The organism is Klebsiella sp. P1954 (assembly GCF_018199955.1).
Lineage (GTDB): Bacteria > Pseudomonadota > Gammaproteobacteria > Enterobacterales > Enterobacteriaceae > Klebsiella > Klebsiella pneumoniae.
Window position 1 is genome coordinate 3598391 of sequence record NZ_CP073373.1, and the last position, 228914, is coordinate 3827304.

Genomic DNA, 228914 nt, shown 5'->3' on the forward strand with positions numbered 1-228914 from the left:
ACCGCAGGTGAGAGCCTGCTTTTGCTGTTCCTGTGCGACGGCATGGACGGAGCCGTGAATCGACTGCAGGTAGGCGCGTGGACCATGTAATTGCACGTTGATCTGCTCACCTTTCTCCAGCGCGATATGGTAGACCCAGGCCTGTTGGCGAAGCTGGAGGCTGTTATCCCCGCCCTCCGGAGAGGCCAGCAGCTGCAGCGTCGCGTCTGCGACATTGATTTTCTGCTGCAGCGGGTTTTCCCGCTGCGGGCAGGCATCAAGCCAAAGTTGCATTCGCGTTAACGACTGCTCTTTACTCAGATTATGCTCGCTATAGCTCACGCCAGGCTGGGTGGCGATCAGCAGCGCTTCACCGGCTTTGGCCTGCACGTGGTTGCCGTCGCTGTCGCGATACTCCGCTTCGCCTTCCAGAATCAGGTTCAGGATATCGACTTTTGGGTACGTTCTGGCCTGGAAGGAAGCGCCGGGCGCCAGCACTTCCTGGTTGAGGACGCGCAAGGATGCGAAGCCCAGTAATTTCGGGTCGAAGTAGTGGCCAAAGGAGAAGGTGTAGCGGGCCTGCAGCCAGCCGAAGTCTGCTTGTCCGCATTGTTTGGCTGTTCGGGTAGTAATCATGTTCTTGACCTCTCTTTACACTAAATCAATGGTAAAGGTATGGACGCTGTATTGTTAGCCAGATATTCTGCCCGGTATGTTCAAATTTCCTGAATGAGAAAGCGATGGCCAAAGAGAGAGCATTAACGCTGGAAGCGTTACGCGTGATGGATGCGATCGACCGGCGCGGAAGCTTCGCTGCCGCAGCTGATGAGCTGGGACGCGTGCCTTCCGCCCTGAGCTACACCATGCAAAAACTGGAGGAGGAACTGGACGTGGTGCTGTTTGACCGCTCAGGTCATCGCACGAAGTTCACTAACGTTGGAAGAATGCTGCTGGAGCGCGGGCGCGTGCTGCTTGAAGCGGCGGATAAACTCACCACCGATGCTGAAGCCCTGTCGCGCGGTTGGGAAACCCACCTGACGATCGTTACCGAAGCGCTGGTGCCCACTCCGGATCTGTTTCCGCTGATTGAGAAACTGGCGACTAAATCAAACACCCAGCTGTCGATTATCACTGAGGTGCTGGCCGGCGCCTGGGAGCGGCTGGAGCAGGGGCGGGCGGACATCGTTGTCGCACCGGATATGCATTTTTGTTCCTCTTCGGAGATTAACTCGCGCAAACTCTATTCGGTGCTCAGCGTGTACGTCGCGGCGCCGGATCACCCGATCCATCAGGAGCCGGAGCCGCTCTCTGAGGTTACCCGCGTGAAATACCGCGGCGTCGCGGTGGCGGATACCGCGCGCGAGCGGCCCGTTCTCACCGTTCAACTGCTGGATAAACAGCCGCGTTTAACGGTGAGTACGATAGAAGATAAACGTCAGGCGCTACTGGCCGGACTGGGCGTGGCGACTATGCCCTATCCGCTGGTGGAGAAGGATATTGCCGAAGGTCGCCTGCGGGTCGTCAGCCCGGAATACACCAATGAAATTGACATTATCATGGCCTGGCGACGGGACAGTATGGGCGAAGCGAAGTCCTGGTGTCTGCGTGAGATCCCCAAGCTGTTTGCCGGCAGATAGTGATGAAGACCCTCCTCCCGCTAGCGGGAGGAGCAGGAAGATTAGTAGGAAAAGGGTTTCGGATCGGGCCCGAAGCGATTATTGCCTTCGGTGCCGCGCTGGCAGTTAAAGATCAGGATCACCAGCCAGCCGATGACCGGGATCAACAGCAGCAGCAGCCACCAGGCTGAGCGGTCGGTGTCATGCAGGCGTCGAAACTGCACCGCCCACCACGGTAAAAAGACCAGTACGCCATAGATGGTCGTCAGAATGCCTTCGCCGCCAGCCCGCTGCCAGCCCAGCATTTTATCGATGATGCTCAATACGCCGGTCAGGATGAGGTTGACCAGAATAAACATCCAGTACTCTTTGCGCCGCGCACGGCCGCCAAATCCTATATAGTTTTTTAATACCTTGAGATACCAGTCCATTTCTACGCCTCAATTAACCGTCAATCACTTGTTTTTTAAGCGATCGCAATAAGAATAGACGTGAATGAATGGTGGGTAAATATCTGTTTTCTGAATTATTGGGCGCCATCACTGGCGCCCGACAGATCAACGGAAGCGCTGATCGCGACCGTGCGGTTCGTTGAGATCCTGCTGCGGCCCAATGGAAATAATACCGGTAGGGTTAATGGTTTTATGGCTGCGGTAATAGTGGTGACGGATATGCGGAAAACTCACCGTCTCGGCGATACCCTGCATCTGGTAGATGTCGCGCAGGAAACCGTACAGATTGAGGTAATCACTGATGCGCCGTTTATCGCATTTAAAATGGGTCACATATACCGGGTCGAAGCGTACCAGCGTTGTCCACAGGCGAATGTCGGCTTCCGTTAGCTGATTGCCTGTCAGATAGCGATGCTGGCCGAGGATCTGCTCCAGCCGCTCCAGCGAGGTAAAGACCGCATCCACCGCTTCGTCGTAAGCTTGCTGGCTGGTGGCAAAGCCGGCTTTATACACGCCGTTGTTGACGTTGTCATAGATCCAGCCGTTCAGCTCATCGATTTGTTCCCGCAGCGCTGGCGGGTAGTAATCCCCGGCCCGGGCGCCAAGGCCATCGAAGGCGGTATTAAACATGCGGATGATTTCTGCCGACTCATTGCTGACGATGGTCTGCTGTTTTTTATCCCACAGCACCGGCACGGTCACGCGTCCGGTGTAGTGCGGGTCGGCGTGCAGATACAGCTGATAAAGAAAGTCATGCTGGTAGAGGGTATCGCCGGTGGCTTCCGGGAAGCTATCGTCAAAGGTCCAGCCGTTTTCCAGCATCAGCGGATTGACCACGGATACGGGGAGAAAAGGCTCCAGACCTTTTAATTTACGCATAATTAACGTGCGATGCGCCCACGGGCAGGCGAGAGAAACATACAAATGATAGCGATCCTTTTCCGCTGCAAAACCGCCTTCACCGCTGGGGCCAGCCGCGCCGTCGGCGGTCAGCCAGTTACGGAAGGCGGAAACGGAACGTTTAAAACGCCCACCGGTGGATTTTGTGTCATACCAGGTATCCTGCCAGACGCCGTCGACTAATTGTCCCATCTTTGCTCCTCTTTCAGACTACAGATAGCAAAAGCGAGGAGTGGTCTCCTCGCTTTTTTCATTCATTCAGTATAGTGCGCTTACCATTTCTTATTCAGTACACGGTCAATACTGAAGGCGCCCGGTCCGGTAATGGCCAGCAGCAGGTAACCGCCCGCAATGGTCAGGTTTTTCATGAACATCAGGGAGTTCACGCCTTCCGCAAAGTTGCTATGGAACAGGAACGCGGTCAGCAGCGTAAAGCCCGCAGTGAACAGCGCGGTGGTCCGGGTCAGGAAACCGAACAGAATCGCCAGACCGCCGCCGAACTCAAGGAGGATGGTCAGCGGCAGCAGCGCGCCCGGGACGCCCATGGCTTCCATATACTGCTGGGTTCCCGCATAACCGGTGATTTTGCCCCATCCTGCAGTGATAAACAGAATCGGCATCAGAATACGCGCTACCAATACACCAACATCTTCTAATTTTTTCATTTGTTACTCCAGAAAACCCAAAGGGCGGCGGTTTTGTTTTTTAGTGCAATCCCGCGTAGTTACGCGGTGTTGCTGTCGATGGAGAGGATAGTAGCGAGGCGGAGAGGGAATTGTTAGCAAGGAAAACTGTAGATCTATTTCAAAGTTTCTGAGCAATCAGTACGCGGAGGCGAAAGTGTACCGAACGCGATGGGCCACCACCGGTCCTGGTATGGCGTGAGGTAAAGGGCGTCGTAGAGAAGGGCGCGCTACGGAAAAGGCGCATGTTGCTGCGAACAGGGTGCGGTAACGGACAGGGAAATGGCAGAGCGTGGGCGCCAGGGAAAGCGCCCACGCTCAGGGCCGCTAGCGAACTGCCGACTGGCGCAGGATCCCGCGCACCAGGCGCCAGGTGCTCCACAGTCCGAGTCCGCGTTTGGTCCAGCGCATTAAAAAATGCGGATGTCGTACGGACCATACGGCCATCAGACCGCTGCCAACCATCAGCCACGAACGTAAACTCAGCAGCGTATGCCAGCCGCGGTCGAGGGGCGCAGTCGCCTCGTGCCAGTGACGGCGGCAGGCGCTGAGCTCCAGCCGTTGCTGCTGGATCTGGCGCAGCAGCTGCGCCTTGTGCCGTTCACGCTCCTGTCGGCCATTCACGATTTATCCTCCTCCAGAAGGGCACGGTCGTTCTCCAGCTCTTTACGCGTTAGACGCAGCAGCGTGGATCGGCGCGCCTTACGTAGGGTTAGGATACCCACGATCGCGGCGGCAAGGAGCAGTACAACGGTGGTGGCGATCATCACGTGCAGGCGGTACTGAGCGTCAACGGCCCAGATAACCAGCACCAGCAGACTCATGAGGCCAAACGCGGCAAACAGCAGCGTCAGTCCGGTCATGATCAGCAGCTGGAAGAGGTTGGCTTTCTCCTCCTCCAGCTCCACGACGACCAGACGCAGCCGCGTTTCCACCATTTCGACCAGCAGCGTGACGATGCGCTGACCAATGGAGAAAACGCGCTGACCCGGTCCCTGCGTGTGTTGAGTATTCGCCATAATCAGCGACGCGACAGCAGGACACCCAGCACCAGCCCGACGGCGGCGCCAATTCCTACCCCAGTCCACGGATTTTCGCGAACATAATCATCCGCTCGCGCGGCGGTCTCACGAGTTTGACGAAGAATCGCTTCGCTGGTTTCACCCAAACGAGCGCGGCTCTCTTTCAGCGCGCTCTCGGCTTTACTGCGCAGTTTACCCATCTCTTCTTTCGACTTGTCCGCCGAGGAATTTAGTACTTCCTCCAGGGTATCCGCCAGCGTTTTCAGTTCTGCACGAAGGTCGTCAGTCACATTCTCTTTAGCCATGTCGTTCTCCTGTAGCGTGGTCCGTGTTGCGAAAGTTAATGGTGATTAGTAATCCCGAGACTCCAGCGTTTTTAACTCCTGTTGCGCTTCATTGAGTTTATGCTGGCGTTTGTTAATTTTGTCCGCATCGCCTTTCTTCCGGGCTTCCTGCAGATCGCGCTGACGTTCAGCGATCTCTTCCCGCTGTTTGGCAATTTTTTGCTTATGATCGGCTTTGAGTTTACTGTCGCTACAGTTTTCCCGAACCTGACGTAGCGCGGTATTTAGCCCATCAATGCGACTTTGATTATGATGCTTTTCGGCGTAGCTGATCTCTCGTTGAATATCCTGCTCTTTTTCCTGGCAGGGAGAGGCGGCTAGGGCGCTGGCGCTAAGTGAAGTCAGGACCAGAAGCAGAGCGATGCGGTGTTTCATGGATAGTACCTTCCATTGTCTGAGGGGATACCCGGAGGATATACCCGTTCCCGTTGGTGAACGTGAATGCGTTGATTCCCGCAGGTTTAAGCATAGTAACAAATGCGGGAAACCACCAGACTGGGTTAAAAACGCAGTCTGGCGGCAGCTTACCCGAGGCGATGCGGCGCGTCGCGCAGGCGGGATAGCCAGGCGGTGGGCGAGTTATCGTCCTCCAGCAGGGCAATAATATAACCATGTGGCAGAGCGCGGCCGAGAACTTCTTTCGCCGCCGCGCCCTGGGCGGTGGAATCGAACTTAATCAGCAGACCATCCTTCTGCGGCGTGATGCTTTTAAAGCGGATGCCGTTGGCATCGAGATGATGCCAGACGGAGAAACCGTCCGGCATTCCGATACCCTGGCCAACCGGGCGTATCGCCAGCGTGGCCTCCTGCTGCTGCACCGCCAGCCAAAGCCAGAACAGGGCGCCGAGCAGAAGAGAACCACCCAGCAGCCAGCTGAACTGGCGCAGGGAAGGGCGTTTCATGACCATCATTAGCCCCGGCTTCTGTATTTTTTCTTCCACAGCACCACCAGCGAGCCGATCAGTCCGAAGACCAACAGGGCAACCGGCAGGAGCATCAGGCAGGACATCAGCTGATCTTCATACTTGAGGAATACCGGGGTTTTACCCAGCAGATAGCCAAGCGAGGTCAGGATGAGCACCCACAGCAGGCCGCTCATCCAGTTGAAAAACTGAAAACGGGCGTTATTAAGGCCGGAAAGCCCGGCGATGGTGGGCAGCAGCGTGCGTACGAAGGCGATAAAGCGGCCGATCAGCAGCGCGGAGAGCCCATGCTTATGAAACAAGTGATGCGCACGCTGGTGATAGTGCGAAGGCAGGTGTGACAGCCAGTTTTGCACGATCCGCGTATTACCCAGCCAACGCCCCTGAATATAGCTTAGCCAGCAGCCGAGGCTGGCGGCGGCGGTGAGCAGCAGCAAGGTTTCCGGAAAACCCATCGCCCCTTTGGCGATCAGCACGCCCACGAGCACGAGCAGACTATCCCCCGGTAAAAACGCGGCAGGCAATAACCCGTTCTCAAGGAACAAAATCATAAACAAGACAAAATACAGCATGCCTATCATGGAGGGATTCGCGAGCGTTTCGTAATCCTGAGCCCACAAGGCATTCAATAACTGGGTAAATAGTTCCATTCACGATTCCTGGTACATCGGTTAACGGCACGTCTGAGCGCGCGGCATATAGGGCGACAAGATTTTTATGAGATTATGGTCGCTGCTTAGGCGCTCTGAACGCTTCCCTGTATAAGACTGAAGTAAGTAAATACCTACCCCCAGAACGACAAAATGCATCTAATTGTAACAAATCACCTGACTTTCCGTCAGAGAAATTGCAACGTGTTGCTCGTTGATTTTGCTGATTGCGGAGATGGGAGGCGAGAGGATTTACACAGGCTGACACTATATATGACTTGCTTACTCCAGCCTCACTGTCAGACAGGCGCGCAGGGGGGCGCGCCGGAGGGATAAGGCCTTATTTCGCGCCGTTGACTGCGGTATCGAGATGAACGACTGGGTTTTCGGCAAATAAGTAGCGATCGGCATTAAATTCAAAGTCATCGCTGGTTTCGTTAAACAACATTTGCTTGGTATTTTCCAGATGCTGCCACATCGCCAGCTTGGCGGCGTTGGGATCTTTTCGCAGCAGAGCTTTCAGGATCTGATCGTGGTCGTCGCACCAGTTATCGACCGTACGCAGGTCGATATGCTCATGCAGCTTTTTCCAGTAGGGGTTATGCACGCGCTGGGTCCACATCTTTTCCACGATCGCCGCCAGCGCGCTGTTCTGCGTCGCCAGCGCCACCTGGACGTGAAACTGCAGGTCCCACTCGGAGTCGCGGAAACATTTCTCGTTACGCGCTTTCTCCTGAATCTCCATCAGCTTCATGATGTCCTGTTTGGTCACCTGAGTCGCCGCGAATTCGGCAATATTGCTTTCAATTAGCTGCCGCGCCTGCAGCAGTTCAAAGGGGCCATAGTTGGCGAACTCAAGGCTTTCATCGGCCACCTGCTGGTATTTCGGATGGTTGGAGATAACGTGGATACCCGACCCTTTGCGGACTTCGACATACCCTTCCACTTCCAGCATGATAATGGCTTCACGAACCACGGTGCGGCTGACGTTTTTTTCATCGGCGATGAAGCGCTCGGCGGGCAGCTTATCCCCTACAAGGTAGACACCTTGTTCGATGCGCGTCTTCAGCTCAGCGGCAAGCTGCTGATATAGACGGCGTGGTTCAATGATTTCCATATTCGCTCCCGGAAGATGGCGACAATATTCGATTTGTTATACCACTTTTACGCGCTTTCCACCACTGGCAGACATGAAAAAGCCGCCTGAGAAGGCGGCTTGATCGGCGATTACCTTGCCATTCGATCTAACTCTGCGTGACCGGTTTGCGACTGCTAAGCGGCGTCGAGTCATCGTCAGCCGGTTTGTTTTTCAGCACCGTCCAGATAACCAGCGCACCCAGCAGGTCAAAGACGGCCAGTACCGCAAACAGCGGGCTAAAGCCGATGGTGTCCGCCAGCGCGCCGACAACCAGGGCGAACATGGTGTTCGCCAGCCAGGCGGCCATCCCGGTCAGACCGTTGGCGGTAGCGACTTCGTTACGGCCAAAGACGTCGGAAGAGAGGGTAATCAGCGCCCCGGACAGCGCCTGGTGAGCGAACCCGCCGATGCACAGCAGGGCAATCGCCACGTATGGGCTGGTGAACAGGCCGATCATCCCCGGGCCAATCATCAGCAGGGCGCCCATGGTGACCACCATTTTACGCGACACGATCAGGTTGACGCCAAACCAGCGCTGGAACAGCGGCGGCAGATATCCGCCGACGATGCAGCCGAGGTCGGCGAACAGCATCGGCATCCAGGCGAACATGGCGATCTCTTTCAGGTTAAAACCGTAAACTTTGAACATGAACAGCGGGATCCAGGCGTTAAAGGTCCCCCAGGCCGGCTCGGCGAGGAAGCGCGGCAGGGCGATACCCCAGAACTGACGGTTGCGCAGGATTTGCCACGGCGACATTTTCTTCGCGTTATTGGTCTGATGCTGAGACTCCTGACCGCCAATGATGTAGTCACGTTCTTCGTCAGATAATTTTTTCTGGTCGCGCGGGTGTTTGTAGAAGATAAGCCAGGCGATGGCCCAGGCGAAGCTCAATACCCCGGAGATGATGAACGCCATCTGCCAGCTGTGCATGACAATCGCCCACACCACCAACGGCGGCGCGATCATGGCGCCAATAGAGGAACCCACGTTGAAGTAGCCCACCGCGATAGAGCGCTCTTTTGCCGGGAACCACTCTGAGCTGGCCTTCAGGCCGGCGGGGATCATTGCGGCTTCCGCTGCGCCGACTGCGCCACGGGCCAGCGCCAGTCCACCCCAGCTGCCGGCCAGAGCCGTTGAGCCGCAGAATACCGCCCAGGCGATGGCGAAGAAGGCATAGCCAATTTTGGTCCCCAGAATATCAAGGACATACCCCGCGACGGGCTGCATAACGGTATAGGCAGCGGAATAGGCTGCAATGATATAGGAGTACTGTTGGGTCGAAATGTGTAACTCTTCCATCAGCGTCGGCGCGGCCGCCGCTACGGTGTTACGGGTCAGGTAGCCCAGCACGGTGCCCAGCGTCACCAGCGCGATCATGTACCAACGTAACCCTTTAATTTTACGCATGTAAACCTCATCGTCTGTTATCTTTCCGCATCAGGTGCGGCCTTTACCGAGCGCAATAAGCGGCCGGGAAAGCGAAACGGAGGATTCAGGAGGGTAGTCCCCTCTGGCCTGAACCTTACCATCAGTTGTTATGTTGAAAGTCGGTATCCATTCCGTATAAGCCGATGCCATAAGCACCGGTAATGCATTCCGTCGGTTTATATGTTGCGACGGCAGAAAGATAACTTGTCATACAACTTTAAAAGTTGAGAGCTGTCACAAAAGTGGGAAAGTTAGTGTGGTCTTTATCCCTTGCCTGGAAAGCCAGAGATGGCGCGCTCTGGCGAGGTGTTTTGCTCCAGGGCGGTCATTTTTTTATCGACGTTTATTGATCTAACTCACGAAAAACAGTTCGGTCTGTAGAAATTGGTGTGATAACTTTGTCAGCATTGTAGTCAATCATCTGAAAGGCTCCCACACTGGAGCGAAGAGGACACGCGAATGACATCGTTTATGACTGAAGATTTTCTACTTGATACCGAGTTTGCCCGCCGTCTGTACCATGATTACGCCAAAGATCAGCCGATTTTCGACTACCACTGCCACCTTCCGCCGCAGCAGGTTGCCGAAAACTATCGCTTTAAAAACCTGTATGACATCTGGCTGAAAGGCGATCACTATAAATGGCGCGCAATGCGCACTAACGGCGTGCCGGAGCGTCTGTGTACCGGTGATGCGTCCGATCGCGAGAAATTTGACGCCTGGGCGGCCACGGTTCCGCACACTATTGGCAACCCGTTATACCACTGGACCCATTTAGAGCTGCGTCGACCTTTTGGTATTACAGGTAAGCTGTTGTCGCCATCCACCGCCGATGAGATCTGGGACCAGTGTAATGATTTGCTGGCTCAGGATGCCTTCTCCGCCCGCGGAATCATGAAGCAGATGAATGTGAAGATGGTCGGTACCACCGACGATCCGATTGATTCTCTTGAGCACCACGCGGCTGTCGCCAAAGACAACTCCTTTGACATCAAAGTGCTGCCGAGCTGGCGCCCGGATAAAGCGTTCAACATCGAGTTGGCGACCTTCAATGATTATATGGCTAAGCTGGGCGAGGTATCCGATACCGATATTCGCCGCTTCGCTGACCTGCAAAGCGCCCTGACCAAACGTCTGGATCATTTTGCCGCACACGGCTGCAAAGTCTCCGATCATGCGCTCGACGTGGTGCTGTTTGCCGAAGCGACCGACGCCGAGCTGGATGACATTCTGGCGCGCCGCCTGGCTGGCGAGACCCTTAGCGAACACGAAGTGGCGCAGTTTAAAACCGCGGTGCTGGTGTTCCTCGGCGCAGAGTATGCCCGTCGCGGCTGGGTCCAGCAGTACCACATTGGCGCGCTGCGTAACAACAACCTCCGTCAGTTCAAACTGTTAGGGCCAGACGTCGGCTTCGACTCGATCAACGATCGTCCGATGGCGGAAGAGCTGTCTAAGCTGCTGAGCAAGCAGAACGAAGAAAACCTGCTGCCGAAAACTATTCTCTACTGCCTGAACCCGCGTGATAACGAAGTGCTGGGCACCATGATCGGTAACTTCCAGGGTGAAGGCATGCCAGGCAAGATGCAGTTCGGCTCCGGCTGGTGGTTCAACGATCAGAAAGACGGTATGGAGCGGCAGATGACCCAGCTGGCGCAGCTCGGGCTGCTGAGCCGCTTCGTCGGGATGTTGACCGACAGTCGCAGCTTCCTCTCCTACACGCGCCACGAATACTTCCGCCGCATTCTCTGCCAGATGATCGGCCGTTGGGTGGCTGCCGGCGAAGCGCCTGCGGATATCGCGCTGCTGGGCGAGATGGTGAAAAACATTTGCTTTAACAATGCGCGTGACTATTTCGCCATTGAACTGAACTAAGGCCAGAGGTCGGTTGATATGCAATACATCAAAATCCATTCGCAGGATAACGTCGCGGTCGCGCTGACGGATATCGCTGCCGGTAGCGTGGTGACGATTGATAATGACTCGGTCACCCTCGGCCAGGATATCGTTCGCGGCCACAAGTTTGCACTGCGCGCTATCGCGAAAGGGGAAAACGTCGTTAAGTACGGGTTGCCGATTGGCCATGCGCTGGCGGATATCGCGCCGGGCGAGCATGTTCATGCGCACAATACGCGCACCAATCTCAGCGACCTTGACGCGTATCGCTATCAACCGGACCTGGTTGCCCAACCGCCACAGCCTGCGGATCGCGAAGTACAGATTTATCGTCGCGCCAACGGTGACGTCGGCGTGCGCAATGAGCTGTGGATCCTGCCGACCGTCGGCTGCGTCAACGCGATGGCCAGACAAATGCAGAACCGTTTCCTGAAAGAGACGTATGGCGCTGAGGATATCGATGGGGTACATCTCTTCAGCCACACCTATGGCTGCTCGCAGCTTGGGGACGATCACATCAACACTCGCACCATGCTGCAAAATATGGTTCGTCACCCGAACGCCGGGGCGGTGCTGGTGGTTGGCCTTGGCTGTGAAAACAACCAAGTGGAGGCCTTTCGCGAGACGCTGGGCGAGTTTGACCCGCAGCGCGTGCACTTTATGGTTTGCCAGCATCAGGACGATGAAGTGGAGGCGGGGGTTGAGCATCTGCATCAGCTGTATGAAGTGATGCGTCAGGATAAACGCCAGCCGGGCAAGCTCAGCGAGCTGAAGTTTGGCCTCGAGTGCGGGGGATCGGACGGCCTGTCGGGCATTACCGCTAATCCGATGCTGGGCCGCTTCTCAGACTATGTGATCGCCAACGGCGGCACTACCGTGCTGACCGAAGTGCCGGAGATGTTCGGCGCTGAACAGTTGCTGATGAGCCACTGCCGCGACGAAGCGACCTTCGACAAGCTGGTGACCATGGTCAATGACTTTAAGCAGTACTTTATTGCTCACGACCAGCCTATTTACGAAAACCCCTCGCCGGGTAATAAGGCCGGAGGGATCACTACTCTCGAAGATAAGTCGCTGGGCTGTACTCAGAAAGCGGGCTCCAGCCAGGTGGTGGATGTTCTGCGCTACGGCGAGCGCCTGAAGGTTCATGGTCTGAATTTACTGAGCGCGCCGGGCAACGACGCGGTCGCCACCAGCGCGCTGGCCGGCGCCGGCTGCCATATGGTGCTGTTCAGCACCGGTCGCGGCACGCCGTACGGCGGCTTTGTGCCAACGGTGAAGATCGCCACCAACAGCGAGCTGGCGGCGAAGAAAAAGCACTGGATCGACTTTGATGCCGGGCAGCTGCTCCACGGCAAAACGATGCCGCAGCTGCTGGAAGAGTTTGTGGATGCCATTGTAGCCTTCGCCAACGGTAAACCGACCTGTAATGAGCAGAATGACTTCCGCGAGCTGGCCATCTTTAAAAGCGGTGTTACCCTGTAAAGGCGTATTTGCGTTGGCGCCCAGAGGCTTGGTTTGTGTATCGGCCTGATAGCGTTGCGCCATCGGGCTCGTAACAGCGGCGTTTCAGCCAGTGAAGCGCCGTTTGTTTTTTTCAGTCAGGGAGCTTACATGACCGCGTATTGGCTGGCCCAGGGGGTCGGCGTCATCGCCTTTCTTATCGGCATTACCACCTTTATCAACCGCGATGAACGCCGTTTCAGGCTACAGCTGGCGGTCTATAGCGCTATTATCGGCGTTCATTTTTTCCTGAAGGGCGCCGGGCCGGCTGGAATGAGCGCCGGGCTCAATGCGCTTCGCACGGTCATTTCCTTACGCACCCGTAGCCTGTGGGTGATGACAGTCTTTATCCTCCTGACGTTGATTCTCGGCCTGGGTAAACTGCAGCATGCCATGGAGCTGCTGCCGATCATTGGCACCGTCGCCAGCACCTGGGCGCTGTTTCGCTGCAAAGGGCTAACCGTCCGCTGCGTGATGTGGTGCTCCACCGCCTGCTGGGTCACGCATAATCTGTGGTTGGGTTCCATTGGCGGGACGCTGATAGAAGGCAGTTTCCTGATCGTCAACGGGCTGAACATCATTCGCTTCCGCCGGATGCAAAAGCGCGGTATCGATCCGTTTAAGGTTGAAAACGCAGTACAGGAAGAGAGCCCCTCCGCCCGATAGCGGAGGGGAAAGGCGTTATCCGCGCAGGGCGTTTTTCGCCAGCTGGTCGTCTTCCGCCATGCAGGCCGCGGCGGTAAACAGGGCGTCGGTGGAGGAGTTCAGCGCGGTTTCGCAGGAGTCCTGCAGCACGCCGATAATAAAGCCAACGGCAACCACTTGCATCGCCACATCGTTCGGGATCCCAAACATATTACAGGCCAGCGGGATCAGCAGCAGCGAGCCGCCCGCCACGCCGGAGGCGCCGCAGGCGCACAGCGAAGCGACCACGCTCAGCAGCAGCGCCGTCGGCAGATCCACCGGAATATTCAGCGTATGCACCGCCGCCAGCGTCAGCACGGTGATGGTGATTGCCGCGCCTGCCATATTGATGGTCGCCCCCAGTGGAATAGAGACCGAATAGGTATCGCGATCCAGATTCAGCTTCTCGCACAGCGCCATATTCACTGGAATGTTGGCGGCGGAACTGCGGGTGAAGAACGCGTAAACGCCGCTTTCGCGCAGGCAGGTGAGCACCAGCGGATAGGGGTTGCGGCGGATCTTCCAGAACACCAGCAGCGGGTTAATCACCAGCGCTACCAGCAGCATACAGCCCACCAGCACCAGCAGCAGCTGGGCATAGCCCCACAGGGTCTCGAAACCGGTGGTCGCCAGGGTGGAAGATACCAGGCCGAAGATCCCCAGCGGCGCAAAGCGGATCACCACTTTAACGATAAAGGTCACCGCGTGGGAGACGTCGTTGATCAGGTTTTTGGTGGTGTCGTTACCATGACGCAGGGCGAAACCAAGCCCCACCGCCCACACCAGAATGCCGATATAGTTGGCGTTCAGCAGAGCGTCGATCGGGTTGGACACCATGCTCATCAGCAGGCCGCGCAGCACCTCAACAATCCCCGACGGCGGCGTGATGCTGTCGGCGGCGGTGGTTAAGTGCAGGGTCGAGGGAAAGAGAAAACTGAACAACACCGCGGTCAGCGCCGCGCTAAAGGTGCCCAGCAGATAGAGAAACAGAATGGGGCGTATACTGGTTTTTTGTCCGTGCTGATGGTTGGCGATCGAGGCCATGACAAGCATCAATACCAGCACCGGCGCTACCGCTTTTAACGCGCCGACGAACAGGGTCCCCAGCAGACCGACGGCGATAGCCGCAGGCTTAGAGACCAGCGCCAACAGTACGCCAAGCACCAGGCCGATTAAAATTTGTTTCACCAGGCTGCCTTGCGCCAGGCGGGAGAGCCACCCTGATGAGGGAGTGCGTGTTGTCATAATTCATTCCTTCCAGTGATGTAGCAAGCCATCCCAGCCACGTATTATTTTTTACGTTTATGTCAGGATGTAAGTAGATGTTTGCATAGTCGAGTATACGGAAAGAAAGACTGGCGGGAAGCGTAAAATACTGTGATTTTAATATGGATCTTATTTTTTAACTGCGTAGCAACATAATTGTGACATGAGCAGGTATTCTCGTTACGAGAACGTCTGCTATAGCTGATTACCGCGCCGCCAGCGAGGGCCGACGGCGCGGTAGCAGATTACTCTGGCAGTTTGCGCTGCTTGTCGTGCTGCCTGTTGACCCAGGCGTTAATCAGCAGCGTGACGGCCAGGATGCCGCCCACCACGCCCAGCGAGATGGCAACCGGGATATGGTAGAAGTCGACGATCAGCATCTTCACGCCAATAAACACCAGGATCACCGACAGACCGTATTTGAGCATCGAGAAGCGCTCAGCGACCCCCGCCAGCAGGAAGTACATGGCGCGCAGGCCGAGGATGGCGAACAGGTTCGAGGTCAGCACGATAAACGGATCGGTGGTGACCGCGAAGATTGCCGGGATACTGTCGACGGCGAAAATCACGTCGCTCAGTTCCACCAGAATCAGCACCAGCAGCAGCGGGGTGGCGAACAGCACCCCGTTTTTACGGGTGAAGAAGCGCTCGCTCTCGATTTTATCGGTCATCCGCAGATGGCTGCGGATCCAGCGCACCAGCGGTTTATCGCCGATGCCGGAGTCGTCCTCTTTCGCCAGCGCCATCTTCACGCCGGTAAACAGCAGGAAGGCGCCAAAGACGTACAGCAGCCAGTCGAACTGCGAAATCAGCCAGCTGCCGGCGAAGATCATAATGGTACGCAGAACGATCGCGCCCAGTACGCCATACACCAACACCCGGCGCTGCAGAGCAGGCGGTACGGCGAAATAGCTGAACAGCATCAACCAGACGAAGACGTTATCGACCGCCAGCGCTTTTTCAATCAGATAACCGGTGAGGAAGGCTAAGGCCTGCGGATCGGCGACGGCCCGGCCCTGGGTTTGCACCAGATACCACCAGAAGGCGGCGTTGAACAGCAGAGAAAGCGTGACCCAGAGGATTGACCAGCCAGCGGCCTGCTTCATGGTCATGCTATGCGAACCGCGTCGTCCCTGAAGCAGCAGGTCGATTGCCAACATGATCGCGACAACGACAGCGAATCCACCCCATAGCAACGGCGTGCCGACAGTATTCATTTGATATTCCTTACATAAAAACAAAACGGCTGACGTCGGAAGACGGCAGCCGCTGCGCTTTTATGCATAGACCTCGCCTTCCGGCAAGGTCTCACTTACAACAACCAAAGTACATCGCGATGGGCTTTGGTTATTGCCCGGCGACCGGATGCGGTATTGCACGCATCGTAATGACGATCAACCGGCAAGGAAGTTACTCCCCTTTGCACGTAACAAAATATGTCACAGGGCGGTTTTCGTCAATGGCGGCCGGTCGGGCCTTTACACTCTTTTACGCCAGCGGCTGCGTATCGGCCGGGAAGATCACCCCGGTCTGGCGACGAATTTCGCTGGACAGTTTGGCGGTGATCCGGCTCACCGCCAGGCCCGGGTGATCCACATCCTGTGTCTCCACCAGCCGCGCAAAGGTCTCCGCCTCATACAGCATGGTATTAATGTGCTGGGGCTGCGTCAGGTCCTGGGCTTTACCGCCGCGCGGCACAAACGCCAGCTTCTGACATTCGGAGATTTTTTCGATCACTAACGCGCCGTCTTCGCCCTGAATTTCACTGGGGATCGCGGAATCGCTAACTTTGGAGTGATGCAGCGTCACGTCGAAGTCGCCATAGCTCAGCACCACGGTGCCCTGGGCGTCTACGCCGCTGTCCAGCAGGCTGGCGGTGGCAAGAACGGCCTGCGGCTCGCCCCACAGCGCCACAGCGGACGCCAGGCAATAGAAGCCGATATCCATAATCGAACCGTTAGAGAACGCCGGGTTAAAGGTGTTGGGGTTTTCGCCGTCAAGGTAGCGCTGATAGCGCGAGGAGTACTGACAGTAGTTGATAAAGGCTTTGCGTAGTTTGCCCACTTTAGCGAGCGTTTCTTTCAGTAGGAGAAAGTTAGGCAGACTGGCGGTTTTAAAGGCTTCAAACAGCACCACGTTATTTTCTTTCGCCAGCGCTATCGCCGCCTCGACTTCCTGCAGGTTCGACGCCAGCGGCTTTTCGCAAATGACGTGCTTCTTATGGCTCAGGAACAGCCGGGTCTGCGGAAAGTGCAGCGAGTTCGGGCTGGCAATATAGACCGCGTCAACGTCAGGGCTCTGTGCCAGTTCATCGAGCGAGGTAAACAGATGCTCGACCGGATAGTCTTTGGCGAAGGCTTGCGCCTGTTCGAGGCTGCGGGAGTAGATGGCGGTAAGTTTATATTTGCCGGTTTCATGGGCGGCATCGACAAACTGCTTGGTGATCCAGTTTGTGCCAACAACTGCGAAACGTATCATAAACGTTGACGAACTCCGTTAAAGGGAACCTGCCGCCACTCTATCATGCCGTCATGACAAAACCAGTGCGTCACTACGCAGAACGATTTAACGAAAGGTGCGTCAGCCACAGGCGGGTGTCGAACTCCAGCTGGTGGTACTGCGGCTCCATATGGCAGCACAGCTGATAGAAAGCCTTGTTGTGATCCTTCTCTTTCAGATGCGCCAGTTCATGAACCACGATCATCCGCAGAAAGGCTTCCGGCGCGTCGCGAAATACCGTCGCCACGCGAATTTCCGCTTTAGCTTTCAGCTTACCGCCCTGCACGCGGGAAATGGCGGTATGCAGGCCGAGCGCATTGTTCAGCACGTGGATCTTACTGTCATACATCACTTTGTTGATCGGCGCCGCGCCGCGCAGAAAGCGGTTTTTCAAGTCCTGGGTGTACTGATACAGCGCTTTATCGCTGTTAACGTCGTGCCCTTGCGGATAGCGCTTTTGCAGCACCTCTCCGAGGCGGCCTTGCTCGATTAACGTGGTCACCTGCGCCAGCAGCGATTCAGGATAGCCCTGTAAATAAATGAGTTTTGTCATCGTCTTATCATTATGTCTGTCAGGAGGGCAGTTCAGCCACGGTCATGGTAAAGACCAGCGGCGCGGTACCCTCATTGCGGTAACCGTGCTCTATTTCGGTGCGGGCCACCGCCGATTCCCCGGCCGCCACCGTGCGGCAGGTCTCGCCAAGCGTCAGCGTCAGCGCGCCGGCTTCCACGTGCAGCAGCTCGAAGGTTGTTGCCGGGTGGCCGGGCGAGGCAAAGGCTTCGCCGGGCTGCATTTCCCAGCGCCACAGCTCAATCATATTCGGCCCGGCGGTGCCGGCGAGGAGCCTGGCGCTGCCCCCCAGCGGGCCTTGCCAGAGGGTGGGGATCTGCTCGGCGGGAATAATATGCAACGCGGGTTCGCTTGCCACATTGACAATATCCGCTACCGATACGCCCAGCGCGGCGGCGAGTTTGCAGAGGATCGCAATGCTGGGATTGGCGGCCTCTTTTTCCATCTCGACCAGCATACCTTTGCTGATGCTGGCCCGGCGCGACAGCTCGTCCAGCGACATTTTTTTCGCTTTACGGTAGGCCTTCAGCCGCGTGGCGACGGCGCGACTTACCTGGTCGACATCAGATCCTGAATCGGTCGTTATATTGACTTTTACGTTCATTGGTCACTATGATGAAACAAATTGGTCATTACAGGATTATCGAATGCGTAGCGTAACGCCGTCAATCGAATCTGCGGTCAGCCGCCTGGCGCCGGGCTTTCGGGCATTAAGTATTGTGGTGGAGAGCGCGCCGGTGGCCGATCCCGCCGTCGCGGAGCAGGCGCTGGCCGAGGCCTGCCTGGCGGTGCAGCAGGATGATGTGCCCTGGGCGCAAGCGCACCTGGCGGCATGGGATGAAGCGTTCAGCGCCTTCGGCGCGAAGGCGAAACGTACCCCCTGTTCGGCGCAGGCGCTGCGCAAGTGGGTGCTGAAAGAGGGGAGCCTGCCGGCCATCGATCCGGTGGTGGATATCTACAACGCGATCAGCATTCGCTATGCCGTCCCGGTCGGTGGGGAAAATCTGGCCGCCTACCGTGGCGAACCGCGGCTGGCCATTGCCCGCGGCGATGAGCCATTCGATACGCTAAAATCGGCAGAGTCGGTAGTGGAATATCCGGAGCCGGGCGAAGTCATCTGGCGGGATGATATAGGCGTAACCTGCCGACGCTGGAACTGGCGACAGGGCGTGCGCACCCGGCTGGACAGCGGCGCGCAGACGATGTGGTTTATTCTCGAAAGCCTGCCGGCGATGCCGTTGTCGGCCCTGCATGAGGCGGGAGAGCGGTTGGTAGGTTATCTGCAGCAGCTGATGCCCGGCGCCCGCGCGTCGATAACGCTGCTGCGAGCCGATGACGAGGGCGATCTACGCTGAGCGGCGATGATCAGCGATCTCTCTTCAACTGGACAGGATTTGCGTATAAACTCGCGGGTTTTACTATTCCGGAGGCGGAGAGGCGATGAGCCAGGCAGAGTTAAACGGTGAGTTATTCACATTAGAGCGGTTCCCACCTAACGCTGAAGAAGAAGCGCTTCAGGCATGGGAAGCGGCGGATGAATATCTGCTGCAACAGGTGAATGACGTCGACGGCCTGACGCTCATCTTCAACGACGGCTTCGGCGCGCTCGCCTGCGCGCTGGCGGATCGCAACCCGGTCAGCATCAACGACTCCTTTATTTCCGAGCTGGCGACCCGCCACAACCTGCGGATGAACGGTATCGATGAAGAGAGCGTGCGCTTTCAGGATAGCCTGAGCCCGCTACCGGCCGCGCCGGCGCTGGTGCTGATTAAGGTGCCAAAACAGCTGGCGCTGCTGGAACAGCAGCTGCGCGCCCTGCGCGAAGTAGTCACGCCGGAAACCCGCATCATCGCCGCGGCGAAAGCCCGTGATGTGCACAACTCGACGCTGGCGCTGTTTGAAAAAATCCTCGGCACCACCACCACCTCGCTGGCGTGGAAAAAAGCGCGTTTGATCCACTGCGTTTTCACCGCTCCTGAGCTTGCCGATGCGCCGCAAACCTACAGCTGGAAGCTGGACGGCACGCCGTGGACCATCCATAACCACGCCAACGTTTTTGCCCGCAGCGGGCTGGATATCGGCGCGCGTTTCTTCTTGCAGCATTTACCGTCTGATCTAGAAGGCGAGATCGCCGATCTCGGCTGCGGCAATGGGGTGATTGGCCTGCAGGCGCTGGCGCAAAATCCAAACGCCAGCGTGATGTTCACCGATGAGTCGCACATGGCGGTGGCTTCCAGCCGGTTGAACGTCGAGCGCAATCTGCCGGACGATATCGCACGCTGTGAATTCATGGTCAACAACTCGCTCTCCGGCATTGAGCCTGACCGCTTTACGGCGATCCTGTGTAATCCGCCGTTCCATCAGCAGCACGCCATTACCGACCATATCGCCTGGCAGATGTTTAACGATGCCCGCCGCAGCCTGAAATACGGCGGCGAGCTGTACGTCGTCGGCAACCGCCACCTCGATTACTTCCGTAAGCTGAAGCGTGCGTTTGGTAATTGCACGACGATTGCGACGAACAATAAGTTTGTCATTTTGAAAGCAACCAAGGTGCGTAAGCAGCGCTGATTCTTGTCGCGGTTTCCCCCTGCTCGCGGCTGTCGCCTTAGCCGGGCTAGCGTGCGGGATTATCGTGGTAGCCCGGGGAAGGCGCATCGCGCCGCCCCCGGGACAGGGCTAAATCGCCAGCGCCAGTTTAGTGCCCTGGGCAATCGCCCGACGCGCATCCAGCTCCGCCGCCACGTCGCAACCGCCGATGAGATGCACCGTTTTCCCCGCCGCGCGCAGCGGATCCGCCAGCTCGCGGCGCGGCTCCTGACCGGCGCAGATCACCACCTGATCGACCGCCAGCAGTTGGCGCTCGCCGCCGATAGTGACATGTAACCCTTCATCATCGATCTTTTCATAGCTGACCGCCGGGATCATTTTCACCCCGCGCGCCAGCAGCGTCGCGCGGTGGATCCAGCCGGTGGTTTTGCCGAGCCCTTCGCCCGGTTTGCTGGCTTTGCGCTGCAGCATCACAATCTGTCGCGGGCTTTTACTCAGCTGCGGGCCTTCAGCACTCAGCCCTCCCGCCGTTTGCAGGCTGGTATCGATACCCCATTCGCGGCAGAACTCGCCGATATCCTGGCTGGTGGCCGCGCCCGACTGGCTTAAAAACATCGCGGTGTCGAAGCCGATGCCGCCGCAGCCGATAATCGCCACCTTCGCGCCAACCGGCGCTTTATCGCGCAAGACATCAAGGTAGCTCAGCACTTTTGGATGATCGATCCCGTCGATCGCCGGCAGGCGCGGGGCGATACCGGTGGCGAGGATCGTCTCATCGAACGCCAGCAGATCGTCTGTCGTGACGCGGGTGTTCAGGCGTAGATCGACACCATGAAGATCGAGCATGGTGCGGTAGTAACGCAGCGTCTCGTGAAACTCCTCTTTGCCGGGGATCTGTTTGGCGATATTAAACTGACCGCCGATCTCCGGGAGCGCATCAAACAACGTGACGTGATGACCGCGGGCGGCAGCGTTTACGGCGAAGGCCAGACCGGCAGGCCCGGCGCCGACCACCGCCAGCCGTTTAGGCGCGTTGGCAGGCAGGACCGGCATCAGGGTTTCATGACACGCGCGCGGGTTGACCAGACAGGAGGTGACTTTGCCGACGAAGATCCGATCGAGACACGCCTGATTGCAGCCTATGCAGGTGTTGATCTGATCGGCGCGATCGTCCTGCGCTTTTGATATAAATTCGGCGTCGGCAAGGAACGGGCGGGCCATCGATACCATATCGGCATCGCCGCGGGCGAGAATATCCTCCGCGACCTGCGGATCGTTAATGCGGTTGGTGGTGATCAACGGGATCGACACCGCGCCCTTCAGCTTGCGGGTGACCCAGCTGAAAGCTCCGCGCGGTACCGGCGTGGCGATGGTCGGAATGCGCGCTTCGTGCCAGCCAATCCCGGTGTTGATGATGGTCGCTCCCGCCGCTTCAATCGCTTTGGCCAGTTCAGTGACTTCCGCCAGCGTGCTGCCGTCGTTGACCAGATCGAGCATCGACAGACGGTAAATGATAATGAAATCGTGGCCGGCGCGCTGGCGCACCGCCTTAACCACCTCTACGGCGAAACGCATGCGCCTGGCATAATCGCCGCCCCATTGGTCGTCGCGCTGGTTGGTGCGCGCGGCGAGAAATTCGTTAATCAGATAGCCCTCAGAGCCCATCACCTCGACGCCGTCATAGCCCGCTTCGCGCGCCAGCTGGGCGCAGTGGGCAAAATCATCGATCAGCGTCAGGATCTCATCGTGGCTCAGTTCATGGGGGGTAAAACGGTTGATCGGCGCCTGTAGCGCCGAGGGGGCCACCAGCGCGGGCTGGTAGCTGTAACGGCCGGTGTGCAGGATCTGCAGAGCGATTTTGCCGCCTTCCTGATGTACCGCGTCGGTAATATGGCGATGATGCGCCAGATGGCTGGCGTCGTTGAGTACCGCGCCGCCGGCCATGGTGACGCCAGAGGGCGCCGGAGCGATGCCGCCGGTGACGATCAGCGCCACGCCGTGACGGGCGCGCTCGGCGTAAAAGGCCGCCAGCCGCTGCGCGCCGTCCGGCAGCTCTTCGAGCCCGGTGTGCATTGAGCCCATCAACACGCGGTTTTTGAGCGTTGTGAAGCCCAGCTCAAGCGGGGCGAAAAGCGACGGATAGCGGCTCATAGTGGCTTCCAATGTAAAATTATTGTTATGTGGTCGGATGAGTTACTAATTTAGCCATCGTGGAGAAAAAGGGAAAAGGGGAGTGCGGTGATTGTGATGGGATTCAAAGAACGGCGAAGCGTTGCCCCACACCCCGGCCCTCTCCCAAAGGGAGAGGGGGGAAAGGCGGAGCGGCACCGGTAGTTAGGGTGAGGGGGAAGACGCAACGCGCTGGCAGCGTTCCAGACCCGGCGCCTGCCACATCGACGTTGTCAGCCCGCTATCGACAAGGCCAAGCTGATCGGCGTACACCGTCTGCCACTTGCTCATCATCTCCTGATACAGCTCGCGATGCTGCGGATTTGGGGTGAACTCGCGGTGCCAGCTCACTAACCGTTCTCCGGTGCTGGCCATATCGCCATACAATCCGGCGCCGGTTCCGGCGGCGATGGCGCAGCCCAGCGCGGTGGCTTCGCGGACCACCGGCACCCGCACCGGCAGGCCGGTGACGTCGCTGAGGATCTGGCTCCACAGCGCGCCTTTAGAGCCGCCGCCGGCAAACACCAGGCTGTCGAATGTCACCCCGGAGAACTGCGAGATCTGCGCGAGGTTGCAGGCGGAGACAATCGCCGCGTTCTCTTCCAGCGCGCGGAACAGGGTCGCTTTATTGCACTTCTCCGGATCGATGGAGAGGTTAATAAACGACGGCGCGGCGTGGTACCACTGCTTAAAGTGCATGGCGTCGGAAAAAATAGGCATCACGCCGTGGGAACCGGCGGGGACGCGGCTGGCCATCTCCTCCAGCAGCGAATAGGCATCGACGCCGAGCCGCTCGGCAATCAGTTTTTCTTCAGCGCAGAAGGCGTCGCGAAACCAGCGCATGGTCAGGCCGGTAAAGAAGCTGATCGATTCCGCCTGCGCCATGCCGGGAATCACGTGAGGATTAACGCGAATATTCATCTGCGGATCGGTCCGCACCTGCGGCAGGTTGACCACCTGCTGCCAGAAAGTGCCGCCGAGTACCGCGGTTTGCCCGGCGCGCACCACCCCAAGGCCCAGGCAGCCGAGCTGGACGTCGCCGCCGCCCATCACCACCGGCGTCCCGGCGCGCAGGCCGCTCTGCTGCGCCGCCGCTTCGGTGACGGCGCCCAGCAGGGTACCGGTCTCTTTGACCGGCGACAGCATATCGGCGCGCAGCCCGGCCATATCCAGCAGCGCCGGACGCCAGTCGCGGCTGAACAGATCGAGCATGCCGGTGGTGCCGGCGTTTGACGGGTCGACCGCCAGCTCGCCGGAAAGCTTCGCCGCCAGCCAGTCGCTGATCATGGTGATGGTTGCCGCTTTGCGGTAGATATCGGGGCGGTGGTGCGCCAGCCACAGCAGGCGCGGCATGGCGCTGAGCGCCAGGGTTTGTCCCGAGACCTCGTATACCTCGGATTCGAAGCGATAGTCGTGGATCTCCTTAAGCTCCGCCACTTCGCGGCTGGCGCGGGCATCGACGTTGGCGCAGGCCCAGATGGCCTCGCCGTTGCGGTCATAGAGAACGATGCCTTCGCGCATCGAACAGCAGGCGACGGACTGAATATCGGCGGCAGAGAGCCGAGCGGCGTCGAGCGCCTGGCGAATGCACTGGCAGGCCAGCTGCCAGTTGGTGGTAAGGTCGAACTCCATCGAGCCGGGGACGTTATCAACGCTCAGGTGTTTCCATTCGGCCTGGCCTACCGCCAGCTGACGGCCATTAAGATCGAAAATGACCGCCCGAATGCTGCCGGTCCCGGCATCTAACGCTAACAGGTAACTCATGACATGCGCCTCGCTGTGGTCGCGCGGCGCCTGGCCGTCAGGAGGCCAGCGCGAGTACCGCGCGTGCTGTTGTCTCTTCCGTTACCAGGCCATTAATGCGCTTGCCAATCAGAGCGGCATAAATCGCCTGCGCTTTTTCTTCTCCCCCGGCGACGCCAACGATGGTCGGCAGCTGCGCCAGCTCATCAAGGGTCACGCCGAGGAGTTCCCGATGGATCTCCAGTCCTTCTACCGGCCTGCCGTCGGCCTGCAGGAAATAACCTAAAATGTCGCCGACCGCGCCTTTGCGGGCGTACATCAGCTGTTCGCCCTCGCTGATATAGCCGGAGCGCAGAATGGTCGCGTCGCGCCGCTGATCGATAGCGCCAATGCCGACTACCGCCGCGTCCGCCGCCGTCGCCGCGAGGATCACGTCGCGCACGCTCGACTCGCGGCGCAGGATCTCGGCGACCTCCGCCGAAGAAACCCGCAGCGGCGCCGGGATAATGCTGACGCTGCAGGCGGCATCCAGCTGGCCGATACCGGTCATATACGGGCCGACGCCGCCGGAGAGGGTCACCAGCCGCACCTGCTGCGAGCCGATAAAGCCGCTGAGATGCTGCAGGCAGCTCATGGTGGCTTCGCCGAAGCCGACCGCCAGTAGTTGACCCGGCTGCAGAATACCCATCAGCGACTGCGCCGCGCCGATCCCCAGCCGGGTATTCATCGGCGGGGTGTTGAGCGCCGGCAGTACGCGGGCAATCTTGAGGCCAAAACGCTGCTGGAGTTCACTTTCCAGTGCCAGACAGCCCTCATAGCGCGAGTTGATCTGCACGCGGATCACCCCGGACTGACGGCCTTTCTCCAGCAGGCGGGAAATCTTCAGCCGCGGCAGCCCCAAACGCTCGCCGATGTCATTTTGCGTCAGGCCGTCGTGGTAGTAGCACCACGCCACCCGCGCCACCAGCTCTTCCTCGGCTAACGCCAGCCCGGCGTAGCGGTTCTCTTCCGTAATGCGTTTTTCGCTCATAAATTGAACTCTTATAAAAATTTAGATCATATGTTCGCTATTGCGCGGCCGGAAAGTGTGAGCCGACTGGCAAAACGGATCTTTCATCGCTGGCCCATTTTTTCCTGAGGATCTAAAGCGCCAAACTGTGATCTTCGCACGGTTGTAAATATAGTTCACCGTCTACGCTTTTGAACATTATTAAATTTAAAAATCATTTGTTCAAACGAGGCGCGACGATGAAGCCACTGCTTGAAGCTCGCCAGATCCGCAAACAGTTCTCCGGCGTTGCCGTGCTGAAGGGCATCGACTTTACGCTATGCGCGGGCCAGGTGCATGCCCTGATGGGAGGCAATGGCGCGGGTAAATCGACGCTGATGAAGATCATCGCCGGCGTCGAAACCCCGGATAGCGGTGAACTGACGATCGGCGACCGCGCGTTTGCGCGCCTCAGCCCGGCGCTGGCCCACCAGCTGGGCATCTATCTGGTGCCGCAGGAGCCGATGCTGTTTCCCAACCTCAGCGTGCGCGAGAACATTCTCTTTCGTTTGCCGAAGCGGGCGGATACCACCGCGCGACTGCAGGAAAAACTGCAGCAGCTGAACTGCCAGATCAACCTCGACGCCAGCGCCAGCACGCTCGAGGTAGCCGATCAACAGATGGTCGAGATCCTGCGCGGCCTGATGCGCGAAGCGCGGATCCTGATCCTTGATGAACCCACCGCCTCTTTAACCCCGGGGGAAACGGAGAGGTTGTTTAGCCAGATCCGCGCGTTACAGGCGCTGGACGTGGGGATCGTGTTTATCTCGCACAAACTGCCCGAAATCCGCCAGCTTGCCAGCCATATTTCGGTGATGCGCGACGGGGCGGTAGTGCTGAGCGGCGAGACCGCAACTTACCGCGATGAGCAACTGATTAGCGCTATGACGCCGGCCAGCCGCGACCATACGCTGAGCGACACGCAAAAGCTGTGGCTGGCGCTGCCGGGCAACCGCCGCACCCAGGCGCAGGATTTTCCCGTGCTGCGGGTGGAGGATCTTACCGGAGAAGGCTTTATCGATCTCAATCTGGAGATCCGCGCCGGGGAGATCGTCGGCCTCGCCGGGCTGGTGGGATCCGGGCGCACCGAATTTGCCGAAACCTTATACGGCCTGCGTCCACCGCGCGCCGGGCGGATCTGGCTGGAGAATCGCGAGATTAGCAATGACAGCACCCGCGCCCGGCTGGCCAGCGGGCTGGTCTATCTGCCGGAAGACCGCCAGGTCTCGGGGCTGTTTCTTGATGCGCCGGTGCGCTGGAACACGGTGATGTTCAATCAGCCGTCGTGGTGGCAGCAGGGGAAACGGGAGGCGGCGGTGGTTGAGCGCTATCACCGGGCGCTGGGGATCAAGCTGGCCGATGGCGATCAGCCGGTGCGCACTCTCTCTGGCGGTAACCAGCAGAAGGTGCTGCTGGCGCGCTGTCTGGAGGCCAACCCGCTGCTGCTAATTGTCGATGAGCCGACGCGCGGCGTGGATGTCTCCGCCCGCGCCGATATCTATCAGCTGCTGAAAAGCGTCGCCGCGCAAAATGTGGCAGTGCTGATGATCTCCTCCGATCTGGATGAGTTCATCGGCCTGGCCGACCGGGTGCTGGTGATGCATCAGGGCCGCTACAGCGGCGAGCTGGCGCGGCAGGCGGTGACCGTCGATCGCATGATGACCCTGGCCTTTGGAGGGCAGGCATGAAAACGTTACTCAAGAATCGCGAACTGAGCGCCTTCTTTGCCATCGTGGCGCTCTTTGTTGTGCTGGTGGCGCTCAATCCAGCCTATTTCAGCCTGCAGACCCTGGCGATGATTTTCTCCAGCTCGCAAATCCTCTGCCTGCTGGCATTGGGCGCGACCCTGGTGATGCTGACCCGCAATATTGACGTGTCGGTAGGTTCGACTGTTGGGCTATGCGCCATCGCCGTCGGCGTGGCGCTGAACAACGGCTATGGGTTGGCGACGGCTATCGCCTTCGCGCTGGCGATTGGCGCGCTGGCCGGAGCTTTTAACGGCCTGCTGGTCGTGGGGCTGCGCATCCCGGCGATCGTCGCGACGCTCGGTACGCTGGGGTTGTATCGCGGGGTGATGTTGCTGTGGACCGGCGGGAAATGGATCGAGGGCTTGCCCGACAGCCTGAAATCGCTCTCGGAGCCCGCGTTTATCGGCGTGTCGCCGCTGGGCTGGCTGGTGCTGGCGCTGCTGCTGGCGGGCGGCTGGCTGCTGTCGCGCACCGCCTTTGGTCGTGATTTTTACGCCGTTGGCGATAACCTCGCCGCCGCGCGCCAGCTGGGCGTGGCGGTCAACCGCACGCGGATGCTGGCCTTTACCCTCAACGGTATGCTGGCGGCCTGCGCCGGGATCGTCTTCGCCGCGCAGATTGGTTTTGTGCCTAATCAGACCGGCAGCGGCCTGGAGATGAAAGCCATCGCCGCCTGCGTGCTGGGCGGGATCTCGCTGCTCGGCGGTACCGGCACGCTGCTTGGCGCGTTTCTCGGCGCCTTTTTCCTCACCCAAATTGACACCGTACTGGTACTGTTCCGCCTTCCCGCCTGGTGGAACGACTTTATCGCCGGCCTGGTGCTGCTCGGCGTGCTGGTGCTCGATGGCCGTCTGCGTCAGGCGCTGGCCCGCCATCAGCGGGCGCTGAAGTACAGCCGTTTCCAGCCCGGTAACAAAGGGGGGAAACAGGTTGCCCGCTTTCCCGAACGCAAAAGCAAAGAGGTGGCTTAAATGAAGCTGAAGCTTAACTGGGAAAGCGCGCTGCTGGCGTTGCTGATCGTGGAGATCCTGCTGTTCGGCGCGCTGAATCCGCGCATGCTGGATCTCAATATGCTGCTCTTTAGCACCAGCGACTTTATCTGCATCGGCATCGTCGCGCTGCCGCTGACGCTGGTGATCATCAGCGGCGGGATCGATATTTCGCTGGGCTCGACCATCGGCCTGTGCGCCATCGCCCTCGGGGTGATGACCCAGGCGGGCTGGCCGCTGTGGCTCGCGGTATCGCTGACGTTGCTCTTGGGACTGCTGTGCGGGTTATTCAACGCCGCGCTGATCCACTACACCGGCATCAGCCCGCTGGTGATCACGCTTGGTACGCTGTATCTGTACGGCGGCGGCGCGCTGCTGCTTTCCGGGATGGCCGGCGCGACCGGTTACGAGGGGATTGGCGGTTTTCCCGATAGCTTCACCGCCTTCGCCAATTTAACCCTCGCCGGACTGCCGCTGCCGCTGGTGCTGTTCGCGATTATCACCTTTTTCTTCTGGCTGCTGACCCATCGCGGGCGCTTTGGCCGCCACCTCTTTTTACTCGGGCAAAACCCGCGCGCCGCGCGCTATGCCGCGCTGTCGGTGAACGGCATCCCGTACGTGCTGTATGGCCTGGTTGGCGTCGCCTCGGCGGTCGCGGCGCTGGTGATGGTCTCCTATTTCGGCTCGGCACGTTCGGATTTAGGCCGCGACCTGCTGATGCCGGCGCTGACCGCGGCGGTGCTCGGCGGGGCCAATATTTACGGCGGCTCGGGATCGATACTGGGTACCGCGCTGGCGGCATTGCTGGTGGGGTATCTGCAACAGGGTTTACAGATGGTCGGCATCCCCAACCAGGTGTCGAGCGCGCTGTCAGGGGCGCTGTTGGTTGTGGTGGTGATGGGGCGTTCGCTGAGCCTGCACCGTGAATGGGTGCGCGCGACCTGGCGGCGTCTTTTCTCGCATAAAACAATCGGAGCATAAAATGAAATTAAAACTGATCGTGCTGGCGCTGGCGATGAGCGTGGTTACCGCGCAGGCGGCGGACCGCATCGCCTTTATTCCTAAGCTGGTCGGCGTCGGCTTCTTTACCAGCGGCGGCAACGGCGCGAAAGAGGCGGGGAAAGCGCTGGGCGTGGATGTCACCTATGACGGTCCCACCGAGCCCAGCGTCTCCGGCCAGGTGCAGCTTATCAACAACTTCGTCAACCAGGGCTACAACGCGATTATCGTTTCCGCTGTCTCGCCGGACGGCCTGTGTCCGGCGCTGAAGCGGGCGATGCAGCGCGGGGTGAAAGTCCTGACCTGGGATTCCGATACCAGGCCGGAGTGCCGCAGCATCTATATCAACCAGGGCACGCCGCAGCAGCTCGGCGGCCTGCTGGTCGAGATGGCGGAAAAGCAGGTCAGCAAACCTGCCGCCAAAGTCGCGTTTTTCTACTCCAGCCCGACGGTGACCGACCAGAACCAGTGGGTGAAGGAAGCCAAAGCCAAAATCGAAAAAGAGCATCCGCAGTGGCAAATCGTCACCACCCAGTTTGGCTATAACGATGCCACCAAATCGCTGCAAACCGCCGAGGGGATCTTAAAAGCCTATCCGGATCTCGACGCCATTATCGCGCCGGATGCCAATGCGCTGCCGGCGGCGGCGCAGGCGGCAGAGAACCTCAAGCGTCAGGGCGTGGCGATTGTCGGCTTTAGTACGCCGAACGTGATGCGTCCGTACGTTGAGCGCGGCACGGTGAAAGCGTTCGGCCTGTGGGATGTGGTTCAGCAGGGCAAAATTGCGGTTAACGTCGCCGATCGATTGCTGAAAAAGGGCGATCTTAACGTGGGCGACAGCGTTGAGGTGAAAGATATCGGCTCGCTGAAGGTCGAACCGAACAGCGTGCAGGGCTACCAGTATGAGGCGAAGGGCAACGGTATCGTGCTGCTGCCGGAGCGCGTGGTGTTCAGCAAAGAGAACATCAACAACTACGACTTCTGACGGAGGATGAGATGGCAGATTTAGACGATATCAAAGAGGGGAAGGACTTCGGTATTGACCGCCCGCAGCAGAATACGCTGTATACCCTGAAAGGCTGCGGCTCGCTGGATTGGGGCATGCAGTCGCGGCTGGCGCGCATCTTTAATCCGCACAGCAACCGCACGGTGATGCTGGCCTTCGATCACGGCTACTTCCAGGGGCCAACCACCGGGCTGGAGCGTATCGACCTGTCGATTGCGCCGCTGTTTGCCGACACCGACGTGCTGATGTGCACCCGCGGCGTACTGCGCAGCCAGGTACCGGCGGCCACCAATAAGCCGGTGGTGCTCCGCGCCTCCGGCGGCAATTCGATTTTGAGCGAACTCTCCAACGAATGCGTGGCGGTGGCGATGGAAGACGCGCTGCGGCTCAACGTATGCGCGGTGGCGGCGCAGGTCTATATCGGCAGCGAATACGAACATCAGTCGATCAATAACATCATCAAACTGGTGGACGCCGGCAATCGCTACGGTATGCCGGTCCTGGCGGTTACCGGCGTCGGCAAAGAGATGACCCGCGATGCGCGCTACTTCTCGCTGGCCAGCCGGATTGCCGCCGAAATGGGGGCGCAGTTTGTGAAGACCTATTTCGTTGAGGAAGGCTTTGAAAAAGTGACCGCCAGCTGTCCGGTGCCGATCGTTATCGCCGGCGGTAAAAAACTGCCGGAGCATGAGGCGCTGGAGATGTGCTGGCGGGCGATCGACCAGGGCGCGTCCGGGGTGGATATGGGGCGCAACATCTTCCAGTCCAGCGCCCCGCGCGCGATGCTGAAGGCGGTGAAAAAGGTGGTGCATGAGAATCTGAACGCGCGCGAAGCGTATCAGTTCTGGCAGGAAGAAAAACAGGGAGAGCTGAAATGAACGTCACGCTAGTGGAGATCAATATTAAACCCGAGCGGGTGGATGAGTTTCTCGAGGTGTTTCGCGCCAACCACGAGGGCGCGCTGCGGGAGCCAGGCAACCTGCGCTTTGATGTCCTGCAGGATCCCGAGGTGAAAACCCGCTTTTTTATCTACGAAGCCTATAAAGACGATGAGGCGGTGCTGGCGCATAAGAAGACGCCGCACTATTTAGCCTGCGTCGAAAAGCTGGAGGAGATGATGTCGCAGCCGCGGCAGAAGCGCAGCTTTATCGGCCTGTTACCGCAGGTGTGAGGGTTATCCTTCACCCTCTCAGAGGGAGAGGGTGAAGGACACTTTATTACGCTTCTTCGACCGAAACGCGCAGGGCCGCCAGCGCCTTGCGCGCCGCCTTCAGCACCTGTTCGCACTGCTCAAGGGTGAGCGTCAGCGGCGGTTCAATGCGGATCGTCTTGGCGTTGTTTAACGTCCCGGCGACCAGCACCCGCTGTCTGAACATCTCGCTGGCAAAGTCGTAGCCAATCTCGTTATCGACAAACTCAATGGCCATCAGCATGCCTTTCCCGCGCACTTCATTCACCAGGTCCGGATACTCCTGCGCCAGCAGGCGGAAACCGTCCAGCAGCATATCGCCTTTCTGCGCCGCCTGCGCCGGCAGGTTTTGCGTCAGCAGCACGTTGATCGTCGCCAGCGCCGCCGCACAGGCCAACGGGTTGCCGCCGAAGGTGGTGGTGTGCAGGAACGGGTTATCGAAGAGCACCGAGAAGACCTCTTCCGTCGCCACCGTCGCGCCGATCGGCATCACACCGCCGCCGAGCGCTTTCGCCAGACACAGAATGTCCGGCTGGACGTTCTCATGCTCGCAGGCGAACATCTTGCCGGTGCGGCCCATGCCGGTCTGCACTTCGTCGAGGATCAGCAACGCGCCAAACTCGTCGCACAGTTTACGCACCGCCGGCAAATACCCCGTTGGCGGGAGGATCACGCCCCCTTCGCCCTGAATCGGCTCGAGGATCACCGCCGCGACGTCGTCGCCGGTTTTCTTGCACTCGCTCAGCATGGTGCGCATGGCGTTGATATCGCCGAACGGCACGTGGCGGAAGCCCGGCAGCAGCGGCATAAACGGCTTGCGGAAGGTCGACTTGGCGGTGGCCGACAGCGCGCCCAGCGATTTACCGTGGAACGCGCCGCTGGTGGCGATGAAGGTAAATTTACCGCGCGGCGACTGATAGGCTTTCGCCAGCTTGATGGCCGCCTCTACCGATTCGGTACCGCTGTTGCAGAAGAAACTGTACTTTAGTTTCCCGGGCGTTAAGGCTGCCAGGGTTTTCGCCAGCATCGCGCGTAGCGGGTCCAGCAGCTCCTGACTGTGAAGCGGTTGTTTCGCGAGTTGATTCTCGACGGCGGATACCACAACTGGATTACGGTGCCCTACATTGAAGATGCCAAACCCACCAAGGCAGTCGATAAACTCCTGTCCCTGGGTGTCGACAAGCGTATTTAACCCTCCCGCTTGCCACTCTACGGCTCCGTAATCCCCGCCGGCTGTGACCGATTTTCGATACTCTAAAAACCCCGGATTCACATGCTCTTTAAAGTATTCTCTCACCTCCTGGTTAAGTGCTTTCATTTCCTCATGATCAAGCGTGCGCTTTTCAATGAGATTCAGTGCGTGTGCGCTGCAGGCCAGAGCCGATGCGCTGGAAGGTAACCTGTTCAAAATGTGCTCCTGGGGCGGACGTATCACACGATACTGGATTAAGTATTGCAGGGATTACGCCAGTTCGGCAGAAGCGGTGAAAATCGGGATAAATGCAAAGCAAAAGACGAATTGTGTAAAATTTAATCTCATTGCGCCACTATTGGCACGTTTTATTCCTGAGCTGACGAGATTTTCTGCCTGGCGGCAATAGACGGGGCGATCCGCCGTGGTGCGGGCTGCCCCAGCGCGGGGCAGCCGGTGGTGGAAAAAGAGGCTTAGTCGAGCTGAGAGATCTCCATCGCCGCCCGGTCAATAATGCCGATGATCTGCTTGAGCTGGGCGGCACTGCTGGCCTGCTGGTTCACTTTCAGGTCGAGGACCGCTTTGAAGTTTTCCAGCGCGCGCTTCATCTGCGGATCGCGGCGCAGCTCGCAGCCGACCATCCGCGCCTGCAGACGCTCCTGGATATGGGCCAAGTGCTCCTGGTTCTCGGCGTGCAGCTGTTTTCCTTCCTCGCTGATAACGATTTTTTTACGTCCGTTGTCATCTTCCACGCTGATAAGGCCCTGGTCCTGGAGCAGATCCAGCGTCGGGTAGATTACCCCCGGGCTGGGGCTGTAGTTCCCCTGGGTAAGCGTTTCGATCTCTTTGATCAGCTCATAGCCATGGCTGGCGCTGCGGCTGAGGATATCCAGAATGATCAGCCGCAGTTCACCGTGGCCAAAGAAACGCTGGCGACGTCCGCCGCCGCGGCGGCCATGGTCGCCGTGTTCGCTGGGGTCACCGTGGCGCCCGCGTGGCCCACGCCCCTCTTCATGATGATGTCGCATGGTTACCTCCTGCTGTTTTTGATATATCTAATTTATATCTAAAAAATTAATGTTCGCAATGCTGGTTGCTATTTATTTTTTAATATATTGATATATATGTAATTATTTTCTGATTGTGGATTTTGATGCGGTTTGTTTTGACTATATCAAAAAAAGACTTGCATTCTTTTTAGTTGGCAATCATTATCATTTGCATCAAGTTTAGATATATCTATTTACCGTTCACGAAGGCAATCGATGATGACAAAAACCAAAGCAGACAAGTACCCGCAGCGTGTCCGCAATGAGCTGCGTTTCCGTGAGCTGACGGTGCTGCGCGTGGAGCGCGCAGGCGCGGCGTTCCAGCGTATCGTGCTGGGAGGCGAGGCGCTGGAAGGCTTCGCTTCTCACGGCTTTGACGACCATACCAAGCTTTTTTTCCCCGAGCCGGGCGCGGCATTTACCCCGCCGCAGGTGACCGAGGAGGGGATTGACTGGGGCGAGGGCGTGCGGCCTGCCACCCGTGACTATACGCCGCTGTACGATGCCGAACGTCACGAGCTGGCTTACGATTTCTATATCCACGATGGCGGTATCGCCAGCCGTTGGGCGCTGGAAGCAAAAGTGGGCGATAAGCTGGTGATCGGCGGCCCGCGCGGCTCGCTGGTGGTGCCGGAAGATTATGCCTGGCAGCTGTATGTTTGCGATGAGTCCGGCATGCCGGCGCTGCGCCGTCGTCTGCTGGGATTACGCCAGCTGCCGGCGAGGCCGCAGGTGACGGCCATCGTTACTATCGCCGATGCGTCGTATAAAGATTATCTGGCGGATCTCGACGGCTTTAACATCGAGTGGGTGGTGGGCCACAATCCGGCCTTCGTCGCCGAGCGTCTGGCGCAGGTGAAGGTGCCGGCGGAGGATTATTTTATCTGGCTGACCGGCGAAGGCGCGGTGGTGAAATCGCTGCTGGCGCGCTTTGAAGACGAGAGCATCGATCAGCAGCTGGTGCGTTCCCAGGCGTACTGGCACAGCAAGTAAAAAGCCGTCGTGGTAAAGCCCGGATAGCGGCGCGTCGCGCCTTATCCGGGCTACCGGCGGTGCCGTTTTTTTGTCGGGTGGCGGCTTACGCCTTACCCGACCTGCTATTCGGCGGTGTTACGTCGCCCCGGTAAGCGCAGCGCCACCGGGGAAGGCTTAGCGTTCCGCCAGCGCCTTAAACACCATCGCCACCGCGTGGGCGCCGGGGTCCATGTTGCCGAGCAGGCTATCGCTGTTGAGATAGGACGCGCGTCCGGCGCCGGCTTTGCTTGACTGGCAGGTGCGATCCGCCCCGGCCTGCGCCGCGGCGAAAGCGGCCTGCAGATTCTCCGGTTCGGCCAGCAGCGCCGCCAGGGCCGGCTGCAGAGCGTCGATCATCGTCCGGTCTCCCTCATCGGCGCCGCCGTAAAACTTCATCTGTTCCAGACCGGCGTTCAGCGCCTCGGCCACGCTGGCGCCTTGCCCCAGCTTCTGCCCGGCAGCGGTGAAGAAGATAGACATCAATACCCCGCTGGAGCCGCCCATCACCACCGTCAGGCGTTCGCCGATCAGCGCGAAGAGCGTTGGCAGATCGTTCAGCGGCAGCTGCTGACGCTCGAGCCGCTCGGCAATTTCACGCGCCCCGGCGGCGAAGGTGGAGCCGGTATCGCCGTCGCCTACTTTGGCATCCAGCGCGTTGAGATGTTCTTCAAGATCGATGAGGGCGCCGGTCACCTGCGCCACGTAATCGCCCACCTGTGGGTTGGCCGAGGGCGTAAAATCCACCCGGGCGCTGTCGAGGGTGGACGGCACGACGTTGATAGTCCGCGGCTGCACCGGCTTCTGCCAGCTGGCGGTTTCCACATCCGAAAGCAGCGCTTTCTCAATACTCTCCTCCAGCACGATGGTGGTCAGCGAGAAGCCTTTCATATCCAGCGCTGTCACCAGCGAGGCCGGGCCTATTAACCAGTCAATGCGCGCCTGCAGCGGGGTGTTGGCCAGCTCGCGGGTCAGGATCGCCATCTCAGCCACCGACACGCCGCCGAGGTTATTGAGCATCACCGCCAGGCGGCCGGTTTCCGGTAGGGCGGCGGTCAGTTTTTCCACCATCAGGTTAACGATTTCCGCACTGTTTTGCGTGGCGATCGTCGAGGCGCCCGGCTCTCCGTGGATGCCCATTCCCAGCTCGGCGTGACCGGCCTGATGGCGCGGCGCGCTGTCGGCTTCCTGCGGCAGGTGGCAGCTGGCCAGCGCCACCCCGATGCTGGCGGTATGGCTGGCGGCGTATTGCGCTTCACGCAGGACGGTGGCGAGGTTGAAGCCGTGCTCGGCGAAATAGCCAGCCACTTTATGCACCAGAATGGTCCCGGCGATGCCGCGCGGCTGTTTGTTATCCGGCAGCGAAATATCGTCGCCGACGATCAGCATCTCCACGTTGTAGCCGAGTCGGCGCGCTTTCTCCGCCGCCAGACCGAAGTTAAGCCGATCGCCGGTGTAGTTTTTGACGATCAGCAGGCAGCCCGCCTCGCCGGTCACTGCCTGAATGGCGGTGAGCACCGCGTCGACGCTCGGCGAGGCGAACAGATCGCCGCAGACCGCGGCGGTCAGCATGCCTTTACCAATAAAGCCGACGTGCGCCGGTTCATGGCCGGCGCCGCCGCCGGAGATCACCGCCACGTTGTTTTTATTCAGATCGCGACGGACCACCACCCGGATCGCCGGGTCGCTCTCCAGACGGGCGAGGTTATTCCACGGGCTGGCGATAATGGTACCCTCAATCACATCGTTGACGAGGCTGGCGCGCTGGTTAAAAAAGAATTGAGACATAGTGGTTCCTGAAGAGTAAGCGAAAACTCACCCTCCGGAGGCAGGCCCCCGGAGCGGTAACGGTCAACGTGAATTTTAGTCACGGATAAGGCGCTGGTGGCGCATATCGAGCACGATAGTCTCGCCGGGCTGCACGCTGTTCAGCGCCTCGCCCTGCTGGCTCAGCCAGGCGATCCCCGCCGCGCGGGCGATAATCGCGCCGTGAGCCTGTTCGCTGCCATCGCGCAGGCACAGGCCTTTAACGAAGCTGGCATCCAGCTGTAAGACGGTTGAGGGATAAATGTTGTCGGCAATAATAATTGTTGGCTCGCCGGGCGTCGGCACTCTCTCCTGAACGCCCTGCAGATGGCGCAGGGTGCGCTGCAAAATATCTTCGATATCGATATAGCGCGCCTGCAGGTAGGGGTCATCCAGCTGGCGATACTGCTGGCTGAGCTCCATCAACACCTGATGCCATGCCCATTCCGCCGAGCATTGTTCGGTGAGCAGGCGATCGTTGGCGGCATCAAACAGATCGTCATCGTCGAGCAGGGTGTGGTGCCCGGCGAAGATCGCCGCGATATCGGCGTGAAATTTATTTTCCGCCAGCTCGGTCAGGGCGATAAGATCCGCCAGCGTCTGGTCAATGGCCTGGCGCAGGCGCTGCTGCTCGCGGGCGGCATCGGCGGCAGCCGGGCGGAGCGGCTGGATCAGGGCCAGCGGATAGCGCAGGGCAGCGCCTTCGACGCGCTCGGGCGTTGCCGGAGCCGCTGCCGGTTGCGCCGCAGGCGATTCACCGAAGTTATCGGCGGCCAGCGCCTGAAACGCCGCCAGCGCCGCGTCGGCATCCGGACCGCGGGCCAGCAGGCGCAGCTTATCGTTGCGGCGGACCTGCAATAGCGCGATTTGGTTGAGGCTGTCCGGTTTGACGCACTTCCCGTTTTTCTCCAGCAGCAGATCGGCGTTAAAGCCCGCCAGCGCGGCGACCAGCTTCGACGCCGGACGCACGTGCAGGCCGTTGTGATTGTTAATAATGACTGACACCGATTTTGTGTCGCCGTCGTCGGCAAGCATCGGCGCCGGCGCGGCGTCAGAAGTTGGCGAAGGTAAACCCAGCTGAACCCGCTTGGCCTCCAGGGCGCTCATGGCGTCGGCGATCACCTTGTCGATCCCCGCGCCGGAGGCAGCGCTGACGGTGGCCGCCAGCGTCCCTTCCACCAGCGGCGCGGCGCACAGTCGCACCTTCGCGGCAATCGCCGGATCGAGCAGATCGAGGGCGGTTTCGGCGCTGAGCAACGCGCTGCCGATATCCATCATCACCAGCACGTGATCGGTATCGGCCACGGATTCGATCGCCTCCATGACTTTAAGCGGATCGGTGCCGATCGGGCTGTCGGGATCGTCGATCCCGGCGGCGATCGCCAGTTTGCAGCCATCGTTGATTAACATCTGCCGGGCCAGTTCTCCGACACCTTCGCCCAGCCGGGCGCTATGAGAAACAATAACCAGGTTTACCATCGCAATTTCCTTACTCTTTGGCGGCGGCGGCCAGCATCTGAACCATAAACAGCACCGAGGTCGCGCCGGGATCCTGATGTCCGATGCTGCGCTCGCCGAGATAGCTGGCGCGGCCTTTACGCGCCTGCATAGTGATGGTGGCGTGGGCCGCACGCTCGGCCACTTCGCAGGCTGCATCCAGCGCGGCGGCGATCGACAGGTGCTGCTCGCTGGACTGGCGCAGGGAGTCCACCACCGGCAGCCAGACGTCGCACATGGTTTTATCCCCTGGCTCCGCTTTGCCGCGATTGACGACACCGTCCGCACCTTCGCGGATCATCAGGTACAGCTCGTCGAGCGTCAGGCTCTGGTGGGCCTGGGTCACCTGCGCGGCGCGAATGAAGAAGGTGCCAAACAGCGGGCCGCTGGCGCCGCCGACGTTGGAGAGCAGCGTCATGCCGGTGTTTTTGAGGATAAAGCCAATATCTTTATCGGCAATCGACGGCAGCTTTTCGACCACTTTACTGAAACCGCGGTGCATATTGAGACCGTGGTCGGCGTCGCCAATCTCTTTATCGAGGCCGGTGAGAAAATCGCTCTCTTTGGTGAAAATATCGCCGCAGCGGTACAGCCAGTCGACGATTTGCGTTCTGTTCAGTGACATGTCGTGCTCCTTAGTTTCCCCAGTTCAGCGCCGGGGTGTGAACCGGGGCGTCCCATAGCGTCAGCGTCTCGTCATCCACTTTCAGCAGAGTGATGGAGAAGCCCGCCATATCCAGCGAAGTACAGTAGCTGCCGATGAGGTTGCGTTCGATGATGATGCCGGACGCTTCGCAGCGCTGGGCGAGGCGGTTATACACACCATACAGTTCGGAAAGCGGAGTGGCGCCGAGGTTATTAACCAGCGCGATAACCCGGTCGCCGTTTTGCAGCGCGGTTTTGCTCTGCTGCACTTCCTGCCACGCGCCCTTGACGGTATCCCACTGGCGCAGCGTGCGGCTGTAAGCGCCGTTTTCCAGCAGGGTATCGAACATCTCATCGACGGTTTGGTCCAGCGAGCTGAAGCGGCGGCGGTCGATGCCCGGCTCGCCGTGAATGCCGACGCCGAACTCCATCTCGTCATCTTTCAGCGTAAAGGAGGGTTGCCCGGCAGCCGGTACGGTGCAGGCGCCGAGGGCGATACCAATCGAGTGGCCGAGATTGTTCAGGCGGCGGCCCAGTTCAGCGCAGGCTTCCAGCGAGTCGCCGCGCTCGGCGGCGGCGCCGACCAGTTTTTCGATCAGTACGGTGTTGGCGACGCCGCGACGACCGGCGGTATAGAGGCTGTCTTTCACCGCCACGTCGTCGTCGACCACCACGGTGGTGACTTTAATGCCGCTCTCATGCAGCAGCTCGGTGGCGGTCTCAAAATTCAGGATGTCGCCGGTATAGTTTTTGATAATCAGCAAGACGCCTTCGCCGCCGTCAATTTGCATCGCGCATTCAAACATTTTGTCCGGTGTCGGCGAGGTGAAGATTTCCCCCGGACAGGCGCCGGAGAGCATGCCCTGGCCGATATAGCCGCAGTGCATCGGTTCATGTCCGCTGCCGCCGCCGGAGAGCAGGGCCACCTTGCCAGCCACCGGCGCGTCGGTGCGGGTCACATACAGCGGGTCCTGATGCAGGGTCAGCTGCGGATGGGCTTTAGCCAGCCCCTGTAATTGTTCATTCAGTACATCTTCAACACGGTTAATCAGCTTTTTCATTATTCAGTGCTCCGTTGGAGAAGGTTCGATGCCGCCTCTCTGCTGGCGGAGGCGGTCATCGCGTAGGGGTATCGTCTGACGGTGGAGCGTGCCTGGCGATATGATGATTCTGGCTGAGCGGACGAAAAAAAGAATGCCCCGACGATCGGGTTTCATTACGAAACATTGCTTCCTGATTTTGTTTCTTTATGGAACGTTTTTGCTGAGGATATGGTGAAAATGCGAGCTGGCGCGCTTTTTTTCTTCTGCCATAAGCGGCGGTCAGGATAGCCGGCGAAGCGGGTGGGAAAAAATTTTTTGCTGATTTTCTGCCGACTGCGGGAGAAAAGGCGGTCAAACACGGAGGATTGTAAGGGCATTATGCGGCAAAGGAGCGGATCGGGATCGCAATCCTGACAGAGACTAGGGTTTTTTGTTCCAATATGGAACGTAAAAAATTAACCTGTGTTTCATATCAGAACAAAAAGGCGAAAGATTTTTTTGTTCCCTGCCGGCCCTACAGTGATCGCACTGCTCCGGTACGCTCCGTTCAGGCCGCGCTTCACTGGCCGGCGCGGATAACGCCAGGGCTCATCATGTTTACATGCGCACTTATTTGAGGGTGAAAGGAATGCTAAAAGTTATTCAATCTCCAGCCAAATATCTTCAGGGTCCTGATGCTGCTGTTCTGTTCGGTCAATATGCCAAAAACCTGGCGGAAAGCTTCTTCGTCATCGCCGACGATTTCGTAATGAAGCTGGCGGGAGAGAAAGTGGTGAATGGCCTGCAGAGCCACGATATTCGCTGCCATGCGGAACGGTTTAACGGCGAATGCAGCCATGCGGAAATCAACCGTCTGATGGCGATTTTGCAAAAACAGGGCTGCCGCGGCGTGGTCGGGATCGGCGGTGGTAAAACCCTCGATACCGCGAAGGCGATCGGTTACTACCAGAAGCTGCCGGTGGTGGTGATCCCGACCATCGCCTCGACCGATGCGCCAACCAGCGCGCTGTCGGTGATCTACACCGAAGCGGGCGAGTTTGAAGAGTATCTGATCTATCCGAAAAACCCGGATATGGTGGTGATGGACACGGCGATTATCGCCAAAGCGCCGGTACGCCTGCTGGTCTCCGGCATGGGCGATGCGCTCTCCACCTGGTTCGAGGCCAAAGCTTGCTACGATGCGCGCGCCACCAGCATGGCCGGAGGACAGTCCACCGAGGCGGCGTTGAGCCTCGCCCGCCTGTGCTATGATACGCTGCTGGCGGAGGGCGAAAAGGCCCGTCTGGCGGCGCAGGCCGGTGTAGTGACCGAAGCGCTGGAGCGCATCATCGAGGCGAACACTTATCTCAGCGGCATTGGCTTTGAAAGCAGTGGCCTGGCCGCCGCCCACGCAATCCACAACGGTTTCACCATTCTTGAAGAGTGCCACCATCTGTATCACGGTGAGAAAGTGGCCTTCGGTACCCTGGCGCAGCTGGTGCTGCAGAACAGCCCGATGGACGAGATTGAAACGGTGCTGGGCTTCTGCCAGCGCGTCGGCCTGCCGGTGACGCTCGCGCAGATGGGCGTCAAAGAGGGGATCGACGAGAAAATCGCCGCGGTGGCGAAAGCCACCTGCGCGGAAGGGGAAACCATCCATAATATGCCGTTTGCGGTGACCCCGGAGAGCGTCCATGCCGCTATCCTCACCGCCGATCTGTTAGGCCAGCAGTGGCTGGCGCGTTAATTCGCGGTGGCTAAACCGCTGACCCAGGTCAGCGGTTTTTCTTTCTCCCCTCCGGCAGTCGCTGCCGGAGGGGTTCTCTATGGTACAACGCGGAAAAGGATATGACTGTTCAGACTCAGGATACCGGGAAGGCGGTCTCTTCCGTCATCGCCCAGTCATGGCACCGCTGCAGCAAGTTTATGCAGCGCGAAACCTGGCAAACGCCGCACCAGGCCCAGGGCCTGACCTTCGACTCCATCTGTCGGCGTAAAACCGCGCTGCTCACCATCGGCCAGGCGGCGCTGGAAGACGCCTGGGAGTTTATGGACGGCCGCCCCTGCGCGCTGTTTATTCTTGATGAGTCCGCCTGCATCCTGAGCCGTTGCGGCGAGCCGCAAACCCTGGCCCAGCTGGCTGCCCTGGGATTTCGCGACGGCAGCTACTGCGCGGAGAGCATTATCGGCACCTGCGCGCTGTCGCTGGCCGCGATGCAGGGCCAGCCGATCAACACCGCCGGCGATCGGCATTTTAAGCAGGCGCTACAGCCATGGAGTTTTTGCTCGACGCCGGTGTTTGATAACCACGGGCGGCTGTTCGGCTCTATCTCGCTTTGCTGTCTGGTCGAGCACCAGTCCAGCGCCGACCTCTCCCTGACGCTGGCCATCGCCCGCGAGGTGGGTAACTCCCTGCTTACCGACAGCCTGCTGGCGGAATCCAACCGCCACCTCAATCAGATGTACGGCCTGCTGGAGAGCATGGACGATGGGGTGATGGCGTGGAACGAACAGGGCGTGCTGCAGTTTCTCAATGTTCAGGCGGCGAGACTGTTGCATCTTGATGCTCAGGCCAGCCAGGGGAAAAATATCGCCGATCTGGTGACCCTCCCGGCGCTGCTGCGCCGCGCCATCAAACACGCCCGCGGCCTGAATCACGTCGAAGTCACCTTTGAAAGTCAGCATCAGTTTGTCGACGCGGTGATCACCTTAAAACCGATTGTCGAGGCGCAAGGCAACAGTTTTATTCTGCTGCTGCATCCGGTGGAGCAGATGCGGCAGCTGATGACCAGCCAGCTCGGTAAAGTCAGCCACACCTTTGAGCAGATGTCTGCCGACGATCCGGAAACCCGACGCCTGATCCACTTTGGCCGCCAGGCGGCGCGCGGCGGCTTCCCGGTGCTACTGTGCGGCGAAGAGGGGGTCGGGAAAGAGCTGCTGAGCCAGGCTATTCACAATGAAAGCGAACGGGCGGGCGGCCCCTACATCGCCGTCAACTGCCAGCTATATGCCGACAGCGTGCTGGGCCAGGACTTTATGGGCAGCGCCCCTACCGACGATGAAAATGGTCGCCTGAGCCGCCTTGAGCTGGCCAACGGCGGCACCCTGTTTCTGGAAAAGATCGAGTATCTGGCGCCGGAGCTGCAGTCGGCCCTGCTGCAGGTGATTAAGCAGGGCGTGCTCACCCGCCTCGACGCCCGGCGCCTGATCCCGGTGGATGTGAAGGTGATTGCCACCACCACCGTCGATCTGGCCAATCTGGTGGAACAGAACCGCTTTAGCCGCCAGCTGTACTATGCGCTGCACTCCTTTGAGATCGTCATCCCGCCGCTGCGCGCCCGACGCAACAGTATTCCGTCGCTGGTGCATAACCGGTTGAAGAGCCTGGAGAAGCGTTTCTCTTCGCGACTGAAAGTGGACGATGACGCGCTGGCGCAGCTGGTGGCCTACTCATGGCCGGGGAATGATTTTGAGCTCAACAGCGTCATTGAGAATATCGCCATCAGCAGCGACAACGGCCACATTCGCCTGAGTAATCTGCCGGAATATCTCTTTTCCGAGCGGCCGGGCGGGGATAGCGCGTCATCGCTGCTGCCGGCCAGCCTGACCTTTAGCGCCATCGAAAAGGAAGCTATTATTCACGCCGCCCGGGTGACCAGCGGGCGGGTGCAGGAGATGTCGCAGCTGCTCAATATCGGCCGCACCACCCTGTGGCGCAAAATGAAGCAGTACGATATTGACGCCAGCCAGTTCAAGCGCAAGCATCAGGCCTAGTCTCCTCGATACGCGCCATGGAGAACAGGGCATCCGACAGGCGATTGCTGTAGCGTTTGAGCGCGTCGCGCAGCGGATGCGCGCGGTCCATGGCCGTCAGCAGGCGTTCGAGCCGACGGGACTGGGTGCGCGCCACGTGCAGCTGGGCAGAGGCGAGATTCTTTCCCGGGATCACGAACTGTTTTAACGGGCCGCTCTCGGCCATATTGCGGTCGATAAGCCGCTCCAGGGCGGTGATCTCCTCTTCGCCGATCGTCTGGCTCAGGCGGGTCAGGCCCCGCGCATCGCTGGCCAGTTCAGCCCCCAGCACGAACAGCGTCTGCTGAATATGGTGCAGGCTTTCCCGGAGCCCGGCGTCGCGGGTCGTGGCGTAGCAGACGCCCAGCTGGGATATCAGTTCATCGACGGTGCCGTAGGCCTCGACGCGAATATGGTCTTTCTCGATGCGGCTGCCGCCGTACAGGGCGGTGGTGCCTTTATCCCCGGTGCGGGTATAGATACGATACATTCAGTTTCTCTCACTTAACGGCAGGACTTTAACCAGCTGCCCGGCGTTGGCGCCGAGCGTACGCAGATGATCGTCGCTATCGGTGACGTGTCCGGTAGCCAGCGGCGCGTCCGCCGGCAGCTGGGCATGAGTGAGGGCTATCTCGCCGGACGCGCTGAGCCCAATACCCACCCGCAGGGGCGAGCTTCTGGCCGCCAGGGCGCCCAGCGCAGCGGCGTCACCGCCTCCGTCATAGGTTATGGTCTGGCAGGGGACCCCCTGCTCCTCCAGCCCCCAGCACAGCTCATTGATGGCGCCGGCATGGTGCCCGCGCGGATCGTAAAACAGGCGTACGCCTGGCGGTGAAAGCGACATTACGGCCCCCTCGTTAACAGTCAGAATGCCTGGCGGAAAATCGCGGCAATCTCCTGCTCGTTGCCTTTACGCGGGTTCGAGAACGCATTGCCGTCTTTCAGAGCCATCTCCGCCATGTAGGGGAAGTCGGCCTCTTTTACCCCCAGATCGCGCAGATGCTGCGGAATACCGATATCCATCGACAGACGCGTGATAGCGGCGATGGCTTTTTCCGCCGCGTCGAGAGTGGACAGTCCGGTGATATTTTCGCCCATCAGTTCAGCAATATCGGCGAATTTCTCCGGGTTGGCGATCAGGTTGTAGCGCGCCACATGCGGCAGCAGGACAGCGTTGGCCACGCCGTGCGGCATGTCGTACAGGCCGCCCAGCTGGTGCGCCATGGCGTGCACGTAGCCGAGGTTGGCGTTATTGAAAGCCATCCCGGCCAGCAGAGAAGCATAGGCCATGTTTTCCCGCGCCTGCAGATTGCTGCCGAGGGCCACGGCCTGGCGCAGGTTGCGGGCGATGAGGCGGATCGCCTGCATGGCGGCGGCGTCCGTCACCGGGTTAGCGTCTTTGGAGATATAGGCCTCTACGGCGTGGGTCAGGGCATCCATCCCGGTCGCCGCGGTCAGGGCGGCCGGTTTACCGATCATCAGCAGCGGATCGTTGATAGAGACCGACGGCAGGTTGCGCCAGCTGACGATCACAAACTTCACTTTGGTTTCGGTGTTGGTCAGGACGCAGTGGCGGGTGACCTCGCTGGCGGTGCCGGCGGTGGTATTGACCGCGACGATAGGCGGCAGCGGGTTGGTCAGGGTCTCGATTCCGGCATACTGGTACAGATCGCCCTCATGGGTGGCGGCGATGCCGATGCCTTTGCCGCAATCGTGCGGGCTGCCGCCGCCCACGGTGACGATGATGTCGCACTGTTCGCGGCGAAATACGGCGAGGCCGTCGCGCACGTTGGTGTCTTTCGGGTTCGGCTCGACGCCGTCAAAGATCGCCACCTCGATCCCGGCCTCCCGCAGATAATGCAGGGTTTTGTCCACCGCGCCATCTTTAATTGCCCGCAGGCCTTTGTCGGTGACCAGCAGGGCTTTTTTCCCCCCCAGCAGCTGGCAGCGTTCGCCGACTACGGAAATGGCGTTGGGGCCAAAAAAGTTAACGTTTGGCACCAGATAATCAAACATACGATAGCTCATAATATACCTTCTCGCTTCAGGTTATAATGCGGAAAAACAATCCAGGGCGCACTGGGCTAATAATTGATCCTGCTCGACCGTACCGCCGCTAACGCCGACGGCGCCAATTACCTGCTCATTAAAAATAACTGGCAGGCCGCCGCCAAAAATAATAATTCGCTGTTGGTTGGTAAGCTGCAGACCGTACAGAGATTGTCCTGGCTGGACCGCTGGCGTAATTTCATGGGTACCTTGCTTCAGGCTGCAGGCGCTCCAGGCTTTATTCAGGGAAATATCGCAGCTGGAGACGAAGGCCTCGTCCATCCGCTGAATAAGCAGCGTGTTGCCTCCGTGGTCAACCACGGAAAACACTACCGCCACCTTGATCTCAGTGGCTTTTTTTTGCACCGCCGCCGCCATTTGCTGGGCGGCAGCCAGGGTGATTGTCTGAACTTGTTGGCTCTTGTTCATCATTCTCTCCCGCACCAGGATAACGCTGGCGCGAATAGTCAGTAGGGGGCGATAGTAAAAAACTATTACCATTCGGTTGGCTTGCTTTATTTTTGTCAGCGTTATTTTGTCGCCCGCCATGATTTAGTCAATAGGGTTAAAATAGCGTCGGCAAAACGTAATTAAGGGCGTTTTTTATTAATTGATTTATATCATTGCGGGCGATCACATTTTTTATTTTTGCCGCCGGAGTAAAGTTTCATAGTGAAACTGCCGGTAGATTTCGTGTGCCAAATTGAAACGAAATTAAATTTATTTTTTTCACCACTGGCTCATTTAAAGTTCCGCTATTGCCGGTAATGGCCGGGCGGCAACGACGCTGGCCCGGCGTATTCGCTACCGTCTGCGGATTTCACCTTTTGAGCCGATGAACAATGAAAAGATCAAAACGATTTGCAGTACTGGCCCAGCGCCCCGTCAATCAGGACGGGCTGATTGGCGAGTGGCCTGAAGAGGGGCTGATCGCCATGGACAGCCCCTTTGACCCGGTCTCTTCAGTAAAAGTGGACAACGGTCTGATCGTCGAGCTGGACGGCAAACGCCGGGACCAGTTTGACATGATCGACCGGTTTATCGCCGATTACGCGATCAACGTTGAGCGCACAGAGCAGGCAATGCGCCTGGAGGCGGTGGAAATAGCCCGCATGCTGGTGGATATTCACGTCAGCCGGGAGGAGATCATTGCCATCACTACCGCCATCACGCCGGCCAAAGCGGTCGAGGTGATGGCGCAGATGAACGTGGTGGAGATGATGATGGCGCTGCAGAAGATGCGTGCCCGCCGGACCCCCTCCAACCAGTGCCACGTCACCAATCTCAAAGATAATCCGGTGCAGATTGCCGCTGACGCCGCCGAGGCCGGGATCCGCGGCTTCTCAGAACAGGAGACCACGGTCGGTATCGCGCGCTACGCGCCGTTTAACGCCCTGGCGCTGTTGGTCGGTTCGCAGTGCGGCCGCCCCGGCGTGTTGACGCAGTGCTCGGTGGAAGAGGCCACCGAGCTGGAGCTGGGCATGCGTGGCTTAACCAGCTACGCCGAGACGGTGTCGGTCTACGGCACGGAAGCGGTATTTACCGACGGCGATGATACTCCGTGGTCAAAGGCGTTCCTCGCCTCGGCCTACGCCTCCCGCGGGTTGAAAATGCGCTACACCTCCGGCACCGGATCCGAAGCGCTGATGGGCTATTCGGAGAGCAAGTCGATGCTCTACCTCGAATCGCGCTGCATCTTCATTACCAAAGGCGCCGGGGTTCAGGGACTGCAAAACGGCGCGGTGAGCTGTATCGGCATGACCGGCGCTGTGCCGTCGGGCATTCGGGCGGTGCTGGCGGAAAACCTGATCGCCTCTATGCTCGACCTCGAAGTGGCGTCCGCCAACGACCAGACTTTCTCCCACTCGGATATTCGCCGTACCGCGCGCACCCTGATGCAGATGCTGCCGGGCACCGACTTTATTTTCTCCGGCTACAGCGCGGTGCCGAACTACGACAACATGTTCGCCGGCTCGAACTTCGATGCGGAAGATTTTGATGATTACAACATCCTGCAGCGTGACCTGATGGTTGACGGCGGCCTGCGTCCGGTGACCGAGGCGGAAACCATTGCCATTCGCCAGAAAGCGGCGCGGGCGATCCAGGCGGTTTTCCGCGAGCTGGGGCTGCCGCCAATCGCCGACGAGGAGGTGGAGGCCGCCACCTACGCGCACGGCAGCAACGAGATGCCGCCGCGTAACGTGGTGGAGGATCTGAGTGCGGTGGAAGAGATGATGAAGCGCAACATCACCGGCCTCGATATTGTCGGCGCGCTGAGCCGCAGCGGCTTTGAGGATATCGCCAGCAATATTCTCAATATGCTGCGCCAGCGGGTCACCGGCGATTACCTGCAGACCTCGGCCATTCTCGATCGGCAGTTCGAGGTGGTGAGTGCGGTCAACGACATCAATGACTATCAGGGGCCGGGCACCGGCTATCGCATCTCTGCCGAACGCTGGGCGGAGATCAAAAATATTCCGGGCGTGGTTCAGCCCGACACCATTGAATAAGGCGGTATTCCTGTGCAACAGACAACCCAAATTCAGCCCTCTTTTACCCTGAAAACCCGCGAGGGCGGGGTGGCTTCTGCCGATGAACGCGCCGATGAAGTGGTGATCGGCGTCGGCCCTGCCTTCGATAAACACCAGCATCACACTCTGATCGATATGCCCCATGGCGCGATCCTCAAAGAGCTGATTGCCGGGGTGGAAGAAGAGGGGCTTCACGCCCGGGTGGTGCGCATTCTGCGCACGTCCGACGTCTCCTTTATGGCCTGGGATGCGGCCAACCTGAGCGGCTCGGGGATCGGCATCGGTATCCAGTCGAAGGGGACCACGGTCATCCATCAGCGCGATCTGCTGCCGCTCAGCAACCTGGAGCTGTTCTCCCAGGCGCCGCTGCTGACGCTGGAGACCTACCGGCAGATTGGCAAAAACGCCGCGCGCTATGCGCGCAAAGAGTCGCCTTCGCCGGTGCCAGTGGTGAACGATCAGATGGTGCGGCCGAAATTTATGGCCAAAGCCGCGCTATTTCATATCAAAGAGACCAAACATGTGGTGCAGGACGCCGAGCCCGTCACCCTGCACGTCGACTTAGTAAGGGAGTGACCATGAGCGAGAAAACCATGCGCGTGCAGGATTATCCGTTAGCCACCCGCTGCCCGGAGCATATCCTGACGCCTACCGGCAAACCATTGACCGATATTACCCTCGAGAAGGTGCTCTCTGGCGAGGTGGGCCCGCAGGATGTGCGGATCTCCCGCCAGACCCTTGAGTACCAGGCGCAGATTGCCGAGCAGATGCAGCGCCATGCGGTGGCGCGCAATTTCCGCCGCGCGGCGGAGCTTATCGCCATTCCTGACGAGCGCATTCTGGCTATCTATAACGCGCTGCGCCCGTTCCGCTCCTCGCAGGCGGAGCTGCTGGCGATCGCCGACGAGCTGGAGCACACCTGGCATGCGACAGTGAATGCCGCCTTTGTCCGGGAGTCGGCGGAAGTGTATCAGCAGCGGCATAAGCTGCGTAAAGGAAGCTAAGCGGAGGTCAGCATGCCGTTAATAGCCGGGATTGATATCGGCAACGCCACCACCGAGGTGGCGCTGGCGTCCGACGACCCGCAGGCGAGGGCGTTTGTTGCCAGCGGGATCGTCGCGACGACGGGCATGAAAGGGACGCGGGACAATATCGCCGGGACCCTCGCCGCGCTGGAGCAGGCCCTGGCGAAAACACCGTGGTCGATGAGCGATGTCTCTCGCATCTATCTTAACGAAGCCGCGCCGGTGATTGGCGATGTGGCGATGGAGACCATCACCGAGACCATTATCACCGAATCGACCATGATCGGTCATAACCCGCAGACGCCGGGCGGGGTGGGCGTTGGCGTGGGGACGACTATCGCCCTCGGGCGGCTGGCGACGCTGCCGGCGGCGCAGTATGCCGAGGGGTGGATCGTACTGATTGACGACGCCGTCGATTTCCTTGACGCCGTGTGGTGGCTCAATGAGGCGCTCGACCGGGGGATCAACGTGGTGGCGGCGATCCTCAAAAAGGACGACGGCGTGCTGGTGAACAACCGCCTGCGTAAAACCCTGCCGGTGGTAGATGAAGTGACGCTGCTGGAGCAGGTCCCCGAGGGGGTGATGGCGGCGGTGGAAGTGGCCGCGCCGGGCCAGGTGGTGCGGATCCTGTCGAATCCCTACGGGATCGCCACCTTCTTCGGGCTAAGCCCGGAAGAGACCCAGGCCATCGTCCCCATCGCCCGCGCCCTGATTGGCAACCGTTCCGCGGTGGTGCTCAAGACCCCGCAGGGGGATGTGCAGTCGCGGGTGATCCCGGCGGGCAACCTCTACATTGGCGGCGAAAAGCGCCGCGGAGAGGCCGATGTCGCCGAGGGCGCGGAAGCCATCATGCAGGCGATGAGCGCCTGCGCTCCGGTACGCGACATCCGCGGCGAACCGGGCACCCACGCCGGCGGCATGCTTGAGCGGGTGCGCAAGGTAATGGCGTCCCTGACCGGCCATGAGATGAGCGCGATATACATCCAGGATCTGCTGGCGGTGGATACGTTTATTCCGCGCAAGGTGCAGGGCGGGATGGCCGGCGAGTGCGCCATGGAGAATGCCGTCGGGATGGCGGCGATGGTGAAAGCGGATCGTCTGCAAATGCAGGTTATCGCCCGCGAACTGAGCGCCCGACTGCAGACCAAGGTGGTGGTGGGCGGCGTGGAGGCCAACATGGCCATCGCCGGGGCGTTAACCACTCCCGGCTGTGCGGCGCCGCTGGCGATCCTCGACCTCGGCGCCGGCTCGACGGATGCGGCGATCGTCAACGCGGAGGGGCAGATAACGGCGGTCCATCTCGCCGGGGCTGGGAATATGGTCAGCCTGTTGATTAAAACCGAGCTGGGCCTCGAGGATCTTTCGCTGGCGGAAGCGATAAAAAAATACCCGCTGGCCAAAGTGGAAAGCCTGTTCAGTATTCGTCACGAGAATGGCGCGGTGGAGTTCTTTCGGGAAGCCCTCAGCCCGGCGGTGTTCGCCAAAGTGGTGTACATCAAGGAGGGCGAACTGGTGCCGATCGATAACGCCAGCCCGCTGGAAAAAATTCGTCTCGTGCGCCGGCAGGCGAAAGAGAAAGTGTTTGTCACAAACTGCCTGCGCGCGCTGCGCCAGGTCTCACCCGGCGGTTCCATTCGCGATATCGCCTTTGTGGTGCTGGTGGGCGGCTCATCGCTGGACTTTGAGATCCCGCAGCTTATCACGGAAGCCTTGTCGCACTATGGCGTGGTCGCCGGGCAGGGCAATATTCGGGGAACAGAAGGGCCGCGCAATGCGGTCGCCACCGGGCTGCTACTGGCCGGTCAGGCGAATTAAACGGGCGCTCGCGCCAGCCTCTCTCTTTAACGTGCTATTTCAGGATGCCGATAATGAACCAGACTTCTACCTTAACCGGGCAGTGCGTGGCCGAGTTTCTTGGCACCGGATTGCTCATTTTCTTCGGCGCGGGCTGCGTCGCTGCGCTGCGGGTCGCCGGGGCCAGCTTTGGTCAGTGGGAGATCAGTATTATCTGGGGCCTTGGCGTCGCCATGGCCATCTACCTGACGGCCGGTGTCTCCGGCGCGCACCTTAATCCGGCGGTGACCATTGCCCTGTGGCTGTTCGCCTGTTTTGAACGCCGCAAGGTGCTGCCGTTTATTGTTGCCCAGACGGCCGGGGCCTTCTGCGCCGCCGCGCTGGTGTATGGGCTCTATCGCCAGCTGTTTCTCGATCTTGAACAGAGTCAGCATATCGTGCGCGGCACTGCCGCCAGTCTTAACCTGGCCGGGGTCTTTTCCACGTACCCGCATCCACATATCACTTTTATACAAGCGTTTGCCGTGGAGACCACCATCACGGCAATCCTGATGGCGATGATCATGGCCCTGACCGACGACGGCAACGGAATTCCGCGCGGGCCGCTGGCGCCGTTGCTGATTGGCTTGCTGATCGCCGTGATCGGCGCGTCGATGGGGCCGCTAACCGGCTTTGCGCTGAATCCGGCGCGCGACTTCGGCCCAAAACTGTTTACCAGTCTGGCCGGGTGGGGCTCGATCGCCTTTACCGGTGGGCTGGCGATCCCTTACTTTCTGGTGCCGCTGCTGGCGCCGGTGGTGGGGGCGATTATCGGGGCGTTTTTGTATCGCAAGCTTATCGGCCGCCATCTGCCGTGCGAATGCGGTATCGATGAGTAAAGCGGGACCCGCCGCAGCGCGGCGGGTTTCCCCGGCCTGATGCCGGGGGGGGTTATTTTTTGATGACCGCGCTGAGATCGCCAAGTTTAGCGGCGGGGTTCTTGTGGCACTCCTGCAGCATTTTCGGTACCGAAACGGTCTCGACTTCATGCCAGTCAACATAGTCGCCGCCGCTAAAGTCGGTGTTGCGATTCACTACCCAGAAGGCCACCGGGGTCATGCTTTTTGGGTTCATATCCATAAATTCCTGACAGGTCATATTCTGCGGCGTGGTTTCCTCAACCGCGAACGCCGGGCTGGTCATCAGACAGAATGTGGTAGCCGCCACGGTCAATACGAGTGCTTTAGGTAAATTCATTTTCTTCTCCAGTGACAAAATAGGGCTTAAGCCTGAGCGTGCTTCATTTTATTGCGCAGGACCAACAAGCCGATGGCGCTAAATATCATTTCAACGCCGATAAAGGCGGTAATAAATAACCAGCTTTGCTGCGGGTTCATGGCCAGCCACAGGCAGGCGATAAGTAAATCCAACAGGCCGATAAAAATATTCCAGCCAGCGCCGCTTTGTTTGCGGGTTTGACATCCGTTAACGATGCGGGAAATACCGCCGAGAACAAATAAAAAGCCAAATAAAATGGCCAGACTGCTCATACCGTTGAGGGGATTGATGACAAAGCTCAGGCCGAGCACGATCCAGGCGATGGCGAAGATCAGCGCCACCAGGCGTGATTTCCAGTGCTGCTGGCGGAAGACAATCAGGCTGTACAGCGAATAGAAGCCGCAGATCATCAATAACATGCCGATTACTGTGGCGAGATACCAGCCGGCGACCAACGGCCAGGCCAGACAACAGGCTCCGCAGATAAACAGCAATACCGCCATCAGGCAGGCATGCCGTTTATATCGAATGAAGACGCGTGGGCTAAACGCATTTAAGGTGTAATGGCTAAACATAAACATAATTGCTCCGCAGATCCCGGTTGGCGGCCTGACGCTGAATAAAAAGCGTGAGGGTTTATTCAGCGGGCCAAAAGAAAGGTCTGAGGAAAATAGTAGGCCGCGCGATCGGCAGGCGTAAATAAGAGCGCCGAGGTCACTTTATACGCCTGGTCTGACAGCTGTCAGACCAGGCCCGCAATATTACTTCCGGGCTCTGATTCTCAATGCCCGCGATATTTTTTAAGCTGGCTGCGTTTGGTGATGCTTACCGATTTTAATCAGGAGTCAACGATGAAAAAAGTCATTCTGGCGAGCCTGCTGGCAACCATGATGAGTACCTCTCCGGTATGGGCAACAGATAGCGCGACGGCAGCGCCAGCCGCGGCAGCCACGACGCAGGTACAGAAAGAAGCCGCCGATGTGCTGCAGGTGGCGGTGCAGGGCGCGAATGCGATGCGCGACATCCAGTTCGCCCGTCTGGCGCTGTTCCATGGCCAGCCGGATAGCGCCAAAAAACTGACAGACGACGCCGCCGCGCTGCTGGCCGCCGATGATGCCAGCTGGGCGAAGTTTGTGAAAACTGATGCTAAAGCCAAAATGATCGCCGATCGCTATGTGATCATTAACGCCTCTATCGCCCTGTCTGAAGACTATGTGGCCACGCCGGAAAAAGAGAGCGCTATCCAATCCGCCAACGAAAAGCTGGCGAAAGGCGATCAGAAAGGGGCTATCGATACCCTGCGTCTGGCCGGTATTGGCGTGATTGAGAACCAGTATCTGATGCCGCTTAACCAGACCCGTAAGGCGGTAGCGCAGGCGCAAGAACTGCTGAAAGCCGGTAAATATTACGAAGCGAATCTGGTGCTGAAGGGCGCTGAAGAGGGCATTGTGGTGGATAGCGAGATGCTGGTGGCAGGCAACTGATACTTGTTCCACCCTGAGAGAGCGCAGAGGAAAAAACTGACAAGGATGTCCCCTTAACGCTCGGGCAGGCGGACTGCCCGAGCGGAACGGCTAGCGGCCGATCAGGGCGTCGATTTCGCCATCGATCTCGCGCATGACGCCGGTGATGCGCTGTACCACCTCCAGACAGCTTGCCGGCGTCAGCGAATCAGGCCGCTTTGCCTCAAAAGGGGCGCACAGTTGTTGTAGCGCAGTAATCCCCAGAATTTGTGCTGAACCGTGCAGACGGTGCAGCGCCCGCAGAAAGATCTGCGGCTCATGCCGGGCGATTGCCTGTCCGGCAGCCTGTAAATCCGCGGCCGACGCATCGCGGAACGTCTCCAGCATCTCATTCATCAGCGCCTGGTCTCCCCCCGTATTCTCGCTCAGCACGCTGAGCTTCAGGTGCCGGGTAGCGTGAGGTGATGCGCGGCCCACCGCTAAACGGCTGAGCTCATGACTCAGCGTCTGGACCGACACCGGCTTAAACAGACACATATTCATGCCGCTGGCCAGACACGCCTCCCGCGATTGCGGCAGCGCGCTGGCAGTCACGCCCCAAATTACCAGGCCCGGATAGCGACGGCGTAGTGAGGCCGCCAGCGCCAGGCCATCTTTCTTCGGCATATTGAGGTCCGTTATCAGCAGATCGTAATGTTTGCTGGCGAGCTTATTCTCTGCCTCTTCACCGTCGCAGGCTTCATCGACGCTATAGCCGATAGTGCTGAGCTGGCGCTTGAGCAGTAGCCGGTTGGTGGGGTGATCGTCCGCTATCAGTATCGCCAGCCCGGGTAGAGCCTGCGGTCTGGCGGGCGACGCCTGCGGCGCGTGGATCGCGCAGCGGCTCGCCTTGACCGGCAGCGTGATGGTGAAAGTGGTCCCCACGCCCGGACGGCTGACCATCTCCAGGCGACCCTGCATCAGCGCAACCAGCTCTTTGCAAATGACCAGCCCCAGTCCGGAGCCGGTCTGCTGGCGTCCCTGGCGCGCCTGGGCATAGCGGTGGAAGAGGGTGGCCTGCTCTGCTTCACTGATCCCGCAGCCGCTGTCGCTAACCATGAGGGCCAGCTCTCCCTGTGTCTCATTCGCCGGCGTCAGCCGGCAGGAGACCTGAATTGCGCCTTCGACGGTAAACTTCAGCGCATTGCCGATGAGATTATTGAGGATTTGCCGTAGCGCCTGCGGGTCGACCCACAGCATGGTCCCTTCCTGCAGCGCATTATGGTAGTGCAGATCGATGCCCTTTTGCTGCGCCAGCGCGTCGAAGGTATGACACTGCTGCGACACTAACTGTGCGACATCGCTCCACTGCGGGGTAACCTGGTATTTTCCCGATTCAATCTTGTCGATATCAAGAATATTGCCGATAAGTCCCAGCAGGGTTTGCGCCGTCGACCCCGCCAGCTCGATCGCCTCTTTACGCTGGCCGACGTTCAGCTCAGGTTTCGCCAGCAGCTCCAGAAAGCCGACGATGGCGCTCACCGGCGTGCGCAGCTCGTGGCTCATGCTGGCCAGAAAGCGGCTCTTGGCTTTTGTCGCCTGAATCGCTTTGTCTTTTTCGCGCTCCAGCGCACAGGAGAGGGCCTCCTTCTGCGCCAGCTCCTCCTCGAGCCGCTGCTGGGAGTCTTTACGTTTGCGCACTTCCCGACACAGAGAGAGTCCCCAGCCGAGGCTGATGGCGATCAGCACCAGCGCAAAGGCGATCAGCTGGTAAAACTGGCGGCTGTACTGGCTCCAGTTCTCTATTTGCTGACTGGAGATTTTCGACCACTTCTCGGTCATCTGCAGAATATCCCGTGGCGGAATAACCTGCAGCGCTTTGTTAAGAATGGCGGCCAGCACCGGTTCATCGCGCGGGATGGCCAGCCGAATGGCCGCGACGGGGAGTCCATCAATGCGGGTGTAGTGCAGACCCTGTGGATAGTAGTGGTCGATCATATAGCGGGCGGAAAGCTCCGAGGCTACGGCGGCATCCACTTCGCCTTCCTCTACCATCTTCATGGCGACGCCAACGTTATCCGTTTCCACCCAGTTAATCAGCGGAAAACGCGCTTTCAGATCATGGGCGGCGATAGGCCCGACCGGCAGGGCGATCCGCGCCGAGCGCGTCAGCAGATGCTGATCGGGGGCGCTGCCGCGGGCGACCAGCACAAAGGCCACGTTAATGAGCGGATCGCTGAGGGTGACGTAGGCCTGCGGCTGTGGGGTCAGGGTGGTGGCGGGCATGATCGCCCAGTCCTCTTTTTCCATGCGCTTTGCCAGAGCCTGACGGTTGCGCACCAGAATAGGGTCAAACTGCAGGCCGGTCTGGAGTGAGACAATATTCAGCATATCGGCCATGATGCCGCGCAGTTCATCCTCGTTATCCACCAGGGTAAATGGCGGAAAATAGGGGTTCACCAGCAGGCGGACGCGACGATGCTTCTGCAGCCAGCGCTGCTCTTCGGGGCTAAAGGTAAGCGGGGTATTGAGAAACGACAGATCGCCACGGTTGAGCCAGTTTTGCATGATCCGCATCGCGGTGTCGCTGTCGACGGCATGGATAAAACGGTCGAAGAGTTGATGCAACTCTGGCCGATCGTCACGGGTGACAAAGCGGTTGTGTTGCTCCTGCTGACGAAAATAGTGCGCGATAACCAGCGATTGCGAGAAATATTTCGAGATGCAGTGGCCAGTGGTGATGTTGTTGCCGATAAAATACTGATTCTCGCCGCTGACCACCGAGGCGAGAGCCTGATAGTCGCTATCATAAAGGGTGATTTTGGCGTTGGGAAACGCCTGCTGAATAATATCGAAAAAAGCGCAATCGCGGGTGCAGGCCAGCGTGACGCGGCGGTCAGTGGTCAGCGGCGGCAGAGGGGATTTCAGCGAGGTGACCAGCGTCGGCCAGGTTTTAAGCAGCGGCGCGGATTGATCCAGGCCCGGGGCGAGCGCATCCCGGTGCGCCACCTGAGTGAGCAGGGTATCCACCTGGCGGTCGGCCAGGGCGGTGAGCGCCTGCTGCTCGGTGTCATACTGGCGGATAATCACCTTCAGTCCGAGGCTGTGCGCCATCAGCGCTAGATAGTCGGCGTTAATGCCCTGATAACTTTTCTCGTCGCCGTCATAGACGATGGGCGTCCTCTCGGGAAGCCAGGTCCCGACGGTCAGCGTCGGCTGCGCCGCCAGCCATGCTTTCTCCTTACCGCTAAGCGGGATATCGATCGCCGCGATATGAGAATGGCTCTTCAGCTCCAGCTGTTTCATGGCATACGCGGCAGGCGAGAGGCTCAGCGCCAGCCCGACAACGACGGATAAAATAAGACGAACCGCCATGCCATCACCCTATTTTATTGCGTTGCGCAAAGTCATATAGCTCAAGCAGGGTGCTGCAGCCTAATTTATCCATCAGACGGACCTTATAGGTACTTACCGTTTTATTGCTGATGTTCATTTTGCTGCCGATGGTGGTGTAGTCGACGCCGCTGAGAATATAGCGGAACACCTTCATCTCCTGCGTTGACAGCGTATCCAGCCGGTCCTGATCGGTGATGCCGTGGGTGCAGAAGCGTTCCAGTGAAAAGGGGAAATAGCTGTAGCCATTATTGGCTGCTTCGATTGCGGCGAGGATATTATTCATTCCCTCTTTTTTACTCACAAAACCATTTGCTCCGCAGTCGGCGCTGCGTTTGCCGTAGAACAGTTCATTCTTAGCGGAAATGATGATGATTGTTCCCTGGTAGCGGCGTTTGCGCAGCTGCTCCAGCACCTCGATACCGCTGAGCTCCGGAATATCGACGTCGACGATGAGCAGGTCAGGCTGCATGCTTTCCGCGGTCTGCACGGCATGAGCGCCGCTGTCGAGCTCTGCCGCGACGGTAATACCGTTGCTGTCGAGAAGGTTGCGAATGGCGATACGTGCCAATGGATGATCGTCAATGATTATCGCATTCATGGGGGCGTAAATCCTGATATGAAAAAAGAAGGGCGATGCCTGGTGCAGGTGCGGCGGGGGTTATTTTTATCGATGCCGTTATAAGGCGTAATTGTAACACAAATCGTTTTGGGCCAGGGAAATATTGTGGAGCTGAGCCAGACGAATATATTTGCATAGCTGGATGACAGCTGTAGGAACGGGCGTTCACTTGCTTCAGCGCGGTCTGCTGTTAAAAAAAATGCAAACGATTAATCTGCTCTTATTAAGGTGAGTTCTCGGGAATATCGTCCGGCGACAACTGGCAGGTAAAATAATAACAATGGCGAAAGAAAAACGCGCCTTCTGGCGAAAATGGGTTTGGAAACATCTAATGGCAGGAATAACAGTACTGGCAATGAGTAGCGCCGCGGTGGGAAAGGATGTCGTCCCCGATGAGGCGCGGACCCGAGATATGATGCGCTGTCAGGATTATCTGCAACTGGATCCGCGCGCCTGGACGCCGATGGTGATTTGGCTGATGAACGATCCTTTTTCACTGGAGCCGCCGGAGTGGACCGACTTCCATGAAGCCGAGCTGGTGCTGACGCCGATCCTCACCGAAATCTGCCGTCAGGAGCCGGATGTCTGGCTCACCTCGCTGCGGGAACGGCTCAATTCTTATCAGCAGGTGCGGTCACTGAACTAAGCGACCGCGGTAAAACGGCAGAAAAAGTGACTAAATGCGCAGTTAGCGGCCTTCTTCTGCGCAAAGGCTCAGCAGCGGCCCGCTTTTTGCGACAGGGCGTCGCAGGTTTTGCTCGCTAGCGTCGGGTTGGCGCCGGCGCAGATGGCATTCAGAGGCGCTGTCATCTGCGCGCTTTCACATTTATTTCCCGGTGGCAGAAAAATTCAGCGTTAATCCAACGCCGACCTCGTTAATTTTGATAAAACGCGCCAGGCTAACCTTCGCCGCAAGATCGGTACAATGGCACGGATAGACGGAGTCTGGGGACAATACTTTAAGGTAATCCCCTGTCTGCATGAGGCGATCTTCATCAGCATTTTGCAAATGGAACCCGCCAATGACCGAAACAATGTGTTTTTCTCCGGTAACCTGTTTTGCATATTCAATAATGTTAGCTATTCCCGCGTGAGAACAGCCTGTGACTACCACCAGTCCATCTTCTGTTTTTATTGCCAGCGCAGAATCATCCATAACGTAATCATCTGTAATTTCGCTTTTATCATCCACCGTTTGGCCTACCGGTGTCAGCATCTCAAATTTATTGTCCCTTGGTATTTGACCGAGGAAGATAATGTTTTCAGTGAGTGGATAAGGTTTTTTGCTGCAAATTTTGTCAAAAAAGGGATCATTTTGATCGAATCTGTAGTTTATCCCGATGGCTTTTGCATCAAAGTATTTTGGGGTTAATGCATCTGGGTGACAGATTAAGTTTATCTTTCTTTCAGGAATGAAATTTATCCGGTCATAATATTGAACTAAATGATTTAGCCCCCAGGTATGATCGTTATGCCCATGAGAAAAAACGATGCTATCGATACTGGTTAAATCAATTTTCAGCGTCTGCGCATTCTTCAGGAAAACATCCGAATATCCGGTATCGAAAAGGATTTTTTGACCATCATACTCAATCAGATAAGACACACCAGGTTCACCGATAAGGTACCTGTCAATTAATGTATTATTATCAACCAGAACCGTCAATCTCATCAGCCAATCCTCGATGTGGAGCCAATAATATAAAAAACTACATCTTTCTATTCTGGACTGGTGTTATGCCACATTCATTGCGGATAAGCAATTCACCAACATTTGTCATGAAAGACAGGGCTGACCAGATACCGCCGGGAAAAGAATGAGCTTAACTAAAAAAGTTGCATAGTGCCGTTTCTCGCTTGCGTTAGCCTTTTATGCAACCGCGGCCATGCTCATCACAAGGGAGACGGTAGTCATGCAATCGCTGTCTTTCATCCCTGACAACATAACCGGTCTAAGGGCATACCGATATCGCGCCATGCCCTCATAGTCGACCGATGGAACGCTACCGTCAAGCCGAACCGTTCGACATCAACGCTCCTGAGGGCAGTAGGAATAGGAATGCGCAGTTATCCGCATCGCTGACCTGACTTGAGAAACGTCGTATCCAGTAGCCTTGCTAATACTGATATATCTTATTTCCATTAGTTATTAATGAATCATTGACAGTGTTTTGCTGAACTGATTCAGCTAATGGCTCGCAGGATAATGTTTTGTAAAAATTATGTGATTAAAATTTAAGGGTTTGTAGTAAGCTCTAAAGATAGAAAGATCGTCTGGATTTTATCCGCTACCTTGAAGGGATTAATAAATCTGCGTTATAAATTAATCGCACTATTTAGAATACAATGGAAATATCTGAATGAACAATTCAGATAAATAGTGAAATAAATCTTATTATGCTGGTAGCTTCAGGACAGGGTATGTTTATGAAGAATGGAATTATTCTATCAATCGCAGATCGTATCAAAGACGCGTTTCCCATACCAACAGACGAATTCAGAAAAAGGCTTGAAGAGGACTGTTATGTAATATGGAAGTTGCCGCAATTTTATACCTGGCAAATCACCCTATCCTCCATCATTCCCGCCTGTACTGATTATATTGAAGCAATAAATGCAGAGGTACATGGCGCTTATGGTTCTGCCCGCCATTAAAACCAATGGTGAAATCATTCGCAAAGTTCTGTTTGTCACCGTGGGTGCGATGATGGTGACGCTTTCAGTAAAATATTTTACAGGAGTATGAAATGGCAATGGTCAATGAAAATATCGTCATTCGTCTGGCGCAAGACGTAGACATCCCTGAGGTGAAACAACTGCTGGAGCGCTATCACGCAAAAAATCTTGCAGGCGAGCAACGGGCGAATGGATTTGTCACCACCGATATGACGGAGCAGCAATTAAGCGAACTAAGTTCAGCCGAAAGTGGTGTGGTGATCGCCGTTGATCGTTCATGTGACAAGGTCATTGGTCTGCTGCTCGGCGGATCGTGGGAATTTCTCAGCCCGTGGCCCATGTTTAAATACATGGCAAGTATTCTCAACGAATATCGCTACCAGGGGGAAAAACTGGATGCAGTAAGCTCATATCAGTATGGCCCCATCTGCGTCGCAGAAGAGTATCGTGGCCGGGGCGTGGGCGAGATGCTGCTTGAGTATCAGCGCAAGGTGTTTGCACCGCGTTATCCCGTCATCGTTACCTTTGTCAATGTGCTGAACCCGCGCTCGTATGCGTTTCATACCCGCAACCAGTTCGAAGACGTCGGTTTCTTTAACTTCAATGGCAATAAGTACCACATGATGGCATTACCGACCTCCTGAGCGTTGGGCTGAAATAGTGCGGTATACCCGGCGGGCGTCTTCGGCGCCTGCCGGTATAAGCATAGGTCCAGGTTTGGCCGGTGGCTGACCGATCTCTGCTATTTTGAGGGCGTCTGGAAAAGGAAAAGGGCCTACGTTTGCACATAAACCCTTGATATCCCGGGCCCCTGTTGGGTTTGAACCAACGACCAAGCGATTATGAGTTCCTACCAGAACAACCGAAAATCAATAGTTTGCGTTATTTATCATTGACATAGATTGCCACTATTTACCAATGATTACCAATTATTCGCCATTTCTACCGCCCCTTAATTTAGCCATCAAGTTGCAATTTGTTATTAGTCTTATGTGACTTAATACATACCGGCTTTTACTGTGCTCAAAGTGATTGACCTGTAAGGCTCGCTCCAAGAATAGATTCAAAGTGAGAGAACTAGGTATGCGGGAAAGAAAATGGCTATCAATGATTCAGGCGATTATACCAATATGAACTCCTCCCTGAAAACAGTGCCAAGCTAAACCAGAAGTCTCCGGAAAGACGAAGATCTCTGATTTAGCACTACACTGAATTTGGGCCAAGGTCAGAAAACTTGAGCAATTAAAAATAGCGTGCAACTAAAACAGGGATTCTTACATTAGCTACTCAACCCATAAATAACATTGCTAGTCAAACACTAACTGATATATCCCGTATTTTCATCCTATTGTGCGAGTCAGTAGTTGTATCTATGAGGGACACAAGGGATTCATTATGCACTGGTTTCATGAAAGGGTAACTCAGCCTATCCGAACAAGTCTTTAGAAATCTTGAACGCATTTTAGTTTAGTTGAAGTCTAATTTTTGATCGATTCAAAAAGGCTTTTTCAGGGTGAAAAAGCCTTTGTAAAGCTGAAAAAATGCAAATACTGGGACTATAAGATCTCGCCTACAGGGAGTGGCATCATATTCTGTTAACGAAGTTTACTTATTGTTCTGTGCAGTAAAAAGCAGGAGTAAACTCTTTAACAAAAATGTACCCACCGGGTTTTTGTGCGTATACTTGAAAACTGGTGCGGGCCCCATGTTCAGTATAGAATTCTGGAAGCAACTTTTTTAGACCATCTGGGCCTGCAGTATCTTGTAATGATATAGTAGTGGTTGTATTTTCAAGATAAACTCCCTCATTAATACGCTTATATTTGAAAAGAACAGTTCTGCTTATACTAAAAATACCTTTATTACCGTTATTCAGCACGCCAGATAAATTTGCTACTCCTTCATGACCAAGGAAAGAGTATTTCAAACGAATGGACAGTAGTTGATGCTCTTTATGAACATTAATGATAGCATCACAAGTCATTGTATCTGAGTGTTGTGCCTTCCATTCAGTCCAGTTGTCGATTGCCAACGAAACGAAAGTGATAAATAGGATAATTGCGGTAATTGAACCGACTATATTCATTCGAGATAGTAATCTGATTCGCATTCTTCCCCCGGCAGGAAAGTCCCGATACAGCGTATTACTGACATCCTTTGTATCGGATAGACTGAAGATAAGTATAAAGTTTCTCCTTCTTCACAGTCAGGAGGGTTCTGTTTTAGCAATTCATTTAATTCATGTTCATTCAGCAGGGCTGGATCTGTATATATGTCGCAATTTTTAACTTTAAGCTTTGTTTTTGTATAATGACTAAAGTAATTTTCCCTCTTTAAATTGTGAGCAGTATAGAACATCAGGATGCAGAAAAACAAAAGTAACAGATTAGTTATCAGTATCATACCGTGATTGTACCGGTTTTTTTTGATGATACCTTTTTCTTCTAATTGCTTAAAGTTATTTAGAAAGTGCTCATCAGCAGTGTTAATAGCTTCAGATGTGCTGAAAGGTATGTTCTTGGTGCCATTCATAGGTTCCAGGCAATTACTCACTGAAGTTACTATTGGGGTTATATCTAACCCATTGTCTATAGTTACACCTTTCCCATAATGAGTTGAAATTAGGCGTTTACCGGCACCTACTTTTTCCAGGCCTCTTCTGAGGTTCAGCATGTTTTGATAAAAAGTATTACTGCTAACAATCACTCCACGCTTACCCCACACTAGCTCTTTCATTTCATCTCTTGAGATCACTCTACCTTGATTCTCTATCAGGATCTTAAAACATTCTGATGCTGTACTCAGGAGGGTTACAGTTCGCCCATCAATTACATTACGAAGAGTATTTTCATTAGGACAAAAATGAATGTTACCTTCAATTGTGTATAAAGTCGGTTCTGAATGACACACCGACTCCTCTTCAAGCATGTTGCGCTCCTGTTAAGCAAAAAGAGAGGTTTTACTTAGTAAATCTTGTAATCAGGTTAATATAAGGAAAAATCTTAATCAAGATCAAGTTTAACCAGTTGATTTATCTAGGTAGTTGGGTTGGTTCTTAAGATTCTTTATCGCTTTTTCATATCAGCATCCTTATTACAAATGAGTTGTGTTGCAAAATTGTTAAATTTTATGTGTTGTACAAAGTCTATCGTCAAGGGATAAGAATCTCAATTATAAACTTAAGACTATTCTTTCATTTTTTTGGGGAGCTATCCGAGGGTAATCTTTGGGAAAGCCATCGTACAGATGATGCCAATTTCCATCTGCTGAGTTCAGCAGTGCTTATTTGTGACATAAGGAACATCCTGCGTTGAGGATAGCTGAAGGCGGTTAAATGAAGATAGTCGTTATTAGTGACAACTTTTTTTTTCGGAACGCGTTCGCTACTACTATTAAATCTAGTAAGACGGTAATGTCTGAGGATGCCTTTATTGTGAGCTCAAAGAGTTATGATGGAGCTATTGTGATCATCAGTATCGCAAATAAAGATGTCATGCTTAAAATTCTGGGTGAAGTAATGAAAATGAATGTGCTCAAAATATTTTTAGAACCGTTGCATTGGCCATCTAGAATGAATGTATTTAAAATGCACAATGTATATATAGTTCCCTACAGAATGAAACTAAATCAGTTTATAGAGACTATAGAAAGTTGTATGTTGGCATTGGCAAGCGTGATAAGCATCAATCCAGAAAAGATAAGAGGTTCGGAATGGAGCACGATGCTATATTTAATGAGCGGTATTTCAAACCGTCAACTTGCTTATATGCTTAAGACTTCAGAAAAAACCCTAAGCGGGAGAGTAAACAACTTAGCTATCAAACTCGGTTTGGTTGGTTTTAATAAAGCTTTGCAATTGAGAGCAATGAATTTGTTTTACCTGATTTATACCTTAAATAAGCCAGCTGAAAAAAGAAACTATTTTATGAAACAGCAAAAGGCCATTTTAGAATCTGTCAAAAAATGGTTTGCAATTGTGTAGTTTTTTATATTGGTTATGTGGCTGTTTTTTGATTTTTATTAATAAGCCATACTCAATTCATTTGTTGTGTATGGGATCCGTTGATATTGGCAAAAGGAAAAAGATGACATTAATTATACGATGATTTTTATTGTTAAGTAACATGCAGTTATTGAATTAGATGAAATTGAGTACATGACTAATTTTACTGAAAATAAGGATTTTTTATGAATGCAAAAATTTTTGTAATTGCAGCGATGTCTGCTCTATCTTTGAGCTCCGCCGCGGCTTTGGCTAATACCACCACCGTTAATGGCGGTACAGTGCATTTTAAAGGCGAAGTCGTTAACGCAGCTTGTGCAGTAGATGCTGGTTCCATCGATCAAACTGTTCAGCTTGGCCAAGTTCGTTCGGCGAAACTGGCTACGGCAGGTAGCACTAGCTCCGCTGTTGGCTTCAATATTCAGTTAGACGATTGCGATACTTCCGTTGCTACCAAAGCGTCTGTTGCTTTCTCCGGTACCTCAGTTGATACAACTAACACCAGCGTTCTGGCGCTTCAGAATTCTGCTGCTGGTAGCGCTACCAATGTAGGCGTACAAATCCTTGATAAAACCGGTACCCCGCTGGCACTAGATGGAGCATCCTTCAGTGCAGCGACCACGTTGAACGACGGCACCAATATCATTCCTTTCCAGGCTCGTTATTACGCCACTGGCGCGGCGACAGCGGGTACTGCTAACGCTGACGCCACCTTCAAAGTGCAATACGAGTAATTTCAATATCAGACAGGGATGCGTTTTGGGCCAGGACGGCCCGTTATCCACAACGGGATTGGGGTAATAACGTGCAAGGAATGAAAACAGGTTTCCTGATGTTTCTGCTACCCCCGCTGGCGCTAGCTGGTGATCACTGGAACGTCATGGTAGCTGGGGGAAGTTTGCAATTCCATGGGGTCATTATTGCAGAGTCTTGCCGCGTGGAAGTAGGTGATCAGCAGATGACTGTGAATATGGGGCAAGTCAGCAGTAATCGCTTTCATTCAACAGGGGAGGATGCCAGCCCTGTGCCATTCGATATACACCTTCAAGATTGTAGTACAAAGGTCAGCCAGCAAGTCGGAGTATCGTTTCGCGGCGTAGCTGATGGAAAAAATCCAGATGTGCTCTCTGTAGGGGAGGGGCCGGGCATCGCTACTGGCATAGGTATCGCGTTTTTTAATAAAGAAGATCAGCTGATTCCCTTGAATGGTCCACCTTCCCTCTGGCAGAGGCTCTATACCGGTCCAACCACACTACATTTTGTAGCCAAGTATCGGGCTACTGGTAAGCAGGTCACTGGGGGGATGGCAAACGCACAAGTATGGTTTTCTCTCACCTACCAGTAATAAACCTGCGGACATTTGACAAATAGGTAATACCGTAAGCACAAAAGGAGTGAATGTGAATAAAAGATTGCGAATTACAAGAAGATTTTGGGTGGGGCTCTTTTTACTAGCCACAAGCAGTTATTCGACCATGGTACAGGCTGGTGTCGCGCTCGGTGCTACCCGGGTTATTTATCCAGCTGGACAAAAACAAGTGCAGTTGGGTGTAACAAATAATGATGATAGTAATACCTATTTGATCCAGTCTTGGATAGAAAATTCTGAAAATGAAAAAGATGGTCGTTTCGTCATTACACCACCACTTTTCGCTATGCAAGGAAAAAAAGAGAATATTTTACGGATTATTGACGCTACTAATAACCAGTTGCCGCAGGATCGGGAAAGTTTATTTTGGGTTAATGTTAAAGCCATCCCATCAATGGACAAATCCAAACTTAGCGATAATACCTTACAGTTAGCGATTATCAGTCGCATTAAACTCTATTATCGTCCGGCGAAATTAGCGCTAGCGCCTGATCAAGCAGCGGAAAAGCTCACTTTTAGCCGCAGTGGATCATCGTTGACGCTTACGAATCCTACTCCTTATTACCTGACGGTGACCGAGCTCAACGCCGGAACCCGGATACTGGAAAACGCGTTGGTGCCGCCGATGGGTAAAACTTCAGTTAAATTGCCTCCAGATGCTGGTAGCCGCATCACTTATCGCACAATTAATGATTACGGAGCACTGACTCCAACGATGAATGGTGTATTGCGTTAATGTCGGAGCGGTCCGTTGGCGGGCCACGTCACAAATAACAATAAGAACTGACAACCGGGCGAATTCAGACCGGAGGGACTATGTCACATCTCAAATATGGACTGGACCGTTTTGGTTCCTCTAGCACAAGGTTTCTTCCTTGCGCTATCTCTGCTATGGCTAAACTCTTTATGGCGTTCTTTTTTATTCTGTCGGAGGGGCATGCGCAGACAGAGATCTATTTCAACCCGCGCTTTTTAGCTGACGATCCTGCTTCAGTGGCGGATCTGTCTGACTTTGAAAATGGACAGGAGGTACCGCCCGGCACTTACCGCGTCGATATCTACCTGAACGATGGATTTATTACCACGCGCGATGTCACCTTTAACCTCGGCGAAAAAGGTCATGGATTAGATCCTTGCCTGGCCCGCAGCCAGCTGGCTGGGATGGGCGTGAACATCGAGGGGATAAAAGGAATCGATCGCCCTACCGCCGATACCTGCGTTCCGCTAACCAAACTTATAAACGGTGCGACGACTCATTTTGATGTTGGTCTGCAACGGTTATATCTCACCGTACCTCAGGCTTTTATGGGCAATCGTGCGCGTGGCTATATTCCGCCCGAACAATGGGATGCCGGCATTAATGCTGGATTGCTCAACTATAACTTCACTGGTAACAATGTGCATAACGATACCGGCGGCGGCAGCAATTATGCTTGGTTAAACTTGCAAAGTGGACTTAACCTCGGTGCCTGGCGGCTACGCGATAATACTACCTGGAATTACACTAGTGACGACGGTACTTCACGCAACAAAAATAAGTGGCAACACGTTAATACTTGGCTGGAGCGCGATATTACGCCCCTACGTTCACGCCTGGCCCTAAATAGCTGCGCCTAATACCGCTACACTTTTGCCTGACCATGTTTTCCTCCGGGGAATGGGCTGGCGGTTTCCATAAAATGGCGGACCTTTTTCAGTAACTGCCACATTGAGCGGCACTGATGATTACGGGTTATCGTGTCATGAAGTGCCTGCCATAGCCGTTCCACATGATTCACCCACGGCGAGTAAACCGGCTGGTAAATTACCCTGAACTTGGGATTTGCTTTCAACCAGCGCTGTGTTTCGCGGCTTTTATGGATAATGTAGTTATCAACGATCAGCGTGATTGTTTTCGCCCGCCGGTAAGTGGCTTTCAGGTGCTTCAGCAGAGCGATAAACAGCGCTGAACTTTTGCTGTTGCCGCCCACGTAGCTAACTTTACCCGTGCCACTGTGCAGTGCGCCGGCCAGATAGTATTTTTCGTTCTGCCCCGGAGTCACTACCCGTTTCTGCTGTCCGCGCAACTGCCAGTCCGCACCGATTTTAGGATTAAGGTGGATATCCACTTCATCTTCATAAAATACCGGATGCTCTGCGCTGCATTCATCCAGCGCTTTGTGGATTACCGCCATCTTTTCATCTTTATGTGGGTCACGGATACGCAGAGTTGGCGCGGCCCTGCGCCATACAAGCCCCGCAGATGGCAACCAGCGGCGAACGGTTGCTGCATGTAACTGGCAACCGGTTATCTCGTTGATTTTTATTGCCAGTAATTCGGTGCTCCAGCGTGAACGTTGATAACCAAAATCGCCGGGAGAATGCTTTATCAGCTCACGTAACAGGGTGCAGATATGTTCAAAAGGCCAGCGTCGGGAGCGCCCTGCGGGTAAGGATTTCAGGCCTTCAATACCTGAGTGCGTAAACCAGTTAATCCAGCGACCAACGGATGAACGGGCACAACAGAGAGTTCTGGCAACATCGCTGACCCGTTCACCCCGATGAAGCATCAGCATGGCCGTGAGTCTGCGGGCATGATTTTTATCGCGCGTTTTATGAATAGCTTTCTGCATCAGGCGTCGTTCGCCACGGGGTATTGGTGCTATGATCGGCATCGCTCAGTCCGGTTGGTGGTTTTGGTTGGTTTGGCGATTGATCAGATCGCACAATCCGGGCTGAGTTCCCTTTCAGTGATCTACTATTCCGCGCAGCTATTTAGGAGATAGTTATACCAATGGAGATATTTTTGACGGCTTCAATTTCCGTGGTACTCAACTCGCCAGTGATGACAACATGTTGCCGGATAGCCAGAGAGGCTTTGCGCCAGTAATCCATGGTATTGCCCGTAGCACTGCTCAGGTCTCTATCAAACAAAATGGCTATGAGATTTATCAGAGTACAGTACCGCCTGGTCCCTTCGCAATTAACGATCTTTATGCTGCGAGTAGTGGTGGCGACCTACAGGTCACAATTAAAGAAAACGATGGTACCCGTCAGGTCTTTAGCGTGCCGTGGTCAAAGGTACCCGTGCTACAGCGTGAAGGGTATACCCGCTATGCGTTGACAGCCGGAGAGTATCGTAGTGGCAACGTTCAGCAGGAAGAGCCTAAGTTCTTTCAGGGGACTGTTTTACATGGTTTACCCACCGGATGGACAATTTATGGTGGCGCTCAACTTGCTGAACGTTACCGAGCCGTGAACCTCGGCATGGGAAAAAATATGGGTGATTTTGGTGCCCTTTCACTGGACATTACTCAGGCGAACGCCACGTTGTCTGACTACAGCGATCATCAGGGACAGTCAATTCGCTTTCTGTATAACAAGGCGCTGAGCGATGTAGGTACTAATATCCAGTTAGTGGGTTATCGCTATTCTACAAAAGGTTATTACAATTTTGCTGATACTACCTATCGCCGGATGAGCGGTTACGACGTACAGACTCAGGATGGCGTTATTCAGGTGAAACCGAAATTCACTGATTACTACAACCTTACCTGGAACAAGCGCGGCAAAGTACAGGTGAATGTTACCCAACAGTTAGGACGTACTGCCACGCTTTATTTGAGCGGCAGCAATCAAACCTACTGGACAACAGGTAAGGCAGACCAGCAGTTGCAAGCAGGACTGAGCGCCGCGGTTGAAGATATCAACTGGACGCTAAGTTACAGCCTGACCAAAAACGCTTGGCAGCAAGGACGTGACCAGATGCTGGCGGTTAACGTCAATATTCCATTTAGTCATTGGCTTCGTTCTGACAGCCAATCCTTATGGCGCCACACCTCCGCTAGCTACAGTATGTCACACGATCTTAATGGCCGAATGACCAATCTGGCCGGGATTTACGGCACTCTTCTGGAAGATAACAACCTGAGCTATAGCGTACAAACTGGCTATGCCAATGGAGGAGAAACCGATACTAGCAGCACTGGCTATGCCGCACTGAACTACCGTGGCGGCTACGGTAGTGCCAATCTTGGCTACAGTCGCAATGATGGATTCAGGCAACTCTATTATGGCGTCAGTGGAGGCGTGCTGGCTCACGGGGACGGTGTGACCTTAAGCCAACCGCTGAATGATACAGTGGTACTAGTGAAAGCGCCGGGTGCGGATGGGGTCAAAGTGGAAAACCAGACCGGTGTGACCACCGACTGGCGTGGTTATGCGGTTGTGCCTTACGCCACTGAGTATCGGGAAAACCGAGTGGCTCTTGATACCAATACACTTGCAGATAATGTTGACCTTGATGATGCAGTAGTCAGCGTGGTGCCCACCCACGGCGCGATTGTGCGAGCAGATTTCAAAGCCCATGTTGGTGTCAAGTTGCTGATAACCCTGACCCGTAAAGGTAAACCGGTACCGTTCGGTGCAATAGTGACTTCAGGCAGCAGTCAGAGCGGCAGTATTGTAGCTGATAACGGTCAGGCCTATATGAGTGGCATGCCGCTTGCTGGAAGCCTACAGGTTAAATGGGGTGAAGGGGTGGGAGCTAGCTGTGTGGCCCGTTACCGCTTGCCGGAGGAGAGTCAGCGGCAGTCGCTGAGCCAGCTATCGGCAGAATGCCGTTAAGGAACGCATGATAATGGATACACCACTTAACCTTCTGAGAGCTGCACTGATCTTAATCTGTGCGAACGCTTTTGCGGCTGACAGTACCATATCAATCAGCGGCTATGTGCGCGATAACGCTTGTGCGGTCGCCATCGAATCGAAAGAATTTACCGTCGACCTGATGAATAATGCTGTGAAACAGTTCAGTGCCGTTGGATCTGTCACTCCAGCGTTACCGTTTCGCATCGTGTTATCACCTTGCGGCAGCTCGGCTACGGCAGTGAAAGTTGGCTTTACCGGCACTCCGGATAGCAATAATGACAAACTTTTAAAAATCGATAGTGATGCTTTTGCCGCATCGGGGATGGCGGTACAGATCCTGGACAATCAGCAAACGATGCTGCCCATAAATGCGGCTGCATCATCAATCGCTTGGACGAATTTGACACCTGGGCAGACCAATATCTTGGGTTTTTATGCGCGGCTGATGGCAACCCGTGTACCAGTCACCGCTGGCCATGTTTATGCGACAGCAACCTTTACCCTTGAATTCCAGTAACCGGAGGTTTTAATGAAATATCGATTTGCAGGAGCGCTACTGGTGGGGTTACTGTCCATGAGCGTCAGCACGTCACAGGGCGCCGATATCAACATTACGGTGAACGGTCGAGTGGTGGCCAGGCCGTGTAATATCGCAACTACCAACGCTAGTATAGATCTCGGCGATCTCTTTACCTTCAGCCTAAAGTCAGCTGGTTCCACTTCAGCGTGGCACGACACGGCGCTTAGTTTAACCAACTGTCCAATTGGCACCTCGCGGGTGGTCGCTACCTTTAGCGGTATGGTGGACAATACAGGTTATTACAAAAATCAGGGAACAGCGGGCAATATTCAGCTCGAATTGCAGGACGACAGCGGTAGGAGACTTAATAATGGGGCAGCGAAGTTAGTACAAGTTGACGATAGCTCTCAGTCGGCGAGTTTTCCGCTCAAGGTACGGGTACTATCTGTGAAAGGTGGTGCTACCCAGGGAACTATTCAGGCGGTTATTAACGTCACCTACAGCTATGCTTGAGCAAGGAGAATATGTGAATGAATAAACTTATCCCTCAGTTTACCGTCTTGCTATTAGCAGGCTGGTCTATCAATGTTTGGGCATTTTCTTGTATGGATGCTTCAGGCCAAACTCTTCACAGTATGGCTGGTCCTGGTTCTGTGAATGTATACGTCAATCTTCAGCCCACTATTGCAGTAGGGCAGAACTTAGTTGTTGATATTTCCCGTTCAGTGGTGTGTAGGAATGATGCTCCTACACATCGTAATGATAATGTTATGATGCTTTTTGGTTCGATGTATGGTGGGGCTCTATCTAACTTTACTGGTACTCTTCGATACTATGGCTCTTCCTATACTTTTCCATTGAGAAGCGCTACATCTCCTCATAATTTTACATCAGGTAGTTATGTACCCTGGAATACTCAGCTTTACTTAACTCCAATTTCTGCAGCGAGTAGTGTCGCGATTAAAGGTGGTACGAGATTCGCACAGTTAGTAATGTATCAGGTAGGGTCTGATATTACGAGCGGAGGTAATATTCAGACCGTAAAATTTACATGGAATTTATACTCAATGAGAGATGTAGTCGTCCCTACTGGTGGCTGCGATGTTTCCGCCAGAGATGTCACAATGACGCTTCCTAATTATCCGGGATCGATGGCCGTGCCGGTTACCGTTCATTGCGCACAGAATCAAAATCTTAGTTACTATCTCTCCGGTACGACTACAGATAGTGCAAATTCGATATTTGCTAACACTGCTTCTGCCTCTCCAGCACAGGGCGTTGGCGTGCAAATGACACGTAATGGAGCGATTGTTTCTGCAAACAACACTATCTCTTTGGGGACGGTAGGCCCTTCACCGGTGAATCTCGGTTTAACTGCGAATTATGCCCGTACCATAGGTCAGGTTACTGCGGGAAATGTTCAGTCCCTCATCGGAGTAACATTTATCTATCAGTAAATTTACGGTCAGTGAAAGATATATAATATTCTGTTTTACGGCTTGAAAAATTCAATGTCGCCATTTGGATATATATATTTACGGCGTCGTCCAAACTCTACTTTAAGTAAAGATCTTCAGGATTAATAATGATGGTTGAGTCTTTTACGCAGCAGGTCAACTGCTTTACGGATAGCCGAAAAGAATGCCAGGCAGTGCAAGCTTTGGCCACGCCCACCCCTTTTGAAAGCGAGCTAGTTCATGCCATTCAGAACGGTCAGGTCTATCCTGTCTTCCAGCCCATTGTCGATATCCATCTGCATATTAAAGGCATTGAAGTGCTCTCGCGTTGGCGAAAGGACGGCGTCGTTCTGCTACCAACCGAGTTTCTGCCGAACATACAGTCAGAAGCCATTTGGTTCTCGCTTACAGCTTTCGTTCTGCAAGAAGCGGTGCAGGGTATCAATCGCTATCAGGGCGAATTTTATTTTACCGTCAATATACCGACCTGCATCGCGCACCATCACCATCTTATCTGTTTGATGGAAACTGCATGGTTGCAGTTGCATAATCCGCTGTGGGCCGATTGTCTGGTGTTAGAATTTGCTGAAACTGTCGACCTCACACAACAAGGAAATACGATAGCGAATATGCGGAAAATTCAAGAACGAGGCTTTCGTATCTTTCTTGATGACTGTTTTTCGCAAAACAGCGTGATTTTTCCGATAAGGTTGGCACGTTTTTGCGGTTACAAACTGGATAAGAGTATTATTAACGATTTCCAACGCGACCCACATGCTATGGCATTGATGAAAAGTCTTATCTATTACTGCCAGTTAACGCAGAGCGATTGCATCGCAGAGGGGGTAGACAGTTTGGAAAAGTTCAATAAATTGAAGGGGATGGGGTTGGTTTTTTTCCAAGGCTATTTGTTTTCGCAGCCGGTTGAACTTGAACACATGATGTGCATGATAAAGAAATCTAAATATTGTTTTAATATTCAATAAATTGATAAAAGTAATTGTTGTATGTGCATATTGCCAGACTTTTCTTGTTAGTTTTAACGATACCGGAGTTATCTTTTATCGATGGCTGCGCTGAAAATGGGAATAAAGGACGAGTTATTCTGGTTTTGTTAATTTAACGGGATGTTTACAAAGCATCAATGTCAGAGAATTGCCTGGCGGTTTGTGCAGCTGTCCTGTCGCCATCCCATTACGAGGCAACAAAAAAGCCACTCGAAAAAGTGGCTTTTTTGTTTGATTTTAAAGCTAAAATTTGGTGGCCCCTGTTGGGTTTGAACCAACGACCAAGCGATTATGAGTCATGAGGCAAGTTCGTTCTATATTGTTTTTGTTTGTTCGTGATTGCTTTATTAGTTGTTTGTAATCAATAAATTATGTGATTTTCCCTGTCTCCGCTTGGTTCCGTTTTTTCTTCATTGTACGATCGTTACCTGACCCATTACCTGACCCAAAATCACGAGTTATTCTGATTGTTACTGGTTTAGAAAAGAGGTTCTATGGCCGTCAATCTTACTGAAACAGCCATCCGAGCATTGAAAGCAAAAAAGACATCGTTCTATGTCTGGAGCAACAGCTCTCAACGTGGCACTGGACGACTTGGTGTCAAAGTTCAGCCTTCTGGCAGCAAGATTTTCTATTTCCGCTATTACGTGGAAAAAGGGAAAAAAGAAAGATTCATTCAATTGGGTATATGGCCTGAGATGAAACTGGCCACAGCGAATGAACTGGCAAAAAAGTATGGTGCCTGGCTCATTGAAGGAAAGGATCCCCAGGCAGAACTGGAACGACAACAGTTTGCAGAACAGCAGCGGATACAACTCCATCAATCACAGGGCTCATTTGAAGCATTGATTCATGGTTATGTTAACAAAATGAAAATTGATAATAAGAGGACATGGCAGGATGTTCTGAAACGCCTTGAAAATGAATGCTATACAGTGATCCCCCGTGAAACTAAAGCTAAAGATGTGACTTCCGGACAGATTAAACATATCCTGGCCGGGATCATTCAGCGCGGTGCTGTGGTTCACTCTAACCGGATCCGTTCTTACCTGATGGCTGCATTTAACTATGGACTGAAAGCAGATAACGATCCGATGAACACAAGTGTAGGGATTACTTTTGGGCTGGAGGCAAATCCGGTGTCAGTGATACCGAAACAGTCATCTGCTGAAAAAGTCGGTGATACCTGGCTGACACTTGAAGAGTTGCGTTTTCTAATGGAACATTTTGCTGAAGCAACCAACGTTGGATTATTGATGCAACATTTGATCCGATTCTGTATCTATACCGGAGGGCAACGTCCTTTCGAAATGATCGCCAGTCAGTGGTGTGATGTTGATTTTCAACAAAAAACGCTGCTGGTGACTGCTGATGTCTCTAAAAATAAACGAGAGCATTTGATACCGTTGACTGAATCAGCATTACAGGAATTATCCTGTGTGCAGGAGTTAACAAAAGAAAAATCCAGCCCTTACATTTTTCCACTTTCGACTAATGGTAAGCGTCCGGTTCGTACGGACAGTCTGGCTCGCGCTATCATGTATTTCCGGGCTTTTAATCCTGACTTTAAAATTTTTACAGCACGTGACTTACGTCGGACCTGTAAAACGTTAATGGGAGAAGCTGGGATCAGTAAGGAAATCCGCGATCGTATTCAAAATCATGCGTTGAACGATGTCAGTTCAAAACATTATGATCGATACGATTATTTGCCAGAAAAACGCAGAGCACTTGAGATCTGGGAGGACCGGGTTAATAACTATCAACAGCAAACAGGCAATAATGTTGTCAATCTGTTTGGCAGAAGGTGAGGGAGTTCCTGGTTGCTGTACGAATTGTGTACAATTGATGGGTATTGTTGATGCACTTGGTTCTTGTATTGTTTACTATAATTATTGAGGTAAATTTTCGTGCCGGTATTACTCAGAGGGGATTCAAAAATGGCTGTAATTCCAATGTCTTACTCCCCTGCTACTGTAGCTCGTCGTTTTTCGATACTGGATGGAGTAACTATTCAGGGCGTGCTTTACCAGATCATCTGGGATCCAAAGACTCCGTTTGCTGCGGTAATCGAAGCTGCACCTTCTGTTATTGATGGTGATGTTCGCCATAAGGTTGTTGCCACTCTGGAGCTTCAGCGTCGTCCCCGGCTTGAAGGCGTGTTTGTCCAGAAATTCTGGGAAGAACAGGATGTTGCTCAGATTGAAGGGATTGTTGTCGATGGCGCTGTACGTGATGTTGGTCTTGCAACGTTTGTTTATGAAACGATAGTCACAAAAGCGGGCGTTGTACTATTAAGTGATAACGAGCAATATGAAGGAGGTAAAGCTCTCTGGCAGCATATTGCGCGTCGTTCAACGAATCTGAAGGTGTTTATTTTAGATACTGATTCCGCACGGTATTACCCGTTTGATGGCGAACGGATCAGTTATGACGGGAAAAGCATCCCGGAATCAGAAATCTGGAGTGAACATCCTGAGCGAAACAGACACGCTGTCGTTCTTGTGGCTGAATCTGTTAATGGTAAAGCCGCATAATTTGCTGAGTGTCTCATTTTTTGAGATCTTGCTGGAAAGTCTCCTTTGGGGATAGCGAACTGCTATCCCCTTTCTCAGTGAGTTACTGTTCGACCAGACATTTTCCCCATAAAGGTCGTATCGAGTATCTATCTTCGCTATATGGATTTATTTTATTTTTTTCCCTCTGTGCTATCAGCAACGTGTCGATCTCATCCTTAATAATGTGTTGAACTGCTTGACGGTAACGGTTAAGCGAAGTGTCACTGATATCTTGTGGAAGTTGTAGACTGCCATCTGCCTTGACAAGTTCATTCACACCATCTTTAATTCTGCGTCCCTGACCATCAGGTATACCTTCATTCAGATCATAGCCTTTTAGTCCTGCAAGACGAATATTCACGTCAATCTTTTCTGTACGTATCTTTTTGTTACTTACCAACAGAATTTTATTGGCGTTATACCATTTTTCAAATATTTCCAGTTGTTTCATGATGTTTGTGAAGTTATTCAGTTCGCTCCTGAATTCAATAGATTTTCTAATTTTACGCTCTTTTGCATCAATGTTTATTCCTGGATAATTTATTTCCATTTTTAACGGTTCTGTGTATGCCTGTTGCAGGCAATCAGCAAGATTCATTGCTGCATCCTGCAGGGTATTGGTATAAATCAGTTTCAGAAGTTCATCACGCTGTATAGTGATTTGACAATAGTCTTTTTCCCCTGCGGTGGTGTTTTCAATCGTGTCACTTTCATCGGAAATAATTGTTGTGAACTTCCAGGTGTAACGAATAAAATCATTTCCTTTAAAATATTGCACTAATTTATTTAACCATTCATATATTTCCAGAGCATAAAGTTTAACGTATCCATCATATATTATCTTTGTTGCATTTTTGTTGGCTAGCGAAAACATTTTGTCCACGAATTCTGTACGCCCGATTGTTAGCAATTGTTTTCTAAGTTTACTCACATCGTTAGTATCTGGTTTCTCACAATTCCAGGGACTTTTGTATTCATTTTCAAAAGGAGAAAGCCATTCAGGAATCTCTGTTTCTGAGTGATAGCAGTTGTTAATAGCCAAACCAAGGGTTCTGGCAAGTATCGCTGATTCATCAATTTGATGGTATCGGTTCAGTTGTTCCAGTAATTCTTTAGTACATGAGTGCGCAACAGAAAGATCCTGATGGCAATATCCTTGTCGAACCAGAGCGGGAAGTGGTGAGCAATGAGCTTTACAATCTGTCAGAATATTGAACAAATCGTTTCTGACGAATTCTTCCATCTCAGGTGTTTTCCAGCCACCACTATTTTGGCCGACAAATTTTGCTGTTGGTTCCCTGTTCATATCTCCCCAGGTTTTCAGGCTGACGAGTCTGTTATCAAAACCATTGTATAAATGGCACATAACCTGAAAAGCAGCATACAGATCTTTAGATAGTGGATTATCGGTCTCACTTATGGAGTAGTTCTCTCTGTTTTTCTCTAAAATACTTTGGAGTTTTGTGTTAGCGCGTAATGCCGAGAGAATCCGATGTTGTTCATCAAACCAAGGACGATATTCTGGATCCAGATACAATCTGCGTGCTTTGAAAATGAGTAGAAGCAACTGTTCGGAAACAGCTTCATGTATGTGGGGAAACGGCATGGAGGTGCCGGATAAAACACGATAGTACGGGTGGTTTGTTTTTACCTTTTTAGTTACCATAATGTTAAATTCTTCCGTCTATTGCATAGCTGTTTCCAGTAGAGAAACTTGATACAGTCCTTTGTCAGGACATTGATACAGAGTTAACAGCCTCTACGAAATGGGAATCAGTTATGCAGTGGCATTATACGATGCTGAATCTAATACGATATCCTTAGCGTTTATTCCTGATTTTTTTACGAGCATTCCCTTTTGTTGCATATTGCTCAGGACGCAAATGATTTTACGGTTATAGCCCTCTACAGTCACGTCACTTTCATCTGAAAATATGTATCGTTTTCATTCAATTATTATCTTTTGTCTGCACTTTAGCTTTAGAAAGTTGGCAAAAATCAACTCCCTCTTACAAGTTCTATTATCGCCAGAAGATAATTTTGTGAACTTCGTCACGTTTTCAAACTAATGTTGTGGGGGCTTTTCTGGGGAGAATTTTTGGTCACTACCCCTCCTCTTGATATCATAGATTATAACAAGATTTTTTTTGTTTTTGTCTGCATAAAATAACCTACGAATATTGTGATTTTGATTTTTATTTTGTATACCAAAAAGCATTGTTTAAGTTATTTTTATATTGTGACTTTCTTTGTTGTTATTGTGTTATTAGAAGTCAGTTAATTAAATCATTTCTCGCAATTTGATTTCTTGGTTGTGCAAATGTATTGTTTTGCTCGTGAGTTGCTGGTGCTGTTCAACAGCATACCACTACAGATAGATGTAGTGATTTGAGCAGCTCACATGCATATACAATCTGAAAATCATGAATATATAAGGAGAGCAATATGTGGAAGCCGTTAAGAGATGAGAACCGTTTATCAATTTTGAAGATCTATGGATACACCTGTGACAGACTGGTACGAGAAAAGGAACGCCAGAAAATTACGTCTATTTCTCGTTCACAAGCCTGGAAACTGGAACGTGAAGGAAAATTCCCGCCACGTAAAACTATTGGAAAGAAATCCTGTGGGTGGTTATTAAGTGATCTATTGTGGTGGATTAGTCAGTATTAACCTTATAGTATCAGAATAATATATATTTCTATATTTTAATTTTATAATTAAAAAGGAGTTTCATGATGAAACGTGTCTCTTTCTCTCTTGCAGAAACATATGAAGTTGATGTAATTAAAAAGTATCAGCATTTAAAAAAATGCTCATTTTCAGCAGCGATTAAAGAGTGTTTAAAGCTAGGGGCTCCTGTTTTAAACAGGATAAATGAAAATATTGCTGCTATAACTGATATAGAGGATAAGCTACGTCAGTTTTTTAATGAGGAACCATTTGTGCAACGGACAAAGCCTGAAATAACAAAAGGAGAGTTTTTTCATAGCATTTATAAATCGCATATCAAATATGAATATGATGTTCTCGATAGAAAGATATTTCCTCATGAAAGCACCAGAAATGCTATGGGAGTTGCAGAGAAAAAGGGAATTAAAGAGAATGCGACCTTAATGCTGGAATATTATAAAGTTGAGAAGGCAATTTGTATTTACACGAACAGAAAAGTTTCCCATACCCTGAATCGTGCAGGAGGGTTTTATAAAACCATTCTGATTAAAACCAGTGTTTTTGGGGATTATTTTTTTGACTTTTGCAATTCAGTTTGCCTGCCGATAGATGAGTTGATTGAGTATGGTACGAAAGAAACAGTGAGGCGACATCAGATTCGTAGTACAGGATTTTGTACTTTTCATATTCCGATTTTTTATATCAATAATAAGGCTGTAATAGTGCCTGTTCTGAGAACAGAGGAAGTTTCACAAAGTTCCAGAACAGGTGGAGATGTTATTATTATTAACCCATTTGAAGATGAATGATTATGGCCCGCGTAGATTTATTCATAACCCAGAAATCGTGGTGTAAATGATGAACAGAAACCGCTTTCTGAGGTTAAAGAGAGCAATCATTACCCGGGAGTGGCCAACTCTTTTATCGAGTACTTTTCCGATGTATCTGGAGAGCCTCCCTTAGAAAAGAGTAATGCGACTCAGGAAAAAACAGGTTCAATAATTAATTCATGACACCAGTTTGAGGCATTATGGCGAGTTTTGCATACATAGACTCTGAAAAATGGTCAAAACTTAATCGCTTAAAATCCATGATTCAGAGATATTTTAAAGAACCACTATTGCAGTTAACAGGCGAATTGGGTCGCCCGGATTATACTCTGGCAGACAGAAAACGGTTAGTTCGACTCCTGACGCAGGATATGCAAAGGGGTGATATTCTGATTACTAAATCGTTAACTTGTTTTGGTAATACGCCGGAAAAAATACAGGAGGTTTTATCTTTAAGTATCAGACAAGGTATTAATATTTGCTTTTTTACGTCATCAGAGTTGCCGGATGGTGATGATATTCCTGTGGTACTCACCGGGATGATTTTACCTACAGATATTAGAGGAAAAATTCCCGACATCAGTATCCGGAAAATTAAAAGAAAACCAGGAAGGAAAGAAGGGAGTATTCATAGTAAAAATATCAGACAGTTGAAATTGCAGGGGTTCAGTCAGTCACAAACAGCCAGAAAATTAAGCATCAGTTTATCCACTGTAAAAAGACACTGGGATAAAGGTATTGTTGATCTAACTGCAGAGTAACATTTTATAGTCCTTGTAGCTATTGGCAATGGAGTTATAAATACATGTGCGTTGGATAGGTAATATATATTATATCTGTGATGTATAGTATATGTGTAATGATGGATATGATGTACTAATAGAGCTAATGGTATTCTGATACCAAATAATTAGTTGTGTGTAGATCATAACTCTGTTTAATGTTTTAGAACGTTCTAATGTAACTGTGTAACATCATCCTGTTCTCTAATGTAACAATAGGCAGTAGCGTTTTTCTTAATTGACGCCCAGAGGGTTATATATCCCTCTGGGAACTACTGATACGAATATTAATATCTGCTTCTGTTGTGTATTGGGTAGGTTAACTATTAGCTTATCTCTGAAAGCAAAAGGAATATTAACATGATTACGATTGAAACTCTTTACGGTGAATGTCATGAGGCTCACGGGTTAAAAATAAGAAACCAGGTGAATAACCTCTTCCAGAAACATCCCAGAATAACGGCAATACGGGTGGATCTCCATTATCCTCCCGTGATTGACAACGGGGATACCATTACCTGTTTTCCTAACCTGAGTCCCGGAGAGATATCTCGTTTCCGTAACTCGCTGAATGCGAAAATTAATGCAGATCAACACCGTAAAAAACAACAAGGCAAACGCACCTACGCAACGTCGGTTTGTATTATCTGGGCGAAAGAATATACGCAGTCCTTTAAATGTCATTATCACGTCTGCCTTTTTTTTAACAAAGACGCCTATTACCACCTGGGAGACTATGAGCGCTCTGACACCCTGAGAGGGTTAATTACCGGAGCCTGGTACAGTGCCTTAGGGTTAGAACTGGAAGATCACCAGGGACTAGTTCATTTCCCTGCTAATGGACGTTACATCCTGGATATTAACGATCCTGATTTCCCTGAGCAATATCAGCGCTTATTGGCACGTCTGGATTATCTGACGAAGCTCGACACTAAAGCATCAGGCCAGCGTAACTTTGGCTACAGCGGTTTTTGACCTATTGTAACTGTAAGGTGATTTATTATGTATACAGAATCAAACGTTAAGCTTTCCTGTAACGCCCTCTGGCAAAAGTATGTCCTTGCAACTCTGTATCGGGCTGCAGCTACACATCCTAAAATTAAATTATTACAATTTAAATTAATACCTTGCCCAGGTATGAACAAGGCAATTCCCTCTCTGATGGCTGATTTTACTGGTGAACTGCATAGACTAATTTCTGAATATTTGCAGTGCAAGCGACGTAAAGATAAATCTGTTGAGCCCGCCCCTTTATATTATCTCTGGAGTAGGGAAGCTGTGGCTAACGATACCACTCCTTATCTTATGGTACTGCTACTTAATAACGATGTCTGGTGTAAGAGTCGTGAGGTGGTGGCTCTCAGAAATCTGATTGAGCAGGCGTGGGGAAAAGTATTGGGTGAAGATAACTCCATTACACATCTGGTTGTGTATCCTGAAGTGCTGTCGTTGGTATTTGATGCAGCTAACACATACAACGCTGAGCCTGGTGTACTGGAACAGACGGCCCAGGCTTACATTGAATCGCATGGTGCCATTGAACGTCATCTTGGGTGTAGTGACTTTTAACGACGTCAGGTGATGCATAAGGGCCTTTCGCTGAGAGGCCCTGTTTACACAATTAAATAAGTCGAGCCCGACCAGCAATTTTGACGTTGACGGCAGGATTATTGAGGGGCAATCAATGTGTTCTTCGGCAGCGATTACGGTAGTGAACGGACCTGCTGTCTGAATGGTATCGATCCGCAAGCGTATCTGCGCCATTGGATTTGCCCCTATATTTCCAGACACCTGTTATCACTTAACCCATTACTGGCCCGCTGCCGTAGATATTCCCGTGGCGAGCGATAACCCAGTGCACTATGCGGATGCCATTCGTTATAATGCTCGAACGCCTCTGCAAGGTTCTTTGCTGCCGTTAACCCGTCTGGTTTGGGCATGATACTGATGTAATCACGCTTTATCGTTTTCACGAAGCTCTCTGCTATGCCGTTACTCTCCGGACTCCGCACCGCCGTGTTCTTCGGTTCAAGTCCCAGCATCCGGGCGAACTGGCGTGTTTCATTAGCCCGGTAGCATGAACCATTATCCGTCAGCCACTCCACTGGAGATGTCGGAAGCTCGCTGCCGAAGCGGCGTTCCACCGCTCCCAGCATGACGTCCTGTACTGTTTCACTGTCGAAGCCGCCCGTAGTGACCGCCCAGTGCAGTGCCTCACGGTCACAGCAGTCCAGCGCGAACGTGACCCCCAGTTTTTCTCCGTTATCACAGCGGAACTCGAAACCGTCAGAGCACCATCGTTGATTGCTTTCTTTCACGGCCACTTTGCCAGTATGTGCCCGTTTCGATGGCGGTACAGCGGTTTTTCGCTCAAGCAACAGCGCATTCTGGCGCATGATCCGGTAAACACGTTTGGCATTGATAGCAGGCATACCATCAAGTTCGGCCTGTCTGCGAAGCAGCGCCCATACCCGACGATAACCATACGTGGGCAGCTCTCCGATAACATGGTGTATACGGAGAAGCACATCCGTATCATCTGAGTGACGGCTGCGGCGACCATCTTTCCAGTCATCGGTTCGTCTGAGAATGACGTGCAACTGCGCACGCGACACCCGGAGACAACGGCTGACTAAGCTTACTCCCCATCCCCGGGCAACAAGGGAGACCGTCATTCCCGGTTCAAAGCTCTGCTGAACAATAGCGATCTTTTCCTGTGTAGTACGCCGTCTGCGTTTCTCCGGCCCTAAGACATCAATCATCTGTTCTCCAATGACTAGTCTAGAAACGGCACTGTTGCAAAGTTAGCGATGAGGCAGCCTTTTGTCTTATTCAAAGGCCTTACATTTCAAAAACTCTGCTTACCAGGCGCATTTCGCCCAGGGGATCACCATAATAAAATGCTGAGGCCTGGCCTTTGCGTAGTGCACGCATCACCTCAATACCTTTGATGGTGGCGTAAGCCGTCTTCATGGATTTAAATCCCAGCGTGGCGCCGATTATCCGTTTCAGTTTGCCATGATCGCATTCAATCACGTTGTTCCGGTACTTAATCTGTCGGTGTTCAACGTCAGACGGGCACCGGCCTTCGCGTTTGAGCAGAGCAAGCGCGCGACCATAGGCGGGCGCTTTATCCGTGTTGATGAATCGCGGGATCTGCCACTTCTTCACGTTGTTGAGGATTTTACCCAGAAACCGGTATGCAGCTTTGCTGTTACGACGGGAGGAGAGATAAAAATCGACAGTGCGGCCCCGGCTGTCGACGGCCCGGTACAGATACGCCCAGCGGCCATTGACCTTCACGTAGGTTTCATCCATGTGCCACGGGCAAAGATCGGAAGGGTTACGCCAGTACCAGCGCAGCCGTTTTTCCATTTCAGGCGCATAACGCTGAACCCAGCGGTAAATCGTGGAGTGATCGACATTCACTCCGCGTTCAGCCAGCATCTCCTGCAGCTCACGGTAACTGATGCCGTATTTGCAGTACCAGCGTACGGCCCACAGAATGATGTCACGCTGAAAATGCCGGCCTTTGAATGGGTTCATGTGCAGCTCCATCAGCAAAAGGGGATGATAAGTTTATCACCACCGACTATTTGCAACAGTGCCCGTCGGCTTGAGATGCACATGTTGGCTGAGGTCGCCGGGTAGCGTGAACAGGCGCGGACCGTCCCGAAACTGGAACACGCGATACAGATGGAATTGATCGCCCGCCTCCTTGGAGAATTCGAGTTCGTTGTGGCTGACCAAGAAAGACGAGCCTACCCCGCCATTGGTGGTTTTCACCTCGATGAAGCGCTCATGGGCGTCCTCTTCGAACGACAGGATGTCGAACCCCGCACCGTCTCCCTGGGTGTCGGACACCCAATCCAGCCGCTGAAAAAGCTCTGGGTGGCCGAGCTCGGTCAGGCGTTGCTGTTCGTAGCCAATCACCCACTGCTCCCCTGCCCGGCCCAGCTTGCGGTTGGCTTCATCGCGAGCGGCATAATCGAACTTTCGCGGTAGGCGTTGCCGTAGAGATGCCGGGGTACGCACAAGCACTTCACGGGCGGGTGGTTCTACCAAAGCCGCTCGGTAGGTTTTGTCACCCGGAAGTTTTACCTCCTCCAGGGCATCGACAAGAGCGCCGACCGTCTGCTGATGTTCCAGAACGTAGGCGTGTACGGATTTACGCAGCAGCAGTTGGCTGTTGCCGCGTGGCTTGTAGCCGTTGATATAGGGCAGGCCCAGGGCATCGAGTACGGCGCTAATGTTCTGGTGCTTGAGCTCGACTGAAGACTTGCTGCGACCGTTCAGCAGTTGGCGCAGTGCCTGGTTGTGCTCGGACTTGTTGTACGGCTCCCCAGCCGCCTCGGCACGCAGCATGTCGAAATAGTCTTCGACCGTGGCCAGGACCTCTTCTTCGGACCAGTCTTCGCCGATGCGAATGATGCGAAACCCGAGCCGCGTCAGCGCCGGAACGACGGTCGCCTCGCCACCGGAGAAGCTGTCAGCAGTGAGCGGGCCCTGCTCGGGAAATTGCTTGCCGAAGGCCACACCGGCGATGGCCTTGGAATCGCAATCGGTGCCGGTCTTCGGATCACGTACCAGGAAGTCGCGGGACTTGCCGTAGCCGTGGCGCGCCAGGAATTTCGTGCGGCCCAGTTGCACGAACTCATCGATGGCAGCCTGCACGGCGGCGGGGCTTCGAAGCTGGGAGAGTTGAGACACAGGGTCCTTCCTTACTGTCATGGTGTGCCGGGAACCGCCGAGCCACGAGATTATGAGTAGCCCCTGAACAGAAACGTCACGATAAAAGCCGTGAACGCCACCAGGCCCATTAAATCCCTTGCGTATTTGCAGCCCGTGCTGTCCAAACCTGTACCAGGTCCGATCAACACGCTCCAACCATTGAGGTACGAAAACACCGCCTGACCGAACAAAAAATGCGTGATAGCCGCCGCAGCCATGACGCCGGAATCGTCAGACAGGCTGTAGCTGTTGACCATTGCCCTGTACGCCTGCATCTGAAATGGCTATTGCCCTGATGGGAGCCGGCTTTTCAGCCACCGACACCAGCGATGCCGTCAATATTCTTTACCCGATAACCATGACCGTACAAGCTAACAAGGCCTGGCAAGCCAGCGGACTTAAAAAGTCTTTTTTTCTACCATCCCACAAAAAAGTTCGTGGTGGAGAAAAGATAAGCTATGCAAGGCTTTAGGAGACGTGGTTTTTCAGGATGACGAAGAACGATTCGGCGCTAGGTGCAACATAGGTGCATCGCACGAGCGCTAGGAACGGCGAAAAAAGGCGGACGTGGCGAAATCGGTAGACGCAGCAGACTTTAAAATTGGAGTGCCCGCGGGGAAATCCGCGGAGTAGAACCGCTCAAAGTCGGGGAACGCTAACGGGCAATACCCTAAGCCAATCCCGAGCCAAGCCCCTTCGGGGGAAGGTGTAGAGACTGGACGGGCGGCGCCTAAAGCCTTCGGGCAATGGCGAAGGGACAGTCCAGACCACGAACGTCATCAGACGGCGGCGAAAGTCGAGGTGGTACGAAAATCTGCTTCTCTGTGAGAGTACGGGTTCGAGTCCCGTCGTCCGCACCACAAAGCCAAACATCCCTGCGATGATCGACCTCTGGGCGTTTGGTCGTGAGCCCGCCACCCTCGCGCTACGCTTTGCGCAGGCGTCGAAGGCGATCAGGTGCGCCCATCGATTCCGTCGAGCACCATCGCTGCGAGTTCATCGCTGGTGTGTGCACCACTATCGAGAACACGGGTTGTGCATGGAAGCCGTTCCCTTGCGGCCAAGCATCGGGCGACATTCGCTAATCGCCACTCTCGAATCTCCGCATTTCGATTCGGGTCAGGATGCATGGTCTGGTTCGCGATCCGGTGACGCAATAGGTCCTCGTTGAGCGTCAGAAAGATGTGCAGCAGCTGATCGTCGATCCGCCTTACCCCGTCGAGTATCTCAGTCAGATAGTCCGGGTGCACGAGCGTCATTGGGATGATGATGTCCTGCGAGTAATTCCTTCGAATCTCCCTGACCGCCGCGATCGTAAGTCCCCTCCACAAGGGGAGATCCTGATAGTCTCCGCTCGCTGGCATGGGGACCGTTTCTTTCACCACGAACCCGATTTCCTCGGGGTCAAAGATCAGCGATTTGGAACGCCGATCGCGCAGCCGCTTAGCGAGCGTCGTCTTTCCGGCGCCGAAAGGTCCGTTGATCCAGATTATCATTGTCGACGGCCTCTAACCTGAAGGCTCGCAAGAGCGCTCGACGGCCTCGTGCGGAGGCACGATCGGAGTGGTTCCGAAATGCTTCTCAAGATAGGTGACGCCGAACGTCACGATGTCCTGCGCGTCGAACAGGTAGCACTGAGCAAAGCCCACGACACCTTCTCGATGGCGACCGAGCTTCACGTAAGCATTTGCTATAGTTTCAACCGCATCCGGCTTTCCTTCGATAGCAAAGCAATCGAGAATGCCGTTTGAATCGTAATCCGATGCCGTTTTCCAGGCGACTTCACCGTCTCTTCCAAGCATCGGCATCTCATACGTCACCCACCGTTTGTTGGGGATATCGGCAACCGCCTCGGCGTAGTGCAATGCGGTAACGGAGTTTAGCGGCGCACCCAACAGCAGGGCCTTCCCGCCAAGGCGAACGAACCGCTCGACGGGCGATCCTTCCCCCAAGGCGTGACCGAGTTCGTGAGGCTCCGTCAGCGTTTCAGCCAGCGGACCAACCGCGACCATCGATGCATCGGGGTGCGCGCTGCGCCGCGCGCCGGGGGCTTGAACCAGAAATTGATTCAGCAGGCCGAACCCACGGTAAGTCCCGGCTGTTGCGGGATCGAACGGCAGCCAGGTACGGCGGGCTTCGTCATCCAGCCGAGCGCCATTCAGAGTCTCCTCGTAGGGTGATCGGTCCCACGACGCGTATCCCATCACAGTGCCAGTCGGCCCAACCGCGGAGCGTAACGCGGCAACGACCGTCTCCGCTCCTCCTTCGACCGGACCAATCGCTTTAAGTGAGGCATGCACCATCAAGAGGTCACCGGTTTGGACTCCGAGTTTTTGAAGCGCCTCCGTTATTGCCTTCCGCGTATGCATCGCGATATCTCCTCTAAACTGCAAAACACTATACGCTGATGAATCCCCTAATGATTTTGGTAAAAATCATTAAGTTAAGGTGGATACACATCTTGTCATATGATCAAATGGTTTCGCGAAAAATCAATAATCAGACAACAAGATGTGCGAACTCGATATTTTACACGACTCTCTTTACCAATTCTGCCCCGAATTACACTTAAAACGACTCAACAGCTTAACGTTGGCTTGCCACGCATTACTTGACTGTAAAACTCTCACTCTTACCGAACTTGGCCGTAACCTGCCAACCAAAGCGAGAACAAAACATAACATCAAACGAATCGACCGATTGTTAGGTAATCGTCACCTCCACAAAGAGCGACTCGCTGTATACCGTTGGCATGCTAGCTTTATCTGTTCGGGCAATACGATGCCCATTGTACTTGTTGACTGGTCTGATATTCGTGAGCAAAAACGACTTATGGTATTGCGAGCTTCAGTCGCACTACACGGTCGTTCTGTTACTCTTTATGAGAAAGCGTTCCCGCTTTCAGAGCAATGTTCAAAGAAAGCTCATGACCAATTTCTAGCCGACCTTGCGAGCATTCTACCGAGTAACACGGCACTGTTGCAAATAGTCGGTGGTGATAAACTTATCATCCCCTTTTGCTGATGGAGCTGCACATGAACCCATTCAAAGGCCGGCATTTTCAGCGTGACATCATTCTGTGGGCCGTACGCTGGTACTGCAAATACGGCATCAGTTACCGTGAGCTGCAGGAGATGCTGGCTGAACGCGGAGTGAATGTCGATCACTCCACGATTTACCGCTGGGTTCAGCGTTATGCGCCTGAAATGGAAAAACGGCTGCGCTGGTACTGGCGTAACCCTTCCGATCTTTGCCCGTGGCACATGGATGAAACCTACGTGAAGGTCAATGGCCGCTGGGCGTATCTGTACCGGGCCGTCGACAGCCGGGGCCGCACTGTCGATTTTTATCTCTCCTCCCGTCGTAACAGCAAAGCTGCATACCGGTTTCTGGGTAAAATCCTCAACAACGTGAAGAAGTGGCAGATCCCACGATTCATCAACACGGATAAAGCGCCCGCCTATGGTCGCGCGCTTGCTCTGCTCAAACGCGAAGGCCGGTGCCCGTCTGACGTTGAACACCGACAGATTAAGTACCGGAACAACGTGATTGAATGCGATCATGGCAAACTGAAACGGATAATCAACGCCACGCTGGGATTTAAATCCATGAAGACGGCTTACGCCACCATCAAAGGTATTGAGGTGATGCGTGCACTACGCAAAGGCCAGGCCTCAGCATTTTATTATGGTGATCCCCTGGGCGAAATGCGCCTGGTAAGCAGAGTTTTTGAAATGTAAGGCCTTTGAATAAGACAAAAGGCTGCCTCATCGCTAACTTTGCAACAGTGCCAAAAAGGGAGCCTGAGGCTCCCTTTTACGTCTGGCGCAGCGTACAGACTTACACTTCCAGATCCGCCATATCGCCCTTCTCCTGCAGCCAGTTGCGACGATCTTCCGAACGCTTTTTGGCCAGCAGCATATCCATTATCGCCGTGGTCTGCTGCTCGTCCTCATCGCTTATCACCAGCTGCACCAGGCGGCGGGTATTCGGGTCAAGGGTGGTTTCGCGCAGCTGCATCGGGTTCATCTCACCGAGCCCTTTAAAGCGCTGGACGTTTGGCTTGCCCTTCTTGCGCTTTAGCTGTTCCAGCACGCCGGTTTTTTCTTCTTCCGTCAGCGCGTAGTAAACCTCTTTGCCGAGGTCGATACGGTACAGCGGCGGCAGCGCCACGTAGACGTGCCCCTCTTTCACGAGGGTACGGAAATGTCTTACGAACAGCGCGCACAGCAGGGTGGCAATGTGCAGACCATCGGAGTCCGCATCCGCCAGAATACAAATTTTACCGTAGCGCAGCTGGCTTAAATCATCGCTATCCGGGTCAATACCAATCGCCACCGAAATGTCGTGCACTTCTTGCGAAGCTAACACTTCATCGGAAGAGACTTCCCAGGTATTAAGGATCTTGCCCTTCAGCGGCATGATCGCCTGATATTCGCGATCGCGCGCCTGCTTGGCTGAGCCGCCCGCCGAATCCCCTTCGACAAGGAACAGCTCGGTACGGTTCAGATCCTGGGCGGTACAGTCCGCCAGTTTACCCGGCAGCGCCGGACCGCTGGTCAGCTTTTTGCGCACCACTTTTTTGGCGGCGCGCAGACGGCGCTGGGCGCTGGAGATGGCCATCTCCGCCAGCAGCTCCGCGGCCTGCACGTTCTGATTCAGCCACAGGCTGAAGGCGTCCTTCACCACGCCGGAGACGAACGCCGCGCACTGGCGCGACGACAGGCGCTCTTTGGTTTGCCCGGCGAACTGCGGATCCTGCATCTTCACCGACAGCACGTACGCGCAGCGATCCCAGATATCTTCCGCTGACAGCTTTACGCCGCGCGGCAGGATATTACGGTACTCGCAGAACTCACGCATCGCGTCGAGCAGCCCCTGACGCAGACCGTTAACGTGCGTCCCGCCCTGCATAGTCGGGATCAGGTTCACGTAGCTCTCGGTCAGCAGTTCGCCGCCTTCCGGCAGCCACAGCAGCGCCCAGTCCACCGCCTCCGTCTCGCCGGAGAAGGCGCCGACGAATGGTTTTTCCGGCAGCAGCGGCAGGCCGTTCACCGCTTCGCTCAGGTAATCGTTCAGGCCATCGGCATAGCACCAGCTCTGCTCGCTGTTGTTCACCTGGTCGCGGAAAACAATTTCCACGCCCGGGCACAGCACCGCTTTCGCTTTTAACAGGTGGGTCAGACGTGAAACGGAAAAGCGCGGGCTGTCGAAGAAGCTTTCGTCCGGCCAGAAATGGACGCTGGTCCCGGTATTGCGTTTGCCGCAGGTGCCGGTGACGTGCAGGTCTTCCACTTTTTCACCATTTTCAAAGGCGATGCTGTAGACCTGACCGTCGCGACGCACGTTGACCTCCACGCGTTTTGACAGGGCGTTGACCACCGAGATCCCCACCCCGTGCAGGCCGCCGGAAAACTGATAGTTTTTATTGGAAAACTTACCGCCCGCATGCAGCCGGCAGAGGATCAGCTCAACCGCCGGCACGCCCTCTTCCGGGTGGATGTCGACCGGCATCCCACGACCATCGTCAATGACCTCCAGGGACTGGTCGGCATGAAGGATAACTTCCACGCGTTTGGCGTGGCCTGCCAGCGCTTCATCCACACTGTTATCAATAACCTCCTGACCAAGATGGTTAGGACGAGTGGTGTCGGTATACATGCCCGGACGGCGGCGCACCGGCTCTAGCCCGGTGAGTACCTCAATGGCATCAGCATTATATGAAGATTGCGTCATGGTGTGTATTCGTAGGTCGTTCAGGGCCGTTTAGCGCAGGCCGAGAAATTCGATAATCTGAGTGAAATGATCGTCAAAGCCGACAAATGCGTGATTACCGCCCTCCTCTACCGTCTGCCGGCAAGAGGCGTAGTAATGAACGGCCTGGCGGTAATCAAGCACTTCATCCCCGGTCTGCTGCAGCAGCCAGAGTAAATCCGGCGCTTCGAGCGGGTCGATTTGCATGACTTTGAGATCGTAAATATGGCGAGACTCTAGCACATATTGCTGCCCGGTGTATGGATTCTCATTGTGGCCGAGAAAATTGTTTAGTAGTTCAAACGGCCGCACCGCCGGGTTAACCACCACCGCCGGCAGCATAAAGCACTGCGAAAGCCAGGTCGCGTAGTAGCCGCCCAGCGACGACCCTACGACCCCCAGCGGCTCGCCTCCGTGCTCCAGCACGATGGACTCCAACAGCTCCGCCGTTTCCGCCGGGTAAGGCGGCAACTCCGGCACCACCATGGTGATCTCTGGATAGTGCTGCGCCAGCCAGGTCTTTAACGCCGTCGCCTTCGCCGAGCGCGGAGAGCTGTTAAAGCCATGCAGATAAAGGAGCGTCGCCATCAGTAGCCTTCTGAAGCAATATCCGGATGAAACGCGGCGCCTTCCAGGCGGCACACTTCGGTGGTCAGCGTCCCGTCAGGGTGAAGCTCCAGCCAGCGCCAGCCCGGTGACACCGTATCCAGAGTGAAATTGGCACAGTGCGGTTTAAACTGGACGCAGGTCGACGGCGTCGCCATCATGCGCCGGCCATTCCAGTCGAGATCCAGTTCCTGATGAATATTGCCGCACAAAAGATGCTTCACCCGCGGCCAGGCGCTCAACGCGCTGTCCAGCGCGCCGGCGTTGCGCAGACTATGCTGATCCAGCCAGCTGCAGCCGGCCGGCAGCGGATGATGGTGCAGCAGGAGTAAAGTATAGCGCTCCGGCGCCTCCGCCAGCTTATGTTCGAGCCACTCCAGCTGGAAGTCGCTCAGCTCGCCATGGGGAACGCCAAACACCTGGCTGTCGAGCAGCAGGATCTGCCAGCGATCGCCGAGAAACACGCGCTTGGCAGGGGAAATGCCCGCCTCCTGCAGGGTGCTGTACATCGCCGGCTGGAAATCATGGTTGCCCGGTAGCCAGACGCAGGGTGCAGCAAAACTCGCGATGCCCTCAGCAAAATGCTGATAGGCCGCGGAGGAGTGGTCCTGTGCCAGATCGCCTGTTGCGACAATCAGATCGCATGGACGCTGTGAGGCATGAATGGCCGACAGTACGGCCTGATAGCTATCCCAGGTATTGATGCCTAACAACGTTTCATGCTTTTCAGCAAACAGGTGAGTATCAGTAATTTGTAATATCCTGACTCTGGCCTCACCAGCCAGAGGTAGGTTTAACAGGCTTTCCAAATGGTGTCCTTAGGTTTAACGACGCTAACAAACCGGAATCGCCATCGCTCCATGTGCTAAACAGTAACGCAGCCAGTCGGCCAAAAACTGGTTAATTTGATGCTTTTCGTCGCGTTGATGCAACTTTTTATTAGGATAATCATATCGCGCTTTGAAGCGAAAGATCTGCTGACTCGAACACACTTCGGCCACCATGGCGTCATGGTAGAGGCGGACGGTCATCGATGGCAGGCTCCAGTAGCTCACTGCAGGCAGAGTCTGCTCTATTGCCACCAGAGTAGTGTAGCGGGTCGATTCAACTATCGTTAACCGATACTGCGCGCTTCCCACCTGATAGCTTACCTTCTCACCCGCTGCATCCGTTCGCGGCAACAGGCGGCGCAACTGCGCGAAGTTGGTCTCGCACAGGCGCATCATCTCAGGGAAGTCAGGTGTATAACGCTTCATTTTGTCCACTCATTTCGTAAATTGTGATAATGCAATTGCAGCCATTGCAAGGCGATGACAGAGGCTGCGTTGTCGATTTTCCCCTCTTCTACCCACTGGTAAGCCTGCTCCCGACTCACCACATGCACCCGAATATCCTCGTTTTCCTCGGCCAGGCCGTGAATGCCTTTTGCCGTCGATGCATCAACTTCTCCCACCAGGATCGATAACCGTTCGCTGGTGCCGCCGGGACTGGCCAGATAGCTTAATATTGGTTTCGTCCGCCCAACTTCAAGCCCGGCCTCCTCCAGCGCTTCCCGACGGGCAACATCTTCCACCGTTTCACCCGCTTCAATCATGCCGGCGACCATCTCCAGCAGCCACGGGCTCTCGCTGGTATCATAGGCGGCGATACGGATTTGTTCGACCAGCACCACTTCGTCGCGCACCGGGTCAAAGGGTAGCAAGACGGCGGCGTGCCCGCGCTCAAAAATTTCACGGGTGATTTCGCCACTCATGCCGCCGTTAAACAGGCGGTGGCGAAAACGGTATAAATCGAGCGAAAAAAAACCACGATATAGCGTTTCGCGTGCAATAATTTCTACATCATTTTTGGAGAAGGTAATTCCCTGCTGCGTGGGTTTGCTCATTGTCATGTCCTGCGAATCTGAAATTAGGGATTTCCAAACCGTTTGGCTACCGTTTTACGGTCCGTATGTTAGATTGGTGCAAATTACCGCCGGATGGCACGTAACGCCAACTTTTTACGGCGGCAGAATCGATACAATCAGCGGAATTTTTCTTAGAATTAGACCAGCGCTAAATGCTTCACAACAAGGAATGCAAATGAAGAAATTGCTCCCCATTCTTATCGGCCTGAGCCTGACCGGGTTCAGCGCCATGAGCCAGGCGGAAAACCTGCTTCAGGTTTACCAGCAGGCACGCATCAGCAACCCCGATCTGCGTAAATCGGCAGCCGATCGTGACGCCGCGTTCGAAAAGATCAACGAAGCGCGCAGTCCATTACTGCCTCAGCTTGGGCTGGGAGCGGATTATACCTATACCAATGGCTATCGCGACAGCAACGGCGTCAACTCTAACGTCACCAGCGGTTCGCTGCAGTTAACGCAGGTTCTGTTTGATATGTCGAAATGGCGCGCCCTGACGCTGCAGGAAAAAACGGCAGGGATTCAGGATGTCACGTATCAGACCGATCGGCAAACTCTGATTCTGAATACCGCGACGGCCTATTTTAAAGTGCTGGCCGCCATCGATACGCTCTCCTATACCGAAGCGCAGAAACAGGCCATTTACCGCCAGTTGGATCAAACCACGCAGCGCTTTAACGTAGGCCTGGTGGCGATCACCGACGTACAGAACGCCCGTTCACAATACGATGCCGTGCTGGCGAACGAAGTCACCGCGCGTAACGATCTCGACAACGCCGTCGAAGGACTGCGTCAGGTCACCGGTAATTACTATCCGGAGCTGGCCTCCCTGAACGTGAACGGCTTTAAAACCAACAAGCCGCAGGCGGTCAATGCCCTGCTGAAGGAAGCGGAGAACCGCAACCTGTCGTTGCTGCAGGCGCGTCTGAGCCAGGACCTGGCCCGCGAGCAGATTCGCCAGGCGCAGGACGGCCATTTGCCGACCCTGAACCTTTCCGCCTCTACCGGGGTCTCGAATACGCGTTACAACGGTTCGAAAACCAATACCCCGCTCGCCTACAACGACAGTGATAACGGGCAGAACCAAATCGGCCTGAACTTCTCTCTGCCACTGTACCAGGGCGGCGCGGTGACCTCGCAGGTCAAGCAGGCGCAATACAACTTCGTCGGCGCCAGCGAGCAGCTGGAAAGCGCCCACCGCAGCGTCGTGCAGACTGTGCGTTCATCGTTTAACAACGTGAACGCCTCCATCAGCAGCATCAACGCCTACAAACAGGCGGTGGTCTCTGCGCAAAGCTCCCTGGATGCCATGGAAGCTGGCTACTCGGTGGGTACGCGTACTATCGTTGACGTCCTCGACGCCACCACTACGCTGTATAACGCTAAGCAGCAGCTCTCGAATGCGCGCTACAACTACCTGATCAACGAGCTGAACATTAAGTCGGCGTTAGGTACCCTGAACGAGCAGGATCTGGTCGCCCTGAACAACACGCTGGGTAAACCCATCTCCACCTCCGCAGATAGCGTCGCGCCGGAAAATCCGCAACAGGATGCCACCGCTGATGGCTACGGCAACACTACCGCGGCGGTGAAGCCGGCGTCCGCACGGACCACCCAGAGCAGCGGCAGCAATCCGTTCCGTCAGTAATTCTCATATTGTGATGCGCATCGCCTGTCCGTCGGACAGGCGATGCGTTAAACGTAAGGCAACGTAAAGATCCCCCGCTTAGCGCCCCTCTTCGCTTCATTTTCCACCACTCATCCTCTATCCTGAGCGTTAACACACGCCATACCACTGGGTCCTGGAAGACAAATATGAAACGGACAAAAAATATTAATCATTCGTCGTTCCGCAAAAGCTGGAGCGCACGCCATCTGACGCCGGTCGCGCTGGCCGTTACCGCGGTCTTTATGCTCGCCGGTTGTGAAAAAAGCGATGAAACGGTGTCGCTGTACCAGAACGCCGATGACTGCTCCGCCGCCAACCCGGGCAAAGCAGCCGAATGCACCACGGCCTACACCAACGCGGTAAAAGAGGCAGAGCGCACTGCGCCGAAGTATGCCACCCGCGAAGACTGCGTCGCCGAGTTTGGCGAAGGCCAGTGCCAGCAGACGCCAGCCCAGGCGGGCGTCGCCCCGGAAAACCAGGCGCAGGCGCAAAGCAGCGGCAGCTTCTGGATGCCGCTGATGGCCGGCTACATGATGGGCCGCCTGATGGGCGGCGGCATGGCGCAACAGCAGCCGCTGTTCAGCTCGAAAAATCCGGCCAGCCCGGCCTACGGTCAGTACACTGACGCCAGCGGCAAGAGCTATGGCGCCGCCCAGCCGGGCCGCACCATAAATGTGCCGAAAACCGCGATGGCGCCGAAGCCAGCCACCACCACCACCGTCACCCGCGGCGGCTTTGGCGAGTCGGTAGCGAAACAGTCGACCATGCAGCGTAGCGCCGCAGGCTCAACGTCCTCTTCTCGCTCAATGGGCGGCTAAGCAACATGGAAAGAGTCAGTATTACCGAGCGCCCGGACTGGCGCGAGAAAGCGACCGAGTACGGTTTCAACTTCCATACCATGTACGGCGAGCCCTACTGGAGCGAAGAGGCGTATTACAAGCTGACCCTCGCGCAGGTGGAAAAGCTGGAAGCGGTCACCGCTGAGCTACATCAGATGTGCCTCCAGGTGGTGGAAAAAGTGATCGCCAGCGATGAGCTGATGACCAAATTCCGCATCCCTAAACACACCTGGGGTTTTGTACGCCAGTCGTGGAAAACCAACCAGCCGTCGCTCTACTCACGTCTCGACCTGGCCTGGGATGGCGTCGGCGAACCGAAGCTGCTGGAGAACAATGCCGACACCCCGACCTCGCTGTATGAAGCGGCCTTCTTCCAGTGGATCTGGCTGGAAGATCAGCTCAACGCCGGCAAGCTGCCGGCGGGCAGCGACCAGTTCAACAGTTTGCAGGAAAAGCTGATCGATCGCTTCGGCGAGCTGCGCGAGCAGTTTGGCTTTCAGCTGCTGCATATGGCCTGCTGCCGCGATACCGTTGAAGATCGCGGTACCGTGCAGTATCTGCAGGACTGCGCCGCTGAAGCGGGGCTGGCGACGGAATTCCTCTACGTTGAAGATATCGGCCTGGGCGAAAAAGGCCAGTTTACCGATCTGCAGGATCAGGTGATTGGCAATCTGTTCAAGCTCTATCCGTGGGAGTTTATGCTGCGGGAGATGTTCTCCACCAAGCTGGAAGACGCTGGCGTCCGCTGGCTGGAGCCGGCGTGGAAAAGCATTATCTCCAACAAGGCGCTGCTGCCGATGCTGTGGGAGATGTTCCCCAATCACCCTAATCTGCTGGCGGCCTACTTCAGCGAAGATACTCACCCGGAGATGGAGAAGTACGTCATTAAGCCAATCTTCTCCCGCGAAGGCGCTAACGTGTCGATCGTTGAAAATGGCAAAGTGGTGGAGGCAGTAGAAGGCCCGTACGGGGAAGAAGGCACCATCGTGCAGGCGTTTTACCCGCTGCCGAAGTTTGGCGATAGCTATACGCTGATTGGCAGCTGGCTCATCAACGACCAGCCTGCAGGGATCGGTATTCGCGAAGACCGGGCGCTGATCACCCAGGATCTGTCGCGCTTCTATCCGCACATTTTCGTCGAATAATGCCGCGCTCCGGCGACGGTAAATGCCGCCGGAGCGCGCTATCATCAGGCGCCAACCAACACCGACAGCATGCTCAGCGAGCCCATCTCGATGCCATCGACTGGGATCGTTATCGCCTCAACGCCATCCCACGTCCCCAGGACATACAGCAGCGGCAGGAAATGCTCCGCCGTCGGATTGGAGAGCGAGCCCCCTTCGTGTGCCAGGTAGTTAACCAGCGGGTGCTGCTCGTCCAGCCCCTGCCATTGCAGATTCGCCTTCACGTAGTTATTGAAGGACTCTGCCCAAGGGTACGGCGTGTTCTCGCCATGCCAGCGGGCGGTGCGCAGGTTATGCACCACGTTGCCGCTGGCCACCAGCATAATGCCTTCATCACGCAGCGAGGCCAGTTTCCGCCCCATTTCGAGATGCCAGGCCGGCGGTTTGGTGCTGTCGATGCTCAACTGAACCATCGGGATATCCGCCTGCGGATACATTTTAATCAGCACGCCCCACGAGCCATGGTCAAATCCCCAGGCTTCTGTATCGAGGGTGACCGGCACCGGCGAGAGCAGCTCCACCAGCCGTTGCGCCAGCGCCGGAGAGCCCGGCGCCGGATAATGCGTGTCATACAGCGCCTGCGGAAAACCGCCGAAGTCATGAATGGTCTTCGGCGCCTCCATCGCCGTTACGCCCGTACCGCGCGTAAACCAGTGCGCAGAGACCACCACGATCGCTTTCGGACGCGGCAGGGTTTCGCCCAGTTGAGCCCAGGCGCGGGTATAACGGTTGTCTTCCAGCACGTTCATTGGGCTGCCATGGCCGAGAAACAACGCGGGCATTCGGGTACGGGACATGATGATATCCTTAGGGTGTCAATGTGATGTGCTCACATTACGCGCTTTTGCGCCAGGATAAACTCAGATAACCATGATGATGATCGTCAGAAAATTTGAATGTAATTCGCGGTAAAGGGACGTGTCCCGTACGCGCATCCTCAGGCAATATACTCGTATGTAATTATTTTCACAGGGAGAGAAGCGATGTCATCACCCTTAATATTGACGCTGTTAGCCGGTAGCGCAACCTTCATTGGCGCCATATTCGGCGTGATTGGCCAGAAACCCTCTAACCGCCTGCTTGGCTTCTCCCTCGGCTTTGCCGCCGGGATTATGCTATTGATTTCGTTGATGGAAATGCTGCCTGCCGCGCTGGCCGCCGAGGGCATGTCGCCGCTGCTCGGCTACGGAATGTTTGTTGTCGGCCTGCTGGGCTACTTTGGCCTTGACCGCCTGCTGCCGCACGCCCACCCGCAGGATCTGATGACTCCCGCCATGCCGCGCCCGCGCAACTTACGCCGCACCGCTATTCTTCTGACGCTGGGGATCAGCCTGCATAACTTTCCGGAAGGGATCGCCACCTATGTCACGGCCAGCAACAACCTCGAGCTTGGCATGGGCGTCGCCCTTGCCGTCGCCCTGCACAATATTCCGGAAGGACTGGCGGTTGCCGGACCGGTGTATGCCGCCACCGGCTCGCGCAGCAAAGCGGTGCTCTGGGCCGGGCTTTCCGGCATGGCGGAAATTTTGGGCGGCGTGCTGGCGTGGTTGATTCTGGGGAGCCTGGTCTCGCCGCTGGTGATGGGCGCGATCATGGCTGCCGTCGCCGGGATTATGGTGGCGCTGTCGGTCGATGAACTGATGCCGCTGGCGAAAGAGATCGATCCGCAAAGCAATCCAAGCTACGGCGTCCTGTGCGGGATGTCGGTCATGGGGCTGAGCCTGGTGGTACTCCAGACGATGGGCATCGGTTAAAGCGCAGAAACAACACAGCCCACTAACAAGTGGGCTGTGCTCGGGCGTAGCGAACCGCTATTTAGCTGGCTTTACGCTCATGTTCGCGACGATAGGCCACCAGATCTTCAATCGTGACTACCGCCATATTGTGCTGCTGAGCGAACTTGATGCACTCCGGCGCGCGGGCCATGGTGCCATCGTCATTGGTCAGCTCGCACAGCACGCCTGCCGGTTTAAAGCCAGCCAGGGTCACGAGGTCGATAGTGGCTTCAGTGTGGCCGCCGCGGGTCAGTACGCCGCCCGGCTGCGCACGCAGCGGGAAGACGTGACCTGGACGGTTAAGATCGGAAGGTTTCGCGCCGTCGGCGATGGCCGCGCGGACGGTGGTCACGCGGTCGGCAGCGGAGACGCCGGTGGTCACACCTTCGGCCGCTTCGATGGTCACGGTGAAGCCGGTGCCGTAGGCGCTGGTGTTGTTCTCTACCATCATCGGCAGATCCAGCTGTTTGCGGCGATCTTCGGTCAGGCACAGGCACACAATGCCGCTGCCGTGACGAATGGTCAGCGCCATCTGCTCAACGGTCATGGTTTCAGCGGCGAAGATCATATCGCCTTCGTTTTCACGGTCTTCATCATCAAGCACCATCACGCCGCGGCCTTCGCGCAGGGCGTCCAAAGCGTGTTCCACACGTTCAAAAGCGGTACCAAAAGAAGAAAGGAGCGTCTGATTCATGGTAAAAAAACCTCATTAAAATTATGGTTACCAGAATCAGGGCAGTCTTAGGAGCGCCGGTTTAGCGGCAAAAGTCAACGCGAGCGGGCCTGGGCCCGACTGTGCCGTTACTCTCTCCCATCCGGACTTTAACCGTCGGCCCCGGAATTACACCGGATCTGCTGACCTTCCCGTAGTCACGGGAAGCGCTCGCGGGCTTTCAACGCCATGGTTGATTTACCGCCGGTGGGGAATTTCGCCCCGCCCTGAGAATAAGCGAGATAACTATAACGCTATTGACTATCCTCGGCAATGCATAAGCTTCAAACATTTCTGGTTTATAGGCGGCCTGGTTCGCACTACAATGATCAATCATCCGACCCGAGCAGGAAACCACCATGATTGACCCGAAAAAAATTGAACAAATCGCCCGCCAGGTCCATGAGTCGATGCCAAAAGGACTTCGCGATCTGGGTGAGGATGTTGAGAAGAAAATCCGCCAGGCGCTGCAGTCGCAGCTGACCCGTCTGGATCTGGTTAGCCGCGAAGAGTTTGATGTGCAGACTCAGGTGCTGCTGCGGACCCGGGAAAAACTGGCGCTGCTGGAGCAGCGCCTGAATGACCTCGAAAACCGCCCGGCGGCGACGCCGGGCAGCGAAGAGCAGCAGTAAAAAACGGGCCCCTGGGGGCCCGTTTTGCGTTTGGCTTAATGGGCGGCTTCCGCCTGACTACTCACCTGGCGACAGTACAGTTCATAGCGCTGGCAAAACCATTCACGATGTTCTTCATCCATATTGCCGACAATGGCCTGAAGATCAACTGGCTGGCCCTGGGCGTGCATTCTGGCGAAACTCCGCGCCAAAAAATCAAAATTCTTCATTGAATACATATCGTTATGGTTCATGCGCATACTCCTTCAGCGGTGGATGTTCTGATAAGTCATATGCCTTTTACTCACTTCAGTATTTACGCTTACCTTAACGCGATTTGTACGAAAAATGCGCTTAACATGATTATTTATTGCGCTAAATCATTTTCCACATGATTAAATAAAAACGGCCCGCGATATCGCTATCGCAGGCCGTAATGTTTCACCACACAGGCGGGTGAATAACGAAAAAGTTATTTTTCGCTATCTTTTTGTATTTTCTTAATAATATTGGTAGTCGAGCAGCCATCTTCAAAGTTGAGCACCAGCACTTCGCCACCGTTCGCCCAGACCTCTTCGCTGCCGGCGATCTGCTCCGGTTTGTAGTCGCCGCCCTTGACCAGCAGATCCGGCAGGATGCCAGCGATCAGGCGCTGCGGAGTATCTTCTTCAAATGACACCACCCAGTCGACCGCTTCCAGCGCCCCCAGCACGATCATCCGCTGTTCCAGCGGGTTCACCGGGCGGGTCTCGCCTTTCAGACGTTTGGTGGAGGCATCGCTGTTGACCGCCACGATCAGACGGTCGCCCAGCTTACGCGCATTCGCCAGATAGGAGACATGACCGGCATGCAGAATGTCAAAGACGCCGTTGGTCATCACCACTTTCTCGCCGCGCTTGCGCGCCGCCGCAACCGCCTGTTTGAGTTCCTCTTCGCTCATCACGCCAAAGCCGGTCTCAGCCCGGCCGCGGACCGCGTTTTCCAGCTCGACAGGGGAAACGGTGGATGTACCCAGCTTACCGACCACCACTCCCGCCGCGGCGTTAGCGAAATAGCAGGCCTCTTCCAGGGTGTTGCCGGACGCCAGGGTCGCCGCCAGCACGCCAATCACCGTGTCGCCGGCGCCGGTCACGTCGTACACTTCCTGGGCCTGGGTCGGCATATGCAGCGGCGGACGCCCCGGCTGCAGCAGCGTCATCCCCTGCTCAGAGCGCGTCACCAGCAGCGCCGACAGTTCGAATTCGGCGATGAGCTTCATGCCGCGCTCAACGATCTGCGCTTCATCCTGGCACTTGCCCACCACCGCTTCAAACTCAGAGAGGTTCGGGGTGAGCAACGTCGCGCCGCGATAGCGTTCGAAATCGGTGCCTTTCGGATCGATCAGCACCGGCACGCCCGCTTCGCGTGCGAGTCGGATCATGGTCTGGACGCTGGTCAGCGCCCCTTTGGCATAGTCCGAAAGGACCAGCGCGCCAATAGAGCCCAGCGCCTGCTGAATGCGCTCGTGCATCGGCTGCGGATCGACGCCGGAGAAGCCCTCTTCAAAGTCGAGGCGGATCAGCTGTTGATTGCGCGACAGCACCCGCAGCTTGGTGATAGTCGGGTGAGTCGGGACGGAGACGAAGTCGCACTTCACATTGACGTTGGCCAGCGCCTGGCTCAGCGCGCGGGCGGCGTCATCAATCCCGGTCAATCCCACCAGGCGCGAGGTTGCCCCCAGCGAGGCGATGTTCATCGCTACGTTTGCCGCGCCGCCAGGACGTTCTTCGATATTTTCCACCTTCACCACCGGCACCGGGGCTTCCGGGGAAATACGACTGGTGGGGCCGTACCAGTAGCGGTCCAGCATCACATCACCCACCACCAACACTCCTGCACGTTCAAACTCCGGCAGCGTTACTTTCATGACTCTCTCCTGCGAGACGCAAACTTTGCGCGCGATAATAGCACACCCGATTTTATAGTTAAGCCATCAGCCATTTCTGCCAGCTGGCGCTGACCTGCTCGCGCTCCCGGCTGAAGGCCTCTGGCGCCACGTGTCCCGGCAGCTCCTGCAGGGCCAGGTGATGGAGCGCGTCACGCAAGGTGGTGTACGCGTGCGTTAAGGCGCGCGCTTCCTCCTCGTCCATGATGTCGTTCTGCGCCAGCAGCTCGAGAATACGCACATTATCAGACCAGCGGGTCAGCTTCGGCTTGTCGCTGGCATAGCGTAGGACCAGATACTGGGTAATAAATTCAATATCCGTGATCCCGCCGGCATCGGCTTTGATATCAAAACGATTGGGATGCTTGTTGCCGAGGTGGGCGCGCATCTTCTCGCGCATCTCGCGAACCTCGATCTGCAGGGTTGCGCCCTCCCGCGGGGTGGTCAGGATATCGCGACGAATGGCGTCAAAGCGCGCCTGCAACGCCGGGTCGCCATAGACCACGCGGGCGCGCACCAGCGCCTGATGCTCCCACGTCCAGGCCTCGTTCTGCTGATAGTCGGCAAACGCGTCAGCGGTGGTAACCAGCATCCCCGCCGCGCCGGAAGGGCGCAGCCGGGCGTCCACTTCGTAGAGAATACCGGACGAGGTGCGGGTGCTGAACAGATGCATGATCCGCTGGGCCAGCCGCAGGTAGAACTGACGGCCGTCAATCTCCCGCTCGCCGTCGGTCATCACCTCCGCCGGGCAGTCATGGAGGAACACCAGGTCGAGATCGGAGCTGTAGCCCAGCTCCCAGCCGCCGAGCTTGCCGTAGCCGACGACGGCGAAGCCGCGCCCCTGGCGATCGTGCAGGTGGGTCGGCAGGCCGTAGCGAGCCACCATCTGCCCCCATGCCTGCTGCACCACCGCATCGAGGATCGCTTCGGCAAGCCAGGTTAAATGATCGCTGACCTTCATCACCGGCAGGGTGCCGGCGATATCCGCCGCCGCGATATGTAGCTGCTGCGCCTGCTTGAACTGGCGCAACGCCTCCAGCTGCTGCTCTTCATCCTCTTCCGGCACCCGCAGCAGATACTGACGCAGCTCGTCGCGATAGGCATCGGTCGCCGTCGGCTGATAGAGGGTGTTGGGATCCAGCAGCTCATCCAGCAGCAGCGGGTGGCGCGCCAGCTGGCTGGCGACCATCGGCGATGCCGCGCAGAGCGTAATCAGGTGTTTCAGCGCGCCGGGGAATTCGCTCAGCAGTTCAAGATAGGTGGTGCGGGTGACGATCCCGGTCAACAGCGGCGTGATCCGCGCCAGAGGCAGCGGCGCATCGGCGCGCGAGCAGATTTCGCTCAGCAGATGCGGCATCAGCTGATCCAGCACCTGGCGGCCGCGCGGGCCGATGGTGCGCCGATCCAGCTCTTTGCGGAAATCGGCAATCAGCGCCAGCACGCTGCGGCGGTCGGCGTCGTTTAAATGCGCCAGCGCCGGACTGGCGTCATCTTCTTCCAGCGCATCCTGCCACAGCTCGCGCCAGTACTCGGCCAGCTGCTCATCTGGCGACTGAGCCTCGTCATCGCCGATCAGTTCATTAAACACCCGCCGTACGTTGGCCATATGGTTCGCCAGCTGCGCGCTCAGCGTCTCCCAGTCATCGGTATGCATCCCCCACGCCAGTCTGGCGCGGTTCAGTTCATCCTGCGGCAGGGTCTGGGTCTGTTCATCGTTGATACTTTGCAGCAGGTTTTCCAGCCGGCGCAGGAACAGATAGGCCGCGCGCAGCAGCGTCGCGTCGCCTTCCGGCAGCAGATGCAGCTCATCAATCGCCGCCAGTGTCGGCAATAGCGCGCGCTGCTGCAGCGCAGGTTCGCGACCGCCGCGGATCAGCTGAAAGACCTGAACGATAAATTCAATTTCACGAATGCCGCCGGCGCCGAGCTTGATGTTGTCTTTCAGCCCGCGACGCCGCACTTCACGGGCGATCATGCCTTTCATGTTACGCAGCGACTGGATCACGCTGAAGTCGATATAGCGGCGGAAGACGAAGGGGCGAAGCATCGCGCGCAGTTCGCTGGCGTAGGCGCCGTCGTTATCGCCCATGATCCGCGCTTTCACCATCGCGTAGCGTTCCCAGTCCCGCCCCTGCTCCTGGTAATAATCTTCCAGCGCCGCAAAGCTGAGCACCAGCGGCCCGCTGTCGCCAAACGGCCGCAGGCGCATGTCCACCCGATAAACAAAGCCGTCCTGCGTTGGCTGGTCGAGCGCCTTGATAAGCCGCTGCCCCAGGCGGGTAAAGAACTGGGCGTTATCCAGCTCGCGACGGCCGCCGCGGGTGGCGCCATGCTCCGGCCAGGCAAAGATCAGATCGATATCGGAAGAGAAGTTCAGCTCGCCGCCGCCCAGCTTTCCCATCCCGAGGATCAGCAGCGGCTGCGGCTGACCCTCGGCGTTGCATGGCGTTCCCCACTCTTTACAGCAGGCGGCGTACAGCCAGTCGCGGGCGGCGACAATCAGGGTCTCCGCCAGGACGCTCAGCTGCTGCAGCGTCTCTTCTTCGCGCACCAGCGACAACGCCTGCGCCCAGGCGATGCGGACCATCATCTGGCGGCGGAAGAGACGCAGCTCTCGCATCAACCCCGCTTCGTCAGTGACGGCCTGCAGGCGCTCCTGCAGCCAGGCTTCGTAATGCCGCCACTCTTCCGCCGCCGGCGCGGAGTCCGCAAGCTCATTCAGCCAGCCCGGCTGAGCGATCACACTCTGTTCGACAAAATCGCTGAACGCCATCACCGACCTGGCCTGTGGGCTCAGTTCGGCAACGGGAAAATCCGTTGGCAGACGGTCAGCGACCGTCTGCCAGTGCTGCTGTAACTGCGGAGAAAGCGGCATCATAAGGGCTCCCTGGCCTGTAATTATCGTTTTCCACTATGCAGCCAGAACGGCTCGGCAGCCAGCGCCTGGCGACGGAAATATTCAAACACGCTGCGGTCGTCATGCTCTATCGCACGCTGAAGTTCCTGCCAGTTCTCCAGCCAGGGCGCGACGGCGTCGCCATAGGCGCCCGCCAGCAGCTGGACGCTGTCGATGTCGCGGGACAGCTTCGGCAACTGGTCAGCGGCATCTTCTATCGCCAGATGCTGCACGGCGCTGCGCAGCTCGGCCGCCACCCGCGAGAGGTGAATATCGGCAAACCGTTTGAACGATCCGGCTATTTTTTTCTCTCCCGCCTCGTTGAGGAACGAACGCCACTCGCGCTGGACCAGCCATTCGGTCAGGGCCAGTTTGGCGCCAACGACCTCGGTGCGGAATAACGCTTCGTCGGCGGTGTCCGCAGCCAGCAGAACGGCGTCGGCGTCGTTCAGCAACGCGCGGAGGTGGGTGGTCGCCTTACGCGGCACGATGCCGCCGAACAGCACGAGGGCATGGCGCACGCGGGCTATCGCCAGCAGAATTTCCGCTTTGGCTTTTGCGTTGCCGCGCAGCCAGATCTCGTCGTGATACAGCCAATGCGCCAGGGCGCTCTCCAGCGCCGCCTCCAGCCCCTGCTCCACGCTGGCCTTCGCTGCCACCGGCAGCACCGCCAGCCGGGTCACCGGACGCTCATTGTTACCTTGCGCCAGATGATACCCGCGCGCGGCTTTGCTCAGGCTCCCCTGACGCAGGACGCCGCTCTCCAGCAAACGATGCGCGAGGCGCAGCAGATCGGCGGTCTCCCCGGCGAGCAGCTCCAGCTCCAGTTCGCAGATCGGCTCCTGATGTTCGCCCGCCTTCACTTCGCCACGATCGAGGGCAATCTCAATCTCACTCTTTCCTTCCTGGATCACCCAGCGTTCACGGGCAAAATCGGTACTGAACAGCGGCTGGACATGCTCCGCCAGCGCGGCCGGAAGTTCCCCTTGCGGCCAGACCTCCGCCGGCAGGCGCTCAAGCGCCAGCTCCGGTTTATCCAGTGGAATATTATATTCCGGGCGCTGGTGCAGGCCGCCGACCACCCGACCGGCGATTTTCAGCGTCATCTCATAACGCCCCTGATCGCCGCGGATGCGCAGCCCCATATCGTGACGACGCAGCCAGTTATCGGCGGTTTCGTAATAAATGTTCAGCAACTGGCCCGCGGGCGTATGTTTCGCCTCGAGCGCATTGAGCTGCTCGCGCAGCGTCTCTACCCCATCCTGAGCGACGATAAACTTGAGTTCGATTTCTTGAGCCATGACTGAATTCTTCCGCTTCTGTGCTGCGCCGACAAATTGCGGCGAACTTACGACAATATTTTTTGTCAGTAGATAGTATTTTGCGGTGAATCGCCATGCAACGCGCTTTTTGCCGGGCCACCTCCTGGATGATTCCGATTGTGGCGGAAAACTTTGCGTCGCTCTGGCGATGCCTCTACTATCGTTCCACTTTTTATGACCAAACGATGACCTGATGCCAAAATTACGCCTGATTACTTTTACTTTGCTCGCGCTTAGCGCCGCCACGGCGGTTCACGCAGAAGAAAAGCGCTACGTTTCCGATGAGCTGAACACCTGGGTTCGCAGCGGCCCGGGCGATAATTATCGTCTGGTCGGCACCATCAACGCCGGGGAAGAAGTGTCGGTACTGCAAACGAACGACAGCACCAGTTACGCGCAAATTCGCGATAGCAACGGCCGTACCGCCTGGATCCCGCTGAAAGAGCTGAGCAACGAGCCCAGCCTGCGCACCCGCGTCCCGGATCTGGAAAACCAGGTCAAAACGCTGACCGATAAGCTGAATAACATCGATGCCACCTGGAACCAGCGCACGGCGGATATGCAGAAGAAAGTCGCCGGCAGCGACAGCGTGATTAACGCGCTGAAGGACGAGAACCAAAAGTTGAAAAACGAGCTGGTTGTCGCGCAGAAGAAGGTGAATGCGGCAAATCTGCAGCTTGATGATAAACAGCGCACCATTATCATGCAGTGGTTTATGTACGGCGGCGGTGTGCTGGGCGTCGGTCTGCTGCTCGGTCTGGTGCTGCCGCATCTGGTGCCAAGCCGCAAACGTAAAGACCGGTGGATGAACTAATTCGTCTTCTCTGCCAGACTTACGTATCATCTTGCGAAAAACGGATACGGGAGAATCAGGCGTGAAGAGTTATCTGGTCGGTGGCGCGGTGCGTGACGCGCTGTTAGGGCTGCCGGTCAAAGACCGAGACTGGGTGGTGGTGGGCGCCACCCCGCAACAGATGCTAGACGCGGGCTATCAACAGGTAGGCCGCGATTTTCCCGTGTTCCTCCATCCGCAAAGCCGGGAAGAGTATGCCCTGGCCCGCACCGAGCGCAAATCCGGCGCGGGCTATACCGGTTTTACCTGCTATGCCGCCCCGGACGTCACCCTCGAAGCCGATCTGCTGCGCCGCGACCTGACGGTCAATGCCCTCGCCCAGGATGCCGACGGCGCAATTATCGACCCCTACGGCGGACAGAACGATCTCCGTCAGCGCCTGCTGCGCCATGTCTCTCCCGCGTTTAGTGAAGATCCGCTGCGCGTGCTGCGCGTCGCGCGCTTTGCCGCCCGCTACGCCCACCTCGGTTTTCGCATTGCCGAAGAGACCCAGGCCCTGATGGCCGCGATGGTTGAGGCCGGCGAGCTGGCGCATTTAACGCCGGAGCGGGTGTGGAAGGAGACGGAAAGCGCATTAACTACTCGCAACCCGCAGGTCTTTTTCCAGACGCTGCGCGACTGTCAGGCTCTCAAGGTGCTGTTCCCGGAGATTGACGCCCTGTACGGCGTGCCGGCCCCGGCGAAATGGCATCCGGAAATCGACACCGGCCTGCACACCCTGATGACCGTCACGATGGCCGCGATGCTGTCGCCGGATGTCGACGTACGTTTCGCCACCCTGTGCCATGACCTCGGCAAAGGGCTGACGCCGAAGGCGCTCTGGCCGCGTCACCACGGCCATGGTCCGGCGGGAGTCAAGCTGGTGGAGCAGCTCTGCGCGCGTCTGCGGGTGCCAAACGATATCCGCGATCTCGCGAAACTGGTGGCGGAGTACCATGACCTAATCCACACCCTGCCAATTCTGCAGCCGAAAACCCTCGTCAAACTCTTCGACAGCATTGACGCGTGGCGCAAACCGCAGCGCGTGCAGCAGATCGCGCTCACCAGCGAAGCCGACGTCCGCGGACGCACCGGTTTCGAGGCCAGCGATTACCCGCAAGGGCGCCTGCTGCTGGAGGCCTGGGAAGTGGCGCAGTCGGTCTCCACTAAAGAGGTCGTGGCGGCGGGCTTTAAAGGGGCGGAAATTCGCGAGGAGCTGACGCGGCGGAGAATTGCGGCGGTAGCGCAGTGGAAGGAACAGCGTTGCCCCCAGCCGCAAGGCTGAGGGCGCAGGCCTTAGAAGAAGACCACGTACACCGCTGCCGCGACGATAAAGCGGTAGATAGCGAACGGAATGAACGAGATCCGTTTGATCAGCTGCAGGAAGGTTTTAATCGCAATCAGCGCCACGATAAACGCCATCACGAAGCCGACGGCGAACATCGGGACGTCGCCCATGTTCAGGAAGCCGATGCTCTTGTAGACGTCCAGCACGGTGGCGCCCATCATCATCGGTACCGCCAGCAGGAAAGAGAACTCCGAGGCCGCATAGCGGCTGACGCCCATCAGCATGCCGCCGGAGATAGTCGCCCCCGAGCGGGAGAAACCTGGCCACAGCGCCAGGCACTGAAAGCAGCCGATGACGAACGCCTGACGGTAGGTCATATCGTCAATCCCGACCGCGCGCGGCTGTTTCGGCTTCAGCACTTCCGCTGCAATCAGCAATACGCCGCCGACAATCAGGGCGTACATCACGTTCACCGGGTTAAACAAGGATTTAATGGTGTCATGGAAAATCAGCCCCATCACCACCGCGGGGATCATGCCGAGAAGGATATGGATAAGCGACAAACGGCCGCTGCCCTGGCCTTCATGCGCCGGCGGTTTCCCGAAATGGATGCCGATCAGGCCGAACAGGCGACGCCAGAACATCACCACCACGGCGAGTATCGAACCTAACTGAATCACCACTTCAAAGGTATTTGCGGTATCACCTTCAAACCCCAGCAGATGACCAACAATAATCATATGACCGGTACTGGAAACAGGTAAAAACTCTGTCAAACCCTCAACCACACCCAATATTGCCGCCACCAGCAGCGAGTGTATATCGCTCATCCAATTAAACCCTTTAAAAAAGTAAAATGAAAAAAACCAGGAACACGGTATCGTTCAACAGGCACAACCCGGCTGCCAGAGCGCGCGTAATCCGCAGCGTACAGGAAGTACACACGGATTCGTCCACCGTTCTGGAAGGACATCGCCAGTAAAATTGCCTGATGACCGGATGCTATGACCGGTATAAACGCAATTTGTTTAACAAGTATGACCTGAAAAGTTTTGTTTCAGATTAAGGCCACGTTCAATAATCACCCCGACGTTTGCCGCGCGAGCCACGGCGCCAGGTTTGCTGACTTTTATGCGCACCCATGGCGACTGGAATGTTTCCAGCAGCAGGTCGGCCACCTCTTCCGCCACCCGCTCCACTAACGCAAATTTTCCCCCCTCCACATGCGCAATCACGCGCTCGCTGATATCAGCATAGCTGAGGCAATCGCTGACATCATCGCTGGCGGCCGCCTTGCGGTTATCCCATGCAATTTCGATATCGAACACCAGCTTCTGCTCAATGGTTTGTTCCCAGTCATAAACACCAATGGTGGTGATTACCGAAAGTTGCTCTATAAATACAATATCCATCACGCCCTGCCTGCTTTTTAGCTAAACCGGATACCACTTCCGGCGAATTATGCGTATTATCCACAGATGCAGAGAATACAACGACATTTTCAAAACGGAACAGCGTTATGAGTGCAATCGCGCCTGGACTGGTACTCCTCGCCTACCTCTGCGGCTCCATTTCCAGCGCCATTCTGGTATGTCGCCTTGCTGGCCTGCCCGACCCACGCGACAGCGGCTCAGGCAACCCCGGGGCCACTAACGTACTACGAATTGGCGGAAAAGGGGCGGCCGTAGCGGTACTTATTTTTGATGTGCTGAAGGGCATGCTCCCGGTGTGGGGCGCCTGGGCGCTGGGCCTTACGCCGTTCTGGCTGGGATTAGTGGCGATTGCCGCCTGCGTGGGCCATATCTGGCCAGTCTTCTTTCATTTCCGCGGCGGTAAAGGCGTCGCCACGGCCTTCGGCGCTATCGCCCCCATCGGGCTCGATCTCACCGGGGTGATGGCCGGGACCTGGCTGCTGACCATCCTGCTCAGCGGCTACTCTTCCCTGGGCGCTATCGTCAGCGCCCTGATCGCCCCGTTCTACGTCTGGTGGTTCAAACCGCAGTACACCTTTCCGGTGTCGATGCTCTCCTGCCTGATCCTCCTGCGCCATCACGACAACATTCAGCGTCTGTGGCGCCGCCAGGAGAGCAAAATCTGGACCCGCGTGAAGAAGAAAAAAACGCCAGAGCAGAAGTAATCACCCCTCCCGGCTCCGCCAGCCGGGGAACTCCCCTGCGCTAATCGCGCCTTTCACCCGCCCTTTTACGCTTCCTCGCCATCAAAGGCGATCATCGCCACATCCTCCTTTTGTAACAATATGTTAGCAGCATGGAAAGGCAAAAGTTGCGCTGGCGGCTGGCGGCGCGGCGCAACCCGATCCGCCGCCTTTTCCGCCGCGCCCAGGCTGCGGATCAGGATATTGACGGCAAAGATTATCCGGGTGAATAATCCGGAGCGGTTATGCCGCTTTCCCCTCGCGCCCGTCGCGACGCTCCGGGTTACGGATGACATAAGCGTTTCGTATGACCGGGATAAACTCCCGCCGATCAATACTCATTGCTGCTGTTTTATCTTGATTTTGCAGGGGCGCAACATTGCACGGCACCGTGTTACCACCACTCAAAAAAGGCTGGCAGGCCACGCTGGATCTCCGCTTTCAGCAGGCCGGCGGCAAGACCGTTCTCGCCAGCGCCCAACACGTCGGCCCGCTGACCGTCCAGCGCCCGTTTTACCCGGAAGAAGAGACCTGTCACCTCTATCTGCTTCACCCGCCCGGCGGCATCGTCGGCGGTGATGAGCTGACAATTAGCGCGCACCTTGCCCCCGGCTGCCATACGCTGATAACCATGCCTGGCGCCAGCAAGTTTTACCGCAGCAGCGGCGCACAAGCGCTAGTTCGCCAGCAGTTGACCCTTGCCCCGCAGGCGACCCTGGAGTGGCTCCCGCAGGATGCCATCTTCTTTCCCGGGGCCAATGCCCGGCTGTTCACTACCTTTCATCTTTGCGCCTCCAGCAGGCTGCTGGCCTGGGATCTGCTCTGCCTTGGCCGCCCGGTGATTGGCGAAACCTTCAGCCACGGCACCCTCAGCAACCGGCTGGAGGTATGGGTGGACGATGAGCCGCTGCTGGTCGAGCGCCTGCAGCTGCAGGAGGGAGAGCTCTCCAGCGTCGCCGAACGTCCCTGGGTCGGCACTTTGCTGTGCTATCCCGCTACCGATGCCCTGCTCGACGGGGTGCGCGACGCGCTGGCGCCGCTCGGCCTCTACGCCGGCGCCAGCCTGACCGACCGCCTGCTGACGGTGCGTTTCCTCAGTGACGATAATCTGATTTGCCAGCGGGTGATGCGCGACGTATGGCAGTTTCTGCGCCCTCATCTCACCGGTAAATCTCCCGTACTTCCCCGAATCTGGCTGACTTAAGAGAACGTTATGGAACTGACCCCCCGAGAAAAAGACAAGCTGTTGCTGTTTACCGCCGCGCTGGTGGCGGAGCGTCGCCTGGCCCGCGGCCTGAAGCTCAACTATCCGGAGTCCGTGGCCCTGATCAGCGCCTTTATTATGGAAGGCGCTCGGGACGGCAAAAGCGTGGCCTCGCTGATGGAGGAAGGCCGTCATGTCCTGACCCGCGAGCAGGTGATGGAGGGCGTCCCGGAAATGATCCCGGATATCCAGGTCGAAGCCACCTTCCCGGACGGCTCGAAGCTGGTCACCGTTCACAACCCGATTATCTGAGGTAGCGCCATGATCCCCGGTGAATATCACGTTAAGCCCGGTCAGATAGCCCTGAATACCGGCCGGGCAACCTGTCGCGTGGTCGTTGAGAACCACGGCGATCGGCCGATTCAGGTCGGTTCGCACTACCATTTCGCCGAGGTTAACCCGGCGCTGAAGTTCGACCGTCAGCAGGCCGCCGGCTATCGCCTGAATATCCCGGCGGGCACGGCGGTACGCTTTGAACCCGGCCAGAAACGCGAGGTCGAGCTGGTGGCCTTCGCCGGTCACCGCGCCGTCTTCGGCTTCCGCGGCGAGGTCATGGGCCCTCTGGAGGTAAACGATGAGTAATATTTCACGCCAGGCCTATGCCGATATGTTCGGCCCCACCGTCGGCGACAAGGTGCGCCTGGCGGATACCGAGCTGTGGATCGAGGTGGAGGACGATCTGACCACCTACGGGGAAGAGGTCAAATTCGGCGGCGGCAAAGTGATCCGCGACGGCATGGGCCAGGGACAAATGCTGGCCGCCGACTGTGTCGACCTGGTGCTCACCAACGCGTTGATCGTCGATCACTGGGGGATCGTTAAGGCCGATATCGGCGTGAAGGACGGCCGGATCTTCGCCATCGGCAAAGCCGGTAACCCCGACATCCAGCCCAACGTCACCATCCCCATCGGCGCCGCGACGGAAGTGATCGCCGCCGAAGGAAAAATTGTCACCGCCGGCGGGATCGATACCCATATTCACTGGATCTGTCCGCAGCAGGCGGAAGAGGCGCTGGTCTCCGGCGTGACCACCATGGTCGGCGGCGGCACCGGCCCGGCCGCGGGCACCCATGCTACCACCTGCACCCCGGGCCCGTGGTATATCTCACGCATGCTGCAGGCGGCCGACAGCCTGCCGGTCAATATCGGCCTGCTGGGCAAGGGAAACGTTTCTCAGCCGGATGCCCTGCGCGAGCAGGTGGCGGCGGGCGTTATTGGCCTGAAGATCCATGAGGACTGGGGCGCCACCCCGGCGGCGATCGACTGTGCGTTAACCGTCGCCGATGAAATGGACATCCAGGTCGCCCTGCACAGCGACACCCTGAATGAATCCGGTTTTGTGGAAGACACCCTCGCCGCCATCGGCGGGCGCACCATCCACACCTTCCATACCGAAGGGGCCGGCGGCGGCCATGCGCCGGACATCATCACCGCCTGCGCCCACCCGAACATTTTGCCGTCGTCCACCAACCCAACGCTGCCCTACACCCTCAACACCATCGATGAACATCTCGATATGCTGATGGTCTGCCACCATCTGGACCCGGACATCGCCGAGGACGTGGCCTTTGCCGAGTCGCGCATTCGCCGGGAAACCATCGCTGCGGAAGACGTGCTGCACGATCTCGGCGCCTTCTCGCTCACCTCCTCCGATTCGCAGGCCATGGGCCGCGTCGGAGAAGTGATTCTCCGCACCTGGCAGGTGGCGCATCGCATGAAGGTGCAGCGCGGAGCGCTGGCGGAGGAGACCGGGGATAACGACAACTTCCGCGTGAAGCGCTACATCGCCAAATACACCATCAACCCGGCGCTGACCCACGGCATCGCACACGAAGTCGGATCCATTGAGGTGGGTAAGCTGGCTGACCTCGTGGTCTGGTCACCAGCCTTCTTCGGCGTGAAACCGGCCACCGTGATCAAAGGCGGCATGATCGCCATCGCGCCGATGGGCGATATCAATGCCTCTATTCCGACCCCGCAGCCGGTGCACTACCGCCCGATGTTTGGCGCGCTGGGCAGCGCCCGCCATCACTGCCGCCTCACCTTCCTGTCGCAGGCGGCGGCAGCCAATGGCGTTGCCGAGCGGCTGAACCTGCGCAGCGCGATCGCCGTGGTGAAAGGCTGCCGTACGGTGCAGAAAGCCGACATGGTGCACAACAGCCTGCAGCCTAACATCACCGTCGACGCCCAGACCTATGAGGTGCGGGTGGATGGCGAACTTATCACCAGCGAGCCGGCAGACGTTCTGCCGATGGCGCAACGATATTTAATGAGATGGTCACTCCCTCCTTCCCAGTACTATGCTGAGGACAGGCTTTCATTCGGAGAACCATCATGGAAAACATTGCGCTTATTGGTATCGATCTGGGTAAGAACTCTTTCCATATTCATTGTCAGGATCATCGTGGGAAGGCCGTTTACCGTAAAAAATTCACCCGACCAAAGCTAATCGAATTTCTGGCGACATGCCCGGCAACAACCATCGCGATGGAAGCCTGTGGCGGTTCTCACTTTATGGCACGCAAGCTGGAAGAGTTAGGGCATTTTCCAAAGCTGATATCACCGCAATTTGTCCGCCCATTCGTTAAAAGCAACAAAAATGACTTCGTTGATGCTGAAGCTATCTGTGAAGCAGCATCACGTCCATCTATGCGTTTCGTGCAGCCCAGAACCGAATCTCAGCAGGCAATGCGAGCTCTGCATCGTGTCCGTGAATCCCTGGTTCAGGATAAGGTGAAAACAACTAATCAGATGCATGCTTTTCTGCTGGAATTTGGTATCAGCGTTCCGCGAGGTGCTGCCGTTATTAGTCGACTGAGTACCCTTCTTGAGGACAGTAGTTTGCCTCTTTATCTCAGCCAGTTACTGCTGAAATTACAACAGCATTATCACTATCTTGTTGAGCAGATTAAAGATCTGGAATCTCAGTTGAAACGAAAGTTGGACGAAGATGAGGTTGGACAGCGCTTGCTGAGTATTCCCTGCGTTGGAACGCTGACTGCCAGTACTATTTCAACTGAGATTGGCGACGGGAAGCAGTACGCCAGCAGCCGTGACTTTGCGGCGGCAACAGGGCTGGTACCCCGACAGTACAGCACGGGAGGTCGGACGACATTGTTAGGGATTAGCAAGCGGGGCAACAAAAAGATCCGAACTTTGTTGGTTCAGTGTGCCAGGGTATTCATACAAAAACTGGAACACCAGTCTGGCAAGTTGGCCGACTGGGTCAGGGAGTTGTTGTGTCGGAAAAGCAACTTTGTCGTCACCTGTGCTCTGGCAAACAAGCTGGCCAGAATAGCCTGGGCACTGACGGCGCGACAGCAAACTTACGAAGCATAAAGGCAGAAATACACCAGTTTAAACAATCATTCATCTGGTTTTGCGAATACTGATATTGATGATACTAACGGCCCACCGGCCTGTTGAGGAACCTGTAAAACGGAAAGGCTCATTGAAGCCGTATATTTTCTGGAGGTTCATCAGGCGCGGAACTCATCGAGGCGCGGGAATAAAATCCCATTCAGACGCCGGATAGATTCAAGCAAGCCAACTTGTCGTCAAAATCGGTGTTGCAAAAACGGGAGTGACCATAGATTCTGTTTTAAGGAGAGCGGATGCTTTATTTAACTCAACGTCTGGAGATCCCCGCCGCCGTGACCGCCAGCGTTACGCTGCCGATTGATGTTCGCGTCAAAAGCCGGGTTAAGGTCACCCTCAACGATGGCCGGGAAGCCGGCCTGCTGCTGCCCCGCGGCCTGCTGCTGCGCGGCGGCGATGTGCTCAGCAACGAAGAAGGCACCGAGTTTGTGCAGGTGATTGCCGCTGATGAAGGGGTGTCGGTAGTGCGCTGCGACGATCCGTTTATGCTGGCGAAGGCCTGCTACCACCTCGGCAACCGTCACGTGCCGCTGCAGATCATGCCGGGCGAGCTGCGCTACCATCACGATCACGTGCTGGACGATATGCTGCGCCAGTTCGGCCTGACGGTGACCTTTGGCCAGCTGCCGTTCGAGCCGGAAGCCGGCGCTTACGCCAGCGAGAGCCACGGTCATCATCATGCTCATCATGACCACCACGCTCACAGCCACTAGCATGTCGACAGCGGAACAACGCCTGCGGCTGATGCAGCTGGCCAGCAGCAACCTGCCGGTAGGGGGTTACAGCTGGTCCCAGGGGCTGGAGTGGGCTGTGGAAGCCGGCTGGGTGCCGGACGTCGCGGCCTTCGAGCGCTGGCAGCGACGCCAGATGACGGAAGGCTTTTTTACCGTTGACCTGCCGCTGTTCGCCCGCCTGTACCGCGCCTGCGAACAAGCCGATATCGCTGCGGCCCAGCGCTGGACCGCCTATCTGCTGGCCTGCCGGGAAACTCGTGAACTGCGGGAGGAAGAGCGCAACCGCGGCGCGGCGTTTGCCCGTCTGCTGAGCGACTGGCAGCCGGACTGTCCGCCGCCGTGGCGCTCCCTGTGCCAGCAAAGTCAGCTCGCCGGGATGGCCTGGCTCGGCGTGCGCTGGCGTATCGCCCTGCCCGAGATGGCCCTCAGCCTGGGCTATAGCTGGATTGAGAGCGCCGTGATGGCCGGCGTCAAGCTGGTCCCCTTCGGCCAGCAGGCCGCCCAGCAGCTGATTTTACGTCTTTGTGACCACTACGCGGCCGAGATGCCCCGCGCGCTGGCCGCGCCGGACGGCGATATCGGATCGGCCACCCCGCTCGCCGCCATCGCCTCTGCCCGGCATGAAACCCAATACTCTCGATTATTCCGTTCCTAGGAGAAGCCATGAACTCTTATAAACACCCGCTGCGCGTCGGCGTCGGCGGCCCGGTCGGTTCCGGTAAAACCGCTCTGCTGGAAGCACTGTGTAAAGCGATGCGCGATACCTGGCAGCTGGCGGTGGTCACTAACGACATCTATACCAAAGAAGATCAGCGCATCCTCACCGAAGCGGGCGCGCTGGCGCCTGAACGCATCGTCGGTGTGGAAACCGGCGGCTGCCCGCATACGGCGATCCGCGAAGATGCCTCAATGAACCTCGCCGCCGTGGAAGCGCTGAGTGAAAAGTTCGGTAACCTCGACCTTATCTTCGTGGAAAGCGGCGGCGATAACCTGAGCGCCACCTTCAGCCCGGAGCTGGCGGATCTGACCATCTACGTCATCGATGTGGCCGAAGGGGAGAAGATCCCGCGCAAAGGCGGACCGGGGATCACCAAATCCGATTTCCTGGTGATCAATAAAACCGACCTTGCCCCCTATGTGGGCGCGTCGCTGGAGGTGATGGCGAGCGATACCCAGCGTATGCGCGGCGATCGCCCATGGACCTTCACCAATCTGAAGCAGGGCGACGGCCTGAGCACCATTATCGCCTTCCTCGAAGACAAAGGCATGCTTGGCAAATAGGCCTGTTGCACCAGCCGGGCGCAAGCGCGTCCGGATGGTGCAGCCTCTGCTCTCTCTTTATATCATCCTGCCTCCACCTCCGCGCCACGCCTGCCCTGCAATATGGCATAAGGTTTGCTAATTCAAGTCATGCCTAACCATTAAGGAATGACTATGTCATCACTGGATCTTAACCCTGAATTACCCGCGACAACGCGGACTTCCGGCTCCCGGGAAACCTTAGAAGATTACACCTTACGTTACGCCCCGCTGAGCTTTCGCCGCTGGGGTCCGGGCGTCGTCGCGGTCACCGCGCTGGGCGGCATCGCCTATCTGGCCGACTTTTCCATCGGCGCCAGCATCGGTATGGCCTGGGGCACCAGCAACGCCATCTATTCGATCCTGGTGGCGGCGCTGGTGATCTTCCTCACCGGCATTCCGCTGGCGATCACTGCCGCGCGCTACAACATTGACCTTGACCTGATCACCCGCAGCGCCGGCTTCGGCTATTTCGGCTCGGTGATCACCAGCATTATTTTTGCCGGCTTCACCTTTATCTTCTTCGCCCTCGAAGGCTCGATCATGGCCCAGGGCCTGCTGGTGGGCCTCGGGATCCCGCTGTGGATGGGATATCTGATCGCCACCCTGATGGTGCTCCCGCTGGTGGTCTATGGCATGAAAGCCCTGACCCGCCTGCAGGTGTGGACCACGCCGCTGTGGCTGGTGCTGATGGTGGTGCCGGTGGTGTGGCTGATTGTCAAAGATCCGCAGCTGGTGGACGGCTTCCTGCATTTCGCCGGTAAAAACAGCGCGTCGACGGTGGATATTACCGCCATCATGCTCGGCGCCGGGGTATGCCTGTCGCTGATCATGCAGATTGGCGAGCAAATTGATTACCTGCGCTTTATGCCGCCTAAGACCGCGGAGAATCGTAAAAGCTGGTGGCTGGCGGTCTTTTCCGCCGGCCCGGGCTGGGTGGTGTTAGGGGCGATCAAACAGATCATCGGCGCCTTCCTCGGCTTCTATCTGTTGACCCGTTTCCCGGCGGTGCACAATACCGAACCGGTGCAGCAGTTCGTCAGCGTCTTCGATAACCTGGTGCCCGGCTGGCTGGCCCTGACGCTGGCGGTGGTGCTGGTGGTGATCTCGCAGATCAAAATTAACGTCACCAATGCCTACTCCGGCTCGCTGGCGTGGACCAGCGCCTGGACCCGCACCACCAAACGCTATCCGGGACGGATTATTTTTGTGGTGGTCAACCTGGCGATTGCCCTGGCGCTGATGGAGGGCGATATGTTCAGCGCCCTGTCATGGATCCTCGGCTTTTACTCCAACTTCGCCATCGCCTGGGTCGTGGTGGTGGCGACCGACATCACCTTTAATAAAGGCTTGCTCAAGCTGGCGCCGGCGCAGCCGGAGTATCGTCGCGGCATGATCTACAACGTTAACCCGGTGGGCGTGGTCTCCTTTGGTCTGGCCGCCGGGCTGTCGATCTGCGCCTTCTTCGGTCTGCTGGGGGCGACGCTGGCGCCGTTCTCGCCGCTGATTGCGCTGGTCGTCGCCTTTGTCATGACCCCGCTGATGGGGCTCCTTACCCGCGGGCGCTACTATATTAAGCAGGTGGATGACGGCATCGCCGAGCCGCGCTATGACGCGGCGGGGAACGCCTCCACCACCGTGTATCAATGCGTTAGCTGTGAGGAAGAGTACGAGCGCCCGGACGTGATGCACTCGCACAAGCATCAGGGAGCCATCTGCTCGCTATGTAAAAGTATGGAGTAGTCAGGAAGGCAGGCCGACGTGACGTCGGCCTGTTTCAGGATGCGTTAGGCGGCAGGCAGCTCGGCCAGCGGCCAGCGCGGGCGAACCGTCACGCCGAGCTCGGCTTTGGCGCCGGTTTGCAGACGCACCATGCCGGCGTAGGCGATCATCGCGCCGTTGTCAGTACAGAACTCAGGGCGGGCGTAGAACACCTCGCCGCCGCGTTTTTGCATCATCTCCGCCAGCTTCGCCCGCAGGGTACGGTTGGCGCTCACGCCTCCCGCCATCACCAGACGCTTAAAGCCGGTTTGCTCCAGCGCGCGGCGACATTTAATCATCAGCGTATCGACGACCGCATCCTCAAACGCCCGGGCGATGTCGGCGCGGGTTTGCTCATCGTCGCCGTTGCTGCGAATGGTGTTGGCGGCGAAGGTCTTCAGGCCGGAGAAGCTAAAGTCCAGCCCCGGACGGTCGGTCATCGGCCGCGGGAAGACAAAGCGGCCTTCGGTGCCCTGGGACGCCATTTTCGACAGCATCGGCCCGCCGGGATAATCCAGTCCCAGCAGTTTCGCCGTCTTATCAAAGGCTTCGCCCGCCGCATCGTCAATCGACTCGCCCAGCAGTTCATACTGACCAATACCGGTGACGCTAATCAACTGGGTGTGGCCGCCGGAAACCAGCAGCGCGACGAACGGGAACGCCGGCGGATTATCTTCCAGCATCGGCGCCAGCAGATGCCCTTCCATATGGTGTACCGGGATCGCCGGCACGTTCCAGGCGAAGGCCAGCGACCGGCCAACGGTCGCCCCGACCAGCAGCGCGCCGACCAGGCCTGGACCCGCCGTATAGGCGACGGCGTCGATATCTTTCGCCGTCAGACCGGCTTCTTTCAGCGCCGCCTGGATCAGCGGCACCGTTTTGCGCACGTGGTCGCGCGATGCCAGCTCCGGCACCACGCCGCCGTAATCCGCATGCAGTTTCACCTGACTATACAATTGGTTGGCTAACAGACCTTGCTGGTCGTCATAAATCGCGATGCCGGTTTCATCGCAGGATGTTTCAATGCCCAGTACACGCATGAGTTGTTTTACCTCGCTTCAATACCGCGCAGTGTAGGTCCAATGACCGGCGATGTAAAACTTTGCTCACCCCTGGTGCTCTCTTCGTGTATACTCCTCACCCTTATAAAAGTCCCTTTCAAAAAAGGCGCCGGTGCTTTACAAAGCAGCAGTAGTTGCAGTAAAATTCCGCACCATTTTGAAATAAGCTGGCATTGCGGCCAGCGGCAAACCGAATTAATCAAAGGTGAGAGGCACATGCCGGTAATTAAAGTACGTGAAAACGAGCCGTTCGACGTAGCTCTGCGTCGCTTCAAGCGTTCCTGCGAAAAAGCAGGTGTTCTGGCGGAAGTTCGTCGTCGTGAGTTCTATGAAAAACCGACTACCGAACGTAAGCGCGCTAAAGCTTCTGCAGTGAAACGTCACGCGAAGAAACTGGCTCGCGAAAACGCACGCCGTACTCGTCTGTACTAATCTGTTGAGAGCGACGCTCTCAATTCAGACCGAGTTGTAGTTGTAAGGCCGTGCTTCCGAAAGGAATGCGCGGCTTATTTTCGTTTATAGTCATCAGAAATAACGGGGCTTATGGCTGGACGAATTCCACGTGTATTTATTAGCGATCTGCTTGCCAGAACCGACATCGTCGATCTGATCGATGCGCGGGTAAAGCTGAAAAAGCAGGGCAAAAATTTTCACGCGTGCTGTCCGTTCCATAACGAAAAAACCCCCTCTTTCACCGTCAACGGTGAAAAACAGTTTTACCACTGCTTCGGCTGCGGGGCGCACGGCAATGCTATCGACTTCCTGATGAACTACGACAAGCTCGAGTTCGTGGAAACGGTCGAAGAGCTGGCCGCCATGCACAACCTCGAAGTGCCTTATGAAGCAGGCAACGGACCCAGCCAGATAGAGCGCCATCAACGGCAGAACCTCTACCAGTTACTGGATGGTCTGAATGCGTTTTATCAACAGTCTCTGATGCAGCCCGCCGCCGATCCTGCGCGCCAGTACCTGGCGAAACGGGGGTTAAGCAGCGAGGTGATTACGCGCTTTGCCATCGGCTATGCTCCCCCAGGTTGGGATAACGTTTTAAAACGGTTTGGCGGCAATCAGGAAAACCGCCAGTCGCTTATTGATGCCGGCATGCTGGTCACCAACGATCAGGGACGCAGTTACGACCGCTTCCGCGAACGGGTGATGTTCCCCATCCGCGATAAGCGAGGCCGGGTGATTGGGTTTGGCGGACGGGTGCTGGGCGATGCCCTGCCGAAGTATCTGAACTCCCCGGAAACCGACATATTCCATAAAGGCCGCCAGCTGTATGGCCTGTATGAAGCGCAGCAGGATAACCCCGAACCACCGCGTTTGCTGGTTGTCGAAGGGTATATGGACGTCGTGGCGCTGGCGCAGTACGACATTAATTATGCCGTGGCCTCGCTGGGTACCTCGACCACGGCCGACCATATCCAGCTGCTGTTCCGGGTGACCAATAACGTCATCTGCTGCTACGACGGCGACCGGGCCGGCCGCGATGCCGCCTGGCGCGCGCTGGAGACGGCGCTGCCGTACATGACCGATGGTCGCCAGCTACGCTTTATGTTTCTGCCTGACGGCGAAGACCCGGATACGCTGGTGCGTAAAGAGGGCAAAGCGGCGTTCGAGGCGCGGATGGAGCAGGCTCAGCCGCTCTCCACGTTCTTGTTTAACAGCCTGCTGCCGCAGGTCGATCTGAGTACTCCGGACGGGCGCGCGCAGTTGAGCACGCTGGCGCTGCCGCTGATAACCCAGGTCCCGGGCGAAACGCTGCGCATCTATTTGCGTCAGGAGTTGGGCAATAAGCTGGGCATTTTAGATGACGCGCAGCTTGAACGATTAATGCCAAAACAGGCGGAAAATGGCGCGCCGCGTCCCGCACCGCAGCTAAAACGCACGACCATGCGTATACTGATAGGACTGCTGGTGCAAAACCCGGATCTGGCGCCGTTAGTCCCGCCGCTGGAGGGACTGGACTCGCGCAAAATGCCGGGGCTGAGCCTGTTCAGCGAACTGGTGAAGAGCTGTCTGGCGCAGCCTGGTCTGACAACCGGGCAACTTTTAGAGCAATATCGAGGCACAAAAGAGGCGGCAACCCTTGAAAAACTGTCGATGTGGGACGATATAGCAGATAAAGACATCGCTGAACAAACCTTCACCGACTCGCTCAACCATATGTTTGATTCACTGCTGGAACTGCGACAGGAAGAGTTGATAGCTCGCGATCGCACACACGGTTTAAGCAGTGAAGAACGCCGGGAGCTCTGGACCATCAGCCAGGAGCTGGCGAAAAAATAAATGACAGACAATATCCTTCACGTTGTATCAAAGCAGTAAGAAAACGCAGAACAACGTGAAGGAAAAGTATTTAACGGCTTAAGTGCCGAGTATCGATCGGGAAGCCCCCGACAGCCGCGCAGAGGCGCAGCGGCAATAATATAAGTACGCCCTCGCTTTAAATGTCGACAGCCCGTCTGCCGACACCAATCAAACGAATTAAGTGTGGATACCGTCTTATGGAGCAAAACCCGCAGTCACAGCTGAAGCTTCTTGTCCAACGTGGTAAGGAGCAAGGCTATCTGACCTATGCCGAGGTCAATGACCATCTGCCGGAAGATATCGTCGATTCCGATCAGATCGAAGACATCATCCAAATGATCAACGACATGGGTATTCAGGTGATGGAAGAAGCACCGGATGCCGATGATCTGATGCTTGCCGAAAACACCGCGGATGAAGATGCTGCCGAAGCCGCCGCGCAGGTGCTCTCCAGCGTGGAATCCGAAATCGGGCGCACGACCGACCCGGTGCGTATGTACATGCGTGAAATGGGTACCGTAGAGCTGCTGACCCGTGAAGGCGAAATTGACATCGCCAAACGCATCGAAGACGGCATCAATCAGGTGCAGTGCTCCGTTGCCGAATATCCGGAAGCGATCACCTACCTGCTTGAGCAGTACGACCGCGTTGAAGCGGAAGAAGCCCGTCTGTCCGATCTGATCACCGGTTTCGTCGATCCGAACGCCGAAGAAGATATGGCGCCAACCGCCACCCACGTTGGCTCCGAGCTGTCTCAGGAAGAGATGGATGACGACGAAGACGAAGACGAAGATGAAGACGCCGACGACAACAGCGATGACGACAACAGCATCGACCCAGAGCTGGCCCGTGAGAAATTCGCCGAGCTGCGTACCCAGTACGAGCTGACGCGCGACACCATCAAAGCCAAAGGTCGTAGCCATGCCGCCGCCCAGGAAGAGATCCTGAAGCTGTCTGAAGTCTTCAAGCAGTTCCGCCTGGTGCCGAAGCAGTTCGATTACCTGGTCAACAGCATGCGCAGCATGATGGATCGCGTTCGTACTCAGGAACGTATCATCATGAAGCTGTGCGTTGAGCAGTGCAAGATGCCGAAGAAAAACTTCATCACCCTGTTCACCGGCAACGAAACCAGCGAAACCTGGTTCAACGCCGCGGTGGCAATGAACAAGCCGTGGTCTGAGAAGCTGCTGGAAGTGAAAGAAGATGTGCAGCGCGGCCTGCAGAAGCTGCAGCAGATTGAAGAAGAGACCGGCCTGACCATCGAGCAGGTTAAAGATATCAACCGTCGCATGTCCATCGGCGAAGCGAAAGCCCGTCGTGCGAAGAAAGAGATGGTTGAAGCGAACCTGCGTCTGGTTATCTCTATCGCCAAGAAATACACCAACCGCGGTCTGCAGTTCCTCGACCTGATTCAGGAAGGCAACATCGGTCTGATGAAAGCGGTCGATAAGTTCGAATACCGTCGCGGCTACAAGTTCTCGACCTACGCCACCTGGTGGATCCGTCAGGCCATCACCCGCTCTATCGCGGATCAGGCGCGCACCATCCGTATTCCGGTGCATATGATTGAGACAATTAACAAGCTCAACCGTATCTCCCGTCAGATGCTGCAGGAGATGGGCCGTGAACCGACCCCGGAAGAGCTGGCTGAGCGTATGCTGATGCCGGAAGACAAAATCCGTAAAGTGCTGAAGATCGCCAAAGAGCCTATCTCCATGGAAACGCCGATCGGCGACGATGAAGATTCGCATCTGGGGGATTTCATCGAGGATACCACCCTCGAGCTGCCGCTGGATTCTGCGACCACCGAGAGCCTGCGCGCGGCAACGCATGACGTGCTGGCCGGCCTCACCGCTCGTGAAGCGAAAGTGCTGCGTATGCGTTTCGGTATCGACATGAACACCGACCACACGCTGGAAGAAGTGGGTAAACAGTTCGACGTTACCCGCGAACGTATCCGTCAGATCGAAGCGAAGGCGCTGCGTAAACTGCGCCACCCGAGCCGTTCTGAAGTGCTGCGTAGCTTCCTCGACGATTAATCGTCGCGGGGCATCGTCTACAGGCTGTTAAAAAGCTCCCTGCGGGGAGCTTTTTTTATGGCGTTCAGGTGGCCATCCCGGGAAAGTCGCCTCTCTCCGCTACTGGCCGCGGGTTGCCAGGGCATCGTCCAGTTCACGATAGGCCGCCACCAGCTTATCGAGCGTCGCCCGGTTTAAGCCGCTGGGATTAGGCAGCACCCACACCTGGGTCGTCCCGATGGTCATAGCCTGTTTCCCCCACTTCGCGCCGCGCTGGTTAAAGGCCAGCTCGAAGGCCTGCTTGCCGAGCACCGCCAGGGCCTGCGGCTGATACTCCTCAATTTTCCGCACCAGCTCACGGCCGCCGCTGCGTAACTCCTGCAAGGCGACCTCGCTGGCCTGCACCGTCGGACGCTCTACCAGCATGGTGATGCCGCAGCGCGTATCCAGCAGCTGCAGCTCCTCTTCCGGCCTGAGCTGCCGATCGGTGAACCCGGCCTGATGGATGACCTTCCAGAAGCGATTGCCAGGATGGGCAAAATGAAAGCCGGTATGGGCGGAGGACTTCCCCGGGTTGATACCGCAAAAGACAACGCGCAGGCCCGGCGCAAGGATATCGCTAATCATGTTTTCTCCGGCTGTATGGCTAAAACATGATTATAAAGGATTGAAAATGCATTGTTTATAAAAACAGCAGCTGCGCGCTTTACGCTGGATTGCAATCGCCAGTTACTTTATAATCCCTCGCCACGGCCCCTTAGCTCAGTGGTTAGAGCAGGCGACTCATAATCGCTTGGTCGTTGGTTCAAACCCAACAGGGGCCACCATACACAACAAAGGGTTAGCTAATAAACCAGCTAACCCTTTTTCTTTTTCCTTTGAATTGGGTCAGGTAATGGGTCAGGTAAGCTTTTTTCCATCTGACTCAGATGGCTGATAATTGTCCCGGATAACGCTTTGCAATGATGTCATTTAGCCGATCAACCAGTTCTGGTTTTCTGAATGTGATATGCGCGGAGCCCTTCTTAAAGTATCTGATGCTGAACATCTCATCTTCATAGCTCTCTTTACCCTGAACAGACTGAATGTGCTCATCCAGACGAATAGTGATGTTTTCCCGATTGTCGGGGATTGGTTTACCGCTGAACAGGTGCAACATTCTTTCCAGATCGGCGAGTCGGTCAGCCTGTTGTCCGGTGATAAGATGAAATCCCCACCGGTCCCATCTCACCAGATTGTTGACGATAATTTTACTGCCAAATTTACAGGGGCAATTGGTTTTGTAATTCCAGTTCAGCCCTCTGAAGACGTTGATCACCCCTCGCTCAAACACCTCATCCTTATTCTGGTGCAGTTGTTCAAATGTGCTCAGGATGTTCGCTTCGCTGATTTCCGGAAAATTATCGTACTCCAGTGACCGGTACCATGTCTCACGGGCCTGTGCATCCATTAAGGAAAGCATCCCGGAACGTTGCATCAAGTCACGCCAGATTTCACGATCGAGATTGTGTGTGATGGCTTTCATTGCCGTTTCAGGTTTCTCCATGAGCCAGCAGCCACAGCGAAAATCCTGTTTCATCGCCCAGTCCAGTGCGGTTTTACCGCCAATACTTTCGGTCATTGCTGAGATTTCAGCCAGTTGCCGGATAAGTGTGTTGATTTGCAGCAGTGTACTTTTTCGTACAGCCAGAATGTGGCGGATACTGGTTGAGCAGATAACGTCCGTATGCCCGTTGACTACTTCCGGACGGGAGGCTGTGATATCAGACATAATCGATATTCCTTTTTGCAGATAAATGAAAACGCCAGCCCTGTTCAGGCTGGCGTCAGTGGAATGAAGTCTGGTGAGTGAGATGATGAGTGAAACTCACCGGTTCGGGGGCTGAAGCTGCAGTTGGCGCAGGGTACGGATATCCTCCCTGGCCTGTTCAATACAGGACAACAGGGCTGTCGAATCCGTTTTATCCTCATCGTTGTCAAAGATAATTCCGGATTCACAGTCGATATTGTCCTGCAGCCACGCAATCAGAATATCCAGCGCTGTTTCCGTGGTTAATGATTTCATGTTGTTTCTGGTTACCAGTCGAAAGTGGGTAAATCCGGCAGACACCCGGCGCTGGCATCCAGATGAATAAGACTGACGCCATAACGCCGGATGAGAGTGACAACCAGACGGCGGAAGGTTTTTGACAGGCCCAGACGTTTAAGGTGTAGCACCGGATACGACAAAGCATCGGTACGTAACAGATACCCTCTGCCTGTAAAATGAATCCATTCTGATTCGCCGGTGTCATTCGTCTGATGCGACAGCGAGTACAGCCAGGTGTTGTCCGTTTCCGTGATATGTGCGGGGCACTGTTGCAAAGTTAGCGATGAGGCAGCCTTTTGTCTTATTCAAAGGCCTTACATTTCAAAAACTCTGCTTACCAGGCGCATTTCGCCCAGGGGATCACCATAATAAAATGCTGAGGCCTGGCCTTTGCGTAGTGCACGCATCACCTCAATACCTTTGATGGTGGCGTAAGCCGTCTTCATGGATTTAAATCCCAGCGTGGCGTTGATTATCCGTTTCAGTTTGCCATGATCGCATTCAATCACGTTGTTCCGGTACTTAATCTGTCGGTGTTCAACGTCAGACGGGCACCGGCCTTCGCGTTTGAGCAGAGCAAGCGCGCGACCATAGGCGGGCGCTTTATCCGTGTTGATGAATCGTGGGATCTGCCACTTCTTCACGTTGTTGAGGATTTTACCCAGAAACCGGTATGCAGCTTTGCTGTTACGACGGGAGGAGAGATAAAAATCGACAGTGCGGCCCCGGCTGTCGACGGCCCGGTACAGATACGCCCAGCGGCCATTGACCTTCACGTAGGTTTCATCCATGTGCCACGGGCAAAGATCGGAAGGGTTACGCCAGTACCAGCGCAGCCGTTTTTCCATTTCAGGCGCATAACGCTGAACCCAGCGGTAAATCGTGGAGTGATCGACATTCACTCCGCGTTCAGCCAGCATCTCCTGCAGCTCACGGTAACTGATGCCGTATTTGCAGTACCAGCGTACGGCCCACAGAATGATGTCACGCTGAAAATGCCGGCCTTTGAATGGGTTCATGTGCAGCTCCATCAGCAAAAGGGGATGATAAGTTTATCACCACCGACTATTTGCAACAGTGCCCCCTTTTTCATGGCATTACTGAGTCGGCGGACTTAAACGCCGGCCTGCAGAATACGGATGCTGGTCTCCAGCACATCGCCTTTGACCGCTTCCGACCAGGCTTTCATGTGCGGGGTTTGCAGGTGTGCTTCAAGATGCGCGACGCTTTCCCACTGCTCGACCATGACGATAGAGTCGGGCGCTGTGGTCTGGAAGCTGACGCCGGCGGCATGATCCACCATCGGGGCATAGCCGTGGCAGCCGGCCTCCTGCAAAACGGTCGGAATAATTTTCGCGAACTGATCGAGAACCGCCTGGCGGTGGTGCTGGCCCGGGCGGGTACGGATTTCTGCAATCACTGTTAACATGGTTAACTCAACTCCTTCTGTGTGGATCTCGTCATACTCCAGGTTCGAATAACTCGAAATATGTAGAGCTAGACCTCTAGTTAACCAAAAATTTCCGCCAGATGCTTGCGATATTCTGCGATATACCGTGGGACATCAGGCATTTTAATCACGTCGTTGGCGATAAAGGTCGGCAATGCCTCCATGCCGAGGAACTGATTGGCTTTATGGAACGGCAGGTAAACGCCGTCAACGCCGACGCCGTGGAAGAACTGGTCTTTGTCGGTGAAGGCTTCCATCGGCGCGTTCCAGGTCAGAGAAAGCATATATTTTTTCCCCTGCACCAGGCCGCCTGAGCCATATTTTTTGCTGGCGTCGGAGCGGGTACGGCCATCGCTGGCGTACAGCGAGCCGTGGCCTTCGGTAAAGACGTCATCCATATATTTTTTCACCGTCCACGGAGCGCCCATCCACCAGCCCGGCATCTGCCAGATCACCACATCGGCCCACAGGAAATTCTGTACTTCTTCTTTTACGTCGTACTCGCTTTCGGCGCGAACGCTTTTAACATCGTGCCCGGCGTCGCGCAGATAACTCTCCGCGACCTCGGTCAGGGTGTCGTTCAGTTGACCATTAGAGTGCGCGAACTTTTTCGCCCCATTGATAATCAGGATGTTGCTCATTTTTTACCCTCATATATGAAAATTTGCCGACGATCTTACCCCGCGAAGCGGGGCAGTAAAATGAGCAAAATGTGCAAAGTCTTTTGCCAAATGAGCAATAATCTCGCTACCAGTACACGCGGGCCTCGAAGCCGCCGTCGCGCGCGTTGGCAAAATCAACCTGCATGCCGTGCAGCGAGGCGATGCGCCGGACGATCGACAAGCCCAGGCCGCTGCCCGGCGCCTCCTGCCCCGGCGGACGATAAAAACGCTCGCCAATGCGCGAGAGCGCCTGCGGGCTAATGCCTGGGCCGTTATCGCGCACCCGGAACTCGCGGGCGTTGAGCGTGATATCGACCTGGCTGCCGCGAGGGCTATAGCGTACGGCGTTATCCAGCAGATTGCGCACCAGCAGACTGAGCAGCAGCGGCTGGCCGGTGCGGACGATATGGCTGGCATTAAGATGCAGGCGCAGCTCAATCCCGGACTGCTGCGCCGGGTGATACATCTCCATCACTGCCGACTGCAGCAGATCGGCGATAGCGACCTGCTGCACATCATCCAGTTGGGCGAGCGAGTCCAGCCGCGACAGCGTCAGCAGCTGATCCACCAGTCGGGTGGCGCGATCGATCCCCTGGTGGAGCTGATCCAACGCTTTCTCACGCCCTTCGGGATCGTCCAGGGAGAGTTGGGCGACTTCGGTCTGCACCTTCAGCGCCGCCAGCGGGCTGCGTAGCTCATGGGCGGCATCAGAGGTAAACCGACGCTCGCGCAGCATGGCGTCGTGAGTGCGTCGGAACAGCTGATTCAGCGCTTCGACCAGCGGGCGAACTTCGGCGGGGATCTTCTCCACGCTGAGCGAATCCGCCGAGTCCGGCGCGCGCAGGCGCAGCGTGCGCGCCAGATTTTTCAATGGCGCCAGCTCGCGGCTTAACAGCACGATGAGCAGCACGAACATCAGCGGCAGGGCAACCATCCACGGGGTGAGCTGCGAGGTCACGATATCCATCGCCATTTCGCGCCGGTAATCCCACTCCTGGCCGACGGCGATGCGGTAGCGGCCGTCGGCGGTGGTTAACCACAGGAAACGCCACTCGTCATCGTCGTCACGCAGATAGCCATCGCTGAATCCTTCGCGCTGCGAATTCCACTGAATATCCTCTCCGTTCTCGCCGTCATTAAGCACCATTTTGCCGTTGCGGGTGAAGATGGCGAACGCCAGCGCGTCGTCGTCGATGTGCCCGTGGCGTACCTTTTTCTTTTCCCCGAGCGAGGCGGGCGGGGCGCGCAGTTCATCGAAATGCATGACGCTCAGGCGGCGAGCGAACAGCAGCTGCTGGGTATCGAACAGCTTATCCAGCTTTTTGCTGGTCTGCTGCCAGGCGATAACGCTGGCCATCCCCCAGGCGGCGGTGGTCAGTACGGCAAACAGCAGCGTCAGGCGCAGGCGCAGGCTCAGGCGGGCAAGTCGTTTCATGCGTCACCCAGGGTATAGCCGATGCCGTGGACGGTACGGATAAAGTCGCTGCCGAGCTTGCGGCGCAGATGATGGACGTGAACTTCCACGGCGTTGCTGGAGACCTCGTCGTCCCAGGTGTAGAGCTTTTCCTCGATAAGCTTACGCGGCAATACGCGCCCGGCGTTGCGCATAAGCAGTTCCAGCAGGGCGAACTCCTTCGGCTTCAGCGCCAGGCTTTCGCCGTCGAGGCTGGCGGTTAAGCGGTTCGGATCGAGGATCACCTTGCCGTGGCGCAGTTCGCTGCTGCTCTGGCCGTGCGCGCGGCGGATCAACGCTTCGAGGCGCGCTGCCACTTCAATCAGGGCGAAAGGTTTGCACAGGTAGTCATCGGCGCCCAGGCGCAGGCCCTCCACCCGCTGGCTGAGGGCATCGCGGGCGGTGAGGATCAACACCGGCTCATGGCGGCCTTTATCGCGCCATTCGCGCAGAATATCGAGGCCATCGATGCCGGGTAGGGTGAGGTCAAGGATTGCGGCGTCGTAGGGGGCGCTGTATAAGGCATTTTTGCCCTCCAGCCCGGCGGTAAACCAGTCAATGCTAAAGCCCATTTTGCTCAGCCCGGCTTTGATGCCGTCGCCGATAAGCTTGTCATCTTCCACCAGTAATATGCGCATGTTTCCCTCCGACGATCCCGTTTCTTTGCGCAGTAAACCGCGTTGAAGCGGGTGATGTACAGCATTAAAATTTCTTTTTTCCGCTTAAGAAGTCGTTAAGTTTTGCCGGGCGTAATAGGAGCCATACCAACACAAAAGGGAGAATATAAGATGAAAAAAATTGCTGCGATGACCGCGATTATTGCTTTGGTTTCCATGCCGGTACTGGCCGCCGGGCAGGGAGGATTCACCGGACCGTCGACTACCACTACCACCCAGGCTGGCGGCTTCACCGGGCCGAGCGGCGCGGTGACCACCGTGGCGAACGCCAAGTCGCTGCGTGATGACACCTGGGTGACCCTGCGCGGTAAAATCGTCGAGCGCATCTCTGATGACCTGTATAAATTCCAGGATGCTTCCGGGGTGATCAATGTCGATATCGACCACAAGCGCTGGAACGGCGTGACCGTCGGCCCGCAGGACACAGTAGAAATTCAGGGGGAAGTCGATAAGGACTGGAACTCGGTAGAAATCGACGTTAAACAGATCCGTAAAATCGCGCCATAAGTCTCCGTCGGATAAGCGCAAGATCGGTCAGGAATCGCGATCCTCGCTCTGTCAGAGTATGTCGCGAGGAGGAGACGATGAACGATATTAAGGCCAGCCCGGCGTATGTCGGGCGCTTCCAGCGCGTCTGTAGGTACATTGCGCGCCATCTTGATGAGCCGCTGTCGTTGGAGACGCTGAGCGCGATAGCGCACAGTTCGCCTTACCATTTTCACCGGCAATTTAGCGCTTATACCGGCATTCCATTGTACCGGTATATTCAGTGGTTGCGTCTGCGACGCGCCTGTTGGCGCCTGGCGTTCAACCCCCGCGATAAAGTCATCGATATTGCCCTTGATGCCGGATTTCAGAATGCGGAGTCGTTCAGTCGTGCCTTCCGTACCGCGTTTGACCAAAGCCCGACCCAATTCCGTCAACAACCGGACTGGGCCGAGTGGCATCGACGCGTACCGAAACATACGCTACAGGAGCAAACGTCGATGGACGTCAACATTATTTCGTGCCCCTCCACCCGGATAGCCGTACTGCAACATCGCGGTAGCCCGGACCTTGTCAACGCCACCGCCGCGCGTTTTATCGCCTGGCGTAAGACGAGCGGACTATCGCCCGTCGCCACCAGCGATACCTGGGGGATCGCCTGGGACGATCCGCAGACCACCCCGCAGGAGGCATTTCGTTTTGATATCTGCGGTACGGTCGATCGGCCGGTTGGTGAAAACGCCTTTGGCGTGATTAACGGCGAAATCCCCGGCGGACGCTGCGCCGTCGTGCGCCATCACGGCTCGCTGGACACGCTGGCGAACAGCGTTTGGTTTCTCTATCGCGACTGGTTACCCGCTTCAGGCGAGACGTTACGGGATTTTCCGGTGTACTTCCGTTACCTCAATTTTGTCCATGAGGTGGCTGAGCATGAACTGCAAACCGATATTTATCTGCCGCTGGCCTGATTAAGCGTGACGGAATCCTCAGCCGATCTCACGGCCTGTGACTCAGGGCGTGAGATCGGGTATTATCGCGGGTAGTTTTGCCGTCCGAACGGTCGGTACCCAGATTGAGGATCCACGATTAATGAGCGATATGGCAGAGCGCCTTGCGCTGCATGAATTTACGGAAAATGCTTACCTGAACTACTCCATGTACGTGATCATGGACAGGGCATTACCGTTTATTGGCGATGGCTTAAAACCGGTCCAGCGTCGCATCGTCTATGCGATGTCCGAGCTGGGGCTGAACGCCAGCGCGAAATTCAAAAAGTCCGCCCGCACCGTCGGCGACGTGTTGGGTAAATATCACCCGCACGGCGACATCGCCTGCTATGAAGCGATGGTGCTGATGGCGCAGCCGTTCTCTTACCGCTATCCGCTGGTGGATGGTCAGGGAAACTGGGGGGCGCCGGACGATCCCAAATCTTTTGCCGCCATGCGTTACACCGAATCCCGCCTGTCGAAGTATGCCGAGCTGCTGCTCAGCGAGCTGGGGCAGGGGACGGTCGACTGGGTGCCAAACTTTGACGGCACGCTGCAGGAGCCGAAAATGCTGCCAGCGCGTCTGCCGAACATCCTGCTGAACGGCACCACCGGCATCGCGGTAGGCATGGCGACCGATATTCCTCCGCACAACCTGCGGGAAGTGGCCAAAGCGGCGATTACGCTGATTGAGCAGCCGAAAACCACCCTCGACGAACTGCTGGATATCGTACAGGGGCCGGATTTCCCGACCGAGGCGGAGATCATCACCTCGCGGGCGGAAATTCGCAAAATCTACCAGAACGGGCGCGGCTCAGTGCGCATGCGCGCGGTGTGGAGTAAAGAGGACGGCGCGGTGGTGATCAGTGCGCTGCCGCATCAGGTCTCCGGCGCCAAAGTGCTGGAGCAGATTGCGGCGCAGATGCGCAATAAAAAGCTGCCGATGGTTGACGATCTGCGCGACGAATCGGACCACGAAAACCCGACCCGTCTGGTAATTGTCCCGCGCTCCAACCGGGTGGACATGGAACAGGTGATGAACCACCTGTTCGCCACCACCGATCTGGAGAAGAGCTACCGCATCAACCTCAATATGATCGGCCTTGACGGCCGCCCGGCGGTGAAAAACCTGCTGGAGATCCTCAGCGAGTGGCTGGTGTTCCGTCGCGATACCGTGCGTCGCCGTCTAAACCATCGGTTAGAGAAAGTGCTGAAGCGCCTGCATATCCTCGAAGGTTTGCTGGTGGCGTTTCTTAATATCGATGAAGTGATTGAGATCATCCGCACTGAAGATGAACCGAAGCCGGCCTTGATGTCGCGCTTTGGCATCAGCGAAACCCAGGCGGAGGCGATTCTGGAATTAAAACTGCGCCACCTCGCCAAACTGGAAGAGATGAAGATCCGCGGCGAGCAGAGCGAGCTGGAAAAAGAGCGCGACCAGCTGCAGGCGATTCTGGCGTCTGAACGTAAGATGAACAACCTGCTGAAAAAAGAGCTGCAGGCCGATGCCGATGCCTTCGGCGACGACCGTCGCTCGCCGCTTCACGAGCGTGAAGAAGCGAAAGCGATGAGCGAGCATGACATGCTGCCGTCTGAGCCGGTGACTATCGTTCTGTCGCAGATGGGCTGGGTGCGCAGCGCCAAAGGACACGACATTGACGCCCAGGGCTTGAGCTATAAGGCGGGCGACAGCTGGAAAGCCTCGGCGAAGGGCAAGAGCAACCAGCCGGTGGTGTTTATCGATACCACCGGACGCAGCTATGCCATCGATCCGATTACTCTGCCTTCCGCGCGTGGCCAGGGTGAACCGCTTACCGGCAAACTGACCCTGCCGCCGGGCGCGACCGTGGAGCATATGCTAATGGAAAGCGACGATCAGAAACTGCTGATGGCTTCCGACGCGGGCTACGGTTTCGTCTGTACCTTCAACGATCTGGTGGCGCGCAACCGTGCCGGGAAAGCGCTAATCACCCTGCCTGACAACGCGCACGTGATGCCGCCGCTGGTGATTGAGGATGAGTCCGATATGCTGCTGGCCATCACCGCCGCCGGGCGGATGCTGATGTTCCCGGTCAGCGATCTGCCGCAGCTGTCGAAAGGCAAGGGCAACAAAATTATCAGCATTCCGGCGGCGGAAGCCGCAGCCGGCCAGGACGGTCTGGCACATCTGTTTGTTCTGCCGCCGCAGAGTACGCTGACCATTCACGTCGGCAAACGGAAGATCAAACTGCGTCCGGAAGAGCTGCAAAAAGTCACCGGCGAGCGCGGCCGCCGCGGTTCGCTGATGCGCGGGCTGCAGAAAATTGACCGCGTGGAAATTGACTCGCCGCGTCGTGCCGCGGCAGGCGATAGCGAAGAGTAAGCGCGTCTCCTCCCGTCTTTGACGGGAGGAGACGAAAAAATGCCGCAAAATCGTTGTTTATTCAGGCGTTGCGATTAACAATGTCCATCATCAGGGACCCAGGAAGAACGGTCCCGGCCTGCGCAGAACTTGTGAGCCTGCCTTCTGCCAGCAGCGAATAATTCTAAGCGGTTTGGGTTTTAGAGGTAGCTATGCTATTCATTTTTCGAGTAATTTTCGTGGTCATTTATTGCATCGTAGTGTGCGTACTTGGCTGTCTGTACTGCTTGTTCAGCCCACGTAATCCAAAACACGTTGCCACTTTCGGCCATCTGTTTGGCCGTTTATCTCCGGTATTTGGCCTCAAGGTAGAGCTACGCAAACCCGCCGACGCGGAAAGCTATGGTAACGCGATCTACATCGCTAACCACCAGAACAACTATGATATGGTGACGGCGTCGAATATCGTGCAGGCTCCGACGGTCACCGTAGGTAAAAAGAGCCTGCTGTGGATCCCGTTCTTTGGCCAACTGTACTGGCTGACGGGCAATTTGCTGATTGACCGTAATAACCGAACCAAAGCGCACGGCACTATTGCCGAAGTCGTCAACGCTTTTAAAAAGCGTAAAATTTCGTTCTGGATGTTCCCGGAAGGGACCCGTAGCCGCGGCCGCGGCCTGCTGCCGTTTAAAACCGGGGCTTTTCACGCGGCTATTGCCGCTGGGGTGCCGATTATTCCGGTGTGTGTCTCGAATACATCGAATAAAATAAAGCTCAATCGCTGGAACAACGGTCTGGTGATTGTGGAAATGCTGCCGCCGGTAGATACCACGCAGTTTGGTAAAGACAACGTGCGCGCGCTGGCGACGCATTGCCGCGAGCTGATGGCCGCCAAAATCGCTGATCTGGACAACGAAGTGGCCGAGCGCGAAGCGGCTGGAAAGCAATAAGACAGGAAACGCCGCCAACGCGCGCGTATTGCTGGCGGGAAACGAATTCCCTTTTTCATTTGTCAGTATGTCATGGAGTTAATATGTCACTCAGTCGGCGTCAGTTTATTAAGGCTTCCGGCGTAGCGCTGTGCGCTGGCGCCGCGCCGCTGAAGGCCCATGCCGCCGGCCAGCAGCCTGCGCTGCCGGTTCCGCCGCTGCTGGAATCTCGTCGCGGCCAGCCGCTGTTTCTGACGCTGCAGCGTTCCCACTGGTCGTTTACCCCCGGCACCCGCGCCCCCGTCTGGGGGATCAATGGCCGCTATATGGGGCCGACGATCCGCGTCTGGAACGGAGACGACGTCAAGCTTATCTACAGCAACCGCCTGACGGAGAACGTGGCGATGACCATCCGCGGTCTGCAGGTGCCTGGCCCGCTGATTGGCGGCGCGGCGCGCATGATGTCGCCGAACGCCGACTGGGCGCCGGTGCTGCCTATCCGCCAGAGCGCGGCGACGCTGTGGTATCAGGCCAACACGCCGAACCGGATGGCGAAACAGGTTTACAACGGTCTGGCGGGCATGTGGCTGGTGGAAGACGAGGTCAGCAAGAACCTGCCGATCCCTAACCACTATGGCGTCGATGACTTCCCGGTGATTATTCAGGATAAACGGCTGGATAACTTCGGCACGCCGGAATATAGCGAACCGGGCAGCGGCGGCTTTGTGGGCGACACGCTGCTGGTTAACGGCGTGCAGAGCCCGTATGTTGAAGTGTCGCGCGGCTGGGTGCGCCTGCGCCTGCTGAACGCTTCCAACTCCCGGCGCTATCAGCTGCAGATGAGCGATGGCCGACTGCTGCATGTGATTTCCGGCGATCAGGGATTCCTGCCGGCGCCGGTTTCGCTCAAGCAGCTATCGCTGGCCCCGGGGGAGCGGCGTGAAATTCTGGTCGATATGACTAACGGCGATGAAGTGTCCATTACCTGCGGCGAAGCGGCGAGCATCGTCGACCGTATCCGCGGTTTTTTTGAACCGTCAAGCATCCTGGTCTCCACGCTGGTGCTGACGCTGCGTCCGACCGGGCTGCTGCCGCTGGTGACCGACAGTCTGCCGGTGCGCCTGCTGCCGACCGAGCTGCTCTCCGGTACGCCGATCCGCAGCCGGGATATCACCCTTGGCGACGATCCGGGCATCAACGGCCAGCTGTGGGATCCGCAGCGTATCGATATCACGGCGCAGCAGGGGACCTGGGAGCGCTGGACGGTGCGCGCCGACCGCCCGCAGTCGTTCCATATTGAAGGGGTGATGTTCCAGATCCGTAATGTCAACGGCTCGTCTCCTTTCCCGGAAGATCGCGGCTGGAAGGACACCGTGTGGGTCGACGGGCAGGTTGAGCTGCTGGTCTATTACGCTCAACCATCGTGGCCGCACTTCCCGTTCCAGTATTTGAGTCAGACGCTGGAGCTTGCCGATCGCGGCTCGATCGGCCAGATGCTGGTGAATCCCGCGCCGTAATCTCTCTGACCCTGGCCGGCGCACGGTCAGGGTTTGAGAAAATCCTCCTTCATTTCCACTATCATTCCGGCTTATAATCCACGCCCTTTTGGTTATTTTTTTATCATTTTCCCCGGAAGCAATATGAGCGCAATATCCCTGATCCAACCGGATCGTGACCTTTTTTCCTGGCCGCAATACTGGGCTGCCTGTTTTGGCCCTGCGCCCTTTTTACCGATGTCGCGTGAAGAGATGGATCAACTTGGCTGGGATAGCTGCGACATTATTCTGGTCACCGGCGACGCCTATGTCGACCACCCGAGCTTCGGGATGGCTATCTGCGGCCGCATGCTGGAAGCGCAGGGTTTCCGGGTAGGGATCATCTCCCAGCCGGACTGGAACAGCAAAGACGACTTTATGCGTCTGGGAAAACCGAACCTGTTCTTCGGCGTGACCGCCGGCAACATGGACTCAATGATCAACCGTTACACCGCCGACCGTAAACTACGTCATGACGATGCCTATACGGCGGGTAACGTGGCGGGCAAACGTCCGGACCGCGCTACCCTCGTCTACACCCAGCGCTGTAAAGAGGCGTGGAAAGATGTGCCGGTGATCCTCGGTGGCATCGAAGCCAGCCTGCGTCGTACCGCCCACTATGATTACTGGTCCGACACCGTGCGCCGCTCGGTGCTGGTGGACTCCAAGGCCGATATGCTGATGTTCGGCAACGGCGAGCGTCCGCTGGTGGAAGTGGCTCATCGCCTGGCGATGGGCGAAACCATCGACCAGATCCGCGATGTGCGCAATACCGCCATCATGGTGAAAGAGGCGCTGCCGGGCTGGAGCGGCGTGGATTCCACCCGTCTGGATACGCCCGGTAAAATTGACCCCATCCCGCATCCGTACGGTGAAGATCTGCCGTGCGCCGATAACAAACCGGTCGCGCCGAAAAAACAGGAAGCGAAAAGCATTACTGTGCAGCCGCCGCGGCCCAAACCGTGGGAAAAAACCTATGTGCTGCTGCCCTCCTTCGAGAAGGTGAAAGGCGATAAGGTCCTGTACGCTCACGCCTCGCGCATTTTGCACCACGAAACCAACCCCGGCTGCGCCCGGGCGCTGATGCAAAAGCACGGCGAGCGCTACATCTGGATCAACCCGCCGGCAATCCCGCTCTCCACCGAAGAGATGGACAGCGTCTTCGCGCTGCCGTACAAGCGGGTGCCGCATCCTTCCTATGGCGATGCGCGTATTCCGGCGTATGAGATGATCCGCTTCTCAATCAACATCATGCGCGGCTGCTTCGGCGGCTGTTCGTTCTGCTCGATCACCGAGCACGAAGGACGCATAATCCAGAGCCGTTCTGAGGATTCGATCATTAATGAGATCGAAGCCATTCGCGACACCGTGCCCGGCTTTACCGGGGTGATCTCCGATCTCGGCGGGCCAACGGCCAACATGTATATGCTGCGCTGTAAATCGCCGCGCGCTGAGCAGACCTGCCGCCGTCTCTCCTGCGTCTATCCGGATATTTGCCCGCACATGGATACCAACCATGAACCGACGATCAATCTTTATCGCCGCGCTCGCGAGCTGAAGGGCATCAAGAAGATCCTTATCGCCTCCGGGGTACGCTATGACATCGCGGTCGAAGATCCGCGCTATATCAAAGAGCTGGCGACCCACCACGTCGGCGGCTATCTGAAGATCGCCCCGGAGCATACCGAAGAGGGACCGCTGTCGAAGATGATGAAGCCGGGAATGGGCAGCTACGACCGCTTTAAAGAGCTGTTCGACACCTATTCGAAGCAGGCGGGTAAAGAGCAGTATCTGATCCCGTACTTTATCTCCGCTCATCCGGGGACCCGTGATGAAGATATGGTGAACCTGGCGCTGTGGCTGAAGAAGCATCGCTTCCGTCTCGACCAGGTGCAGAACTTCTATCCGTCGCCGCTGGCGAACTCGACCACCATGTATTACACCGGCAAGAACCCGCTGGGTAAAATTGGTTATAAGAGCGAAGAGGTGGTGGTGCCGAAGGGCGATAAACAGCGCCGTCTGCACAAAGCGCTGCTCCGCTACCACGATCCGGCAAACTGGCCGCTGATCCGTCAGGCGCTGGAGGCGATGGGCAAGAAGCACCTGATTGGCTCCCGTCGCGACTGCCTGGTGCCAGCGCCAACCCTGGACGAAATGCGTGAAGCGCGTCGCCAGAACCGCCATACTCGTCCGGCGCTGACCAAGCACACGCCGATCGCCCATCAGCGCCAGACGCCTGCCGCTGCGGGCGCGAAAAAACGCGTTAAGCCGAAGGCCGTATCACGCTAAGCGGCTGGCCCGGCGGGATCGCTCGCCGGGAACATCTGTGAAAAAAGGAGAGAGGTGATGACGCCGGTCATCCTGTCGCGACAACAACTGGACCAGCTCTGGGAGATAGACCGCAGCGAAATTATCGATACGCTCTACCGTCTCGATAACGGTCAGCTGCGGGCTTATCGGGAATATTATGACGTGCGTGGCTGGGACCCTCACGATCGTCAGGTTTATACTCCGATTCACGAGGCCTGTTACGATCGCGGCGGTATTTTTTTCGCCTTTTTTGACGATGAGCAGATGATTGCCGCAGCGGCGCTGGATACGCTGCCTCGCGGCATGAATGGCGAGCTGCGCCAGCTATTATTCTTTTATGTCGGGGCGGGAAAGCGCGGCCAGGGCTGGGGGCGGCGACTGTTTCAGTATGCCCTGCACCAGCTGCCAGAAATGGGGGCGTCCGGCCTCTATATCTCGTCGATCCCCAACAAAAACACCGTCGATTTTTATCTGGCTCAGGGATGTCGCTTAGCGGATAAGCCCGACCCGGCGCTGTTTGCGCTGGAGCCAGAGGATATTCATCTGGTCTGCCATCGCCTTTAACGCCGAGGCGCTAAAGGCGATGGCAAGAGAGAGCATTATCCGCCGAACTGATCCGGGTCAGGACCGAGACGTTTACCCTGGTCCAGCTTCGCGATCGCTCCCAGCTCATCTTTGTCGAGACGGAAGTCCCAGACGTCAAAGTTTTCCGCGATACGCGACGGCGTGACGGATTTCGGGATCACCACCAGACCGCTATCAAGATGCCAGCGGATGACGATTTGCGCCGGCGTTTTGCCGTACTTATCGGCGAGCTGGTGGATGACTTTTTGATCGAAGACGCCTTCGCCGCCCTGGGCCAGCGGGCTCCAGGATTCGGTCTGGATCTTGTGGGTGGCGTTCCACGCGTGCAGCTGACGCTGCTGCATAAGTGGATGGAGTTCTATCTGATTGATCACCGGGGCGACGCCGGTTTCATCAATCAGCTTCTGCAGATGCGGTACCTGGAAATTACACACGCCAATGCTTTTGGTCAGCCCCTGCTGCTGCAGCTCGATCAACGCCTGCCAGGCCTCGACGTAATGGCCGATAGCCGGTACCGGCCAGTGGATTAAATAGAGATCCACATAGTCCAGCTTCAGTTTGCTGAGGCTCTCTTTCAGCGCCTCGTGCGGCCGTTTTTGATCGTCGTTCCACAGCTTGGTGGTGATGAAGAGCTCATCGCGGTTGACGCCAGCGCTGTGCAGCGCATTGCCGACGCCGGTCTCATTTTGGTACGCGGCGGCGGTGTCAAAAGAGCGATAACCGACTTCCAGCGCCTTATGAATGGCGGAGACGACTTCCTCGTTGCCAGCTTTCCACACGCCGAGACCCAGCTGCGGCATCAGGTTGCCGTCGTGCAGTTTTATAACGGTTGGATGTGTCATGCCTTCCTCCTGTTAATGAACTCGGCGAAGCAGGATCCGCCGAGGGGTAGCATTAAGTCTGGACGAAATAGCTAAAAACGGTAGTAAAAACACCTCTCCCCGGCGTTTGTTTAACGTAAGGAGAGGTGAATCAGGCGGGGAGCGCTTAGCGTGCAGCCTCGTAAATACGGCGGCTGACGTCCAGGGTGATATCCTGATGTTCGCCAAGTTTAGTCATGCCGTGCTCTTCCAGTTTCGCCAGCAGCGCCGGGATGGAGCTACCGTCGAGACCGTAATCGGAAAGGCGGGTCGGCACGCCCATCTGCTCGAAGAACTGACGCGTTGCGGCGATGGCGGCATCGATACGTTGGTCGTCAGAGCCTTCGGTAATATTCCACACGCGCTCGGCATACTGCAGCAGCTTCTCGCGCTTGGCATCGCGTTTCTCATTCCACAGCGCCGGCAGCACGATAGCCAGCGTCTGGGCGTGATCCAGGCCGTGCATCGCCGTCAGCTCGTGGCCGAGCATATGCGTCGCCCAGTCCTGTGGCACGCCTGCGCCGATCAGGCCGTTCAGCGCCTGCGTCGCCGCCCACATAATATTGGCGCGCACGTTATAGTTCTCCGGTTCCTGCAGGGCTTTAGGGCCATCCTCGATCAGGGTCAGGAGAATGCCTTCGGCGAAACGGTCCTGGATTTTGCCGTCTACCGGGTAGGTCACGTACTGCTCGACGGTATGGACGAAGGCGTCAACCACGCCGTTCGCGACCTGGCGCGGCGGCAGGGTATAGGTATAAACCGGATCGAGGATCGCGAACTGCGGCTGGACGTGCGAAGACATAAACGCGCGTTTGTCGCCGGTGGTTTTCCGCGATATGACCGCGCCTTTGTTGGATTCAGAACCAGTCGCCGGCAGAGTCAGTACCGAGCCCATTGGAATGGCGCTGGCAATTTTGCTGCCATAGGTTTCCAGAATTTCCCACGGATCGATATCCGCGTCGTAGTGGGCTGCTGCAGCGATAAACTTGGTGCCATCCAGCACCGAACCGCCGCCGACCGCCAGCAGGAAGGTCACTTTCTCTTCCCGGGCGAGTTTCACCGCATTCATCAGGGTTTCGTAAGACGGGTTCGGCTCGATGCCGCCAAATTCAAGGACATCCAGGCCATTCAGAGCGGTGAGGACCTGATCCAGGACGCCTGTTTTTTTGACGCTGCCGCCGCCGTAGGTGATCAGTACGCGGGCTTCCGCCGGGATCTGTTCACGCAGCTTTTCAATCGCGCCTTTGCCAAACAGAATGCGGGTTGGGGTATGCAGGTCGAAATTATTCATTGCTTAAGTCCTCCAAAGAGTAAAACCGTCGACAGGGACGATACCGCTGCCCGATGAAGGTTATTGTGGTCCTGGCGCCGTTGACCCTCAATGCACATTCCTGCCGATGTCTTGCCTATTTCTCCATATGGCTGGAGAATTTGTAGCGGCCTGCGCACAATGTACAGGTGAAGAAACATCGGGAGAGACGGTGGCAATGCAACACGCAGAGATATGTCGGACATTAACGGAGAAGATTAACCTGCTGAAAGATAAGCACGAAATGTTAAGTTCGTTGCTGCCTGACGTCCGTTTGCTGTACGGAACGCAACCGGGGCCCCGGACGCCGGTGATGTATCAGCCGGGGATCGTTTTTCTCTTTTCGGGCCATAAAATTGGTTATATCAATGAACGGACTTTTCGCTACGATACAAACGAATATTTACTGTTGACCGTGCCGCTACCTTTCGAGTGCGAAACCTTTGCCACCCCGGAGGTGCCCCTCGCCGGGATGCGCCTGAACGTCGATATCCTGCAACTGCAAGAGCTGCTGATGGATATTGGCGAAGATCCGCTGTTTCAGCCCGCGGTCGCCTCCAGCGGGATAAACTCCGCGGTACTCTCGGAGGATATTCTGTGCGCTGCCGAACGGCTGCTTGACGTGATGGAGCGGCCGCTGGACGCACGGATCCTTGGCAAGCAAATCGTCCGCGAAATTCTGTATTATGTGCTGACGGGGCCCTGCGGCGGCGCGCTGTTGGCGCTGGTCAGCCGGCAGACCCACTTCAGCCTGATAAGCCGCGTGCTCAAGCATATCGAAAGCCAGTACACCGAAAACCTCAGCGTCGATCGGCTGGCGGCGGAAGCGAATATGAGTGTGTCAGCGTTTCACCATAATTTTAAAGCGGTGACCAGCACATCTCCTTTGCAGTATCTGAAAAACTACCGTTTGCACAAAGCACGAATGCTGATGATCCATGACGGCATGAAGGCCAGCGCGGCGGCGATGCGCGTGGGATATGAAAGCCCTTCGCAGTTCAGCCGCGAGTTTAAGCGCTACTTCGGTTTGACGCCGGGAGAAGACGCCGCGCGTATTCGCACGATGCAGGGGATGTAATACCGGGAAAGGGCGGCCGGGCGGGCGCAGGCCCCCCGGCAGATAAGCGTCAGGCGCTGCAATATTTCTTTTTAATGACCACGAACAGCGTGCCGAGCAGGCCAGCCAGCAGCAGGGCAATCGGCAGGATCATCAGACAGGTCATCACCTGATCTTCATGGCGCTTCACAAACGGGATCATGCTCAGCGCATAGCCAAGACCCGTCACCACACAGACCCACAGCAGGGCGCTCAGCCAGTTGAAGAACTGGAAGCGGCGGTTCGGCAGGCCAGAAATCCCGGCCATGGTTGGCAGCAGGGTGCGGACAAACGCCAGAAAACGGCCCGCGAGCAGCGCCAGCAGGCCGTGGCGGTCAAACATGCAGGTGGCGCGCTGATGGTACTTATGCGGCAGATGCGCCAGCCAGCCTTTCACCGTTTGCGTATTGCCCAGCCAGCGCCCTTGCACATAGCTCAGCCAGCAGCCGAGGCTGGCGGCGGCGGTCAGAATGGCGATAGTGGGCACAAAGTCCATGACGCCTTTAGCAATCAGCGCGCCGGCGAGCAGCAGCAGGCTGTCTCCCGGTAAAAAGGAGGCGGGCAGCAGCCCGTTTTCCAGAAACAGGGTCGCGAACATAACCAGATATACAACGCCCACAACGTGAGGGTTCGCCAATGCGGCAAAATCATGTTGCCACAGCGCGGCGACAATCTCTTGAATGACAACCATGGACTTTCCTAAGTGGTACCGTATTGTTGACTAGTGTACTCCTGAAGAGGCCCGAGCACCTTGATCCCGGGCGCAACAAAAGCGGCCGCTTTGCTAAAAAGCGTCCGCTATTGTTGCCACTGACTGTCACTTTACACGATACGCGCGAAGCCCGCTGCTAAATCCGCCTGCAGATCGTCAACATTTTCGAGACCAATGTGCAGGCGGATCAGCGTGCCGCTGAAGTCGACTTCAGCATCCGGTCGAATGTGAGCGATTTGCTCCGGCTGGTTGGCGAGAATCAGCGACTCAAAGCCGCCCCACGAATAGGCCATACTGAACAGGCTGAAATTGTCGAGGTACTCCGCCAGTTCGGCATCATTGAGGCGCTTGCTGAGCACAAACGAGAATAGCCCGCTGCTGCCGGTGAAATCACGTTTCCAGAACTCATGACCTTTACTGCCGGGCAGGGCGGGGTGGTTTACCCGCGCCACCTGCGGGTGCTGCGCCAGCCACTCGGCGATGCGCAGGCTGCTTTCATGATGCTGACGCAGGCGCACGCCCAGGGTGCGCAGGCCGCGGCTGGTCATATAGGCAGTATCGGCGTCCAGCATTTGCCCCATCAGGTAGGCATTTTCACGCAGCTGCGGCCAGCAGCGCGCATTCGCCACCGCGGTGCCCACCATGGCGTCGGAATGGCCGATCAGGTATTTGGTACCTGCCTGAATGGAAATATCAATGCCAAAATCCAGGGCTTTAAACAGGATCCCCGCCGCCCAGGTGTTATCGATCATGATAATCGCTTCCGGGGCGACCTGACGCACGGCGGCGACTATCGCCGGCACATCGTGCACTTCCATGGTGATCGAGCCGGGCGATTCGAGGAACACCACGCGGGTCTCAGGGCGAACCAGACGGGCGATATCGGCGCCGATTAAGGGATCGAACCAGCTGGTGGTGACGCCGAGTTTGGCGAGAATTTTGGTACAAAAGTCCTGGCTTGGCTCATAGGCGGTATTGGTCATCAGCACATGGTCGCCTTGCTCGACAAACGCCAGGATAGTGTTAGCCACCGCCGCGGCGCCGCAGGGGAAAAGGGCGCAGCCGGCGCCGCCTTCCAGCTCGCACATCGCTTCCTGCAGCGAGAAATGGGTCAGGGTGCCGCGACGACCGTAGAACAGCTCGCCGTTGGCCCGATTGCGGGTGGCGTGCTTTTTGGCCTCGACAGTGTCGAAAACCAGCGATGACGCGCGCTGGATAACGCTGTTCACTGAGCCCTGGGTGTACTTTTTGCTCCGCCCGGCGTTGACCAGCGCGGTATCAAGATGTTTATCAGCCATGTTGACGAACCTGTTTTTATACGTCTGGACGTCTAAACTAACATGAATCTGCTTTTCTGTACCAGCGCACCGCCGATACAGGCGAAAATTTTACCCGGCCCGCGGTTAGCCGCTTTTTTACTGCGTAAGCGCAAGGAAAATAAACGTGATTTGCTGCACAGTGTAAATACTAATGAGAACCACTATCAATTCGATGTCGTTTTGATATTATTGTGGGCAGATTTTGTGATTATCGTCGTGGAGATAGAGCGTGGGTAATAATTTGATGCAGGCGGATCTCTCCGTTTGGGGTATGTATCATCATGCCGATATTGTCGTTAAGGTGGTGATGATTGGCCTGATTCTGGCGTCGGTCGTCACATGGGCCATTTTCTTCGGTAAAGGGGCGGAAATCCTCGCCAGCAAGCGTCGCCTCAAACGTGAACAGCAGCAGCTGGCGGAAGCCCGCTCTCTCGATCAGGCCAGCGATATCGCCAGCGCCTTTGAGGCGAAAAGCCTCACCACCCAGCTTATCAATGAAGCGCAGAACGAACTCGAACTCTCTGCCGGTGCCGAAGACAATGAAGGCATCAAGGAACGAACCGGTTTTCGCCTTGAGCGCCGCGTTGCGGCGGTTGGTCGCCATATGGGGCGCGGTAACGGCTATCTGGCGACCATCGGCGCCATTTCCCCGTTTGTGGGTCTGTTTGGTACCGTCTGGGGCATCATGAACAGCTTTATCGGCATCGCCCAGACCCAGACCACCAATCTTGCGGTGGTAGCGCCGGGCATCGCAGAAGCGCTGCTGGCGACGGCCATCGGCCTGTTCGCCGCCATCCCGGCGGTGGTCATCTATAACATCTTCGCCCGCATGATCGGCAGCTACAAGGCCTCGCTCGGCGATGTCGCCGCTCAGGTACTCCTGCTGCAAAGCCGCGATCTGGACCTCAGCGCCAGCGGCGTGAAGCCGGTGCGCAGCGCGCAGAAATTACGGGTAGGTTGATCGGCTATGGCGATGCGTCTTAATGAAAATCTGGACGATAACGGCGAAATGCATGAGATCAACGTGACGCCGTTTATCGACGTCATGCTGGTTCTGCTGATTATCTTTATGGTGGCCGCGCCGCTGGCGACGGTCGACGTGAAGGTCAATCTGCCGGCCTCCTCCAGCCAGCCGCAACCGCGACCGGAAAAACCCATCTACCTGTCGGTGAAGGCGGATAAGAGCATGTTCCTCGGCAACGACCCGGTTACCGAAGCGAATATGATTAACGCCCTGGATAGCCTGACCGCCGGCAAAAAAGATACCACTGTCTTCTTCCGCGCGGATAAAACCGTCGATTACGAGACGATGATGAAAGTGATGGATACCCTGCATCAGGCGGGCTATCTCAAGATCGGGCTGGTGGGCGAAGAGACCGTCAAAGCGAAGTAACCTCCCCCTTTCCACTTTTCTTCTCAGGCTGGCCTTGCGCCAGCTTTTTAATAGGTGACGCAATAACTTGTAAGACCAATCTTATAGATGTGTGACAACTTTCTCAGTTAACAGAAAACATAAACCCGATGCGAAAAATGACAATAGGATAGTTTTTATCCTGCCTCTACAGTGAATACCACTTCATCTGAGAGGGATTATATTGTGAATCACGATAATAAACTGTCATTTGCGGAGAAGCTGGGATATGGCATGGGGGATGCAGCCTGCGGTATCGTTTACTCTTCGGTAACCATGTTTCTGACATGGTTTTATACGGATATTTACGGGCTTTCTGCTGCCGCAGTCGGAGTGATGTTCCTGGTGACGCGGGTTCTGGATGCGATTACCGATCCGCTAACCGGCATTGTTGCAGACCGTGTAAAGACCCGCTGGGGCCATTTTCGCCCGTGGCTTATCTGGTTTGCCGTACCTTATGCCGTGCTGGCGGTAATGACCTTCACGACTCCGGAATTTGGCGCATCGGGTAAACTGGTTTATGCCTACCTGACCTACACCTTACTCATGCTGTGTTACACCTTTATCAATATTCCCTACTGCGCATTGGGCGGAGTCATTACGCGTGATGAGAAGGATCGCCTTTCAGCCCAGTCATATCGTTTTACGATCTCATCTCTGGCCGGTCTGATGGTTTCTGTCGCAACCCTGTTCCTGGTGGATTTTTTCGGTAAAGAAAATAAGCAGTTTGGTTTTCAGGCGACAATGGGAATCATGGGCGCGATCGCTATTGTAATGCTGGCTTTTTGCTTCTTCTCTACCAAAGAACGCGTGGCTCCAGCTGTTGAACAGCAGGGGAGCATACGCGAAGACCTCCGTCAGCTGCTGGCGAATGACCAGTGGCGTATTGTGGCGATAATTACTTTTTTCTCCAGTATGGCCGGGGTTATGCGCAGCGCCGCCACGCTCTATTATGCAACCTACCTGATGTTAGGCGGTGTGGAGTCAGCAGCGGGAACGGCCATGAAATCAGCATTTGTTTCCACCAGCGTCGTTGGCACGATTATCGGCAGCATCGCCGCCGGATGGCTGGCCAAGCGCTATCGCGCGGTATCGCTGTTTAAAAATATCAACCTCCTGCTGGTCCTGGTTGGCGTCGTAATGTTCTTTGTGCCGCCGACCTGGCTGCCGGTGGTGTTCCCTTTATACTTCCTGGTCGGCTTCTTCCATCAGATGTACCAGCCGTTTAAATGGAACATGATGGCCAACGCTGCCGATTATGGCGAATGGAAGTTTGGCCGTCGCATCACGGGTTTATCCTATTCCGGTAATCTGTTTGCTTTGAAAATGGGCATGGCGGTTGCTGGCGCCGCCGTAGGTTTTTCGCTTGGGCTATTTGGCTATCAGGCGGGCGTAACGGCGCAGACTCCGCTGGCGACAATGGGAATTGTGGGGCTGTTAACCCTCGGTCCATCACTATCTTACCTGCTCCTGTGGTGGCTGGCGCGTTTCTATAAACTGGATGACAAAATGATGCAGACAATTCAGCGCGAGCTGTCCATGCGTCAGCAGCAGGGGCATTCAGAGACGCATTTGCCGCTAAACGCCGTTCCGGAAAAGGCCTGAGGAGATGCGAAATATGACCCCTTCTGAATACCAGAATCCTATCTTATGCGCCGATTATTCCGACCCGGATATCGTGCGCGTAGGCGATGATTTCTTTATGGTCTCTTCCAGTTTTAACCATGTGCCCGCTTTACCGATCCTGCATTCAACGGACCTGGTTAATTGGACTATCATCAACCACGTTATGGATGAACTGCCGCTACCTGGTTATGACCGGTATCAGCCGGGTAAGGGCGTATGGGCGCCGTCGATTCGCTGGCACGATGGCAAGCTGTGGGTCTGCTTCAGCACGCCAGATGAAGGTATTTTTATCTGCCATACCGAGGATCCGTGGGGGAAATGGAGCGCTCCGCACTGCCTGCGCGAGGCCAGAGGTTGGATAGATCCCTGCCCGTTCTGGGACGACAATGGTCAGGCCTGGTTGGTACATGCCTTCGCCCATAGCCGCAGCGGCATCAAGCATAAACTGCAGTTGTTTGCGATGGCGCCGGACGCCAGCGAATTGCTGGGCGAAGGGCAGATTATCTATGACGGCTGCTGCGATTTACCTACCCTTGAGGGGCCAAAGGTTTATCAACGCGCCGGTTGGTACTACATCTTTGCTCCTGCGGGCGGGGTTGAAAATGGCTGGCAGACGGTACTGCGCGCGCGCCAGATGACGGGGCCCTGGGAAGCCAAAAACGTGCTTTTCCAGGGAAACACCTCGATAAACGGACCACATCAGGGCGGCTGGGTGGAGGGTGAGGAGGGCGAATGCTGGTTTGTTCATTTCCAGGACTTACACCTCTATGGCCGCGTGGTTCACCTCCAGCCGATGTCCTGGGGTAACGATGGCTGGCCGCGTATCGGTGAGCAGATTGGCAACTGCGGCGTCGGACAGCCGGTTTTACGTTGGCCGCGTCCTAAAGGGTTAACGCCTTCACCGGCAATGGCGCCGCAAACCAGCGACTATTTTGCGCAAGGCCAACCGGGAATACAGTGGCAGTGGCAGGCTAACCCCAGCCCTGAGTGGCTGCTGCCGGCGGAAGGCGAACTTCGATTACGCTGCGTCCCATTATCCGAAGTCGATGGACAGAGAGCGTTATACTGGGCGCCGCAGCTGTTGCTGCAGAAATTCCCGGCGCTAACTTTTAGCGCGAAAACAAGCGTAACGTTATATGCCGCTCAGGACGGTGATGCCGGAGGCCTGATCGTATACGGCGAACGCTACGCCGCTTTGCTGGTGGAGTTTGGGCAAGGGGGTTACCGGCTCGTGTGGCGACACGGTTGGATGAGCGATGCGGGCGTGGTGCGCGAAACTCGTCAGGTTCTTGCTGAGCTTAAGTGCGGCAAGTGTCAGCTGCAGGTGGCCGTAGGCGAAGGCGGCCTGTGTCAATTTTCCTGGCGAGCCGAGGAGGAGTGGCGGAAGGTTCCTCTTTGTTTTGCTGCCGGGAAGGGAAAATGGGTCGGCGCGAAATTTGGCCTGCTGGCTGCTTCAATGGTTGGCCTACAAAGCGAGGGCTATTCCGCTTTGCAGGACTTTGAGGTCATACTTTAAAGAAACCGTTTCTGGCCGCCTGCAGATGACGCTGGCGGCTGATGTTGCATAAGCGTTACCCTGTTGCGATATAATGGCGGCCGTTTATGTTAACTGACAGGATCTTATGGAACGCTTTCTGGAAAATGCTATGTACGCCTCGCGCTGGCTGCTGGCGCCGGTTTATTTTGGCCTCTCGCTCGGTCTGATTGCGCTGACCATCAAATTTTTTCAGGAGATCTTCCACATACTGCCGCATATTTTTAGCGTCAGCGAGTCGGATATGATTCTGACCCTGCTGTCGCTGGTGGATATGACCCTGGTGGGCGGTTTGCTGGTGATGGTGATGTTCTCCGGGTATGAAAATTTTGTCTCGCAGCTGGATATTAACGAGGGTAAAGAAAAACTCAGCTGGCTGGGCAAAATGGACGCGACTTCGCTGAAAAATAAGGTTGCCGCCTCCATCGTGGCGATCTCCTCTATTCACCTGCTGCGGGTGTTTATGGATGCGAAAAACGTCCCGGACAATAAGCTGATGTGGTACGTGATTATCCACCTGACCTTCGTGCTTTCGGCCTTTGTGATGGGCTACCTTGATCGTCTGACCAAAGTGAAACACTGATCCCTTCTCTCCCGGCGGTGTTAGCCGCTGGGCTGTTTCTCCCCGTTTAATGCTTTTCTGGGCTGGCGTATGTCCGGGCTTCTGCTTTGCTTAAAGAGCGCTTAACAACGGAGGCAGGGTGATGACGCGATTAACGGCCAAAGATTTCCCGCAGCAGTTGCTCGAATATTATGACTACTATGCCCACGGCAAAATCAGTAAACGCGAGTTTCTCCAGCTGGCGGGGAAATATACTGTCGGCGGGATGACCGCGCTGGCGCTGTTTAATCTGCTGAAGCCCGACTATGCCCTGGCAGAGCAGGTACCGTTCACCGACCCGGATATCCGCCCGGAGTATATTCATTATCCCTCTCCTGACGGTCACGGCGAAGTGCGGGCTTACCTGGTGACGCCGACAAAAATAGCCGACAAAGCGCCCGCTGTGGTGGTGGTGCATGAGAACCGCGGCCTGAACCCCTATATTGAAGATGTAGCCCGGCGGGTAGCGAAAGCGGGGTATATCGCGCTGGCGCCGGATGGCCTGAGCGCCGTCGGCGGCTATCCGGGGAATGATGATGAAGGCCGCGCCCTACAGCAAAAAGTCGATCCCGTGAAGCTGATGAATGATTTTTTTGCGGCGGTCGCGTTTATGGCGAACTATCCACAGGCGACGGGGAAGGTCGGTATCACCGGTTTTTGCTACGGCGGCGGCGTCAGCAACGCGGCGGCGGTGGCGATCCCGGAGCTGGCCTGCGCGGTGCCGTTTTACGGTCGCCAGCCGCCGCTGAAGGAGGTTGATAAAATTAAAGCACCGCTGCTGCTGCACTATGCCGGCCTCGATAGCGGCATTAATGAAGGCTGGCCTGCCTATGAACAGGCGTTGAAGGAACACCATAAAGTCTACGAGGCCTATTTCTATCAGGGCGTGAATCACGGCTTTCATAATGATTCCACGCCGCGCTACGATCGGGCTGCGGCTGATCTGGCCTGGCAACGCACGCTGGCATGGTTTGAGAAGTATTTACGCTAGTGCAACCGTCATAAATAGCGCTACCGCTCGCTCAAAAAAACGCTATATAATTTATTATATAACGATTGGGAGGGCGCGATGGAAAATCATTTTGGCAAAGGCTTAATGGCGGGGCTACAGGCATCCTATGCTGACACCGCCGCGCATGCGGCGAATTTTTGCGCCGACTATAAACGCGGGTTTGTGCTCGGCTACTCGCACCGCATGTTTGAAAAAACCGGCGACCGCCAGCTCAGCGCCTGGGAAGCGGGGATCCTCACCCGTCGCTATGGCCTGGACAGGGATATGGTGATGGATTTCTTCAAAGAAGGTGGGTCGGGTATGGCGATGCGCTATTTTCTGGCGGGCTATCGGCTGGAAAGCTAAACAGGACGGCTTCGCAGGCGGAACCGTCCTGTGGTGGGAACCCTTTCCCGTCAACGGGAAAGGGTGAAGACCTTACGCCTGGCGCTTATCTTCCGTTTGGGTGTCAAAGTCGCGGGCGTCATGGCGCTCATGCAGCTGCTCATTGAGCGGGCCGTTGGTGCGGTTGACGATGCGTCCGCGCTTGACGGCCGGGCGGTTGCCGACATCCTGCGCCCAGCGCAGCACGTTTTTATAGCTCCCGGCGTCGAGGAACTCCGCCGCGTTATAGACATTGCCCAGCACTACGTTGCCATACCACGGCCAGACAGCCATATCGGCGATGGTGTACTCCTCGCCGGCCACATAGCGACCGCGGGCGAGCTGTTTGTCCAGCACGTCGAGCTGGCGTTTAGCTTCCATCGTAAAGCGGTCGATCGCGTACTCGATCTTCACTGGCGCATAGTTATAGAAGTGGCCGAAGCCGCCGCCGAGGAACGGCGCCGCGCCCTGCAGCCAGAACAGCCAGTTGAGGGTTTCGGTGCGACCGGCAGGATCTTTCGGCAGGAAGAAACCAAATTTTTCCGCCAGATAGAGAAGAATGTTGCCGGACTCAAATACCCGGGTCGGCGGCGTGGTGGAATGGTCGCTGAGGGCCGGGATCTTCGAGTTCGGGTTGATCTCGACAAAGCCGCTGGAAAACTGATCCCCTTCGCCAATGCGTATCAGCCAGGCGTCGTACTCCGCGCCGCTGACGCCCAGCGCCAGCAGCTCTTCCAGCATGATCGTCACCTTCTGGCCGTTGGGCGTGCCGAGTGAGTATAGCTGGAGCGGATGGGTTCCCACCGGCAGGACGCGTTCATGAGTCGCGCCGGAAACGGGACGGTTGATGTTGGCGAACGCGCCGCCGCTGTTTTGCTTCCATTCCCACACTTTTGGTGGCTGGTAGTTTTGCTCTGACATGCTGGTTTGCCTTTTTCGTGGATGTACAAAAAGTGTAGCAGGTGACCTCAGGCCATAATCCGCGCGGCCCACACGCTGACATCATCGCCGCTGCCCAGATCCGGCTGCACCAGGCCGTTGACCATAAAGGTCGGCGAGACATGGATGCCGTTCTGACGGGCGTATTTACTGTGCCACTTGATCACGTCCTGCAGCTCCGGGCGGGCAAAGGCGGCCCCCAGCAGCACGTGACTGTAGCGTTCAATGCGCTCAATGATTTGCTGCGGCGTGGCGTTCATATTCGGCCCGCTGCAGTGATCGGTAAACTCAAACTCTTCCCGATGGTCGGCCACGGCCTGCATCACCTTATGCGCCTGCTCTCTGCCGTGCGGCAGGGTGGACGCGGCGAGGATGCAGCGGACGATAACCCCGGAGAACAGATGCCACGGCTGCGACTGCAGGCGTATCTTGATGGTCACGTTATCGGCGCCGACCTCATCGAGCAGATCGTCGAGTTTATTAAACGCGCGGACAGAGTAGGGGCAGGTGGGCTCAAGGAACACCTCAAACGTCCGCGGGCCGTGTCCCCAGACCAGCGGTTGGGCATTCAGATGCGAGGGTGTGCTCATTGTCGACTCCTGATGTTGCGTTGTTTTTTGTTATATCACCGATAACGATATCACTTTTGTTTCCGGCTGCAGGGTTAATTTCCTTAACGGCACGATTAGCGAAACGAATGAGTGGTATCATCGTTACACCTCTGTCTGGTAAGTGCCTGCGGCAGGATAAGAAGAGGGAGTTTTGTTTCGCCAACTGCCCGGGCTGCATTAATTTGAGGTCAGGCTAAATGAGCAAAGGATCGACAAGCAGTGACGCCCCGTTTGGGACATTGTTAGGCTATGCACCCGGTGGCGTAGCGATTTATTCATCGAATTACAGTAGCTTAAATCCGCAGGACTACCCGGATGACGCGACGTTTCGCAGCTACATCGGTAATGAGTATATGGGGCATAAATGGCAGTGCGTGGAGTTTGCGCGCCGCTTTCTGTTCCTGACCTATGGCTTTGTCTTCACCGATGTGGGGATGGCTTATGAAATCTTCTCCCTGCGTTTCCTGCGCGAAGTGGTCAATGACAATATTCTGCCGCTGCAGGCCTTCGCCAACGGCTCCCGCCGTCCGCCTATCGCTGGTTCGCTGCTGATCTGGCAGAAGGGGGGCGAGTTTAAGCACACCGGCCATGTGGCGGTGATCACCCAGCTTGTCGGCAATAAGGTGCGTATCGCCGAGCAGAACGTGATTCACTCGCCGCTGCCGCAGGGCCAGCAGTGGACCCGCGAGCTGACCCTCGAGGTCAACGACGGCCGGTACACCATCAAAGATACCTTTGCCGATACCGAAATTTTAGGCTGGATGATCCAGACCGCCGATACCGAACACAGCCTGCCGCAGCCGGTGCTGCCGGGCGAGGCGATGGCCATCAAAGGCGCGCGGCTGCCAAACAACGGCCAGTTTCGCGGTAAATGGCTGAACGAGAAAGACCCGCTGCAGAAAGCCTACGTGGCAGCCAACGGTCATTTCATCAACCAGGATCCCTATCAGTATTTCACCATCAGCGAAAGTGCCGAACAGGAGCTGATCAAAGCCACCAACGAGCTGCACCTGATGTATCTGCACGCCACCGATAAGGTGATGAAGGATGACAACCTGCTGGCGCTGTTCGATATTCCGAAAATTCTCTGGCCTCGTCTGCGCCTCTCGTGGCAGCGCCGCCGTCATCATATGATCACCGGGCGCATGGATTTTTGCATGGACGAGCGCGGGCTGAAGGTGTACGAGTACAATGCCGATTCCGCTTCCTGCCATACCGAAGGCGGGCTGATCCTCGAACAGTGGCTGAAGCAGGGCTACTACGGCACCGGCCACAATCCGGCGGAAGGTCTGCTCGATGAGCTGGCGGGGGCGTGGAAACACAGCCGGGCGCGGCCCTTCGTCCACATCATGCAGGACAAGGATCTGGAAGAGAACTACCACGCGCAGTTTATTCAGCGTTCGCTGACCCAGGCCGGTTTTGAGAGCAAAATTCTCTTTGGCCTTGATGAGCTGCGCTGGGACGCTGCCGGTCAGCTGATCGACGCCGACGGGCGGCTGGTCAACTGCGTCTGGAAAACCTGGGCATGGGAAACCGCCATTGAGCAGGTGCGCGAAGTCAGCGCCGAGGAGTACGCGGCGGTACCGATTCGTACCGGACATCCGCAGAATGAGGTGCGGCTGATTGACGTCCTGCTGCGTCCTGAAGTATTGGTATTCGAACCCCTGTGGACGGTGATCCCCGGCAACAAAGCCATTCTGCCGGTGCTGTGGTCGCTGTTCCCGCATCATCGCTATCTGCTGGATACCGATTTTGAGGTTAACGACGAGCTGGCGAAAACCGGCTATGCGGTGAAGCCTATTTCCGGGCGCTGCGGCAACAATATCGACCTGATCGGCCCTCAGGATGAACTTCTGGATAAGACCAGCGGCCAGTTTGTCGATCGCAAGAATATCTACCAGCAGCTGTGGTGCCTGCCGAAAGTGGACGGTAAGTACATTCAGGTGTGCACATTTACCGTCGGCGGTAACTACGGCGGTACCTGCCTGCGCGGCGATTCGTCGCTGGTGGTGAAAAAAGAGAGCGATATCGAGCCGTTAATCGTTTTGAAAGACAAAGCATGACGTACGAAACCCGGGTAGCGGCATACCCCTGTCCGGGTGACAACGTACTGAAAAGGATAGCCCCGGCATGGTAAGCGCTGCCGGGGAGCACCTGCAACAAAGCCAAGATAATTAACACAACAACAAGACAGAAAAGGAAAATAGTATGCACGATCGGCGTCTCGCCGCCCGCGCGGGTGAACTCAAGCCCTCCGCCGTCCGCGAACTTCTCAAGCACAGTAAACTGCCCGGCGTGATTTCGCTTGGCGGCGGCATTCCGGCCCCGGAACTGTTTGATACCGAAGGCCTGGAGCTGGCGGTGCAGAAGGTGATGAGCGAGCGTTTTAATGACGCATTCCAGTACGGTCTGACGGAAGGCTACCCGCCGCTGCGCCAGGCGGTGAGTGAAATTTGCCACTCCCGTGGCGTCGCCTGTTCAGCCGCCCAGGTCTATATCACCTCCGGCTCCCAGCAATCGCTGGATATCGTTGCCCGTACGCTGCTCGATCCGGGCGATACTATCGTCGTTGAGCGTCCCACTTATCTGGCGGCGCTGCAGGTATTTCAGCTGGCGCAGGCCAATATTCTCAGCGTTGACACCGACGATGACGGGATGCTGGTGGAGCAGCTGGCCGACCTGCTGGAGACCACCCGCGTCAAAGCTGTTTACCTGGTGCCGACGTTCGGCAATCCCGGCGGCAAAACGCTGAGCGAGGCGCGTCGTCGCCGGCTGGTTGAGCTGGCGAAAAAATATGATTTCGTCATTCTGGAAGACGATCCCTACGGCGAAATTAGCTTTACTGACGCCGTTCGGCGCCCGCTCTATCAGCATGCTGTCGAGCTGGGCTGTGAAGATCAGGTGGTTTACACGTCGACCTTTTCGAAGATCCTCGCGCCGGGAATGCGCATCGGCTGGATCGTCATGCCGGACTGGCTGGCGCAGCAGACGGTGATTGTGAAGCAGGCGGCGGATCTGCATACCAATATGCTGTCGCAGGTGATCACTGCGGAATACCTCAGTCTGAACCGGCTGGATAACCAGATTGCGTTGATTCGCGAAGACTACCGCAAGAAGTGCGTGGCGCTGGCCGATGCGCTGGAAAGCCGCCTTGGCGAGCACCTGGAATTCAGCCGCCCGCAGGGGGGGATGTTCCTGTGGGCGCGTTTCCGCTATCCGTTCGATACCATGGAATGGATGAAGAAAACGCTGGAAAACGGCGTGGTGTACGTCCCGGGTGAAGCGTTCTATCACGATAAGCCGGATACCCGTACCCTGCGTCTTTCTTACTCCACGGTGTCAGAAGCCGGATTGCTGACGGCCGTTGAGCGGCTGGCGGCCTCCCTGTAACGTCTCTGCTGTGCGCCGCTTTTCGGCGGCGCGCAGCCCTGCGTGACGTTAACGTCCAGCGCAGGGTCAATCCGTTTCGGCGATCCGGTCATCGAGCCAGACCAGCATCAGCGCTGCGAGAAAAGCCAGCGCAAAGGTTCCAATAAACAACCACATAGACGTCCCTCGCGGGTTAATTATTTTGCTGATTCTACCGGAGAGCGATCGTTGCGGTCGGCGATGGAGATTTTAGTTCCGGCGGAATGGCTGGCGAGAGAGAAAAAGTCATCGGCATCAATATCGAAGTTAAGAATAATTTCCCTGTATTTTCCACCGTTAATTAACGCTTTGGCTTCTTTAACACTACTGGCAATAATGACAGGCATCAGTTTTATCTCATTTTGAAAACTGTGAAGCAAAATAAGAGTTAGTTCGTACCAGATCAACTACTTTTTATCGTATTCCGCCGCAGAAAAAACGTCGTACTGTGACGCGACGACGACCGGATATTTTGTGACAGCGATCCGGTCATCAACAGCACAATCTTATTCGACGCTGGCGATATGCTGCAATTTTGCCAACTCGTCAGGATGATTTCCCCTGTTGTTTTTCGCGCAATATCTCGCCGCAGCGCTGCTTGTCCTGACGCAGCGCCTGCTGTTCCTGCGGGCTGAGCTGGCGCCAGGTATCCAGCATCCGCTGCCCCAGCGCCGGAAGGTAATGGGTTTTATGCAGCGCGTAGTCAGAATTTCCCCCCTCGACGATATTCTGCATATCGTGGAGGAACTGGCGGCTGTCGTCATGATCGATTATGCAAAATACCGCCCGGTAGTAAGCTTCATCTTCCTCGGTGTAATGCGGGGTGAACCACCAGATCAGCAGCGCGATAAGCGCCAGTAGCGGGATAATTAAGGATAATTTTTTCAACATCAGTTTTTCGGCCGGAGACAATCAGCCGTCAGTGTACCTGCAACGACGGCCTGATGTAAGCGCCGGCCCCGGCGGGCCGGCACAGGCTAGTAGCCGACCGGGTAGATGCGGCCGGTCTGAACGCCTTCAATGCTGCGGCGATAGGCCTGCGCCACGGCGGCGGCGGGAACGCTGGGGAAGCCCGGGAAAAAGTCGCCGTAGGCTGCCAGCGACTCGCTGAGCACGGTGGGGCTGATGAGATTGATGCGGATCCCGCGCGGCAGCTCGCAGGCGGCGGCGCGGACAAAGCCTTCCAGACCGGCGTTGACCGTCGTGGCATTGACCCCCTGAGCAATGGGTTCCTGCGCGACGATACCGCTGACCAGGGTAATCGACCCGCCGTCGCGCAGAAAATGCTGGCCGACCAGCGCCAGGCGAATTTGCCCCAGCAGCTTGTCCTGCAGACCGAGGTTGAACTGGCTGTCGGTCATGGTGCTTAACGGCCCAAAGTGCAGATTGCCGGTGGTGGAGACGATGGCATCTACTTCACCCGTTTGGGCAAATAGCGCCTCGACGCTCTCCTGCGAGGTGATATCCACCTGATAATCTCCCCGGGTGCGGCCGACGCGGATAACCTCATGTCTCTGACTCAGTTCTTCGCTGACCGCGCGACCGATGGTGCCGCTGGCACCGATAACGATAATTTTCATGGCAGACTCCTGATGAGGTGAGAGGCTATTTTTTAATAAAAGTAATCTCGGATAAACTGGCTAAAAGTTAGAACATTACTAACCAGAGGTTAGCAATATGGACAAATTACGAGGGATGGAGACGTTTATTGCCGTGGTGGAGTGCGGCAGCTTTACCGGGGCGGCGTCGCGCCTGGGGCTGTCGGCGGTGATGGTTGGGAAATATATCGCCCAGTTGGAAAGCCAGCTGGCGACGCGTCTGCTGGAGCGTAACACCCGACGCCAGAGCCTCACCGACGCCGGGCGAGTCTATTTTGACGAAGCGAAACGGGTGATGGAGCAGGTCTCCATCGCCGAAAGCGCGGTCGAGCGGCTGCGGCTGGCGCCGGCCGGCACCCTGCGGGTGAGCGCTCCCACCTCGTTCGGCGCCAGCGTGATCGCGCCCCTGACCGCCACCTTCCTGCAGGCCTGGCCTGCGGTCCGGGTGGAACTGGATCTGACTAACCGGATGGTCGATCTGGTGGATGAGGGGTTCGATCTGGCGATCCGTATCGGCGAGATCCATCAGGAGGATCTGGTGGCTCGCTACCTGGCGCCGTATCGGATGGTGATCTGCGCCGCGCCGGCTTATCTGGCGCGTTACGGGACCCCCGGGACGCCAGAGGATCTCGCCGATCATCTCTGCCTGTCCCATACGGTCTGGACCGCCCGCAACGAGTGGCGGCTGCCGGGCGTAGAGGGAGAAGTGCGCTGGAAACGCGATGCGGTTTTGCGCTGCAACGATGGCTACGCGCTGCGCCAGGCGGCGATCGCCGGGGCCGGGCTGCTGATGCAGCCGGAGGTACTGCTGGCCGATGCGCTGGCCAGCGGCAGCCTGGTTCGGGTGCTGGAGGCGTGGACTCCGCAGCCGCGGCCTGTGCATCTGCTCTGGCGCCAGGATCGTCGGCCCCTGCCGAAGCTGACGCAGTTTATCGCCCACCTTCAGCAGGGAATGGCCGACGCGCTGACAACGACCCGCGCGTCGGAATAATCACTCCGCCCGCAGCGCCTGCTGCCAGTCGGCAATCAGATCGTTGGGATCTTCGATCCCCACCGACAGGCGGATCAGCTGCGGTGTGATACCGTTCGCCAGGCGTTTCTCCAGCGGGATCGAGGCATGGGTCATGCTGAAGGGCTGGCTCACCAGACTCTCCACGCCGCCCAGGCTCTCCGCAAGCGTAAACCAGCGCAGCTTGCTGATGATGCGCTCGGCGTAACCTTCATCGCCCTTCACCACCACCGAAATCATGCCGCCGGGCAGGGCCATTTGCTGGCGCGCCAGCTGATGATGCGGGTGCGAGGCCAGCCAGGGAAACCAGACTCGCTCCACTTCCGGCTGCTGTTCCAGCCATTCGGCGAACTGCAGCGCGTTCGCGCTGTGGCGCTCCATCCGCAGCGCCAGGGTACGGATGCCGCGCAGCGTCAGGAAGCTGCTGAACGGGTCAAGCACGCCGCCTACCGCATTCTGCAGATAGCCAAGCTTTTCCGCGAGCCCGGAGTTATCGCCAACCACCGCCAGGCCGGCGACGACATCGGAATGGCCGTTGAGGTACTTGGTCGCGGAGTGCACCACAATATCAAACCCATGCTCCAGCGGGCGATGGATCGCCGGCGAAGCAAAGGTGTTATCGGCGACGCTGATCAGGTTATGGCGGCGCGCGATGGCGGCGATGGCGCTGAGATCCGCGAGCTTCAGCAGCGGGTTGGTGGGCGTTTCCACCCAGATCATGCGGGTGTCGGGGCGGATCGCCGCTTCAATTCCCGCCAGGTCGTCGGGTTTCACCCAGCTCACCTGCAGACCCGCGCTACGGCGGCGAACGTTTTCCAGCAGGCGGTAAGTGCCGCCATACACATCATCGACCGCCACCAGGTGACTGTCCTTATCCAGTAGCTCCAGCACGGTGGAGATGGCGGCCAGCCCGGAGGCGAACGCGTAGCCGCGCGTGCCGTTTTCCAGGTCGGCGATCGCCGTCTCCAGCGCGTGGCGGGTGGGATTCCCGCTGCGGGAATATTCATAACCGGTATGCTGCCCCGGCGCTGGCTGAGCAAAAGTGGAGGTGGCATAAATCGGCGGCATCACTGCGCCGTGGCTGTCGGTGAAGGTTCCGCTATGTACACTCAGGGTGTGGATAGATGACATAAAAAATTCCTTATTGTGCGACTCGGTTACGCCAGGCGGTCAATACATCGCTGCGGGTGACCAGGCCAAGAAAACGCGCGTTGTCAGCGATCACCGCCACCAGACCGCGATCGAGAATGGCCTGCAGTTCGCTCTCGGGCGCATGCTTATCGAGGGTTTCAACATGGCGACTCATCGCTTCGCTAACCGGTAGGGAGAAGCGTTGGCGATCGCCCTGTACGTGGCGGATCAAATCCCACTCATCGACGATGCCGACCACGCGGCCATCCTCCAGAACCGGCAGCTGGGAGATGTCATACAGCCGCATGCGGGTAAAGACCGCGGCCAGGGTGTCGTCCGGCGCGGCCGTGACGGTAGCGCCTTCGTCATGGCGCAGGGCGATAAAATCACTGAGATCGCCCTGTTCGGGGCGGGCGATCAGTCCTTGCTGGCGCATCCAGTCGTCGTTGAACATTTTGGACAGGTATTTATTGCCGCTGTCGCAGGCGAAGGTTACTACCCGCTTCGGACGGCTTTGTGCCCGGCAGTAGCGCAGCGCGGCGCTGAGCAGGGTGCCGGTGGAAGAGCCGGCCAGCACGCCCTCAACCTGCAGCAGCTGGCGCGCGGTGTGGAACGCTTCGCGGTCGCTGACGCGATACGCGGTATGTACCCCCTCCAGCCTGGCCAGCGGCGGGATAAAATCTTCGCCGATCCCTTCGACCAGCCAGGATCCCGTTTCGCCGTAGCGTCCGGTATCGACCTGATCGGCAAGGATGGAACCCGCCGGATCGGCGAGAATAAATTCCGTTTTCGGCGAGTGCTCAGCAAACCAGGCCTGAAGCCCACCCAGCGTGCCGCCGGAGCCGACGCCGACGACGATGGCGTCGATGTCGCCCTCCAGCTGCTGATAAAGCTCCGGCGCAGTGGAGGTGGCATGGGCCAGCGGATTGGCGTCGTTATTAAACTGGTCGATATAAAAGGCGCCCGGCGTTTCATCGGCAAGGCGGCGGGCATAATCCTGGTAGTAGGCCGGGTGGCCTTTATTGACGTCGGAGCGGGTGAGCAGCACCGTCGCGCCCAGCGCCCGCAGGTGAAAGATTTTCTCGCGGCTCATTTTGTCCGGCACCACCAGGATCAGGCGGTAATTTTTCTGCGCCGCAATCAGCGCCAGACCGAGGCCGGTATTGCCGGCGGTGGCTTCGATAATCGTTCCCCCGGGCGCCAGTTTTCCCTGGCGCTCGGCTTCATTAATCATCGACAGCGCAACCCGATCTTTAATTGACCCGCCGGGGTTCTGATTTTCCAGTTTTAAAAACAGACTGCAGGGCCCGGTATCCAGTTTGTGCAACTGGAGCAGGGGAGTATGACCGATCAGGTCGCTCACGGAATGAAACAGTGACATAACCATTTACCCACTCGTTTAAGATATTTTTGCATACTAGAACTGTGAAAACGGTTATTTAAAGAATATTTCTCTGTCATTTAGCGCAAAATGGAATATAAGATGCTATTTGGCCATCTGGAGGGAAAGCAGGGCAGCCACCTGGGCGGATCGATTTCCAGAAAAGGGCGTTTTTAGCCGCTTTTAGCGGGAAAATGGCGATTTTAATCAGTGTGTTATCTGATATCTGAAAATGTATTTGCGAAAAGATTCTATGGAGAATAGGCCTGCGCTTGTCGTTAACTAGCAGCGGGCTGGCCAGGAGAAAAACGCAGCAGGGAAATCACGGGTTAACGCAGTTCGATGGAGAGTCCGGATGCAGAAAAGCAAAAACCCACCATTTGGAGCGATCACGCTCCGGTAGATAGTTTCTCACCTCACGGTGAGGCCTTTTCGAAGGACTCCGGGCTGACGCCATCCGGGAGTATGGCTTTGTGCAGGCTAAAAAGCACGGTTGCGATGTACACAATGGGAAGCAGATCCCTGCTTATTTCCAAAAAACGACCGTTGCTTCCGATATAACGCGATCGACAACTTTTCGATTCTATGCGAACTCTGCTTTCGATCAATGTTGACTAAATGTCACGACTTACAACATGTATAAGTCATATCTTTCGGCGGAAGATTTCCAGGTTATAAAACCGGTATGTTTATTCCGCCCTGTCATCCCAGGTGATGGTGTCTATGTCATAATCATGTTCAAATGCAAGCCAATTTTGACTACTTCTGTTTCCCGGCACTGCTGGTTTTTCTGGGATTTTTTAATGCGACTGAGTGCGAAGTATCTCTCTCCCGGAGAAACAGACGCCCCTCTCTGGTGTATCTCATTACAATCGTAACTATAATAATGCAAAGGCTCAGGTGGTGTTCTTAAGGGGAGAGTGGGTATATTTCTCCTGCTGTTATCGACAATGGCAGTTGTTTATGTTCCGTAGGTATCATGGTTATTCCATATTCCAGAATGAGTAGATATACTCGCCCCGGTGACCCCTGCGGGGGAGCTTGTACTACGTAATGAGTTCGCGCCTCTATAGGCTGGCTAATACCAGGTTTGTTCATCGCAGATATAAGCGATATAACTCAAAAAAAAGCACGGGGCATCTACGTAATAAACTCAGTGTATTCTCCATTTTTATCCGTGCCCACGAAACTTCTTAATTGATTGATGGCATTTTTCAGATTATCTGATGGTAAAAATGTAGTCCGACGATTGACTCTGCATTGTTGTCTGTCGATAGTCGCCATCCCTTGTCTTCTTTTCCATGTGAATAATCCAGAGCGAAGAACCTGAAATACAGGCGCATTCTAAATGCGCCGGATAATAGTATTCGGATATATTATACTCTCTGTGAATATGCTGGTTTCAACAACGCCTGGTCTGGCAGGTAAATTGAATGCTGGTCAAAATATCGCTTTTATTAGCGCTCATCGTTATATCTGCGTGATACCAGTCTGTTTGAAGACCGGGTCATCATCATCCGTTATTCATTTTGCGTGTCAGTCCGGTGTATACAGTGTTTTCATTCCGGTTACAAGAGAGTGGAGTGGATTACATATGTAATCTTAATCGCTCACAAGGACTCTGCCTGTCTCATTGTTTGCGCAGGGGGAGGGGCAGTATTATATTTCGGCGAAATGTTCTGTACGTGTCTTTTATAAATAAGTGAGAGTGAAAAATGTCTATTAAGAAAAGTGTTATCGCTGCTGCAGTTTTTGCAAGCCTTTCTGGTGTCAGCATGATGGCTAATGCAGCACCGTCTGCTGATGTGACGCTGGAAGGTATTATCACCAACACTACCTGTGATGTTTCCGTTAACAATGGCCTGGCGACCCTGAATGTGGGGGTCTACAAAGCAAGTTCTTTTACCCCTAACACTCAGCAGGGCTCTGTTGCGCTGCCGGTTGAATTAACCAACTGCGCTGATGAGACTGGCGCGCTGATTATTCAGGGGCAGAGCGCAAGCTCCGACCCGAGCAAGCAGCTGTTTACCGCCGCGACGGGTGATACCGTTGGCTTTATGATTAAGGATGCTAACGATGTGCAGGTGGCTGAGTCACAGAATGTGGCTTTGGATGTGACCTCTGCTGACACGAATAGTTATTCTTTCAATGTAGGTATGGGTACCACTGACGCTACGCCGGCAGCGGGTAGTTATAGCGTACCGGTGACTGTGGCTTATATTGTCAATTAACCATAAGGTGAATAGGGGACGTGGCAACGCGTTCCCTTTATTAATTAACGATGAAAACTTTCCAGCATGTCACTTTTGTTTTACTCCTGATATTTGCAGGAATGGCTTCCGCCTTCGCGGGAATTTCCATCGACAGCTCGCGCATTATATTTCAGAGCAGTGATGATGCCAGAGGGCGCAGCGTCGGCGTAACAAGTTCAGTCTCATCGGTCGCACCTTATCTGGTCAGGGCACAGGTCTCACGGGATATCGAAGGTAACAACGTACAGACTCCGTTCATTACGACGCCGTCATTATTTCGCCTTGAGCCGGGCAGTACGAATCAGGTTCTGGTGGTGAAAAAACCGGGTGCGGATGGGCTGGCGACGGACAGAGAATCCCTCTTCTATTTTCGCAGCGTTGCCATGCCGGCGGGGGAAAAGCAGAGCGCTTCCCCGTCATCCGTGGTAGGGGGGTCACTTCAGGTTTCCACGGCAACGGTAGTTAAGCTGTTTTACCGCCCGGGAGGGCTGGCGTTACCGCAGCAGCAGGCTATGGGTATGCTGCAGTTTTCATCCACCGGGCAGGGCCTTCGGGTGACCAACCCAACTCCGTATTACATTACGCTCGCCGATCTTAAGGTGGCCGGAGTCAGGGTTCCTCTCAGTGCGGTAGCAGGCAACACCATGATAGCGCCTTTTGGGGCTCAGTTATATGCGCGTGCGCCGCATCAGGGGCGGGTTGAATGGAAGGCTATCAATGATTATGGCGGTACGGAGGTGTTTCATGGTTCGGTCCGCTAAGCCGTTATCCGGCGTGGCGCTCGCCTGCGTGTTGGTATCATCGGGCATTCAGGCCGCTGACACGGCGGAGGTGAATTTTACCGCGCAAATCAGCGATGGTACCTGTGATGTCCAGTTATCGCAGTCATCACTCCAGTTTGGTATCCACAAAGCCGTTGATTTTCAGTCCGGCGCTACCGTGGCGATGTTACCTCTGACGGCGACCGTGATATGCAGCGGGGCGACAACGCCAAAGATGTCGGTGTCGGGCAGCACACCGTATTCAGACAGTACCATTTTCCGCGATCCGGGCTCGGTGGCCACAGGTGTAGGGTTCATGGTACGCCAGGACACTGGAGATATAGATTTGGGATCGTTTTATAACCCCTCACAGGCGGTCAGTAATAACGTCAGTTTTGCTCTGTCGCCCGTCGGGAATGCAGGCACGCCCCATAACGAACCCTTCCTGCTGGGCCTGGTGAGGGCTGGAATTGAAAGTGTGACCCCTGGCGCCGTCAAATCGACATTAACGTTTACGGTATCGTTTGACTGAATCTGGAGAGTATAAAGGATGCATTACAATGAACGGACCCGTTCCACAAAACTGGTCGGCTTTATGTTGTCAGGCATGTTGTTTGCACTGACCACATCAGTATATGCAGGCTCTTCCTCAACGACGGTTAATTTTTCAGCCACGCTGGTTGGAGGCTCCTGTCAGATTTCAGTGGATCGGCCCAGTATTACATTTTCGCCTGTGTCCTCTTCCACGGTAATTGCGGCAGGGGGAGATGGTATCGACCCGCAGTTATTTTCGATGACGTTTTCTGACTGTAGTGGCTGGGGATTAACACCCAAAGTCCAGATTAAAGGGAATACCTTCACGTCCGGAATTCCGCTGTTCCGCAATGATAATGCGGCCGGTGATTATTCTCAGGGGTATGGAGTAAAACTGGTTCAGCAAGGCCAGATGGCCGCAATCGCTAATATGGATAAGCTAATTGTCGGTACTGCGGACCAGCAGCTTAATACCCTTAATGGTCAGACACTGAATTTTGAAGCACGTTTATCCTGTGGTAACTGTACTGCCGGACCTTCGTTGAAGGGCGGTAATATGAACGCCACCGTGACGCTTCAGTTTATTTATGAATGAATTGGCGATAAAAATGAATGTATTCGCACAAGCTGCGGGCAGATTTATACTGTGGTTTGCCGGGTTTATAGGCTTAATGCTGGTCTGTAATGTAGCGAGTGCCGCTGAGGGGGGACTGCAGCTCAGTCAGACACGCGTTATATTTGATGCCAGAGCAAAAGATACACAGGCGACGATAAAGAATAACAGCGGCCAGGTTTATTTGATAAAAGCCGATGTATTTGCGCCACCTGACGGTAGAAACACTCAGACGGACCCGAAGTCTGCTGTACCCTTTATGGTGACGCCTCCCTTATTCAGGCTGGAGCCAAACAGTCAAAATTCGGTACTGATAGTCCGTAATGGCGCAGCACAATTACCTGCGGATCGTGAATCGGTTTTTTATTTGAGTTTTTTGGCTATTCCTTCGACATCAGATGCCGCCGAAGGGACACAGTCTGGTGTGTCAGCCCGTATTTCAGTCGGTATACAGTCGGTGATTAAACTGTTTTACCGGCCTTCCGGGCTGTCAATGCCGGCGAGTGAAGCGGCCAAAAAGCTGACTTTCAGCAATACGGAACATGGACTGGGTATTAGCAATCCCACGCCGTATTACGTGACCCTGTCCCGACTGAATGTAGACGGTAAGAGCATGGATGTGAAAGGGACAGAGGCGGGGGCAATGCTTGCGCCATTCTCCACACAGTATTACCCCGTCAACGGGACTGTGCGGACCGTTTCCTGGACAACCATTAATGATTTCGGTGGTGAAAGTATCGAACATCAATCGGCCGTAAAAGGAATATAATAAACCTCATGCTGCGTATTTTTTGTTTGCGTCAATATCGACTAATGATATTGCTTTTTTCCATGTTTATCATCAGCTCGCCATCATATGGGTCGACTGGTAATAACCCTGACGGTATTAAATTACAATCCACACGCGTGATATATCCGGGTGAGAGCCACAATGGTATTACATTTACAGTTACCAATAATACCGCAAAGCCTTTCCTTTTACAGTCGCGGGTTATTCCATGGCAGGCTGATGAACAGGATAACGTATCCGGTAATCAGAGTGGAGGGGTGCCATTTATTGTATTGCCTCCCTTACAGCGGCTGGAAGCATCAGATGCGCTGACGCTCCGTATCCGTTTAACGCGTAATACACTGCCTAAGGATCGTGAGTCGGTATTTATTCTGAGCCTGAAAACCATACCTGGTCAGGAGAAAAACACGGATTCAGCGTCATTGACGCTGGCTATGCAAAATAATCTGAAGCTGTTTTATCGCCCGGAGGGGATGCCTGAGTATGATGTGTCCGAATTTGCGCGGGAAATACGGTTTATATCGCAGAGTGGGGAACTGAAAGTGATAAACCCGACACCATATTATCTCACTTTTCGTTCACTGTCTGTCGGGAAATATCCGGTCGAAAAAAACGCGCTTTCAAAAATGATACCGCCATTTGGGGAGCAGAGGTACCCATTATCATCCGGTGCGCGGGGGCAGGTGACCTGGAGTCTTATTGACGGTGAAGGACGGAATACTCCAGAGCAGGTCAGCGTACTGTCTGGGTAAGTATTTTAATAAATACAATCTTTTCTGGTGAATGGAAAAAAGCGACATGCATCTTATTTCTAATTTCGGGAAGCCTTCTTCCGGGAAGCTTTTCCGTTACTCCCCGGTGGCAGGTTTTTTATTGGTTTGTATTAACCCAGCCTGGGCCGGTGATTATTTTGATCCGGGATTTCTTGGTAATTCCGGCGATAATACGGCTGTCGACCTTTCCGCATTTTCTGAGGCCGGGGGAGTTCAGCCGGGGAAATATACGGTATGGGTATTTGTTAACCAGCGCAATGCAGGGCAGTACACCCTGGATTTTCAGAAAAATACGCAGGGCAAAATTGCGCCGGTTCTCACGCCATCTGAACTGGAAACGTTTGGAGTGAATGTCAGGCAACTGCCGGACCTGAAAGATTTGCCTGCTACGGCTGAGATAGACAATATTGGCGCGCTTATCCCTCAGGCGACCACCATGCTGGATCTGGCGCGCCTGCGTCTGGATATCAGCGTACCTCAGGCCGCAATGCAGCCTGAAGTACGTGGTGCGGTTGACCCGTCGCAATGGGAGGAGGGGATTTCCGCCCTGATGGCGAACTATAGCCTCAGCGCCGGTCGTACCACGAATTCCGGCCAGAACCAGACCTCACATAATAACAACCTCTTTGCAACCGTGCGCGCCGGGGCAAACACGGGGCCGTGGCGCCTGCGCAGCACCATGACCCATACCCGGGTGGAGAATAACGGCGGTAATAATGCCCTGACGACCACCCAGACACGCTTTTCGAATACCTACCTTGCCCGCGATATTCGGGGCTGGCGCTCGAACTTACTCATGGGTGAGAGTAGCACCGGTAGTGACGTTTTTGACGGTATCCCTTTCCGTGGGGTGAAGCTCAGCTCTAATGAACAGATGCTCCCGAGCCAGCTTCGTGGCTATGCGCCGGCCATCAGCGGCGTGGCGAACAGTAATGCCCGAGTGACTGTGCGTCAAAACGGCAATGTAGTGTACGAGACCTATGTGGCGCCAGGGCCGTTTTACATCAATGATATCCAGCAGGCCGGCCTGTCAGGGGACTATGATGTCAAAGTCACGGAAGCGGACGGCACCGAGCGCCAGTTCATCGTGCCCTACTCTTCCCTGCCGGTCATGTTGCGTCCCGGTGGCTGGAAGTATGAGCTGACGGCGGGACAGTATGACGGCAATCTGACAGATGGTTCCCGCCGGGCTGATTTTATGCTGGGGACCGTGGTATACGGACTGCCCGGTGATGTCACGCTGTTCGGCGGTATTCTCGCAGCAAAAGACTACCAGGCGTTCAACATCGGTACCGGGGTATCCCTGGGATACGTCGGTGCGCTCTCGGCTGATATCACGAATTCATCGGCGAAGTTTGATAACGAATCCACCCTGATAGGCCAGTCTTATCGCGTCCGTTATTCCAAAAGTCTGCTGTCCACGGGCACCTCTGTTGATTTAACCGCGCTGCGGTATTCAACCGAGGATTATTACAGTTTCAGTGAATTCAACAGTCAGGGACACCAGTTGCAGGAGGGAGTCAGCCCGTGGTCCCTGCAGCGCCGCCGTAACAGCTTCCAGACGCAGCTCAGCCAGCAACTCGGGGACTGGGGAACCATGTATTTCCGGGCCAGCCGGGATGACTACTGGGGAGGCGAACGTACGCTGACCGGCATGTCGCTGGGTTACAGCAACAGCCTGAAAGGCGTCAGTTACGGTGTCAACTACAACATTGATCGGACAAAGGATGCGAACGGTAACTGGCCGGAAAATCGCCAGATTTCGTTTAACGTCAGTGTGCCGTTCAGCATCTTTGGCTATTCACGTAACCTGCAATCAATGTATGCCACCACGACGCTCACTCATGATAACACCGGGCGGACCCTGAGTCAGACCGGGCTCAGTGGTAACACTATGGACGGGAAACTGTCCTACAGTGCTTCGCAAAGCTGGGGTAACCAGGGACAGATCAGTAACACCAACTTAAATACCGGTTACCAGGGAAGCAAGGGAAGTATCAGCGGCGGATACAGCTACAGCAGCGATATGCAGGCTATCAACATGAGCGCCAGTGGCGGGGTGATGGTGCATAGTGGCGGGATAACGCTGTCACGTGCCATGGGCGATTCGGTGGCGCTGGTGAGTGCCCCGGGGGCGGCTGGCGTGAGTGTCAACGGTGGTACGGCGGTCACCGACTGGCGCGGATATGCGGTAGTGCCTTACCTGACGGATTACACCCGCAACAGCGTGGGTGTTGACCCCAGCACCTTACCGGAAAATGTCGACCTCACACAGACCAACCTCAATGTATACCCGACCAAAGGCGCTGTCGTCAAAGCAAACTTTGCGACCCGGGTGGGTTATCAGGTGCTGATGACGCTTAAACTCGACAATGGCGTGGTGCCGTTTGGAGCAGTTGCCACGTTACTGAATGCGGGGATGGCAGAGGTGAATAGCAGCATCGTGGGTGATGACGGACAGGTTTATCTGACCGGATTGCCGGAGCGGGGGGAGTTACTGGTTAAGTGGGGCGAGACAGCAGCACGTCAGTGCCGTGTCAGTTTTGACATCTCCGGTTTATCGACGTCGCCGGATAAACCGGTCCGTCAGGTGACCTATACCTGTCAGGGCGGGAAATGATGAACATGAATCCCACACAGTGTAATGAGCTGAGTGCGGAGCACGATGAACGCACGAAGTGGCATAACGACGACCTGCGTGATGCGCAACGTTTAGACGAGGCCTGGGCCTGGCTGTGTGAGTCGCGCAAAACGGCGCCAGCGAATGCGGATATCTGGCATTTGCGACAGCGCTGGCCTGCCTGCCGGGAAGCGTTTCTCAGAAAACTGCAGTCGGGAGAGCACCACCTGTCCCCCATGTTGGTGGTGGGGACACGCCGTCAGGTGATGTGGTCCGCGGAGGATGCGCTGGCCCTTAAGTGGGTGGCGCTGTCCATCACCCCATCCATCCCGGTACATGAGAAGTGTGAGCATGTGAAGGGGCATGGCGGTGGTAGATCGTCCGTACGTCGGATCTCGCAGAGCCTGACCGAAAACGGTTACCGCTGGGTTTGCCGCACCGACATTAAGGGGTATTACGGGGCTATCAATAAAGAGACTTTGCTGTTGCAGCTGAGAGAGCATATTACGCACCCGGCGTATCTGACTATTTTAACTCAGTATATTCACTACAGCGTGGAAGAGGGCGGCGAGTTTTACACGCCCGAAAAGGGTATCGCGCGTGGTTGCGCGTTAAGTCCGCTCATGGGGGCGTTGCATCTCTGGGCTGTGGATAATTATTTTGCTCATCAACATAAAATCTATTATGGACGTTATATGGACGATTTTGTTATTTTAACTTACAGCCGCTGGCAGTTACGTAAGCAGGTGAAGCAACTCAATAAATATCTTGCGTCATTAGGGTTTGAGAAACACCCGGACAAGACGTTTATTGGCAAAGTGAGCCGAGGTTTTGACTGGCTGGGCGCGTGGCTCACGGATAAGGGTGTGGTCGGCATTGCCCCTCGCGCACTGACCAACCACCGGGAGAAGGTCCGTCGGCTTTATGAGCAGACACGTCACTGGTCTAAAACGAAACAAGCCAGGCGTGTGTCGGATTACCGTGCCCGGTGGAAAATTTGGGGGGCTATGGTAGGACTCCTGTCCTCCGCCCCCTCTTACGCCCTCATTGAGGTCATACGCCAAGGCGGGGCGGATGCTACCTGGCGCGTTCCGGTGAACCTCACCATCCCCGGGACCGCCGCATCCGGTAACGGCTCCTCGCGCAATTCCCTCGCGACACCGGCGTACGTCTCACGACCCGAACTCGTGGCCATCCAAGGCCCCTGCATGCGCAACCCAAATGAACAGACTCTTACCATGACCAGTGACGGGTTCTACGGCATATCGCTTGGTCCGGACCTCGTGTTAGGGATCTCGGGCACGATGACTGGCTCGTCCCAGTACGCCACGGGAAGGGTGACTGGCTCTGCGACGCTGGCGGATAACGGTATCCTCGTGAATCAAACCTATTCGCAACCCTTGTGTCCTTGGGCGGCCCCTACCGTCGCGGCAGGTTCAGAAGCGTGGATGAATCCCGAGACAATGTCGTATCCATCCACGTTCACCGGGAGTGTGTTCGTCCATGCAGGCCCGAACGCCCTTCCCGGGACGTACAACGTGGTACCACTTGTGTTTGCAAAATTCAGTGCGTGGGGGAGTCCCCCCACGGTCTCTATTCCCTTACCGTCTGCTGTACGTGTGAAGTTGCCCGTTTCGTGCACCGTCAACATAGACACACCTACAGTCCAATTTGGCCAGATTGACGCGTCCGTCGCATCCGGGCAACTCATGCGGGTGCAGCAAAGCACTATAACGACCTCGTGCACCTCTGTCGATGATGGTGGCAGTGGGACCAATCGCATGCCAGTTACCCTATCCGCGCAAGGCACCGTTGGAGACGTTTCAAATTCTCTCGCTCTCCAGGATGCCTCGAATACTGTCAAGATGGCTAATATCTTTGGTCTAATAGGAAACCGCCCTGCCGGGCAGTGCACACCCGACGTCAACAACTTCGACTTCGTAGGAACCCCGTCTGACCTGGGAACCGTAGGGGTAGGGAGCACGGGTACCATCCTTACCTGGTCCTTGTGCAGTAACGGAACGGGTGCCCTCGGCATAGGGCATGCTAGTGCGGTGCTCACCGTCTCGTGGCCTTGACAACATTGAACTCGTAGGAAGCGGTTCAGTGCTGTCAGTCACTGAAAACGTGGAAATTGGCGCTGGAGCGCGGCGAAATCCGGTTCACGGTGGTATTTGGTACCAAAGGCCATCGTCCCCGTGAAACCATTCAGGACGCTGGCGCAGTGAAAAAAGTGCTGGAAAATGCCCTGGCTGTCGCAGAACAACGTGACGGCAGACTGATTGACAAGCCCAGTCGCCAGCAAGCGGTGGATTACTGGCGCAAAGAAATCGCGAAGACCGGGCTGACGGGGTATTTATATCCTGCAGTCATTCCTTTATGCATGGACGCAGGATGCGCTCCGCCGATATCTGGCGCAGGGATTCAGTCACAGGGAAGCGCTGGCGCTGACCTCAATGGATTTGGGCCACGGCGACGGGTGCGGGCGGTATGTGGTGCGGGTTTACGGGCGACGGGAAGAGGAATAATTTCCTGTTCTGGTGCAATCATGAAAAGCAAAAGGCCGAAGGGGTAAAGGAGCGCTAACGGTAACAGCGCCAGGCCAGAACAGACCAAAGGGCTGAAAGGGCTGGCACTGGCGCAGATTGGTGTTTATCCGGGGAGATCTGGCGCCGAGAAATGGATTACGAAGCTGGTACAAATAAAAAAGCAGATCCGCTGAGATCTGCTTTCCTACGTGATCCACTGAATGGCTCAGGCCACCTGAACCTGCCTGTCATACCGATATGGCGCAACAAAATTCTGCCGACAGGCGTCGAGATAGTCCGACCACCACTACATCATCTGCGTGCGCTCATCGAGGTGCTCCGCCTTGTGGATATAGGCGGCGCGCACGTTGTTACGTTCCTGATGGCTCATCTGCCGCTCCACGGCATCTTTCGACCAGCGCCCGGACTCGATCAGCGCGCTACAGGCCATCGTGCGGAAGCCGTGACCGCATACGTCCACTTTCGTATCGTAGCCCATCACCCGCAGCGCCTTGTTGATGGTGTTTTCGCTCATTGGCTTGCGCGGATCGTGATCGCCGGGAAACAGCAACTCGCTGTTACCGGACAGCAGCTTTAACTGTTTCAGCACCGTGACCGCCTGTTTTGACAGCGGCACCAGATGCGGCGTTTTCATCTTTGCGCCACGCTCTGAATAGCGCACACCCGGAATCGGCTTACGCTCGGCGGGGATGGTCCACATTGCGCCATCCAGATCGATCTCCGTCCAGCGGGCAAAGCGCAGTTCGCTGGAGTGAATAAAGATCAGCAGGTTAAGCTGCACCGCCAGACGGGTTAACAGCCTGCCGGAATAGCCCTCGAAGCACTCCAGTAATTCCGGCATTTTCTCCAGCGGCAGAGCGGGGTAGTGGTTTTTCGGCGGCGGTGCGATGGCTCCGGTAAGATCGTTTGCCGGATTGCTGGCGATCAGGCTCTCCTGTACCGCGTAGCGCATGATCGCCGTGATGCGCTGTTGGAGCCGCGCGGCGGTCTCCAGATTGCCCTTTCTCTCCGCCACCCGCAGCGGGATCAGCAGATCGGCGGTTTTCAGGTCGGCAACGGGGATTTTGCCAATCAGTGGAAATACGTGCAGCTCCAGCGAGCGCAGGGCTTTAGCGGCGTGTGCCTCCGTCCAGCGGATATTGCCTGCCACCCATTTACGGGCGATTTCTTCAAAGGTGTTGCCGCTTTTCTTTGCCTGCTTCTCCTGCTGCTTTTTTACCCCCGGATCGTCACCCGCGCTGAGTACGGCGCGGGCTTCCTCACGCAGCTTACGCGCATTCGCCAGCGTAACGGTTGGGTAAGCGCCAAACGCCAGCTTCTTCTCCTTCCCGCCAAAGCGGTACTTGAGCTGCCAGAGCTTAGAGCCGTTGGGTTTAATCAGCAGGTCCAGACACTGCGCGTCGCTGGGCTTGTAAGGCGTATTGCCAGACTTGGTATTCCGGATGGTGGTATCGGTATTTGAGTGCCTGGATTCGGACTAACGCCGCAGGCGTTGAACAGCGCGCGCGCCGCGCTGGCCCCGAAGGGGTGAGCCGCTGTGCGGCGAATAATCGAACGCAGTTCGATGGAGAGTCCGGCTACAGAAAAGCAAAAACCCGCCTTTTGGGCGGGTTCTTTAAATAGTGGTGCCCGGACTCGGACTAACGCCGCAGGCGTTGAACAGCGCGCTTGCCGCGCTGGCCCCGAAGGGGTGAGCCGCTGTGCGGCGAATAATCGAACGGAGTTCGATGAAGAGTCCGGATGCAGAAAAGCAAAAACCCGCCTTTTGGGCGGGTTCTTTAAATAGTGGTGCCCGGACTCGGAATCGAACCAAGGACACGGGGATTTTCAATCCCCTGCTCTACCGACTGAGCTATCCGGGCAACGGGGCGCATTAAACCGTAATCGCCGCGCCTCGTCAACGAAATTTATCTGTTTTGCAGCAGACTGAACAATCTATCACCACATTGCGCTAAAAGCACGCGTTTTCAGGCAAAAAACAGCGTCCAGGCCGCGGAAATCGGCATCGCCAGCACCAGCGCAGGCAGCATATTCACTACGGCAAACATTTTTATCCCGCAGATGCGCAGCCCGGTGGCCACCAGCAGCATGCCGCCGACGGCGCTGAAATCCGCCAGCATCATCGGCGTGGTAAGCGGCATAATGATCGCCGCGCAGGCTGCAAGAGTCAGCTGGATAAGCAGCATCGGTACGCTGATGGCGGCGACGGCAATGCCCAGGGTGCAGGCGAAGATGGTGGCGGTGAAAAAGTCGAGAAACGCTTTGGCAATCAGAATGCTGGCGTCGCCGGTCATCCCTTCGCGCATGGCGCCGAAGACGCCGGTGCCGCTGGCGCAGAACAGGACGATAATCGCCACATAGCTCTGAATATAAGACTCATGAGCCGAAGCCTTTTTCTTGCCTTTCGCTGACATCAACTGCTGGAGTTTACTGACCAGCGTATTGATGCCTTTTTCCATATTGCATATTTCGCCGAGCAGCGTCCCCACCAGGGTCGACAGCACCATCACCGGCAGATTGGCGCACTTAATGACCAGTAAAATGCCGATGCCCAATGACGCCAGGCCAAAAATAGAGGTCATTGCGGTGCGGATCCGTTCCGGCAACCGTTGGCTGAGTAAGGCGCCCAGCACACCGCCGACCAGCACCGCGCTGGCGTTAATAAAAGGTCCTGTAACCACGCTGACTCCTGTTAAAAATCCCTGATAACCGCATTATTATGGCGTTAACTTACCGGGAAAGCTTGTGTATCCGTGATATAAGTGCATACGGTTTTCATCTTGCGCCTGTTCGGGAAAGGTGCCATGATTGCGCGAATTTTCTCCTCCCTGATATGAGGCCGCCGATGACGACACAGCCATTATCTCGCCAGCGACGCCGCGCCCAGATGCGCGGGCTGCCTCATCTTGCTACGCTTACCCCTCTGTTCACCATGCGGTGAAGGACACGTATGCTCACTGTAGGGCAACAGTAAGATCGGACGCGTCTGCTTTTACTGATGTCCGGCGGTCGGAGCTGAATCCGTCAGACCCGGACACATCGTTGGGCAAGGTCTCCCTTGTCTGAGATTTTTACACTCCCGATACGGGCATTTGCGCTTATGAAATCCATGCACATTGCCGCCAGCTGCGAGCTGGTCACCCGCTTGTCCACCCACCGTCGCGTTGTGGCGCTGGACAGTACCGATTTTACCGATGTGGCGGCAGTCGTCATCTCCGCGGCCGACAGTCGCAGCGGCATCCTTACTCTCCTCAGGCGTAGCGGATTTAACCTGCCGGTCTACCTGCTGAGTGAGACGGCGGTCGACAAGCCGGAGGGGGTGCAGGCGGTGATCGCCGGTAAAGATCAGGAGTGGCTGGAGCTGGAGGCGGCGGCCTGTGATTATGAAGCGCGTCTGCTGCCGCCGTTTTTCAATACCCTGACCCAGTACGTCGAGATGGATAACAGCACCTTTGCCTGTCCGGGGCATCAGCACGGGGCGTTTTTCAAAAAGCACCCTGCAGGCCGTCAGTTCTATGACTTTTTTGGCGAAAATGTCTTTCGCGCCGACATGTGCAACGCCGACGTGAAATTAGGCGATCTGCTGATCCACGAAGGGTCAGCCAAGCACGCACAGAAGTTCGCTGCGAAGGTGTTCAATGCGGATAAAACCTACTTCGTCCTCAACGGCACCTCGGCGGCCAACAAAGTCGTGACCAACGCGCTATTGACCCGCGGCGATCTGGTGCTGTTCGATCGTAACAACCACAAGTCAAACCATCACGGGGCGCTGATCCAGGCGGGGGCGACGCCTGTTTACCTGGAAGCCGCGCGCAATCCGTTCGGCTTTATCGGCGGCATTGACGAGCGCTGCTTTGATGAGCATTACCTGCGGGATCTCATCCGCGAAGCGGCGCCTGAGAAAGCCAATGCCTCCCGCCCGTTTCGTCTGGCGGTGATCCAGCTCGGAACCTACGACGGCACGGTCTATAACGCCCGCCAGGTGGTGGATAAGATCGGCCACCTCTGCGATTACATCCTGTTCGACTCGGCGTGGGTGGGCTATGAGCAGTTTATCCCAATGATGGCCGACTGCTCGCCGCTGCTGCTGGAGCTGACCCCCGACGATCCGGGTATTTTTGTCACCCAGTCCGTGCACAAGCAGCAGGCCGGCTTCTCACAGACGTCGCAGATCCATAAAAAAGATAACCATCTGCGCGGCCAGGCGCGCTTCTGTCCGCACAAGCGGCTGAATAACGCCTTTATGCTGCATGCCTCCACCAGCCCGTTCTATCCGCTGTTCGCCGCGCTGGACGTCAACGCTAAAATCCACGAAGGCGAGAGCGGCCGCCGCCTGTGGGCCGAGTGCGTGGCGCTGGGCATCGAGGCGCGCAAAGCGATCATCGCTAACTGCAAGATGATCCAGCCCTTTATTCCGCCGACGGTGGCGGGGCGCCCGTGGCAGGATCACCCGACCGAGGCGATCGCCCGGGAGCGCCGCTTCTTCAGCTTCGAGCCGGGCGCGCGCTGGCATGGTTTTGAGGGCTATGCGGACGACCAGTATTTTGTCGACCCGTGCAAGCTGCTGCTGACCACCCCGGGCATCGACGCGGAGAGTGGGGAGTACAGTGAGTTCGGCATTCCGGCGACTATTCTGGCGCATTATCTGCGTGAAAACGGCATCGTGCCGGAGAAGTGCGATCTCAACTCGATTCTGTTCCTGCTGACGCCGGCGGAAAGTGCCGAAAAAATGGCGCAGCTGGTAGCGATGCTCGGGCAGTTTGAACAGCATATTGAAGCGGATACGCCGCTGGCCGATGTGTTGCCGACCATCTATAACAAATATCCGGTGCGTTATCGCGACTATACCCTGCGCGAGCTGTGCCAGGAGATGCACGATCTGTACGTTAGCTTTGACGTGAAGAGCCTGCAAAAAGAGATGTTCCGTAAACGGAGCTTCCCAAGGGTGGTGATGAATCCCCAGGATGCCAACCACGAGTTTATTCGCGGCAACGTTGAGCTGGTGCGTCTGAGCGAGGCGGAAGGCCGCGTCGCGGCGGAGGGGGCGCTGCCGTATCCGCCGGGCGTGCTGTGCGTGGTGCCCGGCGAGGTCTGGGGCGGCGCCGTGCTGCGCTATTTCCTCGCGCTGGAGGAGGGGGTCAATATGCTGCCTGGCTTCTCGCCGGAGCTGCAGGGGGTTTACAGCGAGACGGATCCGGACGGCATTAAGCGGCTGTATGGCTACGTGCTGAAGGGATAAAAAAACGCCCCGCCGAACAGGCGGGGCGTTTTACTTTTGCCGATCACACGCTCTGCTGGGCGGCGGTCGGTTGTCTGACGTGTTTGTATTTGAACAGCGCCACGAAGGCAAAGGCCAGCACCAGCGAATAGCCGGCGAAAATCAGCCACACGCTCTGCCAGTCAGTGATCCCCTCGACGGTAAAGTGTTCGACGACTTTGCCGCTCACCATCCCGCCGAGAATACAGCCGAAGCCGTTGGTCATCATCAGGAACATCCCCTGAGCGCTGGCGCGGATTTCCGGGCGCACCTCTTTCTCAACGAACACCGAACCGGAGATGTTAAAGAAGTCGAAGGCGCAGCCGTAGACGATCATCGACAGCACCAGCAGTACAGTGCCGAACGGCGTCGGGTCGCCAAAGGCGAACAGGCCAAAGCGCAGCATCCACGCCACAATACTGATAAGCATCACGTTCTTAATGCCGTAGCGGCTAAGGAAGAATGGGATGGTCAGGATAAACAGCGTTTCGGAAATCTGCGAAATCGACATCAGCACTGACGCGTGCTCGACGATAAAGCTGCCGGCAAACAGCGGATCTTTATCGAAGCTGTGCAGGAAGGTGTTACCGAACATGTTAGTGATTTGCAGCTCGGCGCCGAGCATCATCGAGAAGATAAAGAAGATAGCCATACGCTTGTTTTTAAACAGCGCAAAAGCGTTCAGGCCGAGCATCTCCGTCCAGCTTTGATTGCGCTGGGCGTTGGCGACCGGAATATGCGGCAGCGTCAGGGTGAACAGAGTCAGCAGGACCGACAGCGTCGCGCCAATGTACAGCTGCATATGGCTCAGTTCAAAGCCGGAGAAGCTCACGCCCCACATGGCGAGGATAAAGCCGATGGTGCCCCAGATACGAATTGGCGGGAAATCGGTGACAATATCCAGCCCCGCCGACTGCAGGCGGTAGTAGGAGATGGTATTGATCAAGCCAAGCGTCGGCATATAGGCCAGCGAGTTAAGCAGGATCACGAGGAACATCTCGCCCGGCGTGGTGACCTGCGCCGCGAGGTACAGCGTTAACGCGCCGACCAGGTGGCAGATGGCGTATACCCATTTGGCGCTGATCCACTTATCGGCGACGATGCCGAGCAGCGTCGGCATCAACACCGCGGCGATACCGAGCGAGCTATACACTGCGCCGATTGCCGCGCCGTCAAACTTCAGCGTGACAAACATGTACGAGCCAAGCGTGGTGAGCCAGCTCCCCCAAAGGCAGAACTGCAGGAACGACAGTATTTTGAGCTGCAGCTTAAGATTCATGTAGTTATCCTCACGAATGTGGGCTTGTTATGTTTTTAAAATAACATTAATCCCGTTATTTTGATGTGATTCTATCATTCACTAGCTTAATGCTTCTGTTAACTGCCGCAGAAAACCGAAAGATATTACAGAGTATGGCGGAGAATAAGCGCGGCCTCAGCGCGGGGCTGAGGCCGGAGTCGGGAGGAGGGCTATTTACGGCGGTAGCTTTTCTGCGCCGTATTAACTTTGTACAGATAGCGGCGCGATTCCGCCGACGGATGGCGGGTGGTCAGCGTCTGGTAGACGTCCCCTGGCGCCATGCTGTTGATAATATTGGCCGCCTGCACTTTATCGCTGGAGAAGACCCGCAGTACGCTGCCGGCGCCGCCGTTATAGGCAGTGATCACCGCGTAGCGACGCGAGGTGGGGTTATCGATGCCGGCGAGGTAAACATTGTTCAGCATCGCCAGGTAGGCGGTACCGGTGTCGATATTATTCGCCGGGTCGAACAGATAACTGCGGCTTGGCAGGCCGGATTTACCCTGGGAGCGGAAGACGTCTCTGCCGGCGCTGTGCTGGACCACCTGCATCAGCCCCATGGCGTCGGCATGGCTGACCGCATAGGGGTTAAAGGAGGATTCGGTCTGCATAATCGCGAGGATCAGCGACTCATCAACCCCATACTTACGCGAGGCCTGACGCACCATGCCGAGGTATTTATGCGCACGTTTGTCGAGGTGGTTCGGCACCAGGTTAATGGTGATGCTGTAGACCACGCGCAGGCCGTTGTTGCGGCTCTTCAGACGGGTTTGCAGCAGATAGTCGGCAAAGCGCGCGGCGCGCCACTCCCAGCGAATCGACGCCCCGGTATTATCCACCACCTGACCATAGAGGAACGGCTCTTTGGAGATCTGGATGTCATCGACATCGGAATAGAGGTCAATGGAGTTGGGGTCATCGCCCATCAACAGGGTTTTGACGATCGCCTGGCGCAGACGTCCGCGAGGGTCGGTGCCGGCAATGGTCTCGACGGTGATCGTCCCTTCATCGAAGTTGATGTGGCTGCGGGTTTGATACTGGTCGGTGTACTTGACGTAGTCCTTTGGCCCGGCGAGCAGGACTTCGTTGTACCCCCAAATGTTCTCGATGTTGTGGGCGAACTGGCCCATCAAAATATCGAATCCGTTCGTGTCCTTGACCCAGGCCTCGTTGTATTCGGCGCCTTTTTTATTGGAGCTGGAACACGAAACGAGCAACGGCGCAATCAGCGCGAGCGCTAAGTATTTTTTCATCATTCCGGGCGTGCGTGTTGTGTTTGTTTTTTTAAAGGCCGCAGGGCCCTTACTGTTTTTCCGGCGGCGTGTAGCCTTCGATGTGCACGTCTTTCCCTTCAAACAGGAACTGCACCATCTCCTGCTCAAGCAGTTTGCGGTGCTCCGGGTTCATCATGCTGAGCTTTTTCTCGTTGATCAGCATGGTCTGCTTGTGCTGCCACTGCGCCCAGGCTTCTTTGGAGATTTCGTTGTAAATACGCTTTCCGAGCTCGCCCGGATACAGCTGGAAATCCTGGCCGTCCGCTTCACGCTGCAGGAAGGTACAAAAAATGGTTCTGCTCATAATTAATCCTCTTTGATAGCCGAAAAATTTATACCGGCGCTCCGGCTTTTAGCTGTTGCAACAAGCGCTCCACGGGGGCCGCCAGACCGACCGACGGCGGCTGCGCTAAGTTATACCAGAGTGCGTTGCCTTCATCCATGCATGCGCCAGATGAGTGCACTGTAAGCCACATCGGCACAATATCCAGGTGGAAATGGCTGAAAGTGTGGCGAAAAGCGGTTAATTGCGTCAGATTATCGGCCTTTATCTGGCGCTGCGCCAGCCACTCGCGTAGCTCCGCTTCGTCTGCAAACTGCGGAAAACAGAACAACCCGCCCCACAGACCCACCGGCGGACGCTGGGAAAGAAACACCTCGTCGCCGTGCTGCATCAGCAGGAAGTAGCCGGTGCGTTCCGGGAGGGTCTGCTTCGGTTTTTTGCCCGGATATTCCGCCCATGAATGGTTCGCGTAGGCCACGCAGCCGTTGCTCAGCGGACACAGCTCGCACTTCGGCTTCGAGCGGGTACAAACCATTGCCCCGAGATCCATCATCGCCTGGTTGAAGCGCTCGACGCCCTCTGCCGGGGTGACCTCTTCGCTGATGTCCCACAGCCGTTTTTCCACCTCTTTTTTCCCCGGCCAGCCGCTGACAGCATAGCAGCGGGCGAGCACGCGCTTCACGTTGCCGTCGAGAATCGGATAATGCTGACCGAGCGAAAGGGATAAAATCGCCCCCGCCGTTGAGCGCCCGACGCCGGGCAACGCCGCCACTTCGTCAAAGGTCCGGGGGAATTCCCCGCCATGCAGTGTGGCGACTTGCTGCGCGGCTTTATGTAAGTTGCGCGCCCGCGCGTAGTAGCCCAGACCGGTCCACAGATGCAGCACCTCATCCAGCGGCGCGTTGGCTAAATCAACCACCGTGGGGAAACGCGCCATAAAGCGTTCAAAATAGGGGATTACCGTGGTCACCTGGGTTTGTTGCAACATCACTTCGGAGAGCCATACTTTGTAGGGCGTCTTGGCGATTTGCCAGGGCAGGGTTTTACGCCCGTATTTGTCGTACCAGTCCAGAACCTGGGCTGAAAATTGCGTGGCGAGAAAAGTCAAAGCTACGGCTCCGGGATCGCGATTACAGGGGGGCAGATTGCAGCATAAGGGCGAGTGGCTGTAAACCCTTGCATCCGCCGGGTAACTTTGGATAATGCCCGTTTTCCGAACACATTCACAAGCAGACCAAACTTTTATGAAAAACGACGTCATCTCTCCGGAATTCGATGAAAACGGTCGCCCGCTGCGCCGTATTCGTAGCTTCGTCCGTCGCCAGGGCCGCCTGACGAAAGGGCAGCAGCATGCGCTGGATAACATTTGGCCGGTGATGGGCGTTGAATTCAACGATGCGCCGCTCGATTTCGCCGCCCTGTTTGGCCGCGACGCGCCGGTCACACTAGAAATTGGTTTCGGCATGGGGGCTTCGCTGGTGGCGATGGCGAAAGCCAAACCGGAACAGAATTTCCTCGGCATTGAAGTGCACTCCCCGGGCGTTGGCGCCTGTCTGGCTTCTGCTGAAGAAGAAGGTGTGCAAAATCTGCGCGTGATGTGTCACGATGCGGTGGAAGTGCTGCATACCATGATCCCGGATAACTCACTGAATATGGTGCAGCTGTTTTTCCCTGACCCGTGGCATAAAGCGCGTCATAATAAACGTCGTATCGTGCAGCCGCCTTTCGCTGAGCTAGTCAAAAGCAAACTGAAACTCGGCGGCGTCTTCCATATGGCGACCGACTGGGAAGCCTATGCCGTGCATATGCTGGAAGTGATGTCCTCGCTGGAAGGCTATCGTAACCAGTCGGCAAGCAACGATTACGTACCGCGCCCGGAATCGCGCCCGGTAACCAAATTTGAACAGCGTGGCCATCGTCTCGGCCACGGCGTATGGGACTTAATGTTCGAGAGGGTGAAATAATGGCCAAGAATCGTAGCCGTCGTCTGCGTAAAAAAATGCATATCGATGAGTTTCAGGAGTTAGGCTTCTCCGTCGCCTGGCGTTTCCCGGAAGGGACCAGCGAAGAGCAGATCGACCAGACGGTCAACGATCTGATCGAAGAGGTGATAGAGCCGAACAAGCTGGCCTTCGACGGCAGCGGTTATTTCTCCTGGGAAGGGCTCATCTGCATGCAGGAGATTGGTAAGTGCACTGAAGAGCATCAGGCTATCGTACGCAAATGGCTGGAAGCGCGTAAGTTAGAGGATGTGCGCACCAGCGAACTTTTTGACGTCTGGTGGGACTAAGTTTGACAAGGGTCGGCAATTGCCGGCCCGTTTTGTCTTAAGGGAGTTTTATGATGCGTAAAACGCTGCTGGCGGTGGCGCTCTCCATCACCGCTTTGTCTGCCCATGCGGATTACCAGTGTAGCGTCACGCCGCGTGACGATGTGATCCTCAGCCCGCAGCAGGTGCAGGTGAAAGGGGAAAACGGCGATCTGGTGATAAAGCCGGACGGCAATCTGACCTTTAACGGCAAGGCCTATGCGCTCAGCGCCGCCCAGCGCGAACAGGCGCAGGATTATCAGGCCAGCCTGCGCAGCAGCCTGCCGTGGATTGACGAAGGCGCGCGTTCGCGAGTCGAAAAAAGCCGCAAGGCGCTGGATAAAATCATTACCGAACAGGTTGGCGCCAACAGCAGCATGCACGGTCGCCTGACCAAACTGGACGCGCAGCTGAAAGAACAGATGAACCGCATTATCGAACGTCGCAGCGATGGCCTGACTTTCCACTATAAAGCTATCGACCAGGTACGCGCCGATGGCCAGCAGCTGGTGAATCAGGCGATGGGCGGCATTCTGCAGGACAGCATTAACGAGATGGGCGCCAAAGCGGTGCTCAAAGGCGGCGGTAATCCGTTACAGGGCATTCTTGGCAGCCTCGGCGGCCTGCAAACGGCGATTCAGGAGGAATGGAAAAACCAGGAGGCCGATTTCCAGCAGTTTGGTAAGGACGTCTGCAGCCGGGTGGTATCGCTGGAGGACAGCCGCAAAGCGCTGGTTGGCTCGTTAAAATAATCAAAATTTCGCGGCCCGCATACCTTTGGGCCGCGCACTTCGCCACTCAGGCGCGGCCGTGCGACACGCGTGAACGGCGAGCCAGAGAATCAATGATTACCGCAATCGCCAGTACCGCGCCGGTAATGATATAGCGCAGCGAAGACGGCAGGTTCAACAGCGTCAGCCCATTTGAAATCGACTGAATCACGATGATCCCCAATAGCGCGGACCAGGCGCTGCCGCGTCCGCCGAACAGGCTGGTGCCGCCGATCACCGCCGCGGCGATGGCGTTGAGGTTGACGTCGCCGGTGCCGGCCTGCTGGCTGGCGGAAGCCAGTCGCGACGCCGCGAGAATGCCGCCGAAGGTCGCAAGCGTGGTACACAGGACGAAAGCGCTCACATAAATCGCCCGCACGTTAATGCCCGAACGGCGCGCCGCTTCACGGTTGCCGCCAACCGCGAACATCGAGCGACCCCATTTTGTCCGTTTCAGCGCGTAGTTGAGGATCATCACGCAGGCGACAAAGAGACCGAAAATCCATGGAATACCGCGCCCCTGATTGAGATAAAGCACCGCGGCCTCGAAGATAATCGTCAGCGCGATCGCGCGCGCCACTAGCGAGCTGACTCCCTCGGCGGAAAGATTGGCCGCCAGGCGCCGCGAGCGTTTTTTCAGGCCAAAAATAAGGATCGCCAGCCCTGGCAGCAATGCCATCAGGTGTGAGAACCAGCCGGGCATCACCAGCAGTTGGCCAAAGCGCACCAGCGGCGAAGTATAGGGCAGGTTGATGCTGCCGCTCGGCCCGAGGATATACAGCTGCATACCCAGCAGCGCCAGCAGGCCGGCGAGAGTGGCGACGAAACTCGGCATTCCGACGCGGGTATACAGCAGCGCGTAGACCAGCCCGACGGCCACGCCGCAGGCCAGCGCCACGGCGATGGCTCCCGCCAGCGGCCATCCTGCGTTCACCCACAGCACGCCGACGATAGCCGATGCCAGGCCGCTCATGGAGCCGACCGACAGGTCTATCTCACCAAGCATTAGCACGCAGACGATGCCGAGCGAGATAAACCCGACCGTCGCGCAGTCAAACAGCAGGTTCACCAGGTTATTCGGCGCGATATAGACCGGGTTGAGGAAGGTGAAAACCAGGGAAATCACAATCAGCCCGGCTATCACCGGCGCGGTGCCGAGATCGCCGGTTTTGATGCGGGTTATCTGCGCGCGTAGGGCGCCGAACAGCCCCTCGTCGTGACGAACGCGCTCATCGCTGCGATCCAGCGCGGTGTGGGATGCGGTCTTACTGTTCATAAAATTACATCGCTCCGGAAGTCGTTGGCTGTGATTTACGTTCAACCCGGCGTGAGACGGCGTTTTCCGTCGCGCCGGTGATCGCGGCGACCAGATCCTGATTAGAAGCATCGGGCGTGAAGATCCCTTTGTTGCGCCCGAGACGCAGCACCACGATACGGTCGGCGACGGCGCGAACGTCTTCCATGTTGTGACTGATGATGATGACGCCAAGCCCGCGCTCGCGAACGCGCTCAATCAGGTTGAGCACTTCCGCGGTCTGCGCGACGCCCAGCGCCGCGGTGGGTTCATCGAGCATAATGATTTTAGGGTTCAGCAGCAGCGAACGGGCGATGGCGACGGTCTGCCGCTGGCCGCCGGAAAGCGATGCCACCGGTTCGCGTACCGACGGAATACGTGCCGCCAGCTCCTGCAGCAGCGTCCAGGCTTTCACTTCCATCGCCACTTCATCGAGCTGGAACGGCGAAATTTCATGACCCAGAAACAGGTTTGCTACCACATCAAGGTTTTCACACAGCGCCAGATCCTGAAACACCGTGGCAATACCGTATTCCAGCGCCTTGCCGGGGCTATCGAGGGTGACGGGGTTGCCGTCAAACTCAATGGTGCCGGAGGTCGGCTGGTGGACGCCGGCGAGGATCTTCACCAGCGTGGATTTGCCCGCGCCGTTGTCGCCGACCAGCGCGACCACCTCGCCGGCGTGGACTTCTAATTCGATATCCGTCAGCGCGGACACCGCGCCAAAATGTTTAGAGACGTTGCGCAGTTGCAGTATTGGCCGCCCGGCGGCGGAGTTGTGTTGTTGTTGCGGCATACAAAACGACCTCAATCATGGCGAAATCGCGCCCGCCGCGGCGGGCGCAGGGGCAAAAGTTACTTGCTGATGCCTAACTTCTGGCAGGCGGCGGCGTACTCGCCGCTACACACCTGATCCCAGGTCTGGATTTTTTTATCGAAGATTTCCGCTTTGATGTTTTTGGCCGTCACCACTTCCGGGGTAAATAGCTGGGAAGGGGTGTTGTACAGGGTGGTGCTGGCCTGCGGTTTTTTGCCCTGGATAAAATCAACCGCCACTTTGGCCGCCGCCGCGGCGACGATCTCCGATGGCTTGGAGATGGTGTTGTACTGATCGCCAGCGATGATCAGCTGCAGCGCGGCGATAGTGGCGTCATTGCCGGTGACCGGCGGCAGCGGCTGGACGCCGGCAGCCTTAAAGGCGGCAATTGCGCCGCCGCCGGTACCGTCGTTTGCCGCGACCACGCCCTTAATTTTGTCGCCAAAGCGGGTAACCTGCCCGGCGGTCCACTCCTGGGCTTTCGGCGGCGCCCACTCCGGGGTGTCGAATTCGGCCAACGTTTTGTAACCGGACTCTTTCAATCCGCGATGGATACCGTCGCGGATCAGCCCTGCGGCGGCATCGGTTGGCGAACCGTTAATTTGCAGCACGCCGGCATCCTGCGGCACGCCGCTCGCTTTCAGATGGTCGGTAAGAGATTTTGCGATGGCGTAGCCAATGCCCTCGTTATCAAATGAGACGTAGAAATCAGCCGGTTTGTCTGGTACCGGGCGATCATAGGCAATGACCTTGACCCCCTGCGCTTGGGCGTTTTCGACCAGCGCGGCGGCGGCGGAAGAGTCAACCGGATCCAGGACGATCACTTTCGCCCCCTGGGCGATAACCGAGTTGAACTGCTGCTGCTGGAGCGACGCGTTGGCGTTGGCATTCTGATAGATGACCTTACAATCCGCGCAAAGCTTGCTCATTTCCGCCTTAAAACCGGGGAAGTCGTGCTGTTCATAGCGGGTAGAGGCCTGATCGGGCATTAAAAAGGCCACGGTGGCGGACTCTGCAGACCAGGCTGAAGCCGTGACGGTGCCGGATAGTGCGGAGAGTGTGATAAAAATATTACGGTAATTCATTGTGTTACCCTCTTTTTTATAGGCTTAAGCCCGCCGGGTTGCGCCGACGTTACAGAGACTTTTTTAATCAGAGTTACCAATAATTCACATGTAGGATACGTCGGTTTTACATTTGCTCAACCGATGAAGCAGGATTACCACTGCGCAAAAAATGAGTCAAGAAAAGGAAAAAAGTCGATCGGATTTTGTGATTCGCTGCAAATAAGTGAACAAAAAAACGCCAGTCGATTTGACCGTAGCGGGAGAGGATGTAAGGGGAAAGATACGGGCGACGACGTGCCGCCCGCAGGGATTACTCTTCGCTGAGGAACAGCTCCAGCAGCGAATTTAAAAACAGTTTACCGTGCTCGGTAATTTGCCAGTTTTGCGCATCTTCCAGCAGATAGCCTTCGGCGATAGCGGCATCGATTTGCTGACGGATAACCTGCTCATCAAGGCCGGTACACAAGCTGAACTCCGCGCGCGGCGCGGCCTCCAGCAGGCGAAAACGGTTCATAAAGAACTCAAACGGTTTATCCGCTTCTCCCACATCGTGCTGGCGCTCCAGGTAACGGCCTTCCATATACCCGCGCGGGTGGCGTGTTTTGGCGGTCCGCAGAATGCGTCCGTCAGGGAAGGTGATCTTGCCGTGCGCGCCGCAGCCGATGCCGAGGTAGTCGCCAAAGCGCCAGTAGTTGAGATTATGCTGACACTGGAAGCCTGGCTTAGCATAGGCGGACGTCTCGTACTGCTGATAGCCGGCGGCGCTCAGCAGCTGATGCCCCTGCTCGAAAATATCCCATAGCGCGTCGTCATCCGGCAGCACCGGCGGCCGGGAGCCGAACAAGGTGTTCGGCTCAATGGTCAGCTGGTACCACGACAGATGCGGCGGGTTGAGGGCAATCGCCTGACGCAGATCGTCCAGCGCCTCCTCCAGCGACTGGTCCGGCAGACCGTGCATCAGGTCGAGGTTGAAGCTGCGCAAGCCGAGGCCGCTGGCGAGACGTGCTGCGCGCTTGGCCTCCTCCGGGCCGTGGATCCGCCCCAGGCGCTGCAGCTTCGGTTCGCTAAAGCTTTGTACGCCGATGGAGATGCGGTTCACCCCGGCGCGCTGATAATCAACGAAGCGATCGGCCTCCACGGTACCCGGGTTGGCTTCCATGGTGATTTCCGCCCCGGCGGCCAGCGGCAGGCAGGCGCGGACGCCATCGAGCAGGGTTTGCATGGCCGGGCCGGACAGCAGGCTCGGCGTACCGCCGCCGATAAAAATAGTGCCTATTTCCCGTCCCTGGGCATAGTGCGCATCAGCCTGCAGATCGTTCAGCAGATGCTGGACGTAGTCATCATGCGGCACCTCGCCTTTCAGCGCATGCGAATTAAAATCGCAGTACGGGCATTTCTGCACGCACCAGGGAATATGGATATAGAGACTCAGCGGCGGCAAATTAGCCATTACGTAATGCTTCCAGTAACAGTTTCAGCGCCTGCCCGCGATGGGAAATGGCGCTCTTTTCTTCACGGCTCAGTTCGGCCGCGGTTTTCCCTTCTGACGGGACGAAGAAGATCGGGTCGTAACCGAAGCCGCCATGACCGGCGGCTTGCCGGGTGATTACCCCAGGCCAGCTGCCGTGGCACACCAGCGGCGTGGGATCCTCGGCATGGCGCAGATAGACCAGTACGCAGTGGAACTGGGCCTGACGCTGGTCGTCCGGCACGTCTTTTAACGCGTCGAGCAGCTTCTCAAGATTCTGCTGGTCGCTGGCATCGACGCCGGAATAGCGGGCGGAGTAAATACCCGGCGCGCCGCCAAGAGCATCGACGGCCAGACCGGAATCGTCGGCGATGGCCGGCAGGCCGGTGATCTGCGCCGCGTGGCGCGCTTTCAGAATCGCGTTTTCAATGAAGGTCAGGCCGGTCTCTTCCGCAGAGTCCACGCCCAGCTCGGTCTGAGCGACGATATCGAGACCAAAATCTTCCAGCAGCGAGGCCAGTTCGCGCACTTTGCCGGCGTTGCCGGTAGCGAGGACGACTTTTTGCATGATGAATCCTGTTTATTCAGTTAGCGCCGCGACCGCAGTCGGGATCTGTTGTGGGGCGATGATTTTAACTTGCTTATGGCGGCCCAGCTCGCCTTTTTCAATCAGTACCTGGCTTTTGGCGACGCGGAACTGTTTGGCGAGAAATTTCACCAGGTGGGCATTGGCCTGGCCATCAACGGGCGGGGCGGTAATGGCGACTTTAAGCTCGTCGCCATGTACGCCCACGATGCTATCGCGGCTGGCCTTAGGCTGAATGTACAGCCTTAGCACCAGCCCGTCAGCGCAGGTTTCAACGGCACTCATAGCGCCATCCACAGCCCCGGCAGCAGTACATTACCGGTGGCCTGCAGCACTTCGGCGATGCCCATATTGATTACGTACAACAGCAATACCAGCACCATCGGCGAGAAATCGATACCGCCCATCGACGGCAGCAGGTTGCGGATAGGGCGCAGCAGCGGGTCCGCCAGCTGCATCAGCACATACTCCACCGGGCTACGGCCCTGGCTGACCCAGCTCATGATCGCCATCAACAGCAGTACCCAGAAGATCAACGAGCCGATGGTTTTCAGCAGAATAAGCAGAGCGGAGATCCAGATGATCGGCTGGAAGGTGATCACCATAAACAGCACGATCGCTTTGATGACGCAGAGAATAAATGCCACCAGCAGCGAGGCGCTGTCAATCGGCCCCATTGCCGGGATAATCCGGCGCAGCGGTCCGACAATCGGCTGCGTGGCTTTCACCACAAACTGCGAAAACGGGTTGTAAAAGTCGCAGCGCGCCCACTGCATCCAGACGCGTAACAACACGACCATCGTGTAAAGCTCAATGACCGTTGAAAGCAGGAAAGTCAACGTCTTCATGGCGTTCCTCAGATTCCTTATTATTTGCTGTAGTCGCGCGCACCAAAAATGGCTGTACCGATGCGCACCATCGTGCTTCCCGCCGCGATTGCGGCTTCCATATCGTCCGACATTCCCAGAGACAACGTATCGACCGTGGGGTACCGCGTTTTTAATCGTGCAAATGCTACCGCCATTTGCCGGGCGACGGCAAACTGCCTTACATATTCTGACTCAGGCGCGGGAATGGCCATCAGGCCGCGCAGTTCCAGATGAGGTAACTCAGCGATCTCCGCCGCTAAGCCGTCGAGCGCTTCCAGCGGGATGCCGGATTTGCTCTGCTCATCGCTGATGTTAATTTGAATCAGCACCTTCAGCGGCGGCAAATGCGCCGGGCGCTGCTCGTTCAGGCGGGTGGCGATTTTCAGCCGATCGACGGTGTGGCACCAGTCAAAATGCTCTGCCACCAACCGGCTTTTGTTGGACTGCAGGGGGCCAATAAAGTGCCACTGCAGCCCGCTGACGCCAGCCTGCTGGAAATGGTTAATCTTCTCCACGCCCTCCTGGACGTAGTTTTCACCAAATGCCCGCTGGCCTGCCGCAATGGCTTCTTCGATCGCGCTCGCAGGTTTCGTTTTACTCACTGCAAGCAATGTCACTTCTTCTGGCGCACGCCCGCATCGGGCGGCAGCACCGGAGATTTTGTCCCGGACCTGTGCCAGGTTATGCGCAATATCGTTCATATTCCGAGGATGAGTTATGAAGCTGGAAGAAATCGTAGCCCTTAGTGTAAAGCATAATGTCTCCGATCTACACCTGTGCAATTCCGCCGCACCACGCTGGCGGCGGCAGGGCAGGCTGCAGCCCGCGCCCTTTCCCGCGCCGGATATTGCGAATTTACTCAACGACTGGCTCGATGCCGCACAGTTACTGCACTGGCAGGAACACGGCCAGATTGACTTTGCGCTGACCCTGACCTGCGGTGCGCGGCTGCGCGCCAGCGCCTTCGCCCATACGCGTGGGATATCGCTGGTGCTGCGCCTGCTTCCTGAACAGTGCCCGCGTCTGGACACGCTCGGCGCCCCGCCTGCGCTGAGCGAACTGCTGGCGGAAGAGAGTGGTTTGCTGTTGGTCACCGGAGCGACGGGCAGCGGCAAGTCGACCACCCTGGCGGCAATGGTGGGGCACCTCAATCAGCATCTTGATGGCCATATTCTGACGCTTGAAGATCCGGTGGAATTTATTCATCACAGCGAGCGCTGTCTGATCCAGCAGCGGGAAGTTGGCCGTCACTGTCCTTCGTTCGCCGCGGCGCTCCGCGTGGCGCTGCGCCAGGATCCGGATGTGATCCTGCTCGGGGAGCTACGCGATAGCGAAACCATTCGCCTGGCGTTAACCGCGGCGGAGACCGGGCACCTGGTAATGGCGACATTACATACCCGCGGCGCGGCGCCGGCGGTGGAGAGATTGATCGATGTCTTTCCGGCGGAGGAGAAAGATCAGGTTCGTAGCCAGCTTGCCGGAAGCCTGTGCGCGGTGCTGGCGCAAAAATTGTTACCTGCACGTCAGGGCGGGAGAGTTGCGCTATACGAGCTTCTGGTCAACACGCCAGCGGTGGCGAATTTGATCCGTGAAGGAAAAGTACATCAATTGCCTGGTGTGATGCAGACCGGGATGCAGGCCGGAATGTTGACCTTTACCCAGAGTTTTCAGCAACGTGTCGCTGCAGGCGCGCTATAAGATGAGAAAGAGATTGATATGACAGGTTAAATGATATGTTAGATGAATGTTTATTTGTTGTTTATTAATATTATTTGGTAATACAAATAACTTTTGATTATAAATTCAAATAACACATTCAGATTAGATATGTCGACAGTGAATACGCATTTCCAGGAAAAAAGTTTGATTATCTTTTGACAGCTTTGAGTCATTCGATTTATGCTGTTTGTGGGAATAGGATGATTCTCATGGAATAACGTTTCAGTTTGTAAATTACCTTGGTGATTTATAAATTCACGACTGTTTGTATCTTTTTTTATTCATTTAACCACCATGGCGGTGGGTAACAGCTAAGGAGAGTTTTAAGTGATTAATTTAAATGGAAATTCATCATCTTCTCGTCAGGTAACCTTTATTACCCACCCGTCTATTCAAAGCAAAGCCTTTGCCAGCTATCTGAGCGAAACCCTGATGGCACCGGTGGTTTTACAAAATATTAATAAACCGCTGGCGCAGCGTTTGGCAAAAGATTCTGTAATATTATTTGATATTGCAGTGTCAAATAAGAAATTAAACGGGGTGTGGCGGGATATTATTCGCCTGCAGGCAGATAATCCTCGTTTGTTGATTATTAATAGCGCACAAAAGTATGAGCTATACGAAATGGCGCAGTGGCCGGCTTTATATGGCGTGTTCCGGCATGACGATGATGAATCGCGCTTAATTGAGGGAGTTAAGGCCGTGCTGAACGGCGAGCAGACGGCTGAATTGAGCGTGATGCACCCGGCGATGTACGCTGCGGACCATGCATCGACTCCAGTAGAGAACTCGCCGCTGACCGAGCGGGAATGCGAGATCCTCAACGAACTGCGCTGCGGCGCGACGAACCTGGATATCGCCCGCGCGCTGTTTATCAGCGAGAACACGGTGCGGACGCACCTGTACAATGTGTTTCGTAAACTGAGCGTGAAAAATCGCACCCAGGCGGTGAGCTGGGCTAACGAACATCTGCGCCACTAAGCGGGTAAACGTGCGCCGTCAGCGGTCCGCCGGCGGCGCAGGAGGGCAGAGTTTAAAAGCTCTGCTCGAAGTAGCTTTCCAGTATGACTACGGCAGAGGCCGAATCGACGCTGCCTTTATTCAGCGCCCGGTAGCCGCCGTGTTCAAACAGGCCCGCGCGGGCCTCAACCGTACTCAGCCGTTCATCGTGGAGAAGGATCGCGACGCCAAAGCGGCCATGAATTTTATTGGCGAAATTACGCGCGCGCGCCGTCAGCGGTTGCTCGGTGCCGTCCATATTGAGCGGCAGGCCGACGATTACCGCCTCAGGCTGCCACTCTTTAAGCAGTTTTTCGATGACGTTCCAGTCCGGTTTACCGTCCTGCGCCTTCAGCGCCGGTAATGGTCGTGCGGTCGCGGTGATGCGTTGTCCCACCGCCACGCCGATGCTTTTGGTGCCAAAGTCAAAGCCGAGAAAGGTTCCGCTCATCACGCATGCCCCGCGACGCCTGGCATCGTCACAATGTCGATACCAATCAGTTTAGCCGCCTCGCGCCAGCGATCGGCGATCGGCGTACGGAAAAGAATATTCTGATCCGCCGGGGCGGTGAGCCAGGCATTATCTAAAATCTCCTGCTCCAGCTGCCCTTTCTCCCACGAAGAGTAGCCCAACGCAACCAGCACGTTGCCCGGCTGCCGATCGGTACCTAAGGTTTCAAGAACATCCCGCGAGGTGGTAATCACCGTGTTATCCGAGATGCGAATGCTCGAGGAAAAGTCAGAGGGCGGGGTATGCAAAATGAAGCCGCGGTCTTCCGCCAGCGGGCCTCCCAGCATCACCGGTTTATCCAGACGGATCTCTGGATTGCGCGGCTCCGGGACAATTTTGAGCTTCTCAAGGATCCCTTCCACCTGCAGATTTTCCAGCGGCTTATTGATAATAATGCCCATGGCACCCTCGTCGTTGTACTCGCAGATATAGACTACGGAGCGGCGGAAAATGGGGTCCTGAAGCGCGGGCATGGCAATCAGAAAGTGATGCTGTAAATTCATTGTCAGAGGTTCGTTCCTGGTTCAAAAAAGCAACACCCAGTATGCGGGCAAAGTAGAATGGTGTCGATGCACTTTATCTGGCCGGCGCCCGAGTGGCGTCAGGCTGGCAACGTTTCACGAGCGCGGTAATCCGCGCTCGCTGCGCCAAAAGCGGACGTTGGTCCGCCGTCGTGCTTATTTATCGATACGTCTTTCGATAGCGTCCATCAGCATACCGGTGATCGAAATATCCGGGAAGGCGGCTTCGATTTCGCGTACGCAGGTGGGGCTGGTGACGTTAATTTCCGTCAGACGGTCGCCGATGATATCCAGGCCGACGAAGATAAGGCCTTTGGCCTTCAGCGTCCGGCCGACGCGGCGGGCGATTTCCCAGTCGCTTTCGGTCAACGGGCGGGCTTCGCCGCGGCCGCCGGCGGCCAGATTGCCGCGGGTCTCGCCACCCTGCGGAATTCGCGCCAGGCAGTAAGGCACGGGCTCTCCATCCACTACCAACACGCGCTTGTCGCCATCTTTAATGGCCGGCAGATAGTTCTGCGCCATGCAGTAGCGGCTGCCCAGTTCGGTCAGCGTCTCGGCAATCACCCCAAGGTTTGGATCGCCGGCTTTAACACGGAAAATAGAGGCGCCGCCCATGCCGTCGAGCGGTTTCATGATGATATCGCCGTGCTTTTCCCAGAAGGCTTTCAGCTGGGCTTTATTGCGGGTGACCAACGTTTCCGGAGTCAGTTCAGAGAACCAGGCGGTGAACAGCTTCTCGTTACAGTCGCGCAGACTCTGCGGCTTGTTGACGATAAGCGTGCCTTTCTCTTCCGCTCGCTCCAGGATGTAGGTGGCATAAATAAATTCGGTATCAAACGGCGGATCCTTACGCATCAGGATGACGTCAAGGTCCGCCAGCGGCAGATCCTGCTCGCCGGTGAAGTCATACCATTTATCGTAGTTCTGTTCGACGCTCAGCGTGCGCGTCCGGGCGCGGGCTTCGCCGTTGATCAAATAGAGGTCGTTCATCTCCATATAATGGAGTTCATAGCCGCGACGCTGCGCCTCCAGCAACATAGCGAAGCTGGTGTCTTTCTTGATGTTGATGGTTGCGATGGGATCCATCACGATGCCGAGCTTGATCATGGTTCTTCTCCGTTAACGCCTCAACCTAAGTCGCCAAAACGCACCTGTAGGGCGGTGATGGCGGTGAGCGCAGTAGTCTCTGTACGCAGAACGCGCGGTCCCAACAGGATATCAGTAAACTGGTATTGCGCGGTCATCGCTATCTCTTCAGCCGACAGCCCGCCTTCCGGGCCAATCAGCAGACGGACGCGTTCAACCGGCAGCGGCAGCGTGTTAATGCTGGCGCTGGCGCGCGGGTGCAGGTTGAGCTTCAGCCCGCTGTCCTGCTCGGCGCACCACGCCTCCAGCTGCATCGCCGGACGTATTTCCGGTACCACGTTACGACCGCTCTGTTCGCAGGTGGCAATAGCGATTTTCTGCCACTGCTGGATCTTTTTCTGCAAACGTTCGGCATCCAGTTTAACGCCGCAGCGCTCGGAAAACAGTGGCGTTATGAGGCTTACCCCGAGTTCGATCGATTTCTGGATGGTGAATTCCATTTTTTCGCCGCGGGACATCACCTGGCCTAAATGGATATGCAGCGGCGATTCCCGATCGTCGGGTTCGCCACTGAGCACCTCAACCGTAACGTTTTTCTTACCGGCCTCGGTGATGACCGCGTCAAACACCTGGTTACTGCCGTCAAAAAGCTGTAGGTGCTGACCGGCGGTCATGCGCAGGACGCGGCCGACGTGGTTGGCCGCGTCATCGCTCAGCGCGAACTGGCTGCCGACAATGAGGCGTTCTGGATGATGGATGCGAGGAATGCGCATGCTTGATATTCCGTTCGTTGCGCAGATGCCAGCTTCCCGCCATCGGGCGGGAAGCACAGGGCTGCAAATTAACAATTGCCGCTAGTGTAGGTTAGCTCTTTTGCGCCTGGCAAGCCTGCTGGACATACGGATTATGGTTGCCCTGCACTTTCGCGATGCGCTCATCACGTTCACATTCCCAGGCGGTGACCGGGTACTGTTTATTCCAGGCGGTAAACAGCTGAGTTTGCTGGCGGGAAAGATTCAGCTGATAGCGGTCGCGCATATAGAAGTAGGTGCGGGCGATGGCGCCGCGAGCGCGGGCAGGGGGCTCGGCGATTTTATCTTTAAAATCGACCTTCATGGTGCACTGGCCGTACTGGCCTTCACCGCCGCTCCACTGGCTGTACATAAAGTTGCCGCGATCGCCATTCACTTCTCCCACCGCCGGCTGCAGGTTGTGCATATCGCTTTCCATCTTGCGGTATTCCGGATCTTTGGCGCAGTTTTTACGTCCCCCCTCCTGCCAGCACTGACGCTGATGGCCGAACTGCCATGCCGGCACTACGTGCTCCCATTCAACCCGGCTGGCGCGGTTCTCATTTTTACGCACTTTATAGCCGCAGGATTCCAAATCGATAACGCCTTTTTTCCCCTGCCAGTCGATTTTACAGCCGCAATAAAAATCGCCCGGAACGTCGGCATTCACTTTGACGCCAGCGGCTTTGGCCTGGGAAAAACTATTAATACCAGCGGCCGCAAGCGGACCACTGACTGCCGCGCTCAATACCGCTACGGCTAAAACATGCATACGGGACATCGTTAACTCCGTGTCAAAACGAGCCCGCAACGTAGCGAATGAGGGTGCCAGATGCAATCAGTCAGATCAGAAAGTTTCTAATTAATTCCGATGGTTATTTTTCAGCCACCAGCAGATCGCCGCAGCGAACGCAGCGGTAGGTGGCCTCGCCGCGAACCACCCGGTTATGGCGACGGACGGTGAGCTGGTGCTGCTGACAGCGACAGCGATAGGGGAAGGTGTTCTGGCGGACCGAAGCGAGTTCAAAGCGGTGGGTGCGACGCGCGGGAACGCCAAGGACGCTCTCCATCATCCATTTCCACTCTTTCCCGTGCGGCGCGACGCGGCCGAAATGCTGCCAGACCAGCAGGTGCGCCAGCTCATGCGGCACCACTTCATCGATAAACTCACGCTGATTTTCCAGCAGCAGCACCGGGTTTAAACGAATTTCGTTTTTCTCCAGCCAGGCGGTGCCGGCGGAAGTACCACGCTGCAGGTAGACCAGCGTCGGTTCCGCATAGCGGCGTTCCAGCTTGCGATTCGCATTGGCGAGATGCTCCCGCAGGCTGCGCATGACGGCCTGCTGAATAGCGATGGGAATACGGGGCGTTTTCATAGCGCCAGAGGATAGTGCGGCGGAGGGGGGAGAGCAAGAGGAAGCTTCCTCCCGGGATGGGAGGAAGCTCAGGAAGGTTAATCGCGGGCACCGATCTCGCGCAGTGGACGACCCTGCATCAGGTTACGTTCAATATGTTCCAGCGAGACGTTTTTGGTTTCCGGGATCAGCCACAGCGTCAGCAGGATAAACAGCACGTTCAGACCGCCGTACACCCAGAAGGTATTGGCGCTGCCCAGCGAGTTGAGCATGGTCAGGAAGGTGGCGCCGACAATCATGTTGGCAATCCAGTTGGTCGCTGTGGAGCAGGTGATACCGAAGTCGCGGCCTTTCAGCGGCTGGATTTCGGAGCACAGTACCCAAATCAGCGGGCCGGCGCTCATGGCGAAACCGACGATGAACATCAGCAGCATCAGGACGGCGATGTACTGCGCGGTAGAGGAGTGAATGCCGATGTGCATCATGGTACCCAGGACGCCCATACCCGCGGCCATCACGATAAAGCCAAGGATCAGCGTCGGTTTACGGCCCCAGCGGTCGACCAGACCGATGGCGATAAAGGTGGCCAGCACGTTAGTCAGACCGACGATCACTGTCCCCCACATTTGCTCAGTGGTGTTGGCATAACCCGCCAGCTCAAAGATCTTCGGCGCGTAGTACATGATGACGTTCATCCCGGTGAACTGTTGCATCACCTGCAGCAGGATGCCGAGGAACACCGCGCGGCGGAAGTTGCTGTTGTCTTTAAACAGCGACCAGCCGGACTGTTTTACCTTCAGGCTTTCACGGATTTCATCGAGCTCGCGTTTCGCTTCGGCGCTGGTATCGCGCAGGCGCAGCAGCACGCGTTCCGCATCGACAAAGCGACGTTTGGCGGCGAACCAGCGCGGGCTGTCCGGCAGGAAGATAACGCCGATCAGCAGCAATACCGCCGGAATGATGATAACCCCGAGCATCCAGCGCCATGCGCCGCTGTAGCTGAAAGCGGTGTCAGAGAGATAGGCGCCAAGGATCCCGATGGTGATCATCAGCTGGTACATGGAAATCATACTGCCGCGAATTTTTTCTGGCGCGATTTCCGACAGATACAGCGGAGCCGTATATGAGGCGACGCCCACCGCCAGGCCGAGCAGCACACGGGAAACCAGCAGGATCTCGACGTTTGGCGCGGCGGCAGAGAACAGCGAACCGGCGACGAAGAGGATGGCGCCGATCATCAGGCTCTTTTTCCGGCCCAGTTTGAAAGAGAGCCAGCCGCTGCCGACCGCGCCGACGGCAGCTCCGAACATCATGGAGCTGACCACCCACTCCTGGGTGTGGGCGGAAATCTGGAACTCATTGGCAATAAAGGGTAAGGCACCCGCAATAACACCGATATCAAGGCCGAACAGCAGGCCAGCCAGCGCGGCGAGGAAACAGACGAAGAACGTCATAGTCTTGTTCGAACGCCCTTGTTTTTTGTTGTCAGGCATAACGCCCTCCAGTTGAGTTATTGATTCTGTCGATGGTTAGGGTAGGACACTCGTCGGTAAAAAAACGTGACTATAATCACGGCTGTGTAATCGTTTCCACAAAGGTAAAGAAACGTAATTCATTAAATGCTTTTTAAATCAGCAATATAAACAAGGATAGACGACATTTTGAAAAACGGTAATCAGAGTTGACCGAAACAATATGTAACATTGTGAAAAATGGGTACAGGAGATAGCGTCTTTGGGCAGAAGGTGACAGTCTTTACTATGTAATCGCTTTCATTTTTTGGCGGCCGCGCGTTGAAATGGGGGCGCAGAAAAGGGGGGGAGGCGTAAATAAAAAGGCCAGCGCGAGGCTGGCCTTGAAGAGAGGAAGCGCGGAGATTATTTCAGACCGGCCGCTTCCCGCAGCAGCGCCGCTTTGTCGGTTTTTTCCCATGGGAAATGTTCGCGACCAAAGTGACCGTAGGCTGCGGTTTCTTTGTAGATCGGGTGCAGCAGATCCAGCATCTGAATCAGACCGTATGGACGCAGGTCGAAGAACTCGCGCACCAGCAGGGTCAGCTGTTCAGAAGGCACTTTCTCGGTGCCAAAGGTTTCCACCATGATGGACGTCGGTTCTGCAACGCCGATAGCGTAGGAAACCTGAATTTCGCAACGATCGGCCAGGCCTGCGGCAACGATGTTCTTCGCCACATAGCGCGCCGCGTAGGCTGCGGAACGGTCAACTTTAGATGGATCTTTACCGGAGAACGCGCCGCCGCCGTGGCGAGCCATGCCGCCGTAGGTATCAACGATGATCTTACGACCGGTCAGACCGCAGTCGCCCATCGGGCCGCCAATAACGAAACGGCCGGTCGGGTTGATGAAGAATTTGGTGGACGCGTTGAGCCATTCGGTCGGCAGAATCGGCTTGATGATCTCTTCCATCACTGCTTCCTGCAGGGATTTCTGATCGATATCTTCCGCGTGCTGAGTCGACAGAACGACCGCGTCGATGCCGACGATTTTGCCGTCGTCATACTGGAAGGTCACCTGGCTTTTCGCATCCGGGCGCAGCCACGGCAGGGTGCCGTTTTTACGCACTTCAGCCTGACGCTGCACCAGACGGTGAGCGTAAGTCACCGGCGCCGGCATCAGCACGTCGGTTTCGTTAGTGGCGTAGCCAAACATCAGCCCCTGGTCGCCGGCGCCCTGTTCCAGCGGATCGGCACGGTCAACGCCCTGGTTAATGTCCGGAGACTGTTTACCAATGGCGCTCAGTACGGCGCACGAGTTGGCGTCAAAGCCCATATCGGAATGCACGTAGCCAATTTCGCGGACGGTGTTGCGGGTGATCTCTTCGATATCAACCCATGCGCTGGTGGTGATTTCGCCGCCTACCAGCACCATGCCGGTTTTGACATAGGTTTCACATGCGACACGCGCTTTCGGATCCTGCTCGAGGATCGCATCCAGCACGGCATCGGAGATTTGGTCAGCAATTTTGTCAGGATGCCCTTCTGATACGGACTCAGACGTAAAAAGGTGTTTTGCCATATTTTATTTCACCTGTGGACGATTCGGATAGCTCATACTGTTGTGTAATGTGGCTTTGGTGGATAATCAGCGCAAAGCCGCGCAGGTAGCGACACGAGCAGTCTGAGTGTTAATCAGTATAGACGGATTAACTTCTGGACGGCCATTTTAGGTCAAATCTTGAGCCCATTTCCAGCCTTTTTTGATGGCGGTCGCATTTATGGGAAAACCCGCCTGGCAAAATTTCCTGACAACCGCGCAAACAGGCACATTTTTATTTTGCTTTTTACCCCGCTTCTCGGTATAAAACGCCGCGCGCGGCTCATTAAAAAAGCGCACGGGGCATGGCCCTGTGGTGCCACTTCCAGCCGGGTTAAGCAGTCTGTATTTACAGAATCTCGCAGCGGCGTAGCGCCTGTTGCCCGGTATGTATAGCTTTGGCTTGTCGCCGACCCTGTCGCAGGGCGGTGTGGAGGTGATACCAGATAATGAACCAATGTTTTTCGTTTGATTCGTCGCGTCGTTCTGTCGCGCGTCAGCACTCCGCAACCTGCATCTCTCTCATGCAAACCAGCCGATGTTCACCCCATCTCGGCGCTTCTCAGGATTCCAGGGCCGGTCGGCCGTCAGAAAACTGAACAAGGGCGCTCTTGCCTGGCAAGAGTTTTCTCGTGGTTTCTCCGGACTGTCATACTCTGTTCGGCTACGTGTTTTACGATGATATGAATAAGAAACCGGTCGCGCAGTCGCAAAACCAGCAGATAGTGCTGGGCTTTAGGACTGTTCATGGGTTGTTATCGCATCTTTGGACTGCGATAGTAGTTAACTGTCTTACACTTATTATTAAAAATTGAGGTTCGCTATGTCTGACGACATGTCTATGGTTTCGCCTTCGTCAGCAGGCGAACACGGTGTACTACGTTCCATGCAGGAGGTAGCGATGAGCTCCCAGGAAGCCAGCAAGATGCTGCGTACTTATAATATTGCCTGGTGGGGCAATAACTATTATGACGTCAACGAACTGGGCCACATCAGCGTTTGCCCGGATCCGGACGTCCCGGAAGCGCGCGTTGACCTCGCGGAATTAGTCAAAGCGCGTGAAGCGCAAGGGCAGCGCTTGCCGGCGCTGTTCTGCTTCCCGCAGATCCTGCAGCACCGCCTGCGCTCGATCAACGCCGCCTTCAAACGCGCGCGTGAATCGTATGGCTATAACGGCGATTACTTCCTCGTCTACCCGATCAAGGTTAACCAGCACCGTCGCGTGATTGAATCGCTGATCCATTCCGGCGAGCCGCTGGGCCTGGAAGCCGGTTCGAAAGCGGAACTGATGGCCGTGCTGGCGCACGCCGGGATGACCCGCAGCGTCATCGTCTGTAATGGTTATAAAGACCGCGAATATATCCGTCTGGCGCTGGTGGGCGAGAAGATGGGCCACAAGGTCTATCTGGTCATTGAGAAGATGTCCGAGATCGCTATCGTACTGGAAGAGGCCGAGCGCCTGAACGTGGTGCCGCGCCTTGGCGTGCGTGCGCGTCTGGCCTCGCAGGGCTCCGGTAAATGGCAGTCCTCCGGCGGCGAGAAGTCCAAGTTCGGCCTCGCAGCGACCCAGGTGCTGCAACTGGTCGAAATTCTGCGCGAGGCAGGCCATCTTGAGAGCCTGCAACTGCTGCACTTCCACCTCGGTTCGCAGATGGCTAACATTCGCGATATCGCCACCGGCGTGCGTGAATCGGCGCGTTTCTACGTCGAACTGCATAAGCTGGGCGTCAATATTCAGTGCTTCGACGTCGGCGGCGGCCTGGGCGTGGACTATGAAGGCACCCGCTCGCAGTCCGATTGCTCGGTGAACTACGGTCTGAACGAATACGCCAACAATATCATCTGGGCGATCGGCGATGCCTGCGAAGAGAATGGCCTGCCGCACCCGACGGTGATCACCGAGTCCGGCCGCGCGGTGACCGCGCACCATACCGTGCTGGTTTCCAACATCATCGGCGTGGAGCGTAACGAATACACCGAGGCGACCCCGCCGGCGGAAGACGCTGCGCGTCCGCTGCAGAGCATGTGGGAAACCTGGCTGGAGATGCACGAGACCGGCAACCGCCGCTCGCTGCGCGAATGGCTGCACGACAGCCAGATGGACCTGCACGATATCCACATCGGCTACTCCTCAGGCACCTTCAACCTGCAGGAGCGCGCGTGGGCGGAACAGCTGTATCTGAACATGTGCCATGAGGTGCAGAAGCAGCTCGACCCGAGCAACCGCGCCCATCGTCCCATCATCGATGAGCTGCAGGAGCGAATGGCGGATAAAATCTACGTCAACTTCTCGTTGTTCCAGTCGATGCCGGATGCTTGGGGGATCGATCAGCTGTTCCCGGTGATGCCGCTGGAAGGGCTGAACAAGTCGCCTGAGCGCCGCGCGGTGCTGCTGGACATCACCTGCGATTCCGATGGCGCCATCGATCACTACGTGGACGGCGACGGGATCGCCACCACCATGCCGATGCCGGAATACGACCCGGAGAACCCGCCGATGCTGGGCTTCTTCATGGTTGGCGCCTATCAGGAGATCCTCGGCAACATGCATAACCTGTTCGGCGATACCGAGGCGGTGGACGTGTTCGTCTTCCCTGACGGCAGCGTTGAGGTTGAGCTGTCCGACGAGGGCGATACCGTGGCGGATATGCTGCAGTATGTGCAGCTGGATCCGAATACGCTGCTGACCCAGTTCCGCGATCAGGTGAAAAATACCGGTCTGGACGATGCGCTGCAGCAGCAGTTCCTCGAGGAGTTCGAGGCGGGACTGTACGGCTATACTTATCTGGAAGACGAGTAGCCGCTGATGCCCGGTGGCGCTGCGCTGACCGGGCCTGCGTATGTCGGCCGGATAAGGCGAAGCCGTCATCCGGCAGCATGCGATACTCACTTGAACCCGTATGCATTACCGGCGATAATTCACGCCAATAAGCGATTTATCTATCAAACCCTTCCTCGTCGGGCCTAACGACGCGGAGGGGTTTTTTTATACTTATTTTTTACGTTCCACGACTGTCAAAAGAGGTCATATCCATGAGCACTTTAGGTCATCAATACGATAACTCCCTGGTATCCAATGCCTTTGGCTTTCTGCGTTTGCCGATGAACTTTATGCCGTATGAAAGCGATGCGGACTGGGTCATCACCGGCGTGCCGTTCGATATGGCGACCTCCGGGCGCGCGGGCGGCCGTCATGGCCCGGCGGCGATCCGTCAGGTTTCCACTAACCTTGCCTGGGAGCACAACCGTTTCCCGTGGAACTTCGATATGCGCGAGCGCCTGAACGTGGTGGACTGCGGGGATCTGGTGTACGCCTTCGGCGACGCGCGCGAAATGAGCGAGAAGCTGCAGGCTCACGCCGAGAAGCTGCTGGCGGCCGGCAAACGTATGCTCTCCTTTGGCGGCGACCACTTCGTTACCCTGCCGCTGCTGCGCGCCCATGCCAAGCACTTTGGTAAAATGGCGCTGGTGCACTTCGATGCTCACACCGATACCTACGCCAACGGCTGCGAGTTCGACCACGGCACCATGTTCTATACCGCGCCGAACGAAGGGCTTATCGATCCGAACCACTCCGTACAGATCGGGATCCGCACCGAGTTCGACAAAGACAATGGCTTTACGGTGCTCGACGCCGGCCAGGTTAACGACCGCAGCGTTGATGACGTGATTGCCCAGGTGAAGCAGATCGTCGGCGACATGCCGGTGTACCTGACCTTTGATATCGACTGTCTGGATCCGGCGTTTGCGCCAGGCACCGGTACCCCGGTTATCGGTGGGCTGACCTCCGACCGCGCGATCAAGCTGGTGCGCGGCCTGAAGGATCTGAACATCGTCGGGATGGACGTGGTGGAAGTCGCCCCGGCCTACGATCAGTCCGAAATTACCGCTCTGGCGGCGGCGACCCTGGCGCTGGAGATGCTGTACATCCAGGCGGCGAAGAAGGGCGAATAACCCCGGTAACCCCCTGTGCCGTACGGTACAGGGGGTTAATCAAGGCGCAGGCCGCTGGGCCCGCGACCGCCGTCAAGGCGCACCGCATACTGGGCGATACAGTCCACACCGAAGCCGACCGGTCCCTGGGTAAACCCCGATTTGAAGGTGGCGATAATCCCCTGGCCCCATTCGGCTTTATCCGGCAACCCATCGCGATAATCACGTTTGGTATATACCCTAAATATTTCGAGTTGCCGGACAAAACGGCTAGCCGTTTTGAACAGCGCTTGCGCTGGCCCCGTAGGGGCGAGGCCCAGGGATAGGCCGAGTTATTGCCAACGCACATGCAGCTTGAAGTATGACGGGTATAAGCGTTACGTAAAAAGAGTTCCAAGTGGCTGTCTTCAATAAAGCCCTGGCTATTTGATTGTTGGCTGGCAAAGATTGGTGAGGAGGCGCTAGCGCCTCCCGCTGTCGCTTATTTAATGCCGTCGGCCTTCATGCGATCGCGAATATGCTGCGCGCGGGCTTCCGATGCCGGGTGATCGTCAAACATGGAGCTCTGACGACCGGCTTCCAGCTTGGCCAGTTTCTCGAAGCTGGTGGCCAGTCCCGACGGATTGATACCGCGCTTACGCAGCAGGTCGTAAGAGTAGTCATCCGCTTCCGATTCCTGACGCTGGGAGAACTGCGAGTTCACCAGTTTTTCGCCCAGATCGCCCAACTGAGACTGCGACAGGCTACCGACGATACCGCCCGCGGAGGCCGCCGCCGCACGCACGGCGTTGGTACCCAGGGCGACCTGCATGCCTTTCTTCACGTGGCCCAGCGCGACGTGGCCCATTTCGTGGCCGATCACCGCCTCGACTTCATTATCGTTCATCAGATCCATCAGCCCGCTGTAGACGCGGATGCAGCCGTTGGCCATGGCGAAGGCGTTGACATCCTTGGTCTCATAGACCTTGTAGTTCACGGGCTGACCATTGATGTTATCGCCCAGCGCAGCCGCGATTTTGTTTAGCCGCTGGCTGTATTCACTGTTGGCCGGGGCGATTTTCGCTTTGGCGTCCATCTCTTTACAGGCCTGGTCGCTTAAGGTTTTCACCTGCGCGTCGCTGAGAGAGTATGCCTGGAAGGCTTCGGCGCCTGAGCTGAGCAGACCGTTGGAGTCCATGTTCTGACATCCGGTGAGGGTTGCTGCGATCCCAAGAGCAAGTACGGTTGAGCGAATTTTCATTTTTATCTTCCACAATCTTATGGTTGTTTATCCGAAAATACGGCGACGGCAGGGAACCGTATTCTGCGTAAATTATAAAGAGTATCGCAGGATGCGGGCGAGCGGATTCCGGCGTAGCACAACCTGTTCCAGAGATTTCTTAAAGGGCAAAAGGATGCTCCATGTACATGACTTGTCGCTTGGGTTACATTGTTCACACTTTTTTCCGGCGTAGCCCAAAACGCGCTCTCGTCAAGTCGTTAAGGGCATGGCCTTCAACAGTCCGAACTGGAGTCAAAATGTCCTCACGTAAAGAGCTTGCTAACGCTATTCGTGCGCTGAGCATGGACGCTGTACAGAAAGCCAAATCCGGCCACCCGGGGGCCCCGATGGGTATGGCTGACATTGCCGAAGTGCTGTGGCGTGATTTCCTGAACCATAACCCGAACAATCCGGCCTGGGCTGACCGTGACCGTTTTGTGTTGTCAAATGGCCATGGTTCGATGCTGATTTACAGCCTGTTGCACCTCACTGGCTACGATCTGCCGATTGAAGAGCTGAAAAACTTCCGCCAGCTGCACTCCAAAACCCCGGGTCACCCGGAAGTCGGCTACACCGCAGGCGTGGAAACCACCACCGGTCCGCTGGGCCAGGGTATCGCTAACGCGGTCGGGATGGCTATCGCCGAGAAAACCCTGGCGGCGCAGTTCAACCGTCCGGGACACGATATCGTCGACCACTACACCTACGCCTTCATGGGCGACGGCTGCATGATGGAAGGCATTTCTCACGAAGTGTGCTCCCTGGCCGGTACCCTGAAACTGGGTAAACTGGTGGCGTTCTATGATGACAACGGCATCTCCATCGACGGCCACGTTGAAGGCTGGTTCACCGACGACACCGCGAAACGCTTTGAAGCCTACGGCTGGCACGTGGTGCGCGGCGTGGACGGTCACGACGCTGACGCCATCAAACGCGCGGTAGAAGAAGCGCGGGCGGTCACCGACAAACCGTCCCTGCTGATGTGCAAAACCATCATCGGTTTCGGTTCGCCGAACAAAGCCGGTACCCACGACTCCCACGGCGCGCCGCTGGGCGACGCCGAAATCGCCCTGACCCGCGAAGCGCTGGGCTGGAAACACGCGCCGTTTGACATCCCGTCTGACATCTATGCCCAGTGGGATGCCAAAGAAGCCGGCCAGGCGAAAGAAGCCGCATGGAACGAGAAGTTTGCGGCTTACGCCAAAGCCTTCCCGCAGGAAGCAGCCGAATTCACCCGCCGTATGAAAGGCGAGATGCCGTCTGACTTCGACGCGAAAGCTAACGAGTTCATCGCGAAGCTGCAGGCCAACCCGGCGAAAATCGCCAGCCGTAAAGCCTCGCAGAACGCCATCGAAGCCTTCGGCCCGCTGCTGCCGGAATTCCTCGGCGGCTCCGCAGATCTCGCGCCGTCCAACCTGACCCTGTGGTCCGGTTCTAAGCCGATCAACGAAGACGCTGCCGGGAACTACATCCACTACGGCGTGCGCGAGTTCGGTATGACCGCTATCGCCAACGGTATCGCGCTGCACGGCGGCTTCCTGCCGTACACCTCCACCTTCCTGATGTTCGTGGAATACGCGCGTAACGCGGTACGTATGGCCGCGCTGATGAAACAGCGTCAGGTGATGGTCTACACCCACGACTCCATCGGTCTGGGCGAAGACGGCCCGACTCACCAGCCGGTAGAGCAGGTGGCTTCCCTGCGCGTGACCCCGAACATGTCCACCTGGCGTCCGTGTGACCAGGTTGAATCCGCGATTGCGTGGAAATATGGCGTGGAGCGTCAGGACGGCCCGACCGCGCTGATCCTCTCCCGTCAGAACCTGGCGCAGCAGGAGCGTACCGCAGAGCAGCTGGCGAACGTGGCCCGCGGCGGTTATGTGCTGAAAGATTGCGCCGGCCAGCCGGAGCTGATCTTTATCGCCACCGGTTCAGAAGTGGAGCTGGCGGTTGCCGCATGGGACAAACTGACTGCCGAAGGCGTGAAGGCGCGCGTGGTTTCCATGCCGTCCACCGACGCGTTCGACAAGCAGGATGCGGCTTATCGCGAATCCGTACTACCGAAAGCCGTGACCGCGCGCGTTGCCGTGGAAGCGGGTATCGCTGACTACTGGTTCAAATACGTTGGCCTGAACGGCGCTATCGTTGGCATGACCACCTTCGGTGAGTCTGCGCCGGCTGAGCAGCTGTTCGAGGAGTTCGGCTTCACCGTTGATAACGTGGTCGCTAAAGCGAAAGCGCTGCTGTAATCGCTGGTACGGTGCGGGCTGATGCCCTCACCCCAACCCTCTCCCACAGGAGAGGGTGCCAACACCAAAAACGGTAACCCCTGGGTTACCGTTTTGCTTTTATCTCGCCACCCGGCTTTTTTGTATCTGCTATTCCTGAACCATGTAATAAGGTTGTAAATTATTCCAGCAAAAATGTGATGTGAGTCATATAGCTGGTTTATTGCGCTGGACAAACATTCCTTTTATTCCTCATTTCGCTTATTCTAGCTGAAGCGTTTCAGTCGTTTAAATGTTCGACAATTAATCAATCAGTCGCAGTTTGCAGCTGGTAAGGTTCCCCTCAGAGCGTTGCTGGATTACTCTGTCAGCCACCTCATAACAGGGACAGCCTTGCAGGAGATCTATGACCATTCGCATCGCGATTAATGGCTTCGGTCGCATTGGACGCAACGTGGTTCGTGCTCTATATGAATCCGGGCGTCGTGCGGAAATCACCGTGGTGGCAATCAATGAGCTGGCGGATGCCGCGGGCATCGCGCATTTATTGAAATATGACACCAGCCATGGCCGTTTCGCCTGGGATGTCCGTCAGGAGCGCGAGCAGCTGTTTGTTGGCGACGATGCCATCCGTCTGCTGCATGAGCCGACCATTGCGGCGCTGCCCTGGCGCGAACTGGCGGTGGACGTCGTGCTTGACTGTACCGGGGTATACGGGAGTCGTGAACACGGTGAAGCCCATCTTCAGGCGGGGGCGAAAAAAGTGCTCTTTTCCCACCCCGGCGGCAACGACCTCGACGCGACGGTGGTGTACGGCGTAAATCAGGATGAACTTCGCGCCGGGCATCGCATTGTCTCCAACGCCTCCTGCACCACCAACTGCATTATTCCGATCATTAAACTGCTCGATGACGCCTATGGCATTGAGTCCGGCACCGTCACCACCATTCACTCGGCGATGCATGACCAGCAGGTGATTGACGCTTATCATCCGGATCTGCGGCGTACCCGCGCGGCCAGCCAGTCGATCATTCCGGTGGATACCAAACTGGCGGCAGGGATCACCCGTATTTTTCCGCAATTTAACGACCGTTTTGAAGCGATTGCCGTGCGGGTGCCGACGATTAACGTGACGGCAATTGACCTGAGCGTGACGGTGAAAAAACCGGTAAAAGCATGTGAAGTCAACCAGTTGCTGCAAAAAGCAGCACAAGGTGCATTTCATGGTATAGTTGACTATACGGAATTACCGTTGGTCTCGACAGATTTTAACCACGATCCGCACAGCGCCATCGTCGATGGTACGCAAACCCGGGTCAGTGGCGCGCATCTGATCAAAACGCTGGTCTGGTGCGATAACGAATGGGGCTTTGCTAACCGAATGCTCGACACGACGTTAGCGATGGCGGCTATTGGTTTCAGGTTCGACGCGTAAACGTCGACAAAACTTTATGAATCAACGAGAGGATTCACCATGTCTGTAATTAAGATGACCGATCTGGATCTGGCTGGTAAACGCGTTTTTATCCGTGCGGATCTGAACGTACCAGTTAAAGACGGGAAAGTAACCAGCGACGCACGTATCCGTGCATCTCTGCCGACCATTGAACTGGCGCTGAAGCAGGGCGCGAAAGTCATGGTTACTTCTCACCTGGGTCGTCCGACCGAAGGCGAGTACAACGAAGAATTCTCTCTGCTGCCGGTTGTTAATTACCTGAAAGACAAACTGTCCAACCCGGTACGCCTGGTTAAAGACTACCTGGACGGCGTGGAAGTGGCTGCCGGTGAACTGGTGGTGCTGGAAAACGTTCGCTTCAACAAAGGCGAGAAAAAAGACGACGAAGAACTGTCTAAGAAATACGCTGCGCTGTGCGACGTGTTCGTGATGGACGCTTTCGGTACTGCGCACCGCGCGCAGGCTTCCACCCACGGCATCGGCAAATTTGCTGACGTGGCGTGCGCAGGCCCGCTGCTGGCCGCTGAACTGGACGCGCTGGGTAAAGCGCTGAAAGAGCCAGCTCGTCCGATGGTCGCTATCGTTGGTGGTTCTAAAGTGTCCACCAAACTGACCGTTCTGGATTCCCTGTCTAAAATCGCTGACCAGCTGATCGTGGGCGGCGGTATCGCTAACACCTTCGTTGCCGCTCAGGGCCACAACGTCGGTAAATCCCTGTACGAAGCAGATCTGGTTGATGAAGCCAAGCGCCTGCTGGGCACCTGCGATATCCCGGTTCCGACCGACGTTCGCGTAGCGACCGAGTTCTCCGAAACCGCAACGGCAACCCTGAAATCTGTTAACGACATCAAAGATGACGAGCAGATTCTGGACCTTGGCGACGTTTCCGCACAGAAACTGGCTGAAATCCTGAAGAACGCCAAAACCATCCTGTGGAACGGCCCGGTTGGCGTATTCGAATTCCCTAACTTCCGTAAAGGGACTGAAATCGTGGCTAACGCTATCGCGGACAGCGAAGGTTTCTCCATCGCCGGCGGCGGTGACACCCTGGCAGCGATCGACCTGTTCGGCATCGCTGACAAAATTTCCTACATCTCCACTGGCGGCGGCGCATTCCTTGAATTCGTCGAAGGCAAAGTCCTGCCGGCAGTAGCGATGCTCGAAGAGCGCGCTAAGCAGTAATTCAGTTCAGGCGGGGAAACCCGCCTGTTTTTCAGCGCGCTTAAGGGCTCGCGAACCTTCTTCAACGGTCGAAGATACAGATACAGGACTAAGTAACATGTCTAAAATTTTTGATTTCGTAAAACCGGGCGTCATCACTGGCGACGACGTTCAGAAAGTGTTCCAGGTAGCGAAAGAAAACAACTTTGCACTGCCGGCGGTAAACTGCGTAGGTACTGATTCCATCAACGCCGTTCTGGAAGCTGCAGCGAAAGTTCGCTCTCCGGTTATCGTTCAGTTCTCTAACGGCGGCGCAGCGTTCATCGCAGGTAAAGGCGTGAAAACTGACGTTCCTCAGGGTGCTGCTATCCTCGGCGCTATCTCTGGCGCCCACCACGTGCACCAGATGGCTGAACACTACGGCGTGCCGGTTATCCTGCACACTGACCACTGCGCGAAGAAACTGCTGCCGTGGATCGACGGCCTGCTGGACGCCGGTGAAAAACACTTCGCCGCTACTGGCAAACCGCTGTTCTCTTCCCACATGATCGACCTGTCTGAAGAGTCCCTGCACGAAAACATCGAGATCTGCTCTAAGTACCTGGCTCGCATGGCCAAAATGGGCATGACCCTGGAAATCGAACTGGGCTGCACTGGCGGTGAAGAAGACGGCGTGGATAACAGCCACATGGACGCTTCCGCCCTGTACACCCAGCCGGAAGACGTGGATTACGCCTACACCGAGCTGAGCAAAATCAGCCCGCGTTTCACCATCGCCGCTTCCTTCGGTAACGTACACGGCGTGTACAAACCAGGTAACGTAGTTCTGACCCCGACCATCCTGCGCGACTCTCAGGAATATGTTTCCAAGAAACACAACCTGCCGCACAACAGCCTGAACTTCGTGTTCCACGGCGGTTCCGGTTCTTCCGCTCAGGAAATTAAAGACTCCGTCAGCTACGGCGTGGTGAAAATGAACATTGATACCGACACCCAATGGGCAACCTGGGACGGTATCCTGCAGTATTACAAAGCGAACGAAGCTTACCTGCAGGGCCAGCTGGGCAACCCGAAAGGCGAAGACCAGCCGAACAAGAAATACTACGACCCGCGCGTATGGCTGCGTGCTGCCCAGACTTCCATGGTGACTCGTCTGGAGCAGGCATTTAAAGAGCTGAACGCGATCGACGTTCTGTAAGAAAAATCTGTTTCTTACCCGGAAGCCCGCAGCAATGCGGGCTTTTTTATTATCTTAACAACAGGATAGCGTGGCAGAAAACTGTGATCCATTTGGCAAAACGTGCACTTATTGTTTACCCTATAACCTGACTGCCCTGTCGCAGGCTGAGTTATTTACTTCCCCCCAGGGGATTCATAAGGAATGTTAAATGGAAGATTTGAACGTTGTCGATAGCATCAACCACGCCGGGACGTGGCTGGCACGCAACCAGGAGCTGCTGCTGAGCTATGCCGTCAACATCGTCGCGGCTATCGCTATCCTGATCGTCGGGATGATCGTGGCGCGCGTCGTCTCTAATACCGTCAACCGCCTGATGCTGGCGCGTAAAATTGACGCTACCGTGGCCGATTTTCTCTCTGCGCTGGTGCGCTATGCGGTTATCGCCTTTACGCTGATTGCCGCCCTGGGGCGGGTAGGCGTGCAGACCGCCTCGGTGATTGCGGTGCTGGGTGCTGCCGGTTTGGCGGTGGGTTTAGCGCTGCAGGGATCGCTGTCGAACCTTGCCGCAGGCGTACTGCTGGTGATGTTCCGCCCGTTCCGCGCTGGCGAGTATGTCGACCTTGGCGGCGTGGCAGGTACGGTGTTGAACGTGCAGATTTTCTCCACCACCCTGCGTACCGCGGACGGTAAAGTAGTGGTGGTCCCGAACGGGAAAATCATCGCCGGCAATATCATTAACTTCTCCCGGGAGCCTGCGCGTCGCAATGAGTTTATTATCGGCGTCGCTTACGATGCTGATATCGACAAGGTAAAGCAGCTGCTGACCTCGATTATCGAATCTGACGATCGAATTCTGCGCGATCGGGAAATGACCGTTCGTCTGAACGAACTCGGCGCCTCGTCGGTGAACTTCGTGGTGCGCGTGTGGAGCAAAAGCAGCGATCTGCAAAACGTCTACTGGGATATCCTCGAGCGTATCAAGCGTGAATTTGACGCCAACGGCATCAGCTTCCCTTACCCGCAGATGGATGTTCATGTGGTGCGCCTGCCGGAAAAAGCAGAGTAAAGCGCCTCTCAATAACTCAGGCCGGCCATGCCGGCCTTTTTCAATAGCTCATCATTAGTTGTTCTAATTAATGATTAATTCTTTCAATTTCCGCTAATAATTCATTCGCGCTATAGTCAGCGCCACTCTCGAACTCAGCGGATAAATCCTTATGTTTACTTATTACTTTCAGGGGCTTGCCCTGGGAGCGGCTATGATATTGCCGCTTGGCCCACAAAATGCCTTTGTGATGAATCAGGGGATCCGTCGTCAGTATCATCTGATGATTGCCCTGCTATGCGCGGTCAGCGACTTGCTGTTAATCTGCGCTGGCATTTTTGGCGGTAGCGCACTGCTGATGCAATCCCCGTGGCTGCTGGCGCTAGTGACCTGGGGCGGCGTGGCCTTTTTGCTGTGGTATGGCTTCGGCGCATTGAAAACGGCGTTCAGTCAGAGTCTTGAACTCGCCAATGTAGAGGTAATGCAGCAGGGGCGCTGGAAAATCATTATCACCATGCTGGCGGTGACCTGGCTTAACCCGCACGTTTATCTGGACACCTTTGTGGTGTTAGGCAGCCTGGGAGGTCAGCTGGCGGTGGAGCCGAAGCGCTGGTTTGCGCTAGGGACCATTAGCGCCTCTTTCCTGTGGTTCTTTGGCCTGGCGCTGTTAGCCGCCTGGCTGGCGCCGCGACTGCGTACCGCCAGAGCTCAGCGGATCATCAATATTGTGGTCGGCGCCGTCATGTGGTTTATTGCGTTTCAGCTGGCAAGAGAAGGCGTCAGCCATATCCAGGCGTTGCTTAACTAAGCGTTGTCCGATGGACTTTCCTGCTGTACGCGCTAAGCTTGCTGGCATGCGTCCCGTAAGGGCGATTTAAGTAACATGGAGAAACGACAGTGAAGTTAAAAGTCTTAGCCCTGGCGGCAACACTCGGATTGACCACGATGGCGGCACAGGCCAGCGAATTGCCGGATGGCCCGCACATTGTGACTTCAGGCACAGCAAGCGTTGCCGCGGTTCCGGACATCGCCACCCTGGCGATCGAAGTGAACGTGTCGGCAAAAGACGCCGCGTCGGCAAAAAAACAGGCTGACGATCGCGTTGCGCAATATCTCTCTTTCCTCGAAAAGAGCGGTATTGCTAAAAAGGACATCAACTCGGCGAATCTGCGTACCCAGCCTGATTACGACTATCAGAACGGGAAAAGCATTCTGAAAGGCTATCGCGCGGTGCGCACAGTGGAAGTGACCTTGCGCCAGCTGGATAAACTCAACGGTCTGCTGGATGGCGCCCTGAAAGCGGGTCTCAACGAGATTCGCTCCGTCTCGCTGGGCGTTGCGCAACCGGACGCCTACAAAGATAAAGCGCGTAAAGCGGCGATCGACGACGCCGTGCATCAGGCGCAGGAGCTGGCCGCAGGCTTCCACAGCAAGCTGGGTCCGGTGTACAGCGTGCGCTACCATGTCTCCAACTATCAGCCGAGCCCGATGGTTCGCATGATGAAGGCTGCTGACGCTGCGCCGGTTTCTGCCCAGGAAACCTACGAGCAGGCGACTATCCAGTTTGACGACCAGGTCGATGTAGTCTTTGAGCTGCAGCCGGCGCAAGCCGCTGCTCCAGCCACCCCGGCGAAACCGGCGGAAACGCCGAAACCGGCCCAGTAAGCGATAGAAACAAAAAAGCCACTTCAGCGAAGTGGCTTTTTTATGCCCGCGGTTTAATCCTGACGCAGCACCTTGTGTCCGTAGTCAATGAGCGCATCGGTCACCCGGCGCATCATGCGGCTTTCCGGGGCGAAGCGGTGCCAGTAGAGCATGCGGCGCTGGAACAGGCCCGGGGTGAGATCGATAAGTTCGCCGCTGTTGAGCTCTTTTTCGATCTGCAGATGCGGGATCATACAGCAGGTGGTGCCCTGGCGCGCCAGCTGCACGAAAGCTTCCGACGAGTTGACGATGTGGCAGGGGACGCTGCCCGGCGGCAGGTCGAAGTTTTGCTGCAGGAACGCCTGATGCATATCGTCCAGATGGTCGAAGGCGACGACCGGCGCCTTAAGCAGCGCCGAACGCGTCACGCCATTCGGGAAATAGCGTTGCGCAAACTCTTTTGATGCGACAAACAGGTAATCGAGCGCCCCCAGCTGATCCACCAGGCAGCTTGGCAGCGCCTGCGGCTGGATACTCACTGCGCCCACTACTTCGCCACGGCGCAGGCGCTCCTGGGTGCGGGTTTCATCTTCCACCTGCAGGTTGAGACGAATAGGGGAGTCTGACAGAACATTGGCCAGCGCCGGCAGCAGCCAGGTCGCCAGACTGTCGGCGTTCACCGCCAGCGACAGCAGCAGCGGCGTAGAGCCGGTTTGTTCATCGCCCAGCCACTCTTCCTCCAGCAGTTCAACCTGGCGCAACAGAGCCAGCAGTTTCTGTCCTTGCTCGGTGGGGCGCGGCGGCACGGTACGCACCAGCAGCGGCTGGCCGAACATATTTTCCAGCTGCTTAATACGCTGTGAGACGGCGGACTGGGTAATACATAGCTTCTGCGCGGCGCGCTCAAATCCTCGTTCCCTAATCACCGCATCCAGCGCTTGTAGTGTCCTGTAGTCCGGTCGTTTCATTATTCTGGCGTGCCCCCATAACTAATCGTTATCTCGCACTATGACATAAATTTTTATTTGATACAGACGAAATTGGTCTGTTCAGTTGTGTGATCTGCATCGCAGGGACATTTCCACTATCGATGTTCTATAATGCGCCACAGGCATTCACATCTCGGACCAGAATTATGACGCAGGATGAACTGAAAAAAGCGGTAGGTTGGGCAGCACTGCAATATGTACAGCCAGGGACTATTGTCGGCGTAGGCACCGGCTCGACGGCGGCCCATTTTATTGACGCGCTGGGCACCATGAAGGGGCAGATCGAAGGGGCGGTTTCCAGCTCCGACGCCTCCACCGAGAAGCTGAAAAGCCTCGGGATCACCGTCTTCGATCTTAACAGCGTCGATCGCCTGGGGATCTATGTTGACGGCGCGGATGAGATCAACGGCCATATGCAGATGATCAAAGGCGGCGGCGCGGCGCTGACCCGTGAAAAGATCATCGCCTCGGTCGCGGATAAGTTTATCTGCATCGCCGACGCCTCCAAGCAGGTCGATATTCTGGGCAAGTTCCCGCTGCCGGTGGAAGTCATTCCGATGGCGCGCAGCGCCGTGGCGCGTCAGCTGGTCAAGCTGGGCGGCCGTCCAGAGTACCGTCAGGGCGTGGTGACCGATAACGGCAACGTGATCCTTGACGTGCACGGCCTGGAAATTCTCGATGCGATCGCGCTGGAAAACGCGATCAACGGTATTCCTGGCGTCGTCACCGTGGGGCTGTTCGCCAACCGTGGCGCCGACGTGGCGCTGATTGGTACTGCCGACGGCGTGAAGACCATCGTAAAATAGTCTGTCCGCAGGGAGCCGACCGGCTCCCTCGCAAATATTTTTTCACCAGGTGCAATTTAGTGACTTCTGTCACATTTATGCAACTATTCTGATTTACACGCTACCATTTCTTCTCTTTCTGGTGTTTTGTCCTGCGATTTCCCTCTGGATGACATTTCTTCAGGACGGCGACGCAAACGTTCATATTGCCGCGATAGTTTTTTTTGATATGTTGCTGAGACGAACTTTCGTTCAGCACGACATCAGTTAAGACAAAACAGGACGGGGAAATGGCTAAGGTATCACTGGAAAAAGACAAGATTAAATTTCTGCTGGTTGAAGGTGTGCATCAAAAGGCAATCGATAGCCTTCGCGCAGCGGGTTACACCAACATTGAATTTCATAAAGGCGCGCTGGATTCAGAACAGCTGAAAGCGTCGATCCGTGATGCCCATTTCATCGGCCTGCGTTCCCGTACCCATCTGACTGAAGAGATTTTCGCCGCAGCGGAAAAACTGGTTGCCGTCGGTTGCTTCTGCATCGGGACCAACCAGGTCGATCTGAACGCCGCTGCGAAGCGCGGTATTCCGGTGTTTAACGCGCCGTTCTCTAACACCCGCTCGGTGGCCGAGTTGGTGATCGGCGAACTGCTGCTGATGCTGCGCGGCGTGCCGGAAGCCAACGCCAAAGCGCACCGCGGGGTGTGGAACAAGCAGGCGGTCGGCAGCTTCGAAGCGCGTGGTAAAAAGCTGGGCATCATCGGTTACGGCCACATCGGTACCCAGCTTGGCATTCTGGCGGAATCGCTGGGAATGCACGTCTTCTTCTATGATATTGAAAACAAACTGCCGCTCGGCAACGCCACTCAGGTACAGCATCTCTCCGACCTGCTGAACATGAGCGATGTGGTCAGCCTGCACGTGCCGGAAAACGCCTCTACCAAAAATATGGTGGGCGCGGAAGAACTGGCGCTGATGAAGCCGGGCGCGCTGCTGATCAACGCCTCCCGCGGTACCGTGGTGGACATTCCGGCGCTATGCGATGCGCTGGCCAGTAAGCATCTGGCCGGGGCGGCTATCGACGTCTTCCCGACTGAACCTGCGACCAACAGCGACCCCTTCACTTCGCCGCTGTGCGAGTTTGATAACGTGATCCTCACACCGCATATCGGTGGCTCCACTCAGGAAGCGCAGGAGAACATCGGTCTGGAAGTAGCTGGCAAGCTGGCGAAATACTCTGACAACGGGTCAACCCTGTCGGCAGTTAACTTCCCGGAAGTTTCTCTACCGCTGCACGGCGGCCGCCGTCTGCTGCATATCCATGAGAACCGGCCGGGCGTCCTGACCGCAATCAACCAAATCTTCGCCGCGCAGAGCATCAACATTGCCGCCCAGTATCTGCAAACGTCGCCGCAGATGGGCTACGTGGTGATTGATATTGAAGCGGAAGAAGATGTTGCCCAGCAGGCGCTGCAGGCAATGAAAGCGATCCCGGGGACTATCCGCGCCCGTCTGCTGTTCTAATCATTTTTGCCTCTCGGGCAGGTCGCGTACCTGCCCGTTTTTTTGTTAATACTTTCCAGGCTGAATTTCTCGTCCCCGCGTACCTACCAACACCAGGTTTTTCCCGGGGTGATGACCGCCGGCAGCGGGATATCCCACTCTTCGCTCGGCAGGCTATCCACCTGCTGGCAGTCGTGCGCGTAGCCCACCGGCTGCAGGCGATACTGCTGCCAGTTTTGCAGCGTCCGGTCGTAAAAACCGCCGCCCATTCCCAGCCGTTGGCCACTGACATCGAAGGCCACCAGCGGGGTCACCAGCACATCGAGTTCAGCCAGCGGCAGCACATCCCGCACATCAAGCTTCGGTTCGCGGATCTTCAGGCGATTCACGATCAGTTGGCTCTGCGGATGGTAGTGTAAAAACAGCAGATTGCCGGGGCTAAAGGGATGCAGCACCGGGAGATATACCCGCTTGCCGGCGCGCCAGAGCTGGTCGATCAGCGGCTGGGTGTCCAGCTCGCCGTCAAAGGAGAGAAACAGCGCCACGTTGTGAGCGAGAACTATAGGCGGCCAGGCCATCATCCGCTCGGCGGCCTGTTGGGCAAACAGGCGCTGTTGCTCCGGGCTGAGTGCGCGTCGACGATCGCGGATTTGCTGGCGAATATGCTGACGGGAGAGCAGGGTATCGGGCTGTATAGTCATGCAGGTCTCGTTACGAGCTGGCGAAACAATAGGAGCAAGTGTAATACAGGGCGGCTTCAGCCGAAAACACGTATGGGGGATGATGCGAAGTAAAGAAGGGAATCTCCGAGATGCCGCCGCAGGCTGTAACCCTTGAACCCTTGGTTCAAGGTGAATGTGTCGTCACGGTTTTAAGGCTTCTCGGACGAACCGAGCATGCTCACCAACCGTGGAGCGCCACATTCTTGTGGTATGAAATATCGGCTCAGGGGACTGGCCCGCTTGCAAACATCTCAGAGAAATTTTGTTCTTGCGATTACTCTAACACAGTTAACTGCAAAGTGTTATTCAAACTTCGACCCTGGCTTTTCGCTTATGCGACCTTGCTCAAGCAATGCTTGTTCGATGGTCTGCTGAAGCATGCGAATGCGCTGCTCCATGCTGGAAGCGTAGTCGCGGGTCTTCGCTTTTTCCTGAGTCAACTCATAGCTAATGTTCAACGCCGCGATGAAGACCAGCTGCTCAGTATTTGTGACTCTAGTGCGTTCTTTTAAATCTTGCAACCGCTGATTAAGGTCTTCAGCTGCCTGATTCAGGGCATCCCTTTGTTCAGGCGGGCAATTCACTCGCAGTGAACGGCCGAAAATTTGGAGATCTACGGGTTGTGCAGACATGCCACCTTCCTGCTGATTGACTGCGCTGCCTTCACACCCTGGCCCGGGTCTGCGAAGGGGCGACACTATAGCTACCCTGGTGCGAAGATACAAGCCCTATTCTGGTTCACCAGGGTCCAAAGTGGTAGCATACCATGAATATTCCTCCCAACGATGACGAATGCGCATGTCTATACAGAACGAAATGCCTGGTTACAACGATGTAGACCAGTTACTGAACCAACAAGGGGTAGGTCTCACCCCGGCCGAAATGCACGGTTTGATCAGCGGATTGCTGTGCGGCGGCAACACGGACAGCAGCTGGCAGCCGCTGGTGCACGACCTGACCAACGAAGGTCTCGCCTTTGGCCATGAACTGGCTCAGGCGTTGCGTAACATGCATTCCGCCATCAGCGATTCACTGGATGACGACGGTTTCCTCTTTCAACTGTATCTGCCGGAAGGCGATGCGGTGAGCGTCTTTGACCGTGCCGACGCCCTCGCCGGTTGGGTCAACCACTTCCTGCTTGGTCTTGGCGTTAGCCAGCCGAAGCTGGATAAAGTGAAGGATGAAACCGGGGAAGCGATTGACGATCTGCGTAATATTGCCCAGCTGGGCTACGATGAAGACGAAGATCAGGAAGAGCTGGAGATGTCTCTGGAGGAGATTATCGAGTATGTCCGCGTTGCCGCACTGCTGTGCCACGACACCTTTGCCCGTCAGCAGCCAACCGCACCGGAAGTCCGCAAACCGACATTACACTAACTAAAATTCGTTCAGGGGGCGTCATGACTCAGCAGGAATTTCTATCGCGTCGCCAGACGCTGTTGGCGCAGATGCAGCCAGGCAGCGCGGCGCTGATTTTCGCCGCACCGGAAGCGGTGCGCAGTGCAGATTCGGAATATCCCTACCGGCAGAACAGCGATTTCTGGTACTTCACCGGCTTTAACGAACCGGAAGCGCTGCTGGTGTTGATTAAAAGCGATGAAACCCACAACCATAGCGTGCTGTTCAACCGGGTTCGCGATCTGACCGCTGAGATCTGGTTTGGACGCCGTCTGGGCCAGGAGGCCGCGCCGGCGAAGCTTGGCGTCGACCGGGCGCTGGCGTTCAGCGAAATCAACCAGCAGCTGTATCAGCTGCTCAACGGTCTGGACGCGATCTACTTCGCCCAGGGTGAATATGCCTATGCCGATGAGATTGTGTTCAACGCCCTCGAAAAACTGCGCAAAGGCTCGCGCCAGAATCTGCAGGCGCCGAACTCGGTTATCGACTGGCGGCCCATTGTGCATGAGATGCGCCTGTTTAAATCCGCGGAAGAGCTTGCCGTGATGCGCCGCGCCGGGGAGATCACCGCGCTGGCCCATACCCGGGCGATGGAAAAATGCCGCCCTGGCATGTTCGAATATCAGCTGGAAGGTGAAATTCTCCATGAATTCAACCGCCACGGGGCACGTTTCCCCTCCTATAACACCATCGTTGGCGGCGGCGAAAACGGCTGTATTCTGCACTACACCGAAAACGAATCTGAACTGCGCGACGGCGATTTAGTCCTGATTGACGCCGGCTGCGAGTATCGCGGCTATGCCGGGGACATTACCCGCACCTTCCCGGTAAACGGTAAATTTACCCAGCCGCAGCGCGAGATCTACGACATTGTGCTCGAATCGCTGGAGACCGCGCTGAAACTCTATCGGCCGGGCACCTCGATCTGTCAGGTCAACCAGGAAGTGGTGCGCATTATGATTACCGGCCTGGTGCGGCTGGGGATCCTGAAAGGCGAGATTGACGAGCTTATCGCCAACAACGCCCACCGCCCGTACTTTATGCATGGCCTGAGCCACTGGCTGGGTCTGGATGTGCACGATGTCGGTAATTACGACACCGACCGTTCGCGCGTCCTGGAGCCGGGAATGGTGCTGACCGTCGAGCCGGGACTGTATATCGCCACCGATGCCGACGTGCCGGCGCAGTATCGCGGCATCGGCATCCGTATTGAAGATGACATCGTGATTACCGAAGACGGTAACGAAAATCTCACCGCCGGCGTGGTGAAGAAGGCGGATGAGATCGAGGCGCTGATGGCGGCGGCGCGCCAGTCATGAGCGTGCTGATCGTCGGGGGCGGGATGACCGGCGCGACGCTCGCGCTGGCCATCTCCCGTTTGACCGGCGGCGCGCTGCCGGTCCACCTCATTGAAGCGCAGGATCCGCATTCTTCACGCCACCCTGGCTTTGACGACCGGGCGATCGCCCTGGCTGCGGGCACCTGCCAGCAGCTGGCGCGTATCGGTATCTGGCAACGCCTCGCCGAACGCGCGACGCCCATCCAGCGAGTACACGTCAGCGACCGCGGTCATGCCGGGTTTGTGAATCTGGCGGCCGCGGATTATGGCCTGTCGGCGCTGGGCCAGGTGGTTGAACTCCACGATGTCGGCCAGCGGCTGTTTGGTCTGCTGCGCGAGGCGCCAGGCGTCACGCTGCACTGTCCGGCGAAAGTGGAAGCGGTCAGTCGCAGCCAGGAGAGCGTCAGCCTTACGCTTGAGGGCGGCAAAATCATTAACGGTAAGCTGCTGGTGGCGGCGGACGGTTCCCGTTCGGCACTGGGCGCCCGCTGCGGCATCAGCTGGCAGCAGCAGCCGTATGAGCAGATAGCGATCATTGCTAACGTCAGCACCGCGTTGCCCCACGAAGGTCGCGCCTTCGAGCGCTTTACCGAGCATGGCCCGCTGGCGATGCTGCCGATGTCGCAAGGGCGGAGCTCGCTGGTGTGGTGTCATCCGCAGTCGCGCCGCGATGAGGTGCAGAGCTGGTCTGACGAACGCTTTTGTCAGGAGCTGCAGCAGGCGTTCGGCTGGCGGCTGGGGCGTATTACCCACGCCGGGAAGCGCAGCGTCTATCCGCTGGCCCTCACCACCGCCAGCCGCGCGGTGTCGCACCGCCTGGCGCTGGTCGGCAATGCGGCGCAGACGCTGCACCCGATCGCCGGGCAGGGCTTTAATCTCGGCCTGCGCGATGTGATGAGCCTGGCGGAATTACTCGCTGACGCCCATCTCAGCGGCGAAGATGTCGGTCATTATCCACTGCTGTGCCGCTATCAGGCGCGCAGGGCAGGGGATAAAGCCGCCACCATCGGCGTGACCGATGGGCTGGTGCATCTGTTTGCCAACCGTTGGGCGCCGCTGGTGGCGGGGCGCAACGTCGGTCTGATGGCGATGGAATTATTTACCCCGGCGCGCGATGCGCTGGCGCAGCGTACCCTCGGTTGGGTTCCCCGTTAAGGAGTAGAACGTGCAAAATGTTGATGTTGCCATTGTTGGCGGTGGAATGGTGGGGCTGGCGGTAGCCTGCGGTCTACAGGGTAGCGGCCTGCGCGTCGCAGTGCTGGAGAAAGCAGAGCCGCGACCGCTGGCCGCCGATGCGCCGCCGGCGCTGCGCGTTTCGGCAATTAATGCCGCCAGCGAAAAGCTGCTGACAAAGCTGGACGTCTGGCGCGAGATCGTCGCCCAGCGGGCCAGCTGCTATCACGGTATGGAAGTGTGGGATAAAGACAGCTTTGGCCACATTAGCTTCGATGACCAGAGCATGGGCTTTAGCCACCTTGGCTATATTATCGAAAATGCCGTAGTGCATCATGCATTGTGGCAGAAGGCGCAGCGTTGCGCTGACGTTACCCTGCTGGCTCCGGCGGAACTTCAGCAGGTGGCGTGGGGCGAGAATGAAGCCTTTCTCAGCCTGCAGGACGGCAGCATGCTGACCGCGCGGCTGGTGATCGGCGCCGATGGTGCCAATTCATGGCTGCGCAATAAAGCCGATATTCCGCTGACCTTCTGGGATTACCATCATCATGCGCTGGTGGCGACCATCCGTACCGCTGAGCCGCATCAGGCGGTGGCCCGCCAGGCGTTCCATGGCGACGGGATCCTCGCCTTCCTGCCGCTCAGCGATCCGCACCTGTGCTCGATCGTCTGGTCGCTATCGCCGGGGGAAGCGCAGCGGATGCAGCAGGCTGATGAAACCACCTTCAACCAGGCGCTGAATATCGCGTTCGATAATCGCCTTGGCCTCTGCCAGCTGGCAAGTGAACGTGAAGTTTTCCCGCTGACCGGCCGCTATGCCCGTCAGTTTGCCGCCCACCGACTGGCGCTGGTCGGCGATGCCGCGCATACCATCCATCCGCTGGCCGGGCAGGGGGTCAACCTCGGTTTTATGGATGCCGCCGAGCTTATTGACGAGCTGAAGCGCCTGCACGTCCAGGGCAAAGATATCGGCCAGCATCTTTATCTGCGCCGCTACGAGCGCAGCCGCAAGCACAGCGCGGCGCTGATGCTGGCGGGCATGCAGGGCTTCCGCGAAATGTTCTCCGGGAGCCATCCGGCGAAGAAATTTCTTCGCGATGTGGGACTCAAACTGGCCGATACGCTGCCGGGCGTGAAACCGCAGCTGATTCGCCAGGCGATGGGCCTCAACGATCTGCCTGCCTGGTTACGTTAACCGCGTCACACTTCTTTCACCCGGCCTGGGCGCCGGGTTTTCCCCCTCATTTGAAATATTCTAATTTCACCTCTTTTTTCGCATTAGATTTATTAATGCGTCCTTTTTTTTGTTAAAGAAATTAGAGCCGTAAAATCGCATAAAACACCATCATTACCTAATTGTTGCGCCGTTAATGTTAATTTTATGTGGCGTAAATCGCTTTTTTCCAGTCAATAACTCTGTAGGCTTTTCGGCGGATTTTAGCCATAAGCTAATGTGATGCCCTGAATGAGCTTATGGTTTAGCGCCGGGTTCGGTGGTAAGTTCAGGCCAAAGAGAACGTTTGCGTCGGCGTCCGTCAGCGATGCCGACGCCGAATTTCGTGGCGCAAAATCGCCGACAATTTCGTGGCTGGTTCCGTTTTATTCGATGAGGAAAAGATGGCTCAACAGACTCCGTTGTATGAACAACACACGCTGTGCGGCGCGCGCATGGTGGATTTCCATGGCTGGATGATGCCGCTGCATTACGGGTCCCAGATTGATGAGCACCATGCGGTGCGCGGCGATGCAGGGATGTTCGATGTGTCGCATATGACCATCGTCGATTTCCACGGCAGCTGGATCCGCGAGTTCTTGCGCTATTTGCTGGCCAACGATGTGGCGAAGCTCACCACCCCAGGCAAAGCGCTCTACACCGGCATGCTGACCGCCTCCGCCGGCGTCATCGACGACCTGATTGTCTATTTCCTTTCTGAAGATTATTTCCGCCTCGTTGTTAACTCCGCCACCCGCGAAAAAGACCTCGCCTGGATCTCCGAACAAGCTGAACCTTACGGCCTTGAAATTACCGTTCGCGACGATCTGTCGCTGATCGCGGTGCAGGGCCCCCAGGCGAAAGCGAAGGCGGCGACGCTGTTTACCGACGCTCAGCGTCAGGCCGTGGAAGGCATGAAGCCGTTCTTCGGCGTGCAGGCCGGCGACCTGTTTATCGCCACCACCGGCTATACCGGCGAAGCGGGTTATGAAATTGCGATGCCGAACGAGCAGGCGGCTGATTTCTGGCGCGGTCTGCTGGACGCTGGCGTTAAGCCGTGCGGTCTTGGCGCGCGCGACACCCTGCGCCTGGAGGCCGGGATGAACCTGTACGGCCAGGAGATGGACGAAGGCGTTTCCCCGCTGGCGGCGAACATGGGCTGGACTATCGCCTGGGAGCCCGCCGATCGTAACTTCATCGGCCGCGAAGCGCTGGAGATGCAGCGCGAAAAAGGCACCGAGCAGCTGGTTGGCCTGGTGATGACCGAGAAAGGCGTCCTGCGCGGTGGTCTGCCGGTCCGTTTTACCGATAGCGACGGTAATCAAAAAGAAGGCATTATCACCAGCGGCACCTTCTCGCCGACGCTGGGCTACAGCATCGCGCTGGCTCGCGTGCCGGCCGGGATTGGCGACACCGCGGTGGTGCAAATCCGTAACCGTGAAATGCCGGTTAAAGTGACTAAACCTGGTTTTGTACGCAATGGCAAAGCCATTGTGTGATTTCCCTTTTTTGGAGATGAATTGATGAGCAACGTACCAGCAGAACTGAAATACAGCAAAGAACACGAGTGGCTGCGTAAAGAAGCGGACGGCACCTATACCGTAGGGATCACCGAGCACGCGCAGGAGCTGCTTGGCGATATGGTTTTCGTTGACCTGCCGGAAGTGGGCGCCACCGTTGAAGCGGGTGCCGATTGCGCGGTTGCCGAATCCGTGAAGGCGGCCTCCGATATCTACGCGCCGATTAGCGGTGAAATCGTTGCCGTCAACGAAGAGCTGAACGACTCTCCGGAACTGGTCAACAGCGACCCGTATACCGACGGCTGGATCTTCAAGATCAAAGCCAGCGACGAAGCGCAGGTTGCCGCGCTGCTGGATGCCGCCGCGTATGAAGCTTTACTGGAAGACGAATAAATACGCTTCATCCTTCACGCTGCAGGGGCGTTGGCTTCCTGGCTCCCCCCGGTCACTTACTTTTGTAAGCTCCCGGGGAGTCGCTGTGTCGCCGCCTTCCTGCAACGCGAATGATTTTGCGTATTCTGGCCCGGTAAGCATCAGCGCTTGCCGGGCAAACCAGTCAGACAACCACGATTCACCGCACGTTTCAGGAACCATCGCTCATGACTCAGACTTTAAGTCAGCTTGAAAACCGCGACGCCTTTATTGAACGTCACATTGGCCCGGACGCTCAGCAGCAGCAAGAGATGCTGAAGACCGTCGGCGCGGATTCGCTTAACGCCCTGATCGGCCAGATTGTGCCGCAGGATATCCAGCTGGCGACCCCACCGCAGGTGGGCGACGCGACTACCGAATTCGCCGCGCTGGCGGAGCTTAAGGCGATTGCCGGTCGCAACAAGCGCTTCAAGTCTTACATCGGCATGGGCTATACCGCCGTGCAGCTGCCGCCGGTCATTCAGCGTAACATGCTGGAAAACCCGGGCTGGTATACCGCCTATACCCCTTACCAGCCGGAAGTATCCCAGGGCCGTCTGGAGTCGCTGCTCAACTTCCAGCAGGTCACTCTGGATCTGACCGGGTTGGATATCGCTTCCGCTTCGCTGCTTGATGAAGCCACCGCCGCCGCCGAAGCGATGGCGATGGCCAAACGCGTCAGTAAACTGAAGAGCGCCAACCGCTTCTTCGTTGCCGCCGACGTCCATCCGCAAACCCTGGACGTGGTGCGCACCCGCGCGGAAACCTTCGGCTTCGACGTCATCGTCGATGACGCCGACAAAGTGCTCGATCACCAGGATGTCTTCGGCGTGCTGCTGCAGCAGGTGGGCACCACCGGCGAAATCCACGATTACAGCAAACTGATCGCCGAGCTGAAAGCGCGCAAAGTGATTGTCAGCGTCGCTGCCGACTTTATGGCGCTGGTGCTGCTGACGGCGCCGGGCAAGCAGGGCGCGGATATCGTTTTCGGTTCCGCCCAACGCTTCGGCGTGCCGATGGGCTACGGCGGCCCGCACGCGGCCTTTTTCGCGGCGAAAGATGAATTCAAACGCTCCATGCCGGGCCGGATTATCGGCGTATCGAAAGATGCGGCGGGGAATACCGCGCTGCGCATGGCGATGCAGACTCGCGAGCAGCACATCCGCCGTGAGAAAGCGAACTCCAACATTTGTACCTCGCAGGTGCTGCTGGCCAACATCGCCAGCCTGTACGCGGTATTCCACGGCCCGGCGGGTCTGAAACGTATCGCTGGCCGCATTCATCGTCTGACCGACATTCTGGCCGACGGCCTGCAGAAGAAAGGGCTGAAGCTGCGCCATGCCCACTACTTCGACACCCTGTGCGTCGAAGTGGCGGATAAAGCCGCGGTGCTGGCGCGTGCCGAAGCCCTGCAGATTAACCTGCGCAGCGATATTCACGGCGCGGTGGGCATTACGCTCGATGAAGCGACCACCCGCGAAGATGTGCTGAACCTGTTCCGCGCCATCGTCGGCGACGATCACGGTCTGGATATCGATACCCTGGATAAAGACGTGGCGCTGGATAGCCGTTCGATCCCGGCGGCGATGCTGCGCGACGATGCGATCCTCACCCATCCGGTGTTTAACCGCTACCATAGCGAAACCGAGATGATGCGCTACATGCACGCCCTGGAGCGTAAAGATCTGGCGCTGAACCAGGCGATGATCCCGCTGGGCTCCTGCACCATGAAACTGAACGCCGCGGCGGAGATGATCCCGATCACCTGGCCGGAATTCGCTGAGCTGCATCCGTTCTGCCCGGTCGAGCAGGCGGAAGGTTATCATCAGATGATCGCCCAGCTTTCCGACTGGCTGGTGAAACTGACCGGCTATGACGCCGTCTGTATGCAGCCGAACTCCGGCGCGCAGGGCGAGTATGCTGGCCTGCTGGCGATTCGCCATTATCACGAGAGCCGCAACGAAGGCCATCGCGATATCTGCCTGATCCCTAGCTCCGCGCACGGCACCAACCCGGCTTCCGCGCAGATGGCGGGTATGCAGGTAGTGGTCGTTGCCTGTGATAAAAACGGCAACATCGATCTCGCCGATCTGCGTGAAAAAGCAGAGCAGGCGGGGGCCAATCTCTCCTGCATCATGGTCACCTATCCGTCGACCCACGGCGTGTATGAAGAGACCATTCGCGAAGTGTGCGAGATCGTGCACCAGTTTGGCGGCCAGGTTTATCTCGACGGCGCCAACATGAACGCCCAGGTCGGGATCACCTCTCCGGGCTTTATCGGCGCCGACGTTTCGCACCTCAACCTGCATAAAACGTTCTGCATTCCGCACGGCGGCGGCGGCCCGGGCATGGGCCCAATCGGCGTAAAAGCGCACCTGGCGCCGTTCGTGCCGGGCCACAGCGTGGTACAAATTGAAGGTATGCTGACCCGCCAGGGCGCGGTTTCCGCCGCGCCGTTCGGCAGCGCGTCCATTTTGCCGATCAGCTGGATGTATATCCGCATGATGGGCGCGGAAGGGCTGAAGCAGGCGAGCCAGAACGCGATCCTTAACGCCAACTACATCGCTACCCGACTGAAAGACGCCTACCCGGTGCTCTACACCGGTCGCGATGGTCGCGTAGCGCACGAATGCATTCTCGATATTCGTCCGCTGAAAGAAGAGACCGGCATTAGCGAGCTGGATATCGCCAAGCGCCTGATCGACTTTGGCTTCCATGCCCCGACCATGTCTTTCCCGGTAGCGGGAACGCTGATGGTTGAGCCGACGGAATCGGAAAGCAAGGTCGAGCTGGACCGCTTTATCGACGCGATGCTGGCGATCCGCGCGGAAATCGACCGCGTCAAAGCCGGCGAATGGCCGTTGGAGGATAACCCTCTGGTGAACGCGCCGCACACCCAGGGCGAGCTGGTGGGCGAGTGGAACCATCCGTACAGCCGCGAGCTGGCGGTATTCCCGGCAGGGTTGCACAACAAGTACTGGCCGACGGTGAAACGTCTGGATGATGTCTACGGCGACCGCAACCTGTTCTGCTCTTGCGTACCGATGAGCGAATACCAGTAAGTTTGCGTTTTAGCTAAACTTTTAAAGGCGCTGCGGCGCCTTTATTTTTTTGGAGGGAAGGTATGGGAATAGCTCTTATTAGCGGCGCGAGCCGCGGCATAGGCCGGGCGACGGCGCTGCTGCTGGCGCAGGAAGGATATACCGTGGCGGTCAATTACCATCACAACATTAACGCCGCCACCGAGGTGGTGAATACCATTGTGGCGTCTGGCGGCAAAGCCACAGCGCTGCGGGCGGACATCAGCGATGAAGCGCAGGTGATGGCGATGTTTGAGGCAGTTGACCGCATGGGCGAGCCGCTGACGGCGCTGGTCAACAACGCCGGTATCCTGTTTACCCAGTGTACGGTGGAGAGCCTGAGCGCCGAGCGTATTAACCGCGTGCTGGCCACCAACGTCACCGGTTATTTCCTCTGCTGTCGCGAGGCGGTAAAGCGCATGTCACATCGACATGGCGGTAAGGGCGGGGCGATAGTTAACGTTTCGTCGGCGGCCTCGCGCCTTGGCGCGCCGGGGGAGTACGTTGACTATGCCGCGTCGAAAGGGGCGGTAGATACCCTGACCACCGGGCTGGCGCTGGAGGTGGCGGCGCAGGGGATCCGGGTCAACGGCGTGCGTCCGGGGCTGATTTATACCGAGATGCACGCCTCCGGCGGTGAGCCGGGACGCGTGGATCGAGTGAAAGGTTCGCTACCGATGCAGCGCGGCGGCCAGCCGGAAGAGGTCGCTCAGGCCATTGCCTGGCTGCTGAGCGACAAAGCGTCGTATGTGACGGGTAGCTTCCTTGAACTGGCGGGCGGGAAATAACCCGTAGATGTCTATTGCCCGGCGGCGCTGCGCTTGCCGGCCCTACGGGGTCAAAGCCGAATGGTAGGCCGGGTGGCGGATACGCCTTACCCGGCATAAAAAACCGCTAAAGCCCGGCGGCCTACCAGGAGGCCAGCCACAGCCGCAGGCGCATTCCCCAGCCGCTGGTCCAGCCGGTGGTAACCGACTTTACCTCGCCTTGAGAAATGACCACCAGCGTTGGTGTTACCTGGATATCCCACTGCCGCGCCAGCTGGCCGCTTGGATCATTCACCGTCGGCAGCGCCAGTTTCTTCCTGGTCAGCCACTTCTCCAGCGCGGCGTTATCGCCGGAACGCAGGGCTACCGTCAGCACATTGCCGCCGTCGGCGGCAAGCGATGCCACCGACGGCGTGGTATAGCGACAGACTCCGCACCAGGTCGCCCAGACGTACAGCAGCAGCGGCTTTTGCTGGCTTATGGCATGCAGATCCAGCGTCCTGCCGTCGAGTGTCTGCAGCGATGTGGCGCTGACGTTTTGCGGCAGTGCGGGCTGGCGAAAATAATCCACCGCCAGGCTCACCGCCGCGCCAATCAGCAGCCACACCGCCAGCTCGCGCAGCCAGCGCCTGATTTTACTGGCCACGGGCTTTCGCCAGCTGCTCTTTCACCAGCCCCTCCAGGTCTTCAGCAGGGATCGCGCCGGCCACCATCTGATCGCCGATGATGGTCGCCGGGGTGCCCTGAATATTCAGCACCTGCGACAAAATCAGGTTCATCTTCAGCGAATCCATGGTCTTGTCATCGATATTTACAC

The 228914-nt window shown here is 56.3% G+C and carries 221 protein-coding genes, 2 tRNA genes, 1 other RNA gene, 12 pseudogenes and 1 riboswitch (2 of these 237 running past the window's edge); of the genes and pseudogenes, 122 read left to right on the forward strand and 114 right to left on the reverse strand.

The window, feature by feature from the left end; genetic code table 11:
- Positions 1 to 615: the 5' portion of a pirin family protein gene (locus tag KB890_RS17265; RefSeq protein WP_002917925.1), read on the reverse strand. The gene continues 87 nt to the left of window position 1, outside the view; only the first 615 of its 702 coding nucleotides appear in the window; it begins with the start codon at positions 613 to 615; its stop codon lies beyond the left edge, outside the window.
- 104 nt (positions 616 to 719) lie between these two features.
- Between KB890_RS17265 and KB890_RS17270 the strand changes: the two genes are divergently transcribed.
- Positions 720 to 1616: a LysR family transcriptional regulator gene (locus tag KB890_RS17270; RefSeq protein ID WP_094932902.1), complete on the forward strand. Its 897-nt coding sequence runs from the start codon at positions 720 to 722 to the stop codon at positions 1614 to 1616.
- Between the two features lie 41 nt (positions 1617 to 1657).
- Here KB890_RS17270 and KB890_RS17275 read toward each other — a convergent pair whose 3' ends face one another.
- From KB890_RS17275 to KB890_RS17325, 11 genes are all read right to left on the reverse strand, one after another.
- A complete protein-coding gene (locus tag KB890_RS17275) occupies positions 1658 to 2026 on the reverse strand; it encodes a DUF805 domain-containing protein (protein WP_002917923.1) in 369 nt (122 codons plus the stop codon).
- Between the two features lie 126 nt (positions 2027 to 2152).
- Positions 2153 to 3139, reverse strand: a complete 987-nt coding sequence (locus tag KB890_RS17280; RefSeq protein WP_004181403.1) for a glutathione S-transferase family protein — start codon at positions 3137 to 3139, stop codon at positions 2153 to 2155.
- An 80-nt stretch (positions 3140 to 3219) separates the two neighbouring features.
- Complete coding sequence (locus tag KB890_RS17285) at positions 3220 to 3612, reverse strand: DoxX family protein (protein WP_002917920.1); 393 nt, start codon at positions 3610 to 3612, stop codon at positions 3220 to 3222.
- A gap of 345 nt (positions 3613 to 3957) precedes the next feature.
- A complete protein-coding gene (locus KB890_RS17290) occupies positions 3958 to 4254 on the reverse strand; it encodes a YqjK-like family protein (protein WP_004181402.1) in 297 nt (98 codons plus the stop codon).
- Positions 4251 to 4649 (reverse strand): phage holin family protein, encoded by a 399-nt coding sequence (locus KB890_RS17295; protein ID WP_002917917.1) that lies wholly within the window; start codon positions 4647 to 4649, stop codon positions 4251 to 4253. Before KB890_RS17295 ends, KB890_RS17290 begins: the two co-directional genes overlap by 4 nt.
- 2 nt (positions 4650 to 4651) lie before the next feature.
- On the reverse strand, positions 4652 to 4957 hold the full coding sequence (locus tag KB890_RS17300; protein WP_002917916.1) for an ElaB/YgaM/YqjD family protein: 306 nt from the start codon (positions 4955 to 4957) through the stop codon (positions 4652 to 4654).
- A gap of 45 nt (positions 4958 to 5002) precedes the next feature.
- Positions 5003 to 5371, reverse strand: coding sequence for a DUF1090 domain-containing protein (locus tag KB890_RS17305; protein WP_002917914.1), 369 nt, complete (start codon positions 5369 to 5371; stop codon positions 5003 to 5005).
- 149 nt (positions 5372 to 5520) lie between these two features.
- Positions 5521 to 5898 (reverse strand): EnvZ/OmpR regulon moderator MzrA, encoded by a 378-nt coding sequence (gene mzrA / locus KB890_RS17310; RefSeq protein ID WP_004218213.1) that lies wholly within the window; start codon positions 5896 to 5898, stop codon positions 5521 to 5523.
- 8 nt (positions 5899 to 5906) lie between these two features.
- Positions 5907 to 6569 carry a DedA family general envelope maintenance protein YqjA gene (gene yqjA / locus KB890_RS17315; protein ID WP_002917909.1) on the reverse strand — a complete coding sequence of 221 codons (663 nt, stop codon included), beginning with the start codon at positions 6567 to 6569 and terminating at the stop codon, positions 5907 to 5909.
- 340 nt (positions 6570 to 6909) lie between these two features.
- Positions 6910 to 7686, reverse strand: a complete 777-nt coding sequence (gene exuR, locus KB890_RS17320; protein ID WP_002917907.1) for a transcriptional regulator ExuR — start codon at positions 7684 to 7686, stop codon at positions 6910 to 6912.
- 127 nt (positions 7687 to 7813) lie between these two features.
- Positions 7814 to 9115, reverse strand: a complete 1302-nt coding sequence (locus KB890_RS17325) for an MFS transporter (protein WP_020324496.1) — start codon at positions 9113 to 9115, stop codon at positions 7814 to 7816.
- Between the two features lie 480 nt (positions 9116 to 9595).
- On the opposite strand from KB890_RS17325, the gene uxaC reads away from it, so the two are divergent.
- The 3 genes from uxaC (at position 9596) to KB890_RS17340 (ending at position 13198) form a co-directional block, all read left to right on the forward strand.
- A complete protein-coding gene (gene uxaC / locus KB890_RS17330; RefSeq protein ID WP_002917899.1) occupies positions 9596 to 11008 on the forward strand; it encodes a glucuronate isomerase in 1413 nt (470 codons plus the stop codon).
- Between the two features lie 18 nt (positions 11009 to 11026).
- Entirely contained in the window at positions 11027 to 12514 is a 1488-nt protein-coding gene (locus tag KB890_RS17335; protein ID WP_002917898.1) for a UxaA family hydrolase, read from the forward strand.
- 129 nt (positions 12515 to 12643) lie between these two features.
- On the forward strand, positions 12644 to 13198 hold the full coding sequence (locus KB890_RS17340; protein ID WP_020324488.1) for a YgjV family protein: 555 nt from the start codon (positions 12644 to 12646) through the stop codon (positions 13196 to 13198).
- Between the two features lie 15 nt (positions 13199 to 13213).
- On the opposite strand, the gene sstT is transcribed toward KB890_RS17340, so the two are convergent.
- The 5 genes from sstT to KB890_RS17365 all read right to left on the reverse strand — a co-directional run bounded on the left by sstT (position 13214) and on the right by KB890_RS17365 (position 18156).
- Complete coding sequence (sstT, locus tag KB890_RS17345; RefSeq protein ID WP_002917895.1) at positions 13214 to 14461, reverse strand: serine/threonine transporter SstT; 1248 nt, start codon at positions 14459 to 14461, stop codon at positions 13214 to 13216.
- Positions 14462 to 14727: 266 nt separating this feature from the next.
- The gene (locus KB890_RS17350; protein WP_004144845.1) at positions 14728 to 15699 is read right to left on the reverse strand and encodes a TerC family protein; all 972 of its coding nucleotides are present in this window, start codon (positions 15697 to 15699) and stop codon (positions 14728 to 14730) included.
- 271 nt (positions 15700 to 15970) lie between these two features.
- Entirely contained in the window at positions 15971 to 16960 is a 990-nt protein-coding gene (locus KB890_RS17355) for a Gfo/Idh/MocA family protein (RefSeq protein WP_004181399.1), read from the reverse strand.
- Between the two features lie 73 nt (positions 16961 to 17033).
- The gene (locus KB890_RS17360; RefSeq protein ID WP_004144843.1) at positions 17034 to 17534 is read right to left on the reverse strand and encodes a M48 metallopeptidase family protein; all 501 of its coding nucleotides are present in this window, start codon (positions 17532 to 17534) and stop codon (positions 17034 to 17036) included.
- A 19-nt stretch (positions 17535 to 17553) separates the two neighbouring features.
- On the reverse strand, positions 17554 to 18156 hold the full coding sequence (locus tag KB890_RS17365; RefSeq protein ID WP_004144842.1) for a helix-turn-helix domain-containing protein: 603 nt from the start codon (positions 18154 to 18156) through the stop codon (positions 17554 to 17556).
- A 43-nt stretch (positions 18157 to 18199) separates the two neighbouring features.
- Here KB890_RS17365 and KB890_RS17370 point away from each other — a divergent pair, with 43 nt between their 5' ends.
- Entirely contained in the window at positions 18200 to 18907 is a 708-nt protein-coding gene (locus KB890_RS17370; RefSeq protein ID WP_094932903.1) for a B3/B4 domain-containing protein, read from the forward strand.
- Between the two features lie 85 nt (positions 18908 to 18992).
- The gene (gene rlmG / locus KB890_RS17375; protein WP_004181396.1) at positions 18993 to 20123 is read left to right on the forward strand and encodes a 23S rRNA (guanine(1835)-N(2))-methyltransferase RlmG; all 1131 of its coding nucleotides are present in this window, start codon (positions 18993 to 18995) and stop codon (positions 20121 to 20123) included.
- A gap of 108 nt (positions 20124 to 20231) precedes the next feature.
- Here the strand turns inward: rlmG and KB890_RS17380 are convergent, their stop codons facing one another.
- The 3 genes from KB890_RS17380 to lsrR all read right to left on the reverse strand — a co-directional run bounded on the left by KB890_RS17380 (position 20232) and on the right by lsrR (position 25044).
- Positions 20232 to 22253, reverse strand: a complete 2022-nt coding sequence (locus KB890_RS17380; RefSeq protein WP_004181395.1) for an NADPH-dependent 2,4-dienoyl-CoA reductase — start codon at positions 22251 to 22253, stop codon at positions 20232 to 20234.
- 183 nt (positions 22254 to 22436) lie between these two features.
- Positions 22437 to 24035: an autoinducer-2 kinase gene (lsrK, locus tag KB890_RS17385; RefSeq protein WP_004181394.1), complete on the reverse strand. Its 1599-nt coding sequence runs from the start codon at positions 24033 to 24035 to the stop codon at positions 22437 to 22439.
- Between the two features lie 37 nt (positions 24036 to 24072).
- Positions 24073 to 25044, reverse strand: a complete 972-nt coding sequence (gene lsrR, locus KB890_RS17390; RefSeq protein WP_004150933.1) for a transcriptional regulator LsrR — start codon at positions 25042 to 25044, stop codon at positions 24073 to 24075.
- Between the two features lie 218 nt (positions 25045 to 25262).
- On the opposite strand from lsrR, the gene lsrA reads away from it, so the two are divergent.
- The 6 genes from lsrA to lsrG are packed head-to-tail and all read left to right on the forward strand — an operon-like array spanning position 25263 to position 30975.
- On the forward strand, positions 25263 to 26750 hold the full coding sequence (gene lsrA / locus KB890_RS17395; RefSeq protein WP_004181393.1) for an autoinducer 2 ABC transporter ATP-binding protein LsrA: 1488 nt from the start codon (positions 25263 to 25265) through the stop codon (positions 26748 to 26750).
- Positions 26747 to 27781 (forward strand): autoinducer 2 ABC transporter permease LsrC, encoded by a 1035-nt coding sequence (lsrC, locus tag KB890_RS17400; RefSeq protein ID WP_004181392.1) that lies wholly within the window; start codon positions 26747 to 26749, stop codon positions 27779 to 27781. The genes lsrA and lsrC overlap by 4 nt, the downstream gene beginning before the upstream one ends.
- Positions 27782 to 28780 (forward strand): autoinducer 2 ABC transporter permease LsrD, encoded by a 999-nt coding sequence (gene lsrD / locus KB890_RS17405; RefSeq protein WP_002917727.1) that lies wholly within the window; start codon positions 27782 to 27784, stop codon positions 28778 to 28780.
- Position 28781: 1 nt separating this feature from the next.
- Positions 28782 to 29783 (forward strand): autoinducer 2 ABC transporter substrate-binding protein LsrB, encoded by a 1002-nt coding sequence (gene lsrB, locus KB890_RS17410; protein ID WP_004181388.1) that lies wholly within the window; start codon positions 28782 to 28784, stop codon positions 29781 to 29783.
- Between the two features lie 11 nt (positions 29784 to 29794).
- Positions 29795 to 30682, forward strand: a complete 888-nt coding sequence (gene lsrF, locus KB890_RS17415; protein WP_002917724.1) for a 3-hydroxy-5-phosphonooxypentane-2,4-dione thiolase — start codon at positions 29795 to 29797, stop codon at positions 30680 to 30682.
- Positions 30679 to 30975, forward strand: coding sequence for a (4S)-4-hydroxy-5-phosphonooxypentane-2,3-dione isomerase (gene lsrG / locus KB890_RS17420; RefSeq protein WP_004181386.1), 297 nt, complete (start codon positions 30679 to 30681; stop codon positions 30973 to 30975). The genes lsrF and lsrG overlap by 4 nt, the downstream gene beginning before the upstream one ends.
- A gap of 46 nt (positions 30976 to 31021) precedes the next feature.
- Here lsrG and ygjG read toward each other — a convergent pair whose 3' ends face one another.
- Both ygjG and KB890_RS17430 read right to left on the reverse strand, forming a co-directional pair.
- Positions 31022 to 32401 (reverse strand): putrescine aminotransferase, encoded by a 1380-nt coding sequence (gene ygjG / locus KB890_RS17425; RefSeq protein ID WP_004174227.1) that lies wholly within the window; start codon positions 32399 to 32401, stop codon positions 31022 to 31024.
- A 257-nt stretch (positions 32402 to 32658) separates the two neighbouring features.
- A complete protein-coding gene (locus KB890_RS17430) occupies positions 32659 to 33213 on the reverse strand; it encodes a PadR family transcriptional regulator (protein ID WP_004181384.1) in 555 nt (184 codons plus the stop codon).
- Between the two features lie 237 nt (positions 33214 to 33450).
- On the opposite strand from KB890_RS17430, the gene KB890_RS17435 reads away from it, so the two are divergent.
- A complete protein-coding gene (locus KB890_RS17435; protein WP_004144829.1) occupies positions 33451 to 34227 on the forward strand; it encodes a siderophore-interacting protein in 777 nt (258 codons plus the stop codon).
- 156 nt (positions 34228 to 34383) lie between these two features.
- On the opposite strand, the gene KB890_RS17440 is transcribed toward KB890_RS17435, so the two are convergent.
- From KB890_RS17440 to KB890_RS17460, 5 genes are all read right to left on the reverse strand, one after another.
- Positions 34384 to 36033 (reverse strand): glycerone kinase, encoded by a 1650-nt coding sequence (locus KB890_RS17440; RefSeq protein WP_020324490.1) that lies wholly within the window; start codon positions 36031 to 36033, stop codon positions 34384 to 34386.
- A gap of 75 nt (positions 36034 to 36108) precedes the next feature.
- A complete protein-coding gene (dhaM, locus tag KB890_RS17445; protein ID WP_016947452.1) occupies positions 36109 to 37530 on the reverse strand; it encodes a dihydroxyacetone kinase phosphoryl donor subunit DhaM in 1422 nt (473 codons plus the stop codon).
- A gap of 10 nt (positions 37531 to 37540) precedes the next feature.
- Positions 37541 to 38173: a dihydroxyacetone kinase subunit DhaL gene (dhaL, locus tag KB890_RS17450; RefSeq protein WP_004181378.1), complete on the reverse strand. Its 633-nt coding sequence runs from the start codon at positions 38171 to 38173 to the stop codon at positions 37541 to 37543.
- A 10-nt stretch (positions 38174 to 38183) separates the two neighbouring features.
- Positions 38184 to 39254 carry a dihydroxyacetone kinase subunit DhaK gene (gene dhaK, locus KB890_RS17455; protein WP_002917682.1) on the reverse strand — a complete coding sequence of 357 codons (1071 nt, stop codon included), beginning with the start codon at positions 39252 to 39254 and terminating at the stop codon, positions 38184 to 38186.
- Between the two features lie 155 nt (positions 39255 to 39409).
- On the reverse strand, positions 39410 to 39595 hold the full coding sequence (locus KB890_RS17460) for a hypothetical protein (RefSeq protein ID WP_020324489.1): 186 nt from the start codon (positions 39593 to 39595) through the stop codon (positions 39410 to 39412).
- A 269-nt stretch (positions 39596 to 39864) separates the two neighbouring features.
- Here KB890_RS17460 and KB890_RS17465 point away from each other — a divergent pair, with 269 nt between their 5' ends.
- Complete coding sequence (locus KB890_RS17465) at positions 39865 to 40962, forward strand: glycerol dehydrogenase (RefSeq protein WP_002917681.1); 1098 nt, start codon at positions 39865 to 39867, stop codon at positions 40960 to 40962.
- A 101-nt stretch (positions 40963 to 41063) separates the two neighbouring features.
- Positions 41064 to 42989: a dihydroxyacetone kinase operon transcriptional regulator DhaR gene (dhaR, locus tag KB890_RS17470; protein ID WP_002917680.1), complete on the forward strand. Its 1926-nt coding sequence runs from the start codon at positions 41064 to 41066 to the stop codon at positions 42987 to 42989.
- Here the strand turns inward: dhaR and KB890_RS17475 are convergent.
- Genes KB890_RS17475 through KB890_RS17490 form a run of 4 tightly spaced genes read right to left on the reverse strand, consistent with a single transcriptional unit; the run spans position 42967 to position 45485 of the window.
- Positions 42967 to 43497: a cob(I)yrinic acid a,c-diamide adenosyltransferase gene (locus KB890_RS17475; protein WP_019704946.1), complete on the reverse strand. Its 531-nt coding sequence runs from the start codon at positions 43495 to 43497 to the stop codon at positions 42967 to 42969. The genes dhaR and KB890_RS17475 overlap by 23 nt on opposite strands.
- The gene (locus KB890_RS17480; protein WP_002917678.1) at positions 43498 to 43851 is read right to left on the reverse strand and encodes a glycerol dehydratase reactivase beta/small subunit family protein; all 354 of its coding nucleotides are present in this window, start codon (positions 43849 to 43851) and stop codon (positions 43498 to 43500) included.
- Positions 43852 to 43871: 20 nt separating this feature from the next.
- Entirely contained in the window at positions 43872 to 45035 is a 1164-nt protein-coding gene (gene dhaT, locus KB890_RS17485) for a 1,3-propanediol dehydrogenase (protein ID WP_004150927.1), read from the reverse strand.
- Positions 45036 to 45056: 21 nt separating this feature from the next.
- A complete protein-coding gene (locus tag KB890_RS17490) occupies positions 45057 to 45485 on the reverse strand; it encodes a GlcG/HbpS family heme-binding protein (protein WP_022631433.1) in 429 nt (142 codons plus the stop codon).
- Between the two features lie 413 nt (positions 45486 to 45898).
- On the opposite strand from KB890_RS17490, the gene KB890_RS17495 reads away from it, so the two are divergent.
- From KB890_RS17495 to KB890_RS17515, 5 genes are read left to right on the forward strand one after another with little or no spacing between them, the layout of a single operon-like run.
- A complete protein-coding gene (locus KB890_RS17495) occupies positions 45899 to 47566 on the forward strand; it encodes a propanediol/glycerol family dehydratase large subunit (protein ID WP_002917676.1) in 1668 nt (555 codons plus the stop codon).
- A gap of 12 nt (positions 47567 to 47578) precedes the next feature.
- Entirely contained in the window at positions 47579 to 48163 is a 585-nt protein-coding gene (locus KB890_RS17500; RefSeq protein ID WP_002917672.1) for a propanediol/glycerol family dehydratase medium subunit, read from the forward strand.
- A 2-nt stretch (positions 48164 to 48165) separates the two neighbouring features.
- Complete coding sequence (locus tag KB890_RS17505) at positions 48166 to 48591, forward strand: glycerol dehydratase small subunit DhaB3 (protein WP_002917670.1); 426 nt, start codon at positions 48166 to 48168, stop codon at positions 48589 to 48591.
- Between the two features lie 12 nt (positions 48592 to 48603).
- Positions 48604 to 50427: a diol dehydratase reactivase subunit alpha gene (locus KB890_RS17510; RefSeq protein WP_020324494.1), complete on the forward strand. Its 1824-nt coding sequence runs from the start codon at positions 48604 to 48606 to the stop codon at positions 50425 to 50427.
- A 53-nt stretch (positions 50428 to 50480) separates the two neighbouring features.
- Positions 50481 to 51284, forward strand: coding sequence for an MIP/aquaporin family protein (locus KB890_RS17515; protein WP_002917658.1), 804 nt, complete (start codon positions 50481 to 50483; stop codon positions 51282 to 51284).
- A 52-nt stretch (positions 51285 to 51336) separates the two neighbouring features.
- Here the strand turns inward: KB890_RS17515 and hdeB are convergent, their stop codons facing one another.
- Positions 51337 to 51642 carry an acid-activated periplasmic chaperone HdeB gene (gene hdeB / locus KB890_RS17520; RefSeq protein WP_002917655.1) on the reverse strand — a complete coding sequence of 102 codons (306 nt, stop codon included), beginning with the start codon at positions 51640 to 51642 and terminating at the stop codon, positions 51337 to 51339.
- 26 nt (positions 51643 to 51668) lie between these two features.
- The gene (locus KB890_RS17525) at positions 51669 to 52244 is read right to left on the reverse strand and encodes an HdeD family acid-resistance protein (RefSeq protein ID WP_020324491.1); all 576 of its coding nucleotides are present in this window, start codon (positions 52242 to 52244) and stop codon (positions 51669 to 51671) included.
- A 240-nt stretch (positions 52245 to 52484) separates the two neighbouring features.
- Here KB890_RS17525 and KB890_RS17530 point away from each other — a divergent pair, with 240 nt between their 5' ends.
- Positions 52485 to 53147, forward strand: a complete 663-nt coding sequence (locus tag KB890_RS17530) for a YfdX family protein (protein ID WP_004144810.1) — start codon at positions 52485 to 52487, stop codon at positions 53145 to 53147.
- Between the two features lie 90 nt (positions 53148 to 53237).
- Here KB890_RS17530 and KB890_RS17535 read toward each other — a convergent pair whose 3' ends face one another.
- Positions 53238 to 56480, reverse strand: a complete 3243-nt coding sequence (locus tag KB890_RS17535) for an ATP-binding protein (RefSeq protein WP_004149871.1) — start codon at positions 56478 to 56480, stop codon at positions 53238 to 53240.
- Positions 56481 to 56484: 4 nt separating this feature from the next.
- The gene (gene evgA / locus KB890_RS17540; RefSeq protein ID WP_004900721.1) at positions 56485 to 57099 is read right to left on the reverse strand and encodes an acid-sensing system DNA-binding response regulator EvgA; all 615 of its coding nucleotides are present in this window, start codon (positions 57097 to 57099) and stop codon (positions 56485 to 56487) included.
- Positions 57100 to 57400: 301 nt separating this feature from the next.
- On the opposite strand from evgA, the gene KB890_RS17545 reads away from it, so the two are divergent.
- Positions 57401 to 57766, forward strand: a complete 366-nt coding sequence (locus KB890_RS17545; protein WP_004144804.1) for an HdeA/HdeB family chaperone — start codon at positions 57401 to 57403, stop codon at positions 57764 to 57766.
- A 68-nt stretch (positions 57767 to 57834) separates the two neighbouring features.
- On the opposite strand, the pseudogene KB890_RS27595 reads toward KB890_RS17545, so the two are convergent.
- Both KB890_RS27595 and KB890_RS17550 read right to left on the reverse strand, forming a co-directional pair.
- Positions 57835 to 57915: pseudogene (locus tag KB890_RS27595) on the reverse strand (hypothetical protein); the annotation flags it as partial.
- A 31-nt stretch (positions 57916 to 57946) separates the two neighbouring features.
- Positions 57947 to 58792 carry an MBL fold metallo-hydrolase gene (locus tag KB890_RS17550; RefSeq protein ID WP_022631434.1) on the reverse strand — a complete coding sequence of 282 codons (846 nt, stop codon included), beginning with the start codon at positions 58790 to 58792 and terminating at the stop codon, positions 57947 to 57949.
- 749 nt (positions 58793 to 59541) lie between these two features.
- Here KB890_RS17550 and KB890_RS17555 point away from each other — a divergent pair.
- Both KB890_RS17555 and KB890_RS17560 read left to right on the forward strand, forming a co-directional pair.
- Positions 59542 to 59775, forward strand: coding sequence for a hypothetical protein (locus KB890_RS17555; RefSeq protein WP_071579674.1), 234 nt, complete (start codon positions 59542 to 59544; stop codon positions 59773 to 59775).
- Positions 59776 to 59867: 92 nt separating this feature from the next.
- Positions 59868 to 60440, forward strand: coding sequence for a GNAT family N-acetyltransferase (locus KB890_RS17560; protein ID WP_022631436.1), 573 nt, complete (start codon positions 59868 to 59870; stop codon positions 60438 to 60440).
- A 965-nt stretch (positions 60441 to 61405) separates the two neighbouring features.
- Here KB890_RS17560 and KB890_RS17565 read toward each other — a convergent pair.
- Both KB890_RS17565 and KB890_RS17570 read right to left on the reverse strand, forming a co-directional pair.
- Entirely contained in the window at positions 61406 to 61882 is a 477-nt protein-coding gene (locus KB890_RS17565; RefSeq protein ID WP_048337905.1) for a hypothetical protein, read from the reverse strand.
- Positions 61879 to 62724: a winged helix-turn-helix domain-containing protein gene (locus KB890_RS17570; RefSeq protein WP_022631437.1), complete on the reverse strand. Its 846-nt coding sequence runs from the start codon at positions 62722 to 62724 to the stop codon at positions 61879 to 61881. The genes KB890_RS17565 and KB890_RS17570 overlap by 4 nt, the downstream gene beginning before the upstream one ends.
- Positions 62725 to 63208: 484 nt before the next feature.
- Here KB890_RS17570 and KB890_RS17575 point away from each other — a divergent pair, with 484 nt between their 5' ends.
- The 5 genes and pseudogenes from KB890_RS17575 to KB890_RS17595 form a co-directional block, all read left to right on the forward strand.
- Positions 63209 to 63778 (forward strand): hypothetical protein, encoded by a 570-nt coding sequence (locus KB890_RS17575; RefSeq protein WP_153591501.1) that lies wholly within the window; start codon positions 63209 to 63211, stop codon positions 63776 to 63778.
- A 206-nt stretch (positions 63779 to 63984) separates the two neighbouring features.
- Positions 63985 to 64533 carry a type 1 fimbrial major subunit FimA gene (gene fimA, locus KB890_RS17580; protein ID WP_020325031.1) on the forward strand — a complete coding sequence of 183 codons (549 nt, stop codon included), beginning with the start codon at positions 63985 to 63987 and terminating at the stop codon, positions 64531 to 64533.
- Positions 64534 to 64604: 71 nt separating this feature from the next.
- Positions 64605 to 65144 (forward strand): type 1 fimbrial minor subunit FimI, encoded by a 540-nt coding sequence (locus KB890_RS17585; RefSeq protein WP_022631439.1) that lies wholly within the window; start codon positions 64605 to 64607, stop codon positions 65142 to 65144.
- Positions 65145 to 65274: 130 nt separating this feature from the next.
- Positions 65275 to 65904: a fimbria/pilus periplasmic chaperone gene (locus KB890_RS17590; RefSeq protein WP_020806202.1), complete on the forward strand. Its 630-nt coding sequence runs from the start codon at positions 65275 to 65277 to the stop codon at positions 65902 to 65904.
- Positions 65905 to 66059: 155 nt separating this feature from the next.
- Positions 66060 to 66770: pseudogene (locus KB890_RS17595) on the forward strand (FimD/PapC N-terminal domain-containing protein); the annotation flags it as partial.
- A 20-nt stretch (positions 66771 to 66790) separates the two neighbouring features.
- Here KB890_RS17595 and KB890_RS17600 read toward each other — a convergent pair.
- Positions 66791 to 67822, reverse strand: coding sequence for an IS630-like element ISEc33 family transposase (locus KB890_RS17600; RefSeq protein WP_004176137.1), 1032 nt, complete (start codon positions 67820 to 67822; stop codon positions 66791 to 66793).
- A 91-nt stretch (positions 67823 to 67913) separates the two neighbouring features.
- On the opposite strand from KB890_RS17600, the pseudogene KB890_RS17605 reads away from it, so the two are divergent.
- The 7 genes and pseudogenes from KB890_RS17605 to KB890_RS17635 form a co-directional block, all read left to right on the forward strand.
- Positions 67914 to 69773 (forward strand): annotated as a pseudogene (locus KB890_RS17605) (fimbria/pilus outer membrane usher protein); the annotation flags it as partial.
- Positions 69774 to 69786: 13 nt separating this feature from the next.
- Entirely contained in the window at positions 69787 to 70314 is a 528-nt protein-coding gene (locus KB890_RS17610) for a type 1 fimbrial adaptor subunit FimF (protein ID WP_031281108.1), read from the forward strand.
- A 12-nt stretch (positions 70315 to 70326) separates the two neighbouring features.
- Positions 70327 to 70830 (forward strand): type 1 fimbrial minor subunit FimG, encoded by a 504-nt coding sequence (locus KB890_RS17615; protein WP_022631404.1) that lies wholly within the window; start codon positions 70327 to 70329, stop codon positions 70828 to 70830.
- A gap of 17 nt (positions 70831 to 70847) precedes the next feature.
- A complete protein-coding gene (locus KB890_RS17620) occupies positions 70848 to 71774 on the forward strand; it encodes a fimbrial protein (RefSeq protein WP_020806166.1) in 927 nt (308 codons plus the stop codon).
- A 128-nt stretch (positions 71775 to 71902) separates the two neighbouring features.
- Complete coding sequence (locus KB890_RS17625; protein ID WP_020324779.1) at positions 71903 to 72760, forward strand: EAL domain-containing protein; 858 nt, start codon at positions 71903 to 71905, stop codon at positions 72758 to 72760.
- Positions 72761 to 73275: 515 nt separating this feature from the next.
- A complete protein-coding gene (locus KB890_RS17630; RefSeq protein ID WP_000290290.1) occupies positions 73276 to 74592 on the forward strand; it encodes a tyrosine-type recombinase/integrase in 1317 nt (438 codons plus the stop codon).
- A 129-nt stretch (positions 74593 to 74721) separates the two neighbouring features.
- Positions 74722 to 75318: a hypothetical protein gene (locus KB890_RS17635; protein ID WP_000268404.1), complete on the forward strand. Its 597-nt coding sequence runs from the start codon at positions 74722 to 74724 to the stop codon at positions 75316 to 75318.
- A gap of 82 nt (positions 75319 to 75400) precedes the next feature.
- Here KB890_RS17635 and KB890_RS17640 read toward each other — a convergent pair whose 3' ends face one another.
- Positions 75401 to 77005 (reverse strand): hypothetical protein, encoded by a 1605-nt coding sequence (locus tag KB890_RS17640; RefSeq protein WP_094965586.1) that lies wholly within the window; start codon positions 77003 to 77005, stop codon positions 75401 to 75403.
- Positions 77006 to 77784: 779 nt separating this feature from the next.
- Between KB890_RS17640 and KB890_RS17645 the strand changes: the two genes are divergently transcribed.
- The 6 genes and pseudogenes from KB890_RS17645 to KB890_RS27825 all read left to right on the forward strand — a co-directional run.
- A complete protein-coding gene (locus KB890_RS17645; RefSeq protein WP_000265818.1) occupies positions 77785 to 78012 on the forward strand; it encodes a helix-turn-helix transcriptional regulator in 228 nt (75 codons plus the stop codon).
- 62 nt (positions 78013 to 78074) lie between these two features.
- Entirely contained in the window at positions 78075 to 78821 is a 747-nt protein-coding gene (locus KB890_RS17650; RefSeq protein WP_024201514.1) for a hypothetical protein, read from the forward strand.
- A 221-nt stretch (positions 78822 to 79042) separates the two neighbouring features.
- Complete coding sequence (locus KB890_RS17655; protein ID WP_000135718.1) at positions 79043 to 79603, forward strand: type I phosphoribosyltransferase; 561 nt, start codon at positions 79043 to 79045, stop codon at positions 79601 to 79603.
- 381 nt (positions 79604 to 79984) lie between these two features.
- Complete coding sequence (locus KB890_RS17660) at positions 79985 to 80599, forward strand: inovirus Gp2 family protein (protein WP_000628304.1); 615 nt, start codon at positions 79985 to 79987, stop codon at positions 80597 to 80599.
- Positions 80600 to 80626: 27 nt separating this feature from the next.
- Complete coding sequence (locus KB890_RS17665) at positions 80627 to 81193, forward strand: YagK/YfjJ domain-containing protein (RefSeq protein WP_000287905.1); 567 nt, start codon at positions 80627 to 80629, stop codon at positions 81191 to 81193.
- A gap of 117 nt (positions 81194 to 81310) precedes the next feature.
- Positions 81311 to 81388 (forward strand): annotated as a pseudogene (locus tag KB890_RS27825) (hypothetical protein); the annotation flags it as partial.
- Positions 81389 to 81399: 11 nt separating this feature from the next.
- Here KB890_RS27825 and KB890_RS17675 read toward each other — a convergent pair.
- The 4 genes from KB890_RS17675 to KB890_RS17690 all read right to left on the reverse strand — a co-directional run bounded on the left by KB890_RS17675 (position 81400) and on the right by KB890_RS17690 (position 84612).
- Positions 81400 to 82386, reverse strand: a complete 987-nt coding sequence (locus KB890_RS17675; RefSeq protein WP_001354443.1) for an IS3 family transposase — start codon at positions 82384 to 82386, stop codon at positions 81400 to 81402.
- 79 nt (positions 82387 to 82465) lie between these two features.
- Positions 82466 to 83170: an IS6-like element IS26 family transposase gene (locus tag KB890_RS17680; RefSeq protein WP_001067855.1), complete on the reverse strand. Its 705-nt coding sequence runs from the start codon at positions 83168 to 83170 to the stop codon at positions 82466 to 82468.
- 36 nt (positions 83171 to 83206) lie between these two features.
- Positions 83207 to 84334 carry a protein NO VEIN domain-containing protein gene (locus tag KB890_RS17685; RefSeq protein ID WP_014837927.1) on the reverse strand — a complete coding sequence of 376 codons (1128 nt, stop codon included), beginning with the start codon at positions 84332 to 84334 and terminating at the stop codon, positions 83207 to 83209.
- Between the two features lie 50 nt (positions 84335 to 84384).
- Positions 84385 to 84612, reverse strand: coding sequence for a hypothetical protein (locus KB890_RS17690; protein WP_000248278.1), 228 nt, complete (start codon positions 84610 to 84612; stop codon positions 84385 to 84387).
- Between the two features lie 23 nt (positions 84613 to 84635).
- On the opposite strand from KB890_RS17690, the gene KB890_RS17695 reads away from it, so the two are divergent.
- On the forward strand, positions 84636 to 84827 hold the full coding sequence (locus KB890_RS17695) for a hypothetical protein (protein WP_000951934.1): 192 nt from the start codon (positions 84636 to 84638) through the stop codon (positions 84825 to 84827).
- A gap of 481 nt (positions 84828 to 85308) precedes the next feature.
- On the opposite strand, the gene KB890_RS17700 is transcribed toward KB890_RS17695, so the two are convergent.
- Complete coding sequence (locus KB890_RS17700; RefSeq protein WP_000587837.1) at positions 85309 to 85851, reverse strand: AAA family ATPase; 543 nt, start codon at positions 85849 to 85851, stop codon at positions 85309 to 85311.
- Positions 85852 to 85863: 12 nt separating this feature from the next.
- On the reverse strand, positions 85864 to 86724 hold the full coding sequence (gene aac(3)-IId, locus KB890_RS17705) for an aminoglycoside N-acetyltransferase AAC(3)-IId (RefSeq protein WP_000557454.1): 861 nt from the start codon (positions 86722 to 86724) through the stop codon (positions 85864 to 85866).
- Positions 86725 to 86866: 142 nt separating this feature from the next.
- On the opposite strand from aac(3)-IId, the pseudogene KB890_RS17710 reads away from it, so the two are divergent.
- A pseudogene (locus KB890_RS17710) lies at positions 86867 to 87337 on the forward strand (IS4 family transposase); the annotation flags it as partial.
- A gap of 53 nt (positions 87338 to 87390) precedes the next feature.
- Complete coding sequence (locus tag KB890_RS17715; protein WP_001067858.1) at positions 87391 to 88095, forward strand: IS6-like element IS26 family transposase; 705 nt, start codon at positions 87391 to 87393, stop codon at positions 88093 to 88095.
- Positions 88096 to 88195: 100 nt separating this feature from the next.
- Here KB890_RS17715 and parE read toward each other — a convergent pair whose 3' ends face one another.
- The 5 genes from parE to nudF are packed head-to-tail and all read right to left on the reverse strand — an operon-like array spanning position 88196 to position 92600.
- Complete coding sequence (parE, locus tag KB890_RS17720) at positions 88196 to 90091, reverse strand: DNA topoisomerase IV subunit B (protein ID WP_002916844.1); 1896 nt, start codon at positions 90089 to 90091, stop codon at positions 88196 to 88198.
- 30 nt (positions 90092 to 90121) lie between these two features.
- Positions 90122 to 90697, reverse strand: a complete 576-nt coding sequence (gene yqiA, locus KB890_RS17725; protein ID WP_002916845.1) for an esterase YqiA — start codon at positions 90695 to 90697, stop codon at positions 90122 to 90124.
- The gene (gene cpdA / locus KB890_RS17730) at positions 90697 to 91524 is read right to left on the reverse strand and encodes a 3',5'-cyclic-AMP phosphodiesterase (protein WP_211778002.1); all 828 of its coding nucleotides are present in this window, start codon (positions 91522 to 91524) and stop codon (positions 90697 to 90699) included. Before cpdA ends, yqiA begins: the two co-directional genes overlap by 1 nt.
- 24 nt (positions 91525 to 91548) lie before the next feature.
- Positions 91549 to 91971: a DUF1249 family protein gene (locus KB890_RS17735; protein WP_002916847.1), complete on the reverse strand. Its 423-nt coding sequence runs from the start codon at positions 91969 to 91971 to the stop codon at positions 91549 to 91551.
- A complete protein-coding gene (gene nudF / locus KB890_RS17740; RefSeq protein ID WP_002916848.1) occupies positions 91968 to 92600 on the reverse strand; it encodes an ADP-ribose diphosphatase in 633 nt (210 codons plus the stop codon). Before nudF ends, KB890_RS17735 begins: the two co-directional genes overlap by 4 nt.
- 196 nt (positions 92601 to 92796) lie before the next feature.
- Between nudF and tolC the strand changes: the two genes are divergently transcribed.
- From tolC to KB890_RS17755, 3 genes are all read left to right on the forward strand, one after another.
- A complete protein-coding gene (tolC, locus tag KB890_RS17745) occupies positions 92797 to 94266 on the forward strand; it encodes an outer membrane channel protein TolC (protein ID WP_020324790.1) in 1470 nt (489 codons plus the stop codon).
- Between the two features lie 167 nt (positions 94267 to 94433).
- Entirely contained in the window at positions 94434 to 95105 is a 672-nt protein-coding gene (locus KB890_RS17750; protein WP_004181330.1) for a DUF1190 family protein, read from the forward strand.
- A 5-nt stretch (positions 95106 to 95110) separates the two neighbouring features.
- On the forward strand, positions 95111 to 96271 hold the full coding sequence (locus KB890_RS17755) for a glutathionylspermidine synthase family protein (protein ID WP_004144540.1): 1161 nt from the start codon (positions 95111 to 95113) through the stop codon (positions 96269 to 96271).
- 44 nt (positions 96272 to 96315) lie between these two features.
- On the opposite strand, the gene ygiD is transcribed toward KB890_RS17755, so the two are convergent.
- Positions 96316 to 97107 (reverse strand): 4,5-DOPA-extradiol-dioxygenase, encoded by a 792-nt coding sequence (gene ygiD, locus KB890_RS17760; RefSeq protein WP_004181331.1) that lies wholly within the window; start codon positions 97105 to 97107, stop codon positions 96316 to 96318.
- A gap of 186 nt (positions 97108 to 97293) precedes the next feature.
- Here ygiD and zupT point away from each other — a divergent pair, with 186 nt between their 5' ends.
- Positions 97294 to 98064 (forward strand): zinc transporter ZupT, encoded by a 771-nt coding sequence (zupT, locus tag KB890_RS17765; protein WP_002916852.1) that lies wholly within the window; start codon positions 97294 to 97296, stop codon positions 98062 to 98064.
- Between the two features lie 61 nt (positions 98065 to 98125).
- Here the strand turns inward: zupT and ribB are convergent, their stop codons facing one another.
- Entirely contained in the window at positions 98126 to 98779 is a 654-nt protein-coding gene (gene ribB / locus KB890_RS17770; RefSeq protein WP_004174356.1) for a 3,4-dihydroxy-2-butanone-4-phosphate synthase, read from the reverse strand.
- A gap of 105 nt (positions 98780 to 98884) precedes the next feature.
- A riboswitch (FMN riboswitch) is annotated at positions 98885 to 99036 on the reverse strand.
- A gap of 120 nt (positions 99037 to 99156) precedes the next feature.
- Here ribB and ubiK point away from each other — a divergent pair.
- The gene (gene ubiK, locus KB890_RS17775; RefSeq protein ID WP_002916856.1) at positions 99157 to 99429 is read left to right on the forward strand and encodes a ubiquinone biosynthesis accessory factor UbiK; all 273 of its coding nucleotides are present in this window, start codon (positions 99157 to 99159) and stop codon (positions 99427 to 99429) included.
- 35 nt (positions 99430 to 99464) lie between these two features.
- Here ubiK and glgS read toward each other — a convergent pair whose 3' ends face one another.
- On the reverse strand, positions 99465 to 99662 hold the full coding sequence (gene glgS / locus KB890_RS17780) for a cell surface composition regulator GlgS (RefSeq protein WP_002916857.1): 198 nt from the start codon (positions 99660 to 99662) through the stop codon (positions 99465 to 99467).
- On the opposite strand from glgS, the gene KB890_RS17785 reads away from it, so the two are divergent.
- The gene (locus KB890_RS17785; RefSeq protein ID WP_004144536.1) at positions 99654 to 99803 is read left to right on the forward strand and encodes a hypothetical protein; all 150 of its coding nucleotides are present in this window, start codon (positions 99654 to 99656) and stop codon (positions 99801 to 99803) included. The genes glgS and KB890_RS17785 overlap by 9 nt on opposite strands.
- 77 nt (positions 99804 to 99880) lie before the next feature.
- Here the strand turns inward: KB890_RS17785 and hldE are convergent, their stop codons facing one another.
- From hldE to KB890_RS17800, 3 genes are read right to left on the reverse strand one after another with little or no spacing between them, the layout of a single operon-like run.
- Entirely contained in the window at positions 99881 to 101314 is a 1434-nt protein-coding gene (gene hldE / locus KB890_RS17790) for a bifunctional D-glycero-beta-D-manno-heptose-7-phosphate kinase/D-glycero-beta-D-manno-heptose 1-phosphate adenylyltransferase HldE (protein ID WP_004174353.1), read from the reverse strand.
- A 58-nt stretch (positions 101315 to 101372) separates the two neighbouring features.
- Entirely contained in the window at positions 101373 to 104210 is a 2838-nt protein-coding gene (gene glnE, locus KB890_RS17795; protein ID WP_004181332.1) for a bifunctional [glutamate--ammonia ligase]-adenylyl-L-tyrosine phosphorylase/[glutamate--ammonia-ligase] adenylyltransferase, read from the reverse strand.
- Positions 104211 to 104230: 20 nt separating this feature from the next.
- Complete coding sequence (locus KB890_RS17800) at positions 104231 to 105529, reverse strand: CYTH domain-containing protein (RefSeq protein ID WP_020324794.1); 1299 nt, start codon at positions 105527 to 105529, stop codon at positions 104231 to 104233.
- 214 nt (positions 105530 to 105743) lie between these two features.
- Here KB890_RS17800 and KB890_RS17805 point away from each other — a divergent pair, with 214 nt between their 5' ends.
- Both KB890_RS17805 and KB890_RS17810 read left to right on the forward strand, forming a co-directional pair.
- The gene (locus KB890_RS17805; RefSeq protein ID WP_002916862.1) at positions 105744 to 106364 is read left to right on the forward strand and encodes a TIGR04211 family SH3 domain-containing protein; all 621 of its coding nucleotides are present in this window, start codon (positions 105744 to 105746) and stop codon (positions 106362 to 106364) included.
- Positions 106365 to 106425: 61 nt separating this feature from the next.
- Positions 106426 to 107667, forward strand: coding sequence for a multifunctional CCA addition/repair protein (locus KB890_RS17810; protein ID WP_002916864.1), 1242 nt, complete (start codon positions 106426 to 106428; stop codon positions 107665 to 107667).
- A gap of 11 nt (positions 107668 to 107678) precedes the next feature.
- On the opposite strand, the gene bacA is transcribed toward KB890_RS17810, so the two are convergent.
- Together bacA and folB are read right to left on the reverse strand one after the other, a co-directional pair.
- Positions 107679 to 108500: an undecaprenyl-diphosphate phosphatase gene (bacA, locus tag KB890_RS17815; protein ID WP_004144532.1), complete on the reverse strand. Its 822-nt coding sequence runs from the start codon at positions 108498 to 108500 to the stop codon at positions 107679 to 107681.
- A gap of 198 nt (positions 108501 to 108698) precedes the next feature.
- A complete protein-coding gene (gene folB, locus KB890_RS17820; RefSeq protein ID WP_004150923.1) occupies positions 108699 to 109082 on the reverse strand; it encodes a bifunctional dihydroneopterin aldolase/7,8-dihydroneopterin epimerase in 384 nt (127 codons plus the stop codon).
- A 107-nt stretch (positions 109083 to 109189) separates the two neighbouring features.
- On the opposite strand from folB, the gene plsY reads away from it, so the two are divergent.
- Positions 109190 to 109807, forward strand: a complete 618-nt coding sequence (gene plsY, locus KB890_RS17825) for a glycerol-3-phosphate 1-O-acyltransferase PlsY (RefSeq protein ID WP_004144530.1) — start codon at positions 109190 to 109192, stop codon at positions 109805 to 109807.
- 131 nt (positions 109808 to 109938) lie between these two features.
- Positions 109939 to 110058, forward strand: a complete 120-nt coding sequence (locus KB890_RS17830) for a hypothetical protein (RefSeq protein ID WP_020324810.1) — start codon at positions 109939 to 109941, stop codon at positions 110056 to 110058.
- Positions 110059 to 110068: 10 nt separating this feature from the next.
- Here KB890_RS17830 and KB890_RS17835 read toward each other — a convergent pair whose 3' ends face one another.
- Positions 110069 to 110215, reverse strand: coding sequence for a short-chain dehydrogenase (locus tag KB890_RS17835; protein WP_004144529.1), 147 nt, complete (start codon positions 110213 to 110215; stop codon positions 110069 to 110071).
- On the opposite strand from KB890_RS17835, the gene KB890_RS17840 reads away from it, so the two are divergent.
- The 9 genes and pseudogenes from KB890_RS17840 to KB890_RS17880 all read left to right on the forward strand — a co-directional run bounded on the left by KB890_RS17840 (position 110205) and on the right by KB890_RS17880 (position 118243).
- On the forward strand, positions 110205 to 111029 hold the full coding sequence (locus KB890_RS17840; RefSeq protein WP_004174349.1) for an urease accessory protein UreD: 825 nt from the start codon (positions 110205 to 110207) through the stop codon (positions 111027 to 111029). The genes KB890_RS17835 and KB890_RS17840 overlap by 11 nt on opposite strands.
- 9 nt (positions 111030 to 111038) lie before the next feature.
- Positions 111039 to 111341, forward strand: coding sequence for an urease subunit gamma (locus KB890_RS17845; RefSeq protein ID WP_002916871.1), 303 nt, complete (start codon positions 111039 to 111041; stop codon positions 111339 to 111341).
- A gap of 9 nt (positions 111342 to 111350) precedes the next feature.
- On the forward strand, positions 111351 to 111671 hold the full coding sequence (locus KB890_RS17850) for an urease subunit beta (RefSeq protein ID WP_002916872.1): 321 nt from the start codon (positions 111351 to 111353) through the stop codon (positions 111669 to 111671).
- A pseudogene (gene ureC / locus KB890_RS17855) lies at positions 111664 to 113361 on the forward strand (urease subunit alpha); the annotation flags it as partial. The gene KB890_RS17850 and the pseudogene ureC, both read left to right, overlap by 8 nt.
- Before the next feature lie 62 nt (positions 113362 to 113423).
- The gene (locus tag KB890_RS17860; protein ID WP_000427619.1) at positions 113424 to 114428 is read left to right on the forward strand and encodes an IS110-like element IS5075 family transposase; all 1005 of its coding nucleotides are present in this window, start codon (positions 113424 to 113426) and stop codon (positions 114426 to 114428) included.
- 275 nt (positions 114429 to 114703) lie between these two features.
- Positions 114704 to 115180 carry an urease accessory protein UreE gene (gene ureE / locus KB890_RS17865; protein WP_004181345.1) on the forward strand — a complete coding sequence of 159 codons (477 nt, stop codon included), beginning with the start codon at positions 114704 to 114706 and terminating at the stop codon, positions 115178 to 115180.
- A gap of 1 nt (position 115181) precedes the next feature.
- The gene (locus tag KB890_RS17870) at positions 115182 to 115856 is read left to right on the forward strand and encodes an urease accessory protein UreF (RefSeq protein WP_004195728.1); all 675 of its coding nucleotides are present in this window, start codon (positions 115182 to 115184) and stop codon (positions 115854 to 115856) included.
- An 8-nt stretch (positions 115857 to 115864) separates the two neighbouring features.
- Complete coding sequence (gene ureG, locus KB890_RS17875; RefSeq protein ID WP_002916877.1) at positions 115865 to 116482, forward strand: urease accessory protein UreG; 618 nt, start codon at positions 115865 to 115867, stop codon at positions 116480 to 116482.
- A gap of 153 nt (positions 116483 to 116635) precedes the next feature.
- A complete protein-coding gene (locus KB890_RS17880) occupies positions 116636 to 118243 on the forward strand; it encodes a purine-cytosine permease family protein (protein WP_004181356.1) in 1608 nt (535 codons plus the stop codon).
- Between the two features lie 44 nt (positions 118244 to 118287).
- Here the strand turns inward: KB890_RS17880 and tsaD are convergent, their stop codons facing one another.
- Positions 118288 to 119301 (reverse strand): tRNA (adenosine(37)-N6)-threonylcarbamoyltransferase complex transferase subunit TsaD, encoded by a 1014-nt coding sequence (tsaD, locus tag KB890_RS17885; protein WP_002916879.1) that lies wholly within the window; start codon positions 119299 to 119301, stop codon positions 118288 to 118290.
- Between the two features lie 237 nt (positions 119302 to 119538).
- Here tsaD and rpsU point away from each other — a divergent pair, with 237 nt between their 5' ends.
- The 3 genes from rpsU to rpoD all read left to right on the forward strand — a co-directional run bounded on the left by rpsU (position 119539) and on the right by rpoD (position 123671).
- Positions 119539 to 119754, forward strand: a complete 216-nt coding sequence (gene rpsU, locus KB890_RS17890; protein WP_001144069.1) for a 30S ribosomal protein S21 — start codon at positions 119539 to 119541, stop codon at positions 119752 to 119754.
- Between the two features lie 111 nt (positions 119755 to 119865).
- Positions 119866 to 121611 (forward strand): DNA primase, encoded by a 1746-nt coding sequence (dnaG, locus tag KB890_RS17895; protein ID WP_004149864.1) that lies wholly within the window; start codon positions 119866 to 119868, stop codon positions 121609 to 121611.
- Positions 121612 to 121829: 218 nt separating this feature from the next.
- A complete protein-coding gene (gene rpoD, locus KB890_RS17900; protein ID WP_004174339.1) occupies positions 121830 to 123671 on the forward strand; it encodes an RNA polymerase sigma factor RpoD in 1842 nt (613 codons plus the stop codon).
- Positions 123672 to 123770: 99 nt separating this feature from the next.
- Here the strand turns inward: rpoD and mug are convergent, their stop codons facing one another.
- Positions 123771 to 124277 carry a G/U mismatch-specific DNA glycosylase gene (mug, locus tag KB890_RS17905; RefSeq protein WP_002917636.1) on the reverse strand — a complete coding sequence of 169 codons (507 nt, stop codon included), beginning with the start codon at positions 124275 to 124277 and terminating at the stop codon, positions 123771 to 123773.
- Positions 124278 to 124401: 124 nt separating this feature from the next.
- Here mug and KB890_RS17910 point away from each other — a divergent pair.
- A tRNA-Ile gene (locus tag KB890_RS17910) sits at positions 124402 to 124477 on the forward strand.
- A 98-nt stretch (positions 124478 to 124575) separates the two neighbouring features.
- Here the strand turns inward: KB890_RS17910 and KB890_RS17915 are convergent.
- The 8 genes and pseudogenes from KB890_RS17915 to qseB form a co-directional block, all read right to left on the reverse strand.
- Positions 124576 to 125421 (reverse strand): DUF4942 domain-containing protein, encoded by an 846-nt coding sequence (locus KB890_RS17915; RefSeq protein WP_001280435.1) that lies wholly within the window; start codon positions 125419 to 125421, stop codon positions 124576 to 124578.
- A gap of 96 nt (positions 125422 to 125517) precedes the next feature.
- Positions 125518 to 125760, reverse strand: a complete 243-nt coding sequence (locus tag KB890_RS17920) for a DUF957 domain-containing protein (RefSeq protein WP_166635458.1) — start codon at positions 125758 to 125760, stop codon at positions 125518 to 125520.
- Positions 125727 to 126005: pseudogene (locus KB890_RS17925) on the reverse strand (DUF5983 family protein); the annotation flags it as partial. The pseudogene KB890_RS17925 and the gene KB890_RS17920, both read right to left, overlap by 34 nt.
- A 48-nt stretch (positions 126006 to 126053) precedes the next feature.
- Positions 126054 to 126758, reverse strand: coding sequence for an IS6-like element IS26 family transposase (locus KB890_RS17930; protein WP_001067858.1), 705 nt, complete (start codon positions 126756 to 126758; stop codon positions 126054 to 126056).
- Between the two features lie 95 nt (positions 126759 to 126853).
- Complete coding sequence (locus tag KB890_RS17935) at positions 126854 to 127168, reverse strand: putative quinol monooxygenase (RefSeq protein WP_004181328.1); 315 nt, start codon at positions 127166 to 127168, stop codon at positions 126854 to 126856.
- Between the two features lie 80 nt (positions 127169 to 127248).
- Positions 127249 to 127830: an NAD(P)H-dependent oxidoreductase gene (locus KB890_RS17940; protein WP_002916840.1), complete on the reverse strand. Its 582-nt coding sequence runs from the start codon at positions 127828 to 127830 to the stop codon at positions 127249 to 127251.
- A gap of 106 nt (positions 127831 to 127936) precedes the next feature.
- Complete coding sequence (qseC, locus tag KB890_RS17945) at positions 127937 to 129286, reverse strand: quorum sensing histidine kinase QseC (protein ID WP_004181326.1); 1350 nt, start codon at positions 129284 to 129286, stop codon at positions 127937 to 127939.
- Complete coding sequence (gene qseB / locus KB890_RS17950) at positions 129283 to 129942, reverse strand: quorum sensing response regulator transcription factor QseB (RefSeq protein ID WP_002916836.1); 660 nt, start codon at positions 129940 to 129942, stop codon at positions 129283 to 129285. Before qseB ends, qseC begins: the two co-directional genes overlap by 4 nt.
- A gap of 150 nt (positions 129943 to 130092) precedes the next feature.
- Between qseB and KB890_RS17955 the strand changes: the two genes are divergently transcribed.
- The 7 genes and pseudogenes from KB890_RS17955 (at position 130093) to KB890_RS17985 (ending at position 139132) form a co-directional block, all read left to right on the forward strand.
- Positions 130093 to 130488 carry a YgiW/YdeI family stress tolerance OB fold protein gene (locus KB890_RS17955; RefSeq protein WP_002916833.1) on the forward strand — a complete coding sequence of 132 codons (396 nt, stop codon included), beginning with the start codon at positions 130093 to 130095 and terminating at the stop codon, positions 130486 to 130488.
- A gap of 77 nt (positions 130489 to 130565) precedes the next feature.
- A complete protein-coding gene (locus KB890_RS17960; RefSeq protein WP_002916831.1) occupies positions 130566 to 131435 on the forward strand; it encodes an AraC family transcriptional regulator in 870 nt (289 codons plus the stop codon).
- 121 nt (positions 131436 to 131556) lie between these two features.
- A complete protein-coding gene (gene parC, locus KB890_RS17965; RefSeq protein WP_002916828.1) occupies positions 131557 to 133815 on the forward strand; it encodes a DNA topoisomerase IV subunit A in 2259 nt (752 codons plus the stop codon).
- Positions 133816 to 134006: 191 nt separating this feature from the next.
- Complete coding sequence (gene plsC / locus KB890_RS17970; RefSeq protein WP_002916826.1) at positions 134007 to 134744, forward strand: 1-acylglycerol-3-phosphate O-acyltransferase; 738 nt, start codon at positions 134007 to 134009, stop codon at positions 134742 to 134744.
- Positions 134745 to 134827: 83 nt separating this feature from the next.
- Positions 134828 to 136240, forward strand: coding sequence for a cell division protein FtsP (ftsP, locus tag KB890_RS17975; RefSeq protein WP_004144547.1), 1413 nt, complete (start codon positions 134828 to 134830; stop codon positions 136238 to 136240).
- A gap of 33 nt (positions 136241 to 136273) precedes the next feature.
- A pseudogene (locus KB890_RS17980) lies at positions 136274 to 138605 on the forward strand (YgiQ family radical SAM protein).
- On the forward strand, positions 138605 to 139132 hold the full coding sequence (locus KB890_RS17985; protein ID WP_004150920.1) for a GNAT family N-acetyltransferase: 528 nt from the start codon (positions 138605 to 138607) through the stop codon (positions 139130 to 139132). Before KB890_RS17980 ends, KB890_RS17985 begins: the two are co-directional and overlap by 1 nt.
- Before the next feature lie 35 nt (positions 139133 to 139167).
- Here the strand turns inward: KB890_RS17985 and dkgA are convergent, their stop codons facing one another.
- Both dkgA and yqhD read right to left on the reverse strand, forming a co-directional pair.
- Positions 139168 to 139995: a 2,5-didehydrogluconate reductase DkgA gene (gene dkgA / locus KB890_RS17990; protein WP_002916796.1), complete on the reverse strand. Its 828-nt coding sequence runs from the start codon at positions 139993 to 139995 to the stop codon at positions 139168 to 139170.
- 145 nt (positions 139996 to 140140) lie between these two features.
- On the reverse strand, positions 140141 to 141304 hold the full coding sequence (gene yqhD / locus KB890_RS17995) for an alcohol dehydrogenase (RefSeq protein WP_004144551.1): 1164 nt from the start codon (positions 141302 to 141304) through the stop codon (positions 140141 to 140143).
- A gap of 196 nt (positions 141305 to 141500) precedes the next feature.
- Between yqhD and KB890_RS18000 the strand changes: the two genes are divergently transcribed.
- On the forward strand, positions 141501 to 142400 hold the full coding sequence (locus KB890_RS18000; RefSeq protein WP_004144552.1) for an AraC family transcriptional regulator: 900 nt from the start codon (positions 141501 to 141503) through the stop codon (positions 142398 to 142400).
- A 49-nt stretch (positions 142401 to 142449) separates the two neighbouring features.
- Here the strand turns inward: KB890_RS18000 and yghB are convergent, their stop codons facing one another.
- Both yghB and metC read right to left on the reverse strand, forming a co-directional pair.
- Positions 142450 to 143109 (reverse strand): DedA family general envelope maintenance protein YghB, encoded by a 660-nt coding sequence (yghB, locus tag KB890_RS18005; protein WP_002916791.1) that lies wholly within the window; start codon positions 143107 to 143109, stop codon positions 142450 to 142452.
- Positions 143110 to 143240: 131 nt separating this feature from the next.
- Complete coding sequence (gene metC, locus KB890_RS18010; protein ID WP_004149836.1) at positions 143241 to 144428, reverse strand: cystathionine beta-lyase; 1188 nt, start codon at positions 144426 to 144428, stop codon at positions 143241 to 143243.
- A gap of 250 nt (positions 144429 to 144678) precedes the next feature.
- On the opposite strand from metC, the gene exbB reads away from it, so the two are divergent.
- The 7 genes from exbB (at position 144679) to KB890_RS18045 (ending at position 150978) form a co-directional block, all read left to right on the forward strand.
- Positions 144679 to 145410, forward strand: coding sequence for a tol-pal system-associated acyl-CoA thioesterase (gene exbB / locus KB890_RS18015; RefSeq protein WP_004174395.1), 732 nt, complete (start codon positions 144679 to 144681; stop codon positions 145408 to 145410).
- Positions 145411 to 145416: 6 nt separating this feature from the next.
- Positions 145417 to 145842, forward strand: a complete 426-nt coding sequence (gene exbD, locus KB890_RS18020; RefSeq protein WP_002916785.1) for a TonB system transport protein ExbD — start codon at positions 145417 to 145419, stop codon at positions 145840 to 145842.
- 204 nt (positions 145843 to 146046) lie between these two features.
- Positions 146047 to 147465, forward strand: a complete 1419-nt coding sequence (locus KB890_RS18025; protein ID WP_002916782.1) for a glycoside-pentoside-hexuronide (GPH):cation symporter — start codon at positions 146047 to 146049, stop codon at positions 147463 to 147465.
- A 13-nt stretch (positions 147466 to 147478) separates the two neighbouring features.
- Entirely contained in the window at positions 147479 to 149002 is a 1524-nt protein-coding gene (locus KB890_RS18030) for a glycoside hydrolase family 43 protein (RefSeq protein ID WP_004181316.1), read from the forward strand.
- Positions 149003 to 149108: 106 nt separating this feature from the next.
- On the forward strand, positions 149109 to 149603 hold the full coding sequence (locus KB890_RS18035; RefSeq protein WP_004105804.1) for a TIGR00645 family protein: 495 nt from the start codon (positions 149109 to 149111) through the stop codon (positions 149601 to 149603).
- 121 nt (positions 149604 to 149724) lie between these two features.
- Entirely contained in the window at positions 149725 to 150612 is an 888-nt protein-coding gene (gene yghX / locus KB890_RS18040; protein ID WP_004144560.1) for a YghX family hydrolase, read from the forward strand.
- Positions 150613 to 150690: 78 nt separating this feature from the next.
- Positions 150691 to 150978 carry a DUF2623 domain-containing protein gene (locus KB890_RS18045; protein ID WP_002916743.1) on the forward strand — a complete coding sequence of 96 codons (288 nt, stop codon included), beginning with the start codon at positions 150691 to 150693 and terminating at the stop codon, positions 150976 to 150978.
- Positions 150979 to 151050: 72 nt separating this feature from the next.
- Here the strand turns inward: KB890_RS18045 and yghU are convergent, their stop codons facing one another.
- On the reverse strand, positions 151051 to 151917 hold the full coding sequence (gene yghU, locus KB890_RS18050) for a glutathione-dependent disulfide-bond oxidoreductase (RefSeq protein ID WP_002916742.1): 867 nt from the start codon (positions 151915 to 151917) through the stop codon (positions 151051 to 151053).
- A 47-nt stretch (positions 151918 to 151964) separates the two neighbouring features.
- Positions 151965 to 152525, reverse strand: a complete 561-nt coding sequence (locus tag KB890_RS18055; protein ID WP_004150918.1) for a DsbA family protein — start codon at positions 152523 to 152525, stop codon at positions 151965 to 151967.
- 34 nt (positions 152526 to 152559) lie between these two features.
- Between KB890_RS18055 and KB890_RS18060 the strand changes: the two genes are divergently transcribed.
- The 3 genes from KB890_RS18060 (at position 152560) to KB890_RS18070 (ending at position 155936) form a co-directional block, all read left to right on the forward strand.
- Positions 152560 to 152667, forward strand: a complete 108-nt coding sequence (locus KB890_RS18060) for a hypothetical protein (RefSeq protein ID WP_032408710.1) — start codon at positions 152560 to 152562, stop codon at positions 152665 to 152667.
- Positions 152668 to 152743: 76 nt separating this feature from the next.
- On the forward strand, positions 152744 to 154609 hold the full coding sequence (gene gss / locus KB890_RS18065; RefSeq protein WP_002916740.1) for a bifunctional glutathionylspermidine amidase/synthase: 1866 nt from the start codon (positions 152744 to 152746) through the stop codon (positions 154607 to 154609).
- A gap of 145 nt (positions 154610 to 154754) precedes the next feature.
- Positions 154755 to 155936, forward strand: coding sequence for an aminotransferase-like domain-containing protein (locus tag KB890_RS18070; protein WP_004149825.1), 1182 nt, complete (start codon positions 154755 to 154757; stop codon positions 155934 to 155936).
- A gap of 176 nt (positions 155937 to 156112) precedes the next feature.
- Here the strand turns inward: KB890_RS18070 and KB890_RS18075 are convergent, their stop codons facing one another.
- The 3 genes from KB890_RS18075 to KB890_RS18085 all read right to left on the reverse strand — a co-directional run bounded on the left by KB890_RS18075 (position 156113) and on the right by KB890_RS18085 (position 157534).
- Positions 156113 to 156301: a hypothetical protein gene (locus KB890_RS18075; protein WP_002916738.1), complete on the reverse strand. Its 189-nt coding sequence runs from the start codon at positions 156299 to 156301 to the stop codon at positions 156113 to 156115.
- A gap of 199 nt (positions 156302 to 156500) precedes the next feature.
- The gene (locus KB890_RS18080; protein ID WP_004181311.1) at positions 156501 to 156845 is read right to left on the reverse strand and encodes a hypothetical protein; all 345 of its coding nucleotides are present in this window, start codon (positions 156843 to 156845) and stop codon (positions 156501 to 156503) included.
- An 86-nt stretch (positions 156846 to 156931) separates the two neighbouring features.
- Complete coding sequence (locus KB890_RS18085) at positions 156932 to 157534, reverse strand: short chain dehydrogenase (RefSeq protein ID WP_004174410.1); 603 nt, start codon at positions 157532 to 157534, stop codon at positions 156932 to 156934.
- A 97-nt stretch (positions 157535 to 157631) separates the two neighbouring features.
- Between KB890_RS18085 and KB890_RS18090 the strand changes: the two genes are divergently transcribed.
- A complete protein-coding gene (locus tag KB890_RS18090; RefSeq protein WP_004181308.1) occupies positions 157632 to 158543 on the forward strand; it encodes a LysR family transcriptional regulator in 912 nt (303 codons plus the stop codon).
- Here the strand turns inward: KB890_RS18090 and KB890_RS18095 are convergent, their stop codons facing one another.
- Both KB890_RS18095 and KB890_RS18100 read right to left on the reverse strand, forming a co-directional pair.
- A complete protein-coding gene (locus KB890_RS18095) occupies positions 158544 to 159692 on the reverse strand; it encodes a trans-sulfuration enzyme family protein (protein WP_004181305.1) in 1149 nt (382 codons plus the stop codon). It lies immediately after the preceding gene.
- A 10-nt stretch (positions 159693 to 159702) separates the two neighbouring features.
- Positions 159703 to 161079 (reverse strand): pyridoxal-phosphate dependent enzyme, encoded by a 1377-nt coding sequence (locus KB890_RS18100; RefSeq protein WP_004181304.1) that lies wholly within the window; start codon positions 161077 to 161079, stop codon positions 159703 to 159705.
- Between the two features lie 1709 nt (positions 161080 to 162788).
- Here KB890_RS18100 and KB890_RS18105 point away from each other — a divergent pair.
- The 9 genes and pseudogenes from KB890_RS18105 to KB890_RS18145 form a co-directional block, all read left to right on the forward strand.
- A complete protein-coding gene (locus KB890_RS18105; RefSeq protein WP_004181301.1) occupies positions 162789 to 163304 on the forward strand; it encodes a fimbrial protein in 516 nt (171 codons plus the stop codon).
- Between the two features lie 50 nt (positions 163305 to 163354).
- A complete protein-coding gene (locus tag KB890_RS18110) occupies positions 163355 to 164086 on the forward strand; it encodes a fimbrial biogenesis chaperone (RefSeq protein WP_004900612.1) in 732 nt (243 codons plus the stop codon).
- A complete protein-coding gene (locus tag KB890_RS18115; RefSeq protein ID WP_004181297.1) occupies positions 164070 to 164618 on the forward strand; it encodes a fimbrial protein in 549 nt (182 codons plus the stop codon). The genes KB890_RS18110 and KB890_RS18115 overlap by 17 nt, the downstream gene beginning before the upstream one ends.
- An 18-nt stretch (positions 164619 to 164636) precedes the next feature.
- Entirely contained in the window at positions 164637 to 165215 is a 579-nt protein-coding gene (locus tag KB890_RS18120; protein WP_004181296.1) for a fimbrial protein, read from the forward strand.
- On the forward strand, positions 165208 to 166002 hold the full coding sequence (locus tag KB890_RS18125) for a fimbrial biogenesis chaperone (RefSeq protein ID WP_169512835.1): 795 nt from the start codon (positions 165208 to 165210) through the stop codon (positions 166000 to 166002). The genes KB890_RS18120 and KB890_RS18125 overlap by 8 nt, the downstream gene beginning before the upstream one ends.
- Positions 166003 to 166010: 8 nt before the next feature.
- Positions 166011 to 166775: a fimbrial biogenesis chaperone gene (locus tag KB890_RS18130; protein ID WP_004181291.1), complete on the forward strand. Its 765-nt coding sequence runs from the start codon at positions 166011 to 166013 to the stop codon at positions 166773 to 166775.
- 46 nt (positions 166776 to 166821) lie between these two features.
- The gene (locus KB890_RS18135) at positions 166822 to 169416 is read left to right on the forward strand and encodes a fimbria/pilus outer membrane usher protein (RefSeq protein ID WP_004181289.1); all 2595 of its coding nucleotides are present in this window, start codon (positions 166822 to 166824) and stop codon (positions 169414 to 169416) included.
- A complete protein-coding gene (locus KB890_RS18140) occupies positions 169413 to 171494 on the forward strand; it encodes a reverse transcriptase domain-containing protein (protein ID WP_032408591.1) in 2082 nt (693 codons plus the stop codon). Before KB890_RS18135 ends, KB890_RS18140 begins: the two co-directional genes overlap by 4 nt.
- Positions 171495 to 171511: 17 nt before the next feature.
- Positions 171512 to 171944, forward strand: a pseudogene (locus KB890_RS18145) (integrase domain-containing protein); the annotation flags it as partial.
- 310 nt (positions 171945 to 172254) lie between these two features.
- Here KB890_RS18145 and KB890_RS18150 read toward each other — a convergent pair.
- The 3 genes and pseudogenes from KB890_RS18150 to KB890_RS18160 all read right to left on the reverse strand — a co-directional run.
- Positions 172255 to 173409, reverse strand: a pseudogene (locus tag KB890_RS18150) (tyrosine-type recombinase/integrase); the annotation flags it as partial.
- 342 nt (positions 173410 to 173751) lie between these two features.
- Positions 173752 to 173827, reverse strand: a tRNA-Phe gene (locus tag KB890_RS18155).
- Positions 173828 to 173932: 105 nt separating this feature from the next.
- The gene (locus KB890_RS18160) at positions 173933 to 174646 is read right to left on the reverse strand and encodes a DUF554 domain-containing protein (RefSeq protein WP_002916694.1); all 714 of its coding nucleotides are present in this window, start codon (positions 174644 to 174646) and stop codon (positions 173933 to 173935) included.
- A 419-nt stretch (positions 174647 to 175065) separates the two neighbouring features.
- Between KB890_RS18160 and KB890_RS18165 the strand changes: the two genes are divergently transcribed.
- Positions 175066 to 177204, forward strand: a complete 2139-nt coding sequence (locus KB890_RS18165; RefSeq protein WP_004197024.1) for an ornithine decarboxylase — start codon at positions 175066 to 175068, stop codon at positions 177202 to 177204.
- A gap of 43 nt (positions 177205 to 177247) precedes the next feature.
- Here the strand turns inward: KB890_RS18165 and KB890_RS18170 are convergent, their stop codons facing one another.
- The 4 genes from KB890_RS18170 to mutY form a co-directional block, all read right to left on the reverse strand.
- Positions 177248 to 178501 carry a nucleoside permease gene (locus KB890_RS18170; protein ID WP_004144787.1) on the reverse strand — a complete coding sequence of 418 codons (1254 nt, stop codon included), beginning with the start codon at positions 178499 to 178501 and terminating at the stop codon, positions 177248 to 177250.
- Between the two features lie 191 nt (positions 178502 to 178692).
- A complete protein-coding gene (mltC, locus tag KB890_RS18175) occupies positions 178693 to 179775 on the reverse strand; it encodes a membrane-bound lytic murein transglycosylase MltC (RefSeq protein WP_002916629.1) in 1083 nt (360 codons plus the stop codon).
- A 49-nt stretch (positions 179776 to 179824) separates the two neighbouring features.
- Positions 179825 to 180100: an oxidative damage protection protein gene (locus KB890_RS18180; RefSeq protein ID WP_004105744.1), complete on the reverse strand. Its 276-nt coding sequence runs from the start codon at positions 180098 to 180100 to the stop codon at positions 179825 to 179827.
- 28 nt (positions 180101 to 180128) lie between these two features.
- The gene (gene mutY, locus KB890_RS18185; protein WP_002916628.1) at positions 180129 to 181187 is read right to left on the reverse strand and encodes an A/G-specific adenine glycosylase; all 1059 of its coding nucleotides are present in this window, start codon (positions 181185 to 181187) and stop codon (positions 180129 to 180131) included.
- Between the two features lie 136 nt (positions 181188 to 181323).
- Between mutY and trmB the strand changes: the two genes are divergently transcribed.
- From trmB to KB890_RS18200, 3 genes are read left to right on the forward strand one after another with little or no spacing between them, the layout of a single operon-like run.
- Complete coding sequence (gene trmB / locus KB890_RS18190; RefSeq protein WP_002916627.1) at positions 181324 to 182043, forward strand: tRNA (guanosine(46)-N7)-methyltransferase TrmB; 720 nt, start codon at positions 181324 to 181326, stop codon at positions 182041 to 182043.
- Positions 182043 to 182369 carry a YggL family protein gene (locus KB890_RS18195; RefSeq protein ID WP_004181285.1) on the forward strand — a complete coding sequence of 109 codons (327 nt, stop codon included), beginning with the start codon at positions 182043 to 182045 and terminating at the stop codon, positions 182367 to 182369. The genes trmB and KB890_RS18195 overlap by 1 nt, the downstream gene beginning before the upstream one ends.
- Positions 182370 to 182419: 50 nt before the next feature.
- A complete protein-coding gene (locus KB890_RS18200) occupies positions 182420 to 183139 on the forward strand; it encodes a YggN family protein (RefSeq protein ID WP_019704316.1) in 720 nt (239 codons plus the stop codon).
- A 46-nt stretch (positions 183140 to 183185) separates the two neighbouring features.
- On the opposite strand, the gene KB890_RS18205 is transcribed toward KB890_RS18200, so the two are convergent.
- The 8 genes from KB890_RS18205 to KB890_RS18240 form a co-directional block, all read right to left on the reverse strand.
- Positions 183186 to 184433: a sugar ABC transporter permease gene (locus KB890_RS18205; protein WP_004181281.1), complete on the reverse strand. Its 1248-nt coding sequence runs from the start codon at positions 184431 to 184433 to the stop codon at positions 183186 to 183188.
- Between the two features lie 4 nt (positions 184434 to 184437).
- Entirely contained in the window at positions 184438 to 185247 is an 810-nt protein-coding gene (locus KB890_RS18210; RefSeq protein ID WP_004181271.1) for an ATP-binding cassette domain-containing protein, read from the reverse strand.
- 59 nt (positions 185248 to 185306) lie between these two features.
- Positions 185307 to 186353 (reverse strand): ABC transporter substrate-binding protein, encoded by a 1047-nt coding sequence (locus KB890_RS18215; RefSeq protein ID WP_004181270.1) that lies wholly within the window; start codon positions 186351 to 186353, stop codon positions 185307 to 185309.
- Between the two features lie 292 nt (positions 186354 to 186645).
- Entirely contained in the window at positions 186646 to 187785 is a 1140-nt protein-coding gene (gene hemW, locus KB890_RS18220; RefSeq protein ID WP_004181269.1) for a radical SAM family heme chaperone HemW, read from the reverse strand.
- A complete protein-coding gene (locus KB890_RS18225; RefSeq protein WP_002916615.1) occupies positions 187778 to 188371 on the reverse strand; it encodes an XTP/dITP diphosphatase in 594 nt (197 codons plus the stop codon). The genes hemW and KB890_RS18225 overlap by 8 nt, the downstream gene beginning before the upstream one ends.
- Positions 188372 to 188383: 12 nt before the next feature.
- Positions 188384 to 188674 carry a DUF167 family protein YggU gene (gene yggU / locus KB890_RS18230; RefSeq protein ID WP_002916614.1) on the reverse strand — a complete coding sequence of 97 codons (291 nt, stop codon included), beginning with the start codon at positions 188672 to 188674 and terminating at the stop codon, positions 188384 to 188386.
- Positions 188671 to 189237: a YggT family protein gene (locus KB890_RS18235; protein ID WP_002916613.1), complete on the reverse strand. Its 567-nt coding sequence runs from the start codon at positions 189235 to 189237 to the stop codon at positions 188671 to 188673. The genes yggU and KB890_RS18235 overlap by 4 nt, the downstream gene beginning before the upstream one ends.
- A gap of 20 nt (positions 189238 to 189257) precedes the next feature.
- Entirely contained in the window at positions 189258 to 189959 is a 702-nt protein-coding gene (locus KB890_RS18240) for a YggS family pyridoxal phosphate-dependent enzyme (protein ID WP_004144780.1), read from the reverse strand.
- 16 nt (positions 189960 to 189975) lie between these two features.
- On the opposite strand from KB890_RS18240, the gene KB890_RS18245 reads away from it, so the two are divergent.
- Both KB890_RS18245 and KB890_RS18250 read left to right on the forward strand, forming a co-directional pair.
- Positions 189976 to 190956: a type IV pilus twitching motility protein PilT gene (locus KB890_RS18245; protein WP_004174422.1), complete on the forward strand. Its 981-nt coding sequence runs from the start codon at positions 189976 to 189978 to the stop codon at positions 190954 to 190956.
- A 348-nt stretch (positions 190957 to 191304) separates the two neighbouring features.
- Complete coding sequence (locus tag KB890_RS18250) at positions 191305 to 191958, forward strand: LuxR family transcriptional regulator (RefSeq protein WP_002916607.1); 654 nt, start codon at positions 191305 to 191307, stop codon at positions 191956 to 191958.
- Between the two features lie 52 nt (positions 191959 to 192010).
- On the opposite strand, the gene ruvX is transcribed toward KB890_RS18250, so the two are convergent.
- The 8 genes from ruvX to metK all read right to left on the reverse strand — a co-directional run bounded on the left by ruvX (position 192011) and on the right by metK (position 199272).
- Entirely contained in the window at positions 192011 to 192427 is a 417-nt protein-coding gene (gene ruvX / locus KB890_RS18255; RefSeq protein WP_002916605.1) for a Holliday junction resolvase RuvX, read from the reverse strand.
- Positions 192427 to 192990, reverse strand: a complete 564-nt coding sequence (locus KB890_RS18260; RefSeq protein WP_002916603.1) for a YqgE/AlgH family protein — start codon at positions 192988 to 192990, stop codon at positions 192427 to 192429. Before KB890_RS18260 ends, ruvX begins: the two co-directional genes overlap by 1 nt.
- Before the next feature lie 174 nt (positions 192991 to 193164).
- On the reverse strand, positions 193165 to 194115 hold the full coding sequence (gene gshB / locus KB890_RS18265) for a glutathione synthase (RefSeq protein ID WP_004181268.1): 951 nt from the start codon (positions 194113 to 194115) through the stop codon (positions 193165 to 193167).
- 20 nt (positions 194116 to 194135) lie between these two features.
- Positions 194136 to 194867 carry a 16S rRNA (uracil(1498)-N(3))-methyltransferase gene (rsmE, locus tag KB890_RS18270; protein ID WP_020323838.1) on the reverse strand — a complete coding sequence of 244 codons (732 nt, stop codon included), beginning with the start codon at positions 194865 to 194867 and terminating at the stop codon, positions 194136 to 194138.
- Positions 194868 to 194958: 91 nt separating this feature from the next.
- Positions 194959 to 195666, reverse strand: coding sequence for a deoxyribonuclease I (gene endA / locus KB890_RS18275; protein WP_004181265.1), 708 nt, complete (start codon positions 195664 to 195666; stop codon positions 194959 to 194961).
- A gap of 94 nt (positions 195667 to 195760) precedes the next feature.
- Positions 195761 to 196261, reverse strand: coding sequence for a SprT family zinc-dependent metalloprotease (locus KB890_RS18280; protein WP_004197034.1), 501 nt, complete (start codon positions 196259 to 196261; stop codon positions 195761 to 195763).
- A gap of 77 nt (positions 196262 to 196338) precedes the next feature.
- Positions 196339 to 197733: a sugar porter family MFS transporter gene (locus tag KB890_RS18285; protein WP_002916587.1), complete on the reverse strand. Its 1395-nt coding sequence runs from the start codon at positions 197731 to 197733 to the stop codon at positions 196339 to 196341.
- Between the two features lie 384 nt (positions 197734 to 198117).
- Entirely contained in the window at positions 198118 to 199272 is a 1155-nt protein-coding gene (gene metK / locus KB890_RS18290; protein ID WP_004149807.1) for a methionine adenosyltransferase, read from the reverse strand.
- A gap of 701 nt (positions 199273 to 199973) precedes the next feature.
- Between metK and yqgB the strand changes: the two genes are divergently transcribed.
- The 3 genes from yqgB to speB all read left to right on the forward strand — a co-directional run bounded on the left by yqgB (position 199974) and on the right by speB (position 203244).
- Positions 199974 to 200105 carry an acid stress response protein YqgB gene (gene yqgB / locus KB890_RS18300; RefSeq protein ID WP_002916578.1) on the forward strand — a complete coding sequence of 44 codons (132 nt, stop codon included), beginning with the start codon at positions 199974 to 199976 and terminating at the stop codon, positions 200103 to 200105.
- 8 nt (positions 200106 to 200113) lie between these two features.
- Positions 200114 to 202090, forward strand: coding sequence for a biosynthetic arginine decarboxylase (gene speA, locus KB890_RS18305; RefSeq protein ID WP_004149805.1), 1977 nt, complete (start codon positions 200114 to 200116; stop codon positions 202088 to 202090).
- A 233-nt stretch (positions 202091 to 202323) separates the two neighbouring features.
- A complete protein-coding gene (gene speB / locus KB890_RS18310; protein WP_002916572.1) occupies positions 202324 to 203244 on the forward strand; it encodes an agmatinase in 921 nt (306 codons plus the stop codon).
- A gap of 50 nt (positions 203245 to 203294) precedes the next feature.
- Here speB and KB890_RS18315 read toward each other — a convergent pair.
- The 3 genes and pseudogenes from KB890_RS18315 to KB890_RS18320 form a co-directional block, all read right to left on the reverse strand.
- Positions 203295 to 203510, reverse strand: a pseudogene (locus KB890_RS18315) (OprD family outer membrane porin); the annotation flags it as partial.
- Between the two features lie 86 nt (positions 203511 to 203596).
- Positions 203597 to 203671 (reverse strand): annotated as a pseudogene (locus KB890_RS27600) (hypothetical protein); the annotation flags it as partial.
- Between the two features lie 33 nt (positions 203672 to 203704).
- Positions 203705 to 204463: a metalloprotease LoiP gene (locus KB890_RS18320; RefSeq protein ID WP_004151780.1), complete on the reverse strand. Its 759-nt coding sequence runs from the start codon at positions 204461 to 204463 to the stop codon at positions 203705 to 203707.
- A gap of 278 nt (positions 204464 to 204741) precedes the next feature.
- On the opposite strand from KB890_RS18320, the gene tkt reads away from it, so the two are divergent.
- The 7 genes from tkt to KB890_RS18355 all read left to right on the forward strand — a co-directional run bounded on the left by tkt (position 204742) and on the right by KB890_RS18355 (position 213219).
- A complete protein-coding gene (gene tkt, locus KB890_RS18325; RefSeq protein ID WP_004174438.1) occupies positions 204742 to 206733 on the forward strand; it encodes a transketolase in 1992 nt (663 codons plus the stop codon).
- A 385-nt stretch (positions 206734 to 207118) separates the two neighbouring features.
- On the forward strand, positions 207119 to 208147 hold the full coding sequence (epd, locus tag KB890_RS18330) for an erythrose-4-phosphate dehydrogenase (protein ID WP_002916512.1): 1029 nt from the start codon (positions 207119 to 207121) through the stop codon (positions 208145 to 208147).
- A gap of 39 nt (positions 208148 to 208186) precedes the next feature.
- The gene (gene pgk, locus KB890_RS18335; RefSeq protein WP_002916508.1) at positions 208187 to 209350 is read left to right on the forward strand and encodes a phosphoglycerate kinase; all 1164 of its coding nucleotides are present in this window, start codon (positions 208187 to 208189) and stop codon (positions 209348 to 209350) included.
- A 97-nt stretch (positions 209351 to 209447) separates the two neighbouring features.
- On the forward strand, positions 209448 to 210527 hold the full coding sequence (fbaA, locus tag KB890_RS18340) for a class II fructose-bisphosphate aldolase (protein WP_004144748.1): 1080 nt from the start codon (positions 209448 to 209450) through the stop codon (positions 210525 to 210527).
- 190 nt (positions 210528 to 210717) lie between these two features.
- Positions 210718 to 211575: a small-conductance mechanosensitive channel MscS gene (locus KB890_RS18345; protein WP_002916504.1), complete on the forward strand. Its 858-nt coding sequence runs from the start codon at positions 210718 to 210720 to the stop codon at positions 211573 to 211575.
- 151 nt (positions 211576 to 211726) lie between these two features.
- Positions 211727 to 212362: an arginine exporter ArgO gene (argO, locus tag KB890_RS18350; protein ID WP_020806012.1), complete on the forward strand. Its 636-nt coding sequence runs from the start codon at positions 211727 to 211729 to the stop codon at positions 212360 to 212362.
- An 89-nt stretch (positions 212363 to 212451) separates the two neighbouring features.
- Entirely contained in the window at positions 212452 to 213219 is a 768-nt protein-coding gene (locus KB890_RS18355; RefSeq protein ID WP_002916499.1) for an oxidative stress defense protein, read from the forward strand.
- A gap of 53 nt (positions 213220 to 213272) precedes the next feature.
- On the opposite strand, the gene argP is transcribed toward KB890_RS18355, so the two are convergent.
- Complete coding sequence (gene argP / locus KB890_RS18360) at positions 213273 to 214166, reverse strand: DNA-binding transcriptional regulator ArgP (RefSeq protein ID WP_002916497.1); 894 nt, start codon at positions 214164 to 214166, stop codon at positions 213273 to 213275.
- 167 nt (positions 214167 to 214333) lie between these two features.
- Between argP and rpiA the strand changes: the two genes are divergently transcribed.
- Positions 214334 to 214993, forward strand: a complete 660-nt coding sequence (gene rpiA, locus KB890_RS18365; protein WP_002916495.1) for a ribose-5-phosphate isomerase RpiA — start codon at positions 214334 to 214336, stop codon at positions 214991 to 214993.
- 269 nt (positions 214994 to 215262) lie between these two features.
- Positions 215263 to 216495 (forward strand): phosphoglycerate dehydrogenase, encoded by a 1233-nt coding sequence (gene serA / locus KB890_RS18370; RefSeq protein WP_020324916.1) that lies wholly within the window; start codon positions 215263 to 215265, stop codon positions 216493 to 216495.
- 83 nt (positions 216496 to 216578) lie between these two features.
- On the opposite strand, the gene KB890_RS18375 is transcribed toward serA, so the two are convergent.
- From KB890_RS18375 to zapA, 3 genes are all read right to left on the reverse strand, one after another.
- Positions 216579 to 217175 carry a 5-formyltetrahydrofolate cyclo-ligase gene (locus tag KB890_RS18375; protein WP_004144746.1) on the reverse strand — a complete coding sequence of 199 codons (597 nt, stop codon included), beginning with the start codon at positions 217173 to 217175 and terminating at the stop codon, positions 216579 to 216581.
- Positions 217176 to 217273: 98 nt separating this feature from the next.
- A non-coding RNA gene (gene ssrS, locus KB890_RS18380) (6S RNA) lies at positions 217274 to 217457 on the reverse strand.
- 41 nt (positions 217458 to 217498) lie between these two features.
- Entirely contained in the window at positions 217499 to 217828 is a 330-nt protein-coding gene (gene zapA, locus KB890_RS18385) for a cell division protein ZapA (protein WP_002916488.1), read from the reverse strand.
- Between the two features lie 166 nt (positions 217829 to 217994).
- Here zapA and KB890_RS18390 point away from each other — a divergent pair, with 166 nt between their 5' ends.
- From KB890_RS18390 to KB890_RS18425, 8 genes are all read left to right on the forward strand, one after another.
- Positions 217995 to 218573, forward strand: coding sequence for a YecA/YgfB family protein (locus KB890_RS18390; protein ID WP_002916486.1), 579 nt, complete (start codon positions 217995 to 217997; stop codon positions 218571 to 218573).
- A gap of 23 nt (positions 218574 to 218596) precedes the next feature.
- Positions 218597 to 219913 carry a Xaa-Pro aminopeptidase gene (pepP, locus tag KB890_RS18395; protein ID WP_002916483.1) on the forward strand — a complete coding sequence of 439 codons (1317 nt, stop codon included), beginning with the start codon at positions 218597 to 218599 and terminating at the stop codon, positions 219911 to 219913.
- Positions 219910 to 221088, forward strand: a complete 1179-nt coding sequence (ubiH, locus tag KB890_RS18400) for a 2-octaprenyl-6-methoxyphenyl hydroxylase (protein WP_020324921.1) — start codon at positions 219910 to 219912, stop codon at positions 221086 to 221088. The genes pepP and ubiH overlap by 4 nt, the downstream gene beginning before the upstream one ends.
- Before the next feature lie 10 nt (positions 221089 to 221098).
- Entirely contained in the window at positions 221099 to 222301 is a 1203-nt protein-coding gene (gene ubiI, locus KB890_RS18405) for an FAD-dependent 2-octaprenylphenol hydroxylase (protein ID WP_020324917.1), read from the forward strand.
- 422 nt (positions 222302 to 222723) lie between these two features.
- On the forward strand, positions 222724 to 223818 hold the full coding sequence (gene gcvT, locus KB890_RS18410; protein WP_020324918.1) for a glycine cleavage system aminomethyltransferase GcvT: 1095 nt from the start codon (positions 222724 to 222726) through the stop codon (positions 223816 to 223818).
- A 24-nt stretch (positions 223819 to 223842) separates the two neighbouring features.
- Entirely contained in the window at positions 223843 to 224232 is a 390-nt protein-coding gene (gene gcvH, locus KB890_RS18415) for a glycine cleavage system protein GcvH (RefSeq protein ID WP_002916479.1), read from the forward strand.
- Positions 224233 to 224438: 206 nt separating this feature from the next.
- Complete coding sequence (gene gcvP, locus KB890_RS18420; RefSeq protein WP_020324926.1) at positions 224439 to 227312, forward strand: aminomethyl-transferring glycine dehydrogenase; 2874 nt, start codon at positions 224439 to 224441, stop codon at positions 227310 to 227312.
- 62 nt (positions 227313 to 227374) lie between these two features.
- Complete coding sequence (locus KB890_RS18425; RefSeq protein ID WP_019704916.1) at positions 227375 to 228118, forward strand: SDR family oxidoreductase; 744 nt, start codon at positions 227375 to 227377, stop codon at positions 228116 to 228118.
- Between the two features lie 121 nt (positions 228119 to 228239).
- Here KB890_RS18425 and KB890_RS18430 read toward each other — a convergent pair whose 3' ends face one another.
- Both KB890_RS18430 and KB890_RS18435 read right to left on the reverse strand, forming a co-directional pair.
- Positions 228240 to 228743 carry a protein disulfide oxidoreductase gene (locus KB890_RS18430; protein ID WP_004900536.1) on the reverse strand — a complete coding sequence of 168 codons (504 nt, stop codon included), beginning with the start codon at positions 228741 to 228743 and terminating at the stop codon, positions 228240 to 228242.
- Positions 228733 to 228914, reverse strand: the final stretch of a protein-coding gene (locus tag KB890_RS18435) for a DsbA family protein (protein WP_020324915.1). The gene runs 430 nt beyond the window's last position; only the last 182 of its 612 coding nucleotides appear in the window; the start codon falls outside the window, past its right edge — the gene reads right to left on this strand; its stop codon occupies positions 228733 to 228735. The genes KB890_RS18430 and KB890_RS18435 overlap by 11 nt, the downstream gene beginning before the upstream one ends.

Coding starts and splice junctions, on each gene's coding strand:
- KB890_RS17270 (WP_094932902.1), top strand. CDS start 720: ATGGCCAAAGAGAGAGCATTAACGCTGGAAGCGTTACGCGTGATGGAT.
- KB890_RS17275 (WP_002917923.1), bottom strand. CDS start 2,026: ATGGACTGGTATCTCAAGGTATTAAAAAACTATATAGGATTTGGCGGC.
- KB890_RS17280 (WP_004181403.1), bottom strand. CDS start 3,139: ATGGGACAATTAGTCGACGGCGTCTGGCAGGATACCTGGTATGACACA.
- KB890_RS17285 (WP_002917920.1), bottom strand. CDS start 3,612: ATGAAAAAATTAGAAGATGTTGGTGTATTGGTAGCGCGTATTCTGATG.
- KB890_RS17295 (WP_002917917.1), bottom strand. CDS start 4,649: ATGGCGAATACTCAACACACGCAGGGACCGGGTCAGCGCGTTTTCTCC.
- KB890_RS17300 (WP_002917916.1), bottom strand. CDS start 4,957: ATGGCTAAAGAGAATGTGACTGACGACCTTCGTGCAGAACTGAAAACG.
- KB890_RS17305 (WP_002917914.1), bottom strand. CDS start 5,371: ATGAAACACCGCATCGCTCTGCTTCTGGTCCTGACTTCACTTAGCGCC.
- mzrA (WP_004218213.1), bottom strand. CDS start 5,898: ATGAAACGCCCTTCCCTGCGCCAGTTCAGCTGGCTGCTGGGTGGTTCT.
- yqjA (WP_002917909.1), bottom strand. CDS start 6,569: ATGGAACTATTTACCCAGTTATTGAATGCCTTGTGGGCTCAGGATTAC.
- exuR (WP_002917907.1), bottom strand. CDS start 7,686: ATGGAAATCATTGAACCACGCCGTCTATATCAGCAGCTTGCCGCTGAG.
- KB890_RS17325 (WP_020324496.1), bottom strand. CDS start 9,115: ATGCGTAAAATTAAAGGGTTACGTTGGTACATGATCGCGCTGGTGACG.
- uxaC (WP_002917899.1), top strand. CDS start 9,596: ATGACATCGTTTATGACTGAAGATTTTCTACTTGATACCGAGTTTGCC.
- KB890_RS17335 (WP_002917898.1), top strand. CDS start 11,027: ATGCAATACATCAAAATCCATTCGCAGGATAACGTCGCGGTCGCGCTG.
- KB890_RS17340 (WP_020324488.1), top strand. CDS start 12,644: ATGACCGCGTATTGGCTGGCCCAGGGGGTCGGCGTCATCGCCTTTCTT.
- sstT (WP_002917895.1), bottom strand. CDS start 14,461: ATGACAACACGCACTCCCTCATCAGGGTGGCTCTCCCGCCTGGCGCAA.
- KB890_RS17350 (WP_004144845.1), bottom strand. CDS start 15,699: ATGAATACTGTCGGCACGCCGTTGCTATGGGGTGGATTCGCTGTCGTT.
- KB890_RS17355 (WP_004181399.1), bottom strand. CDS start 16,960: ATGATACGTTTCGCAGTTGTTGGCACAAACTGGATCACCAAGCAGTTT.
- KB890_RS17360 (WP_004144843.1), bottom strand. CDS start 17,534: ATGACAAAACTCATTTATTTACAGGGCTATCCTGAATCGCTGCTGGCG.
- KB890_RS17365 (WP_004144842.1), bottom strand. CDS start 18,156: ATGAACGTAAAAGTCAATATAACGACCGATTCAGGATCTGATGTCGAC.
- KB890_RS17370 (WP_094932903.1), top strand. CDS start 18,200: ATGCGTAGCGTAACGCCGTCAATCGAATCTGCGGTCAGCCGCCTGGCG.
- rlmG (WP_004181396.1), top strand. CDS start 18,993: ATGAGCCAGGCAGAGTTAAACGGTGAGTTATTCACATTAGAGCGGTTC.
- KB890_RS17380 (WP_004181395.1), bottom strand. CDS start 22,253: ATGAGCCGCTATCCGTCGCTTTTCGCCCCGCTTGAGCTGGGCTTCACA.
- lsrK (WP_004181394.1), bottom strand. CDS start 24,035: ATGAGTTACCTGTTAGCGTTAGATGCCGGGACCGGCAGCATTCGGGCG.
- lsrR (WP_004150933.1), bottom strand. CDS start 25,044: ATGAGCGAAAAACGCATTACGGAAGAGAACCGCTACGCCGGGCTGGCG.
- lsrA (WP_004181393.1), top strand. CDS start 25,263: ATGAAGCCACTGCTTGAAGCTCGCCAGATCCGCAAACAGTTCTCCGGC.
- lsrC (WP_004181392.1), top strand. CDS start 26,747: ATGAAAACGTTACTCAAGAATCGCGAACTGAGCGCCTTCTTTGCCATC.
- lsrD (WP_002917727.1), top strand. CDS start 27,782: ATGAAGCTGAAGCTTAACTGGGAAAGCGCGCTGCTGGCGTTGCTGATC.
- lsrB (WP_004181388.1), top strand. CDS start 28,782: ATGAAATTAAAACTGATCGTGCTGGCGCTGGCGATGAGCGTGGTTACC.
- lsrF (WP_002917724.1), top strand. CDS start 29,795: ATGGCAGATTTAGACGATATCAAAGAGGGGAAGGACTTCGGTATTGAC.
- lsrG (WP_004181386.1), top strand. CDS start 30,679: ATGAACGTCACGCTAGTGGAGATCAATATTAAACCCGAGCGGGTGGAT.
- KB890_RS17430 (WP_004181384.1), bottom strand. CDS start 33,213: ATGCGACATCATCATGAAGAGGGGCGTGGGCCACGCGGGCGCCACGGT.
- KB890_RS17435 (WP_004144829.1), top strand. CDS start 33,451: ATGATGACAAAAACCAAAGCAGACAAGTACCCGCAGCGTGTCCGCAAT.
- KB890_RS17440 (WP_020324490.1), bottom strand. CDS start 36,033: ATGTCTCAATTCTTTTTTAACCAGCGCGCCAGCCTCGTCAACGATGTG.
- dhaM (WP_016947452.1), bottom strand. CDS start 37,530: ATGGTAAACCTGGTTATTGTTTCTCATAGCGCCCGGCTGGGCGAAGGT.
- dhaL (WP_004181378.1), bottom strand. CDS start 38,173: ATGTCACTGAACAGAACGCAAATCGTCGACTGGCTGTACCGCTGCGGC.
- dhaK (WP_002917682.1), bottom strand. CDS start 39,254: ATGAAAAAGCTGATTAACCGTGTTGAAGATGTACTGAATGAACAATTA.
- KB890_RS17465 (WP_002917681.1), top strand. CDS start 39,865: ATGCTAAAAGTTATTCAATCTCCAGCCAAATATCTTCAGGGTCCTGAT.
- dhaR (WP_002917680.1), top strand. CDS start 41,064: ATGACTGTTCAGACTCAGGATACCGGGAAGGCGGTCTCTTCCGTCATC.
- KB890_RS17475 (WP_019704946.1), bottom strand. CDS start 43,497: ATGTATCGTATCTATACCCGCACCGGGGATAAAGGCACCACCGCCCTG.
- KB890_RS17480 (WP_002917678.1), bottom strand. CDS start 43,851: ATGTCGCTTTCACCGCCAGGCGTACGCCTGTTTTACGATCCGCGCGGG.
- dhaT (WP_004150927.1), bottom strand. CDS start 45,035: ATGAGCTATCGTATGTTTGATTATCTGGTGCCAAACGTTAACTTTTTT.
- KB890_RS17490 (WP_022631433.1), bottom strand. CDS start 45,485: ATGAACAAGAGCCAACAAGTTCAGACAATCACCCTGGCTGCCGCCCAG.
- KB890_RS17495 (WP_002917676.1), top strand. CDS start 45,899: ATGAAAAGATCAAAACGATTTGCAGTACTGGCCCAGCGCCCCGTCAAT.
- KB890_RS17505 (WP_002917670.1), top strand. CDS start 48,166: ATGAGCGAGAAAACCATGCGCGTGCAGGATTATCCGTTAGCCACCCGC.
- KB890_RS17510 (WP_020324494.1), top strand. CDS start 48,604: ATGCCGTTAATAGCCGGGATTGATATCGGCAACGCCACCACCGAGGTG.
- KB890_RS17515 (WP_002917658.1), top strand. CDS start 50,481: ATGAACCAGACTTCTACCTTAACCGGGCAGTGCGTGGCCGAGTTTCTT.
- hdeB (WP_002917655.1), bottom strand. CDS start 51,642: ATGAATTTACCTAAAGCACTCGTATTGACCGTGGCGGCTACCACATTC.
- KB890_RS17525 (WP_020324491.1), bottom strand. CDS start 52,244: ATGTTTATGTTTAGCCATTACACCTTAAATGCGTTTAGCCCACGCGTC.
- KB890_RS17530 (WP_004144810.1), top strand. CDS start 52,485: ATGCTTACCGATTTTAATCAGGAGTCAACGATGAAAAAAGTCATTCTG.
- KB890_RS17535 (WP_004149871.1), bottom strand. CDS start 56,480: ATGGCGGTTCGTCTTATTTTATCCGTCGTTGTCGGGCTGGCGCTGAGC.
- evgA (WP_004900721.1), bottom strand. CDS start 57,099: ATGAATGCGATAATCATTGACGATCATCCATTGGCACGTATCGCCATT.
- KB890_RS17545 (WP_004144804.1), top strand. CDS start 57,401: ATGGCGAAAGAAAAACGCGCCTTCTGGCGAAAATGGGTTTGGAAACAT.
- KB890_RS17550 (WP_022631434.1), bottom strand. CDS start 58,792: ATGAGATTGACGGTTCTGGTTGATAATAATACATTAATTGACAGGTAC.
- KB890_RS17555 (WP_071579674.1), top strand. CDS start 59,542: ATGTTTATGAAGAATGGAATTATTCTATCAATCGCAGATCGTATCAAA.
- KB890_RS17560 (WP_022631436.1), top strand. CDS start 59,868: ATGGCAATGGTCAATGAAAATATCGTCATTCGTCTGGCGCAAGACGTA.
- KB890_RS17565 (WP_048337905.1), bottom strand. CDS start 61,882: ATGAATATAGTCGGTTCAATTACCGCAATTATCCTATTTATCACTTTC.
- KB890_RS17570 (WP_022631437.1), bottom strand. CDS start 62,724: ATGCTTGAAGAGGAGTCGGTGTGTCATTCAGAACCGACTTTATACACA.
- KB890_RS17575 (WP_153591501.1), top strand. CDS start 63,209: ATGTCTGAGGATGCCTTTATTGTGAGCTCAAAGAGTTATGATGGAGCT.
- fimA (WP_020325031.1), top strand. CDS start 63,985: ATGAATGCAAAAATTTTTGTAATTGCAGCGATGTCTGCTCTATCTTTG.
- KB890_RS17590 (WP_020806202.1), top strand. CDS start 65,275: ATGGTACAGGCTGGTGTCGCGCTCGGTGCTACCCGGGTTATTTATCCA.
- KB890_RS17600 (WP_004176137.1), bottom strand. CDS start 67,822: ATGCCGATCATAGCACCAATACCCCGTGGCGAACGACGCCTGATGCAG.
- KB890_RS17610 (WP_031281108.1), top strand. CDS start 69,787: ATGGATACACCACTTAACCTTCTGAGAGCTGCACTGATCTTAATCTGT.
- KB890_RS17615 (WP_022631404.1), top strand. CDS start 70,327: ATGAAATATCGATTTGCAGGAGCGCTACTGGTGGGGTTACTGTCCATG.
- KB890_RS17620 (WP_020806166.1), top strand. CDS start 70,848: ATGAATAAACTTATCCCTCAGTTTACCGTCTTGCTATTAGCAGGCTGG.
- KB890_RS17625 (WP_020324779.1), top strand. CDS start 71,903: ATGATGGTTGAGTCTTTTACGCAGCAGGTCAACTGCTTTACGGATAGC.
- KB890_RS17630 (WP_000290290.1), top strand. CDS start 73,276: ATGGCCGTCAATCTTACTGAAACAGCCATCCGAGCATTGAAAGCAAAA.
- KB890_RS17635 (WP_000268404.1), top strand. CDS start 74,722: ATGGCTGTAATTCCAATGTCTTACTCCCCTGCTACTGTAGCTCGTCGT.
- KB890_RS17640 (WP_094965586.1), bottom strand. CDS start 77,005: ATGGTAACTAAAAAGGTAAAAACAAACCACCCGTACTATCGTGTTTTA.
- KB890_RS17645 (WP_000265818.1), top strand. CDS start 77,785: ATGTGGAAGCCGTTAAGAGATGAGAACCGTTTATCAATTTTGAAGATC.
- KB890_RS17650 (WP_024201514.1), top strand. CDS start 78,075: ATGATGAAACGTGTCTCTTTCTCTCTTGCAGAAACATATGAAGTTGAT.
- KB890_RS17655 (WP_000135718.1), top strand. CDS start 79,043: ATGGCGAGTTTTGCATACATAGACTCTGAAAAATGGTCAAAACTTAAT.
- KB890_RS17660 (WP_000628304.1), top strand. CDS start 79,985: ATGATTACGATTGAAACTCTTTACGGTGAATGTCATGAGGCTCACGGG.
- KB890_RS17665 (WP_000287905.1), top strand. CDS start 80,627: ATGTATACAGAATCAAACGTTAAGCTTTCCTGTAACGCCCTCTGGCAA.
- KB890_RS17675 (WP_001354443.1), bottom strand. CDS start 82,386: ATGATTGATGTCTTAGGGCCGGAGAAACGCAGACGGCGTACTACACAG.
- KB890_RS17680 (WP_001067855.1), bottom strand. CDS start 83,170: ATGAACCCATTCAAAGGCCGGCATTTTCAGCGTGACATCATTCTGTGG.
- KB890_RS17690 (WP_000248278.1), bottom strand. CDS start 84,612: ATGGTCAACAGCTACAGCCTGTCTGACGATTCCGGCGTCATGGCTGCG.
- KB890_RS17695 (WP_000951934.1), top strand. CDS start 84,636: ATGGCTATTGCCCTGATGGGAGCCGGCTTTTCAGCCACCGACACCAGC.
- KB890_RS17700 (WP_000587837.1), bottom strand. CDS start 85,851: ATGATAATCTGGATCAACGGACCTTTCGGCGCCGGAAAGACGACGCTC.
- KB890_RS17715 (WP_001067858.1), top strand. CDS start 87,391: ATGAACCCATTCAAAGGCCGGCATTTTCAGCGTGACATCATTCTGTGG.
- parE (WP_002916844.1), bottom strand. CDS start 90,091: ATGACGCAATCTTCATATAATGCTGATGCCATTGAGGTACTCACCGGG.
- yqiA (WP_002916845.1), bottom strand. CDS start 90,697: ATGGCGACGCTCCTTTATCTGCATGGCTTTAACAGCTCTCCGCGCTCG.
- KB890_RS17735 (WP_002916847.1), bottom strand. CDS start 91,971: ATGAAGCGTTATACACCTGACTTCCCTGAGATGATGCGCCTGTGCGAG.
- nudF (WP_002916848.1), bottom strand. CDS start 92,600: ATGAGCAAACCCACGCAGCAGGGAATTACCTTCTCCAAAAATGATGTA.
- tolC (WP_020324790.1), top strand. CDS start 92,797: ATGAAGAAATTGCTCCCCATTCTTATCGGCCTGAGCCTGACCGGGTTC.
- KB890_RS17750 (WP_004181330.1), top strand. CDS start 94,434: ATGAAACGGACAAAAAATATTAATCATTCGTCGTTCCGCAAAAGCTGG.
- KB890_RS17755 (WP_004144540.1), top strand. CDS start 95,111: ATGGAAAGAGTCAGTATTACCGAGCGCCCGGACTGGCGCGAGAAAGCG.
- ygiD (WP_004181331.1), bottom strand. CDS start 97,107: ATGTCCCGTACCCGAATGCCCGCGTTGTTTCTCGGCCATGGCAGCCCA.
- zupT (WP_002916852.1), top strand. CDS start 97,294: ATGTCATCACCCTTAATATTGACGCTGTTAGCCGGTAGCGCAACCTTC.
- ribB (WP_004174356.1), bottom strand. CDS start 98,779: ATGAATCAGACGCTCCTTTCTTCTTTTGGTACCGCTTTTGAACGTGTG.
- ubiK (WP_002916856.1), top strand. CDS start 99,157: ATGATTGACCCGAAAAAAATTGAACAAATCGCCCGCCAGGTCCATGAG.
- KB890_RS17785 (WP_004144536.1), top strand. CDS start 99,654: ATGGTTCATGCGCATACTCCTTCAGCGGTGGATGTTCTGATAAGTCAT.
- glgS (WP_002916857.1), bottom strand. CDS start 99,662: ATGAACCATAACGATATGTATTCAATGAAGAATTTTGATTTTTTGGCG.
- hldE (WP_004174353.1), bottom strand. CDS start 101,314: ATGAAAGTAACGCTGCCGGAGTTTGAACGTGCAGGAGTGTTGGTGGTG.
- glnE (WP_004181332.1), bottom strand. CDS start 104,210: ATGATGCCGCTTTCTCCGCAGTTACAGCAGCACTGGCAGACGGTCGCT.
- KB890_RS17800 (WP_020324794.1), bottom strand. CDS start 105,529: ATGGCTCAAGAAATCGAACTCAAGTTTATCGTCGCTCAGGATGGGGTA.
- KB890_RS17805 (WP_002916862.1), top strand. CDS start 105,744: ATGCCAAAATTACGCCTGATTACTTTTACTTTGCTCGCGCTTAGCGCC.
- bacA (WP_004144532.1), bottom strand. CDS start 108,500: ATGAGCGATATACACTCGCTGCTGGTGGCGGCAATATTGGGTGTGGTT.
- folB (WP_004150923.1), bottom strand. CDS start 109,082: ATGGATATTGTATTTATAGAGCAACTTTCGGTAATCACCACCATTGGT.
- plsY (WP_004144530.1), top strand. CDS start 109,190: ATGAGTGCAATCGCGCCTGGACTGGTACTCCTCGCCTACCTCTGCGGC.
- KB890_RS17830 (WP_020324810.1), top strand. CDS start 109,939: ATGGAAAGGCAAAAGTTGCGCTGGCGGCTGGCGGCGCGGCGCAACCCG.
- KB890_RS17845 (WP_002916871.1), top strand. CDS start 111,039: ATGGAACTGACCCCCCGAGAAAAAGACAAGCTGTTGCTGTTTACCGCC.
- KB890_RS17850 (WP_002916872.1), top strand. CDS start 111,351: ATGATCCCCGGTGAATATCACGTTAAGCCCGGTCAGATAGCCCTGAAT.
- KB890_RS17860 (WP_000427619.1), top strand. CDS start 113,424: ATGGAAAACATTGCGCTTATTGGTATCGATCTGGGTAAGAACTCTTTC.
- ureE (WP_004181345.1), top strand. CDS start 114,704: ATGCTTTATTTAACTCAACGTCTGGAGATCCCCGCCGCCGTGACCGCC.
- KB890_RS17870 (WP_004195728.1), top strand. CDS start 115,182: ATGTCGACAGCGGAACAACGCCTGCGGCTGATGCAGCTGGCCAGCAGC.
- ureG (WP_002916877.1), top strand. CDS start 115,865: ATGAACTCTTATAAACACCCGCTGCGCGTCGGCGTCGGCGGCCCGGTC.
- KB890_RS17880 (WP_004181356.1), top strand. CDS start 116,636: ATGTCATCACTGGATCTTAACCCTGAATTACCCGCGACAACGCGGACT.
- tsaD (WP_002916879.1), bottom strand. CDS start 119,301: ATGCGTGTACTGGGCATTGAAACATCCTGCGATGAAACCGGCATCGCG.
- rpsU (WP_001144069.1), top strand. CDS start 119,539: ATGCCGGTAATTAAAGTACGTGAAAACGAGCCGTTCGACGTAGCTCTG.
- dnaG (WP_004149864.1), top strand. CDS start 119,866: ATGGCTGGACGAATTCCACGTGTATTTATTAGCGATCTGCTTGCCAGA.
- rpoD (WP_004174339.1), top strand. CDS start 121,830: ATGGAGCAAAACCCGCAGTCACAGCTGAAGCTTCTTGTCCAACGTGGT.
- mug (WP_002917636.1), bottom strand. CDS start 124,277: ATGATTAGCGATATCCTTGCGCCGGGCCTGCGCGTTGTCTTTTGCGGT.
- KB890_RS17915 (WP_001280435.1), bottom strand. CDS start 125,421: ATGTCTGATATCACAGCCTCCCGTCCGGAAGTAGTCAACGGGCATACG.
- KB890_RS17930 (WP_001067858.1), bottom strand. CDS start 126,758: ATGAACCCATTCAAAGGCCGGCATTTTCAGCGTGACATCATTCTGTGG.
- KB890_RS17935 (WP_004181328.1), bottom strand. CDS start 127,168: ATGTTAACAGTGATTGCAGAAATCCGTACCCGCCCGGGCCAGCACCAC.
- KB890_RS17940 (WP_002916840.1), bottom strand. CDS start 127,830: ATGAGCAACATCCTGATTATCAATGGGGCGAAAAAGTTCGCGCACTCT.
- qseC (WP_004181326.1), bottom strand. CDS start 129,286: ATGAAACGACTTGCCCGCCTGAGCCTGCGCCTGCGCCTGACGCTGCTG.
- qseB (WP_002916836.1), bottom strand. CDS start 129,942: ATGCGCATATTACTGGTGGAAGATGACAAGCTTATCGGCGACGGCATC.
- KB890_RS17955 (WP_002916833.1), top strand. CDS start 130,093: ATGAAAAAAATTGCTGCGATGACCGCGATTATTGCTTTGGTTTCCATG.
- KB890_RS17960 (WP_002916831.1), top strand. CDS start 130,566: ATGAACGATATTAAGGCCAGCCCGGCGTATGTCGGGCGCTTCCAGCGC.
- parC (WP_002916828.1), top strand. CDS start 131,557: ATGAGCGATATGGCAGAGCGCCTTGCGCTGCATGAATTTACGGAAAAT.
- plsC (WP_002916826.1), top strand. CDS start 134,007: ATGCTATTCATTTTTCGAGTAATTTTCGTGGTCATTTATTGCATCGTA.
- ftsP (WP_004144547.1), top strand. CDS start 134,828: ATGTCACTCAGTCGGCGTCAGTTTATTAAGGCTTCCGGCGTAGCGCTG.
- KB890_RS17985 (WP_004150920.1), top strand. CDS start 138,605: ATGACGCCGGTCATCCTGTCGCGACAACAACTGGACCAGCTCTGGGAG.
- dkgA (WP_002916796.1), bottom strand. CDS start 139,995: ATGACACATCCAACCGTTATAAAACTGCACGACGGCAACCTGATGCCG.
- yqhD (WP_004144551.1), bottom strand. CDS start 141,304: ATGAATAATTTCGACCTGCATACCCCAACCCGCATTCTGTTTGGCAAA.
- KB890_RS18000 (WP_004144552.1), top strand. CDS start 141,501: ATGCAACACGCAGAGATATGTCGGACATTAACGGAGAAGATTAACCTG.
- yghB (WP_002916791.1), bottom strand. CDS start 143,109: ATGGTTGTCATTCAAGAGATTGTCGCCGCGCTGTGGCAACATGATTTT.
- metC (WP_004149836.1), bottom strand. CDS start 144,428: ATGGCTGATAAACATCTTGATACCGCGCTGGTCAACGCCGGGCGGAGC.
- exbD (WP_002916785.1), top strand. CDS start 145,417: ATGGCGATGCGTCTTAATGAAAATCTGGACGATAACGGCGAAATGCAT.
- KB890_RS18030 (WP_004181316.1), top strand. CDS start 147,479: ATGACCCCTTCTGAATACCAGAATCCTATCTTATGCGCCGATTATTCC.
- KB890_RS18035 (WP_004105804.1), top strand. CDS start 149,109: ATGGAACGCTTTCTGGAAAATGCTATGTACGCCTCGCGCTGGCTGCTG.
- yghX (WP_004144560.1), top strand. CDS start 149,725: ATGACGCGATTAACGGCCAAAGATTTCCCGCAGCAGTTGCTCGAATAT.
- KB890_RS18045 (WP_002916743.1), top strand. CDS start 150,691: ATGGAAAATCATTTTGGCAAAGGCTTAATGGCGGGGCTACAGGCATCC.
- yghU (WP_002916742.1), bottom strand. CDS start 151,917: ATGTCAGAGCAAAACTACCAGCCACCAAAAGTGTGGGAATGGAAGCAA.
- KB890_RS18055 (WP_004150918.1), bottom strand. CDS start 152,525: ATGAGCACACCCTCGCATCTGAATGCCCAACCGCTGGTCTGGGGACAC.
- gss (WP_002916740.1), top strand. CDS start 152,744: ATGAGCAAAGGATCGACAAGCAGTGACGCCCCGTTTGGGACATTGTTA.
- KB890_RS18070 (WP_004149825.1), top strand. CDS start 154,755: ATGCACGATCGGCGTCTCGCCGCCCGCGCGGGTGAACTCAAGCCCTCC.
- KB890_RS18075 (WP_002916738.1), bottom strand. CDS start 156,301: ATGCCTGTCATTATTGCCAGTAGTGTTAAAGAAGCCAAAGCGTTAATT.
- KB890_RS18080 (WP_004181311.1), bottom strand. CDS start 156,845: ATGTTGAAAAAATTATCCTTAATTATCCCGCTACTGGCGCTTATCGCG.
- KB890_RS18085 (WP_004174410.1), bottom strand. CDS start 157,534: ATGAAAATTATCGTTATCGGTGCCAGCGGCACCATCGGTCGCGCGGTC.
- KB890_RS18090 (WP_004181308.1), top strand. CDS start 157,632: ATGGACAAATTACGAGGGATGGAGACGTTTATTGCCGTGGTGGAGTGC.
- KB890_RS18095 (WP_004181305.1), bottom strand. CDS start 159,692: ATGTCATCTATCCACACCCTGAGTGTACATAGCGGAACCTTCACCGAC.
- KB890_RS18100 (WP_004181304.1), bottom strand. CDS start 161,079: ATGGTTATGTCACTGTTTCATTCCGTGAGCGACCTGATCGGTCATACT.
- KB890_RS18105 (WP_004181301.1), top strand. CDS start 162,789: ATGTCTATTAAGAAAAGTGTTATCGCTGCTGCAGTTTTTGCAAGCCTT.
- KB890_RS18110 (WP_004900612.1), top strand. CDS start 163,355: ATGAAAACTTTCCAGCATGTCACTTTTGTTTTACTCCTGATATTTGCA.
- KB890_RS18115 (WP_004181297.1), top strand. CDS start 164,070: ATGGTTCGGTCCGCTAAGCCGTTATCCGGCGTGGCGCTCGCCTGCGTG.
- KB890_RS18120 (WP_004181296.1), top strand. CDS start 164,637: ATGCATTACAATGAACGGACCCGTTCCACAAAACTGGTCGGCTTTATG.
- KB890_RS18125 (WP_169512835.1), top strand. CDS start 165,208: ATGAATGAATTGGCGATAAAAATGAATGTATTCGCACAAGCTGCGGGC.
- KB890_RS18130 (WP_004181291.1), top strand. CDS start 166,011: ATGCTGCGTATTTTTTGTTTGCGTCAATATCGACTAATGATATTGCTT.
- KB890_RS18135 (WP_004181289.1), top strand. CDS start 166,822: ATGCATCTTATTTCTAATTTCGGGAAGCCTTCTTCCGGGAAGCTTTTC.
- KB890_RS18140 (WP_032408591.1), top strand. CDS start 169,413: ATGATGAACATGAATCCCACACAGTGTAATGAGCTGAGTGCGGAGCAC.
- KB890_RS18165 (WP_004197024.1), top strand. CDS start 175,066: ATGAAATCCATGCACATTGCCGCCAGCTGCGAGCTGGTCACCCGCTTG.
- KB890_RS18170 (WP_004144787.1), bottom strand. CDS start 178,501: ATGAATCTTAAGCTGCAGCTCAAAATACTGTCGTTCCTGCAGTTCTGC.
- mltC (WP_002916629.1), bottom strand. CDS start 179,775: ATGAAAAAATACTTAGCGCTCGCGCTGATTGCGCCGTTGCTCGTTTCG.
- KB890_RS18180 (WP_004105744.1), bottom strand. CDS start 180,100: ATGAGCAGAACCATTTTTTGTACCTTCCTGCAGCGTGAAGCGGACGGC.
- trmB (WP_002916627.1), top strand. CDS start 181,324: ATGAAAAACGACGTCATCTCTCCGGAATTCGATGAAAACGGTCGCCCG.
- KB890_RS18195 (WP_004181285.1), top strand. CDS start 182,043: ATGGCCAAGAATCGTAGCCGTCGTCTGCGTAAAAAAATGCATATCGAT.
- KB890_RS18200 (WP_019704316.1), top strand. CDS start 182,420: ATGATGCGTAAAACGCTGCTGGCGGTGGCGCTCTCCATCACCGCTTTG.
- KB890_RS18205 (WP_004181281.1), bottom strand. CDS start 184,433: ATGAACAGTAAGACCGCATCCCACACCGCGCTGGATCGCAGCGATGAG.
- KB890_RS18210 (WP_004181271.1), bottom strand. CDS start 185,247: ATGCCGCAACAACAACACAACTCCGCCGCCGGGCGGCCAATACTGCAA.
- KB890_RS18215 (WP_004181270.1), bottom strand. CDS start 186,353: ATGAATTACCGTAATATTTTTATCACACTCTCCGCACTATCCGGCACC.
- hemW (WP_004181269.1), bottom strand. CDS start 187,785: ATGGCTAATTTGCCGCCGCTGAGTCTCTATATCCATATTCCCTGGTGC.
- KB890_RS18225 (WP_002916615.1), bottom strand. CDS start 188,371: ATGCAAAAAGTCGTCCTCGCTACCGGCAACGCCGGCAAAGTGCGCGAA.
- yggU (WP_002916614.1), bottom strand. CDS start 188,674: ATGAGTGCCGTTGAAACCTGCGCTGACGGGCTGGTGCTAAGGCTGTAC.
- KB890_RS18235 (WP_002916613.1), bottom strand. CDS start 189,237: ATGAAGACGTTGACTTTCCTGCTTTCAACGGTCATTGAGCTTTACACG.
- KB890_RS18240 (WP_004144780.1), bottom strand. CDS start 189,959: ATGAACGATATTGCGCATAACCTGGCACAGGTCCGGGACAAAATCTCC.
- KB890_RS18245 (WP_004174422.1), top strand. CDS start 189,976: ATGAAGCTGGAAGAAATCGTAGCCCTTAGTGTAAAGCATAATGTCTCC.
- ruvX (WP_002916605.1), bottom strand. CDS start 192,427: ATGAGCGGAACCTTTCTCGGCTTTGACTTTGGCACCAAAAGCATCGGC.
- KB890_RS18260 (WP_002916603.1), bottom strand. CDS start 192,990: ATGAATTTACAGCATCACTTTCTGATTGCCATGCCCGCGCTTCAGGAC.
- gshB (WP_004181268.1), bottom strand. CDS start 194,115: ATGATCAAGCTCGGCATCGTGATGGATCCCATCGCAACCATCAACATC.
- rsmE (WP_020323838.1), bottom strand. CDS start 194,867: ATGCGCATTCCTCGCATCCATCATCCAGAACGCCTCATTGTCGGCAGC.
- endA (WP_004181265.1), bottom strand. CDS start 195,666: ATGTCCCGTATGCATGTTTTAGCCGTAGCGGTATTGAGCGCGGCAGTC.
- KB890_RS18280 (WP_004197034.1), bottom strand. CDS start 196,261: ATGAAAACGCCCCGTATTCCCATCGCTATTCAGCAGGCCGTCATGCGC.
- KB890_RS18285 (WP_002916587.1), bottom strand. CDS start 197,733: ATGCCTGACAACAAAAAACAAGGGCGTTCGAACAAGACTATGACGTTC.
- metK (WP_004149807.1), bottom strand. CDS start 199,272: ATGGCAAAACACCTTTTTACGTCTGAGTCCGTATCAGAAGGGCATCCT.
- yqgB (WP_002916578.1), top strand. CDS start 199,974: ATGAATAAGAAACCGGTCGCGCAGTCGCAAAACCAGCAGATAGTGCTG.
- speA (WP_004149805.1), top strand. CDS start 200,114: ATGTCTGACGACATGTCTATGGTTTCGCCTTCGTCAGCAGGCGAACAC.
- speB (WP_002916572.1), top strand. CDS start 202,324: ATGAGCACTTTAGGTCATCAATACGATAACTCCCTGGTATCCAATGCC.
- KB890_RS18320 (WP_004151780.1), bottom strand. CDS start 204,463: ATGAAAATTCGCTCAACCGTACTTGCTCTTGGGATCGCAGCAACCCTC.
- tkt (WP_004174438.1), top strand. CDS start 204,742: ATGTCCTCACGTAAAGAGCTTGCTAACGCTATTCGTGCGCTGAGCATG.
- epd (WP_002916512.1), top strand. CDS start 207,119: ATGACCATTCGCATCGCGATTAATGGCTTCGGTCGCATTGGACGCAAC.
- pgk (WP_002916508.1), top strand. CDS start 208,187: ATGTCTGTAATTAAGATGACCGATCTGGATCTGGCTGGTAAACGCGTT.
- fbaA (WP_004144748.1), top strand. CDS start 209,448: ATGTCTAAAATTTTTGATTTCGTAAAACCGGGCGTCATCACTGGCGAC.
- KB890_RS18345 (WP_002916504.1), top strand. CDS start 210,718: ATGGAAGATTTGAACGTTGTCGATAGCATCAACCACGCCGGGACGTGG.
- argO (WP_020806012.1), top strand. CDS start 211,727: ATGTTTACTTATTACTTTCAGGGGCTTGCCCTGGGAGCGGCTATGATA.
- argP (WP_002916497.1), bottom strand. CDS start 214,166: ATGAAACGACCGGACTACAGGACACTACAAGCGCTGGATGCGGTGATT.
- rpiA (WP_002916495.1), top strand. CDS start 214,334: ATGACGCAGGATGAACTGAAAAAAGCGGTAGGTTGGGCAGCACTGCAA.
- serA (WP_020324916.1), top strand. CDS start 215,263: ATGGCTAAGGTATCACTGGAAAAAGACAAGATTAAATTTCTGCTGGTT.
- KB890_RS18375 (WP_004144746.1), bottom strand. CDS start 217,175: ATGACTATACAGCCCGATACCCTGCTCTCCCGTCAGCATATTCGCCAG.
- zapA (WP_002916488.1), bottom strand. CDS start 217,828: ATGTCTGCACAACCCGTAGATCTCCAAATTTTCGGCCGTTCACTGCGA.
- KB890_RS18390 (WP_002916486.1), top strand. CDS start 217,995: ATGTCTATACAGAACGAAATGCCTGGTTACAACGATGTAGACCAGTTA.
- pepP (WP_002916483.1), top strand. CDS start 218,597: ATGACTCAGCAGGAATTTCTATCGCGTCGCCAGACGCTGTTGGCGCAG.
- ubiH (WP_020324921.1), top strand. CDS start 219,910: ATGAGCGTGCTGATCGTCGGGGGCGGGATGACCGGCGCGACGCTCGCG.
- gcvT (WP_020324918.1), top strand. CDS start 222,724: ATGGCTCAACAGACTCCGTTGTATGAACAACACACGCTGTGCGGCGCG.
- gcvH (WP_002916479.1), top strand. CDS start 223,843: ATGAGCAACGTACCAGCAGAACTGAAATACAGCAAAGAACACGAGTGG.
- gcvP (WP_020324926.1), top strand. CDS start 224,439: ATGACTCAGACTTTAAGTCAGCTTGAAAACCGCGACGCCTTTATTGAA.
- KB890_RS18425 (WP_019704916.1), top strand. CDS start 227,375: ATGGGAATAGCTCTTATTAGCGGCGCGAGCCGCGGCATAGGCCGGGCG.